General features: G+C 55.7%; 199 protein-coding genes, 9 tRNA genes, 6 rRNA genes and 1 riboswitch (2 of these 215 cut by a window edge). Of the genes, 128 read left to right on the top strand and 86 right to left on the bottom strand.

Annotated features, from left to right (window positions below; translation table 11 throughout):
* The 10 genes from atpA to asnC form a co-directional block, all read right to left on the bottom strand.
* Positions 1–547: the beginning of a F0F1 ATP synthase subunit alpha gene (gene atpA / locus AC4ICF_RS23295; protein WP_006808751.1), read on the bottom strand. 995 nt of this gene lie to the left of the window's left edge; only the first 547 of its 1,542 coding nucleotides appear in the window; the start codon lies at positions 545–547; its stop codon lies off the left edge, out of view.
* Between the two features lie 12 nt (positions 548–559).
* Positions 560–1,093 (bottom strand): F0F1 ATP synthase subunit delta, encoded by a 534-nt coding sequence (gene atpH, locus AC4ICF_RS23290; RefSeq protein ID WP_003862369.1) that lies wholly within the window; start codon positions 1,091–1,093, stop codon positions 560–562.
* 14 nt (positions 1,094–1,107) lie between these two features.
* Complete coding sequence (atpF, locus tag AC4ICF_RS23285) at positions 1,108–1,578, bottom strand: F0F1 ATP synthase subunit B (protein WP_003862370.1); 471 nt, start codon at positions 1,576–1,578, stop codon at positions 1,108–1,110.
* Between the two features lie 48 nt (positions 1,579–1,626).
* Positions 1,627–1,866: a F0F1 ATP synthase subunit C gene (gene atpE, locus AC4ICF_RS23280; RefSeq protein ID WP_000429386.1), complete on the bottom strand. Its 240-nt coding sequence runs from the start codon at positions 1,864–1,866 to the stop codon at positions 1,627–1,629.
* Between the two features lie 49 nt (positions 1,867–1,915).
* Positions 1,916–2,731: a F0F1 ATP synthase subunit A gene (gene atpB / locus AC4ICF_RS23275; protein WP_014881883.1), complete on the bottom strand. Its 816-nt coding sequence runs from the start codon at positions 2,729–2,731 to the stop codon at positions 1,916–1,918.
* Positions 2,732–2,739: 8 nt separating this feature from the next.
* On the bottom strand, positions 2,740–3,120 hold the full coding sequence (atpI, locus tag AC4ICF_RS23270; protein ID WP_008500194.1) for a F0F1 ATP synthase subunit I: 381 nt from the start codon (positions 3,118–3,120) through the stop codon (positions 2,740–2,742).
* Positions 3,121–3,736: 616 nt separating this feature from the next.
* Complete coding sequence (gene rsmG, locus AC4ICF_RS23265; protein WP_316380845.1) at positions 3,737–4,360, bottom strand: 16S rRNA (guanine(527)-N(7))-methyltransferase RsmG; 624 nt, start codon at positions 4,358–4,360, stop codon at positions 3,737–3,739.
* Between the two features lie 107 nt (positions 4,361–4,467).
* Complete coding sequence (gene mnmG / locus AC4ICF_RS23260; RefSeq protein ID WP_032644275.1) at positions 4,468–6,357, bottom strand: tRNA uridine-5-carboxymethylaminomethyl(34) synthesis enzyme MnmG; 1,890 nt, start codon at positions 6,355–6,357, stop codon at positions 4,468–4,470.
* A 374-nt stretch (positions 6,358–6,731) separates the two neighbouring features.
* Positions 6,732–7,181, bottom strand: a complete 450-nt coding sequence (mioC, locus tag AC4ICF_RS23255) for an FMN-binding protein MioC (protein WP_116343668.1) — start codon at positions 7,179–7,181, stop codon at positions 6,732–6,734.
* 90 nt (positions 7,182–7,271) lie between these two features.
* Complete coding sequence (gene asnC / locus AC4ICF_RS23250; protein WP_008500198.1) at positions 7,272–7,730, bottom strand: transcriptional regulator AsnC; 459 nt, start codon at positions 7,728–7,730, stop codon at positions 7,272–7,274.
* 151 nt (positions 7,731–7,881) lie between these two features.
* Here asnC and asnA point away from each other — a divergent pair, with 151 nt between their 5' ends.
* Positions 7,882–8,874 carry an aspartate--ammonia ligase gene (gene asnA / locus AC4ICF_RS23245; RefSeq protein ID WP_116343669.1) on the top strand — a complete coding sequence of 331 codons (993 nt, stop codon included), beginning with the start codon at positions 7,882–7,884 and terminating at the stop codon, positions 8,872–8,874.
* Here the strand turns inward: asnA and viaA are convergent, their stop codons facing one another.
* Together viaA and ravA are read right to left on the bottom strand one after the other, a co-directional pair.
* Positions 8,875–10,326, bottom strand: coding sequence for an ATPase RavA stimulator ViaA (gene viaA / locus AC4ICF_RS23240; protein ID WP_316380810.1), 1,452 nt, complete (start codon positions 10,324–10,326; stop codon positions 8,875–8,877).
* Positions 10,320–11,816, bottom strand: a complete 1,497-nt coding sequence (gene ravA, locus AC4ICF_RS23235) for an ATPase RavA (protein ID WP_116343671.1) — start codon at positions 11,814–11,816, stop codon at positions 10,320–10,322. Before ravA ends, viaA begins: the two co-directional genes overlap by 7 nt.
* A gap of 221 nt (positions 11,817–12,037) precedes the next feature.
* Here ravA and kup point away from each other — a divergent pair, with 221 nt between their 5' ends.
* From kup to rbsR, 7 genes are all read left to right on the top strand, one after another.
* A complete protein-coding gene (gene kup, locus AC4ICF_RS23230) occupies positions 12,038–13,906 on the top strand; it encodes a low affinity potassium transporter Kup (RefSeq protein ID WP_163329960.1) in 1,869 nt (622 codons plus the stop codon).
* Between the two features lie 281 nt (positions 13,907–14,187).
* Positions 14,188–14,607, top strand: coding sequence for a D-ribose pyranase (gene rbsD, locus AC4ICF_RS23225; protein ID WP_116343673.1), 420 nt, complete (start codon positions 14,188–14,190; stop codon positions 14,605–14,607).
* A 7-nt stretch (positions 14,608–14,614) separates the two neighbouring features.
* Positions 14,615–16,120 (top strand): ribose ABC transporter ATP-binding protein RbsA, encoded by a 1,506-nt coding sequence (gene rbsA / locus AC4ICF_RS23220; protein WP_233003484.1) that lies wholly within the window; start codon positions 14,615–14,617, stop codon positions 16,118–16,120.
* 4 nt (positions 16,121–16,124) lie between these two features.
* Positions 16,125–17,090 (top strand): ribose ABC transporter permease, encoded by a 966-nt coding sequence (gene rbsC, locus AC4ICF_RS23215; protein ID WP_047360514.1) that lies wholly within the window; start codon positions 16,125–16,127, stop codon positions 17,088–17,090.
* 27 nt (positions 17,091–17,117) lie between these two features.
* Positions 17,118–18,008: a ribose ABC transporter substrate-binding protein RbsB gene (rbsB, locus tag AC4ICF_RS23210; RefSeq protein WP_013099394.1), complete on the top strand. Its 891-nt coding sequence runs from the start codon at positions 17,118–17,120 to the stop codon at positions 18,006–18,008.
* 108 nt (positions 18,009–18,116) lie between these two features.
* Positions 18,117–19,046 carry a ribokinase gene (rbsK, locus tag AC4ICF_RS23205; RefSeq protein WP_163330066.1) on the top strand — a complete coding sequence of 310 codons (930 nt, stop codon included), beginning with the start codon at positions 18,117–18,119 and terminating at the stop codon, positions 19,044–19,046.
* 3 nt (positions 19,047–19,049) lie between these two features.
* On the top strand, positions 19,050–20,042 hold the full coding sequence (gene rbsR, locus AC4ICF_RS23200; RefSeq protein ID WP_316380807.1) for a ribose operon transcriptional repressor RbsR: 993 nt from the start codon (positions 19,050–19,052) through the stop codon (positions 20,040–20,042).
* Here the strand turns inward: rbsR and mdtD are convergent.
* A complete protein-coding gene (gene mdtD, locus AC4ICF_RS23195) occupies positions 20,008–21,441 on the bottom strand; it encodes a multidrug transporter subunit MdtD (protein WP_116343676.1) in 1,434 nt (477 codons plus the stop codon). The genes rbsR and mdtD overlap by 35 nt on opposite strands.
* Positions 21,438–22,145, bottom strand: coding sequence for a FadR/GntR family transcriptional regulator (locus AC4ICF_RS23190; RefSeq protein WP_116343677.1), 708 nt, complete (start codon positions 22,143–22,145; stop codon positions 21,438–21,440). The genes mdtD and AC4ICF_RS23190 overlap by 4 nt, the downstream gene beginning before the upstream one ends.
* Positions 22,146–22,597: 452 nt before the next feature.
* Between AC4ICF_RS23190 and AC4ICF_RS23185 the strand changes: the two genes are divergently transcribed.
* The 4 genes from AC4ICF_RS23185 (at position 22,598) to rrf (AC4ICF_RS23170) (ending at position 27,582) form a co-directional block, all read left to right on the top strand.
* Positions 22,598–24,137 (top strand): 16S ribosomal RNA (locus tag AC4ICF_RS23185).
* An 85-nt stretch (positions 24,138–24,222) separates the two neighbouring features.
* A tRNA-Glu gene (locus tag AC4ICF_RS23180) sits at positions 24,223–24,298 on the top strand.
* A gap of 192 nt (positions 24,299–24,490) precedes the next feature.
* Positions 24,491–27,395 (top strand): 23S ribosomal RNA (locus AC4ICF_RS23175).
* A gap of 71 nt (positions 27,396–27,466) precedes the next feature.
* Positions 27,467–27,582 (top strand): 5S ribosomal RNA (rrf, locus tag AC4ICF_RS23170).
* The 16S, 23S and 5S rRNA genes sit together here with 1 tRNA gene alongside, the layout of an rRNA operon.
* Positions 27,583–27,681: 99 nt before the next feature.
* Here the strand turns inward: rrf (AC4ICF_RS23170) and mobB are convergent.
* Entirely contained in the window at positions 27,682–28,185 is a 504-nt protein-coding gene (gene mobB, locus AC4ICF_RS23165; protein ID WP_116343729.1) for a molybdopterin-guanine dinucleotide biosynthesis protein MobB, read from the bottom strand.
* Positions 28,182–28,766 (bottom strand): molybdenum cofactor guanylyltransferase MobA, encoded by a 585-nt coding sequence (gene mobA / locus AC4ICF_RS23160; protein ID WP_316380682.1) that lies wholly within the window; start codon positions 28,764–28,766, stop codon positions 28,182–28,184. Before mobA ends, mobB begins: the two co-directional genes overlap by 4 nt.
* A 68-nt stretch (positions 28,767–28,834) precedes the next feature.
* On the opposite strand from mobA, the gene AC4ICF_RS23155 reads away from it, so the two are divergent.
* The 3 genes from AC4ICF_RS23155 (at position 28,835) to dsbA (ending at position 30,817) form a co-directional block, all read left to right on the top strand.
* The gene (locus tag AC4ICF_RS23155; protein WP_008501866.1) at positions 28,835–29,104 is read left to right on the top strand and encodes a YihD family protein; all 270 of its coding nucleotides are present in this window, start codon (positions 28,835–28,837) and stop codon (positions 29,102–29,104) included.
* A gap of 75 nt (positions 29,105–29,179) precedes the next feature.
* Complete coding sequence (locus AC4ICF_RS23150) at positions 29,180–30,166, top strand: serine/threonine protein kinase (protein ID WP_316380683.1); 987 nt, start codon at positions 29,180–29,182, stop codon at positions 30,164–30,166.
* A 27-nt stretch (positions 30,167–30,193) separates the two neighbouring features.
* The gene (dsbA, locus tag AC4ICF_RS23145) at positions 30,194–30,817 is read left to right on the top strand and encodes a thiol:disulfide interchange protein DsbA (RefSeq protein WP_028014899.1); all 624 of its coding nucleotides are present in this window, start codon (positions 30,194–30,196) and stop codon (positions 30,815–30,817) included.
* A gap of 23 nt (positions 30,818–30,840) precedes the next feature.
* Here the strand turns inward: dsbA and yihG are convergent, their stop codons facing one another.
* Complete coding sequence (gene yihG, locus AC4ICF_RS23140) at positions 30,841–31,749, bottom strand: 1-acylglycerol-3-phosphate O-acyltransferase, YihG family (RefSeq protein ID WP_316380684.1); 909 nt, start codon at positions 31,747–31,749, stop codon at positions 30,841–30,843.
* A 440-nt stretch (positions 31,750–32,189) separates the two neighbouring features.
* On the opposite strand from yihG, the gene polA reads away from it, so the two are divergent.
* Both polA and spfP read left to right on the top strand, forming a co-directional pair.
* A complete protein-coding gene (gene polA, locus AC4ICF_RS23135; protein WP_491466137.1) occupies positions 32,190–34,982 on the top strand; it encodes a DNA polymerase I in 2,793 nt (930 codons plus the stop codon).
* A 166-nt stretch (positions 34,983–35,148) separates the two neighbouring features.
* Positions 35,149–35,196: a small protein SpfP gene (spfP, locus tag AC4ICF_RS23130; protein WP_071892919.1), complete on the top strand. Its 48-nt coding sequence runs from the start codon at positions 35,149–35,151 to the stop codon at positions 35,194–35,196.
* 98 nt (positions 35,197–35,294) lie between these two features.
* Here spfP and yihA read toward each other — a convergent pair whose 3' ends face one another.
* Positions 35,295–35,924, bottom strand: a complete 630-nt coding sequence (gene yihA / locus AC4ICF_RS23125) for a ribosome biogenesis GTP-binding protein YihA/YsxC (RefSeq protein WP_116343734.1) — start codon at positions 35,922–35,924, stop codon at positions 35,295–35,297.
* A gap of 577 nt (positions 35,925–36,501) precedes the next feature.
* Between yihA and yihI the strand changes: the two genes are divergently transcribed.
* Both yihI and hemN read left to right on the top strand, forming a co-directional pair.
* The gene (gene yihI, locus AC4ICF_RS23120; RefSeq protein WP_116343735.1) at positions 36,502–37,017 is read left to right on the top strand and encodes a Der GTPase-activating protein YihI; all 516 of its coding nucleotides are present in this window, start codon (positions 36,502–36,504) and stop codon (positions 37,015–37,017) included.
* A 188-nt stretch (positions 37,018–37,205) separates the two neighbouring features.
* Positions 37,206–38,579, top strand: coding sequence for an oxygen-independent coproporphyrinogen III oxidase (gene hemN / locus AC4ICF_RS23115; protein ID WP_116343737.1), 1,374 nt, complete (start codon positions 37,206–37,208; stop codon positions 38,577–38,579).
* A gap of 67 nt (positions 38,580–38,646) precedes the next feature.
* On the opposite strand, the gene AC4ICF_RS23110 is transcribed toward hemN, so the two are convergent.
* The 4 genes from AC4ICF_RS23110 to glnA form a co-directional block, all read right to left on the bottom strand.
* Entirely contained in the window at positions 38,647–38,757 is a 111-nt protein-coding gene (locus AC4ICF_RS23110; protein WP_023331639.1) for a YshB family small membrane protein, read from the bottom strand.
* Between the two features lie 110 nt (positions 38,758–38,867).
* Entirely contained in the window at positions 38,868–40,280 is a 1,413-nt protein-coding gene (gene glnG, locus AC4ICF_RS23105; protein WP_028014893.1) for a nitrogen regulation protein NR(I), read from the bottom strand.
* 11 nt (positions 40,281–40,291) lie between these two features.
* The gene (gene glnL, locus AC4ICF_RS23100) at positions 40,292–41,341 is read right to left on the bottom strand and encodes a nitrogen regulation protein NR(II) (RefSeq protein ID WP_116343739.1); all 1,050 of its coding nucleotides are present in this window, start codon (positions 41,339–41,341) and stop codon (positions 40,292–40,294) included.
* A 169-nt stretch (positions 41,342–41,510) separates the two neighbouring features.
* Positions 41,511–42,920: a glutamate--ammonia ligase gene (gene glnA, locus AC4ICF_RS23095; RefSeq protein WP_008501856.1), complete on the bottom strand. Its 1,410-nt coding sequence runs from the start codon at positions 42,918–42,920 to the stop codon at positions 41,511–41,513.
* Between the two features lie 378 nt (positions 42,921–43,298).
* Here glnA and typA point away from each other — a divergent pair, with 378 nt between their 5' ends.
* Entirely contained in the window at positions 43,299–45,122 is a 1,824-nt protein-coding gene (gene typA / locus AC4ICF_RS23090; protein ID WP_028014891.1) for a ribosome-dependent GTPase TypA, read from the top strand.
* 51 nt (positions 45,123–45,173) lie between these two features.
* Here the strand turns inward: typA and ompL are convergent, their stop codons facing one another.
* From ompL to yihU, 7 genes are all read right to left on the bottom strand, one after another.
* Complete coding sequence (gene ompL / locus AC4ICF_RS23085) at positions 45,174–45,860, bottom strand: porin OmpL (protein WP_003861929.1); 687 nt, start codon at positions 45,858–45,860, stop codon at positions 45,174–45,176.
* 74 nt (positions 45,861–45,934) lie between these two features.
* Entirely contained in the window at positions 45,935–47,359 is a 1,425-nt protein-coding gene (locus AC4ICF_RS23080; protein WP_316380685.1) for an MFS transporter, read from the bottom strand.
* 43 nt (positions 47,360–47,402) lie between these two features.
* Positions 47,403–48,785, bottom strand: coding sequence for an MFS transporter (locus AC4ICF_RS23075; RefSeq protein WP_316380686.1), 1,383 nt, complete (start codon positions 48,783–48,785; stop codon positions 47,403–47,405).
* 45 nt (positions 48,786–48,830) lie between these two features.
* Positions 48,831–50,855, bottom strand: coding sequence for an alpha-glucosidase (locus tag AC4ICF_RS23070; protein WP_316380687.1), 2,025 nt, complete (start codon positions 50,853–50,855; stop codon positions 48,831–48,833).
* 16 nt (positions 50,856–50,871) lie between these two features.
* Complete coding sequence (gene yihS, locus AC4ICF_RS23065) at positions 50,872–52,113, bottom strand: sulfoquinovose isomerase (protein ID WP_316380688.1); 1,242 nt, start codon at positions 52,111–52,113, stop codon at positions 50,872–50,874.
* 14 nt (positions 52,114–52,127) lie between these two features.
* Positions 52,128–53,003 carry a sulfofructosephosphate aldolase gene (gene yihT, locus AC4ICF_RS23060; protein ID WP_316380689.1) on the bottom strand — a complete coding sequence of 292 codons (876 nt, stop codon included), beginning with the start codon at positions 53,001–53,003 and terminating at the stop codon, positions 52,128–52,130.
* A 17-nt stretch (positions 53,004–53,020) separates the two neighbouring features.
* Positions 53,021–53,911 (bottom strand): sulfolactaldehyde 3-reductase, encoded by an 891-nt coding sequence (gene yihU / locus AC4ICF_RS23055; RefSeq protein ID WP_316380690.1) that lies wholly within the window; start codon positions 53,909–53,911, stop codon positions 53,021–53,023.
* A 155-nt stretch (positions 53,912–54,066) separates the two neighbouring features.
* Here yihU and AC4ICF_RS23050 point away from each other — a divergent pair, with 155 nt between their 5' ends.
* Both AC4ICF_RS23050 and AC4ICF_RS23045 read left to right on the top strand, forming a co-directional pair.
* Positions 54,067–54,963 (top strand): sugar kinase, encoded by an 897-nt coding sequence (locus tag AC4ICF_RS23050; RefSeq protein ID WP_316380691.1) that lies wholly within the window; start codon positions 54,067–54,069, stop codon positions 54,961–54,963.
* A 34-nt stretch (positions 54,964–54,997) separates the two neighbouring features.
* Positions 54,998–55,792, top strand: a complete 795-nt coding sequence (locus tag AC4ICF_RS23045; protein ID WP_316380692.1) for a DeoR/GlpR family DNA-binding transcription regulator — start codon at positions 54,998–55,000, stop codon at positions 55,790–55,792.
* Positions 55,793–55,830: 38 nt separating this feature from the next.
* On the opposite strand, the gene AC4ICF_RS23040 is transcribed toward AC4ICF_RS23045, so the two are convergent.
* Together AC4ICF_RS23040 and AC4ICF_RS23035 are read right to left on the bottom strand one after the other, a co-directional pair.
* Positions 55,831–58,761: an autotransporter outer membrane beta-barrel domain-containing protein gene (locus AC4ICF_RS23040; RefSeq protein WP_491466136.1), complete on the bottom strand. Its 2,931-nt coding sequence runs from the start codon at positions 58,759–58,761 to the stop codon at positions 55,831–55,833.
* A gap of 71 nt (positions 58,762–58,832) precedes the next feature.
* A complete protein-coding gene (locus AC4ICF_RS23035; RefSeq protein WP_316380694.1) occupies positions 58,833–59,450 on the bottom strand; it encodes a helix-turn-helix transcriptional regulator in 618 nt (205 codons plus the stop codon).
* 547 nt (positions 59,451–59,997) lie between these two features.
* Here AC4ICF_RS23035 and AC4ICF_RS23030 point away from each other — a divergent pair.
* From AC4ICF_RS23030 to fabY, 6 genes are all read left to right on the top strand, one after another.
* The gene (locus tag AC4ICF_RS23030) at positions 59,998–60,741 is read left to right on the top strand and encodes a winged helix-turn-helix domain-containing protein (RefSeq protein ID WP_316380695.1); all 744 of its coding nucleotides are present in this window, start codon (positions 59,998–60,000) and stop codon (positions 60,739–60,741) included.
* The gene (locus AC4ICF_RS23025; RefSeq protein WP_116343743.1) at positions 60,738–61,208 is read left to right on the top strand and encodes a hypothetical protein; all 471 of its coding nucleotides are present in this window, start codon (positions 60,738–60,740) and stop codon (positions 61,206–61,208) included. Before AC4ICF_RS23030 ends, AC4ICF_RS23025 begins: the two co-directional genes overlap by 4 nt.
* 88 nt (positions 61,209–61,296) lie before the next feature.
* A complete protein-coding gene (yihX, locus tag AC4ICF_RS23020; RefSeq protein WP_116343744.1) occupies positions 61,297–61,896 on the top strand; it encodes a glucose-1-phosphatase in 600 nt (199 codons plus the stop codon).
* Entirely contained in the window at positions 61,890–62,771 is an 882-nt protein-coding gene (locus tag AC4ICF_RS23015; protein WP_045260235.1) for a virulence factor BrkB family protein, read from the top strand. The genes yihX and AC4ICF_RS23015 overlap by 7 nt, the downstream gene beginning before the upstream one ends.
* Positions 62,768–63,205 (top strand): D-aminoacyl-tRNA deacylase, encoded by a 438-nt coding sequence (gene dtd / locus AC4ICF_RS23010; RefSeq protein ID WP_008501836.1) that lies wholly within the window; start codon positions 62,768–62,770, stop codon positions 63,203–63,205. The genes AC4ICF_RS23015 and dtd overlap by 4 nt, the downstream gene beginning before the upstream one ends.
* A 44-nt stretch (positions 63,206–63,249) precedes the next feature.
* Positions 63,250–64,191: a fatty acid biosynthesis protein FabY gene (gene fabY, locus AC4ICF_RS23005; RefSeq protein WP_162875000.1), complete on the top strand. Its 942-nt coding sequence runs from the start codon at positions 63,250–63,252 to the stop codon at positions 64,189–64,191.
* 8 nt (positions 64,192–64,199) lie between these two features.
* Here the strand turns inward: fabY and AC4ICF_RS23000 are convergent, their stop codons facing one another.
* The 5 genes from AC4ICF_RS23000 to fdnG form a co-directional block, all read right to left on the bottom strand.
* Entirely contained in the window at positions 64,200–65,120 is a 921-nt protein-coding gene (locus tag AC4ICF_RS23000) for an alpha/beta hydrolase (protein ID WP_316380696.1), read from the bottom strand.
* Between the two features lie 315 nt (positions 65,121–65,435).
* The gene (fdhE, locus tag AC4ICF_RS22995) at positions 65,436–66,365 is read right to left on the bottom strand and encodes a formate dehydrogenase accessory protein FdhE (RefSeq protein WP_116343748.1); all 930 of its coding nucleotides are present in this window, start codon (positions 66,363–66,365) and stop codon (positions 65,436–65,438) included.
* The gene (gene fdoI / locus AC4ICF_RS22990; protein ID WP_008501832.1) at positions 66,362–66,997 is read right to left on the bottom strand and encodes a formate dehydrogenase cytochrome b556 subunit; all 636 of its coding nucleotides are present in this window, start codon (positions 66,995–66,997) and stop codon (positions 66,362–66,364) included. The genes fdhE and fdoI overlap by 4 nt, the downstream gene beginning before the upstream one ends.
* Positions 66,994–67,896: a formate dehydrogenase subunit beta gene (fdxH, locus tag AC4ICF_RS22985; RefSeq protein WP_003861960.1), complete on the bottom strand. Its 903-nt coding sequence runs from the start codon at positions 67,894–67,896 to the stop codon at positions 66,994–66,996. Before fdxH ends, fdoI begins: the two co-directional genes overlap by 4 nt.
* Before the next feature lie 12 nt (positions 67,897–67,908).
* A complete protein-coding gene (gene fdnG / locus AC4ICF_RS22980; RefSeq protein ID WP_316380697.1) occupies positions 67,909–70,959 on the bottom strand; it encodes a formate dehydrogenase-N subunit alpha in 3,051 nt (1,016 codons plus the stop codon).
* A 371-nt stretch (positions 70,960–71,330) separates the two neighbouring features.
* Here fdnG and fdhD point away from each other — a divergent pair, with 371 nt between their 5' ends.
* Positions 71,331–72,167: a formate dehydrogenase accessory sulfurtransferase FdhD gene (gene fdhD / locus AC4ICF_RS22975; protein ID WP_116343750.1), complete on the top strand. Its 837-nt coding sequence runs from the start codon at positions 71,331–71,333 to the stop codon at positions 72,165–72,167.
* A 114-nt stretch (positions 72,168–72,281) separates the two neighbouring features.
* The gene (locus AC4ICF_RS22970; protein ID WP_023309747.1) at positions 72,282–72,494 is read left to right on the top strand and encodes a YdgH/BhsA/McbA family protein; all 213 of its coding nucleotides are present in this window, start codon (positions 72,282–72,284) and stop codon (positions 72,492–72,494) included.
* Positions 72,495–72,533: 39 nt separating this feature from the next.
* Here AC4ICF_RS22970 and AC4ICF_RS22965 read toward each other — a convergent pair whose 3' ends face one another.
* Positions 72,534–72,857 (bottom strand): AzlD domain-containing protein, encoded by a 324-nt coding sequence (locus AC4ICF_RS22965; protein ID WP_116343751.1) that lies wholly within the window; start codon positions 72,855–72,857, stop codon positions 72,534–72,536.
* The gene (locus tag AC4ICF_RS22960) at positions 72,857–73,516 is read right to left on the bottom strand and encodes an AzlC family ABC transporter permease (RefSeq protein WP_116343752.1); all 660 of its coding nucleotides are present in this window, start codon (positions 73,514–73,516) and stop codon (positions 72,857–72,859) included. Before AC4ICF_RS22960 ends, AC4ICF_RS22965 begins: the two co-directional genes overlap by 1 nt.
* Positions 73,517–73,619: 103 nt before the next feature.
* Between AC4ICF_RS22960 and AC4ICF_RS22955 the strand changes: the two genes are divergently transcribed.
* The 9 genes from AC4ICF_RS22955 to AC4ICF_RS22915 all read left to right on the top strand — a co-directional run bounded on the left by AC4ICF_RS22955 (position 73,620) and on the right by AC4ICF_RS22915 (position 85,092).
* Positions 73,620–74,168: a helix-turn-helix domain-containing protein gene (locus AC4ICF_RS22955; RefSeq protein WP_116343753.1), complete on the top strand. Its 549-nt coding sequence runs from the start codon at positions 73,620–73,622 to the stop codon at positions 74,166–74,168.
* Positions 74,169–74,185: 17 nt separating this feature from the next.
* A complete protein-coding gene (locus AC4ICF_RS22950) occupies positions 74,186–75,181 on the top strand; it encodes a LacI family DNA-binding transcriptional regulator (RefSeq protein WP_233003664.1) in 996 nt (331 codons plus the stop codon).
* Between the two features lie 104 nt (positions 75,182–75,285).
* Positions 75,286–77,409, top strand: a complete 2,124-nt coding sequence (locus tag AC4ICF_RS22945) for an alpha-galactosidase (RefSeq protein ID WP_316380698.1) — start codon at positions 75,286–75,288, stop codon at positions 77,407–77,409.
* Between the two features lie 44 nt (positions 77,410–77,453).
* Entirely contained in the window at positions 77,454–78,719 is a 1,266-nt protein-coding gene (locus tag AC4ICF_RS22940; protein WP_316380699.1) for an MFS transporter, read from the top strand.
* A gap of 498 nt (positions 78,720–79,217) precedes the next feature.
* Entirely contained in the window at positions 79,218–79,763 is a 546-nt protein-coding gene (locus tag AC4ICF_RS22935) for a fimbrial protein (protein WP_316380700.1), read from the top strand.
* Between the two features lie 47 nt (positions 79,764–79,810).
* Positions 79,811–80,536, top strand: a complete 726-nt coding sequence (locus AC4ICF_RS22930; protein ID WP_439209988.1) for a fimbrial biogenesis chaperone — start codon at positions 79,811–79,813, stop codon at positions 80,534–80,536.
* Positions 80,537–80,566: 30 nt separating this feature from the next.
* Positions 80,567–83,071, top strand: a complete 2,505-nt coding sequence (locus AC4ICF_RS22925; protein ID WP_316380702.1) for a fimbria/pilus outer membrane usher protein — start codon at positions 80,567–80,569, stop codon at positions 83,069–83,071.
* A 15-nt stretch (positions 83,072–83,086) separates the two neighbouring features.
* On the top strand, positions 83,087–84,397 hold the full coding sequence (locus AC4ICF_RS22920; RefSeq protein WP_316380703.1) for a fimbrial protein: 1,311 nt from the start codon (positions 83,087–83,089) through the stop codon (positions 84,395–84,397).
* Positions 84,394–85,092 (top strand): fimbrial biogenesis chaperone, encoded by a 699-nt coding sequence (locus tag AC4ICF_RS22915; protein WP_316380704.1) that lies wholly within the window; start codon positions 84,394–84,396, stop codon positions 85,090–85,092. The genes AC4ICF_RS22920 and AC4ICF_RS22915 overlap by 4 nt, the downstream gene beginning before the upstream one ends.
* Before the next feature lie 15 nt (positions 85,093–85,107).
* Here the strand turns inward: AC4ICF_RS22915 and rhaM are convergent, their stop codons facing one another.
* The 5 genes from rhaM to rhaB form a co-directional block, all read right to left on the bottom strand.
* Positions 85,108–85,422 (bottom strand): L-rhamnose mutarotase, encoded by a 315-nt coding sequence (gene rhaM / locus AC4ICF_RS22910; protein ID WP_316380705.1) that lies wholly within the window; start codon positions 85,420–85,422, stop codon positions 85,108–85,110.
* Positions 85,419–86,567 carry a lactaldehyde reductase gene (gene fucO, locus AC4ICF_RS22905; protein ID WP_316380706.1) on the bottom strand — a complete coding sequence of 383 codons (1,149 nt, stop codon included), beginning with the start codon at positions 86,565–86,567 and terminating at the stop codon, positions 85,419–85,421. Before fucO ends, rhaM begins: the two co-directional genes overlap by 4 nt.
* A gap of 46 nt (positions 86,568–86,613) precedes the next feature.
* The gene (rhaD, locus tag AC4ICF_RS22900) at positions 86,614–87,444 is read right to left on the bottom strand and encodes a rhamnulose-1-phosphate aldolase (RefSeq protein ID WP_316380707.1); all 831 of its coding nucleotides are present in this window, start codon (positions 87,442–87,444) and stop codon (positions 86,614–86,616) included.
* A 121-nt stretch (positions 87,445–87,565) separates the two neighbouring features.
* On the bottom strand, positions 87,566–88,825 hold the full coding sequence (rhaA, locus tag AC4ICF_RS22895; RefSeq protein WP_316380708.1) for an L-rhamnose isomerase: 1,260 nt from the start codon (positions 88,823–88,825) through the stop codon (positions 87,566–87,568).
* Positions 88,822–90,291, bottom strand: a complete 1,470-nt coding sequence (gene rhaB, locus AC4ICF_RS22890; RefSeq protein WP_316380709.1) for a rhamnulokinase — start codon at positions 90,289–90,291, stop codon at positions 88,822–88,824. Before rhaB ends, rhaA begins: the two co-directional genes overlap by 4 nt.
* 301 nt (positions 90,292–90,592) lie before the next feature.
* Between rhaB and rhaS the strand changes: the two genes are divergently transcribed.
* Both rhaS and rhaR read left to right on the top strand, forming a co-directional pair.
* Positions 90,593–91,429, top strand: coding sequence for an HTH-type transcriptional activator RhaS (gene rhaS, locus AC4ICF_RS22885; RefSeq protein WP_316380710.1), 837 nt, complete (start codon positions 90,593–90,595; stop codon positions 91,427–91,429).
* A gap of 73 nt (positions 91,430–91,502) precedes the next feature.
* Complete coding sequence (gene rhaR / locus AC4ICF_RS22880; protein ID WP_116343763.1) at positions 91,503–92,351, top strand: HTH-type transcriptional activator RhaR; 849 nt, start codon at positions 91,503–91,505, stop codon at positions 92,349–92,351.
* Here the strand turns inward: rhaR and rhaT are convergent, their stop codons facing one another.
* On the bottom strand, positions 92,352–93,386 hold the full coding sequence (gene rhaT, locus AC4ICF_RS22875) for an L-rhamnose/proton symporter RhaT (RefSeq protein WP_023309733.1): 1,035 nt from the start codon (positions 93,384–93,386) through the stop codon (positions 92,352–92,354).
* Positions 93,387–93,673: 287 nt separating this feature from the next.
* On the opposite strand from rhaT, the gene sodA reads away from it, so the two are divergent.
* Together sodA and yiiM are read left to right on the top strand one after the other, a co-directional pair.
* Positions 93,674–94,294 carry a superoxide dismutase [Mn] gene (gene sodA / locus AC4ICF_RS22870; protein ID WP_003861999.1) on the top strand — a complete coding sequence of 207 codons (621 nt, stop codon included), beginning with the start codon at positions 93,674–93,676 and terminating at the stop codon, positions 94,292–94,294.
* A 71-nt stretch (positions 94,295–94,365) separates the two neighbouring features.
* Positions 94,366–95,040, top strand: a complete 675-nt coding sequence (gene yiiM, locus AC4ICF_RS22865; RefSeq protein ID WP_316380711.1) for a 6-hydroxyaminopurine reductase — start codon at positions 94,366–94,368, stop codon at positions 95,038–95,040.
* 36 nt (positions 95,041–95,076) lie between these two features.
* Here yiiM and cpxA read toward each other — a convergent pair whose 3' ends face one another.
* Together cpxA and cpxR are read right to left on the bottom strand one after the other, a co-directional pair.
* The gene (gene cpxA, locus AC4ICF_RS22860) at positions 95,077–96,450 is read right to left on the bottom strand and encodes an envelope stress sensor histidine kinase CpxA (RefSeq protein ID WP_015569937.1); all 1,374 of its coding nucleotides are present in this window, start codon (positions 96,448–96,450) and stop codon (positions 95,077–95,079) included.
* Positions 96,447–97,145, bottom strand: coding sequence for an envelope stress response regulator transcription factor CpxR (gene cpxR / locus AC4ICF_RS22855; RefSeq protein WP_006179159.1), 699 nt, complete (start codon positions 97,143–97,145; stop codon positions 96,447–96,449). Before cpxR ends, cpxA begins: the two co-directional genes overlap by 4 nt.
* 150 nt (positions 97,146–97,295) lie before the next feature.
* Here cpxR and cpxP point away from each other — a divergent pair, with 150 nt between their 5' ends.
* From cpxP to AC4ICF_RS22820, 7 genes are all read left to right on the top strand, one after another.
* Positions 97,296–97,799 carry a cell-envelope stress modulator CpxP gene (cpxP, locus tag AC4ICF_RS22850; RefSeq protein ID WP_061096505.1) on the top strand — a complete coding sequence of 168 codons (504 nt, stop codon included), beginning with the start codon at positions 97,296–97,298 and terminating at the stop codon, positions 97,797–97,799.
* A gap of 625 nt (positions 97,800–98,424) precedes the next feature.
* Positions 98,425–100,221 (top strand): LTA synthase family protein, encoded by a 1,797-nt coding sequence (locus tag AC4ICF_RS22845; protein ID WP_316380712.1) that lies wholly within the window; start codon positions 98,425–98,427, stop codon positions 100,219–100,221.
* A 339-nt stretch (positions 100,222–100,560) separates the two neighbouring features.
* Positions 100,561–101,454, top strand: a complete 894-nt coding sequence (gene fieF, locus AC4ICF_RS22840) for a CDF family cation-efflux transporter FieF (RefSeq protein ID WP_316380713.1) — start codon at positions 100,561–100,563, stop codon at positions 101,452–101,454.
* Positions 101,455–101,628: 174 nt separating this feature from the next.
* Positions 101,629–102,591, top strand: a complete 963-nt coding sequence (pfkA, locus tag AC4ICF_RS22835; RefSeq protein WP_028014852.1) for a 6-phosphofructokinase — start codon at positions 101,629–101,631, stop codon at positions 102,589–102,591.
* A 134-nt stretch (positions 102,592–102,725) separates the two neighbouring features.
* Positions 102,726–103,715 carry a sulfate ABC transporter substrate-binding protein gene (locus tag AC4ICF_RS22830; protein WP_116343768.1) on the top strand — a complete coding sequence of 330 codons (990 nt, stop codon included), beginning with the start codon at positions 102,726–102,728 and terminating at the stop codon, positions 103,713–103,715.
* Positions 103,716–103,822: 107 nt separating this feature from the next.
* Positions 103,823–104,566: a CDP-diacylglycerol diphosphatase gene (locus AC4ICF_RS22825; protein WP_116343769.1), complete on the top strand. Its 744-nt coding sequence runs from the start codon at positions 103,823–103,825 to the stop codon at positions 104,564–104,566.
* Between the two features lie 73 nt (positions 104,567–104,639).
* Positions 104,640–105,944 carry an SLC13 family permease gene (locus AC4ICF_RS22820; RefSeq protein ID WP_316380714.1) on the top strand — a complete coding sequence of 435 codons (1,305 nt, stop codon included), beginning with the start codon at positions 104,640–104,642 and terminating at the stop codon, positions 105,942–105,944.
* 98 nt (positions 105,945–106,042) lie between these two features.
* Here the strand turns inward: AC4ICF_RS22820 and tpiA are convergent, their stop codons facing one another.
* Both tpiA and AC4ICF_RS22810 read right to left on the bottom strand, forming a co-directional pair.
* Positions 106,043–106,810: a triose-phosphate isomerase gene (gene tpiA, locus AC4ICF_RS22815; RefSeq protein WP_006808674.1), complete on the bottom strand. Its 768-nt coding sequence runs from the start codon at positions 106,808–106,810 to the stop codon at positions 106,043–106,045.
* Between the two features lie 111 nt (positions 106,811–106,921).
* Complete coding sequence (locus AC4ICF_RS22810) at positions 106,922–107,518, bottom strand: DUF1454 family protein (RefSeq protein WP_316380715.1); 597 nt, start codon at positions 107,516–107,518, stop codon at positions 106,922–106,924.
* A 112-nt stretch (positions 107,519–107,630) separates the two neighbouring features.
* On the opposite strand from AC4ICF_RS22810, the gene AC4ICF_RS22805 reads away from it, so the two are divergent.
* Positions 107,631–108,050 carry a DUF805 domain-containing protein gene (locus AC4ICF_RS22805; protein WP_028014847.1) on the top strand — a complete coding sequence of 140 codons (420 nt, stop codon included), beginning with the start codon at positions 107,631–107,633 and terminating at the stop codon, positions 108,048–108,050.
* Here AC4ICF_RS22805 and fpr read toward each other — a convergent pair whose 3' ends face one another.
* From fpr to AC4ICF_RS22785, 4 genes are all read right to left on the bottom strand, one after another.
* Positions 108,051–108,797, bottom strand: a complete 747-nt coding sequence (gene fpr, locus AC4ICF_RS22800; RefSeq protein WP_116343773.1) for a ferredoxin--NADP(+) reductase — start codon at positions 108,795–108,797, stop codon at positions 108,051–108,053.
* 96 nt (positions 108,798–108,893) lie between these two features.
* Positions 108,894–109,904: a class II fructose-bisphosphatase gene (glpX, locus tag AC4ICF_RS22795; protein WP_163330991.1), complete on the bottom strand. Its 1,011-nt coding sequence runs from the start codon at positions 109,902–109,904 to the stop codon at positions 108,894–108,896.
* Between the two features lie 169 nt (positions 109,905–110,073).
* Positions 110,074–111,582, bottom strand: coding sequence for a glycerol kinase GlpK (gene glpK / locus AC4ICF_RS22790; RefSeq protein WP_062936027.1), 1,509 nt, complete (start codon positions 111,580–111,582; stop codon positions 110,074–110,076).
* A gap of 21 nt (positions 111,583–111,603) precedes the next feature.
* Positions 111,604–112,449, bottom strand: a complete 846-nt coding sequence (locus tag AC4ICF_RS22785) for an MIP/aquaporin family protein (RefSeq protein ID WP_013099317.1) — start codon at positions 112,447–112,449, stop codon at positions 111,604–111,606.
* A 398-nt stretch (positions 112,450–112,847) separates the two neighbouring features.
* On the opposite strand from AC4ICF_RS22785, the gene zapB reads away from it, so the two are divergent.
* Positions 112,848–113,087, top strand: a complete 240-nt coding sequence (gene zapB, locus AC4ICF_RS22780; protein ID WP_010436935.1) for a septal ring assembly protein ZapB — start codon at positions 112,848–112,850, stop codon at positions 113,085–113,087.
* 75 nt (positions 113,088–113,162) lie between these two features.
* On the opposite strand, the gene AC4ICF_RS22775 is transcribed toward zapB, so the two are convergent.
* The 8 genes from AC4ICF_RS22775 to priA all read right to left on the bottom strand — a co-directional run bounded on the left by AC4ICF_RS22775 (position 113,163) and on the right by priA (position 121,858).
* Complete coding sequence (locus AC4ICF_RS22775; protein WP_316380716.1) at positions 113,163–113,846, bottom strand: hypothetical protein; 684 nt, start codon at positions 113,844–113,846, stop codon at positions 113,163–113,165.
* A 55-nt stretch (positions 113,847–113,901) separates the two neighbouring features.
* Positions 113,902–114,387, bottom strand: a complete 486-nt coding sequence (gene rraA / locus AC4ICF_RS22770) for a ribonuclease E activity regulator RraA (protein ID WP_316380717.1) — start codon at positions 114,385–114,387, stop codon at positions 113,902–113,904.
* A gap of 92 nt (positions 114,388–114,479) precedes the next feature.
* On the bottom strand, positions 114,480–115,400 hold the full coding sequence (gene menA / locus AC4ICF_RS22765; RefSeq protein WP_316380718.1) for a 1,4-dihydroxy-2-naphthoate polyprenyltransferase: 921 nt from the start codon (positions 115,398–115,400) through the stop codon (positions 114,480–114,482).
* Between the two features lie 68 nt (positions 115,401–115,468).
* Positions 115,469–116,803, bottom strand: coding sequence for an ATP-dependent protease ATPase subunit HslU (gene hslU, locus AC4ICF_RS22760; RefSeq protein WP_116343777.1), 1,335 nt, complete (start codon positions 116,801–116,803; stop codon positions 115,469–115,471).
* Between the two features lie 9 nt (positions 116,804–116,812).
* Positions 116,813–117,343 carry an ATP-dependent protease subunit HslV gene (hslV, locus tag AC4ICF_RS22755; RefSeq protein ID WP_008501802.1) on the bottom strand — a complete coding sequence of 177 codons (531 nt, stop codon included), beginning with the start codon at positions 117,341–117,343 and terminating at the stop codon, positions 116,813–116,815.
* Between the two features lie 94 nt (positions 117,344–117,437).
* Entirely contained in the window at positions 117,438–118,424 is a 987-nt protein-coding gene (gene ftsN, locus AC4ICF_RS22750; RefSeq protein WP_316380719.1) for a cell division protein FtsN, read from the bottom strand.
* A gap of 93 nt (positions 118,425–118,517) precedes the next feature.
* Positions 118,518–119,543 carry a DNA-binding transcriptional regulator CytR gene (gene cytR, locus AC4ICF_RS22745; protein WP_080330329.1) on the bottom strand — a complete coding sequence of 342 codons (1,026 nt, stop codon included), beginning with the start codon at positions 119,541–119,543 and terminating at the stop codon, positions 118,518–118,520.
* A 119-nt stretch (positions 119,544–119,662) separates the two neighbouring features.
* Positions 119,663–121,858: a primosomal protein N' gene (gene priA / locus AC4ICF_RS22740; RefSeq protein ID WP_316380720.1), complete on the bottom strand. Its 2,196-nt coding sequence runs from the start codon at positions 121,856–121,858 to the stop codon at positions 119,663–119,665.
* A 200-nt stretch (positions 121,859–122,058) separates the two neighbouring features.
* On the opposite strand from priA, the gene rpmE reads away from it, so the two are divergent.
* The gene (gene rpmE / locus AC4ICF_RS22735) at positions 122,059–122,271 is read left to right on the top strand and encodes a 50S ribosomal protein L31 (RefSeq protein WP_003862040.1); all 213 of its coding nucleotides are present in this window, start codon (positions 122,059–122,061) and stop codon (positions 122,269–122,271) included.
* A 48-nt stretch (positions 122,272–122,319) separates the two neighbouring features.
* Here rpmE and metJ read toward each other — a convergent pair whose 3' ends face one another.
* Positions 122,320–122,637 (bottom strand): met regulon transcriptional regulator MetJ, encoded by a 318-nt coding sequence (metJ, locus tag AC4ICF_RS22730; protein ID WP_003862042.1) that lies wholly within the window; start codon positions 122,635–122,637, stop codon positions 122,320–122,322.
* A gap of 275 nt (positions 122,638–122,912) precedes the next feature.
* On the opposite strand from metJ, the gene metB reads away from it, so the two are divergent.
* The 4 genes from metB to katG all read left to right on the top strand — a co-directional run bounded on the left by metB (position 122,913) and on the right by katG (position 129,949).
* Positions 122,913–124,073 carry a cystathionine gamma-synthase gene (gene metB / locus AC4ICF_RS22725; protein ID WP_045909121.1) on the top strand — a complete coding sequence of 387 codons (1,161 nt, stop codon included), beginning with the start codon at positions 122,913–122,915 and terminating at the stop codon, positions 124,071–124,073.
* A gap of 2 nt (positions 124,074–124,075) precedes the next feature.
* Complete coding sequence (locus tag AC4ICF_RS22720; protein WP_116343780.1) at positions 124,076–126,508, top strand: bifunctional aspartate kinase/homoserine dehydrogenase II; 2,433 nt, start codon at positions 124,076–124,078, stop codon at positions 126,506–126,508.
* A gap of 225 nt (positions 126,509–126,733) precedes the next feature.
* The gene (metF, locus tag AC4ICF_RS22715; RefSeq protein WP_008501796.1) at positions 126,734–127,621 is read left to right on the top strand and encodes a methylenetetrahydrofolate reductase; all 888 of its coding nucleotides are present in this window, start codon (positions 126,734–126,736) and stop codon (positions 127,619–127,621) included.
* A 147-nt stretch (positions 127,622–127,768) separates the two neighbouring features.
* Positions 127,769–129,949, top strand: a complete 2,181-nt coding sequence (gene katG / locus AC4ICF_RS22710) for a catalase/peroxidase HPI (protein WP_116344049.1) — start codon at positions 127,769–127,771, stop codon at positions 129,947–129,949.
* Between the two features lie 79 nt (positions 129,950–130,028).
* On the opposite strand, the gene gldA is transcribed toward katG, so the two are convergent.
* The 3 genes from gldA to ptsP are packed head-to-tail and all read right to left on the bottom strand — an operon-like array spanning position 130,029 to position 134,323.
* Complete coding sequence (gldA, locus tag AC4ICF_RS22705; RefSeq protein ID WP_166712621.1) at positions 130,029–131,132, bottom strand: bifunctional L-1,2-propanediol dehydrogenase/glycerol dehydrogenase; 1,104 nt, start codon at positions 131,130–131,132, stop codon at positions 130,029–130,031.
* Between the two features lie 12 nt (positions 131,133–131,144).
* Complete coding sequence (gene fsa, locus AC4ICF_RS22700) at positions 131,145–131,807, bottom strand: fructose-6-phosphate aldolase (RefSeq protein ID WP_316380721.1); 663 nt, start codon at positions 131,805–131,807, stop codon at positions 131,145–131,147.
* Positions 131,808–131,821: 14 nt separating this feature from the next.
* Positions 131,822–134,323, bottom strand: coding sequence for a phosphoenolpyruvate--protein phosphotransferase (gene ptsP, locus AC4ICF_RS22695; protein WP_316380722.1), 2,502 nt, complete (start codon positions 134,321–134,323; stop codon positions 131,822–131,824).
* Positions 134,324–134,625: 302 nt separating this feature from the next.
* Here ptsP and AC4ICF_RS22690 point away from each other — a divergent pair, with 302 nt between their 5' ends.
* Genes AC4ICF_RS22690 through AC4ICF_RS22670 form a run of 5 tightly spaced genes read left to right on the top strand, consistent with a single transcriptional unit; the run spans position 134,626 to position 139,587 of the window.
* The gene (locus AC4ICF_RS22690; RefSeq protein ID WP_316380723.1) at positions 134,626–135,705 is read left to right on the top strand and encodes a PTS fructose transporter subunit EIIC; all 1,080 of its coding nucleotides are present in this window, start codon (positions 134,626–134,628) and stop codon (positions 135,703–135,705) included.
* A gap of 14 nt (positions 135,706–135,719) precedes the next feature.
* Positions 135,720–136,040, top strand: coding sequence for a PTS fructose-like transporter subunit IIB (locus AC4ICF_RS22685; protein ID WP_316380724.1), 321 nt, complete (start codon positions 135,720–135,722; stop codon positions 136,038–136,040).
* Between the two features lie 52 nt (positions 136,041–136,092).
* The gene (locus AC4ICF_RS22680) at positions 136,093–138,387 is read left to right on the top strand and encodes a formate C-acetyltransferase (protein ID WP_316380725.1); all 2,295 of its coding nucleotides are present in this window, start codon (positions 136,093–136,095) and stop codon (positions 138,385–138,387) included.
* Entirely contained in the window at positions 138,353–139,228 is an 876-nt protein-coding gene (locus AC4ICF_RS22675) for a [formate-C-acetyltransferase]-activating enzyme (RefSeq protein WP_316380726.1), read from the top strand. The genes AC4ICF_RS22680 and AC4ICF_RS22675 overlap by 35 nt, the downstream gene beginning before the upstream one ends.
* 2 nt (positions 139,229–139,230) lie before the next feature.
* Positions 139,231–139,587 carry a PTS fructose-like transporter subunit IIB gene (locus tag AC4ICF_RS22670; RefSeq protein WP_116344056.1) on the top strand — a complete coding sequence of 119 codons (357 nt, stop codon included), beginning with the start codon at positions 139,231–139,233 and terminating at the stop codon, positions 139,585–139,587.
* Here the strand turns inward: AC4ICF_RS22670 and AC4ICF_RS22665 are convergent.
* The 3 genes from AC4ICF_RS22665 to argE form a co-directional block, all read right to left on the bottom strand.
* A complete protein-coding gene (locus tag AC4ICF_RS22665; RefSeq protein WP_116344057.1) occupies positions 139,574–140,422 on the bottom strand; it encodes a helix-turn-helix transcriptional regulator in 849 nt (282 codons plus the stop codon). The genes AC4ICF_RS22670 and AC4ICF_RS22665 overlap by 14 nt on opposite strands.
* 92 nt (positions 140,423–140,514) lie before the next feature.
* Complete coding sequence (ppc, locus tag AC4ICF_RS22660; protein WP_116344058.1) at positions 140,515–143,166, bottom strand: phosphoenolpyruvate carboxylase; 2,652 nt, start codon at positions 143,164–143,166, stop codon at positions 140,515–140,517.
* A gap of 275 nt (positions 143,167–143,441) precedes the next feature.
* Positions 143,442–144,593 carry an acetylornithine deacetylase gene (gene argE / locus AC4ICF_RS22655; RefSeq protein WP_116344059.1) on the bottom strand — a complete coding sequence of 384 codons (1,152 nt, stop codon included), beginning with the start codon at positions 144,591–144,593 and terminating at the stop codon, positions 143,442–143,444.
* Positions 144,594–144,681: 88 nt separating this feature from the next.
* On the opposite strand from argE, the gene argC reads away from it, so the two are divergent.
* The 4 genes from argC to oxyR all read left to right on the top strand — a co-directional run bounded on the left by argC (position 144,682) and on the right by oxyR (position 149,163).
* Entirely contained in the window at positions 144,682–145,686 is a 1,005-nt protein-coding gene (gene argC, locus AC4ICF_RS22650) for an N-acetyl-gamma-glutamyl-phosphate reductase (protein WP_045355532.1), read from the top strand.
* Between the two features lie 6 nt (positions 145,687–145,692).
* Positions 145,693–146,469, top strand: coding sequence for an acetylglutamate kinase (gene argB, locus AC4ICF_RS22645; protein WP_090420882.1), 777 nt, complete (start codon positions 145,693–145,695; stop codon positions 146,467–146,469).
* 77 nt (positions 146,470–146,546) lie between these two features.
* A complete protein-coding gene (gene argH / locus AC4ICF_RS22640; RefSeq protein WP_061096479.1) occupies positions 146,547–147,920 on the top strand; it encodes an argininosuccinate lyase in 1,374 nt (457 codons plus the stop codon).
* A gap of 325 nt (positions 147,921–148,245) precedes the next feature.
* Positions 148,246–149,163, top strand: coding sequence for a DNA-binding transcriptional regulator OxyR (gene oxyR, locus AC4ICF_RS22635; RefSeq protein WP_023309664.1), 918 nt, complete (start codon positions 148,246–148,248; stop codon positions 149,161–149,163).
* On the opposite strand, the gene sthA is transcribed toward oxyR, so the two are convergent.
* Positions 149,146–150,546, bottom strand: a complete 1,401-nt coding sequence (sthA, locus tag AC4ICF_RS22630) for a Si-specific NAD(P)(+) transhydrogenase (protein WP_061096478.1) — start codon at positions 150,544–150,546, stop codon at positions 149,146–149,148. The two genes, oxyR and sthA, sit on opposite strands and share 18 nt — an antisense overlap.
* A 196-nt stretch (positions 150,547–150,742) precedes the next feature.
* Between sthA and fabR the strand changes: the two genes are divergently transcribed.
* Both fabR and AC4ICF_RS22620 read left to right on the top strand, forming a co-directional pair.
* Positions 150,743–151,381, top strand: coding sequence for an HTH-type transcriptional repressor FabR (gene fabR, locus AC4ICF_RS22625; protein ID WP_008501784.1), 639 nt, complete (start codon positions 150,743–150,745; stop codon positions 151,379–151,381).
* Positions 151,382–151,390: 9 nt separating this feature from the next.
* Complete coding sequence (locus AC4ICF_RS22620; protein WP_008501783.1) at positions 151,391–151,750, top strand: YijD family membrane protein; 360 nt, start codon at positions 151,391–151,393, stop codon at positions 151,748–151,750.
* Between the two features lie 56 nt (positions 151,751–151,806).
* Here AC4ICF_RS22620 and trmA read toward each other — a convergent pair whose 3' ends face one another.
* Positions 151,807–152,907 (bottom strand): tRNA (uridine(54)-C5)-methyltransferase TrmA, encoded by a 1,101-nt coding sequence (gene trmA, locus AC4ICF_RS22615; RefSeq protein ID WP_316380727.1) that lies wholly within the window; start codon positions 152,905–152,907, stop codon positions 151,807–151,809.
* 104 nt (positions 152,908–153,011) lie between these two features.
* Positions 153,012–153,187, top strand: a riboswitch (cobalamin riboswitch).
* Between the two features lie 66 nt (positions 153,188–153,253).
* Here trmA and btuB point away from each other — a divergent pair.
* From btuB to AC4ICF_RS22570, 9 genes are all read left to right on the top strand, one after another.
* On the top strand, positions 153,254–155,101 hold the full coding sequence (btuB, locus tag AC4ICF_RS22610) for a TonB-dependent vitamin B12 receptor BtuB (RefSeq protein WP_166712614.1): 1,848 nt from the start codon (positions 153,254–153,256) through the stop codon (positions 155,099–155,101).
* Positions 155,046–155,897 (top strand): glutamate racemase, encoded by an 852-nt coding sequence (gene murI / locus AC4ICF_RS22605; protein WP_116344063.1) that lies wholly within the window; start codon positions 155,046–155,048, stop codon positions 155,895–155,897. The genes btuB and murI overlap by 56 nt, the downstream gene beginning before the upstream one ends.
* A gap of 383 nt (positions 155,898–156,280) precedes the next feature.
* Positions 156,281–157,820: ribosomal RNA gene (locus AC4ICF_RS22600) — 16S ribosomal RNA — on the top strand.
* 69 nt (positions 157,821–157,889) lie between these two features.
* A tRNA-Ile gene (locus AC4ICF_RS22595) sits at positions 157,890–157,966 on the top strand.
* Between the two features lie 108 nt (positions 157,967–158,074).
* Positions 158,075–158,150: transfer RNA gene (locus AC4ICF_RS22590), tRNA-Ala, on the top strand.
* Between the two features lie 170 nt (positions 158,151–158,320).
* A 23S ribosomal RNA gene (locus tag AC4ICF_RS22585) occupies positions 158,321–161,224 on the top strand.
* Between the two features lie 70 nt (positions 161,225–161,294).
* Positions 161,295–161,410 (top strand): 5S ribosomal RNA (gene rrf / locus AC4ICF_RS22580).
* Positions 161,411–161,466: 56 nt separating this feature from the next.
* Positions 161,467–161,543, top strand: a tRNA-Asp gene (locus AC4ICF_RS22575).
* Positions 161,544–161,597: 54 nt separating this feature from the next.
* Positions 161,598–161,673, top strand: a tRNA-Trp gene (locus tag AC4ICF_RS22570).
* 98 nt (positions 161,674–161,771) lie between these two features.
* Here the strand turns inward: AC4ICF_RS22570 and hdfR are convergent.
* Entirely contained in the window at positions 161,772–162,593 is an 822-nt protein-coding gene (gene hdfR, locus AC4ICF_RS22565) for an HTH-type transcriptional regulator HdfR (RefSeq protein ID WP_116343682.1), read from the bottom strand.
* Positions 162,594–162,711: 118 nt separating this feature from the next.
* On the opposite strand from hdfR, the gene AC4ICF_RS22560 reads away from it, so the two are divergent.
* Positions 162,712–163,050, top strand: coding sequence for a MaoP family protein (locus AC4ICF_RS22560; RefSeq protein ID WP_008501577.1), 339 nt, complete (start codon positions 162,712–162,714; stop codon positions 163,048–163,050).
* A gap of 24 nt (positions 163,051–163,074) precedes the next feature.
* On the opposite strand, the gene AC4ICF_RS22555 is transcribed toward AC4ICF_RS22560, so the two are convergent.
* Positions 163,075–164,595: a YifB family Mg chelatase-like AAA ATPase gene (locus tag AC4ICF_RS22555; protein WP_166712613.1), complete on the bottom strand. Its 1,521-nt coding sequence runs from the start codon at positions 164,593–164,595 to the stop codon at positions 163,075–163,077.
* 341 nt (positions 164,596–164,936) lie between these two features.
* On the opposite strand from AC4ICF_RS22555, the gene ilvL reads away from it, so the two are divergent.
* The 7 genes from ilvL to ilvA all read left to right on the top strand — a co-directional run bounded on the left by ilvL (position 164,937) and on the right by ilvA (position 171,490).
* Positions 164,937–165,035, top strand: a complete 99-nt coding sequence (ilvL, locus tag AC4ICF_RS22550; RefSeq protein WP_042326053.1) for an ilv operon leader peptide — start codon at positions 164,937–164,939, stop codon at positions 165,033–165,035.
* 86 nt (positions 165,036–165,121) lie between these two features.
* The gene (gene ilvX / locus AC4ICF_RS22545) at positions 165,122–165,172 is read left to right on the top strand and encodes a peptide IlvX (protein ID WP_192985207.1); all 51 of its coding nucleotides are present in this window, start codon (positions 165,122–165,124) and stop codon (positions 165,170–165,172) included.
* A 2-nt stretch (positions 165,173–165,174) separates the two neighbouring features.
* A complete protein-coding gene (gene ilvG / locus AC4ICF_RS22540; RefSeq protein ID WP_116343684.1) occupies positions 165,175–166,821 on the top strand; it encodes an acetolactate synthase 2 catalytic subunit in 1,647 nt (548 codons plus the stop codon).
* Complete coding sequence (gene ilvM / locus AC4ICF_RS22535; protein WP_003860184.1) at positions 166,818–167,081, top strand: acetolactate synthase 2 small subunit; 264 nt, start codon at positions 166,818–166,820, stop codon at positions 167,079–167,081. Before ilvG ends, ilvM begins: the two co-directional genes overlap by 4 nt.
* Before the next feature lie 18 nt (positions 167,082–167,099).
* Positions 167,100–168,029: a branched-chain-amino-acid transaminase gene (gene ilvE / locus AC4ICF_RS22530; protein WP_003860182.1), complete on the top strand. Its 930-nt coding sequence runs from the start codon at positions 167,100–167,102 to the stop codon at positions 168,027–168,029.
* A 63-nt stretch (positions 168,030–168,092) separates the two neighbouring features.
* Positions 168,093–169,943: a dihydroxy-acid dehydratase gene (gene ilvD / locus AC4ICF_RS22525; protein WP_163330950.1), complete on the top strand. Its 1,851-nt coding sequence runs from the start codon at positions 168,093–168,095 to the stop codon at positions 169,941–169,943.
* Between the two features lie 2 nt (positions 169,944–169,945).
* Positions 169,946–171,490, top strand: a complete 1,545-nt coding sequence (gene ilvA, locus AC4ICF_RS22520; protein ID WP_116343727.1) for a threonine ammonia-lyase, biosynthetic — start codon at positions 169,946–169,948, stop codon at positions 171,488–171,490.
* Here the strand turns inward: ilvA and ilvY are convergent.
* Positions 171,487–172,377, bottom strand: coding sequence for an HTH-type transcriptional activator IlvY (gene ilvY, locus AC4ICF_RS22515; RefSeq protein WP_223561850.1), 891 nt, complete (start codon positions 172,375–172,377; stop codon positions 171,487–171,489). The two genes, ilvA and ilvY, sit on opposite strands and share 4 nt — an antisense overlap.
* Positions 172,378–172,529: 152 nt before the next feature.
* On the opposite strand from ilvY, the gene ilvC reads away from it, so the two are divergent.
* A complete protein-coding gene (gene ilvC, locus AC4ICF_RS22510) occupies positions 172,530–174,005 on the top strand; it encodes a ketol-acid reductoisomerase (RefSeq protein ID WP_045261004.1) in 1,476 nt (491 codons plus the stop codon).
* Between the two features lie 93 nt (positions 174,006–174,098).
* Here the strand turns inward: ilvC and ppiC are convergent, their stop codons facing one another.
* Positions 174,099–174,380 (bottom strand): peptidylprolyl isomerase PpiC, encoded by a 282-nt coding sequence (gene ppiC, locus AC4ICF_RS22505; protein ID WP_004886861.1) that lies wholly within the window; start codon positions 174,378–174,380, stop codon positions 174,099–174,101.
* 85 nt (positions 174,381–174,465) lie between these two features.
* Here ppiC and rep point away from each other — a divergent pair, with 85 nt between their 5' ends.
* Entirely contained in the window at positions 174,466–176,490 is a 2,025-nt protein-coding gene (gene rep / locus AC4ICF_RS22500) for a DNA helicase Rep (RefSeq protein WP_116343687.1), read from the top strand.
* 47 nt (positions 176,491–176,537) lie between these two features.
* Here rep and gppA read toward each other — a convergent pair whose 3' ends face one another.
* Both gppA and rhlB read right to left on the bottom strand, forming a co-directional pair.
* Positions 176,538–178,022 carry a guanosine-5'-triphosphate,3'-diphosphate diphosphatase gene (gene gppA / locus AC4ICF_RS22495; protein ID WP_491466135.1) on the bottom strand — a complete coding sequence of 495 codons (1,485 nt, stop codon included), beginning with the start codon at positions 178,020–178,022 and terminating at the stop codon, positions 176,538–176,540.
* A gap of 6 nt (positions 178,023–178,028) precedes the next feature.
* Positions 178,029–179,297: an ATP-dependent RNA helicase RhlB gene (gene rhlB / locus AC4ICF_RS22490; RefSeq protein ID WP_021242834.1), complete on the bottom strand. Its 1,269-nt coding sequence runs from the start codon at positions 179,295–179,297 to the stop codon at positions 178,029–178,031.
* Between the two features lie 144 nt (positions 179,298–179,441).
* On the opposite strand from rhlB, the gene trxA reads away from it, so the two are divergent.
* From trxA to AC4ICF_RS22405, 17 genes are all read left to right on the top strand, one after another.
* Positions 179,442–179,771 carry a thioredoxin TrxA gene (trxA, locus tag AC4ICF_RS22485; RefSeq protein ID WP_006179218.1) on the top strand — a complete coding sequence of 110 codons (330 nt, stop codon included), beginning with the start codon at positions 179,442–179,444 and terminating at the stop codon, positions 179,769–179,771.
* Positions 179,772–180,115: 344 nt separating this feature from the next.
* Complete coding sequence (rho, locus tag AC4ICF_RS22480; RefSeq protein WP_008501566.1) at positions 180,116–181,375, top strand: transcription termination factor Rho; 1,260 nt, start codon at positions 180,116–180,118, stop codon at positions 181,373–181,375.
* 241 nt (positions 181,376–181,616) lie between these two features.
* Positions 181,617–182,720, top strand: coding sequence for a UDP-N-acetylglucosamine--undecaprenyl-phosphate N-acetylglucosaminephosphotransferase (wecA, locus tag AC4ICF_RS22475; protein WP_080330358.1), 1,104 nt, complete (start codon positions 181,617–181,619; stop codon positions 182,718–182,720).
* A 13-nt stretch (positions 182,721–182,733) separates the two neighbouring features.
* Positions 182,734–183,780, top strand: a complete 1,047-nt coding sequence (wzzE, locus tag AC4ICF_RS22470) for an ECA polysaccharide chain length modulation protein (RefSeq protein ID WP_316380853.1) — start codon at positions 182,734–182,736, stop codon at positions 183,778–183,780.
* Between the two features lie 56 nt (positions 183,781–183,836).
* The gene (gene wecB, locus AC4ICF_RS22465) at positions 183,837–184,967 is read left to right on the top strand and encodes a non-hydrolyzing UDP-N-acetylglucosamine 2-epimerase (RefSeq protein WP_316380855.1); all 1,131 of its coding nucleotides are present in this window, start codon (positions 183,837–183,839) and stop codon (positions 184,965–184,967) included.
* The gene (gene wecC, locus AC4ICF_RS22460; protein ID WP_316380856.1) at positions 184,964–186,226 is read left to right on the top strand and encodes a UDP-N-acetyl-D-mannosamine dehydrogenase; all 1,263 of its coding nucleotides are present in this window, start codon (positions 184,964–184,966) and stop codon (positions 186,224–186,226) included. The genes wecB and wecC overlap by 4 nt, the downstream gene beginning before the upstream one ends.
* A complete protein-coding gene (rffC, locus tag AC4ICF_RS22455; protein WP_316380857.1) occupies positions 186,223–186,900 on the top strand; it encodes a dTDP-4-amino-4,6-dideoxy-D-galactose acyltransferase in 678 nt (225 codons plus the stop codon). Before wecC ends, rffC begins: the two co-directional genes overlap by 4 nt.
* A gap of 4 nt (positions 186,901–186,904) precedes the next feature.
* Complete coding sequence (gene rffA / locus AC4ICF_RS22450) at positions 186,905–188,035, top strand: dTDP-4-amino-4,6-dideoxygalactose transaminase (protein ID WP_316380858.1); 1,131 nt, start codon at positions 186,905–186,907, stop codon at positions 188,033–188,035.
* A 1-nt stretch (position 188,036) separates the two neighbouring features.
* Entirely contained in the window at positions 188,037–189,287 is a 1,251-nt protein-coding gene (gene wzxE, locus AC4ICF_RS22445) for a lipid III flippase WzxE (protein ID WP_316380859.1), read from the top strand.
* The gene (locus AC4ICF_RS22440; RefSeq protein ID WP_316380861.1) at positions 189,284–190,363 is read left to right on the top strand and encodes a TDP-N-acetylfucosamine:lipid II N-acetylfucosaminyltransferase; all 1,080 of its coding nucleotides are present in this window, start codon (positions 189,284–189,286) and stop codon (positions 190,361–190,363) included. The genes wzxE and AC4ICF_RS22440 overlap by 4 nt, the downstream gene beginning before the upstream one ends.
* Positions 190,360–191,712, top strand: coding sequence for an ECA oligosaccharide polymerase (gene wzyE, locus AC4ICF_RS22435; RefSeq protein WP_316380862.1), 1,353 nt, complete (start codon positions 190,360–190,362; stop codon positions 191,710–191,712). The genes AC4ICF_RS22440 and wzyE overlap by 4 nt, the downstream gene beginning before the upstream one ends.
* A gap of 12 nt (positions 191,713–191,724) precedes the next feature.
* The gene (wecG, locus tag AC4ICF_RS22430) at positions 191,725–192,465 is read left to right on the top strand and encodes a lipopolysaccharide N-acetylmannosaminouronosyltransferase (RefSeq protein ID WP_316380863.1); all 741 of its coding nucleotides are present in this window, start codon (positions 191,725–191,727) and stop codon (positions 192,463–192,465) included.
* 197 nt (positions 192,466–192,662) lie between these two features.
* The gene (thrP, locus tag AC4ICF_RS22425) at positions 192,663–194,048 is read left to right on the top strand and encodes a bifunctional threonine/serine APC transporter ThrP (RefSeq protein ID WP_163330942.1); all 1,386 of its coding nucleotides are present in this window, start codon (positions 192,663–192,665) and stop codon (positions 194,046–194,048) included.
* 102 nt (positions 194,049–194,150) lie between these two features.
* Positions 194,151–194,227: transfer RNA gene (locus AC4ICF_RS22420), tRNA-Arg, on the top strand.
* 68 nt (positions 194,228–194,295) lie between these two features.
* Positions 194,296–194,371 (top strand) — tRNA-His (locus AC4ICF_RS22415).
* Between the two features lie 21 nt (positions 194,372–194,392).
* A tRNA-Leu gene (locus AC4ICF_RS22410) sits at positions 194,393–194,478 on the top strand.
* A 45-nt stretch (positions 194,479–194,523) separates the two neighbouring features.
* Positions 194,524–194,600 (top strand) — tRNA-Pro (locus tag AC4ICF_RS22405).
* A 506-nt stretch (positions 194,601–195,106) separates the two neighbouring features.
* Here the strand turns inward: AC4ICF_RS22405 and AC4ICF_RS22400 are convergent.
* The 5 genes from AC4ICF_RS22400 to hemC form a co-directional block, all read right to left on the bottom strand.
* On the bottom strand, positions 195,107–196,318 hold the full coding sequence (locus tag AC4ICF_RS22400; RefSeq protein ID WP_316380865.1) for an MFS transporter: 1,212 nt from the start codon (positions 196,316–196,318) through the stop codon (positions 195,107–195,109).
* 169 nt (positions 196,319–196,487) lie between these two features.
* Positions 196,488–197,687 carry a protoheme IX biogenesis protein HemY gene (gene hemY, locus AC4ICF_RS22395; protein WP_116343728.1) on the bottom strand — a complete coding sequence of 400 codons (1,200 nt, stop codon included), beginning with the start codon at positions 197,685–197,687 and terminating at the stop codon, positions 196,488–196,490.
* 2 nt (positions 197,688–197,689) lie between these two features.
* Positions 197,690–198,871 carry a uroporphyrinogen-III C-methyltransferase gene (hemX, locus tag AC4ICF_RS22390; RefSeq protein ID WP_316380867.1) on the bottom strand — a complete coding sequence of 394 codons (1,182 nt, stop codon included), beginning with the start codon at positions 198,869–198,871 and terminating at the stop codon, positions 197,690–197,692.
* Between the two features lie 20 nt (positions 198,872–198,891).
* Positions 198,892–199,632 carry a uroporphyrinogen-III synthase gene (hemD, locus tag AC4ICF_RS22385; RefSeq protein ID WP_163330939.1) on the bottom strand — a complete coding sequence of 247 codons (741 nt, stop codon included), beginning with the start codon at positions 199,630–199,632 and terminating at the stop codon, positions 198,892–198,894.
* Positions 199,629–200,570: a hydroxymethylbilane synthase gene (gene hemC / locus AC4ICF_RS22380; protein ID WP_162874998.1), complete on the bottom strand. Its 942-nt coding sequence runs from the start codon at positions 200,568–200,570 to the stop codon at positions 199,629–199,631. Before hemC ends, hemD begins: the two co-directional genes overlap by 4 nt.
* A 350-nt stretch (positions 200,571–200,920) precedes the next feature.
* Between hemC and cyaA the strand changes: the two genes are divergently transcribed.
* Positions 200,921–203,464, top strand: a complete 2,544-nt coding sequence (gene cyaA / locus AC4ICF_RS22375) for a class I adenylate cyclase (RefSeq protein WP_116343703.1) — start codon at positions 200,921–200,923, stop codon at positions 203,462–203,464.
* Positions 203,465–203,507: 43 nt separating this feature from the next.
* On the opposite strand, the gene cyaY is transcribed toward cyaA, so the two are convergent.
* Positions 203,508–203,828 (bottom strand): iron donor protein CyaY, encoded by a 321-nt coding sequence (gene cyaY, locus AC4ICF_RS22370; RefSeq protein ID WP_003860816.1) that lies wholly within the window; start codon positions 203,826–203,828, stop codon positions 203,508–203,510.
* A gap of 135 nt (positions 203,829–203,963) precedes the next feature.
* Here cyaY and lptM point away from each other — a divergent pair, with 135 nt between their 5' ends.
* The 8 genes from lptM (at position 203,964) to corA (ending at position 210,895) form a co-directional block, all read left to right on the top strand.
* Positions 203,964–204,167 (top strand): LPS translocon maturation chaperone LptM, encoded by a 204-nt coding sequence (gene lptM / locus AC4ICF_RS22365; RefSeq protein ID WP_041911830.1) that lies wholly within the window; start codon positions 203,964–203,966, stop codon positions 204,165–204,167.
* Between the two features lie 35 nt (positions 204,168–204,202).
* A complete protein-coding gene (dapF, locus tag AC4ICF_RS22360) occupies positions 204,203–205,027 on the top strand; it encodes a diaminopimelate epimerase (protein ID WP_061096761.1) in 825 nt (274 codons plus the stop codon).
* Positions 205,024–205,731, top strand: a complete 708-nt coding sequence (locus AC4ICF_RS22355; protein WP_316380869.1) for a DUF484 domain-containing protein — start codon at positions 205,024–205,026, stop codon at positions 205,729–205,731. The genes dapF and AC4ICF_RS22355 overlap by 4 nt, the downstream gene beginning before the upstream one ends.
* Complete coding sequence (gene xerC / locus AC4ICF_RS22350) at positions 205,728–206,630, top strand: tyrosine recombinase XerC (RefSeq protein WP_316380871.1); 903 nt, start codon at positions 205,728–205,730, stop codon at positions 206,628–206,630. The genes AC4ICF_RS22355 and xerC overlap by 4 nt, the downstream gene beginning before the upstream one ends.
* On the top strand, positions 206,630–207,346 hold the full coding sequence (gene yigB / locus AC4ICF_RS22345; protein ID WP_116343706.1) for a 5-amino-6-(5-phospho-D-ribitylamino)uracil phosphatase YigB: 717 nt from the start codon (positions 206,630–206,632) through the stop codon (positions 207,344–207,346). Before xerC ends, yigB begins: the two co-directional genes overlap by 1 nt.
* Before the next feature lie 79 nt (positions 207,347–207,425).
* Positions 207,426–209,588 (top strand): DNA helicase II, encoded by a 2,163-nt coding sequence (gene uvrD, locus AC4ICF_RS22340; RefSeq protein ID WP_316380885.1) that lies wholly within the window; start codon positions 207,426–207,428, stop codon positions 209,586–209,588.
* 149 nt (positions 209,589–209,737) lie between these two features.
* Positions 209,738–209,794: a YsgD/CorL family protein gene (ysgD, locus tag AC4ICF_RS22335; protein WP_212743980.1), complete on the top strand. Its 57-nt coding sequence runs from the start codon at positions 209,738–209,740 to the stop codon at positions 209,792–209,794.
* Between the two features lie 150 nt (positions 209,795–209,944).
* Entirely contained in the window at positions 209,945–210,895 is a 951-nt protein-coding gene (gene corA / locus AC4ICF_RS22330; RefSeq protein ID WP_008501540.1) for a magnesium/cobalt transporter CorA, read from the top strand.
* Between the two features lie 76 nt (positions 210,896–210,971).
* Here the strand turns inward: corA and rarD are convergent, their stop codons facing one another.
* Together rarD and yigI are read right to left on the bottom strand one after the other, a co-directional pair.
* Positions 210,972–211,868, bottom strand: coding sequence for an EamA family transporter RarD (gene rarD / locus AC4ICF_RS22325; protein ID WP_116343708.1), 897 nt, complete (start codon positions 211,866–211,868; stop codon positions 210,972–210,974).
* Positions 211,869–211,919: 51 nt separating this feature from the next.
* The gene (yigI, locus tag AC4ICF_RS22320; protein ID WP_028014789.1) at positions 211,920–212,387 is read right to left on the bottom strand and encodes an acyl-CoA thioesterase YigI; all 468 of its coding nucleotides are present in this window, start codon (positions 212,385–212,387) and stop codon (positions 211,920–211,922) included.
* A 162-nt stretch (positions 212,388–212,549) separates the two neighbouring features.
* On the opposite strand from yigI, the gene pldA reads away from it, so the two are divergent.
* The 3 genes from pldA to rhtC all read left to right on the top strand — a co-directional run bounded on the left by pldA (position 212,550) and on the right by rhtC (position 216,021).
* Complete coding sequence (gene pldA / locus AC4ICF_RS22315) at positions 212,550–213,419, top strand: phospholipase A (protein WP_151413035.1); 870 nt, start codon at positions 212,550–212,552, stop codon at positions 213,417–213,419.
* Positions 213,420–213,509: 90 nt separating this feature from the next.
* Entirely contained in the window at positions 213,510–215,339 is a 1,830-nt protein-coding gene (gene recQ, locus AC4ICF_RS22310) for an ATP-dependent DNA helicase RecQ (protein ID WP_316380873.1), read from the top strand.
* Between the two features lie 61 nt (positions 215,340–215,400).
* The gene (rhtC, locus tag AC4ICF_RS22305) at positions 215,401–216,021 is read left to right on the top strand and encodes a threonine export protein RhtC (RefSeq protein WP_116343709.1); all 621 of its coding nucleotides are present in this window, start codon (positions 215,401–215,403) and stop codon (positions 216,019–216,021) included.
* Here rhtC and rhtB read toward each other — a convergent pair.
* Complete coding sequence (gene rhtB / locus AC4ICF_RS22300; protein WP_316380874.1) at positions 216,018–216,638, bottom strand: homoserine/homoserine lactone efflux protein; 621 nt, start codon at positions 216,636–216,638, stop codon at positions 216,018–216,020. The genes rhtC and rhtB overlap by 4 nt on opposite strands.
* Positions 216,639–216,749: 111 nt before the next feature.
* On the opposite strand from rhtB, the gene pldB reads away from it, so the two are divergent.
* The 3 genes from pldB (at position 216,750) to AC4ICF_RS22285 (ending at position 219,556) form a co-directional block, all read left to right on the top strand.
* Complete coding sequence (pldB, locus tag AC4ICF_RS22295; RefSeq protein WP_316380875.1) at positions 216,750–217,742, top strand: lysophospholipase L2; 993 nt, start codon at positions 216,750–216,752, stop codon at positions 217,740–217,742.
* A 31-nt stretch (positions 217,743–217,773) separates the two neighbouring features.
* The gene (gene yigL / locus AC4ICF_RS22290; RefSeq protein ID WP_045336944.1) at positions 217,774–218,574 is read left to right on the top strand and encodes a sugar/pyridoxal phosphate phosphatase YigL; all 801 of its coding nucleotides are present in this window, start codon (positions 217,774–217,776) and stop codon (positions 218,572–218,574) included.
* A gap of 82 nt (positions 218,575–218,656) precedes the next feature.
* A complete protein-coding gene (locus AC4ICF_RS22285) occupies positions 218,657–219,556 on the top strand; it encodes a carboxylate/amino acid/amine transporter (RefSeq protein ID WP_316380878.1) in 900 nt (299 codons plus the stop codon).
* Here the strand turns inward: AC4ICF_RS22285 and metR are convergent.
* A complete protein-coding gene (metR, locus tag AC4ICF_RS22280) occupies positions 219,444–220,397 on the bottom strand; it encodes an HTH-type transcriptional regulator MetR (RefSeq protein WP_116343712.1) in 954 nt (317 codons plus the stop codon). The two genes, AC4ICF_RS22285 and metR, sit on opposite strands and share 113 nt — an antisense overlap.
* Before the next feature lie 115 nt (positions 220,398–220,512).
* Here metR and metE point away from each other — a divergent pair, with 115 nt between their 5' ends.
* Positions 220,513–222,774 (top strand): 5-methyltetrahydropteroyltriglutamate--homocysteine S-methyltransferase, encoded by a 2,262-nt coding sequence (gene metE / locus AC4ICF_RS22275; RefSeq protein WP_316380880.1) that lies wholly within the window; start codon positions 220,513–220,515, stop codon positions 222,772–222,774.
* A 48-nt stretch (positions 222,775–222,822) separates the two neighbouring features.
* On the opposite strand, the gene AC4ICF_RS22270 is transcribed toward metE, so the two are convergent.
* Positions 222,823–223,629, bottom strand: a complete 807-nt coding sequence (locus AC4ICF_RS22270) for a dienelactone hydrolase family protein (protein WP_048976905.1) — start codon at positions 223,627–223,629, stop codon at positions 222,823–222,825.
* Positions 223,630–223,884: 255 nt separating this feature from the next.
* Here AC4ICF_RS22270 and udp point away from each other — a divergent pair, with 255 nt between their 5' ends.
* From udp to tatC, 8 genes are all read left to right on the top strand, one after another.
* Positions 223,885–224,646 (top strand): uridine phosphorylase, encoded by a 762-nt coding sequence (udp, locus tag AC4ICF_RS22265; protein ID WP_003860792.1) that lies wholly within the window; start codon positions 223,885–223,887, stop codon positions 224,644–224,646.
* Positions 224,647–224,785: 139 nt separating this feature from the next.
* The gene (rmuC, locus tag AC4ICF_RS22260) at positions 224,786–226,243 is read left to right on the top strand and encodes a DNA recombination protein RmuC (RefSeq protein ID WP_316380881.1); all 1,458 of its coding nucleotides are present in this window, start codon (positions 224,786–224,788) and stop codon (positions 226,241–226,243) included.
* A gap of 66 nt (positions 226,244–226,309) precedes the next feature.
* Positions 226,310–227,065, top strand: coding sequence for a bifunctional demethylmenaquinone methyltransferase/2-methoxy-6-polyprenyl-1,4-benzoquinol methylase UbiE (gene ubiE, locus AC4ICF_RS22255; RefSeq protein WP_028014779.1), 756 nt, complete (start codon positions 226,310–226,312; stop codon positions 227,063–227,065).
* A 13-nt stretch (positions 227,066–227,078) separates the two neighbouring features.
* On the top strand, positions 227,079–227,684 hold the full coding sequence (gene ubiJ / locus AC4ICF_RS22250; protein ID WP_192984995.1) for a ubiquinone biosynthesis protein UbiJ: 606 nt from the start codon (positions 227,079–227,081) through the stop codon (positions 227,682–227,684).
* Entirely contained in the window at positions 227,681–229,321 is a 1,641-nt protein-coding gene (ubiB, locus tag AC4ICF_RS22245) for a ubiquinone biosynthesis regulatory protein kinase UbiB (RefSeq protein ID WP_080330389.1), read from the top strand. The genes ubiJ and ubiB overlap by 4 nt, the downstream gene beginning before the upstream one ends.
* A 76-nt stretch (positions 229,322–229,397) precedes the next feature.
* Positions 229,398–229,652 (top strand): Sec-independent protein translocase subunit TatA, encoded by a 255-nt coding sequence (gene tatA, locus AC4ICF_RS22240; protein ID WP_013099238.1) that lies wholly within the window; start codon positions 229,398–229,400, stop codon positions 229,650–229,652.
* Between the two features lie 3 nt (positions 229,653–229,655).
* The gene (gene tatB / locus AC4ICF_RS22235) at positions 229,656–230,198 is read left to right on the top strand and encodes a Sec-independent protein translocase protein TatB (RefSeq protein WP_116343716.1); all 543 of its coding nucleotides are present in this window, start codon (positions 229,656–229,658) and stop codon (positions 230,196–230,198) included.
* A 2-nt stretch (positions 230,199–230,200) separates the two neighbouring features.
* On the top strand, positions 230,201–230,686 hold the 5' portion of the coding sequence (tatC, locus tag AC4ICF_RS22230) for a Sec-independent protein translocase subunit TatC (protein WP_116343717.1). 285 nt of this gene lie beyond the right edge of the window; 486 of the gene's 771 nt are visible here — the first part of the coding sequence; the start codon lies at positions 230,201–230,203; its stop codon lies beyond the right edge, outside the window.

Raw genomic sequence — 230,686 nt, 5'->3', positions numbered from 1 at the left:
TGGCGTCGATTGCCATCGCGGTTTTACCGGTCTGACGGTCACCGATGATCAGTTCACGCTGACCACGACCGATTGGGATCATGGCGTCAACGGACTTATAACCAGTCTGCACTGGCTGATCAACGGACTGACGGTCGATAACGCCCGGTGCGATAACTTCGATTGGGGAGAAGCCATCGTGCTCAACCGGACCTTTACCGTCGATTGGCGCACCCAGGGTGTTAACAACGCGACCCAGCAGGCCACGGCCAACCGGCACTTCCAGAATACGGCCAGTACACTTAACCTTCATGCCTTCGGCGAGGTCAGCGTATGGACCCATCACAACTGCACCTACGGAGTCGCGCTCCAGGTTCAGTGCGATAGCGTAACGGTTACCCGGCAGGGAAATCATCTCACCCTGCATACAATCGGCCAGGCCGTGGATGCGGATAACACCGTCACTTACAGAAACAATAGTACCTTCGTTGTGAGCTTCACTCACAACACTGAACTGAGCAATGCGCTGCTTGATCAGTTCGCTGATTTCGGTGGAATTCAGTTGCATGCTCCAGTCCCCTTAAGACTGCAAGACGTCTGCAAGGCGCTCAAGACGGCCGCGTACGCTGCCATCAATGACCATATCACCCGAGCGGATGATTACGCCTGCCATTACAGACTTATCGATTTTGCAATTCAGCTTAACTTTGCGTGACAGACGTTTTTCCATCGCGGCGGTAATTTTCGCAAGCTGTTCGTCACTCAGTTCAGTCGCGGAAGTCACTTCGACTTCTGCAGTAGCTTCACTAAGGGCACGTAAGTGCTCAAACTGCTCGAGAACATCCGGGAGCACACGGAGACGACCATTTTCTGCCATCACCTTAATCAGGTTCTGGCCGTTGGCATCCAGTTGCTCTCCGCACACGGCGATAAACGACGCGGCGAGGGTTTCAGGTGCTAACGCACCGGAAAGCAACTCGGCCATTTGTTCGTTTTTCGTCACCTCAGCGGCAAACGCCAGCATATTCTGCCAGCGATCGACATTTTGGTGTTCGACAGCAAAGTCAAAAGCTGCTTTGGCGTAGGGGCGAGCTACCGTAACAAATTCAGACATCAGCCCCTCCCTCCTTACAGTTCAGCGACAAGTTTGTCCACGATGTCGCTGTTAGCAGCTTCATCCACGGAACGTTCGATGATCTTCTCGGCGCCAGCAACAGCCAGAATCGCAACCTGCTTACGCAGTTCTTCACGAGCACGTTTACGCTCAGCTTCAATTTCAGCCTGAGCCTGTGTCACGATCTTAGTACGTTCCTGTTCTGCTTCAGCTTTGGCTTCGTCCAGGATCTGAGAACGGCGTTTGTTAGCCTGTTCAATGATTACCTGAGCTTCAGCTTTCGCTTTTTTCAGCTGGTCTGTCGCGTTGGCCTGTGCAAGGTCCAAATCTTTCTTAGCGCGTTCTGCGGAAGCCAGACCGTCAGCAATTTCTTTCTGACGTTTTTCGATGGCAGCCATTAAAGGCGGCCATACATACTTCATGCAGAACCAGACAAAGAGAATAAACGCGATGGCCTGGCCGAGGATTGTTGCGTTCATGTTCACAGCACAATACCTCTTAAATTTCTGTGGCTTGGGGTTTTAAAACAACTACTACGCGACAGCAAACATCACGTACAGACCCAGACCTACAGCGATCATTGGGATTGCATCCACCAGACCCATAACGATAAAGAACTGAGTACGCAGCAGAGGAATCAGATCAGGTTGACGCGCTGCGCCTTCCAGGAATTTACCTCCGAGGATGCCGATACCGATCGCAGCACCGATAGCCGCCAGACCCATCATCACAGCGGCAGCCATGTACAGCAGATCCATATTCAGGTTTTCCATGACAGTCTCCAGTTTGTTTCAATTAAAACGTAGTAGTGTTGGTAAAAAATCAGTGCTCTTCAGACGCCATCGACAGATAGACGATCGTCAGAACCATGAAGATAAAGGCTTGCAGCGTAATGATCAGGATGTGGAAAATGGCCCACGGCACATTAAGAATCCACTGTGACCACCACGGCAGAAGACCCGCGATCAGAATGAAAATCAGCTCACCCGCATACATGTTGCCGAACAGTCGCAGACCCAGTGAAACAGGTTTGGACAGCAGGCTAACGCCTTCCAGGATCAGGTTGACCGGAATAAACGCCCAGTGGTTGAACGGCTGCAAGGTAAGCTCTTTCACAAAGCCGCTTACGCCTTTCATTTTGATGCTGTAGAAAAGAATCAGGATAAACACGCCCAGCGCCATCGACAGGGTGATGTTCACGTCCGCGGACGGTACCACACGCAGCGCAGGCAGGCCGAAGATGTGCTCGCCGATGAACGGCAGCAGGTCAATTGGCAGCAGGTCCATCAGGTTCATCAGGAAGACCCAAACGAACACGGTCAGGGCCAGCGGAGCAATCAGCTTGCTCTTACCATGGTACATATCTTTCACGCTGCCATGGACGAAGCCGATGATCATCTCAACGAACGTCTGGAATTTCCCTGGAACACCGCTGGTCGCTTTTTTAGCAACGCTGCGGAACATGGCCAGGAACAGAAGACCCAAAACCACCGAGAAGAACATGGAGTCGATGTTGATCGTCCAGAAGGTGGCCGGGGGGTTATGTGGATCCACCAGCGAGAATGTACGCAGGTCCAGCTGAAGGTTATTCAGATGGTGACCTATGTAATCCTGCGGCGTCATATTTTCTGAAGCCATGATGCCTTTTACCCTTTGTTATTGATTACAGCTGGAGCCAGAACTTGTACCACCAGCACCAAAACCCACGTTGCTATCAGCGGCATGAATACCACTTTCAAAACCGCCAGCGCCATCACCAGTAGAGCAAAGGTCAGCAACACCTTACACACTTCGCCGAGGGCGAAGGACCAGGCCACGCGGCCTTTGGCGGGTGTATGCGCCTGATGACGCCAGGCAAAAATCATAAACAACACGTTTGGCAGCACGACCGCCAAACCCCCGCACACGGCGGAGATGCCCCAGAAGGGGTCTTTGAGGCTAAACAGCAGTCCACTTGCTATCACAGCCAGAAACTGAATGAACAGAAGCTTACGAGCAACGTTTCTACTCAAGAGCGACACAGACATCACGTTTTTACTCCTGCTCCCTTCGAGGTATGCCGCGTGTCGTATAAAACGTCCTTTAAGGCTCAGAGTCAAGCATCAAAAAGCGGACAAATTATACGGTGCGTACCCGTGATTTCAAACATTAAGTAGCGAAAAGGTGAATAAATGTTTAAATATTTTTCCCCACCGCTATTTTTTAACTTTCGTAGAAAGCATCGACCTTCGAGCAAAACTGCAAACAGCGCGAAAACGTTGACTACAAAGCGTGCACGAGATCACAAAACACACATTTGCGATAAGGTTGTATTTATCAAAGCCGTAATTCGCCCAGAATTATCTTTCTGAAATTAAAGATAAAATATCGCAACTATTTTCAAAACAGCCCCGTACACAATAAAAACCTTTTATTGACATTCTTAATAAATATTTAACATTGTGTTCTGGTTACAGTCTTCCACTTTTAGCAGGCTGATATTTTCATAGTTGACTATCTTCACGATGAATAATCAGCGCGAGGTTAACTGCAAGAAAACCCATAGTAAAAAAGTGGTTAAACGCTCTCTGATAAATCCCGGGTAGTTGTGCTGTTTTTTAACATGCTCAGAACAGCACAAATTCCACATTTTTTATTAATTTTTTAAAAATTGTTTGGCTTAATTATCACCAGATGACGTTCACCATCGAGCTGAGGAACGTTTAATTTCTCGATGGTTTCAACGCTAAAACCGTCCGGAAGCTGTTCAATTTCATCACCGGGCAGCTGTCCTTTAAGCGCATAAAAACGGCCATCGACTGCCGGCAGATGCTTACACCAGCTCACCATGTCATTGAGCGAAGCAAACGCGCGGCTGATAACACCGTCAAACGGCGGCTCCGCCGGGAACTCCTCTACCCTGCTCTGTACGGGCGTGATGTTATCCAGCTTAAGTTCATGCTGGACCTGACGTAAAAAGCGCACGCGCTTGCCCAGGCTGTCCAGCAGCGTGAAATGGCTCTCAGGTCGGACAATCGACAGCGGAACGCCCGGTAAACCAGGCCCCGTCCCCACGTCGATAAAACGCTCACCTTTCAGATACGGCGCGACCACGATGCTGTCGAGAATATGGCGTACCAGCATCTCGTTGGGGTCGCGAACAGACGTCAGGTTGTACGCTTTATTCCATTTGTTCAGCGTATCGACATACGCCACCAGCTGGTTTTTCTGGTGATCGGTGAGCGAAATACCTGCCTGATCCAGCAGACGAGAGAGTTTATTGAGCACGGTGAATACCTGTTTAGAAACAATTTGCCCGGTGGCGCTAACGCTTACCGGGCCTACGAACGATGTTGGGCGGGTAAGCAAAGCGCCACCCGCCAAAACGACTGCAATTACGCGCTGCGGCGCAACATACCCTGCTTTTTCAGCCACACCAGCAGAATCGAAATCGCGGCAGGCGTGACGCCGGAGATCCGTGAAGCCTGGCCAATCGATACCGGTTTGTGATCGTTCAGCTTAGCGATCACTTCGTTGGACAGGCCCGTCACCTGACGGTAGTCCAGCATTTCCGGAAGCAGCGTGTTTTCGTTGCGCTGCTGTTTTTCGATCTCATCCTGCTGACGCGCGATGTAACCTTCGTACTTCACCTGTATTTCGACCTGTTCAGCGGCTTCCGCGTCTTCAAGACCCGGGGCGAACGCGGTGAGTTTCACCAGATTCTCATAGGTCACTTCCGGACGACGCAGCAGATCTTCGCCGCTGGCTTCCCGCGAGAGTGGCGCAGTTAAGTGAGCGTTCACTTCGGCAGCAGTTTCCGCCTGCGGATTTACCCACGTGGTTTTCAGGCGCTGGCGTTCCTGTTCAATGCGCTCCAGCTTCTCGTTGAAGCGCGCCCAGCGTTCGTCATCCACCAGACCCAGCTCGCGGCCCATCTCGGTCAGACGCAGGTCGGCGTTGTCCTCGCGCAGCATCAGACGATATTCCGCGCGAGAGGTAAACATACGGTACGGTTCTTTGGTGCCCAGGGTGCAGAGATCGTCAACCAGCACGCCCAGATAGGCCTGAGAACGCGCCGGCGCCCATCCCTCTTTCTCGGCAGAGAAGCGAGCGGCATTCAGACCGGCCAGCAAACCCTGCGCTGCGGCTTCTTCGTAGCCGGTGGTGCCGTTAATCTGGCCCGCGAAGAACAGACCGTGGATGAATTTGCTCTCCAGCGTCGGCTTCAGGTCACGCGGGTCGAAGAAATCGTACTCAATAGCGTAGCCAGGGCGAACGATTTTCGCATTCTCCATCCCCTGCATTGAGCGAACAATCTGCATCTGCACGTCGAACGGCAGGCTGGTGGAGATGCCGTTCGGGTAAATTTCGTTTGAGGTCAGCCCTTCCGGCTCCAGGAAGATCTGGTGCTGGTTACGATCGGCAAAGCGCATCACTTTGTCTTCGATCGACGGGCAGTAGCGTGGGCCTATCCCTTCGATCACGCCAGCGTACATGGGGCTGCGATCGAGGTTATTGCGGATCACGTCGTGGGTTTTCTCGTTGGTATGCGTGATGTAGCACGGTACCTGCTGCGGATGCTGCGCCGCGTTGCCCATGAACGAGAAGACCGGCATCGGGTTATCACCGTGCTGTTGCGCCAGCACGCTGAAATCAATGGTCCGCGCATCAATACGCGGCGGCGTACCGGTTTTCAGGCGGCTAACGCGCAGCGGCAGCTCACGCAGACGACGAGACAGTGGAATAGACGGCGGATCGCCGGCACGGCCACCGCTGTAGTTATCCAGACCGATATGAATTTTGCCGTCCAGGAATGTCCCGACTGTCAGCACTACGGCTTTAGCACGGAACTTGAGGCCCATCTGGGTCACGGCGCCCACAACGCGATCGTTTTCAACGATAAGATCTTCTACCGCCTGCTGGAAGATCATCAGGTTCGGCTGGTTCTCCAGTGCGGTGCGTACGGCCTGACGGTAAAGCACGCGGTCTGCCTGTGCACGGGTGGCACGAACAGCGGGGCCTTTACTTGCGTTTAGTATCCTAAACTGGATGCCAGCCCGATCGATCGCTTTCGCCATCAGGCCGCCAAGTGCATCCACTTCTTTTACCAGGTGTCCTTTCCCAATGCCGCCAATCGCCGGATTACAGGACATCTGTCCCAGCGTGTCGATATTGTGTGTCAAAAGCAGGGTCTGCTGACCCATACGCGCTGCGGCCATTGCGGCCTCAGTGCCTGCGTGACCCCCGCCAATGATGATGACGTCAAAAGGATCCTGATAAAACATGGTGGTCTGCCTCGCGTAAAGCGGTATGAAAATGGATTGAAGCCCGGGCCGTGGATTCTACTCAACTTTAGTCTTTCGAGAAAGCATTGGGATCCTGGGCTATTAAAAAGAAGATCTTTTTATTTAGAGATCTGTTCTATTGTGATCTCTTATTAGGATCGCGGACCCATGTGGATAAGTCCGATCCCGCAAATAAGATCATGCAGTTAGGAAGGATCGTTTGCTGTGAATGATCGGTGATCCTGGACCGTATAAGCTGGGATCAGATCGCGAGTTTATACACAGGCTAAAAACTAAGCCACGGTTGTTATTTGGATAACTACGGGTTAATACGAGCTTTTAACCAGAGTTATCCACATCTGTTCGCGCGATCTTTAATCGTTTTTGAGTAAATTTTTCCATTCCGCGAGCCAGATCTCGGCCGGATCCTCCGGAATGTCATGATCGAGGATGTTGATCTTGAGCGTTTCACCCAGCTGTTTTGCCCCACAAGAGGTAACAGCGGCTTCGACTTTCTCTATTGCCCCGCAGAAGGTGTCATATTCACGACTGCCGATCCCCACCGCGCCAAAACGGACGTTTGACAGGTCGGGCTGCTGTTCAAGCAGTTCGTCATATAAAGGTTGCAGGTTATCCGGCAGATCGCCCGCGCCGTGCGTGGAGGTGATCAGCAGCCAGACCCCGTCATTCGGGAGATCTTCAAGCAGCGGCCCATGCAGGGTTTCCGTGGAAAAGCCCGCATCTTCCAGCTTCTCAGCCAGGTGTTCCGCTACATATTCCGCACCGCCAAGGGTGCTGCCGCTGATAAGGGTAATGTCCGCCATTGATCGCTCGCTCAGATAAAGAGGGGATCATTGTACGCTGTGAACGAGCTGGGATCTACCTGTGGAAAATGTGGGAATGAATTTGCCCGATCACGGGCGGATGGTACGCATGATCGGGTTTTGCAGGGAGATCAGTGTCTCGGTGGACTGAATTTCATCGATTGTTTGGATCTTGTTGATAAGTACCTGCTGGAGAGCATCGATGGATCGGCACATCACCTTTATAAAGATGCTGTAGTGCCCGGTGGTGTAGTACGCCTCGGTGACTTCATCGAGCGCGTTAAGCTTCGCCAGCGCGGAGGGGTAGTCTTTTGCGCTTTTAAGAATAATGCCGATGAAGCAGCAGACGTCGTAACCCAGCTGCTTCGGGCTGACGTCAATGCGCGCGCCGGTAATGATCCCTGCCTGCTTCATTTTCTCTACGCGAACGTGAATGGTTCCCGGGCTGACGCCAAACTGTTTTGCCAGTTCGGCGTAGGCTGTACGGGCATTGGCCATTAAGGCCTCCAGAATGCCGCGGTCCAGATTGTCGATCTGATAATTTTCCATAGCTTTTTCTTATGAAGATTAATGAATACCTCTATTCTAGCGTCATATTTTAACGAATCAAAAGTGAAGGCGGCTTTTTGTTGATGAGTTATTGAATTAAGTACCGGTTCTGTTGCTTAATCATTACCAACAGGACGCAGGAGTATAAATAATGAAAACCGCTTACATCGCAAAACAACGCCAGATCAGTTTCGTAAAATCCCATTTTTCCCGCCAGCTGGAAGAGAAGCTTGGTCTTATTGAAGTTCAGGCGCCAATTCTGAGCCGCGTGGGTGACGGGACGCAGGATAACCTGTCTGGATGCGAAAAAGCGGTACAGGTGAAAGTGAAAACATTGCCTGACGCACAGTTCGAAGTGGTTCATTCACTGGCGAAGTGGAAGCGTCAAACCCTGGGACAACACGACTTCAGCGCGGGCGAAGGGCTTTACACGCACATGAAAGCTCTTCGCCCCGATGAAGACCGTCTCTCCCCGATTCACTCTGTCTACGTTGACCAGTGGGACTGGGAGCGCGTAATGGGAGATGGTGAACGCCACGTCGGCACGCTGAAATCGACCGTTGAGGCGATCTACGCCGGGATCAAAGCGACCGAAGCGGCCGTGAGCAAAGAGTTTGGTCTGGCACCGTTCCTGCCGGAAACGATCCACTTTGTCCACAGCCAGGAACTGCTGAGCCGTTTTCCGGATCTGGATGCCAAAGGCCGCGAGCGGGCGATCGCCAAAGAGCTGGGCGCGGTATTTCTGATTGGCATCGGCGGTAAACTGTCTGATGGCAAGCGTCACGACGTTCGTGCGCCGGATTATGATGACTGGAGCACCGTGGCCGAAAGCGAATATGCCGGTCTGAACGGCGATATTCTGGTCTGGAACCCGGTTCTGGAAGATGCGTTTGAGCTCTCTTCTATGGGGATCCGCGTGGATGCTGACGCGCTGAAGCGCCAGCTGGCGGTGACCGGTGATGAAGATCGTCTCAAACTCGAGTGGCACCAGGCGCTGCTGCGCGGCGAAATGCCTCAGACGATTGGCGGCGGTATCGGCCAGTCCCGTCTGACCATGCTGCTGCTGCAGCTGTCCCATATCGGTCAGGTGCAGTGTGGAGTCTGGCCGCAGCAGGTTCGTGAAAGCGTCGGTTCTCTTCTTTAATTAACGTCGCCAGCGTCTGAGCAGGCGGCTCCGCAACCCGGTATCAAAGCGCCAGATATGATCGAAGATGCGCATGATGCCGGGCTTTCCATGGGCGGACATCGCCACCGCATGAAAACGGTGCTGATGCACCCGCTGCAGCTCCTTCACTTTATTTACCACATCATCCGGCAGCCGCTGGGCAATAAAATCTGAAATCACTACTGCGTCAGCGTCGTACCAGTCGCCGCCCTGCATACGCTCCACAATGCTTCGAAAACAGCTGGCCAGATCGGTGCCGCCGCGAAAACGCTGGCTTAAAAAGCGGATGGCCTGCTCGATGCCCTGCTGGTTCGTCAGCTCATAGCCCACGACTTCGCTGGAGAAGAGCATGATAAAGCAGCGACGGCGATCGGCGAGCGCCACGCGCATCAGCGCCAGACAGAACGCCTTCGCACACTGCTCGTTAAAACCGCCCATTGAGCCGGACGTATCCACGCAAACAATAAACGGCCCGCGCGGCTGTTCATCAAAATCCTGATGAACGACAGGGCGCTGGCTTAGCTTCTCGCGCCAGGCTTCGCCGTGCAGTCGATAGGTGAGAAGCTGTTTTTCCACCAGCCGACGGTAAAACTCATACTCCAGTTCGGTCATTCCCAGCGTGCTTAGCTCCGTGGGCAGCAGGCGCAGGATGTCGTCGCTTTGCTGAAGTCCGTCGACCTGTTCCGGCACGGTGGCCGGTTCGCGTACCAGGGTGCGGAAGGTTTCCATCGGGGCATCCTTCTTTGGGACAGACTTTGCCTCCCTGGACCGACCCAGCTGTTCCGCGAGTTTCATCAGCTCCGGCTGCTGGGTTAAAAAGTCGCCGTACTTCACGATCTGCTGATAATCCCCGCGCCGCAGCTGCCCAGCGCTCATGTCCCAGAGGCGACCGGCGGCGTTTTCATTTTCTACCAGCACCTCTTCGAGCTGACCGCTCAGGGTCATACGTTCCTGGACTTCACTGAGCAGCTGCTCGCGCTCTTCATCCAGCAGCTGTTGGTTCAGCGAGGTGGCCTGGACGACCAGGCTCAGGCGCCAGCGCTGTAAAAATAGCGTGTGCAGCGCCGGGGTAATGGTGGCGTTTTCCGTGACCAGCGTTCTGGCCTGGCTGGCAAACGGAGAATGGACTTTATCGAGCAGCGCCAGGGTTTGCGGGATCTGGACGATAAACTGCGGCGTCGATAGCCGCTGGCACTGCTGATAGGCTGCGACTTCCTCCGTCAGTTCTGGCGGGACTTCCGTCTCCTTAAACCGCTGACGCAGGTTATCGCGCCAGCGCGGGAGATCGTCCGTCATTGCTTTTTTGAGCTTCGGGAATTTTTCAAAAAACGCCGCCAGCTGTGGGGACGCCAGAAGTGTTATCACCACCTCCTCAATTAACCCTTCCTCGCTGACCGCCAGCATGACGTTGAGCGTGTCCAGCGTTAGCATTGCCGTGCCTGTTTGATCTGCGCGCTGACGTCCTGCAGGCTGGCTTCAATGCGGCCTAACCAGTCGCTATGAATAAAGAGGCATTTTTGCTGCTCGCTGAAGCGGGTGTGCTGCTGGTGCCATTCGGTATCCAGCGCTTCCAGCTGCTGTTTGATCTCTTCCGGCACGCTGTCAGAGGCGGTGCCGGGAAGCGCAAGACGCGATCCCTGAAGGCTCACGTCGCGGATCACCAGGTGCTGACTGCTGTCCACTTCCATATTCAGCGGCTGCGCGAAACCGATGCCGTTGAGCTTACCGCGGATCTCTCCGCCCTTATCCAGCCACTGCGCCAGCGGCTCGCGCTCAATCGTAATGTGCACTACCTGCATATCATGCAGCTTGAGCGGCTGCTGGAGCAGCAATGTCAGCGTCGTGCCGGTCAGATCGGCGGGTAGCTCGTAATGCGGTTTGCGGGCGAACATGCCCCCCAGGCGATTCACTTTAAGCGCGGTTTTATCGCTTTGCTGCTGCTGGAGCTGTAAGCGCCGTTGGGCAATCGCCCCCAGTTGGTTGAGCATCGCCTGCTGCCCCCAGGCGTGTCCGGTCATCAAAACGTCCAGCTGCTGCTGCATCAGGTTCATGCCTTCTGCGTCGTGCCAGAGGCAGTCTTTTAGCAGGATCAGATCGATAGGGGCGACCGCGTCGCGACCACTGAACAGCGCGCTGGCCTGGAGGAGACGGATCGCTTTTTTCCAGCGACGGTCAGAGACATACGGGGCGGAAGGCAGTAAATCAAGCTGCTGGCGCAGCATGAAGATCAGCTCAAAAACGGCATCGGGCAGTTTTATTTTGCCGATCTCTTCCTGCCACTGATGGTACTCCTCGTCCGTCACCTGCAGTGACGCAGCCACCGGGTTTTCGTTCTCATCCTGCTGGCTCACCAGCATGGAGCGGAAGTTTGATTTATCCTGTACTTTATCCAGCCACAGGCGGATCAGCATACGGTCATACAGCGCTTCCAGGCTGCTGTCTGCTTCGGGAAGTTCGTTTGACGCGGCCACCAGCAGGCGCATGGGGATTTTCTCTTCACTGGCCCCGTTGCGGAAACGACGTTCGTTAATTGCCGTCAGCAGGGTGTTCAGAATGGCCGGGCCGGCTTTCCAGATCTCATCGAGAAAGACGATTTCCGCTTCCGGAAGATAGCCCGCCGTCAGACGCTCATAGCGCCCCTCGTCCTTCAGTGCCTGAATAGAAAGCGGGCCGAAAACTTCTTCGGGGGTGGAGAAGCGCGTCATCAAATATTCAAATGCACGGGCGTTCTGAAAAGCGAACTTCAGGCGGCGTGCAATCAAACTTTTAGCAATGCCCGGCGGACCCAGCAGAAACACGCTTTCACCGCTCAGCGCCGCCAGCAGGCAAAGGCGAATGGCGTGGCTACGCTCGTAAAGGCCTTTCTCCAGCGCGCTGCTGAGGCGGGAAATTCTTTCTGCTAATAAATGTGAGTGAGCCATAATAGTTTTGCATCCTTTCGCCGTTGTGGCGGCCAATTGAAGCGAGTATAGACGTTTCAGTCAGGGCTGGTAATAGGCTGAAGTGCGGCGCAATTTTCTTTGCGCTACATTAATGCGGTTGCATTTAGGGGTACGATTTTGCAATGAATCGTGCATACTGTGCGCTTTTTGTGGACCAAGGGACAGGAACACATTTGTTATTTAAACGAAAAGACTAGTCTATGAGCACTGATAATAAGCAATCATTACCCGCAATTACGCTTGCGGCGATCGGGGTTGTCTACGGTGATATTGGCACCAGCCCGCTTTATACGCTTCGTGAATGTTTGTCCGGCCAGTTTGGCTTTGGTGTTGAGCGCGATGCCGTGTTTGGCTTCCTGTCCCTCATCTTCTGGCTGCTGATCCTGGTCGTTTCCGTTAAATATCTCTCCTTCGTTATGCGTGCAGATAACGCGGGCGAAGGCGGGATCCTGACCCTGATGTCTCTTGCTGGTCGCAATACCTCGGCCAGAATGACGTCCGTGCTGGTGATTATCGGCCTGATTGGCGGTAGCTTCTTCTATGGGGAAGTGGTGATAACACCGGCTATCTCAGTGCTCTCGGCGATAGAGGGGCTGGAAATTATCGCGCCACAGCTCGATTCATGGGTGGTTCCGCTGGCCATTATTGTCCTGACGCTGCTGTTCATGATCCAGAAACACGGTACCGGGCTGGTGGGCAAACTGTTTGCGCCGATTATGCTGGCCTGGTTCCTGATTCTGGCGGCGCTCGGCTTACGCAGCATTATCGCGAATCCGGACGTGCTGCATGCGCTAAACCCTTACTGGGCGGTGCATTTCTTCCTGGAATACAAAGTGGTTTCCTTCGTGGCGCTGGGGGCGGTCGTGCTCTCCATCACCGGTGTGGAAGCGCTGTATGCTGACATGGGGCACTTCGGAAAACTGCCGATCCGCGTGGCATGGTTTATTGTGGTGCTCCCTTCGCTGGTGCTGAACTACTTCGGTCAGGGCGCGCTGCTGCTTAAGAACCCGGAAGCGATTAAGAACCCGTTCTTCCTGCTGGCGCCTGACTGGGCGCTGGTGCCGATGCTCATTCTGGCCACGCTGGCGACCGTTATTGCCTCTCAGGCGGTGATTTCCGGGGTGTTCTCTTTGACCCGTCAGGCCGTTCGTCTGGGCTATCTCTCGCCAATGCGCATCATCCATACTTCAGAAATGGAGTCGGGCCAGATCTACATCCCGTTCGTTAACTGGCTGCTCTATTTTGCTGTTGTGATTGTGATTGTCAGCTTCGAGCACTCCAGTAACCTGGCCGCGGCCTACGGTATTGCGGTCACAGGTACTATGGTGCTGACGTCGCTTCTCTCCACCACGGTGGCGTACCGAAACTGGCACTGGAATAAATTCCTTGTAGCAATGATTCTGGTGGGCTTCCTGTGTATCGACGTGCCGCTGTTCTCTGCCAACCTCGACAAGATTGTTTCCGGCGGCTGGCTGCCGCTGACGCTGGGCCTGGTGATGTTCATTGTCATGACCACGTGGAAGAGCGAGCGCTTCCGTCTGCTGCGTCGCATGCACGAGCACGGCAATTCTCTTGAGGCGATGATCGCATCGCTGGAGAAATCACCGCCGGTTCGCGTGCCGGGCACCGCGGTTTATATGTCTCGTGCCCTGAATGTAATCCCGTTCGCGCTAATGCATAACCTCAAGCACAACAAGGTTCTGCACGAGCGCGTGATCCTGCTGACGCTACGTACAGAAGATGCGCCGTACGTTCACAACGTGCGTCGCGTTCAGATTGAGCAGCTGTCCCCGACCTTCTGGCGCGTGGTGGCAAGCTACGGCTGGCGCGAAACGCCTAACGTGGAAGAGGTGTTCCACCGCTGCGGTCTGGAAGGGTTGAGCTGTCGGATGATGGAAACGTCGTTCTTTATGTCGCACGAGTCGCTGATCATCGGCAAGCGCCCGTGGTATCTGCGCCTGCGCGGCAAGCTGTACCTGATCCTGCAGCGTAACGCCCTGCGCGCGCCTGACCAGTTTGAGATCCCGCCTAACCGCGTGATTGAGCTGGGAACGCAGGTCGAGATTTAAGTCTTTGTGCGGCCTGATGCCCTCAGCCCGACCTTCTCCCACAGGGCTGAGGGATCCCCACAAAATAATGTTTGCATGGACGACCCCCTCTCCTTTGAGGAAGAGGGCGCAAACATAAAAAACGGTAACCCTGGGGTTACCGTTTTGCATTTACCTCCACTACATTTCACTTAGCGAAACGTTTCGACGTTGATCACAATTCCGTTACGTCATGGTGGTTTTCTGAACACTCTTGCGTCTACACTCTTTTTAGCGAAACGTTTCGCTAGTGGAGCAAGAAAATGAAGAAAGGCACGGTTCTCAACTCAGAAATCTCATCGGTTATTTCCCGTCTTGGGCATACCGATACGCTGGTGGTTTGCGACGCAGGCTTACCGGTTCCGCGCAGCACAACCCGTATTGATATGGCGTTAACGCAGGGTGTTCCCTCGTTTATGCAGGTACTGGAAGTCGTGACGACGGAGATGCAGGTTGAGGCGGTCATTCTCGCGGCGGAAATCAAACAACATAATCCGCAACTCCACGAAACGTTGCTCAGCCACATTGAGCAACTGCAACAACACCAGGGAAACACCATAGAAATTCGTTACACAACGCACGAGCAGTTCAAACAACAAACCGCAGACAGTCAGGCGGTGATTCGCAGCGGGGAGTGTTCCCCGTATGCGAATATTATTCTCTGTGCTGGCGTTACCTTCTGAGGCCATCATGGAAGCATTACTGCAACTTAAAGGGATCGATAAGTCGTTCCCGGGCGTAAAAGCCCTCTCCGGCGCGGCGCTGAACGTCTACCCCGGGCGCGTGATGGCGCTGGTGGGGGAAAACGGCGCCGGCAAATCCACCATGATGAAAGTGCTGACCGGGATCTACCAGCGCGATGCCGGTTCGTTGCTATGGCTGGGCAAAGAGACCACCTTTAACGGCCCGAAATCTTCACAGGAAGCGGGCATCGGCATTATTCACCAGGAGCTGAACCTTATCCCGCAGCTCACTATTGCAGAGAATATCTTCCTCGGCCGCGAGTTTGTGAACAGGTTCGGCAAAATCGACTGGAAAACCATGTACGCCGAAGCGGATAAACTCCTGGCGAAGCTGAACCTGCGCTTTAAAAGCGACCGCCTGGTGGGCGATCTCTCCATCGGCGATCAGCAGATGGTGGAAATCGCGAAGGTGCTGAGCTTTGAGTCGAAGGTCATCATTATGGATGAACCGACCGACGCCCTGACCGATACCGAAACCGAATCCCTGTTCCGCGTTATCCGCGAGCTGAAGTCGCAGGGACGTGGGATTGTCTATATTTCTCACCGCATGAAAGAGATCTTCGAAATCTGCGACGACGTCACCGTCTTCCGCGACGGGCAGTTTATTGCCGAGCGCGAAGTGGCGACGCTGACCGAAGATACGCTCATCGAAATGATGGTGGGACGCAAGCTTGAAGATCAGTATCCGCGTCTGGACAAAGCGCCAGGTGAGATCCGCCTGAAGGTGGACAACCTCTGCGGTCCGGGTGTGAACGACGTGACCTTTACCCTGCGTCAGGGGGAGATCCTGGGCGTGGCGGGCCTGATGGGCGCAGGCCGTACCGAGCTGATGAAAGTGCTCTACGGCGCACTGCCGCGCACCAGCGGTTATGTCACCCTCGACGGTCATGAAGTGGTGACCCGCTCGCCGCAGGACGGCCTGGCGAACGGCATCGTCTATATATCCGAAGACCGTAAGCGCGACGGCTTAGTGCTGGGTATGTCGGTAAAAGAGAACATGTCGCTTACCGCACTGCGCTATTTCAGCCATAGCGGTGGGAGCCTGAAGCATAAAGACGAGCAGCAGGCGGTCAGCGATTTTATCCGTCTCTTCAACGTCAAAACTCCGTCAATGGAGCAGGCGATTGGCCTGTTGTCCGGCGGGAATCAGCAGAAAGTGGCTATTGCCCGCGGGCTGATGACGCGCCCGAAAGTATTGATCCTCGACGAGCCAACCCGCGGCGTGGACGTGGGCGCGAAGAAAGAGATCTATCAGCTGATTAACCAGTTTAAGGCCGACGGTCTGAGCATCATTCTGGTCTCTTCCGAGATGCCAGAGGTATTAGGCATGAGCGATCGCATTATCGTCATGCATGAAGGGCATCTCGGCGGTGAATTCACTCGCGAGCAGGCCACCCAGGAAGTTCTGATGGCTGCCGCTGTGGGCAAGCTTAATCGCGTGAATCAGGAGTAAGAAGATGACTACCCAGGCTGTTTCTGGTCGCCGCTATTTCACAAAGGCATGGCTGATGGAACAAAAATCGCTGATTGCCCTGCTGGTGCTGATCGCGATTGTGTCGACCATGAGCCCGAATTTCTTCACCGTGAATAACCTGTTCAACATTCTGCAGCAGACGTCGGTGAACGCTATTATGGCGGTCGGCATGACGCTGGTGATTTTGACCTCGGGTATCGATCTGTCCGTCGGTTCCCTGCTGGCGCTCACCGGTGCGATCGCCGCTTCGATTGTTGGTATTGAAGTTAACGCGCTGGTGGCTGTTGCTGCGGCCCTGGCAGCTGGCGCGGCGATAGGCGCTGTAACCGGCGTGATTGTGGCAAAGGGCCGCGTTCAGGCGTTTATCGCTACGCTGGTAATGATGCTGCTGCTGCGCGGTGTAACCATGGTTTACACCAACGGTAGCCCGGTCAATACCGGCTTTACCGATAACGCGGATCTGTTTGGCTGGTTCGGTATTGGCCGCCCGCTGGGCATTCCAACGCCGGTCTGGATCATGGCTATCGTCTTCCTGGCGGCGTGGTACATGCTGCATCACACCCGTCTGGGCCGTTATATCTATGCGCTGGGTGGTAACGAAGCGGCAACGCGCCTGTCCGGTATCAGCGTTAATAAAGTCAAAATTATCGTTTACTCCCTGTGTGGCCTGCTGGCCTCCCTGGCGGGCATCATCGAAGTGGCGCGCCTCTCCTCCGCGCAGCCGACGGCGGGTACGGGTTATGAGCTGGACGCCATTGCAGCAGTGGTTTTGGGCGGTACGAGTCTTGCGGGCGGTAAAGGTCGCATTGTTGGGACATTGATCGGCGCACTGATTCTTGGTTTCCTGAATAATGGTTTGAATTTGTTAGGTGTTTCCTCCTATTACCAGATGATCGTTAAGGCAGTGGTGATTTTGCTGGCGGTACTGGTAGACAACAAAAAACAGTAACTGACGACACTACAGGACATCTTAGATATGAACATGAAAAAACTGGCTACCCTGGTTTCCGCTGTCGCGCTGAGCGCAACCGTAAGTGCTAACGCCATGGCTAAAGACACCATCGCGCTGGTTATCTCCACGCTGAACAACCCGTTCTTCGTCTCCCTGAAGGACGGCGCGCAGAAAGAAGCGGACAAGCTGGGCTACAACCTGGTGGTGCTGGATTCTCAGAACAACCCGGCGAAAGAGCTGGCTAACGTTCAGGACTTAACCGTTCGTGGTACTAAAATTCTGCTGATCAACCCAACCGATTCTGACGCTGTAGGTAACGCCGTGAAGATGGCAAACCAGGCAAAAATCCCGGTCATTACCCTGGACCGTCAGGCGACGAAAGGCGACGTGGTCAGCCACATTGCTTCTGATAACGTGCTGGGCGGTAAAATCGCCGGTGACTACATTGCGAAGAAAGCCGGTGAAGGCGCGAAAGTTATCGAACTGCAGGGCATTGCCGGTACGTCCGCTGCCCGCGAGCGTGGTGAAGGCTTCCAGCAGGCTGTAGCAGCACATAAATTCAACGTGCTGGCGAGCCAGCCAGCAGACTTCGACCGTACTAAAGGTCTGAACGTCATGCAGAACCTGCTGACCGCGCATCCTGATGTGCAGGCAGTGTTCGCCCAGAACGACGAAATGGCGCTGGGCGCGCTGCGTGCCCTGCAGACTGCAGGTAAATCTGATGTGATGGTTGTCGGATTTGACGGCACGCCGGATGGTGAAAAAGCAGTAAATGATGGCAAACTGGCTGCGACCATCGCTCAGCTGCCTGAGCAGATTGGCGCCACTGGCGTGCAAACTGCCGATAAAGTGCTGAAGGGCGAAAAAGTTCAGGCCAAATATCCGGTTGACCTGAAGCTGGTCATTAAGCAGTAAAAGGCGATTCAGGCAGTCGCTGGCTGCCTGAGGGACACCAAATAAAAGAAAAGTGTGGCATACGCCACCGGGTAACACCGGTGGCGCTCTCAGATGGACAGCTCAACCATGAAAACCGCAGGCAACCTCGTCGTCCTTGGCAGTATCAATGCCGATCACATTCTTAACCTTGAAACCTTCCCCACGCCGGGCGAAACCGTCACGGGTAACCAGTACCAGGTGGCCTTTGGTGGTAAAGGCGCAAACCAGGCCGTCGCCGCCGGACGCAGTGGGGCGAATATCGCATTTATCGCCTGTACGGGGGATGACGACACCGGTGAGCGCGTACGCAAACAGCTGGCGAGCGACAACATTGATGTTGCGCCAGTGAGCGTAGTCGAAGGGGAATCTACCGGCGTGGCGCTGATTTTCGTCAATGCGGAAGGTGAGAATGTCATCGGTATTCATGCGGGGGCTAATGCTGCGTTAACGACAGAACGCGTTGAAGCGCAACGCGGAATCATCGCTGGAGCGGAAGCCCTGCTGATGCAGCTGGAATCACCGGTTGAAAGCGTGTTGGCTGCGGCGAAAATTGCGCATGAAAATCATACCACTGTCGTACTTAACCCGGCCCCAGCCCGTGTATTATCAGACGAGCTGCTGGCGCTGGTGGACATCATTACGCCGAACGAAACCGAAGCCGAAAAGCTGACGGGCATTCGCGTTGAAAATGACGACGATGCCGCGCGTGCGGCGAAAGTGCTGCATGCAAAAGGCATCGGGACCGTTATCATTACTCTTGGCAGCCGTGGGGTGTGGGCAAGCGTAAACGGCGAAGGGCGTCGCGTGCCGGGCTTTAAGGTCAAAGCCATTGATACTATCGCCGCAGGAGACACCTTTAACGGTGCGCTGGTGACGGCGCTGCTGGAAGGAAACGTAATGGATGATGCCATCCGCTTTGCGCATGCCGCCGCCGCGATTGCGGTGACGCGCAAAGGCGCACAGCCTTCCGTTCCGTGGCGCAAAGAGATCGATGAATTCTTAAGTCAGCAGGGGTAACGTTTGGCTACGATGAAAGATGTCGCCCGCATGGCGGGCGTTTCTACTTCGACTGTCTCTCACGTTATTAATAACGACCGCTTCGTCAGCGAGGCGATTCGTGAGAAAGTCGAAGCCGCAGTAAAAGATCTCAACTATGCGCCGTCGGCGCTGGCGCGCAGTCTGAAGCTTAACCAGACGCGCACCATCGGTATGCTGATCACCGCCAGTACCAACCCTTTTTATTCTGAACTTGTTCGTGGCGTAGAACGCAGCTGCTTTGAGCGTGGCTACAGCCTGGTGCTGTGCAATACCGAAGGCGACGAGCAGCGCATGAACCGCAACCTGGAAACGCTGATGCAAAAACGCGTCGACGGGCTGCTGCTGCTCTGTACCGAAACGCATCAACCCTCGAAAGAGATCATCCAGCGCTACCCCTCTATTCCCACGGTGATGATGGACTGGGCACCCTTCGACGGTACCAGCGATTTGATTCAGGATAACTCCCTGCTGGGCGGCGATATGGCGACTCAGCATCTGATCGATAAAGGTCATACTCGCATTGCCTGTATTACCGGCCCGCTGGATAAAACCCCGGCGCGCCTGCGTCTGGAAGGGTATCTCTCTGCAATGGAGAGAGCTGAGCTTGCCATTCCTGATGGCTACCGAATCACCGGTGATTTTGAATTTAATGGCGGTTTCGAGGCTATGCAGAAGCTGCTGGCGCAGGATCCTCGCCCGCAGGCGGTGTTTATCGGTAACGATGCAATGGCGTTTGGTGCCTATCAGGCGCTGTATCAGGCGGGACTTCGCGTGCCGGACGATATGGCGATAGTGGGCTACGATGATATCGAACTGGCGCGCTACATGACGCCGCCGCTGACCACCATTCATCAGCCTAAAGATGAACTGGGTGAGCTGGCCATTGATGTGTTGATTCACCGAATGGCGCAGCCCACGCTGCAGCAGCAACGTCTGCAGCTTACTCCTGTTCTGATGGAACGGGGTTCGGTTTAGCCTTTGCTTTGTGTCGCTCTTTGATCAGGTTGCGGCCGTCTTTCGGTTTTAACAGCATAAAGACCAGCGCCGACACCACCGTCAGCACGCCCATGGTGATAAAGGTATAGTGGAACTGCTCAACGGTATTGGTACCGTCAAACCCTTCGTAGAACCGCAGTACCGCCGCACTCACGGCTACCCCGAGGCTGATCGACAGCTGTTGAGTCACCGCCAGCACGCTGTTGCCGCTGCTGGCGTTCTCGTCGGTCAGGTCCGCAAGGGTAATGGTATTCATCGATGTGAACTGCGTTGACATCGCCATCCCCAGCACAAACAGCGGCAGGATCAGCATCCAGACCGGTAACGCGGCGGATTGTAGCGAGAATTGCGCAATCATCAGACCGATAAAGACCGTCACGCCAACCAGCGTCTTACGATAGCCAAACCAGCGCAGTACCTGAGTGACCGTTGATTTCGCCAGAATGGAACCCATTGCCGTGGGCGCCATCATGCAGCCGGCAATCAGCGCCGGATAGCCGAAACCCACCTGCAGCATCAATGGCATCAGGAACGGTACGCAGCCCGTGCCCAGACGTGAGGCAATATTGCCCGCGATCCCGACGGAAAAGGTTCGGGTGTTAAAGAGAGATAAAGAGATAAGCGGTGTCGGATGACGACGCGCATGACGTATATAAAGAAGGAACAGCAGAATACCGCTGAGGATGACGGCGAGTGCCAGCCACGTTTCAACGATCTTCTCGCCAATGAGCTCCATCCCACTGGAGAACAGCACCAGGCTCAGGCCAAACAGGAAAAAGCCGCCCATATCGAAGCTGCGCCTTGGCGTGGTGAAGTTCGGCATATATTTGCGGGCATAGATCAGCCCTGCCACGCCAATCGGAATATTAATCAGGAAAATCCAGTGCCAGCTTGCCCAGGTAACCAGTACCCCGCCGAGAACCGGGCCTAGTATTGGGCCGACCAGCCCCGGCATGGTGACGAAGTTGAGTACGGGAAGCAGTTCGCTGCGTGGATAGGCACGCAGCAAGGCAAGGCGCGCCACCGGCATCATCATCGCGCCGCCAATTCCCTGCAGCACGCGGAAGATAACCAGCTCCGTTAAGGATGTTGAAAGCGCGCAGGCCAGCGAACCGAGCGTAAATAGCGTTACGGCCAGCATGAAAACTCTGCGGGTGCCGAAGCGATCGGCCAGCCAGCCGCTAACCGGGATCAACATCGCAACCGTCAGGGTATAGCTGATGATGGCGGACTGCATTGCCAGTGGGGAGCGGTTAAGGCTTTGCGCGATAGCGGGAAGCGCCGTATTGAGGATGGTTGCATCCAGTGCCTGCATAAAGAACGCCATGGCTGCAATCCACGGCAATCCGGCCATGCTGCGTGCTTTTTTCTCTGTCATTTATTTACCTGCTGGTGGGTTGGCGCGGTCAGCAATGCCTGGCATGCAGTCAGGGCTCGCTGCCCGTCGCTCTCCTGAATGGCATCCACTATCGCCTGATGCAAATCCAGCTTTACCACTTCGTCTTGTGTAATAGAGGTAAAGTAGGTGTGGTACACCGAATGGAATAACGAGGCAAAGGAGGTCAGGAACGGATTGGCGCTCATCATATAGATGTGTTCATGCCAGGCCATATCGACCTCAACCCAGCGTTCCCGGTTGAAGTGTTTTTTCAGGAACACCATCTCTTCCATCAGTGCGTTAAGCTGCGCTTTCTGCTCTGCCGTTCCGAGCGAGGCGGCAAGCAGACATGCCTGGGGTTCCAGACTGCTGCGCATCACCAGAAAGTGATCGACAACCTGATTAAAGTTATCTTCAGTCATCCACCAGGAGAGCAGCTCCTGATCGAGAAAATTCCAGTTACTCTGTGGCATCACGCGCGTGCCAATACGAGGGCGTGGAAGCACCATGCCTTTTGCCGTCAGCGTTTTCACCGCTTCGCGAACGGCAGTACGGCTCACCCCGAACTGCTCACCCAGCTCCATTTCACCCGGCAAGATGCTGCCCGGGGCATATTTACCCGCTAAAATCCGCTGCGCCAGCTTTTCTGCCAGCACATAGGACAGATTTTTTTGGGCGGCTAGCTGTTGTGCGCTTAATGGCATCGCTTTTATTCCTTAATGTTTCATGCTGATAATTATGCCACCTCGAATGTGATTGTGGTTGCAGATACATCAAATAGAACAATTTGTAGCTTGATTTCACCGCTGTTGGTGAAAAAAAACGCGGACAGAAACTTTTTTTAAGTTTCCTCTTGTCACTTAAGAATAACTCCCTATAATGCGCCTCCACTGACACGGAACAACGGCACACACGCCGCCGGGTCAGCAGAGAAAGGCAAAATAAACGCTTGACTCTGAAGCGGGAAAGCGTAATATGCACACCCCGCGCCGCAGCGAAAACGAAGCGGCACTGCTCTTTAACAATTTATCAGACAATCTGTGTGGGCACTCAAAGTGACATGGATTCTTAACGTCGCAAGACGAAAAATGAATACCAAGTCTCTGAGTGAACATGCGTAATTCATTACGAAGTTTAATTCACGAGCATCAAACTTAAATTGAAGAGTTTGATCATGGCTCAGATTGAACGCTGGCGGCAGGCCTAACACATGCAAGTCGAACGGTAGCACAGAGAGCTTGCTCTCGGGTGACGAGTGGCGGACGGGTGAGTAATGTCTGGGAAACTGCCTGATGGAGGGGGATAACTACTGGAAACGGTAGCTAATACCGCATAACGTCGCAAGACCAAAGAGGGGGACCTTCGGGCCTCTTGCCATCAGATGTGCCCAGATGGGATTAGCTAGTAGGTGGGGTAACGGCTCACCTAGGCGACGATCCCTAGCTGGTCTGAGAGGATGACCAGCCACACTGGAACTGAGACACGGTCCAGACTCCTACGGGAGGCAGCAGTGGGGAATATTGCACAATGGGCGCAAGCCTGATGCAGCCATGCCGCGTGTATGAAGAAGGCCTTCGGGTTGTAAAGTACTTTCAGCGGGGAGGAAGGCGATAAGGTTAATAACCTTGTCGATTGACGTTACCCGCAGAAGAAGCACCGGCTAACTCCGTGCCAGCAGCCGCGGTAATACGGAGGGTGCAAGCGTTAATCGGAATTACTGGGCGTAAAGCGCACGCAGGCGGTCTGTCAAGTCGGATGTGAAATCCCCGGGCTCAACCTGGGAACTGCATTCGAAACTGGCAGGCTAGAGTCTTGTAGAGGGGGGTAGAATTCCAGGTGTAGCGGTGAAATGCGTAGAGATCTGGAGGAATACCGGTGGCGAAGGCGGCCCCCTGGACAAAGACTGACGCTCAGGTGCGAAAGCGTGGGGAGCAAACAGGATTAGATACCCTGGTAGTCCACGCCGTAAACGATGTCGACTTGGAGGTTGTGCCCTTGAGGCGTGGCTTCCGGAGCTAACGCGTTAAGTCGACCGCCTGGGGAGTACGGCCGCAAGGTTAAAACTCAAATGAATTGACGGGGGCCCGCACAAGCGGTGGAGCATGTGGTTTAATTCGATGCAACGCGAAGAACCTTACCTACTCTTGACATCCAGAGAACTTAGCAGAGATGCTTTGGTGCCTTCGGGAACTCTGAGACAGGTGCTGCATGGCTGTCGTCAGCTCGTGTTGTGAAATGTTGGGTTAAGTCCCGCAACGAGCGCAACCCTTATCCTTTGTTGCCAGCGGTTAGGCCGGGAACTCAAAGGAGACTGCCAGTGATAAACTGGAGGAAGGTGGGGATGACGTCAAGTCATCATGGCCCTTACGAGTAGGGCTACACACGTGCTACAATGGCGCATACAAAGAGAAGCGACCTCGCGAGAGCAAGCGGACCTCATAAAGTGCGTCGTAGTCCGGATTGGAGTCTGCAACTCGACTCCATGAAGTCGGAATCGCTAGTAATCGTGGATCAGAATGCCACGGTGAATACGTTCCCGGGCCTTGTACACACCGCCCGTCACACCATGGGAGTGGGTTGCAAAAGAAGTAGGTAGCTTAACCTTCGGGAGGGCGCTTACCACTTTGTGATTCATGACTGGGGTGAAGTCGTAACAAGGTAACCGTAGGGGAACCTGCGGTTGGATCACCTCCTTACCTTAAAGAACCTGCCTTTGTAGTGCTCACACAGATTGTCTGATGAAAAGTAAGCAGCAAGGCGTCTTGCGATTGAGACTTCAGTGTCCCCTTCGTCTAGAGGCCCAGGACACCGCCCTTTCACGGCGGTAACAGGGGTTCGAATCCCCTAGGGGACGCCACTTGCTGGTTCGTGAGTGAAAGTCACCTGCCGTCATATCTCAAAACTGACTTACGAGTCATGTTTGAGATATTTGCTCTTTAAAAATCTGGATCAAGCTGAAAATTGAAACGACACACATGTTATGTGTGTTCGAGTCTCTCAAATTTTCGCAATTTGATGATGAATCGAAAGAAACATCTTCGGGTTGTGAGGTTAAGCGACTAAGCGTACACGGTGGATGCCCTGGCAGTCAGAGGCGATGAAGGACGTGCTAATCTGCGAAAAGCGCCGGCGAGGTGATATGAACCTTTGACCCGGCGATGTCCGAATGGGGAAACCCAGTGCAATTCGTTGCACTATCGTTAACTGAATACATAGGTTAACGAGGCGAACCGGGGGAACTGAAACATCTAAGTACCCCGAGGAAAAGAAATCAACCGAGATTCCCCCAGTAGCGGCGAGCGAACGGGGAGCAGCCCGGAGTCTGAATCAGCTTGTGTGTTAGTGGAAGCGTCTGGAAAGTCGCACGGTACAGGGTGACAGTCCCGTACACGAAAATGCACAGGTTGTGAACTCGAAGAGTAGGGCGGGACACGTGGTATCCTGTCTGAATATGGGGGGACCATCCTCCAAGGCTAAATACTCCTGACTGACCGATAGTGAACCAGTACCGTGAGGGAAAGGCGAAAAGAACCCCGGCGAGGGGAGTGAAAAAGAACCTGAAACCGTGTACGTACAAGCAGTGGGAGCACCTTCGTGGTGTGACTGCGTACCTTTTGTATAATGGGTCAGCGACTTATATTCTGTAGCAAGGTTAACCGTATAGGGGAGCCGAAGGGAAACCGAGTCTTAACTGGGCGTTAAGTTGCAGGGTATAGACCCGAAACCCGGTGATCTAGCCATGGGCAGGTTGAAGGTTGGGTAACACTAACTGGAGGACCGAACCGACTAATGTTGAAAAATTAGCGGATGACCTGTGGCTGGGGGTGAAAGGCCAATCAAACCGGGAGATAGCTGGTTCTCCCCGAAAGCTATTTAGGTAGCGCCTCGTGAACTCATCTTCGGGGGTAGAGCACTGTTTCGGCTAGGGGGCCATCCCGGCTTACCAACCCGATGCAAACTACGAATACCGAAGAATGTTATCACGGGAGACACACGGCGGGTGCTAACGTCCGTCGTGAAGAGGGAAACAACCCAGACCGCCAGCTAAGGTCCCAAAGTCATGGTTAAGTGGGAAACGATGTGGGAAGGCACAGACAGCCAGGATGTTGGCTTAGAAGCAGCCATCATTTAAAGAAAGCGTAATAGCTCACTGGTCGAGTCGGCCTGCGCGGAAGATGTAACGGGGCTAAACCATGCACCGAAGCTGCGGCAGCGACGCTTATGCGTTGTTGGGTAGGGGAGCGTTCTGTAAGCCGTTGAAGGTGGCCTGTGAGGGCTGCTGGAGGTATCAGAAGTGCGAATGCTGACATAAGTAACGATAAAGCGGGTGAAAAGCCCGCTCGCCGGAAGACCAAGGGTTCCTGTCCAACGTTAATCGGGGCAGGGTGAGTCGACCCCTAAGGCGAGGCCGAAAGGCGTAGTCGATGGGAAACAGGTTAATATTCCTGTACTTGGTGTTACTGCGAAGGGGGGACGGAGAAGGCTATGTCAGCCGGGCGACGGTTGTCCCGGTTTAAGCGTGTAGGTGTGTGTTCCAGGCAAATCCGGTTCACTTTAACACTGAGGCGTGATGACGAGGCACTACGGTGCTGAAGTGATAAATGCCCTGCTTCCAGGAAAAGCCTCTAAGCATCAGGTAACACGAAATCGTACCCCAAACCGACACAGGTGGTCAGGTAGAGAATACCAAGGCGCTTGAGAGAACTCGGGTGAAGGAACTAGGCAAAATGGTGCCGTAACTTCGGGAGAAGGCACGCTGATATGTAGGTGAAGCCCCTGCGGGCGGAGCTGAAATCAGTCGAAGATACCAGCTGGCTGCAACTGTTTATTAAAAACACAGCACTGTGCAAACACGAAAGTGGACGTATACGGTGTGACGCCTGCCCGGTGCCGGAAGGTTAATTGATGGGGTTAGCGGCAACGCGAAGCTCTTGATCGAAGCCCCGGTAAACGGCGGCCGTAACTATAACGGTCCTAAGGTAGCGAAATTCCTTGTCGGGTAAGTTCCGACCTGCACGAATGGCGTAATGATGGCCAGGCTGTCTCCACCCGAGACTCAGTGAAATTGAACTCGCTGTGAAGATGCAGTGTACCCGCGGCAAGACGGAAAGACCCCGTGAACCTTTACTATAGCTTGACACTGAACACTGGTCCTTGATGTGTAGGATAGGTGGGAGGCTTTGAAGCGTGGACGCCAGTCTGCGTGGAGCCGTCCTTGAAATACCACCCTTTAATGGCTGGTGTTCTAACGTGGACCCGTAATCCGGGTTGCGGACAGTGTCTGGTGGGTAGTTTGACTGGGGCGGTCTCCTCCCAAAGAGTAACGGAGGAGCACGAAGGTTAGCTAATCCTGGTCGGACATCAGGAGGTTAGTGCAATGGCATAAGCTAGCTTGACTGCGAGAGTGACGGCTCGAGCAGGTGCGAAAGCAGGTCATAGTGATCCGGTGGTTCTGAATGGAAGGGCCATCGCTCAACGGATAAAAGGTACTCCGGGGATAACAGGCTGATACCGCCCAAGAGTTCATATCGACGGCGGTGTTTGGCACCTCGATGTCGGCTCATCACATCCTGGGGCTGAAGTAGGTCCCAAGGGTATGGCTGTTCGCCATTTAAAGTGGTACGCGAGCTGGGTTTAGAACGTCGTGAGACAGTTCGGTCCCTATCTGCCGTGGGCGCTGGAGAATTGAGGGGGGCTGCTCCTAGTACGAGAGGACCGGAGTGGACGCATCACTGGTGTTCGGGTTGTCATGCCAATGGCACTGCCCGGTAGCTAAATGCGGAAGAGATAAGTGCTGAAAGCATCTAAGCACGAAACTTGCCCCGAGATGAGTTCTCCCTGAGACTTTAAGTCTCCTGAAGGAACGTTGAAGACGACGACGTTGATAGGTCGGATGTGTAAGCGCAGCGATGCGTTGAGCTAACCGATACTAATGAACCGTGAGGCTTAACCTTACAACGCCGAAGGTGTTTTGGCGGTGAGAGACACAAACAATATTCAGCCTGATACAGATTAACAGAATTTGCCTGGCGGCTTTAGCGCGGTGGTCCCACCTGACCCCATGCCGAACTCAGAAGTGAAACGCCGTAGCGCCGATGGTAGTGTGGGGTCTCCCCATGTGAGAGTAGGGAACTGCCAGGCATCAATTAAGTAAAGAGGCCATCCGCAAGGATGGCCTTTTTGCGTTTATAGACTAAAAAACGGTAGGCGCCGGGTAAGGCAAAGCTGCCACCCGGCAAGTCAGACCGCACTCCACTTCACAACAAACTCTGCAATCCCATCCACATCATTCAAATTCAGTAACGGAACTTCAAGCGGCAATACAACATCACTGGCCACCGCAATCACATGCTCATCCAGCGTTAACTCGCTGAAATCATGCCCGGCATCGCTTCTGAACAGCAGGATCTTAGGTACGGCCTCATGCTTAAATCCCTCAACCAGCACCAGATCCAGCGTGGAATGATCCATCCGGCTGACCAGATACGCAAGATCCAGCGGTGCCTCATCCGGCGTTTCTGTCATCAACGCCCAGCGCTGGTTGCTTGCCACCATCGTTTGCGCCGCACCCGCTTTACGCAGTTCATAGCTATCTTTGCCCGGCTTATCGACATCCATATTATGGTGCGTGTGTTTAATCAAGCCTGGACGGATGCCGCGGGCGCACAGCGCGGGTATCAGTTTTTTCAGCAGCGTAGTTTTTCCCGTACCGCTCCAGGCGGAGATTGCTAAAACAGGTGTCATCTCTTCTCCTGCATGGCCTGTAAATCTTCTGTCGTGTTCACATTCACGAAGGATGTTTTCATGTCGCTAAAATCAACAGCATGTCCGCCAACCTTGCGCATAAACACCATAACTCTTCGTTCACCGGCAGCCAGATAGTCGCTCATGTCCGGAATCAACGATTTGTTAACGAGCGCGATAGTTGGATGGTCGCGCTCGCCGTCATGCACCCAGACCACGGGCGATTCACCTCGCTGTTGCACCATTCGCTCTACCAGGCAAGTGGGTATAAATGGCGTATCACACGAACAAAAGAGAAACCACTCGCCCTGCGACTGCTGCATCACCGAAAGCATGCCAGCCAGCGGTCCCGGATAATCTGCAAGATTATCCTGATAAACGGGAAACCCGCTGCGTTGGTAAATATCAATATGGCGATTAGCGCTGAGCGCCATGGCCGAAACCTGATTGACAAGCGTATCAGCGACGTGCTGCCATAAGGGCTTGCCATTCAGGCGCTGTAACCCCTTATCTTCTCCGCCCATTCGCGTCGCTCTGCCACCGGCCAGAACGACACCGATGATTTTCTGGCTCTCATTCACTAATATCGCCTCTTTTATTGTGGGATTGACCCTGCTAACGTGTCACTCTAAATGAAAGGAGCACCACCATGAAATGTAAACGTCTGAATGAAGTCATTGAACTCCTCCAGCCAGCCTGGCAAAAAGAGCCAGAGCTGAATCTGATGCAATTCTTACAAAAACTGGCGAAAGAGTCAGGTTTTGACGGCGATCTGGCAGACCTTTCTGACGACATCCTGATCTACCACCTCAAAATGCGCGACTCGGCCAAAGATGCTGTTATTCCTGGTATTCAGAAGGATTATGAGGAAGATTTTAAAACTGCGCTGCTGCGCGCCCGAGGCGTAATTAAAGAGTAAAAGCTTGTAAGCGGAGCCACCGAAATCGCCACAAGATGATATCCTGAATCATTCGTATAATTTCCGGATGATCGGATGAACGACCAGGCTTTTACTTTCCAGACACTACACCCGGATACCATTATGGATGCCCTGTTTGAACAGGGTATTCGTGTGGATTCAGGGCTAACCCCGTTAAATAGCTACGAAAACCGCGTCTATCAATTTCAGGACGAGGATCGTCAGCGCTTCGTCGTAAAGTTCTATCGCCCTGAACGTTGGTCTGCACAGCAAATTCAGGAAGAGCACCAGTTTGCTCACGATCTGCTGGGTGATGACGTCCCTGTTGCCGCGCCGATAAAGTTCAATAACCAAACGCTGCACACGCATGAAGGGTTTTACTACGCCGTATTCCCCAGTCTGGGTGGCCGCCAGTTTGAAGCGGATAGTATCGATCAGATGGAGTGGGTTGCTCGCTATCTGGGACGCATTCATCAGACGGGACGTAAAACAGCGTTCACTGCCCGACCAACGCTCGGGATTCAGGAATATCTCACCGAACCACGTCAGGTATTTGAAACGTCTGCGCTGATCCCCACTGCGCTAAAGGATAATTTCCTCAACGCCACCGATAAGCTTATTGCTGTGGTGAAAGCCTGCTGGCGTGATGATATTTCCGTTCTGCGCCTGCATGGCGATTGTCACGCCGGAAATATCCTCTGGCGCGATGGCCCGCTGTTTGTCGATCTCGACGATGCGCGCATGGGACCAGCGGTTCAGGATCTGTGGATGCTGCTCAATGGCGACAAAGCCGAGCAGCGCATGCAGCTTGAAACGATTATTGAAGCCTATGAAGAATTTAGCCCGTTTAATTCAGACGAAATTGCCCTGATTGAGCCTTTACGTTCTATGCGTTTTGTTTATTATCTCGCATGGTTAATCAGGCGTTGGGACGATCCCGCATTTCCCCGTAATTTCCCGTGGCTTACCGGAGAAGATTACTGGCGTAGCCAGATATCTACATTCACTCAGCAGGTTAAGGTTCTTCAGGAACCCCCTCTGCAATTAACGCCGATGTATTAATTGGACACACCCAGGAGAGAGTTAATCATGAAAAAAATTTGGCTGGCGCTGGCAGGTATGATTCTGGCATTTAGCGCTTCTGCTGCGCAGTTTACCGACGGTAAACAGTTCATCACGCTGGAAAAGCCGGTTGCTGGCGAGCCACAGGTTCTGGAATTCTTCTCGTTCTACTGCCCGCACTGCTATCAATTCGAAGAGGTGCTGCATGTTTCTGACAACGTGAAGAAAAAGCTGCCGGAAGGCACCAAAATGACCAAGTACCACGTTGAGTTCCTGGGCCCGTTGGGTAAAGACCTGACTCAGGCGTGGGCGGTTGCGATGGCGCTGGGTGTGGAAGATAAAATCACTGCTCCAATGTTCGAAGCCGTACAGAAAACTCAGACCGTTCAGACCACTGCGGATATCCGTAAAGTGTTCGTTGATGCCGGCGTGAAAGGTGAAGAGTACGACGCCGCGTGGAACAGCTTTGTGGTGAAATCTCTGGTGGCTCAGCAGGAAAAAGCGGCCGCGGACCTGCAGCTTCAGGGCGTTCCGGCGATGTTTGTTAACGGCAAATATCAGCTGAACATGCAGGGCATGGACACCAGCAGCATGGATATCTTTGTACAGCAGTATGCCGATACCGTGAAATATTTGGTTGAGAAGAAGTAATTTCGTTGATATGAAAACGCCGGTCACTGACCGGCGTTTTTGTATGAGGATTTAATGCTGTCTATCTGTTGGTCTTTCTCTTTCCAGAGCGTATTAAGCCACTGCTGGAAACCACGTTTGAAATTCTTATCGTTAACGTAGTCACCGTGCAGCTCGACATCGATCGGCACTAAATTCACCCGAACAACAATGCGCGTCAGCTTGCCGCTGAGCATATCGAAGAACGGCGTCCTGTCATTTTCCGGATAGCAGAGCGTAACGTTCAGAAGTTTATCGAACTGTGCACCCAGCACGTTAAGCGCCATCGCAATACCCGCCGCCTTTGGCGGGAGCAAATGCCGATAAGGAGAGCGAGTTTGTTGACGCTTCTCTTCCGTAAACCGGGAGCCTTCAACAAAGTTCACGATGGTTGTTGGATGCGCGCGAAACTTTTCACAGGAACGGCGCGTGGTCTCCACATCCTTACCGCGACGCTCCGGATGACGAATCAAATAGCTGCGCGAATAGCGTTTCATAAACGGCATATCGAGGGCCCAGCAGGCCAGCCCGATAAAAGGCACCCAGGCGAGCTGCTGCTTCAGGAAGTATTTGTTCATCGGGATATGTTTGCGGAAAAGCACGCATAACACCACGATGTCTGCCCAGCTGTGGTGATTGCAAATCAGCAGGTACCAGTTCTTTTTGTTCAGGCTCTCCAGCCCTTCGACATCCCACTTCAGATGCGGGTTCAGGCACAGCAGGATCGCCAGTCCTTCACACCAGCAATACATCATGAAATTACAAAACGCAGAGACGGATCGCCACACCGCAGGCACAGGCAGCAGCAGTTTAACGATCCCGGCGATAATGATCGGCACAGAACAGGCAATCGTCACCAGAATAGTTAAAATGATGCTTAGCGGTAATGTTATTGCAGCGAGCAATTTCGACATGATGAGCTTTTTCAGGTGGTTAGCTTTAATGAAGCGGCCGATAATTCGGCGCTGGGCGCTGATTTTATCAGAAAAATGACAAAATAATGGCGCTTTCATGTCTTCAATTGACGGCTTTTCCCCTGACGCAGAAGATTTCTCTAATACTGTGCGCTATTCAGGACTTATATCCACATAGACTAAATTGTCACCATCAGGCTATTATCATACAGTGTTAGTGTTTAACAAGCTGATATGTAATGATTTATTCTCAACGCATAGCTGTATTTAGCATCTGTTTTTCATTTGAAGTGAAAATATTCACAAACTTATCCACAGTTTGAGTTTTGCGAGCGATCCTCACGATCGCAAAATCTTTTCCTGTATCGAACCTGAATAACTGATGTTTTCATCCTTCTGTGGCATCCTTTACGCATAAATTGATTAAAGGCACGGACATTATGGTTCAGATCCCAGAAAACCCACTTATTCTCGTCGACGGCTCTTCTTACCTGTATCGGGCGTACCATGCGTTTCCTCCTCTGACCAATAGCGCAGGGGAACCTACCGGCGCAATGTACGGCGTGCTGAACATGCTGCGCAGCCTGATCCTTCAGTACCAGCCCACCCATGCGGCTGTCGTTTTTGATGCGAAAGGCAAAACCTTCCGCGATGAGCTGTTTGAGCATTACAAATCCCATCGTCCGCCAATGCCTGACGATCTGCGTGCGCAGATTGAACCGCTGCACGCCATGGTGAAAGCAATGGGCCTGCCGCTGCTGGCCGTCTCTGGCGTGGAAGCCGACGACGTCATCGGTACGCTGGCGCGTGAAGCGGAAAAAATGGGCCGTCCGGTACTGATCAGCACCGGCGATAAAGATATGGCCCAGCTGGTGACGCCAGGTATCACCCTGATAAACACCATGACCAACACCATTCTGGGGCCGGAAGAAGTGGTCACTAAGTATGGCGTGCCGCCAGAGCTCATTATCGACTTCCTCGCGTTGATGGGTGACTCCTCGGATAACATCCCTGGCGTCCCCGGCGTTGGTGAAAAAACCGCGCAGGCGCTGCTCCAGGGGCTGGGTGGTCTGGACACGCTCTACGCGGAATCAGACAAAATCGCCAGCCTTTCCTTCCGTGGCGCAAAAACCATGGCCGGGAAGCTGGAAGAGAACAAAGAGGTGGCTTATCTCTCCTATAAGCTGGCAACGATTAAAACCGATGTGGAACTGGAGCTGGGCTGTGAGCAGCTGGAAGTGCAACAGCCTTCCGCTGACGACCTGCTGAGCCTGTTTAAGAAATACGAATTCAAGCGCTGGACCACTGACGTGGAAGCCGGTAAATGGCTGCAGGCAAAAGGGGCCAAACCAGCTGCGAAGCCGAAGGAGACGATTGTCGTTGATGCCGAAGAGCAGGCGGAAGAAGAAGCCGCTGCGCTCTCCTTCGACAACTACGAAACCGTTCTGGAAGAGCCACAGCTGATCGCCTGGATCGAGAAACTGAAAAAAGCGCCGGTCTTTGCCTTTGACACCGAAACTGACAGCCTCGACAACATCTCAGCCAATATGGTGGGATTGTCCTTCGCGACAGAGCCGGGTATTGCCGCCTACGTTCCTGTGGCGCACGACTACCTGGATGCGCCGGAGCAGATCTCCCGCGAGCGCGTGCTTGAGCTGCTGAAGCCGATTCTGGAAGATGAAAAGGCGCTCAAGGTCGGGCAAAACCTCAAGTACGACCGCGGTATTCTGCAGAACTATGGCATTGAACTGCGCGGGATTGCCTTCGACACTATGCTCGAATCTTACATTCTGGACAGCGTCGCGGGTCGTCATGATATGGATTCCTTATCTGACCGCTGGCTCAAGCACAAAACCATCACCTTTGAAGAGATTGCCGGTAAAGGGAAAAATCAGCTCACATTTAACCAGATCGCTCTTGAAGAAGCAGGGCGCTACGCGGCGGAAGACGCCGACGTCACGCTGCAGCTGCACCTGAAGATGTGGCCAAAACTGCAGAAGCACGAAGGTCCGCTGAACGTGTTCCAGCATATCGAGATGCCGCTGGTGCCCGTGCTGTCACGGATTGAACGTAACGGCGTGAAAATCGACCCAACGGTGCTGCATAACCACTCCGGGGAGCTGGCGCAGCGTCTGACCGAGCTTGAGCAGAAAGCGCACGATCTTGCAGGCGAGCCGTTTAACCTTTCTTCACCGAAGCAGCTGCAAACCATCCTGTTTGAAAAGCAAGGTATCAAGCCGCTGAAGAAAACCCCTGGCGGCGCACCGTCAACCTCAGAAGAGGTGCTGGAAGAGCTGGCGCTGGACTACCCGCTGCCAAAAGTGATTCTGGAGTACCGCGGTCTCGCGAAGCTTAAGTCTACCTACACGGACAAACTTCCGCTGATGATCAACCCGAAAACGGGTCGCGTGCACACGTCGTATCATCAGGCTGTCGCGGCCACGGGACGCCTCTCGTCAACCGATCCTAACCTGCAGAACATCCCGGTGCGTAATGAAGAAGGGCGCCGCATTCGTCAGGCTTTCATCGCCCCGGAGGATTACCTGATTGTCTCGGCTGACTACTCGCAAATCGAACTGCGCATTATGGCGCATCTGTCCCGTGACAAAGGTCTGCTGACGGCATTTGCGGAAGGGAAAGACATCCACCGTGCGACCGCGGCGGAGGTCTTTGGTTTGCCGCTGGAGAGCGTGACCAACGAACAGCGCCGCAGTGCAAAAGCGATCAACTTCGGTCTGATCTACGGCATGAGCGCGTTTGGTCTTTCTCGCCAGCTCAACATTCCGCGTAAAGAGTCGCAGAAGTATATGGATCTCTACTTCGAACGCTACCCGGGCGTGCTGGAATATATGGAACGTACCCGCGCGCAGGCGAAAGAGAAAGGCTACGTTGAAACCCTGGATGGCCGTCGTCTCTATCTCCCGGACATCAAATCCAGCAACGCGGCCCGCCGCGCTGGCGCAGAACGTGCGGCGATCAACGCCCCGATGCAGGGAACCGCGGCGGACATCATCAAGCGCGCCATGATTGCCGTTGATGCCTGGCTGGAGAAAGAGAAGCCGTGCGTGAAAATGATCATGCAGGTACACGATGAACTGGTGTTTGAAGTGCACAAAGACGATCTCAATACTGTGTCGAAAAAGATCCACGAACTCATGGAAAGCAGCATGACGCTAGACGTGCCGTTGCTGGTGGAAGTGGGAAGTGGTGAAAACTGGGATCAGGCTCACTAAAGGTTCAATGAATAACGCGCTTTTTATGTAAGTTAGCAACATAACAAAGCGCGTTTTGTGACGATCATTAGAATTCCCTATGTAAAGAATGAAAAAAAACTACAAAAAGTGCTTTTTCTACAGCAAAAAAAGGGGTAGAGTTATCGACGTAGGGTACAGAGGTAAGATGTTCTATCTTTCAGACCTTTTACTTCACGTAATCGGATTTGGCTGAATATTTTAGCCGCCCCAGTCAGTAATGACTGGGGCGTTTTTTATTGCGGCAAAGAAAAGTTCCGTCAAAAAAAAGCGCGGACATTGCCGCGCTCGGTTTTACTCTGCTTCCGCTTCTGTTGCGGGTTCCAGCTCGTTAAACCAGCTATCGAGCTTCTGACGCAGTTTGTCAACGCCCTGTTTTTTCAGCGAAGAGAAGGGCTCTACCTGTACATCGCCATTAAAGGCCAGTACCGCTTCGCGAACCATATTCACTTGCGCTTTACGCGCGCCGCTTGCCAGCTTATCGGCTTTCGTCAGCAGCACCAGCACGGCAATATCGCTTGCTACGGCCCAGTCGATCATCTGCTGATCGAGATCTTTTAGCGGGTGACGAATGTCCATCAACACCACCAGACCTTTCAGGCACATGCGTTTTTCCAGGTATTCGCCCAGCGCACGCTGCCATTTGATCTTCATCTCTTCTGGCACCTGCGCATAACCGTATCCCGGCAAGTCGACCAGGCGTTTGCCTTCAGCGACTTCAAAAAGGTTAATCAGCTGGGTACGGCCAGGTGTTTTTGAGGTACGCGCCAGGTTCTTCTGATTGGTCAGCGTATTCAGGGCGCTGGACTTCCCCGCATTTGAGCGGCCAGCAAATGCCACTTCAATACCGGTATCAGAAGGCAGGTGGCGAATATCGGGCGCACTGGTGACAAAATGCGTCTGTTGGTAATTCCAGGTAGTCACGTGGTCGTCTCCAAAAATCGTAATCTGGGGGGATTATACCCGAATGCGGGCAAAAGGCTTTTCTCATTGCACGGCGCCTGCAGGCGAAAGCCCGAAGCGTTGTGAGAGATCGGCTAATGTTGCTATGGGAGATTTCAGAGAATTCGCAGGTGCCAAAAAAGTCAAACTGTTTTAAATCATAAGCTTATTTCCGGGTAATTGTCTGAAAATCTCTTTTTGTACCGTTTCGTTGCTTGTCAGTTTAAGCGAACAAGGTAAAGTATGCGTCAGGGCGAGGAAGCCAACAGGAATTCGACTTAAGGATTAGGGTCAGGAGCGCCAGGAGGCGAAGACGCAGGACAGTCAGGACGACCAGCGCCTGGAGGCGTTTTAACAGGAAATGGAACCATACACGGACGGTATCAGCCAAAGGATAAACAGGGTGTGTTGTTGGTAAACATGGAATGTCTGACCCGCTAAGGGTTGTGAGTCAGGAAAAAAGGCGACAGATTGCTCTGTCGCCTTTTTTCTTTGCTTGCTTTCTGCTAGATTTCGCCGCAATTCTATACTGAAGAAAACGACTTAAAGATAAAACATCATGAAAAAACCAACCTCCGCTGCGGGTGCTAAACGCCCTGCAAAAGCACGCCGCAAAACGCGCGAAGAACTGAACCAGGAAGCGCGCGATCGCAAACGCGATAAGAAACATCGTGGCCATGCTGCGGGTAGCCGTGCAAACGGCGGTGGTGCAGCGGGCGCTTCTGCAAAAAGCAAGCAGCAGAAAGATCCTCGTATCGGCAGTAAAACTCCCATTCCGCTGGGCGTGACAGACACCCCGGTCACTAAGCAGCACAAACCAAAGAGCGAGAAACCTATGCTTTCACCGCAGGCTGAGCTGGATATGCTGGAGAACGATGAGCGCCTGGACGCGCTGCTGGAACGTCTTGAAGAGGGTGAAACCCTGACCGCAGAAGAGCAGTCATGGGTGGATGCTAAACTGGACCGCATTGATGAGCTGATGCAGAAACTCGGTCTGTCTTACGATGACGAAGACGACGAAGAAGAAGACGAAAAGCAGGAAGATATGATGCGTCTTCTGAAAGGTGGAAACTAACATTTGCACCCGGCAGGCACGATAGTCCTGCTTATAACCCTTCCGGTTATATGTTATCTGGTGTGGTTATTCGTTAAACTACGGCGGTTGTCGCGGCGACAGAAGTGGCTGCGCACCCGAATGATGGCCCGCGATGGGGCCAGAACGGGCCGCCGTATACGAACGCGACACCAACGGAAGGAGTGAGCATGTCAGCACCAACTATCGACTGGGATTTGGCCCTAATCCAGAAGTATAACTATTCCGGGCCGCGTTACACGTCATACCCCACCGCGCTGGAGTTCTCCGATGCCTTCGGCGAGGCGGATTTTCAGCAGGCCGTCGCGCGCTATCCTGAGCGCCCGCTGTCGCTCTACGTCCATATTCCGTTCTGCCATAAGCTCTGCTACTTCTGCGGCTGCAATAAAATCGTGACCCGTCAGCAGCATAAGGCCGACCAATACCTGGATGCGCTCGAACAGGAAATTGTGCACCGCGCGCCGCTTTTTGCTGGCCGTCACGTCAGCCAGCTTCACTGGGGCGGCGGCACGCCAACCTATCTGAATAAGGCGCAAATAAGCCGTCTGATGACGCTGCTGCGCGGAAATTTCAATTTTAACGACGACGCCGAAATCTCGATCGAAGTCGATCCGCGTGAAATTGAGCTGAATGTCCTGGATCATTTACGCGCGGAAGGCTTCAACCGGCTGAGCATGGGCGTGCAGGATTTCAATAAAGAGGTCCAGCGTCTGGTGAACCGCGAGCAGGACGAAGAGTTTATCTTCGCCTTACTCAACCACGCACGTGACATCGGCTTTACCTCGACCAACATCGACCTCATTTACGGCCTGCCAAAGCAGACGCCGGAGAGCTTCGCCTTTACGCTGAAGCGCGTGGCTGAACTCAGCCCGGACCGCCTCAGCGTCTTTAACTACGCGCACCTGCCGACGCTATTCGCCGCTCAGCGCAAAATCAAAGATGCGGATCTGCCTTCTGCCCAGCAGAAGCTGGATATCCTGCAGGAAACCATCACCTCGCTGACCGAGAGCGGCTATCAGTTTATCGGCATGGATCACTTTGCCCGTCCGGACGACGAGCTGGCCATTGCCCAGCGCGAAGGGGTACTGCACCGCAACTTCCAGGGTTACACCACTCAGGGCGATACCGATCTGCTTGGCATGGGCGTCTCTGCCATCAGCATGATTGGTGACTGCTACGCGCAGAACCAGAAAGAGCTGAAGCTCTACTACCAGCAGGTAGATGAAACCGGCAACGCGCTGTGGCGCGGCATCGCGCTGACCCGTGACGACTGCATTCGTCGTGATGTGATTAAAGCGCTTATCTGCAACTTCCGTCTCGACTTTAGCGACGTGGAGGCACAGTGGGATCTGAAATTCAGCGATTATTTTGCACAAGACCTGGAGCTTCTGGCGCCGCTGGCGAAAGACGGGCTGGTGGATGTGTCGGAGAGTTCAATTGAGGTCACGCCGAAAGGGCGTCTGTTGATCCGTAACATCTGTATGTGCTTTGACGCGTATCTGCGCCAGAAAGCGCGACTGCAGCAGTTCTCGCGGGTGATTTAAATCGCAAAAGCACGAAACGTAGGCCGGGTAAGGCGAAGCCGCCACCCGGCTTTTACGTTCAACCCCGCTAGCTAAACAGCCCAACCAGCGCCGCACACAGCACCGCCGCAACGGCGGTTTGTGGCGTGTGGCTTTCAACTGCTCCGCTAGAGAGCATATTGACTAATGTTTCCAGCATGATCTCCACCCTCGATTTCCGGGCACGATCATACAAAACTCATCGGAACAGTAAAGCGCAAAATAACGGCAATTTGCGCTCAATTAATAACCTTTACACTTCGGGGAATCTTACTCCATTCCCAGCTCTTTAAGCTTGCGCGTCAGGGTATTACGTCCCCATCCCAGCAGGCGAGCGGCTTCCTGCTTATGGCCCTGCGTATGACGAAGCGCGGTGGTCAACAGCGTACGCTCCATCTCGGGCTGAGCCTCAGACAGCAGGTTTTGATGACCGGAACGCAGCGCGCGGTCGGCCCACTGCGCCAGCAGCGTCGCCCAGCTGTCCGGCAGCGCGTGTCCGGTACTGCTTTCTGGCGCGGTGGCTTCAAACAGCTCGGCCGGTAAATCCTGAATCAGCACTTCCTGTCCGGCGGCCATCACGGTTAACCAGCGGCAGGTGTTTTCCAGCTGACGGACGTTGCCCGGCCACGCCAGGCGGGTGAGGGCGGCATCGGTTTCCGGGTGCAGCTGCTTGGCTTCCACGCCCAGCTCGCGGGCGGCAACCTGCAGGAAATGACGCGCCAGGCGGGGAATATCTTCCCGACGCTCGCGCAGCGGCGGCAGATGAACGCGAATGACGTTCAGACGGTGGAATAAATCCTCACGGAATTTCCCCTCCTGCACGCGCAGCTCCAGGTTCTGGTGCGTCGCGGCGATAATGCGCACGTCCACCTTCACCGGCGCATAGCCGCCCACGCGATAAAACTGCCCGTCGGCCAGCACGCGCAGCAGGCGGGTCTGAACGTCCAGCGGCATATCGCCGATCTCGTCCAGGAACAGCGTGCCGCCGTCAGCCTGCTCAAAGCGCCCCTGGCGAATGGTATTCGCGCCGGTAAACGCACCTTTTTCATGGCCGAACAGCTCGGACTCAATCAAATCCTTCGGGATCGCCGCCATATTCAGGGCGATGAACGGCGCTTTTGCCCGTGGGCTATGGCGATGTAACGCATGCGCCACCAGCTCTTTACCGGTTCCCGATTCACCGTTAATCAATACGCTGATGGACGAGCGGGACAGACGGCCAATAATGCGAAATACATCCTGCATCGCCGGCGCTTCGCCGATGATGTCCGTCGTTGGCCCAAAATCGGGCGCGTGGCGGGGCTGTTGCTGCTCCTGGTAGTGGCTAATCGCGCGCTCAACTAGCGCCACCGCTTCGTCGATATCAAACGGTTTGGGCAGGTAATCAAACGCCCCTTGCTGATAGGCGCTCACCGCGGCATCCAGATCGGAGTGCGCGGTCATTATGATGACCGGAAGCATCGGGTGGCGTTGTTTGATCTGCTTTAACAGTGCCAGCCCGTCCATGCCCGGCATACGGATATCCGAAAGCAGAACATCTGGCGTTTTGGTGGTGAGTGCGTCGAGCACTTCGCTGCCGCTTTCAAACGTCGTGCAGCTTAATCCTGCCCCTGTGAGCGCGCGTTCAAGCACCCAACGGATGGAGCTATCGTCATCGACTACCCAGACTATCCCTCGTTGCATAAACGTCACCTTTATTTTTTAATCGGCAGGAAAACCGAAAACTCGGTATGTCCCGGCCAACTGGTAAATTCAATTTTTCCGGAGTGCTGATCGATCAAGCTGCGGGCGATAGATAAGCCCAGACCCGTACCGCCTTCGCGCCCGCTTACCATCGGGTAGAACAGGGTGTCCTGCAGATGCGCAGGAATACCGGGACCGTTATCCTCAACGTCGATACGGGCCGCCAGACGATAGCGCACGCCGTGCAGCGTGAGCTGGAAGGCGGTGCGGGTGCGTAAAATAATCTCGCCGCCTTCCGGCCCCAGCGCCTGCAGGGCATTGCGCACAATATTCAGCAGTACCTGCTCAATCTGATCGGGGTCATGCGCCAGTTCCGGCAGGCTGGGGTCGTAATCACGCACCAGCGTGACGTTCTCCGGCAGTTCCATGGAGACAAGCTTCACCACCCGTTCAGCCACTTTATGGATGCTTTCTGAAACGTGCATGCCGGGCTGCTGCGGCCCAAGAAGGCGATCAACCAGGTTACGCAGGCGGTCCGCCTGCTCAATGATGACGTTGGTGTACTCCGCCAGCGCAGGGTCGGGCAGCGCTTTGGTCAGAAGCTGTGCCGCGCCGCGTAACCCACCCAGCGGGTTTTTGATTTCATGCGCCAGACCACGCACCAGGTCACGGGCGGCAATTTGCTGCGCATGCTGCAGCTGTTCCTGGCTCAGGCGACGCTGGTTATCCATCGGCGCCATTTCGAGCAGGATCATTCCCTCGGGAAGTCGTTGCGCGGTAAGCGACAGAATGTGCGAGCGCCCGTCGATCACCAGCGTCACTTCGTTATCGGTAAACCCCTGGCCGGCCTGCAAGCTTTCCTGCATCAGGCCAATATTCAGCGAAAAATAGCTCAACAACTCAGGAAGCGGGGTGCCAAACAGTTTGCGTGAACTCTGGGCGAGCAGCTGTTGCGCCGCCGGGTTGGCGTAATGGACGGCCAGCTCGTCGTCGACCAGCAAAATACTGTTAATTAAAGAATTGAGGATCTGCCCAGCATCGGGCAGCGTGCCAGTTGCCATTCAGCAGTCTCCTGGAGTAGTTGCACTATTTTAGTGCAGTATAGCGGTTTCGGCGTAAAAAGCGCGTGAGATCAGGTTGTTGGTGGAGAAAAAAGCCCATCCGGAGATGGGCTAAAAGTTTCCACGGCAACTACCCCCGGCGCTTTTCACGCCGGGTAAAACAACTAAATTAAACGCTGTAGTACAGTTCGAACTCAACCGGATGCGGAGTCATACGCACGCGATCGTTCTCTTCAGTACGCAGAGCGATGTAGGCATCGATAGCGTCGTCAGTGAATACGCCACCTGCGGTCAGGAACTCGCGGTCTGCGTCCAGCGCCTGCAGGGCTTCTTCCAGAGAACCCGCAACCTGTGGGATCTCTTTCGCTTCTTCTGGCGGCAGGTCGTACAGGTTTTTGTCCATCGCTTCGCCCGGGTGGATCTTGTTCTTGATACCGTCCAGACCGGCCATCAGCAGTGCTGCGAAGCACAGGTATGGGTTAGCCGCTGGGTCCGGGAAGCGCACTTCGATACGACGCGCTTTCGGAGAAGCTACCACCGGGATACGGATAGAAGCAGAACGGTTACGCGCAGAGTAGGCCAGCATTACTGGTGCTTCGTAGCCCGGGACCAGACGCTTGTAGGAGTTGGTGGTTGGGTTCGCCAGGGCGTTGATCGCTTTAGCGTGTTTGATAACACCACCGATGTAATACAGCGCCTGCTCGGACAGACCAGCGTATTTGTCGCCAGAGAACAGGTTGGTACCGTTCTTGGACAGAGACATGTGGCAGTGCATACCGGAACCGTTATCGCCAAACATTGGTTTTGGCATGAAGGTCGCGGTTTTACCGAAACGGTGCGCAACGTTGTGCACAACGTATTTGTAGATCTGAATTTCGTCCGCTTTTTTGGTCATGGTGTTGAAGCGGGTTGCCACTTCGTTCTGACCAGCAGTCGCCACTTCGTGGTGGTGCGCTTCAACAACCAGGCCCATCTCTTCCATCACCAGACACATGGTGGAACGGATGTCCTGTGCAGAGTCGACCGGAGGAACAGGGAAGTAACCGCCTTTCACACCAGGACGGTGACCTTTGTTACCACCTTCGTATTTGGTGGAAGAGTTCCATGCACCTTCGATGTCGTCGATAGCCACGTGGGAACCGGAAATAGAGGCACCGAAGCGGATGTCGTCGAACAGGAAGAACTCTGGCTCTGGCCCGAACAGAACGGTGTCCGCGATGCCGGTAGAACGCAGGTACTCTTCAGCGCGTTTAGCGATAGAACGTGGGTCGCGGTCGTAGCCCTGCAGCGTGCCTGGCTCGAGGATGTCGCAGCGGATGATCAGGGTTGGTTCTTCGAAGAACGGATCAATGACCGCAGTGGTTGCGTCTGGCATCAGAACCATGTCGGATTCGTTAATGCCTTTCCAGCCACCAATGGAGGAGCCGTCAAACATTTTGCCTTCTTCAAAGAATTCGGCGTTCACCTGATGAGCAGGGATTGTGACGTGCTGTTCTTTACCTTTGGTATCGGTGAAGCGCAGATCAACAAACTTCACTTCATGTTCGTTCAGCATCGTCAAAACGTGTTCAGCGGACATACTTAACTCTCCAGATTGGTCATTGTCGTCGTGGTAACGAGGTCTTCAATTTCTGTTTGTACTGGCTGTTGCCATGTATTTTTTATAAAGCGAAATCTGTGCCAACTTTTAAAACACCCCAAAAAGGCGTTATCATGCGCACCATAGTGCAAAAGGGCTGCACCATGATGGATTTGTTGCACCAGTATAGTGCTTCATTGTGAACGTTGAGCACCATATTGGTGCAATTTACGTTAAAGTGCCCTTTTACCGCTCCGTGAAAGCGATCACAAAGCATCTCTGCAATACTTGTTTGCGGGGGATGTTTGTGATCCTGTTTTGTAGTGCGATTAATCCGTGTACAATAACGCGCTATTTCTAAATGCCTGAGGCAAAGTTGTGATCGAAAATTTGCGTAACATCGCCATCATCGCGCACGTTGACCATGGTAAAACTACCCTGGTTGATAAGCTGCTGCAGCAATCCGGTACGTTTGATGCACGTGCCGAAACCCAAGAACGCGTGATGGACTCCAACGATTTGGAGAAAGAGCGTGGGATTACTATCCTCGCGAAAAACACCGCGATTAAATGGAATGACTACCGTATCAACATCGTTGATACCCCAGGGCACGCCGACTTCGGTGGTGAAGTTGAACGTGTAATGTCCATGGTAGACTCCGTTCTGCTGGTCGTTGACGCAATGGATGGCCCAATGCCACAGACGCGCTTCGTGACCAAAAAAGCTTTTGCCCATGGTCTGAAGCCAATCGTTGTTATCAACAAAGTTGACCGCCCTGGCGCGCGTCCTGACTGGGTTGTTGACCAGGTATTCGACCTGTTCGTTAACCTCGATGCGACCGACGAGCAGCTGGACTTCCCTATCGTTTACGCTTCTGCACTGAACGGTATCGCAGGTCTGGACCACGAAGACATGGCTGAAGACATGACCCCGCTGTATCAGGCGATTGTTGACCGTGTCCCTGCGCCGAACGTTGACCTGGAAGGCACCCTGCAGATGCAGATCTCCCAGCTCGACTACAACAACTACGTTGGCGTTATCGGCATTGGCCGTATCAAGCGCGGTAAAGTGAAGCCTAACCAGCAGGTCACTATCATCGATAGCGAAGGCAAAACCCGTAACGGTAAAGTCGGTAAAGTACTGACTCACCTGGGTCTTGAGCGTATCGAGAGCGACATCGCTGAAGCGGGCGACATCATCGCGATCACCGGTCTGGGTGAACTGAACATCTCCGACACCATCTGCGATCCGCAGAACGTCGAAGCGCTGCCAGCCCTGTCCGTTGATGAACCAACCGTTTCTATGTTCTTCAACGTCAACACCTCTCCGTTCTGTGGCAAAGAAGGTAAGTTCGTTACCTCTCGTCAGATCCTTGACCGCCTGAACAAAGAGCTGGTGCACAACGTTGCGCTGCGCGTTGAAGAAACCGAAGACGCTGATGCGTTCCGCGTTTCCGGTCGTGGTGAGCTGCACCTGTCTGTTCTGATCGAAAACATGCGTCGTGAAGGTTTCGAGATGGCGGTTTCCCGTCCGAAAGTTATCTTCCGCGAAATCGACGGCCGTAAACAAGAGCCGTTCGAAAACGTCACGCTGGACGTTGAAGAGCAGCACCAGGGTTCTGTGATGCAGGCGCTGGGCGAGCGTAAAGGCGACCTGAAAAACATGAATCCAGATGGCAAAGGCCGCGTACGTCTCGACTACGTGATCCCAAGCCGTGGCCTGATCGGCTTCCGTTCTGAGTTCATGACCATGACCTCCGGTACCGGCCTGCTGTACTCCACCTTCAGCCACTACGACGACGTTCGTCCGGGCGAAGTGGGCCAGCGTAACAACGGCGTACTGATCTCCAACGGTCAGGGTAAAGCGGTTGCGTTTGCGCTGTTCGGCCTGCAGGATCGCGGTAAGCTGTTCCTGGGTCACGGTGCTGAAGTTTACGAAGGCCAGATCATCGGTATTCACAGTCGTTCTAACGACCTGACCGTAAACTGCCTGACCGGTAAGAAACTGACCAACATGCGTGCGTCCGGTACTGACGAAGCAACGGTTCTGGTTCCGCCGATCAAGATGACGCTGGAGCAGGCTCTGGAGTTCATCGATGATGACGAACTGGTAGAAGTGACGCCACAGTCAATTCGTATCCGTAAGCGTCACCTGACCGAGAACGATCGTAAACGTGCTATGCGCGGTGCGAAAGAAGACTAATACGGTCAATCCGTAGTAAAAAAAGCCGCTGATCCCTCAGCGGCTTTTTTATTAGAACGAATACCGTAACCCCAGACGGATCCGGTACTGCTCCCGGTTGTAGTCATTCCATCTATCCAGCCACTGTAATTCGAGGTACGGCAGCCAATTTCTGTCGATCTTATAGCTGAATTTATTGGTAATTTCCCAGTGATGATCTTTGCCATTTTTGCTGTGGTAATCATTCACCCGCTGGAAAAAGTGCGGTTCAAAGGTGTAGAAAAACGCATCCGTCACTTTGAAATTCCAGTAGTTGGCAAATTCGTGCGTGTCGTTTTTATCCATCTGCCCGTTATAGTCCGGCGTATCGTAATTGTTATGGTTATAGCGATAGCGGAACGTCAGATTAAACCAGTCCGTAAATTTGTAGTTGGTATCTAAATAAACTGCGCCACCGGACCCCGCGCTGCTGTCGTTAATCAACCCGCCGGGCTGGAAGGTGAGTTTGTCGGTCGGTTTAAAGAGCGGATACCACCCCTCTATTTCGTTATAGCTGTGCTTAAGCTCATCCCATTTGCCCACGTTATAGGCGTTGGTAAACATCAGCCCCGCGCCCATATCGAAGTTATAGCCCGCACGCAGGATCACCTCGTGCAGCTCAGAAGCCGTATTGTAGGCTTCGCGGGTTTCGACATAGGCCCCGGCAAATACCGGGCAGGACACAGACGACACGATCAGTACAGTGATGATTCTTTTCATAATTTGTCCATGTATCAGGTACAGAAAGGCCTCCCTCCTGATAAACAGGAAGGACATAATGGCCGGATTTATAGTTATAAAGTGACTGCTGACGCTTTATTGTTGGTGGTTATCTCAGGGGTATTCGCGGTTTGTTTTTTCCGTTTTCCAATCTCCTCGATAATAAAGGCGAAGCGCGCTTCGTTGAGTTTATAAAACAGCCCCATGGTCACGGCGGCGACAATCGCCAGACTGCACGGCCAGAGGAAAATCAGCTGACGCAAACCCAGCAGCGTGCCCGCGCTCTGTACCGCATGGGGAACGTAGCCAATCTGGGTCAGCATGATGCCGGGCAGGAAACCTGCGAGCGCGGCGGAGATTTTGCGCGAGAAGGTATAGCCGGTGTAAACCGACCCTTCGGCGCGAATGCCGGTTTTCCACTCGCCGTAATCGACGGTATCCGGCACCAGCGCCCAGTTCAGGCTGTTCACAAATGCCGTGCCGAAGAAGGCCATGCAGGAAAACAGCACGAACAGCAGGGAGCTGGTCCCCCAGAAGAAGTTCAGCACGTCGCCCACTGCCCACAGCGTCAGCCCGCCCAGATAGACCGGCTTCTTGCCAAAGCGCTTCACCGCGCCGGGGACCAGAAACACGCCAATCAGAATGCACCCCATGCTGAAAAAGCCCATCCACGACAGCAGATGCAGATCGTTCAGCACGTACTGGGTGTAATAAACCTGGATCGCCAGCTTGATGTTGAAGGCGGCGAGGGTACACAGATTGGCGATGCACAGCACCAGCAGCGGTGGATTGCGGAAAATCGCGCAGAACGATTTCAGAATGCCGGGCTTATGGTGATCGGGCGTAAGCTCCACGTAGCGTTCTTTCACGCCGCTGTAGCACCACCACATGCAGAACAGGCCGCCGGTAACGAACACCAGCGCGGCCACCAGATAACCGAGGGAGGGCTGGCTGACGAACAGCGCCTGGATGGGCATAAAGCCGACGGTGCAGAGCAACAGCCCCACCGTAGCGCCGCCCTGACGCCATGCCGCAAGCTGCGCGCGCTCGTTCGGGTTTTTGGTGATGGCCGGGACCATCGCTCCGTAGGCGCAGTTCATCAGGCTATAGCAGAGACCAAACATCATGAAGAGCACGGTGGCGAGGGCCGTTTTCACCGTCAGGCTAAAGTCGTTGGCCATAAACTGCGCCGTCGCCACCAGCGCCACCGGAACGGAGGCGTAAAGAATGAACGGCCTGAATTTTCCCCGCGCGCCGATGTTACGTCGGGAGTCCAGCAGCACGCCGGTCAGCATGTCGGTGAACGCGGTAAAAAACTTTGCCACCAGGAAAATAATGCCGCCATAGAACGCAGGCATGCCCAGTTCGTCCGTGTAAAACTTCAGCAAATACAGCGTGCCAATACACAGCATCAGGTTCGAGCCAAAATCGCCCATCCCGTAGGCGCACTTCTCTCGCAGGCTCAATTTCAGGGTTAACGGATCACTGTTATGTGTCATGGTCGATCCTCAGAGCGCCCAGCCGGGCGCTCTATCTCGTCATTTAGGCCGTACGTTTGCGCAGTTCGATCTCTTCAACAATGCGCACATACATCTTCTCGTTGAGGTTATAGAAGCAGCCCATCGCCACGATGGTGATGATCGCCAGCAGGCTCGGGTAGATAAATATCAGCTGCCGCAGCCCTTCAACCGTTCCGGCGGATTGCACCACGTTGGGCACATAGCCGATCTGGGTGAGCATGATCCCCGGGAAAAAGCCCGCCAGCGCCTGGGATACCTTCCGGAAGAAGGTAAAGCCGGTATAGACCGTCCCCTCTGAGCGCACGCCGGTGCGCCACTCGCCGTATTCCACGGTATCGGATACCAGCGCCCAGTTCAGGCTGTTCACAAACGCGGAGCCAAAGAACGCCAGGCAGGAGAACGCCACAAAGCTCACCGAGCCGCCGCCGAAGAAGTAGTTGAGCAGATCGCCCGCCACCCAGATCATCAGCCCGCTGATGTAGACCTTTTTCTTGCCGAAGCGCCGCACCGCGCCGGGCATCATAAAGACGCCGATAAAAATACAGCCCATGCTGAAGAAGCCCATGTACGACAGCAGGATCGGGTCGTTCAGCACGTACTGCGTGTAGTAGACCTGGATGGCGAGTTTGACGTTAAAGGCGCCCAGCGTGCACAGGTTGGCGATGCACAGGATAAACAGCGGACGGTTCCCGGCGATGGCGCGAAACGACTGCAGCAGCCCCGGCTTTTGCGTCGGATTTGCAGGCTGCGTCTCGACGTAACGCTCGGTCACGCCCTTATAGCACCACCACATAAAGAACAGGCCGAACAGCGAGAAGAGGGTCGCGGCAAAGATATAGCCAAGCTGGTCGTTGCCCTCGATCAGGTTCATCACCGGCACAAAGCCCACGGTACAGAGCAGCAGGCCCAGCGTGGCGCCACCCTGACGCCAGGCGGCCAGCGAGGCGCGCTCGTCCGGGTTTTTGGTAATGGCCGGCACCATCGCGCCGTAGGAGCAGTTCATCATGCTGAAGAACAGGCCGTACAGCATAAACAGCACCGTCGCCATCACCGTTTTACCGGTGATTTCAAACGGCGTGCCGACGAAGTTGGCAATCGCCAGCAGGGTCACCGGGAACGCCGCGTAGAGCACGAACGGGCGGAATTTCCCTTTCGGGCCAATCTTGCGCCGGGAGTCGAGCATGATCCCGGTCCCCATGTCGGTGAAGGCGGTAAAGAACTTCGCAATCAGGAAGATGATCCCGCCGTAGGTGCCCGGCAGGCCCAGCACGTCGGTGTAAAACTTCAGCAGATACAGCGTGCCGATATCCAGCAGGATGTTAGATCCGAGGTCGCCCATCCCGTAGGCGAGTTTTTCTTTAAACGGCAGGCGTAGGGTTGCCGGATCGGAAGTATGTTGACTCATTATTATTCTCCGTCTGCCCGCAGGTTTCCCTGCGGGCGAGCCTTATCAGATATGACGTAAGGTGCTAAACAGATCTGCCCAGTCGCTGTGCTGGCGGTAGAACACCGGCGGCTTGCCGAGCGGGGCATCAACGGTCACGTCACCGCCATCGCAGGTTTCCCCGGTCCACGCGTTGACCCAGCTGTCCTGCGGCAGATAGAGCGTCCAGTCGTGGCGACCCTCTTCATGAACCGGCGCCACCAGCAGATCGCGGCCAAACAGATACTGATATTTCAGCGTGTAGGCACGCGCGTCGTCTTCGTAGTGCAGGAAGAGTGGGCGCATTACCGGCAGGCCGCTTTTCGCATTCTGCGTGACGGCGGCTTTGATGTACGGCTTCAGGGTGGTGAAGACGGTGGTCATGCGCGCGAAGTGCGCGATGGTTTCCGCGTCGCCGTCGAACTGCCAGTTATCGCCAGGGCGGTTGCCCTCGTGGGTGCGCATCATTGGCGTAAAGGCGCTGAAGTCGCACCAGCGCAGGAGCAGCTCTTTGCTGCGCTTCATCTCGAAAAGCGTCGTATAGCCGCCGATGTCGCTGTGGTGCAGGCCGTGCCCGGTCATCGCCAGCGAAAGGGCCGCAGGTACGACGGACGCCAGACCGTCGTCCAGGCTCCAGTCGACGTTCTGATCCCCCGCCCACATCATCACCGAGTGCTTCTGGCTACCGGTGTAGCCCGCACGCATAAAGAACAGTATCTCGCCGAGCTTGCCGGTCTCCTGGAGCGCCTCGTAGTTACATTTTGCCCACAGGGCAGGCCAGGCGTTATGCATGATCTCCGCGCTAACGCCGTTGTGCAGGAAGGTATCAGTCGGCAGATACTCACCGAAATCGGCCATCCAGCCGCCACAGCCCAGCGCGATCAGGTTGTTTTTAATGACCTCTTTGTACCAGCCGTAGGCTTCCGGGTTGGTCAGGTCGATAACGCCCGCGTAGAACTCGCCGAACTCGACGTGGTAGTCCTTACCGTCGGCGTTTTTGGTCAGATAGCCGCGCGTTGCCGCTTTTTCGCAGAGATCTTTATCGCTGGCGACGTATGGGTTGATATAGGAGAGGAACTGCACGCCTTCCTGTTTCCACTGCGCAATACGCTCGTCAAGCTGCGGATAAAGTTCGCTGTTCCACTTCCAGTTCCACATCACGCGTTTGCCGAAGGAGGTCATGCGAATGCCGGACCAGTCCTGCGCCCAGATGCCGTTTACCTTCACACCGCCCTGGCGCATAGCGTCGAGCTTTTGCTGGCACACCTCGGTGCCGCCCTGAATACCCAGCGTCACGCCGTCGTAAACCCAGTCCGGTAGTTCAGGCTGACGCCCCAGCAGGCTGGTGAGTTTTTCCAGTAGATCGACGTAAGTTTGCGCACATTCGAAGCGCAGCGTGGCGTTATCTTCCCAGAACGCCAGCTCGTGGAACTCCGGCGCGCTGAAGTCGAAGTTCATGTAGCAGCTGTTGTCCACGTGGCAATAGTACTTCTGGGTGCTCACGAAGGTGGGCTGCGGGAAGAAGGTCCAGTAGTAGTCGCCGCCCGCGTTCTCTTTGCAGTCGGCCTGCCAGGTGACGTAGGTCTGCTTATTGCGGCCAACGCCCTGCTCGCTGGTCCACAGCGGGAATGGCTTGCCGCGCAGATCGAAGTACGAGAACTGCTCGCCGCAGCCGTAGATATGATCTTCCGGCTGCGCCGCCAGCCGCAGCCAGATGCGGTTATGGCGGGTGGCGTCATTTTTAAGCTTCAGCTCGAGACGGCCTTGCGCATCGACGCCCACCAGCAGCGTCGCGCTCACCGCGTCGCCGCGGGTAAAGCGGATCGCCCAGCCTGCGCTTTGCTGCGTGACGGTCGCGTCCGTCAGGGCAATCTTTTCGTTGAGCTTGTCCTTGATGCTGAAGTTGCCGCGAAACATCTCGATATCGGCCTCGCCTGCGCCAATCCACAGGCAAGGGGCATCCCCGGTGTGGGATAAAATCAGACGGTCCTGCCAGCGCAGGGTGAAGCCACTTTCGTTATTTTTCAGGTCAATATTGTGTAGGGTACGCATAAACACTCCGTCTTTATTATTTAGCCAGGCTATCCAGTAAACCAGCGGCTACGGCAGGGGCTAAGCCCGGTGCCAGCGGCAGGCGGGGGATTACCAGGCAGTGCAGCAGGTGGTAAATATCCTGCTTGCCGTCCCAGACTTTGGTGGTCACTTCGTTATTGGTGTCCAGCTCCTGCCACCAGGAACCGTTTTCGTAGTCCATCAGGTACTTGATGCAGTAATCCCACCATTTCTGATACCAGGCTTCGTACTGCGCCTCGCCGGTCACGGTGTAAAGTGCATAAGCCGTGCCCATCGCCTCGACGATTGGCCAGCGCACGCGTTCACGCACGATTGGCTTACCGTCCCAGCCCACGGAGTAGACAAACCCATCGGCCCCGTCGGGTGCCCAGGCGTCGCGGATGGTGGCGTGGAACAGCCCTTTCGCATCTTCCAGCAGCCACTCCGGTGGGGTTTCAAAGCAAGCCTCCAGCGCGGCGCGCAGGTGCAGCATCAGACGGCCCCACTCGATCCAGTGCCCCGGCGTGCCGCCGTAGGCGCGGAAGCGGTGAGCAGGGTTATCGATGTTGTAGTCGCGGATTGGGTTCCAGTTCGCGTCGAAATGCTCGTTAACGCGGTACTCCCCTTTGCGCGCCACGTCGTGAATAATCACCGAGGCGATGCGCAGGGCGCGATCGAGCCATTTCCGGTCGTGGGTCACGTCATAGACGATGAGGAAAGCTTCCACGGCGTGCATGTTGGCGTTCCCGCCGCGGTAATCTTCCGTTTTGCTGAAGGCCTCATCCCAGGACTCCAGGCACATCTGCTCATGCTCGCTCCAGAAGTAGCGCTCAATCACCTCGATGGCATCGTCCAGCAGCCTGCGCGCCTGCGGGTGGCCGGTGGTGACGGCGCTCGCCGCGCCCAGCAGAACGAAGAAGTGCTGATAGCCCTGCTTGGAGGCATCCATCACGCCCTCATCGTTAACGCAGGCGTACCAGCCGCCGTGCCGTTTGTCGCGCAGCGGGCCGTTAAGGGCATTGATGCCGTGCTCGACCAGGGCATACGCGCCGGGGCGGCCCATGTTTGCCGCCACCGCGTATACGTGCAGCATGCGGGTGGTGATCCACAGATGGGTGCCCATATCGCTGCGCACCTGCCCGTTATTGCCCAGCCAGCCAAAGCCGGTCGGTACGGCGGCGTTTTTACCGAAATCAAAGATGCGGTCGGTCTCTTGTTCGAGCCAGCGGTTATGGCTCAGGGTGTTAAACCATTTCATGTTCGGGTCCTTTCTCAGCGGCGAGCCATCATTTCGTCGACGATCTCACCCAGACGCTGCAGTTTGGGTACAGAAATATCGCGGAGCATCAGCCCGGTGTCCGGCAGGCCAATCACCGATGACCAGACGGCGCGACCGGCTAAAAAGCCAGATGCCCCTGCCTGCATCGCTACGCTCACGGCGCGCGGGAATAATTTTTCGTCCACGCCGGAGGAGAGGATCACCCACGGCATAGCGATGTTCTCGTTTAGCCTTTGCGAGGCGGCCAGCAGTTCCGGCTGCGTGCCTTTGCCAAACAGCGGCATCTCCACTTTGTAGAGGTCTGCGCCGCTGTCGCCCAGCTCTTTGGCCGCGTCGATAATCGCCTGCTCGCGGTCAAATGCGGCACCGCGACGCGGCGGACGTACAACCGGCTCGATAATGCTCAGCAGACCGTTATCGTGGCACAGCGTATTGAACGCCTTCACCATCTCCAGACGCTGCTGCGGATCTTCATCGCTACGCCACAGCACCAGCAGCTTCAGCGCCTTGCCGCCATCGCGTTTGACCGCCTGCGCGTCGACGTTCTTGTCGATCACCACGCTGTCGACCGGTATACCGTTCCCCGGAATAAACTCGTCGGCCGCCACAATCATCGCGCAGCTTTTGGCAACGGCCTGCTGCTCCACAATCTGGCGATAGCAGAACTGCTGGTCGACGAGAATGGCAGAGGCGTACGGCGACAGAATCTTCGCCGCGTTGACCTTAAAATCCGTCAGGTGCTGGTCGGTTACCGGCACCGGCGCGCCTGCGGCGGCAAACATCAGGCGCATCGCTTCGCGCTGATCCACAGCCAGCATCGCAAAACCGCCGGAAGGTCGGGTGATATCTTTCAGGGTGTACATCGTCATTCCTCAGTCCTTTCGTATCAGTGTGTTTTTTTCAGCCCGGCAGATGCGCGAACCTGTTCAAGAATGGCTGTCCAGTCTTCGCGCCCGCGCCCGGCGGCGCGTGCCTGGTTGTAAACTTCGCGGGAAGCCGCGCCCAGCGGCATCGGAACGTGGAGCTGGTTGGCCACGTCCAGGGCGATCCCCAGATCTTTATGCGCAAGGTCGATCATGAAGGCGGGAGAAAGATCCCCTTTCAGCACCTTGTTCGGCCATGAGGTGGTGAAGTGGCCTTTACCTGCAGGCGTACCGCTCATCACCTTAAGTGCCACATCGAAGGAGAGGCCAAGCGCTTCGCACAGCACGGCGGCCTCGGCGGAAAGGGCGTTCAGGGCGATGCTCATATAGTTATTGATAAGCTTCACGCGAATGCCCATGCCCGGCCCGCCGGCGTTAATCAGCTCATTGCCCATTGCCATCAATACGGGAGTAGCGCGCTCAACCTGCTGCGCCGTGCCGCCAGCCAGAAGGAGCAACGTACCGGCGACGGCGTGGTCAGACGTGCGTCCGACGGGCGCGTCCATCAGGCTGAAGCCGCGTCCAGCCATGTCGCGGATCAGCGCGTCGGTTTGTAGCGGGTGAATGGTGGACATATCTATCACCAGCGCGTCGGGGGATAGCCCCTCGCACACGCCGTACTCATCGAACAGCACGCTGCGCACCAGGTCGCCATTTGGCAGCATGGTGATGACGAATTCGGCGTCCGTGGCGGCCTGCGCGGGCGTTGCCGCCGCCTGTGCGCCGCTCTCCACCAGCGCCTGCACCGCCTGCGGGTTCACATCAAAAACGTTAAGCTGGTGGCCCTGTTTCAACAGATTCTTCGCCATTGGCGCGCCCATCTGCCCTAAACCGATAAATGCGATTGCTGACATGCCTCTCTCCTGTCACATCGTGTCAATTTTTGCGCGTTTGTGTTGTCTGTTTTTGATCGTATTTGTAATTTATAGTCAAAAAATTGACACGGGTCACTTTTTAAACATTTGATGAAATTAAAATGAAAGCATCAGAAATCGCAGAAGGAATTACCATGACTCGCATCGTTTGTGTCGGCATTACCGTGCTGGATCGCATCTGGTATCTCGATGATTTACCTAAGGAAGGTGGGAAATATGTCGCAAAAGACTATACGGAAGTGGGCGGCGGTCCGGCGGCCACTGCGGCGGTGGCGGCGGCGAAACTGGGCGCGGAAGTGGATTTTATTGGCCGGGTGGGGGACGACGACACCGGTAAACGGCTGCTGGCGGAGCTGGAATCCCTGGGGGTGAATACCCGCTACACGCGCGTCTTTAAAGGTGCCCGATCGTCACAGTCGGCGGTGTTGGTGGACGGCAGCGGAGAGCGCGTCATTGCGAACTACCCCAGCCCCGATCTCCCTGCCGCGGCAGACTGGCTACGTGAAATCGACTTCTCGCAATGGGATATCGTTTTAGCAGATGTGCGCTGGCATGACGGGGCAAAACAGGCGTTTACTTTGGCCCGGCAGCAGGGCGTTCCTACTTTGCTTGATGCCGACGTCACCCCGCAGGAGATCGCGGAGCTGATTGCCTTAAGCGACCATGCGGCTTTCTCCGCGCCGGGCCTGCGGCGCTTAACGCAGCTGGATGAAACCGAAGACGCGCTGAAAAAAGCACAAATGCTCACAAATGGACATGTGTACGTCACGCAGGGGCGAGACGGCTGCTTTTGGCTGGAAAATGACACGCTGTGCCATCAGCCCGGCTTTGAGGTGGACGTGGTAGATACTACCGGGGCGGGTGACGTTTTCCACGGCGCGCTGGCGGTCAGTCTGGGACAACAAACGTCTTCAGCCGACGCTGTGCGTTTTGCCAGCGCCGTCGCAGCCCTGAAATGCACCAGGCCCGGCGGGCGCGCGGGTATACCCGACTGTGATCAAACCCGCTCTTTTTTGTCACTTTTTGTATAAAATGCGGGGCGTGATGGTTTTCAGAGGACAGCCCATGAGCCTTACCGAACTGACCGGCAACCCGCGTCACGATCAGCTGCTGACGCTGATTGCCGACCGCGGCTATATGAACATTGATGAACTGGCGCAGCTGCTGGATGTCTCCACGCAAACGGTGCGCCGGGATATCCGCAAGCTCAGCGAGCAGGGGCTGATCACGCGTCATCATGGCGGCGCGGGCAGGGCATCCAGCGTGGTGAACACGGCGTTCGAACAGCGCGAAGTGTCGCTTACCGAAGAGAAGCGGGCGATTGCCGAGGCGATTGCGGACTATATTCCCGACGGCTCAACTATTTTCATCACGATCGGCACGACCGTGGAGCATGTTGCCCGGGCGCTGCTCAACCATAATCATCTGCGCATTATTACCAACAGCCTTCGGGTGGCGCATATTTTGTATAAGAACCCGCGCTTTGAAGTGATGGTGCCGGGTGGCACGCTGCGCCCGCACAATGGCGGCATCATCGGGCCTGCTGCAACCGCCTTTGTGTCTGGCTTCCGTGCAGATTATCTGGTGACCAGCATCGGGGCGATTGAGCACGACGGCGCGATGATGGAGTTTGACGTTAACGAAGCCAGCGTGGTGAAAACCATGATGGCGCACTCCCGCCATATTCTGTTAGCGGCCGATCATACGAAATATACCGCTTCTGCGGCCGTTGAGGTTGGTAACGTGTCGCAGACTACTGCGCTCTTCACCGATGAGATGCCTGGCTCGGCGCTGCAAAATCATCTGAAATCCAGTAAGGTTGAAACGGTGCTGGCCTGTACCAGCGATGATATTGCCTGAAGCAAAAAGCCGCTGATCCCTCAGCGGCTTTTTTGTTGTTACTTGAAGCTGTATTTCACCCCAAGCATCCCCTGCGTATCGCTGTAGCCTTTGTCGCCAATCTGCTGAGCCACATTGCCCCAGACGCTAAGCTGCGGCGTAATCTGCCCCTCTACGCCTGTCTTTAACTCACCAATATTGCGTGCACCACGCATCTCATTGCTGACGTCATACATGCGAATGCGCGTGGTCTGGGTATTGTGGATCCAGTTCGCCTCGATAAACGGCTGGAAGGTGCGTGATTTACCGTCAACCATCGCGTTATGTCCGCTGATGTAGGCCTTCACGCCGAGACGTGTCATCAGGTTCCCCTGAGTTTCGTCTTTCACCCGCGTACCGTTACGTTCGCGATGGTCGTCAGCCTGCACGTCCATCCAAACGGCCTGCGCCTTCGGCTGGATCCAGTAGCTGTTACGGCCGCTTTCACCCACCTTAACGCTGTAGCCTGCTTCGACAGAGGCGGTCACACCGCTGGAGCGATAATTCTCAGTGGCCTGATCCTGTCCCATGACCTTATTGTCAAACCAGTTATACAGCACCCAGCTGTCAACGTAGGTGCCGCTTTTATCGGCTTCGTTTGCGTACCAGGTACCGTACAAACCTACGCTATAGCCATTTACTTCGCCGCGTGAGTGGTATCCGGTCAGGCTGGAAGCGCTCCGGCTCTGGCTGTTGCCGTAGCCCGCCATCAGGCCAAGATGCCACCGATCCAGGCCGTCGCTGCTCCACTGAGCGATATCACCACCCAGCTGCAACACATAGCGGTTGGCCGTTGTTTTTAGCTGGCCGCTGCCGTCTTTGAAGCGCGTATGTCCGCCGACGTTACGCATCCACAGGCTCGTCACTTTTTGCTCGCCGGTGAGCATGTCGGTGTACTGCGTTTCACCCAGACGGTCGTGCAGGCGGGTCATAAACAGCGTATTTGCCGCATAGCTGTTCGCCTGATAGCTACCAAATTCCGGGCGATACTGATGCTCGCTTTTCGGCGGCGCGGCAGGTGGCACCGGTTCTTGCGGCGGAATCACCGGGTCGACGGGCGGATCGACAGGGTCGACTGGTGGGTCTACGGGGTCGACAGGTGGATCCACCGGGTCAACAGGCGGGTCGACGGGGTCTACCGGTGGGTCTACCGGGTCAACAGGGGGATCTACCGGGTCGACCGGTGGGTCAACGGGTTCAACCAGGCTGGTCAGAAACCAGTTCTTACCTTTCTGCACAACGTTATAGTCATAACCCCCCGCTACGATACGGCTGGCCTTCTCAAACGTCCCCGCTGAGTTGCCGCCAACGCTGACAATTTCAATCCCTTCAACGGTTTGTGCGCCAGCACCGCCAATGTTGTTCACGTCAACCGCGGTATGACCGGACGTATTTCCTTCAACAATCAGCTTGTCGGTTTCAGAGGTATCATCAGACAGCACGGTATTGAAAACCAGCTTGCCGCCGTTGCCGATGTAATCCTCATTGATGGTCAGGGTTTGCCAGGCCGTGTCTTCATCGTGCTGGAAATTTATCGTGCCGCCCGCATTCAGCGTCAGGCTGGTCACCGTGGAGCTGTCGCGCATATTCCACACGGCGTCATTCATCGTAAGCGCGATAGTCCCGGTGCCGGCGGCGTTGCTCTCTATATAAGACGCTCCGTTCCACAGCGAGCTGTTCTCCATTGTCAGCGTAATGGTACTGTTTTGTGCCGGAAGGGTGCTGTTGGCCGCCACGCCACCTGCGGCAAGAATATCGCCGTTAAGGATGAATTTTCCGCCTGCGGAGGCATCAATAATTCCGCCATTGCTGGCGTTCAGGGCATAGCTACCGTTGTCGCGCTGGCCTGCGGTGGTAATGGTTGCCCCGCCGTCGAGCGTTATCACGCCGCGTGACCAGGCATACATCCCGTGCGGCGCCTGGGCGGAGCTGCTGGTTTTCTCGCTGCTATTTACCGCAACAGTGACGTTATCTCCCACATTCACCGCTGCTGTGTAAGCGTAGATGCCATGCGCGCTGGCACCGTTGGTGGTGATGGTTGCGCCTTCATCAAGGGTGATGGTTGACGAACCGGTAGAGTACACGCCGGAGGCACTGGCCGCGTCGGTGGTAATGTTCGCACTTTTTCCGAGCTCAATTTTTGACGCCGAGCCCGCATACAGGCCGTAGGCCGATGCGCCGTACGTTTCGAGAATGGCTTCATTGCCCAGACGGACGTACGATCCGCTCTGGTTAGTACGAATCCCCTCGGCATAGGTACCCCGCGTCACAATATGTGCACGATCGCCGACGATAACGTTATTTTTTGCCTTAGAAGCGTCATTCAAGGCATAGGCGCTAATGCCGCGACCGGTACTGCCGGTGGTTTCGATATAAAGATCGTCACCCACATAAATATTGGCGGAGCCGAGAGAGCCCTGACTGAAGGAACTGTACCCTGCATTAATGCCATCGCCGCTTTGGCCATTCACGTAAATGTGGGTGCGGTCGCCGGTAATGATAAACACCGGGTTATTCGGCGTGTTCATACCATGAGTACGAATACCGTCGACATCTTTACCGTTATTGGCGGCCACTTTTGACTGGGTACGAATAGTCAGGTCGTCACCAAATATCACCCCCGGGCTGCCGGACGTGGAGTTCTGAATAACGGTCACGGAGTGCTCGAAGGCTTCCGCTCCCGGCCCGTCAAGGGTGATCCCATCTCCGTAGATGGGAATATTGCCTGGGCTGTACTGGTAGACATAGTTAGGATCGTTGGTATTTTTGCTAAAATTTGCGTTTGCCGTTGCAGGAATCAGCGCCTGTATTTCTGCAGGCAAATCCGTTACCGCTCCGGAGGCAGGTAAATTAGCAAAATCAATAACTGCTGCATTTGCGGTAAATAGCGCTGACGATAGCGCCAGCGAAATCGCAACGGCGACAGGTGAATGTTTCATTATATATGGCATAACTGCCCCCTTTCTTTCAGGCGTAGAACATTCTCCACACCATTAAATGTGGGTATGTTAAGAAGATGAAATTACAAAACAGAAACGAGTATTTTATGAATGCTGGTTCCTAACTTCCTCTCTAATCGTATTTTATGAACATAAATTTTTTTCACATCAATGCTGTCTTTTTTTATTATCTCCTGGAGGCATACTCCTGACATAAATCTGTTAAGCAAAGTGAATTCAACAGTATTCAGGGTGTTTCCTCGTCTACTGTTCACACGTCTGCCGGAAAATAGGTGGTTAATTTTTTCCTGTAATACAGCGTCATTGTCATCTGCATAAATAATTCCCTTTATTTCATCATGATGAGCGAATAAGTAATTAGCCAATGCCTCCAGCTTGCGGTCCGAGATAAGAATGATGTGCATGTTAGTTATCGCCAGATGCTCAATCCATTGCGGATCGGCAAGTACGCGCAGGTTGTACATCGAAAAATCTACAAAAATAAACCCACGTAATAAGTGATTCTTGTTTCCCCGCAATATTTTATTTGCTACTGCAAGCTGCAGGAAATGATTACCAATCGGCCAAACTGCAAACGAAGCGTTACCACAGTATTGTGAGCGCACTGCGTTATCCGGGAATAACTGACAGGACAGTTCACAGCTTATGCAGCGGACAACCTTTTGCGACGACGTTATCATCCAGCCCACTCCTGTCTTATTTTCATTGTCAATATTTCACTGCCTTTCAAATGTGTCAATCTTGAAACATATCCAGGGATCCTGACGTGTTTATAAAAAATAGCGACAGTTAAAATAAATTCCTGGCGGTATCTATTTTGTCAGGCTGTAGCCATAACGGCATAACATCAGTAGCCAGACATAATCCAGGAATATTCATCAATCCTTTAAGATTATTCGGCAAAAAAAAGCCTGGAAGAAGATTCAGGGAATAGCACTAATAGCTAAAGATTCTTCTCCTCGATCTGTCTGAACGTCAGTCTCTTCTCAATGTGGAACTCAATATAATTATTCGGCCTGGCGAAGTGTAATGAAATCTCATTATGTGGGTTTAGCTGAGACTCACCTAAGAAAACATCAATGTAACTGTTTGAAAAATAATAGTTTGATTTTAATCTTAGGTATGGTGTTCTCGCACCCTAATCATCGTGACCTATACTGTTGTTAAATATTCGTAAGTGTTTTAGGTGTTTAGGGTTAAATATTGTTATTGCTGAGGAAAGTAAAATTGTATCTCATTAACAAACTGGTCGAGTATGATCCGGAAAACAAAACCCTGGCGAATCCCATATCCGGGCGCACGATACAATTGCAGCTTCCTGCTAATCTCTGTTTTCTTTATCTCGTTACCCACCCCGGAGAAATTATTTCGCAAAATCAGTTAATGGTGGTGGGATGGGGGGAGCGTAATGACGTTACAACCCCAAATACCTTTTATCAGGCCATTTTGACTTTGCGCAATGCGCTGGCTGATGTGGGGTTACCGCGTGATACCGTTAAAACGATTTCGCGTCGTGGGCTGATGCTTTCCAAAACAACCCACGTTGAGGTATTTACCCCAACCACTGAGGCGGTGATAGTCAATAAAGACGAGGAAACAGTCGCTGACACCGTGATACAGAGACCGGTCTGGTTGATCATTAGCACCACTGTGCTTTTACTGATCGTACTTATCAACGGAGTAGTGTTATATAAACACCGCCTGACGATGCCGTTCAGTAATTATATTCCGCTCTCAAAGGGCAGCAAGGTCGGCCCCTGCCAGCCCTTTTATGCACCTAATGAACCTATGCAGGACCATTACCTGCGCTTGTTAAAGAATTATCCTGCCCTGTGTGCCGAGAACCGGTACGTTTTTCTCATCGGCTATAGTAAAACGGAGCGAATCGCGGCATTTGTCTGTAATAACGATGCGCGACATGACGCGACGGCGTTATGTACCACGCATTATTTTTGGGCGCATGAGCAATGAAGATACTCGGGAACCGTATTATTTTGCTGGGGGCGTTTCTGGGGGCTGCTATTACCAGCGGCTGGTTAGCGTATTCGCATTTTTCAAGTAAGCCGATACGCTGTACAGGTGATGTGGAGTGGACGATCGGTAAAAATCGGTTTGTAGGTACCGTTTCCTGGCGAATGCAGCATAGGGAAGGGACTGCTGTCATTAACGGTAAATTGTTTGGTCACGCGGTTTCTGAAGTTAACCGTACCATCTATTTCCACTACAGCTATCATCAGAATGCGCGTGTATTAAATAACGATCGTATTGTTAAAACCTTTGCTGATAGGGCGGATGAGACCGATATCAATGCAACCCTGCCGGGCTTTTATCGCACGCCGGGAAGAGATCTGAGCCTGATGATTGATGAGTATCGCGGAGCCTGGCTTTTTGCCGCGTCAAACGTCCCTTCGCTGTACTGTCGTAAAAACGCGCCGTAAAAATCGATCGCACACCTTAGACGGCACGCATAGTCAAATCTCGTGATTCCCGCTACAGTTACTTCTCCACGGCGAGCAGGAGATAAACATGCTTTATATCTTTGACTTAGGAAACGTAATCGTCGATATCGATTTTAACCGGGTGCTGGGTGCCTGGAGCGACTTTAGCCGTGTTCCGCTGGCGACGTTAAAGCAGAATTTTGCGATGGGTGAGACCTTCCATCAGCATGAGCGCGGCGAGATCGGCGATGAAGCGTTTGCTGAACGCTTCTGCCAGGAGATGGGGCTTTCGTTAAGCTATGAACAGTTTTCCCATGGCTGGCAGGCGGTATTTGTCGCCATCCGGCCTGAGGTGATCGACATTATGCACAAACTGCGCGAGCAGGGGCATCGGGTGGTGGTGTTGTCGAACACCAACCGCCTGCACACCACCTTCTGGCCGGAGGAATACCCCGAGGTTAAGGCGGCGGCAGATAAAATCTATCTTTCGCAAGAGATGGGTATGCGTAAGCCTGAAGCGCGAATTTATCAGGCTGTTCTGCAGGCAGAAGGATTCACCGCGGCCGATGCGGTCTTTTTCGACGACAACGCCGATAATATAGAGGGAGCTAACCAGTTGGGTATCACGTCAATTCTGGTGACCGGAAAAGAGACGATACCGAACTACTTTGCGAAGCAGTTATGCTAAAAACCGTTCATCAAAAAGCCACGCATCATACTCGCCCACTGAGGGCCTGGCTGAAGCTGCTCTGGCACCGTATTGATGAGGACAACATGACCACGCTGGCGGGTAACCTCGCCTACGTGTCGTTGCTCTCGTTAGTGCCGCTGGTGGCGGTTATCTTTGCGCTCTTTTCCGCCTTCCCGATGTTTGCGGACGTCAGCCTGCAGCTTCGCCATTTCGTCTTCGCGAACTTCATCCCGGCCACCGGGGATGTTATCCAGAACTACATCGAGCAGTTTGTTGCCAACTCCAGCAAGATGACGGCGGTGGGGGCGTGCGGCCTTATCGTTACCGCGCTGCTGCTGATGTACTCCATCGACAGCGCGCTTAACACCATCTGGCGAAGCAAAAAAATCCGTCCTAAGGTCTATTCCTTTGCCGTTTACTGGATGATCTTAACGCTGGGGCCATTGCTGGCCGGGGCGAGTCTGGCAATCAGCTCATATCTTCTCTCCTTGCGCTGGGCGAGTGATTTAAACAGCGTAATTGATAATGTGCTGCGTATTTTTCCGCTGATCCTGTCATGGCTCTCGTTCTGGCTGCTCTATAGCGTTGTACCGACCACGCGCGTGCCTAACCGAGATGCGGTAGTTGGGGCGCTGGTGGCGGCAGTGCTTTTTGAACTGGGTAAAAAAGGGTTTGCCCTTTACATCACCATGTTCCCCTCTTATCAGCTGATTTACGGCGTGCTGGCGGTGATCCCCATTTTATTTGTCTGGGTTTACTGGACCTGGTGTATCGTCTTGCTTGGCGCCGAAATAACTGTCACTCTCGGCGTATACCGCGAACTTAAAAAAGCAGCAGAAGCTGAAAAACAATTAGAAGCAGACCAACCATGATTGCATTGATACAGCGCGTAACCCGTGCCAGCGTCACCGTGGAGGGAGAGGTGACGGGTGAAATTGGCCCAGGACTTTTGGTGTTGTTAGGTGTCGAAAAGGATGATGACGAACAAAAAGCTAACCGCTTATGCGAGCGCGTGCTGGGCTACCGCATATTCAGCGATGCGGAAGGCAAGATGAACCTGAACGTCCAGCAGGCGGGCGGGAGCGTGCTGGTGGTTTCCCAGTTTACGCTGGCAGCGGATACCGAGCGCGGCATGCGCCCGAGTTTCTCTAAAGGCGCCGCGCCGGATCGTGCAGAAGCACTTTACGAGTACTTTGTTGAGCGTTGTCGCCAACAGGAAATGAATACGCAAACCGGACGATTCGCTGCAGATATGCAGGTCTCGCTGGTGAACGATGGCCCCGTCACATTCTGGCTCCAGGTATGAGCCAACTGGCGGCGTGGCCGCGGGTAACAAGAGAGAGTACAGCTATGTATCACCTTCGAGTACCGCAAACGGAAGAAGAGTTAGACGCTTATTACCAGTTCCGCTGGGAAATGCTGCGCAAGCCACTGCATCAGCCAAAAGGCTCTGAACGCGATGCCTGGGACGCGATGGCCCACCATCAGATGGTGATGGACGAAGAGGGCAACCTTGTTGCCGTCGGGCGTTTGTATATCAACGCCGATAACGAAGCGTCTATTCGCTTTATGGCGGTTCATCCCTCCGTACAGGACAAAGGTCTGGGGACGTTAATGGCGATGACCCTTGAGTCCGTCGCCCGTCAGGAAGGCGTTAAGCGCGTCACCTGTAGCGCCCGCGAAGATGCTGTAGAGTTCTTTGCCAAACTTGGTTTTGTTAACCAGGGTGAAATTACCGCTCCGCAAACCACGCCGATTCGTCACTTTTTGATGATCAAACCCATCGCCACGCTGGACGACATTCTCCATCGCGCGGACTGGTGCGGGCAGCTGCAGCAGGCCTGGTATGAACACATCCCTCTGAGTGAAAAAATGGGCGTGCGCATCCAGCAGTACACCGGGCAAAAATTCATTACCACCATGCCGGAAACCGGCAATCAGAACCCTCACCACACCCTGTTTGCTGGCAGTCTGTTTTCCCTGGCGACGCTCACCGGTTGGGGGCTGATCTGGCTAATGCTGCGCGAGCGGCATCTCGGCGGCACCATTATTCTGGCCGATGCCCACATTCGCTATAGCGCACCGATAAGCGGCAAGCCGAGCGCGGTGGCGGACCTTGGCGCGCTGGGTGGTGATCTTGACCGTCTGGCGCGTGGCCGAAAAGCACGCGTGCAGATGCAGGTTGAGCTGTTCGGCGATGAAACGCCGGGCGCGGTGTTTGAAGGCACCTATATCGTTCTCCCTGCGAAGCCGTACGGTGCGTATGAAGAGGGTGGGAACGAGGAGGAGTGATCTCCTGTTCACGCTCCCCGGGCATGCTGAATCCGCCCGGCGATATCCCGCACAACGTCTCGCGCAGACTGGCTAATGCCGCCAAGCTGAAAGAAGCCATGGACGACCCCCAGCCATCGCTGAGCGGTACACGCCACCCCTTGCTCCGTGAGGCGTTGAAACAACGCCTCCCCCTCATCGCATAACGGATCGTACTCAGCGGTAACGATATGGACAGCTGGCAGGCCGCTGAAGTCTTCCCGCCACAGCGGGCTAACCTCAGGATGCTTACGGTCGGCTCCAGCCAGATATATTTCATAGCCGCTCAGCAGGGTATCGCGAGTGATCACGTAATCCATGCCGTTGAGGGTATAGCTTTCAAAACTGGCCGTGGCGTCGAGCATGGGGTAGATAAGAATAAGCTGTACAGGCTGCCACAGCCCTTTAGCCTTAAGCCGCAGCGCCGTTACCAGCGCCAGATGTCCTCCTGCGCTGTCTCCACAGAGGGTCAGCCGGTTCTTATCTACGCCTAATTCGTCTGCATACTGCCAGACCAGATCCGCACCTCTTTCCGCATCGTCATGTGCGGCGGGGAAGGTATGCTCCGGCGCCAGCCTGTACTGAATTGCAATTACCCGACAATTGCCGTAGCAGGCTAACTGGCGGAGCTGGTTATCATGGGTATCAAAGCCGCCACTGATAAAGCATCCACCGTGATAGTAGATGGCAGCAGGCAATATTTCAGGCGCATTAAGAGGTGAAAATACCCGAATGGTAAGACCTTCAAGAACAAGCGTTTCAACCTGAACGCGCGTTTCGGTCTCCCCGGCAAGCCCCGTACTGGCAATATAGCCTGCTCGTCGCACCTCAATGCTCTGGCGACGCGACGAGGGCCGACCTGCAGCGATAAATCCCTGAACCAGCTGTGCAATACCCTGTTCCAGTGCCATGAGAATTCCCTTTAACTGTATGGATATACAGTTTTATAACCTGGTTTGATTCAAAAGAAAATAAGAAAATTGTCGAGGATAAAAATCTGGAAAGAGGCTCGCAAAGGCGAGAGCTTTTTTATTATCTGCCTTCGTCACAGACATAAAGTGCGGATGTTGCCTGAGATTTGTCGTGGAAGCGATGCTAAAGCGATAACGCGTCTTTAGACGGATCCAGGACTACGGGCTGAAGAACATCTGGCATATAAGATGGCTGGTATTGCTGTCGAGTTGTAGGCCGGGCAAGCGCGCGCCGCCCGGCACTGTCACAGGAGATTACTCCCCTTCACCCGGGAACAGGAACGGGTTAATCGAGCTGCGGGCAAAGCCCTCCTGCTCCATTTTCGCGTCCAGAATCAGCGAGGCGAGATCGTCGGCCACCGCTTCGACTTTCGGGTCTTTTTCCTGATACAGAATCTTCAGGTAGGTCCCGCAGTCGCCGCAGCTTTCCGCTTTCACTGCCGCTTCTTCATTTTCCAGCGACCAGTAGTTCAGATCGCGGGTCTGCTCGCAGTTGCTGCACTTGATGCGCACCACGTGCCACTCGGTTTCACACAGGTTGCAGTGCAGGTAGCGCAGCCCCTGAGTGGTGCCGATTTGCACCATGCTTGATACCGGCATGGAGCCGCAGACCGGGCAGAACTGGCGTGCCTCGCCGTATTCGGCGCGAGCTTTGCCCGGGATCAGGCTCGCCATTTGCGCCCAGTAGAGCGACAGCGCAGCCCAGATAAACGGTGCTTTATCGCTGCTGACCAGCGAGAAGTCGGAGGCAAACAGCGCGCTCGCCATCTCTTCCAGTTCCAGGTCAGAGGCTTTTTCCAGATTCTCAATGACCGCCAGCGCCGTGCCGCTCATCTCCGGCTTCAGCTCGGCAATCAGCGAATGCAGCAGTTTATGCCAGTGCTTGTCGCGCGGCAGGACGTGAATGTCCAGCGGCGGCTTGCCCTGCGCGTTGGCTTCTTTGATGCGCGCGGTCAGATCCATTTGCAGCGGGTGGTCGTATAGCACCACTTCCTGCGCGTGGGCGACCAGCGCGGCAAAACGCAGAAAATCGCCCAGCGGGTTGTTCTCTGCCAGCTCGCGCAGACGCTCTGCGCGGCGGTTGTAGAGGTTCTTGAGTCTGGGGAATAACAACGGCGGAATATACTCCGCCGTGCGTTTCTCGCTCGACCCCAGCTCATCTTGCGGGATTATGCGAATACTCATTCAGATGACTTTTCCTGTTTCTGGCGGACCTCTCGGTACCAGCGCGGGTGATGTTTCTTCGCCCACGTGCTGGTTACCCATCCTTCCACCATCGCGGTAATGGTGCCTTTCACCCAGAGGGCGGCGTAAATATGCACCATGATAACCACAATTAACGCCACTGCGGCAAATGAATGCAGCATCAGCGCGAATCGGATCACCGGGATTGAGAAAGCAGGCGCAAAGTACGGACGCCAGATGATCACGCCGCTCACCAGCAACAGGACCAGGAAGATAATCGCCGCCCAGAATACGCATTTCTGGCCGAAGTTATAACGCCCGGTATCACCTACTTCCTCGTTGACGACGATCTTACGAATATTCTTCGCCCAAAAGATATCATCCCGATTGATTAGGTTATGGTGCCAGTAGCGGAAAAACATGATGATAAACGACGCGAACATGATGACGCCCACAAACGGGTGCAGAATACGCGCCAGCTGTGGTGTCCCCATGATCTGCATCAGCCAGTTGAAGGACGGGAAGAAGAACCCCAGCCCGCTTATCGCCGCCAGCATGAAGCAGAAGGCGGTGACCCAGTGGTTGATGCGTTCTGGTGCGGTGTAGCGCACGATGGTGTCACGTTTTCTCATTTGCGCACCTCGTCTTTCTCTTCATGCAGGTTGTCGTCTTCCTCTTCCGCGCGGTTCGGACCAACGCCGACGTAGTGGAAGATGCTCGCTGCGAAGGTGGCAGCAAAACCGACCGCTGCCAGCGGTTTCCAGATGCCTTTCCAGAACTTCACGGTGGCGCTGATTTCCGGGTTCTCCGGCAGGCCGTGATACAGGTTCGGCTTGTCGGCGTGGTGCAGTACGTACATGACGTGCGTACCGCCAACCCCGGCCGGATCGTACAGGCCCGCGTTATCGTAACCACGTGTTTTCAGCTCGCCCACGCGCTCTGCCGCCAGCGTTTTCATATCCTCTTTGGAGCCAAAGTGGATAGCGCCGGTTGGGCAGGTCTTCACGCATGCAGGCTCCTGGCCCACGTTAACGCGATCAACGCACAGCGTACATTTGTAGACGCGGTTGTCTTCCGGGTTCATGCGCGGCACGTCGAACGGACAGCCGGCGATGCAGTAGCCGCAGCCTATGCACTGTTCGGACTGGAAGTCGACGATGCCGTTGGCATACTGAATGATAGCTCCTTCTGACGGACATGCCTTCAGGCAGCCCGGATCCGCACAGTGCATACAGCCGTCTTTGCGGATAAGCCATTCCAGCTTGTCGTTCTGCTCCACTTCAGAGAAACGCATCACCGTCCAGGACTTGGCGGTCAGGTCTGCCGGGTTGTCGTACACCCCGACGTTGTGACCCACTTCGTCACGGATGTCGTTCCACTCTGAACAGGCCACCTGACAGGCTTTACAGCCGATACAGGTGGTCACGTCGATAAGCTTCGCCACTTCCTGCTGGTGGTCCCGCGCCTGAGGCGCGGGCGTGAAACCGTTAGTCGCGGAACGACGGATAATGTCTTGAGATTGATAAGCCATAAGTCGTCTCCGTTACACCTTTTCCACGTTCACGAGGAAGGCCTTAAACTCCGGCGTCTGCGTGTTCGCATCGCCGACAAACGGCGTCAGGGTGTTCGCAATGAACCCTTTCTTCGCCACGCCCTCATAGCCCCAGTGAATTGGGATGCCGATGGTATCCACCTGCTGACCGTGAACGTTCAGCGTGCGAATACGCTTGGTCACCACCGCCTTGGCTTTGATATATCCACGGTTAGAGGAGACCTTAACGGTATCGCCATGGGCGATGCCGAGCTTGTTCGCCAGCTTCTCGCCGATCTCCACAAACTGTTCCGGCTGTGCGATGGCGTTGAGCAGCGCGTGCTTGGTCCAGTAGTGGAAGTGCTCGGTCAGACGGTAGGTAGTGCCCACGTACGGGAACTTGTCCTTTTTACCCAGCGCTTCAAAATCGCTCTTGAAGATACGGGCTGCCGGGTTAGAGACCACGTTCGGGTGCAGCGGGTTGGTACCCAGCGGCGTCTCAAACGGCTCGTAGTGTTCCGGGAACGGACCTTCCGCCATCTTATCGATAGCAAACAGGCGTCCCATCCCTTCAGGCTGCATGATAAACGGCCCAACGTCACTGCCCGGTGCGGCAGTGCTGTAGTCCGGAATATCCACGCCGCCCCATTTCGCGCCGTCCCACTTCAGAAGCTGACGCTTCGGATCCCACGGGTTGCCCTGCGGGTCAGCGGATGCGCGGTTATAGAGGATACGGCGGTTGAGCGGCCACGCCCATGCCCAGCCTAGCGTATTGCCGAGGCCCGACGGGTCGGCGTTATCGCGGTTGGCCATCTGGTTGCCCTTCGGCGTCCAGCTACCGGCGAAGATCCAGCAGCCGCTTGACGTGGTGCCGTCATCGCGCAGGTGCGCGAAGGTGCTGAGCTGATCGCCTTTCTTCGCCAGCACGGTACCGGTGGCCGGGTCGATAACGTCCGCCAGCGCCTTACCGTTGCTTTCCATCGCCACTTCTTCCGGCGCAGGGTTTTCCGGCGTCGAGTAGTTCCAGGTCATGTTGAGCACTGGTTCCGGGTTCGCGCCGCCTTCTTCCGCATACATCTTACGCAGGCGTAAGAAAATACCGGCCAGGATCTCGCCGTCGTTCATGGCGATGCCCGGGGCGTCCGCGCCTTTCCAGTGCCACTGCAGCCAGCGTCCGGAGTTGACGATAGAACCGTTCTCTTCCGCGAAGCAGGTAGACGGCAGACGGAACACTTCGGTCTGAATCTTCGACGGATCGACGTCGTTCGATTCACCGTGGTTCTGCCAGAAGGTTGAGGTCTCGGTATTGAGCGGGTCAATCGTCACCAGGAACTTCAGCTTCGACAGAGACTCAACAACCTTGTTCTTGTTCGGGAACGAGGCAACCGGGTTAAAGCCCTGGCACAGATAACCGTTCACTTTGCCCTGGTGCATCATCTCGAAATACTGCAGAACGTCGTAGCCTTTGTCCCACTTCGGCAGCCAGTCAAAGCCCCAGCTGTTTTCCGCCGTCGCTTTGTCGCCGAAGAAGGCTTTCATCATCGAGACGAAGAACTTCGGATAGTTGCCCCAGTAGTTCACCTGGCCTTCGAGCAGCGGTTTTGGCGTGCAGGCCGTCAGGTAGGTCTGCAGGTCGGTCTGTTTCTCGCTTGGCAGGTTCATGTAACCCGGCAGGCTTTGAGACAGCAGGCCGAGGTCGGTCAGACCCTGAATGTTGGAGTGGCCGCGCAGGGCGTTCACGCCGCCGCCTGCCATCCCCATGTTGCCGAGCAGCAGCTGCACCATCGCCATGGTACGGATGTTCTGCGCGCCGATGGAGTGCTGCGTCCAGCCGAGTGCATACAGGAACGACGCGGTTTTGTCCTTCGCGCTGGTTTCGGCGATCAGTTCACACACCTTCAGGAAGTCCGCCTTCGGCGTACCGCAGATGTTTTCAACAACTTCCGGCGTATAGCGGGAAACGTGCTCTTTCAGCAGGTTCCACACGCAGCGCGGGTGTTGCAGGGTGGTGTCGCGCTTCGCAAAGCCTTTCTCATCCAGCTCGTAGTTCCAGCTGGTTTTGTCGTATTTGCGTTTTTCGGCGTCGTAACCGCTGAACAGGCCATCTTCGAAGTGGTAATCCTCACGTACGATCAGGCTGGCGTTGGTATAGGCTTCGGTGTATTCGCGGTTATATTTTTCGTTGGTCATCAGGTACAGCAATACGCCTGACAGGAAAGTGATGTCAGTACCTGAACGAATAGGGGTGTAGAAATCCGCCACTGACGCAGTACGCGTAAAGCGGGGATCGATCACAATCAGTTTCGCACCGTTGTGGATTTTGGCTTCCATCGCCCAGCGGAACCCAACAGGGTGCGCTTCAGCGGCGTTACCGCCCATCACCACAATGAGGTTGGCGTTCTTGATGTCGACCCAGTGGTTGGTCATCGCACCGCGACCAAATGTTGGAGCAAGACTTGCTACCGTTGGTCCGTGTCAGACACGCGCCTGGTTGTCGACCGCGAGCATACCGAGTGCGCGCGTAAATTTCTGGGTTAAATAACCGGTTTCGTTACTGGAGGCAGAAGCACACAGCATCCCGGTGGAGAGCCAGCGGTTAACCGTGACGCCGTCGGCGTTCTTCTCAATAAAGTTGGCATCGCGGTCTTCTTTGATATGTTTTGCGATGCGGTCGAACGCCTCTTCCCAGCTGATTTGCTGCCATTTGTCGGAACCAGGCGCGCGGTATTCCGGGAATTTCAGGCGGCTTTCGGAGTGGATAAAGTCCACCAGACCGGCCCCTTTCGGGCACAATGCGCCGCGGTTGACCGGATGATCCGGGTCGCCTTCGATATGGAAAATAGACGCTTTGGCGTTTTTAGCACCGTCGCCGAGGCTATACATCAACAGCCCACAGCCGACGGAGCAGTACGTACAGGTGTTACGGGTTTCGCGGGTGCGCAGCAGTTTGTACTGCCGCGTTTCCGCCAGCGCTACGCCAGGCGCAAAGCCCAGTGCCGCTGCCGTGGTGCCTGCCATACCGCCAGCGCAGATCTTAAAGAACTGCCTTCTGCTGACCTGCATGGGTCACTCCTTGTTCGACATTGCTTATATATGTAGTTTTAACTTCGCGGTTGAGAATTGACCGCAAAGGAGAAAAATTTGCGTTAATCCCTCATTTCTCCGAGGGATATCATCAGAATACCACAATGTCGGTATACCTGTTCTAACGGCGTTAATACAAAGTGAACGTATTATCACTGTGTTGATTATAAAGTGTGATACTGATCACACTACAAGCTCTGCATGTTAAAGGGGTGTAGCAGGGGCCGGGTTGCACCCCTTCTTAATGAGTAGGAGAATGAGTGTTGAAAAGTTGATCCATACTATGCGTAAGGCCTGTGGTTTATGCTGCAATAGCAGGCTTACTTCCGTGGTTGTTCAGGAATACCGCTGTGTCTAAACAAAACCGTGCTACCCGTTCATCGCCATTGCCTGCGGGCATTGTGGAACTGTCGGTACGCAGACCGCCCCACATTACCCATGCCACGCCGGATTTTCTGGCAGAAGAAGTGCCCGTTGCCCTCGTTTACAACGGTATTTCGCATGTGGTGATGATGGCTTCACCGAAAGATCTCGAACTGTTCGCCATCGGTTTTTCCCTCTCGGAAGGCATCATTGCGCACCCGCAGGAGATCTACGGCATGGACGTGGTGCAGGCCTGCAACGGTCTTGAAGTGCAAATCGAACTTTCCAGCCGCCGCTTTATGGGGCTGAAAGAGCGCCGCCGCGCGCTGGCCGGGCGTACCGGCTGCGGCGTGTGTGGCGTTGAGCAGCTCAATGATATTGGCAAGCCCGTTGTGCCACTGCCGTTTACCCAGACCTTTAATCTGGCGCATCTCGACCGTGCGCTTGAGCACCTCAACGATGTACAGCCCATCGGCCAGCTGAGCGGCTGTACGCACGCGGCGGCGTGGGTGCTGCCGTCGGGGGATATTGCCGGAGGGCATGAAGACGTGGGTCGACACGTCGCGCTGGACAAACTATTAGGCCGTCGTGCGCGGGAAAGCGATGTCTGGCAGCAGGGGGCCGCGCTAGTATCCAGCCGCGCCAGCTATGAGATGGTGCAGAAGTCCGCCATGTGCGGCGTGGAGATCCTGTTTGCGGTGTCGGCGGCAACCACGCTGGCGGTGGACGTCGCGGAGCGCTGCAACCTGACGCTGGTGGGCTTCTGCAAGCCGGGAAGGGCGACGATTTATACCCATCCGCAGCGGTTAATAGTTAATCAGTAATTTTGAATGATAATAGCAAATCCTTCCGCTTTTAGTTGTTCGTGATGAGGTCTAGTATTTATCTCATCAAGGCACGGTGCCTTACCTAAACAACTTAATGAAAGGGTTTATATTATGAAAAGCATCAAAACTTTTGTCGCTGTAATCGCTCTGGCTACTTCTTTCGGTTCTTTCGCTGCACAGACCGTGACCGCAACCGCGTCAACCATTGACGGCGCAGAAGCGAAAATCGCGGCTCAGGCTCAGGAAGCCGGCGCGTCATCCTACAAAATTACCCAGGCGTTCTCAGGTAACCGCGTGCATATGACCGCTGAACTGACTAAATAAGCTGTCACACCGTCGAAAGAGCGCCCCCGGGGCGCTTTTTTAGTTTATGCCCGCCACGCGCAACAGCGCCGTCACCACTGCCGCCGCTACGATCACCACAATTAACGGCATTTTGCGCCAGGCGAGAAACACCGCAAACGCCACGCCCAGCACGCGCGCCATCCCGGCGAAATGTTCTCCTTCGTAAAACGTGGTCGCCAGCGCGACGGAAAACAGCAATACCGTTGCCGCGTCCGAAAGCAGCGCCTGAGACCGTTCAGAGAGCGCCAGCCGGTTGCCCAGCTTTGCCCCGCCAAGCCGCATTAAATACGTGCCCGCAGACAAAATGGCGATGCCAAGAATAAAAAACGTCATGTTTCCCATTATTTTTTCCTCGCAGCGAGACCGAGTAACGAGAGCAGAACCGGTAAGCCCACCGGGGCAAACGGCACGGCAGCCAGTGATAATGCGGCACCGCTGCAGGCGCGGATCAGCGTGGTACGGTTTTTAAACGCAGGTACCACTAACGCCAGTAAAATCGCCGGAAATACTGCATCCAGCCCGATGGTTTCCGGGGCCGGCAGCAGTTTGCCGACCATGGCACCCAGCAGGGCGCCCACCGGCCAGATAATCGCCACGCCTAAGCCGCATAGCCAGTAAGCTGCCTTACGCTGCTCGGGCGTTTTTTGCGACAGGCCAAACACCACGCTTTCATCGTTCATGATGTGACAGCCGAGATAACTCAAACCCCGTTTACCCACCAGTTCACGCACCGTCACGCCAAACGGCACGTGGCGCGCGTTAACCAGCAAACCGGCGGCCGCTGCCGCCAGCGGATTGCCGCCGCTTGCCACAATGCCGATAAACATAAACTCCGATGCGCCCGCCAGCACGGTGAGGGAGAGGACAAACGGCACCCAGAGTGGGAAACCGTAGGCCATCGCCAGCGAGCCGTAGGACATCCCAACGACCCCAACCGCGAGGCAAACCAGGATGATTGCTTTTATCGTGTCGCCTTTCAGGCAAGAGAGAGGATTCTTCATACCATTTTAGCCATATCGAACGTATTTCCATTATAATGAACGCATCAAAACCGTTTTACAAGACGAACGATTCGTTCGTTATAGATAAGCAGAGGCCGTTTTTATGACGCAGCCAATCAGCGTGATCGCCAAAAGCCTGGTGCGAGAACGCCTGCGAACCGGGCTTTCGCTGGCGGAAATTGCCCGCCGTGCCGGGATCGCTAAATCCACGCTTTCCCAGCTGGAATCCGGCAACGGTAACCCGAGCCTGGAAACGCTGTGGTCACTGTGCGTGGCGCTGGATATTCCTTTTGCCCGCTTGCTGGAGCCGCAGCAGCCGACCACGCAGGTGATCCGCCGTGGTGAAGGCACGAAAGTGGTGGCCGGGCAGGCAAATTATGAAGCCATTTTGCTCGCCGCATGTCCACCTGGCGCGCGTCGGGATGTCTATCTTCTGATGACCCAGCCGGGTGCCGATCGTATTTCTCAGCCGCATCCTCCTGGCTCAGTAGAGCATATTATTGTGATGCAGGGGCGGGCCCTGGTCGGCCTGATCGACGCGGCGGAAGAACTCGCCGCCGGGGATTACATTTGTTACCCCGCTGACCAGCCGCATATCTTTAAGGCGCTGGAGCCGGATACGCACGCGCTGCTGGTGGCGGAACAGAACTAACAGAGATACGGAAACTCATGTCGCTTAAAGCCATTGCCAAAGAACTGGGGCTGTCTGTCACCACCGTCAGCCGCGCCCTCAACGGATATGACGACGTCTCCGCCGAGACGCGCGCCCGCGTGGAAGCGGAGGCCCAGCGCCGTGGCTACCGGCCCAATACCTTCGCCCGCCGCCTGAAGATGGGCAAAATTGACGCCGTCGGGCTGGTGTTTCCGGTTCATCCCGTTCCGCTCAATAACAGCGTATTTATGGACATGGTCGGCGAAATTAGCCACGAACTGGCGCGACATGAGATCGACTTACTGCTCATCGCCGATGACGATCTGGCGGATAAGCACAGCTACATGCGCATGGTACAAAGCCGGCGCGTCGACGCGCTGATCGTGGCGCATACGCTGGATCACGATCCGCGTCTTGAGCAGCTGCAGGCCGCCGGTTTTCCTTTCCTGGCGCTTGGGCGCAGCCACCTCCCGCAGCCGTACGCGTGGTTTGATTTTGACAATCACGCCGGTACGTACAGGGCCACCCGCTGGCTGATCGAAAAAGGACATCAGCGTATTGCCTTGCTGGGGGAGAGTAATAATCAGGCGTTCATTACCCAACGCCGTCAGGGCTATCTGGATGCACTGCGTGAGGCCGGGCTTTCCAGCGAGTGGCTGCGCGCCATGCCGCCTTCGCGCCGCGTCGGGTATGCCACCACAAAAGAGCTTCTCGCCCTGCCGCAGCCGCCCACGGCCATCATTACCGACTGCAACACCCACGGCGACGGCGCAGCAATGGCGCTGGCGCAGCTGGGGCGCTTATCTGGCGACAACGCCGTCTCGCTGGTGGTCTATGACGGCCTGCCGCAGGATAGCATCGTCGATATCGACGTGGCGGCGGTGATCCAGTCCACCCGCCAGGGCGTCGGCAAACAGATAGCCGATATGGTGCGTCAGCTGATTAACGGCGGCGATATCGAGCAGCTTCAGGTGCTCTGGCAGCCGGAATTCTCCCAGGGCCAGACGGCCTAAACCGCGCGAAATTCCAAACCCGATCACAGATCCGAAACGTTTTGGTTTGTATCCGAAACGTTTCGGATCAACACTCAAGACATCCCGATGACAGGAGATGTCTTATGCAAGATGCCATATTTCGACTTGAAAGCAGCACGGTAGACGTGGTGATAAAAACGCGCCCGTTTGCCGAAATTCTTTACTGGGGGCCACACCTTCACCACTTTTCACCGCAGGATGCTGCGACGCTCGTACGCCCCGTTGCCAACGGCAGGCTGGACGTGGACTCCCCGGTTACGCTGATGGCTGAGCTGGGGCACGGTCTGTTTGGCTCACCCGGCATTGAGGGGCACCGGCAGGGGCTGGACGGTTCCCCGGTATTCAGCACCACCGACGTACAGCAGCAGGCGCAAACCCTGACGGTAACGGCGGAAGATGAACATGCGGGCCTGCGCCTGACCAGCGAACTGGCGCTGGATGCCTGCGGCGTGCTGGTAGTGCGCCACGGCTTAACCAACCTGAAATCGCAGGCGTGGCAGGTGGACCGTTTCGCCGTCACGCTGCCGGTGGCCGAGCGCGCCCGGGAGGTGATGGCCTTCCACGGACGCTGGATCAGAGAATTTCAGCCGCACCGCGTAAAGCTCGATCACGACAGCTTTGTGATTGAAAACCGCCGGGGTAAAACCTCCCACGAACACTTCCCGGCGCTGATTGCCGGTACGCCGTCGTTCAGCGAAATGCAGGGTGACGTCTGGGGCGTGCATCTGGGCTGGAGCGGCAACCACCGCCTGCGCGCGGAAGCGAAAACCGACGGTCGCCGCTATCTGCAGGCCGAAGCGCTCTACCTGCCGGGTGAAATGACGATTGATGAAGGCGAAACGCTCTGGACGCCGCGCCTGTATGCCAGCTACTCCCCGCGTGGCCTGAACGGCATGAGCCAGCAGTTCCACCGCTACCTGCGTGACAACATTATCCGCTTCCCGGAAAACAAACCGCGCCCGGTGCACCTCAATACCTGGGAGGGGATCTACTTCAACCACGACCCGGACTACATCATGCGCATGGCGGACGAGGCCGCTGCGCTGGGCGTGGAGCGCTTTATCATCGACGACGGCTGGTTCAAGGGCCGCAACGACGACCACGCGGCGCTGGGCGACTGGTATCTGGACGATAAAAAATACCCGAACGGCCTGACGCCGGTAATCAACCACGTCAAACGGCTCGGCATGGAGTTTGGCATCTGGGTTGAGCCGGAGATGATCAACCCGGATTCCGATCTGTACCGCGCGCACCCTGACTGGGTACTGGCGCTGCCGGGCTATCCCCAGGTGACCGGACGACACCAGCTGGTGCTCAATCTCAACATCCCGGAGGCCTTTGATTACCTGGTGGAACGCATGAGCTGGCTGCTGGGCGAACATGCGGTCGACTACGTTAAGTGGGACATGAACCGCGAGCTGGTGCAGCCGGGCCACAGTGGCAAAGCTGCCGCCGATGCCCAGACCCGCCAGTTTTACCGCCTGCTGGACGTGCTGGGCGAGCGCTTCCCGCACATCGAGTTTGAATCCTGCTCCTCCGGCGGCGGGCGTATTGATTACGAGGTACTGACCCGCTGCCACCGTTTCTGGGCGTCTGATAACAACGACGCGCTGGAGCGTAACACCATCCAGCGCGGCATGAGCTACTTCTTTCCGCCGGAAGTGATGGGCGCGCATATCGGTCATCATAAATGCCACGCCACCTTTCGCCAGCACAGCATCGCTTTCCGCGGGCTGACGGCGCTGTTTGGCCATATGGGACTGGAGCTGGATCCGCTCACCGTGGACGCGCAGGAGCGCGAAGGCTATCGCCGTTACGCCGCACTACACAAGCAGTGGCGAGCGGTTATCCACACCGGTACGCAGTGGCGCATCGATATGCCGGACGCCACCACGCTGGCGCAGGGTATAGTGAGCGAAGACAAGACCCAAGGGCTGTTTATGGTCAGCCAGCTGGCGATGCCGGATTACACCCTGATGATGCCGCTGCGCATGCCGGGGCTGGACGCCCGAGCGCGGTACCGCATCACGCTGCTCGATCACCCGAATATTCAGATTACGGGTAAGGGTGGGCACACCATGCGCAGGCTGCCGGCGTGGATGGCCGCACCGCAAACGGTGAGCGGTGAATGGCTGATGCAGGCGGGCATTGCGCTGCCGATTCTGGATCCGGAAACCGCCATTCTGATTGGCGTGGAACGCGTGTAAGGGTGACGGGCCGGGCAACCGGCCCTCCGTTGAGGATAAAAATAATGAACGCAACAACCTGTACCCACAAAGACAACCCTAACTTCTGGATCTTCGGGCTGTTCTTCTTTCTCTACTTCTTCATCATGGCCACCTGCTTTCCGTTCCTGCCGATTTGGCTGTCGGACATCATCGGCCTGAACAAAACCCATACCGGGATTGTTTTCTCCTGTATCTCGCTGTCCGCCATCGCGTTCCAGCCAGTGCTGGGGGTGATTTCAGACAAGCTGGGGCTGAAAAAACACCTGCTGTGGATCATCTCGGTGCTGCTGTTTCTGTTCGCACCGTTCTTCCTGTACGTCTTCGCGCCGCTGCTGAAAGCCAATATCTGGCTGGGCGCGCTGAGCGGCGGGCTGTATATCGGCTTTGTTTTCTCGGCAGGATCGGGGGCGATTGAGGCCTACATCGAACGCGTGAGCCGCAACAGCTTCTTTGAATACGGCAAGGCGCGCATGTTTGGCTGTCTCGGCTGGGGGCTGTGCGCCTCAACGGGCGGCATCCTGTTCGGCATTGACCCGTCGTACGTCTTCTGGATGGGATCGGCGGCGGCGCTGCTACTGATGCTGCTGCTGGTGGTCGCGAAGCCAAAGCCCAACCAGACGGCGCAGGTAATGAATGCGCTGGGCGCCAACCAGCCGCAGATCACCGCCAGAACCGTCTTTAACCTGTTCCGCCAGCGCAGAATGTGGATGTTCATTCTGTACGTGATCGGCGTGGCCTGCGTGTATGACGTCTTCGACCAGCAGTTTGCCACCTTCTTCAAAACCTTCTTCGCCACGCCGCAGGAGGGGACCCGCGCCTTTGGTTTTGCTACCACTGCCGGAGAAATCTGTAACGCTATCATCATGTTCTGCTCGCCGTGGATCATTAACCGCATCGGCGCGAAAAATACGCTGCTGATCGCCGGGGTGATTATGGCGACGCGCATTATCGGCTCGTCGTTCGCCACCACCGCCGTGGAGGTGATTGCCCTGAAGATGCTGCACGCGCTGGAGGTGCCGTTCCTGCTGGTGGGCGCGTTCAAGTACATCACCGGGGTGTTTGATACTCGCCTGTCGGCCACTATCTACCTGATTGGCTTCCAGTTTGCCAAACAGTCGGCGGCAATTTTCCTCTCCGCCTTTGCCGGGAATATGTATGACCGGATCGGCTTCCAGGAGACGTATCTGATGCTGGGCTGCTTCGTGCTGGCGATTACGGTGGTGTCGGCGTTTACGCTGAGCAGCAAACGGGAGATTGCGGCGCGTAGCCATACGATTGAAGCTAGCTAGGTAAAGCGCTGCCGCTGACGCGGCAGCGAGTCTGCATTGTCAGGACGGTGTGATTATTTAATAACCGTTATTTCAGGCACAATTCCTAAAGTGTATTATGCTTGATTATATATTTTTTCTATTGATTTAAAGTAATACAATCTCAGTATTTATCATAAGTCTTTATTTTAATAAAAATTAAAATACATTTAAGGAAACCTAATCATTTAGATAATGTTTCGCTATTTTTATCATGCTTTTCCCATTTGCTTGATTTTAAAATTATAATCCTCTCCAGTTTGCTGAAGATGTATAAAAACCAATCAATTCATTTGCTAAATTCATTCGTTATGTGAATGTGTATTTTGATTTTTTTAAACCCCGCTAGACACGCATGTCATCTGTTGTATTTTGTAATAACTTTACATCTTATTTTACAGGATGTATTTTTGCCTTAGCTCATCAATTAAAAAAACATATCCCTTATATTTCTGTAAGCGGGTATCTCATGGAGAAACAATGATGAAAACTAAATTAATTGCGGCTTTTATTTTAACCGTCGGTATGAGTGGCGTTGCGTCTGCTGATAATACCGTTCGTTTTATTGGTGAAGTGAGCGATCAGACGTGTACGATCAAAATTAATGGCGCAGATTCCTATCCTGTGGTGCTGTTGCCAACCGTCAATAAAGGTTCGCTGTCCGCCGCTGGCTCCAGCGCCGGAGATACACCCTTTACTGTGACCCTCAGCGGTTGTGATGTCAGCGCAACGTCAGTGCAGAAAGACGCGGCGGCTCGCTTCGTCAGTGGCAATATTGACGGGACTAACCTGTCGAATATCGCGGCCTCCAGTCCGGCGACGAATGTTGCGATTCAGCTTCTGGAAGGCACCACCGCGCTGGACTTCACCAGCGGCGAAGCGAAAACCTCGAAGCAGTCTGTCGGGGGAGATGCGGGTTCGGATACGGTCACTTTCGATATGATTGCGCGTTATTATTCCGCAGCCGGTAATGCGACATCAGGGGCAGTAGAATCCAGCGCACAGTTTGCGGTGACCTATTTGTAAATAGCATTAAAGCGCCGTCCCGTGCGGCGCTTATTTTCATTTAATTCATGGTTAATAATATGACGTACATCAGCAGGACGCTTGTGTGGGTTGTCATTTACTTATTTTTCGCGGTTACTCCTTCAACAGCCAGTGTCATATTAAAGGGAAACAGAATTATTTATTCCGCTGCTGCGAAAGAAAAGGTTGTGGAATTTATGAATAATGGCGATACGCCCATGCTGGTCCAGGTCTGGATGGATACTAATAATCCCCAATCAACGCCAGAGACCGCCGATGCGCCGTTTATTGCCACGCCGCAAATTTTCCGCATGAATACCAATGCGGGACAGGCGCTGCGCCTTAAGTATACAGGCCAGCCGCTTCCTGACGATCGCGAGTCTCTGTTCTGGTTTAACTACCTGCAATTTCCCGCCGTCAAAGCGGTGGATACAGAACGTAACCGCCTGTCGCTGGTGGTGAAAAGCCGACTGAAAATTTTTTATCGCCCGGCAGGATTGAAAGGGGAGGCCAACCAGGCGCCTTCAGCGTTAAAGCTGATCCGACAAGGCCGTTCCCTGAGCCTGACAAACCCGACGCCCTGGCACATTAACGTACGTAACGCTGTGCTGAAGCAGGGAGAAAAAACGATCGGCATCGGGAAGCCGGTCACGCTTCCGCCCTTTGGTTCGACCCAATGGCCGCTGCCTGAGACGCAGGCGACATCCATGACGCTTTATGCCATTAACGACTACGGTACGGCCGTGGGTCATACCTTTACGCTGCCCCGTTGACGTGATGAGGTTTCTAACCGGGAGAGTGTTATGTTTCGATGTTCCCACCTCGCACCGTTGGTGGCGGTGGCGTTTCTCCGCACTGCCGACGCCTTCGCCAGTGAGGATTACTATTTTGACGCTGCGCTACTGCGCGATACTGGATTAAGTAATAGCGACATACGTCAGCTTAATCAGGACACGCTGGTTAAACCCGGCGCTTATTTGCTGGATCTCTATGTTAACGGTGTGGCTGTTGCGCGGGATGAAATCCTCTTTAGTGACGACGGGAACCGCGTCTCGCCCTGTTTTACCTGGCAGACGCTGAAGAAAACGGGGCTAAAAGCGCTGCCAAAAACAGCGGGAGCATCGTCTTGCTATCGCCCGGACGACGCTGTATTTGATGGGGTAGCGGTGAACCTCGCGATGCCGCAAATGCGCATTGATTTATCTGTGCCGCGGGCGTTGTTGAATATGCCTCCGCGCGGTAGCGTACCGGAGGAGAGTCTGGAGGCAGGTGAATCCATGCTGTTTCTGAACTATATGGCTAACCAATACCATGTAAGTCAGAAGCAGGCGGGCAACGGCGACTCGGACTCCTCTTTTCTTAACCTTAACGGCGGCATTAACCTTGGGCTGTGGCGCTACCGCGAACAGTCCTCCCTGAACTATGACACCGATGCAGGCAGCCGCTGGACAACCTCCCGTCGTTATCTTCAGCGTGCGCTTCTCCCTTTGAAGAGCGAAATCATGCTGGGTGAAGGTTATACCGATGGCCGCTTTTTCTCAGGCATGGGCTTCAGCGGCGTCCAGCTCACCTCTGATAACCGCATGCGCCCTGACTCGCAGCGCGGCTATGCGCCGGTGGTGCGCGGTATTGCCCGCACTAACGCTAAGGTAACCATCCAGCAGGGCAATACCACGCTTTATGAAACGACCGTTGCGCCAGGGGCGTTTGTTATTGATGACCTTTATCCAACCCACTATGCAGGCGATCTCAACGTTACCGTGCGCGAAGCGGACGGCAGCGAGAGTACATTTACGGTTCCGTTCTCGGCGCTGGCAGAATCATTGCGCGCCGGGCTTTTTGACTATGCCGCCACGGTGGGCCGTGCGCGGGATGTGGGAGATGATGATCTGTTCAGCGAGCTGGTCTGGCGGCAAGGCATCAGCAATGCGCTGACCTTAAACCTGGGCAATCAGCTGGCGGACGGGTATCAATCATTTATGCTGGGTGGCGTCTACAGTTCGTCGCTGGGTGCCTGGGGTATGGACGGAACGTTCTCCCGCGCTCGCCTGCTTGACGACGATTACCAGACCGGATGGATGTTCCGCCTGAACTACAGCAAATATTTCTCGCAGACTTCCACGTCGGTTGCGCTGGCGGGCTACCGCTACTCCACCCGCGGATTTGCCGAGATGTACGATGTGTTCGGTGCACGGGCGGCACGCCAGAGCAGCGAGGAGTGGCAGTCGTCCACATATCAGCAGCGTACGCGGCTGGAATTGTCGGCTAACCAATCCCTCAACGCGCTGGGGAATCTGGCCATATCGCTTTCGTCACAGGATTATCGTGATGGCAAAAGCCGCGACAAGCAGATGCAGGCGAGCTGGAACAAGACCTTCGACGGGGGAATTTCGGTGAACTTTACCGCCGCCCGCACGCGACGTGTCTCTCCTGCCAGCGGCAGCCTTTTTGCCGACACCAGCTGGCAGGCTGACACTCAAACCCTCTGGTCACTCTCCTTTTCCATACCTCTGGGCCATAACCGCTATTCTCCAACGCTGTCGCTGAGCGCCAACCGCGCTGATGATGAAAGCGGCGGTTACCAGTCGACCCTGAGTGGAATGTACGGTGAGCGTGATCCGCTGAGCTACAGCCTGAACTATGCCGCTGATGAGCACGGCGATCGCGCCGTCTGGGGGGCAAACGTACGCAAAAACTTCCCGTGGGCCAACGGCGGTGCCTCGTGGTCAACCTCCAGCACGTACTGGCAGGCATCGGCCTCAGTTCAGGGGGCGCTGGTGGCGCACCGCGGCGGTATCACGCCCGGTCCTTACCTCGGGGATACGTTTGCGTTGGTTGAGGCGCCAGGTGCCACGGGTGCACAGGTTATGGGCGGTCAGGGAGCAAGGGTGAATGCGTTTGGCTATGCGCTGGCACCGGCGCTGGTACCTTACCAGTTCAATACGGTTGGGTTAGACCCCCAGGAGATGAGTGACGATGCTGAACTGCAAACGTCCACGCAGCGTGTTGCGCCCTATGCCGGGGCGATGGTACGGCTACGCTTCGCGACGTTGCAGGGGCAGGCGATGCTGATTGCCGCTCAACGTCCGAACGGTAGCGCAATTCCAATGGGCGCGGCGGTATATGACGAATATGACAACAGCGTGGGGATGGTCGGACAGGCTAACCAAATCTATTTTCGTGCGGCCGATGAAAAAGGGCGACTGCAGGTCAGATGGGGCGACAGCGTACAGGATCGCTGTCAGATCCAGTGGCAACGTCCCACCAATTCGGAGCCGTTATCTGTCTTAAGTCTGCCCTGCCGTTAACGTCTGGAGGAATTGATGGAAAAGATTCGTATTTTACTGGCCGCGGGGTTGTGTTTGCTGAGCGCCGGGGCCAGTGCGGTCTGTCAAAAAGGCCCCGACTTCGTGAAAACAACAAACGACTCCCTGGGCGTTGGGATTGGTCTTGGCAATATCAACCTCACGTCTGTTGATATTCAGCCGGTGGGCACGGTGCTGGCGAGCACGGTGTTTAATTTCTCAGATAACGCGCTCTATAAAGGCCCCGACAGCGTCTTGTATGTGTGTGATATCTCCGATGCAAACAACATCTATGAAGTTATCGCAACCAATGGTGACGATCGCAGCGGGGGATACTGGGATATGGGCATGGCTGACGGTAATCCCAATGTGTACGGCACATGGTTTAACTACGTTGGCCTGCGTTTAACTCACGTCAATTCCGGGACGGTGTTTACCCGCAACTATCAGCGGATCCCAATGACCCGTTATGCCGTATCGGCAGACGGTAAAAAGATAAATATTCGGGTTAAAGATTTTAGCCCGATCCGTGCTGATGCCATTCGCGTCAGCGCCATTACCCCTGCTTCAGGCGCACCGAGCAGCTACTGCGGGACGCCGAAAAGCAGCGGCAGCTATTCCGCCTGTAATCAGCCCAATGGTTATGTCGCATTTTGTTCGCCTGGCAGTGGGAACATTGCTTATTGCGATACCGGCGACTCGGCGTTTATCTATACCGGCTGGTGGTACGATAACTGGATGGCGATGAACATGGGCACGGCGCCTGCTTCCACGCTTACCACCACTGCGACCTGCGTGGCGAAAAACGTTACGCCGGTGGTGGTTTTCCCGACGATCTCACGGGCGGAACTGGAAAACGGTCAGCAGGCCCGCTCGCCGTTTACCGTGAGCGTGCGGTGTGAAAACACGGCGGTGAGCGGTGTCGCCACCTCGCAAACGGCGCTTGGGCTACAAGTTTCTTATGCCAGCTATCAGGCCGCGCAAACGCTCGGGCTGGTGAACAGCAGCGGCGGAGTGAGCCATCTGCTGTCCGAGAATTACGGGCAGAGCGATATCGCCAGCGGGGTCGGCATTCAGATTGCCAATGCAAGCGACGGCGTACTCCGCCAGTTTCTCGGCTGGGATCGCTGTTCAACGGCCGGCGGATGCGCCACGGGTAACAGCGGCGGCTGGTATCCGGTACGCGCCGGCGCCACTCTGGTATCGAACCGTAATGGCGTGAGTGAATATCTGATTAACTTCAATGCTTTTCTGACGCGCTTACCGGGAAGGCAGGTTACACCTGGCCGGGTGGATGCGCGTGCCTACGTCTGGGTAAAAGTGCAATGATGCGGATTCTCCTCCTGATGTTTTGCCTTTGCCTGTCCGCCTCTTCTTCTGCGGGGCTGGTAGCCGCTGCTACGCGGGTCATTTTCCATGAAGGGGAAACGCAAAAGAGCCTGATGCTGGTGAACGCCAATGCCTGGCCTGTGGTGGTGCAAAGCTGGGTAGATCACGGCGATGTAAACGCCGCGCCGGGCAGCGTAAAAACCCCCTTTGTTGCTATTCCGGCGGTATTTCGCCTGTCTCCACAAGGTGGGCAGGGGCTGCGGCTGGTCTACAATAACATGCCGTTACCTGCTGACAGGGAGTCCGTCTTTTGGCTCAATCTGTATGAAATCCCTCCGGTTACGCAGCAGGAGCAAAGCATGGTGCTAACCATGAACACACAAATGAAAATTTTCTGGCGCCCGCGCGGGTTAGGGAAGCCGGACACGGCGCTAAAACAGCTAACGTTTCGTCTGGAGGGTGGCGTTCTTCTCTGTCATAACGCCTCGCCCTATTTTGTCTCGTTTGCTGAACTCGCGCTGGAATCATCAGGCTCGCTGCTTCGCGCGCGGCAACAGCCCGATATGATGGTTGCCCCGTTTAGCGAGAAACGTTATCCGCTGGAGCCGGGGGCGCACCATCGGGTTGAAACGGTGCAGGCGGACATCATCGACGACAGCGGGAATCGCGAAATACATCGCTATCCCGTGCAGTAAACATTGGTGAAACTATCACGCCAGATAAAACACCTCTTCCAGACTGGCACTCACCGGGCTGTTGTCCGGGTTCGACGGCATTACATCATGCATGTGTTTCCACCAGCGCTGGCAGACGTCGGTATTCGCGACCGCGTTCCAGCGCTCCTCTGATTCAATCTCTACGGTGGCAAACAGCAGGCTACGTTCTCTGTCGAGATAAATGGCATAGTGGTGCGCGCCGTGGTCCTTCAGTGCCGCTTCCAGCTCGGGCCAGATGGGGTTGTGGCGACGCGCGTACTCCTCGTGCGCGTCCGGGTTTACCTGCATGACAAAGGCTTTACGGATCATAATGCCTCCAGATATAGCTCGCGAACCTCGTCGCGGCTGGCTGTGCGCGGGTTGCATGGCGCGCACGGGTCGGCGAGGGCTTTATCCAGCCAGCCTTCGATATCGGCTTCTGTGACGCCAAGCTGGCTGAAGCCGGACGGAATACCGACGCGGGCGCTCAGGTCGCGAATCGCCTGAATCGCTGACAGGCTGGCCGCTTCGTCGCTCATGCCGCGCGTGTCGACGCCCATCGCCTGCGCCACGCGAGCAAACCGTGCCACGGCGTTCGGGCGATTAAAGCTTTCGACGATCGGCAGCAGGATGGCGTTGCACACGCCGTGCGGCAGATTGTGCGTCGCGCCCGGCTGATGCGCCAGGGCATGCACGAGGCCGAGACCAGCGCTGTTAAACGCCATGCCCGCCAGATACTGACCAAATGCCATCTGCTCGCGCGCGTCCAGGTTATGACCGTCGTCGACCGCTTTGGGCAGCCAGAGGCTTATCAGGCGAATCGCTTCCAGCGCGTTGGCATCGGTTAGCGGGTGCGCGCCAACGGACACATAGGCTTCAATGGCGTGCGTTAACGCATCCATCCCCGTTGCGGCGGTGACAGATGCAGGAATATCCAGCATGACGCTGGCATCATTCACGGCGATATCCGGGATGATGTTCGGGTCGATGATCACTTCTTTCACCTGACGTGCGGAGTCAATAATCACCGCGTTGCTGGTCATCTCCGCCGCCGTGCCTGCGGTGGTGTTGATCGCCACCAGCGGCACGCCCGGGTTTTTCACCTTGCCGACGCCGGAATAATCGGTGGACGGACCCGGATTGGCGGTGAGGATTTTAATGGCCTTGGCGGTATCAATTGGGCTGCCGCCGCCGAAGGCGATGAGATAATCACACGCGGCTTCCCGGTAGGCCGCGAATCCCTTCTGTACCAGCGCTTCCGTTGGGTTGGGGAAGACCGCGTCAAACAGCTGATATGACATCTGGTGCGCATCCAGCGCGGTAAACAGACTGTCCAGCAGACCCAGCTTCACCAGCTGGCCATCGGTGACAATCAGCGCTTTGCCCCACTCTTTGCTCGCCATCAGCTTGACCATGTCGCCAATAGCGCCCGCGCCGTGCAGGCTGATTTTTGGAAGTGCCAACATAAAGCTCATGATAATTCTCCTTAACTATCGCCCGTACCGTCCGGCCAGCGAGGGTTTATGCGTATATTTCCAGCGCTGACCGTAGCGGGGTCACGCCGAAGCGCTTGCCTAGCGCAATAAGCTCTTCGCGGGTAATGGTTTGCTTCATACCGCCCATGGAATAAACCTTCACCAGCACTTCCGCTGATTTCTCGGCGGTGTCGATCAGACCGAAGGTTTCATCCAGCGTTGGACCGCTGCCGAAGACACCGTGGAACGGCCACAGCACCAGCGAATGTTTTTGCATATCTCTGGCGGTCGCCTGGCCGATCTCGTCGGTACCCGGCACCATCCACGGCAGAATGCCCACGCCGTCCGGGAAGACCACCAGACACTCGGTGCTGCCTTCCCACAGCTTGCGGGTGATGAAGTCAGAGCTGTTTTCCAGCACGTAGGTCAGGGCAATCAGGTTGGTGGCGTGGCAGTGCATGATCACGCGGTCTTTGCCGTTAGTCGCCTTGATGCGCTCGCAGTGGGAGAGGAAGTGCGCTGGCAGTTCGGAGGTGGGCACCGCCTCGTCGGTCAGGCCCCACAGAATGTGGTAGCCCGCGCCGTCGCTGTCCACTTTCACCACGCCGAGGTTGGCCTGCGGGTCGAGCTGAACGTTGCGGAAGAACTTGCCGGAGCCGGTGACGATAAACGGCGTGTTGGCGAGCAGCGGCATCGGCTGACTCAGCGCAATATAGCGCGGCTTCTGGTGGAAATCGGCCGCGAACGGTTCGATATCCGCGTCGTCCAGGCGCAGCGTCAGGTTGCCACCGTTGCGCTCGTCCCAGCCCTTCAGCCAGGCGTCGGAGGTGGCTTTGATCATGCCCTGGACGAACCAGGAGTGGGTGATAGTCTGCATAGTCTTTATTTTCCAGTTATCGCGGTGAGAGTTTCCCCTCACCCTAACCCTCTCCCCAAAGGGGCGAGGGGATGGTTTGCTCCCTCTCCCCTTTGGGGAGAGGGCAGGGGTGAGGGGCCAGCTACCCGCGCTGACTCAACACGTCTTTCTCATACGCCCGCACGTTTTCCAGCCACTGGCTGCCTGCCGGCACGTCGTTACGCTGGCAGTACATCTCCCAAACGGCCTGCCACGGCAGGGATTTTTGCTCTTCCAGCAGCGCCAGGCGCGCGGTGTAGTCGCCGTTTGCTTCCAGCTGTTTCAGCGCCGCGGTTGGCTCCAGCAGCGCGCGCAGCAGGGCTTTTTTCATATTCCGGGTGCCGATCACCCATGCCGCGATGCGGTTGATGGAGGCATCAAAGAAGTCGAGGCCAATGTGCACGCGGTCGAAGAGGTCATGACGGATGATTTCGCTGGCAATCGCCTGGGTTTCGTCATCCAGCAGCACCACGTGGTCGCTGTCCCAGCGCACCGGACGGCTGACGTGCAGCAGCAGGCGCGGCACGAAGAGCATGGCGGCGGAGATTTTGTCGGAGATCACCTCGGTCGGGTGGAAGTGACCGGCATCCAGACACAGCGCGGTCTGGCGGCTGGTGGCGTAACCCATGTAGAACTCATTCGAGCCGACGGTATAGCTCTCCGCGCCAATGCCGAACAGCTTGCTCTCCACCGCATCGATGTGGTGTGCCGGATCCAGTTTTTCGCTGATGGCCTCATCCAGCGCGGCCAGCAGACGCTGACGCGGGGCCAGGCGGTCGACGGTGATGTCTTTCATGCCGTCCGGGATCCAGATGTTCATCACTGACGGCGTGCCAAGCTGTTCACCAAAATAAGCCGAGACGCGGCGGCTGGCCTTCACGTGGTCGATCCAGAACTGACGGATTTCATCGTTGGCATGGGAGAGGGTAAAGCCGTCCGCGCTGAGCGGGTGCGAGAAGCAGGAGGGGTTGAAGTCCAGGCCCAGCCGGTTGGCTTTTGCCCATTCCACCCAGTTTTTAAAGTGTTCCGGTTTAATCGCGTTACGCGCCACTGGCGCGTCGGACTCCAGATAGATCGCGTGCAGGTTCAGGCGTTTTGGCCCCGGGATCAGGCTCAGTGCCAGCTCCAGGTCTGCACGCAGTTCGGTGGCGTTGCGCGCTTTACCCGGGTAGTTACCCGTCGCCTGGATGCCACCCGTCAGGGAACCGACCGGGTTCTCGAAGCCAGCGACGTCATCGCCCTGCCAGCAGTGCATGGAGACAGGCAGACGGTCGAGCTGGTGCAGCGCTGCTTCGACATCCACGCCAACGGCGGCGAAACGCTGTTTAGCCAGATCCCAGGCTTGTTCAAGTTGAGTGGTCATGCGCAAAGCTCCTTAGTCAGTCGTTTTTGCTGAAACTGCGCCCGGTAGCGGGCAATTTCATGGCAGGGGTTAGGGATGAAAGTAGTCAGGCGGGTATTCGCGGTGACCACCGAACGGAATTCATCGACGTCTGAAAGTTCGTCCAGGGCCATCAGCTGAATACCGATGTTGCCGAGCGTCGAGGCCTCCACCGGACCCGCCACCACGGTGATGCCGCAGGCATCGGCGCAGAGCTGGTTCAGCAACTGGTTCTGGCTGCCGCCGCCCACGATATGCAACTGGCTGAACGGTTTGCCGCGCAGGCTTGCCAGCTCGTTCAGAACATCCGCGTAGAGCAGGGCGAGGCTGTCAAAAATACAGCGCGCCAGCTCGGCAGGACGGGACGGGACCGGCTGTCCGGTCTCGAAACAGGCGGCCTGGATTTCGGCGCTCATATGCACCGGGTTAATAAAGCGGTCGTCATTCGGGTTGATCAGGAACGTACATGCCTGCAGCTTTTCGGTTTCGGCGATAAGCGCCGGCAGGTCGGAAATATGCTGTTCTTTCAGCATTCGCTGGAGCAGCCAGAGTCCCATGATGTTCTTCAGCACGCGGTAGCGCCCTTCGGCACCGCCTTCATTAGTGATGTTCGCCGTCATTGCGGCGTCGCTGGTGTATGGCGTTTTGCTCTCAAAGCCCATCAGCGACCAGGTGCCGGAAGAGAGGTAGGCCGCGTCTTTGCTGGCCAACGGGGATGCAATCACCGCGCTGGCGGTATCGTGACTGGCGACGGCGACAACAGGGATGGCGTTCCCCTGCGGGCAGAGCCACTGCCCGATCGCATTACCCGGATGGGTCGGCGTGCCGAACCAGGAAGGTGAGGCACCCGTCCAGGCCAGCAGGTGTTCATCCCAGCTATCGGTGTTGATGTTGACCAGCTGCGTGGTGGTGGCGTTGGTGTATTCCCAGTTCATGTTGCCGGTCAGCCGGTAGCTTAAGTAGTCCGGGACGAGCAGTGCATGCGCCACCTTTTTGACCAGCTCCGGCTGCTGCTCAACCAGCGCGCGCAGCTGATACAGCGTGTTAAACGGCAGAAACTGAATGCCGCTGCGGCCATAGATGTTGTGTTTGCCAAGCTGGGCTATGGCCTGTGCCATCAGCCCGTCGGTGCGGCTGTCTCGATACGAGACGGGCAGGCCGATGCGTTCGCCGTGGCTGTCGAGCAGAACGTAGTCCACGCCCCAGGTATCAATGCCGATGCTGTCGATGCGTATGCCGTCATTGCAGACGTTGTTCAGCCCGGTGCGGATCCCCGCTTCCAGGGCATCAATATCCCAGGTATCAAAACCGTCCTGTTTTTGCAGGCAGTTGGCGAAACGGTGCATTTCGCGAAGCGTGAGTGTGCGCTTGCCGCAGTCCCAGGTGGCGAGCATTACGCGGCCGCTGGATGCGCCTAAATCGACAGCTACACAATGGCGAAAAGTCATGATCAGGTCCCTTCTTAAGTCATTGGTGCTGAGTGTAAAAAAGGGAAGAAAAGGCCACCTTCTCGTCACTGACAGCACGAATCTCGCGCTGGCAAGGAAGCAAAGATGAACGTGAGGGAGTTCACAATTTCCAGGGAGGGCGGGGTTTTAGGGCAATGTGACGCTGACCGCATTTCCCGATTTTTCCGTCTGTTTCTTGAAAAACGGACAGTCTTTGCGACGTTTGCTGTCAAAAATTTAAGGTGAGTGTGGAAGGCCTTAATTACTATTTTGAGAACTTTTCTCATTGGTGGGGGCCGCTATGACCGTACTGCACAGCGTCGATTTTTTCCCGTCGGGAACATCTCCGATCGCGATTGAGCCACGGCTCCCGCAGGCCGCGTTTCCTGAACATCATCATGATTTTCATGAAATTGTGATTGTCGAGCATGGGACAGGCATTCATGTCTTCAACGGCCAGCCATACACCATCAGCGGCGGTATGGTGTGCTTCGTGCGCGATCGCGACAGGCATTTGTATGAACATACCGACAACCTGTGTCTGACCAACGTGCTCTATCGTTCGCCGGACGCGTTCCAGTTTCTGTCGGGATTGAACAAGCTACTGCCCCAGGAGCAGGATGGACACTACCCGTCTCACTGGCGAGTGAATCAGTCCACGTTGCAGCAGGTGCGCCAGCTGGTGAATCAAATGGAGCAGAGCGAGGACGGGCAGGAGACCCATGCCATTGCCACCCGCGAGCTGCTGTTTATGCAGCTGCTGGTGCTGTTGCGTCGCAGCAGCCTGGTGGAAGGGCTGGCAAATAACGACGCGCGGCTGAACCAACTGATGGCCTGGCTGGAGGACCATTTCGCCGAGGACGTGTGCTGGGAAACGCTGGCGGATAATTTTTCGCTGTCGTTGCGTACGCTCCATCGTCAGCTCAAGCAGCACACCGGGCTCACGCCGCAGCGCTACCTCAACCGCCTGCGCCTGATTAAAGCGCGTCACCTTTTACGTCACACCGACGAAAGCGTCACGGATATCGCGTATCGCTGCGGTTTCGGCGACAGTAATCACTTTTCGACCCTTTTTCGTCGCGAGTTTAGCTGGTCGCCGCGCGATATCCGTCAGGGGAAGGATGCTTCAATCCAGTAACGCGAAGGCAATCACCGTTTTATTGCCGCAAAATGGCTAATAATGTCCGGTTATTCACCGTAGAGGTTGTGGTGTGGCCGCTCAGTTAATTCTTCGCAAAGATGATTTTTTTGCCTCCGCGAGTCAGGCCGTCGCGGTGGCCGACCGCTACCCGCAAAATGTCTTTGCCGAGCATACCCACGAGTTTTGCGAACTGGTGCTCGTTTGGCGCGGCAACGGCTTACACATCCTCAACGACCGGCCCTACCGCATCACGCGTGGCGATCTGTTTTACATCCGCGGCGAAGACAAACACGCTTACGCCTCGGTTAACGATCTGGTTTTGCAGAACGTTATCTACTGCCCGGACAGGCTCAAACTGAATGTTGACTGGGCGGCTCATATCCCCGGTTTTCTCAATGCCAGAGGCGAACCCCACTGGCGCTTAAGCAGCAACGGCATGGCTCAGGTGCGCCAGACGATCTCCCAGCTGGAGCAGGAGAGCCAAAAGCACGATTCTGTGGCAAACCCGATGGCGGAGCTGCTTTTCGCCCAGTTGGTCATGACCCTTAAACGCCATCGTTATGCCACCGACAACCCCTCCGCGACCGCCCAGGAAGCGCTGCTGGACAAGCTGATCGCCCGGCTTGCGGGTAGCCTGAACAAAAGTTTCATGCTGGAAAAGTTCTGCGAGCAGGAGCAGTGCAGCGAGCGCGCACTGCGCCAGCAGTTCCGCACCCAGACGGGGATGACGGTGAACCACTACCTGCGCCAGCTGCGCATCTGCCACGCCCAGTATTTGTTGCAGCATACGGAGCTGATGGTCAGTGAAGTGGCGATGCGCTGCGGATTTGAGGACAGTAATTACTTTTCGGTGGTGTTTAATCGCGAGGTGGGGATGACGCCGGTTCAGTGGCGTCATCGCAGTCGAAAGGCAGCGTAATCAGTTCGCCATGCCGAGGCCGACAATGTTAGCGGCGATGATGATCACCACGCAGCCCAGGCTCAGAACGCCCACCGGACGACGCCCGGCGTTATTCCACTCTTTCAGCACCAGCCCAACCAGCCCGCCGCACAGCACGTAGAAGCTCATGTGCAGCATCCAGCTTATGTAGTCGTACTGTGGCGGAATGCTGGCGTGACCCCAGGCGTAGAAAAAGAACTGCAGATACCACATGAGGCCGCCCAGCATCGAAAGCAGCACGTTGGTGATAATTAAGGATTTTGCCAGCGAGAAATCCGCTTTTACTGACAGATCCTTCACTTTTGCCAGACGAATGAAGCAGAAGCCAAGGTTTACCAACGCGCCGCCGCCCATGATGACCACGTAGCTTGGCAGCGCCACGTACAGCGGGTCGACGCCCAGCGCGGCGGCCGCTTCGTGCATGGGTTTTGCGGCGTTCATGGCGAACGACATGCCCGCCGAGAAGATGCCGCACATCACTGCCAGCAGCAGCCCTTTCTTCAGGTTAAAGTCTTCGGCTTTGATGCCCATCTTGCGCTCTTTCAGCTGACCCGCTCGGGTGACGATACCCACGCCGATTACCGCGACAAGCACGCCCAGCAACGTCATCTGCCCACCTTTGGTGTTGATCAACACGTCGACATTACCGTTAAGAATGGGCGTCATCAGCGTGCCGACGATCAGCGTAATGCCAATCGCGATGCCGATACCCATCGACATTCCGAGGTAGCGCATGGTCAGGCCGTAGTTAATGTTGCCGATGCCCCACATCGCGCCGAACAGAAACACCGGCAGCAGGGTGGAAGCACTGAAGGAGGTGAAGTAGCCCCAGAAATCCGGGAGCAGCATGGCGCTAATGGTCCATGGCAAAATCAGCCAGGACACGGTACCGCCAACCGACCACATGGTTTCCCACGACCACCCTTTCACCTTTTTGAACGGGGCATAGAAACAGGCTGCACTGGCTGCGCCTATCAAATGCCAGAAGATACCCATCGTTATCGCATGATTCATTTTACGTCCTCATCGTTTTTATAGCCGGTGGCCTCCCCCCGACTTGATGAGTGTAAAAATTAGGCGGTTCAGGAACCTTCAGAAGGTTGCCGCACTTTGGTTTTGGATGGCAATCAGCGCGTTAACCTGGTGAGCAGACTCACAATTTTGCGTTTAGGCAAAACCTAAATAACCTTATAAAAACTACGGCATTGATAATCATTTTCAATATCATTTAATTAACTATAATGAACCAACTGCTTACGCGGCATTAACAGCTGTGCCGCCCGACAATAATGGAGAGGATTATGAGTTATACACTGCCATCCCTGCCGTATGCCTACGACGCACTGGAACCGCATTTCGACAAGCAGACGATGGAAATCCATCACACTAAACACCACCAGACCTATGTGAACAACGCGAACGCCGCGCTGGAAAGCCTGCCAGAGTTCGCTAACCTGCCTGTTGAAGAGCTGATTACCAAACTGGACCAGCTGCCAGCAGACAAGAAAACCGTGCTGCGTAACAACGCTGGCGGTCACGCTAACCACAGCCTGTTCTGGAAAGGCCTGAAAACCGGCACCACCCTGCAGGGCGACCTGAAAGCGGCTATCGAGCGCGACTTCGGTTCCGTTGACAACTTCAAAGCGGAATTCGAAAAAGCCGCTGCGACCCGTTTCGGCTCTGGCTGGGCGTGGCTGGTTCTGAAAGGCGACAAGCTGGCGGTAGTGTCTACTGCTAACCAGGACTCCCCGCTGATGGGTGAAGCGATCTCTGGCGCATCCGGCTTCCCAATCCTGGGTCTGGACGTATGGGAACACGCTTACTACCTGAAGTTCCAGAACCGTCGCCCTGACTACATCAAAGCGTTCTGGGATGTGGTGAACTGGGACGAAGCAGCAGCGCGTTTCGCCGCTAAAAAATAAGGTTGCATTGACGCCTGTGAGAAGCGAGTCTTATGACTCGCTTTTTTTGTATCTGCGTAATGGAGGCAGCAATGCATTACCCGGTGAACGTGTTTACAGGCAAGGTCAGGGAGTACGACGGCAGCCGCCCGAGCGCCATCGCCAAAGTGCAGGTCGACGGTGAACTGACGTTAACCGATCTCGGTCTGGCGGGTGACGAACAGGCCGAAAAGAAAATCCATGGCGGGCCCGAGCGCGCGCTGTGCCACTATCCGCGCGAGCACTATCAGCACTGGAAAACCGAGTTCCCCGAGCAGGCGGACCTCTTCGTTGCGCCCGCGTTTGGCGAAAATCTCTCGACCGAAGGGCTGACGGAGAAGAACGTCTTTATCGGCGATATCTACCGCTGGGGCGATGCCTTGATTCAGGTGACGCAGCCACGCTCGCCGTGCTTCAAGCTCAACTACCATTTCAGGATTCAGGATATGTCGGCCCAGCTGCAAAACGCGGGTAAAACCGGCTGGCTGTACCGCGTGGTGCTGGCTGGGCAGGTTTCTGCGGACGCGCCGCTTGAGCTGGCGTCGCGCCTGAGCGATGTGTCTGTTTATGACGCCTGCGCTATTGCCTGGCATATGCCGTTTGACGACGAGCAGTATCACCGCCTGCTGTCGGCTGCGGGGTTATCAACCAGCTGGACCAGAACGATGCAGAAGCGGCGCTTAAGCGGCAAGATCGAGGATAATTCGCGGAGATTGTGGGGAAAGTAGGCCGGGTAAGGCGAAGCCGCCACCCGGCACTAACAGCTACGAACGCTTATACAATGGTAGCCACAGCGTTAACCGTAGCCCACCCAGGGGGCTGTCGTCGGCTTTCACCCAGCCACGGTGCTGCTGCATGGCGGTTTCAACAATCGCCAGACCCAGCCCCGTGCCGCCAGACTCGCGGTCACGCGCTTCGTCGGTGCGGTAGAATGGACGGAAAATCTGCTCGCGATCTTCCGGGCTGACGCCAGGGCCGTCGTCATCGACAATGACGGTAATCCCGTCTTTATCCACCGAAAACGCCACTTCAATCTTCGTATGCGAGTAGCGCAGGGCGTTACGCACGATATTCTCCAGCGCGCTTTCCAGCGTGTTGGGGTTACCGTACAGCGGCCACGGGCCCGGCGGGAAGTTGACGGTGAACGATTTACCCATCTGTTCAGCTTCGAACGCCGCGTTGTCCAGCACCTCATGCCACAGGTGATTGGCTTTCACCGTTTCGCTCACCAGTGCGTTTTTCTGCTGGTTGCGCGACATCACTAGCAGATCGTTGATCATGCTGTCCAGACGATGGGCTTCCGTCTCAATACGCTCCAGCTCTTTGCTTTCCCCGCTGCGGCGGCGCAGCAGCGCGGTGCCCAGCTGCAAGCGCGTAAGCGGGGTGCGCAGCTCGTGCGAGATATCCGACAGCAGCCGCTGCTGGGCGGTCATCATGCGATCCAGCGCGCTCACCATCTGGTTGAAACTGGTTCCTGCGGCCAGGAACTCCTGCGGCCCGGATTCCAGCTCAGGATGCTGCCGCAGGTTACCCTGCGCCACTTCATCGGCGGCGTTTTTCAGCTTACGCGCCGGTTTTGCCAGGCTCCACGCCAGCCATAGCAGCAGCGGGGAACTGACCAGCATCGTGACAATCAGCAGCAGAAGCGGACGGTCAAACAGCAGGTTGATGAAGTCGGACTGGGAACTGCTCGCGGGGCGAATCAGATAGAGCTGGTAGTTGTCTTCCCCATCCCGTACCGAGAAAGGACCGACCATCTCTACCCGACCATATTTCTTCTTCTGTGGGTGATCGGCGTTATCCGCCTGGCCAATAAAGTTGCGGATGATCTGCATTTCATTGCGATCGGCTCCAATCACGCGGCCTTCGCTGGTGACCAGCAAAAGACGTTGTCCGGGAGGCGCCCACTTATCGATAGCGCGAAAAAGCCTGCGCCACCACATCAAATCGTTCGGCGGATCGTTTGCCAGCTCCGCTTCCACGTGCTGTTCGATCATCACGCCCTGACGTTGCTCGCTGTCGAGAAGCTCCGTCATCTGGCGTGAGTCGAGTTTTGGCAACATCAAAACGAGCATTAAAACCAGTGCCAGCGTCAGCCAGAAGATGGCGAAGATGCGGGCGGTTAAGCTGCCTATCATGAAGCGGAAACCATCAGATAACCGCGACCACGCAGGGTTTTAAACCATGGGTGACCGTCTTTACGCTCCGGCAGCTTGCGGCGCAGGTTAGAGATGTGCATGTCGATGGCGCGGTCAAACGGGGTAAGGCGTTTGCCCAGCACTTCCTGACTTAAATGTTCACGCGATACCACCTGGCCGAGATGCTGTGCCAGCAGATACAGCAGGGTGAACTCGGTGCCGGTCAGCTCCAGCGTCTGGCCGTCGAAGCTCGCTTCCTGGCGGCCCGGGTTCAGGCTCAGGGAGTCCACTTCCAGCGTTGGCGAGCTGTTGTCGGTATTTTGCTGCTGCTCGCTCCAGTGGGAACGGCGCAGGATAGCGCGAATACGGGCCACCAGTTCACGGTCGTTGAACGGCTTCGGTAAATAGTCATCCGCACCCAGCTCAAGGCCGAGAACGCGGTCAAGTTCGCTGCCGCGCGCGGTCAGCATGATTACAGGCGTCTGGTGTGTCTGGCGAAGCTCTTTCAGCGTATCAATACCGTTTTTCTTCGGCATCATTACGTCGAGCAAAAGTAGATCGATGCTGTCGTCAAGGAGACTCAGCGCCTGCTCGCCATCATGGGCAACCAGGACGTTGAAACCTTCCATGTCGAGCAACTCCTTTAAAAGGGATGTGAGCTCTCGGTCATCATCAACTAACAGGATTTTATTCATTGTTTAAATACCTCCGAGGCAGAAATTACGACATCAAGGCTATCTAATCCATGACTTTACGTTGTTTTACACCCCCTGACGCATGTTTGCAGCCTGAATCGTAGACTGTCTCTCGTTGAATCGCGACACGAAAGATTTTGGGAGCAAGTGATGCGCAAAGTTACCGCTGCCGTCATGGCCTCAACGCTGGCGTTCAGTGCGTTTAGCCAGGCTGCTGTAGCTATCATCGGCGATAACGGTTCCTCGCAAGAGGGCGCAACGCACAGCAGCCAAAGCCATATGTTTGACGGCATAAGTTTAACCGAACATCAGCGTCAACAGATGCGAGATCTGATGCAGAGGGCACGACACGATCAGCCCCCTGTTAATGTTAGCGAAATGGAGACAATGCATCGCCTTGTCACCGCAGAAAATTTTGACGAAAGCGCTGTCCGTGCTCAGGCCGAAAAAATGGCACAGGAACAGGTTGCCCGCCAGGTAGAGATGGCGAAGGTCCGCAACCAGATGTTCCACCTGCTAACGCCCGAGCAGCAAGCGGTTTTGAATACCAAACATCAGCAGCGAATGGACCAGCTGCGTGAGGTTGCACGGATGCAGCGAAGCTCAGAAACAACGTTTTTCAGTAGCAATAGCAGTACCCGTAGTAACCAGTAAACCCTGTTTTCCTTGCCATAGACACCATCCCTGTCTTCCCCCACATGATGTGGGGGTTTTTTTTGTCATTATTTTATACTTTATATAATAATAACAATAAGCTATGGTGCTTACTTACGTTGCGGGATTTTTGGGATTTTAGTGAGAAAAGATAGAATTGCCTGATTAGATGCAATGTATGGTTTCATATTAACTGTAAGATCCCGCGAATTTCCTCAACATAACGCCTGCGTTCGGCACGCTAAAAAATCTACCCCTATCATCAATCATAATGTTTTCACGTTGTGCTTAATTTTCGAGGTAAGACGCCTAAGCGTAGGGTTTCAAACTGCTAAGATTTTTTGTCCTTTTATGCCACGATACTCAACGTGCTTGTACCCGGTATGACATGACAGCATATCTCAAGGCACGTTATCATTAATGCCAGAATCTAAACCGTATCGAGACTTCTGTGATTCTGGAGCTCGTACAGGGCATATCAATAAGCCAGGAGAACTTAAACTACTCCAATTACATTCTGGGTTGCAAGAACAGCATATTTTGTGGAATAAAAACGCAATTTTGAAGATTGTTTATGTTACGAGACGCATTTTTGTATAAAAATTAATTAAAGGGGTTGGCAGGAATGAGGTTTAAGTTTAAATGTTTTTATGCGGGAAAAATAAATATTAATATGTTGCGGAATGTGTTTATTGAATTATTGTGTGTTTTAATTATTGTTGTTTTTTTGAAAGTAAGTTTGGGTATTATTGGTGATACTCCTGACTATATTAATGTTCATGAATTCATTAGAATTTACTGGAAGTCAGCGCCAGTTATTCTTTTGTATCTGATTTTGCGCCTTTTTAATGTAAGAGTTCTTTTTTCATTGTATCTCGTTATATTGATTGCTACGGTCCTTACATTTATAAATTCAACAAAGTTGTCGCTAACTGGCCAGCCACTATCCTACAATGATATTGTTGCTGGTTCAAATATCTCCTTGGCTTCTAAATATCTTTCTTATAATAATTTTTTTCTTTTTTTAGGGGTTGTTTTTATTGGAGGGTTAGTATTAATTTTAGATAATAAGTTGAAAATTCATAAGACAAGTAAGTCCGTCTTGGTGGTATTTTTGATACCTACAATGTTTATGGCATTTTCATCTTATTCTAATACCATTCGAGTGTTACCTGGTTGGATTGTTGAAAGAGTCAATCTTCTAAATAACAAATACGATGTTAATTATTTTTCATGGGATTGGCCGGGCAATGTAAGTCAACACGGTTTGCCTCTTCATCTGATTCAGACTAGTATTCGTACCTCAATACCTGAGTTAGCTAAAAACGATGTGGGTAAGTATGTTGCGTTGCGTGCTCAATATATTTCTAGTGAGCCTAAAAATAAGACGGTAATATTTATTTTATGTGAGTCGTGTTGGTATGATAATAACAACTTTAAAGATCTATACCAACCATTAATGGATACTGGTTTTGTTGCTTTAAGGGCTACATCTCCACATTATGGGGCTGGTACAGCTAACATAGAGTTTGAAATGTTGACCGGCTTACCAAGTACGAGTAAGTACCTTTCAGGTATCATCTATCAGGAATATGTTGATGCATTTAAGGTTAATGCTGAATCTTTTCCTCAAGCTTTAAAAAATAAAGGATACGCTACATTTGCTGCTCATAACAATAATAGAACATTTTGGCGCAGAGGTGATGTTTACCGTAAGTTTGGTTTTGATCAGTTTGTCGATATAACCCAAATGGGGGATGTGCCAGTTGATATATTAAAAAATAAGAAGCCTTGGCAGTGGCAAACAGATGATATCGTTCTTTATCGCTCAGCATTAAAGGAGCTACGTGAGAAAAAGGGACAGCCAATTTTTATGAACCTTATAACCATGGGTACTCACGGGCCTTACCCACATCTGAATGATTCTGGCGAAACAGCCTATAAATATGAAGTTGCGGAGTCAATTTCTCGTTTAGTGAGTTTTGCTCAAGAGGTTCAAAAGCTCGACAAAGATGCGGTTATTATTGTATATGGTGATCATAAGCCTGCACTAAATAAATATTTTTATGAAAACAATGTTATCTCGCGAAATTTGTTCTCAACTGTTGGTGATAAAGATGAGGATTTTAACTTTAAAGTTATTGCTACGCCTTTAGATTTGGGGGATGTCCCTGTTTTTATAAAGTCTAACGATATGGCTGCTGTTACGGGTTTTGTAAAAGATGCGAACAAGAAACCCTATTTTTGTTTAGCTTCGTTTGCGGATAAATATTTTATAAATTCTGATGTCTTTGCTGTAAAATACACTCAGAATAACGGTTGTCAAAACCCAATGTATACTGATTATGACGGTTACAAATCTTTAATAAACAGTATTCCATCATGGGTTTACGCAATATCATTGTTCGAAAATATACCGTAATAAATTTAGGGGGATATGATACGTTTGGCCATCACCATTTCCCCAAATTTATGCTGCTTTCGCCTTAACTTGTCAACATCATCACTTCGTTACGATGATGAGAAGGAGCTTCACAATTGGAGGTCATGTTAAAGACCGATGTGGTACAAAATGTGAACATTACAAGAAATTAAAACTTTGGTTTCAAAGACATAAATTAATAGTAAGACACCATCCCTGTCTTCCCCCACATGATGTGGGGGTTTTTTTTGCCCCGCATTCTGATTTGTTAACCGTTTATTCATCCTTTGCCTCCCCATGCTTCCGTTATACTAGCGGCATGACATGACAGGAGCGTTTATGAATCAATCCTATGGAAGGCTGGTAAGCCGGGCCGCCATTGCGGCCACCGTCATGGCCTCTGGCCTGCTGCTGATTAAAATCTTTGCCTGGTGGTACACCGGCTCGGTCAGTATTCTTGCGGCGCTGGTGGATTCACTGGTGGATATTGCTGCCTCGCTGACCAACCTGCTGGTGGTGCGATACTCGCTGCAGCCGGCGGATGAAGAGCACACGTTTGGACACGGCAAAGCGGAGTCGCTGGCCGCGCTGGCGCAAAGTATGTTCATTTCTGGCTCGGCACTGTTCCTGTTTTTGACCGGTATTCAACATCTGGTTTCGCCTTCACCGATGAATAATCCCGGTGTCGGCGTGGTCGTCACGGTAATTGCACTTATAAGCACACTTGTTCTGGTAACGTTCCAGCGCTGGGTCGTTCGCAAAACGCAAAGTCAGGCTGTACGGGCGGATATGCTTCATTATCAATCTGATGTTATGATGAATGGGGCTATTCTTATTGCGCTCGGTCTGGCCTGGTATGGCTGGCATCGGGCCGATGCGTTGTTTGCGTTAGGGATTGGTATCTATATTTTATATAGCGCCCTGCGGATGGGGTATGACGCGGTGCAATCACTGCTCGATCGCGCTCTTCCGGACTCGGAACGTAATGAAATTTTTTCCATCGTGACCTCCTGGCCCGGCGTCAGCGGTGCACACGATCTTCGAACGCGGCAGTCAGGGCCGACCCGCTTTATTCAGATTCATATTGAAATGGAAGACAACCTGCCGCTGGTTCAGGCTCACATGATTGCTGAACAGGTCGAGCAGGCGATTTTGCAGCGTTTTCCTGGTTCAGACGTCATCATTCACCAGGATCCCTGCTCGGTTGTACCCGGACATGTTGGGCTTTCGTAATTCGTTGTAAAAAAGTGAGCCAGGCCAGCATTTTGTGTATAAATTACCGCCATTTGGTCTGACCTGAATCAATTCAGCCAGAAGGGATTGATATACTATTTGCAGTATTCGTTGGTCGATAAGTTTCTTCCGGCAACAGATTTCAATTTTGCATTCCTAAGTTCAGAGGTAGTCATGATTAAGAAAATCGGTGTGTTGACAAGCGGCGGTGATGCGCCGGGCATGAACGCGGCAATTCGTGGGGTTGTCCGTGCAGCGCTGACGGAAGGTCTGGAAGTTTTTGGTATCTATGATGGTTACCTGGGTCTGTATGAAGACCGTATGGTTCAGCTCGACCGCTACAGCGTGTCTGACATGATCAACCGTGGCGGTACCTTCCTTGGGTCTGCGCGCTTCCCGGAATTCCGTGACGAACACATCCGTGAAGTGGCTATAGAGAACATGAAAAAGCGTGGCCTGGACGCGCTGGTGGTCATCGGCGGTGACGGCTCGTACATGGGTGCAAAACGTCTGACCGAAATGGGCTTCCCGTGCATCGGCCTGCCGGGCACCATCGACAACGACATCAAAGGCACTGACTACACCATCGGTTACTTCACCGCGCTGGGCACCGTTGTGGAAGCCATTGACCGTCTGCGTGACACCTCCTCTTCTCACCAGCGTATCTCTATCGTTGAAGTGATGGGCCGTTACTGCGGCGACCTGACCCTGGCGGCGGCTATCGCCGGTGGCTGTGAGTTCGTCGTGGTTCCTGAAGTGGAGTTCAGCCGCGAAGATCTGGTCGCTGAAATCAAAGCGGGCATCGCGAAGGGTAAGAAACACGCGATTGTGGCTATCACCGAGCACATCTGTGACGTTGACGAGCTGGCGAAGTACATCGAAACCGAAACCAAACGCGAAACCCGCGCAACCGTTCTGGGTCACATCCAGCGCGGCGGTTCCCCGGGCCCGTACGACCGTATCCTGGCATCCCGTATGGGTGCGTACGCTATCGAGCTGCTGCTGCAAGGCCACGGCGGCCGCTGCGTCGGTATTCAGAACGAACAGCTGGTTCACCATGACATCATCGACGCGATTGAAAACATGAAGCGTCCGTTCAAAGGTGACTGGCTGGACTGCGCCAAAAAACTGTACTGATCCTTCAAGCCCTCTTCTTTCAGAAGAGGGCTTTTATTCCTCTTCGTTATAGCCAATCTTTTTTTATTCTTTAATCCTCGATTCGCTTTCTGGCACGCTGCATTCATCAAAACACTACACAAGAGAGCTGGGCGATGAATAAATGGGGCGTGGGTTTAACGTTATTGCTGGCATCGACCAGCGTTCTGGCAAAGGACATCCAGTTACTGAATGTGTCGTATGACCCGACGCGTGAGCTGTACGATCAATACAACAAAGCCTTTGCGGCGCACTACAAACAGGAAACCGGCGATAACGTGGTAATTCGTCAGTCTCACGGTGGCTCCGGTAAGCAGGCGACGTCTGTGATTAACGGTATTGAAGCCGACGTGGTGACCCTGGCGCTGGCCTATGATGTCGACGCCATCGCCGAGCGTGGTCGTATCGACAAAAACTGGATCAAACGTTTGCCGGATAACTCCGCGCCATACACCTCGACCATCGTCTTCCTGGTGCGTAAAGGAAACCCGAAACAGATTAAGGACTGGAACGACCTGATCAAACCGGGCGTTTCTGTGATTACCCCGAACCCGAAAAGCTCCGGCGGTGCACGCTGGAACTACCTCGCGGCCTGGGGCTACGCGCTGCACCACAACAACGGTGACCAGGCTAAAGCGCAGGAATTCGTCAAATCCCTGTACAAAAACGTCGAAGTGCTGGACTCCGGCGCACGCGGTGCCACTAACACCTTCGTCGAACGCGGCATTGGCGACGTGCTGATTGCGTGGGAAAACGAAGCCCTGCTGGCGACCCACGAGCTGGGTAAAGACAAGTTTGAGATCGTGACCCCGAGCGAATCCATCCTCGCTGAGCCGACCGTTTCCGTGGTCGATAAGGTCGTTGATAAGAAAGGCACCAAAGCGGTGGCGGAAGCCTACCTGAAGTATCTTTACTCGCCGGAAGGCCAGGAAATCGCGGCGAAGAACTTCTATCGTCCACGCGATGCGGCTGTCGCGAAGAAATACGATAGCGAATTCCCGAAACTGAAGCTCTTCACCATTGATGATGTGTTCGGCGGCTGGACGAAAGCGCAGAAAGAGCATTTCTCTAATGGCGGCACCTTCGACCAGATTAGCCAGCGCTAAACCACAACAAACGACACGGCGACCCGGTGTGAGAAATCCACCGGGTTTTTTATTTGGTCATCATTTTGCGTTACTCTTTTGCCTCTATTGAAAACAGGGAACGCGTTGTGAAAAAAATTATCTTACTGATCCTGATTGTCATCGCTCTTGCCGCAGGCGGCGTGTACTGGATAAAAGCGGGTAATCCGAATGCGTTGCGCCATATCGTTCTCGACCAGTGCCTGCCTAATCAACTGCAACACCGTAACCCGGCGCCCTGCGCGCAGGTGAAGCCTGACGCGGGCTATGTGGTATTTAAAGACCGCAACGGGCCGCTGCAGTATCTGCTGATGCCAACGTACCGCATCAATGGCACCGAAAGCCCGCTCCTGACCGAGCCTCACACGCCGAACTTCTTCTGGCTGGCGTGGCAGTCGCGCAGCTTTATGACCATGAAGCGTGGCTCCGAGGTGCCGGACAGCGCCATTTCGCTGACGATTAACTCTCCGACAGGCCGTACGCAGAACCATTTCCATATCCATATCTCCTGCCTGCGCCCGGACGTGCGCGAGAAGCTTAACGCGGCGCAGGGAGAAATCAGCACCCAGTGGCTACCATTCCCGGGCGGGCTGGAAGGGCATGAGTATCTTGCTCGCCGGGTGACGGAGAATGAACTGGTCCAGCGCAGCCCGTTTATGATGCTGGCGGAAGAGCTGCCGGAAGCGCGCGACCATATGGGGCGTTTCGCGCTGGCAATGGCGCAGCAGTCGGATGGATCTTTTATTCTGCTGGCTACGGAGCGTAACCTGCTCACGCTCAACCGCGCCTCGGCAGAGGAATTGCAGGATCATCAATGCGCTATCCTGAAGTAACCCCACCATAAATCGCGTTTACTCGGGCTGCCTGTCACCGTAGACTTGCTGAAAAAATCTACAGGAGACAGGTATGTCGCTCTGGTTAACGCATCCTCTGCTGCTGCCCTCGCTGATCGTCGGCGTCACCATCGTGCTGTGGGCGACGTCGCTATTGCCAGAATTTATCACCGCGCTGCTGTTCTTTACGGCGGCGATGGCCGCCAGAATCGCCCCGCCGGAAGCGATCTTCGGCGGTTTTGCCTCGTCGGCTTTTTGGCTGGTATTCAGCGGGTTTGTACTGGGCGTGGCGATCCGTAAAACCGGGCTGGCGGACAGGGCCGCCCGGGCGCTGTCGGCAAAGCTCACTGACTCCTGGGTGCTGATGGTGGCGAGCGTGGTATTGCTCAGCTACGCGCTGGCGTTTGTGATGCCGTCAAACATGGGGCGTATTGCGCTGCTGATGCCCATTGTCGCGGCGATGGCGAAACGCGCCGGTATCGCCGACGGCTCCCGCGCCTGGTTTGGTCTGGCGCTGGCCGTCGGGTTCGGCACCTTCCAGCTTTCGGCAACTATCCTGCCTGCAAACGTCCCTAACCTGGTGATGAGCGGTGCCGCGGAAGGCTCGTACGGCATTCACCTGAACTATGTTCCGTATCTGCTGCTGCATACGCCGGTGCTGGGTATTCTCAAAGGCCTGATTCTGATTGGCCTCATCTGCTGGCTGTTCCCCGGCAGCCCAAAACCCCCGAAGGATCTGGCGCTGTCTGAACCCATGGGGCGGGACGAAAAGCGTCTCGCCTGGCTGCTGGCGCTGGTGCTGGGAATGTGGGTCACGGAGAGCTGGCACGGCGTAGGGCCCGCGTGGACGGGGCTGGCGGCGTCGATCATCGTCATGCTGCCGCGCGTTGGCTTTATCACCGGGGAGGAGTTTTCTGCGGGCGTGAACATGCGTACCTGCATTTACGTCGCGGGTATTCTTGGGCTGGCGATCGTCGTGACGCAAACCGGTATCGGAACGGCCGTGGGCGAAGCGCTGCTGCGCATTATGCCGCTGGATGCGGACAAACCGTTCACCAGCTTTCTGGCGCTGACCGGTATTACCACAGCGCTCAACTTCATTATGACTGCTAACGGCGTTCCGGCGTTGTACACTACCCTGGCTCAGAGCTTCTCGGACGCGACCGGTTTCCCGCTGCTGTCGGTGATCATGATTCAGGTGCTGGGCTATTCCACGCCGCTGCTGCCGTATCAGGCGTCGCCGATTGTGGTGGCAATGGGGCTCGGGAAGGTGCCTGCAAGGGCGGGGATGGTGCTTTGTCTGGCGCTGGCTATCGCAACGTATCTGGTGCTGCTGCCGCTGGATTATTTGTGGTTTAGCGTATTAGATAAAGTGTAGTTCGGTGCGAGGGGTTTCCCCTCACCCCAACCCTCTCCCAAAGGAGAGGGAGGAGAAGAGCGGTGGGTAAGCGCAAGCGCCACCCGCCACAAAGGCCATTACGCCTGTTTAGCCGCTTCTGCCGCTTTAACGATCACCGCGAAAGCGTCAGCTTTCAGGGATGCACCGCCAACCAGCGCGCCATCGATGTCTGGCTGGGTGAACAGCTCAGCAGCGTTGGAGGCGTTTACGGAGCCGCCGTACTGGATGATCACTTGCTCAGCGACTTTCGCGTCGGCTTTAGCAATGTGGTCACGAATGAATTTGTGCACTGCCTGAGCCTGCGCAGGGGTTGCAGATTTGCCGGTACCGATCGCCCAGACTGGCTCGTAAGCGATAACCGCGCCTTCGAACGCTGCCGCGCCCTGAGTTTTCAGCACGGCGTCGATCTGACGCGCGCACACTTCTTCGGTTTTGCCCGCTTCGTTTTCCGCTTCGGTTTCACCGATGCACAGAACTGGGATCAGACCCTGCTCTTTCAGCACGGCGAATTTCTTCGCGATGAACTCGTCAGATTCTTTGTGGTAAGTGCGACGCTCGGAGTGGCCGATGATGATGTATTTCGCGCCGATATCTTTCAGCATTTCAGCGGAAGTTTCACCGGTGAACGCGCCAGACAGGTTAACGTCAACGTTCTGCGCGCCCAGCACGATGTGGCTGCCGTCAGCGGCACGTTTAGCCAGATCCAGGTACATATCCGGCGGAGCGATAGCAACCGCGCAGCCGGTCACGCCAGCCAGCTCTTTACGCAGGTTCGCAACCAGTTCGTTTACCATGTGGCGGCTGCCGTTCAGTTTCCAGTTACCCATCACTAAAGGATGTCGCATTTCAATTCTCCACGCTAAATAAGCGAATTAAGGAATATGGCCGCCCTCTCGGGCAGCATGGTCTGTGAATCAGTATAGAGATTTTCCCTCGAAAGGCTTTGCTTTTTGTCATTAATTCGCCCCGCCAAGGGTGTCAGATAGCGCCAGCTTAATCGGTTCAACGGCGAAGGTCAGTCCTTTTTCGCCGTTATCTGCCACCACATAGCGGATCGCGCCTTCGGTTGTGGCGTAGTACCGCTTGTTTTTACCGGCGGCCAGCAGTTTTTGCAGCTTTTGCTGGCTTTGCTTTTTCGTCAGCGCAGGCGTAAACGCCTGCAGCACCGCGCTCATGTAATCAAGCGCCTTCGATTTAGCGGCTTTCTGCTCTGGCCCCTGAATCGGCAGCCAGGTGATTTGCATGCTTTTGATTTTTAACGTACCGCGCTCCAGCGCCGTGGAAGCATACAAATTCTCGTTAATCTTGCTCGCTGCACGGGTCAGGGTTGGGGTATCGCGGGAGCTATCAATGGCGCGAAATTCATCCAGCGGCAGCGCTGGGTTGGCCTGATTGAAGGCTTCGCGAAACTGGCTGATGGATTGATCGAAAGACGGCGCGCCTGCCAGCAAATACGGCGCAGTGGTGGGGGCCGCGGTGTCGGCGGCGTGCAGCGGAAAACCCGCGCTGAGCATCGCGAAACACAGGAAAAGAGAATGTGCCGAATTTTTCATCAACATTGCACCTGGCCGTAAGTGCTCATGATTAAAACGATATCTGGTCGGCTTGTCAAAAGGTCACAACTCCAGGGTAAAATGCGGGCTAAACGATAATAAGGAACCTTACATGACCATACAGCAGTGGCTGTTTTCATTCAAAGGGCGTATTGGACGCCGTGATTTCTGGGTCTGGATGGTGACGTGGGTTGTCGCCATGCTGCTTCTGTTTTTCGTCGCTTACAACGCCTGGCTGAGCACGCAAACGGCGGCATTTGCGCTGGTCTGCCTGCTATGGCCAACGGCGGCCGTCGTGGTGAAACGCCTGCACGATCGCGGCCGCTCCGGCGCATGGGCGTTTCTGATTATTCTGGCGTGGATGCTGGTGGCAGGAAACTGGGCGATGCTCCCATCCATCCTTCCGTGGGTCGTGGGCAGGCTGCTGCCGTCGGTCATCTTCGTGATGATGATTGTCGATCTGGGCGCGTTTATCGGCACCCAGAGCGAAAACAAATACGGTAAAGACACCGTCGAGGTGAAATACCGCTGATCACCAGTAGTGTTCAGCGGTCATATGGCCCGGTCGGCGGCGAAGATGTTTCGTCATCTGCCGGGTATCCTTCAGAAGCTGCTGCGTGTCCCGCACCATCTGCGGGTTACCGCACAGCATGACGTGGCTGGTTTCGGCCGTCATTGGTAAACCCACTGCGTCTTCCAGGGCTCCACTCTCAATTAGGGCCGGCACGCGACCGGTAAGCGTTCCTGCTACGGTTTCACGGCTGACCACGGTCTGAATCTTTAACTTCCCACCGTACTGCTGTTCCAGCGCCTGCATTTGCGGCAGATAGCTCAGGTCTGCAGCGTAGCGCGCAGCGTGCACCAGCACGATGTTTTTGAAGCGCTCCAGATCTTTGCCGTATTGCAGAATGGAAAGATAGGGACCGATAGCCGTGCCGGTTGCCAGCATCCAGAGCGTGTCACAGTCAGGGATCTCTTCGAGCACAAAGAAGCCCGCCGCTTCGCTCACGATTTGCACATCGTCGCCGGGCTTAAGGGCGGCGAGGCGGGGGCTGAGCTTGCCGTCCGGAACGGTGACCAGATAGAACTCGAGATCCGGGTTATCCGGCGCGTTAACGTAAGAGTAGGCGCGCTGCACGCGCTCGCCGTCGACATCCAGCCCCAGCTTCGCAAATTGCCCGGCCTTAAACGGGTGAACGGGAGCATGCAGGGTGAGACTAAATAGCGCATCGGTCCAGAATTCTATCTTTGTGACTTTACCTGTTACCCAGTCCGCCATGATCTTCTCCTGTGCTGTTTCTCTGTTCCATCTTCCGTACTTGTGGGAAACATTTCCAGCCCCTTCGGGCCGGAAAGCTCTATCGATCAAACGGTTTCACAGAATGTGCGTCTGCACGTCCGGGTCTTTGCGGTCGAGATAGTGAATTGACTGAATGCGTCGGATGGTGCGTGATTTACCGCGGATCAGCAGCGTTTCAGTGGTCGCCATGTTGCCCTTGCGGGTAATGCCATCCAGCAGGTCGCCTTTGGTGATGCCGGTTGCTGAGAAGACCACGTTATCGCTGCGGGCCATGTCGTTCAGCGCCAGCACTTTATTGGCTTCGATACCCATCGCTGCGCAGCGCGCAAGCTCGTTCTCACCGATACGACGGTTCTCGTCGCTGTCGCCTTTCACCTCATGACGCGGCAGCAGGCGTGCCTGCATATCGCCGTCCAGCGCACGGATCACCGCTGCAGAGACCACGCCTTCCGGCGCGCCGCCGATGCCATAAAGCACGTCGACTTCGCTGTCCGGCATGCAGGTCAGGATCGAGGCGGCAACGTCACCGTCAGGAATGGCAAACACGCGCACGCCGAGCTTTTGCATCTGTGCGATGGTGGCATCGTGGCGCGGTTTTGCCAGAATAGTCACGGTGAGTTCGCTAAGAGGTTTACCCAGGGCTTTGGCGATGTTGTGCAGGTTCTCTTCCAGCGGCAGGCTAAGGTCGATTGCGCCTTTCGCGCCAGGGCCGACAATCAACTTTTCCATGTACATATCCGGCGCGTTGAGGAAGCAGCCTTTATCGCCCACGGCGAGCACAGCGAGCGCATTGGCCTGACCCATCGCCGTCATGCGGGTGCCTTCGATTGGGTCAACCGCGATATCCACCGCATCGCCTTTGCCGGTACCGACTTTTTCACCGATGTAGAGCATTGGCGCTTCGTCGATCTCGCCTTCACCAATCACGATGGTGCCGTCGATGTTGACCTGGTTAAGCACAATGCGCATGGCGTGGACGGCTGCGCCGTCTGCGGTATTTTTATCGCCACGGCCAAGCCATTTATAGCCTGCAAGGGCGGCCGCTTCGGTGACGCGGGAAAACTCGATAGCAAGTTCACGTTTCATTAGGGACTCGTACAATCAAAAGGAATTGCACGAAGTTTATCACAGAGTGAGGAGGGGGGAGGGACCGGTGCGGTTGGAACCCCCCTCACCCTAACCCTCTCCCCAAAGGGGCGAGGGGACTTAATCCCCTTTGGGGAGAGGGTTAGGGGTGAGGGGGGATAAGTTGGTCTTACTCTTCGTGCTCTTCCCACGCCAGGGCGCGTTTCACCGCTTTCTTCCAGCCGCTGTAGCGGAAGTTACGCTCGGTGGTTTCGATGCCAGGGCGGAATTCGCGTTCGATGACCGCTTTCTCCTGCAGCTCGTCCAGGTTCTGCCAGAAGCCTACCGCCAGACCGGCAAGGTACGCCGCACCCAGCGCCGTCACCTCACGCACTTCAGGGCGCTCAACGCGGGTGCCCAGAATGTCGGACTGGAACTGCATCAGGAAGTTATTCGCGACCGCACCACCGTCCACGCGCAGGGCGTGCAGACGAATGCCGGAGTCTGCCTGCATCGCTTCCAGCACGTCGCGCGTCTGGTAGGCGATGGATTCCAGGGTGGCACGGATGATGTGGTTAGAGTTCACACCGCGCGTCAGGCCGAAAATTGCGCCGCGGGCATACGGGTCCCAGTACGGTGCGCCCAGACCGGTGAACGCTGGTACCACGTACACGCCGTTGGTGTCTTTCACTTTGGTCGCGAAGTACTCGGAGTCAAACGCGTCGCTGATCAGCTTCATCTCGTCGCGCAGCCACTGAATGGATGCGCCCGCCATAAACACCGCACCTTCCAGCGCATAGTTCACTTCGCCGCGCGGGCCGCAGGCAATGGTGGTCAGCAGACCGTTTTCTGATTTCACCGCTTTTTCGCCGGTGTTCATCAGCATAAAGCAGCCGGTGCCGTAGGTGTTCTTCGCCATCCCTTCCTTGACGCACAGCTGGCCGAACAGCGCCGCCTGCTGGTCACCGGCGATCCCGGCGATAGGAATACGGGTGCCGCCTTTACCGCCGATATTGGTCTGGCCGTACACTTCAGACGACTTACGCACTTCAGGCAGCATCGCGCGCGGGATGTCCAGCGCGTCCAGCATCTTGTCATCCCACTCCAGGGTGTTGATGTTGAACAGCATGGTACGCGAGGCGTTGGTGTAGTCGGTGACGTGGACGCGTCCCTGGGTCATCTTCCAGATAAGCCAGGTATCGACGGTCCCGAACAGCAGCTCGCCGCGTTTTGCACGCTCGCGTGAACCTTCCACGTGATCGAGGATCCACTTCACTTTGGTACCGGAGAAATACGGGTCAACCACCAGACCGGTGGCGCTGCGCACGTACTCTTCCATCCCGTCGCGCTTCAGCTGTTCGCAGATCTCTGACGTACGGCGGCACTGCCAGACGATGGCGTTGTAAATAGGCTTACCGGTTTCACGTTCCCAGACCACGGTGGTTTCACGCTGGTTGGTAATGCCGATAGCGGCAATCTCGTCGGAACTGATATCGGCTTTCGCCAGCACTTCCACCAGCGTGGAGCTTTGTGATGCCCAGATCTCCATCGGGTCGTGCTCTACCCAGCCTGGACGAGGATAAATTTGCTCAAATTCACGTTGAGACACGCTGACAATGTTCGCGTCATGATCCATTACGACAGCGCGGGAGCTGGTAGTGCCCTGGTCGAGCGCAACGATATATTTTTTTTCGGTCATGGTATGTGTCCCGTAGTCAGATTACAGCGAAGCTTTTTGTTGTGCGGTAGAAGTCGTTTCCTTCTCCTCGTCCACACAGGTGTCGCACGGTAAATGGCGACCAATTAATTTGCGGTAGCTAAATGCGCCCAGCGCAGCCCCAACAACCGGCGCAAACAGCGGCACCAGGAAGTAAGGGATATCTTTACCACCCGTGAATGCCACGTCACCCCAGCCTGCGATAAAGGCGAACGCTTTTGGTCCGATATCACGCGCCGGATTCATCGCGAAGCCGGTCAGCGGGCCCATGGATGCGCCAATCACCGCAATCAGAAGACCAATCAGCAGGGGGGCCAGCGGGCCGCGCGGAATGCCGTTTCCATCGTCGGTCAGCGCCAGGATAACGCCCATCAGAATAGCGGTAATCACCATTTCTACTGCGAACGCCTGCACAAAATTGATGTGCGGGTTAGGGTAGGTTGAGAAGATGCCTGCCAGATCCAGACTTTCGACGCTGCCGCGTACCATATGATGCGTCTGTTCGAAGTCGATGAAAAGATTGTAATAAAGCCCGTAAACTAACGCCGCTGCGCAAAACGCGCCGGCAAATTGAGAAATAATGAAAGGAACAACTTTGCGTCCGTCGAAGCACGCGAAAAGCCACAGTGCGATAGTCACCGCCGGGTTAAGATGTGCACCAGAAACCCCTGCAGTCAGGTAGATGGCCATCGCCACGCCCAGACCCCAGATGATACTGATTTCCCACTGACCAAAACTGGCACCCGCCACTTTCAGTGCAGCGACACAGCCCACTCCGAAGAATATCAACAACCCGGTACCAAGGAACTCGGCAATGCACTGGCCTTTTAAGGTTGATGTCTGACTCATAATCGGAATCCTGAAGAAATTGATGTTTATTGTTAGCGTGGCCGCCCGTGACAGCCACGATGCCCTGTAGACATAGTGTTAATTTATCGTTAACGAGCAAAAACGAGAAATATCGAAATTAAAATGTGTGGTCTGCGTCAATAAAATGAGCGTTTTCGCGCCATAAAGCGCGTTTTTGCATCAGTCGCGCACGGTGGGCTGAATCATTTCTTTAACGAATGGGTTAACAACTTAGAGGTATATGCCGCGAACGCACCAGGACGAGGCCGAAAAGTGTTGCAAACCGCGATCTGCGTGGTATGCCGCTGGACAGGGGCGACTGCGCTCCATACAATCGGAACATATGTTGTGCGCGTTTACGTTAAAGCGTCGCCTTGCAATTCAGGAGAGGTAGGATCATGTCTTTAGAAGTGTTTGAGAAACTGGAATCGAAAGTACAGCAGGCGATTGACACCATCACGCTGCTGCAGATGGAAATTGAAGAGCTGAAAGAGAAGAACAACAGCCTGGCGCAGGAAGTTCAGAACGCTCAGCACGGCCGCGAAGAACTGGAGCGCGAAAACAACCAGCTGCGCGAACAGCAGAACGGCTGGCAGGATCGCCTGCAGGCGCTGCTGGGACGTATGGAAGAGGTTTAATACTCGTTTCTTCATGAGTTCAAGTTAACAAGCCATCATGCTCTATGATGGCTTTTTTTTGTTAAGCGTCAGGGATTATTCCTTTTTTAGAGACGCGATCATATTGGATGCTGCATCAGGGTATAATTTTAGATATTGTGGCGTCATTCTTAATTGTAATAAATAGGTTTTCTCTTTGTCTTTCAGAAAGACAAAATAAATCTTGTCTGGACTGTCTTTGATCCGGTTTGAAATGTAGTAGATACACTCCAGATGTTCAATATAGCAGCCTTGACTTTCATGATGAGGAATATCTTCTTCCGTCGTCGTGAGGCCCAATGCAAGCGAAATAAATTCTTCATGGGAAAAGTTATCAAGAATATCGACAGGCAGTGTCATCATTTTGCTCAAGGCTAACGCATCACCATTTCTTGAAATAAGCATTTTATCCTCGACCTTCCACGTTTTGTCCGGCAAGTTTATAGAAACGTGTTGCTCGGGAAAGACGTAGGTCCACGGGGTCGCTATTTTATAAACGCCACGAATAGTAGAAAGGATTAAAAAGGCGACTACGCCGCAGATAAGATAACGCAACCTGATGCTGGTTGTATTATGGGCGAAGTAAATAATCCCTGCGATAATTATCAGAAAAACAAATAAAATAATGCTGGCTAATATAATTGCATAAGTCGAGAGGGATATAAACCACAATCCGACACCGAGGAAAGCGAACAGCAGTGTGGTCCCATAAATAATGAGGGTTGCCGATGAGTCACGCATAAACATCCTTGTTGAAATAAAGGGGAAAATCCCCCCTTTATCTTACAGGGATTATTTATTCGATATCCAGTGCATCTTCGGAAAGAATAATCCCGGTGTTATCGGCATAAAGATGGTCCCCGGAGAAGAAGGTCACGCCGCCAAAGTTAACGCGCACGTCGCTTTCGCCGATGCCGTCACCCGCAGCGCCTACCGGAATGGCCGCGATGGCCTGAACTCCAATATCCAGGTCTTCGAGATCGTCCACCTGACGCACGGAGCCGTACACCACAATGCCTTCCCACTCGTTCTGGACGGCAATTCCGGCCAGTTCGGCATCAATCAGTGCGCGACGCACGGATCCGCCGCCGTCGACCACCAGAACGCGACCACGGCCGTTCTGTTCGAGCAGATCGTACAGCAACCCGTTGTCCTCGAAACATTTCACCGTGACGATTTGACCGCCAAACGACGACCGCCCACCAAAGTTGGAGAACAGCGGTTCAACGACGTTGACATCTTCCTGGTAGATGTCACAAAGCTCGGAGGTATCGTATTTCATAGGTTTAACGCTCAGTTGCTGCGAATGTGTTCAGTATATCGTGCGAAATGCGTTGTTGGCAAAATCATCAATTGTTAATTGATATTTGTCAGCTAACTGAGCGTCTGGCTTAACACAATCCCAATGACGAACAACAGGTTAGTCAGCAGCGCGCCTTTTACCGTACGTTCCAGCATCGGCGGCATAGCGGACGGGCTGAGTTCACGCATCACAAAGCGGGCCTGCTTAACCAGCAGCGGCGCGGCAAGCACAAACAGCCAGCCCCACAGACTGTGCAGGGAAATCAGGTTAAACAGCGCCAGGCAAACCAAAGCGCCGATGAGCAGGCAGGCATGATAGCGGCGCGCATTCATCGGCCCCAGACGCACCGCCAGCGTGTTCTTGCCGTTCTCACGGTCGCTGTCGATATCGCGCAGGTTATTGATGTTCAGCACCGCCGTCGCCAGCAGGCCGCAGGCGGTCGCGGGAAGGAACAGGGCAGGGATCACCGTATGCGCCTGTAAGTACCAGCTCCCCATCACGCTCAGCCAGCCGAAGAACACCAGCACGGAGATATCCCCGAGGCCAATATAGCCGTAAGGGCGCGTGCCGACGGTGTAGGTGATGGCCGCGATAATGGCGAGCAGACCCAGCACCAGGAAGCCAATGAAATCGCTGGTGGTTTTCGAGGCGACCGTCACCAGCGCCAGGCCGGATAGGCAAATCAGTACCACGGTGATAATCAGCGCGCGCTTCATCTGTGCCTGGGTAATGACCCCTTTCTGCATCCCGCGCAGCGGCCCGATACGGTCCGGCTTATCGCTGCCCTTCACCGCATCACCATAGTCGTTAGCGAGGTTGGAGAGGATTTGCAGCAGGCCGGCGGTAATCAATGCCAGCGCGGCGACCAGCGGATCAAAATAACCTTGCCACCAGGCAAGCGCCGTACCGACGATAATCGCGGCAAAGGCCAGAGGAAGCGTTTTAGGGCGCAGGCTTTCGAGCCACGCCTGAGTACGGCTGATATCAGTCATAGTAATTTAGCCAATAAAAATGGGGGCCTTAGCCCCCATTAACAGTGATGAGAATGCAGTAACCGCGATTATAGGATAAAACGGCTCAGATCTTCATCTGCCACTAACGCATCCAGATGTTTGCTCACATATTCTGCGTCAATGGTAATGGTTTGACCGTTGAGGTCGCTCGCATCATACGAGATATCTTCCACCAGGCGTTCCAGCACGGTGTGCAGACGACGCGCACCGATGTTCTCGGTGGTTTCGTTGACCTGCCATGCGGCCTGGGCGATACGCTTGATACCGTCCTCGGTGAACTCAAGGTTCACGCCTTCCGTCGCCATCAGCGCTTTGTACTGTACGGTAGCAGAGGCGTTTGGCTCGGTCAGGATGCGCTCGAAATCTTCAGTGGTCAGCGCCTGCAGCTCAACGCGGATAGGCAGACGACCCTGCAGTTCCGGGATCAGATCCGACGGGCTGGCCACCTGGAACGCACCGGAAGCGATAAACAGGATGTGGTCCGTTTTCACCATGCCGTGCTTGGTGGAGACGGTGCAGCCTTCAACCAGCGGCAGCAGGTCGCGCTGTACGCCTTCGCGGGACACGTCCGGGCCGGAACTGTTGCCGCCGCGCTTACAAATTTTGTCGATTTCGTCGATGAACACGATGCCGTGCTGCTCAACCGCGTCGATAGCGTCCTGCTTCAGCTCTTCCGGGTTCACCAGCTTCGCCGCTTCTTCTTCAATCAGCAGCTTCATCGCATCTTTGATTTTCAGCTTACGCGCTTTCTGCTTCTGGCCGCCCAGGTTCTGGAACATGGACTGCAGCTGGCTGGTCATCTCTTCCATGCCCGGAGGCGCCATGATTTCCACGCCCATCGGCGCGGCCGCGAGGTCGATCTCAATCTCTTTGTCGTCCAGCTGGCCTTCACGCAGTTTTTTGCGGAACGCCTGACGCGCGGCTGAAGGCTCAGACTGCTGTTCAGCCTGGCCCCAGTTGTTTTTCGCCGGTGGGATCAGCACGTCGAGAATGCGCTCTTCGGCCATCTCTTCCGCGCGGTAGCGGTTTTTCTCGATCGCCTGGACGCGCACCATTTTGATCGCCGAGTCGGTCAGATCGCGGATGATGGAGTCCACTTCTTTACCCACATAGCCCACTTCGGTGAACTTGGTGGCTTCAACTTTGATGAACGGCGCGTTCGCCAGCTTCGCCAGACGACGGGCGATTTCTGTTTTCCCGACGCCGGTCGGGCCGATCATCAGAATGTTTTTCGGCGTGACTTCGTGACGCAGCTCTTCATCAAGCTGCATACGACGCCAGCGGTTACGCAGCGCGATGGCCACTGAGCGCTTGGCGTTATCCTGGCCGATAATGTGTTTGTTCAGTTCGCTGACAATTTCGCGTGGGGTCATTTCAGACATGGGAGATCCTTACGCTTTGGAGGTCAATTCTTCGATGGTGTGGTTGTGGTTGGTATAGATGCAGATATCACCTGCAATATCCAACGCCTTCACCGCGATATCACGCGCGTTCATGTCGGTATTTTCCAACAGCGCGCGGGCTGCAGCCTGGGCATAAGGGCCGCCAGAGCCGATGGCAATCAGGTCGTTTTCCGGCTGAATCACGTCACCGTTACCGGTGATGATAAGCGAAGCGGTTTCATCCGCGACCGCCAGCAGCGCTTCGAGCTTGCGCAGCATACGGTCGGTACGCCAGTCTTTCGCCAGCTCAACGGCGGCTTTCACCAGATGACCCTGGTGCATTTCCAGTTTGCGTTCAAACAGTTCAAACAGCGTGAAGGCATCCGCCGTGCCGCCTGCAAAACCGGCGATCACTTTGTCGTTGTAGAGACGACGCACTTTCTTCACGTTGCCTTTCATGACGGTATTACCCAGCGTGGCCTGGCCATCACCGGCGATTACCACATGGCCGTTACGGCGTACACTTACTATTGTTGTCACGAGCAGACCCCCTGGTTACAAATTCGGGAAACAGAAGCCCTGAGCCTGTGCTCAGGGCTGAATTAAATGATAGATGGGGGAGATTTTGGGGGTTTCAACCCCCGGAGGCGAGTCGAATGCAGTTTGTATGACCGGCCACTTTCAGGCGCGAAATGGTGCCATCGGCATTTTCTTTGCCTTTGACCGGGCCAATCACCACGCGATTCCAGCCGTTGTTGGTGGTAATGCGTGAATCAAATCCTTCAAACGCCAACTGAGCACGCACCGTTTCCGCCTGCTCGGCGCCTTTAAACGAACCGCACTGCACCATCCAGCGGCGCTCGTCTTTTTTCTCTGCCGTCTGCTTCGGCGCTTCGGTCTCTTTGGTCACCGGCGCGGCCTGCTGCGTTTTCGGCTGCTGCGCGGTGGTATGCGCTGGCGTCTGGAGCAGATCCTGATACGGCTGAGCCGCTTGTTTTTGTGGCTGCGCTTTTGGCTGTTGAACAGGCTGTGATTGCACCGTACGCGTCTGCTGCTGCGGTTGCTGGTAAGGCTGCGCTTTCGGCTGCTGCACCGGCTGGGTTTGCGTCCACTGCTGCTGTTGCTGCTGCTGAATTTGTGCCTGGCGCTGACGCTGCAGCTGCAGCGTTTGCTGACGCTGTGCTGGCGTCTGTTCATTCCACGGCACTTCGTTCAGCTGCGTTGGCTGCTGACGCATATCGGCCTGCATTTGTGCCAGCAGCTGGCGCTGCTCGTCCGTCAGCTGGTCGGCATTTTTCACTTCGCCACCGGCTGAAGGCTCGGTTGGCGCACGCACGCCAGGTTGACGGCTTTCCAGCTCTTTAATATAGCGCCAGCGCTCTTCAGGTTTCGGCGGCAGACCATTTCCCGCCACTTTGTTGCCCTGAAGCGCCTCGGACTCTTCTTTTTTATGGTGCGTGATGAAGTACAGGCCGCCAATAAAAGCCACCAGTACCGCCGCAGCAATAGCGACCATTGCTGGCGAGACCGCAGGCAGATTACGCTGCTTGCTTTTTGAACTACTCTTTTTGCGTCGCGAAGGTGCCGGCTGGCCGCGACGTACATAATCTCGTTGTGCCACTATCGTTTCGCTGTATTTATTCGTTCGTCAGCCCGCCATGTTACTTAAGCGGCGGGGCTTTGACCAGATAAGGGTGTCCGAAAGGCGTTTACTTTAAGTCAATGCCTGGGTAGAGCCGCGAACAATCAGCTCGCAGTCCAGTAACCGTGAGCCGCTGCTAACTGTTTGACCCTGCAGCTGATCCAGCAGAAGCAGCATCGCTTCACGGCCAATCTGATAGCGCGGTTGTGACACGGTGGAGAGCGGCGGATCGCAAAACTCTGAAAGCGAAATGTTATCGAAACCGATAATCGACAGATCTTTCGGCACGCGTAAGCCACGGCGTTTGGCGTGGGACAGCGCCCCCAGCGCCATCACGTCGCTGTGGCAGAACACCGCTGTTGGCGGTTCCGGCAGCGCCAGCAGTTTCTCCAGCGCTTGTCCGCCCGCTTCGAAAGTAAAATCACCGCGCGCAATGTAGTGCGGATCGACAATCGCACCGGTACGGCGCAGCGCCTGAACATAGCCCTGCAGGCGATAGTGGCAGAGCGGCATCTCTTCCGGCCCGGCAATGCAGCCAATCCGCTTATGCCCTAGCTCCTGAAGATAGTTCACCGCGTTGAACGCGGCCGTCAGGTTATCGATATGAACCGTCGGCAGCTCCAGCTCGGGGGCAAACTCGTTGGCCATCACCATCGGTGGTAAATTGCGCTGTTCTTCGATGCTGGCATCAAACGGCAGGCGTGAGCCAAGCAGCAGCATGCCGTCAATCTGCTTGGTAATAATGAGGTCGATAAAGGTTTTTTCCTGCTGGTTCTGATGGGCGCAGTCGCCAATCAGCACCAGATAGCCCTGCTCCGCAGCCGTCACTTCGATGCCGCGAATGATCTCGCTAAAGAAGGGATCGCAGATGTCCGGCACTATCACCAGGATGGTCCGCGATTCATTGCGCTTGACGTTCCGCCCCATGGCCTGAGGGAAGTAACCCACTTCCAGCGCCGCCTGTTCAACCTTGTTACGGGTCGCCTGGGAGACTTTATCCGGGTTCATTAATGCGCGGGACACGGTTGCTGTTGAGACTTGTGCTTTCTCGGCAACGTCTTTCATGGTCGCCGTGGCAACCTCTTTCCTGGACTTCAACGTCTTCTCCTCGCCTGAACACCGAACTGCGGACACCACCATTTTTACAGATAGTTAATGGAATCGGTTACAGAATTTTCATAAAAAGTGTGAGGCGCGTTAAATTTTTCGATCCGTCTTCAGCCTTCGATGGGATCGACGTCCAGTACCCACTTCACTTTTCGCGCTTCCGGCAGGGTGTTGATGAGCGCCAGCGTGCCGCTGACGATGTGCTGCAGGCGAATACGCGAGGGGTGCTGGAGTAAAATTTGCCAGCGAAAACGTCCGCCGCGCTTCGGCGCCAGCGCCGGCACCGGGCCCAGGATCCACAGCTGGTTATCCACCAGCGGGCTGGCCTGCAGGAGATTCCTCAGCTGTTGCAGGAAAAGCGGGGCCTGCTGGTTGTTATGATCTTCCGCGCGGATGATGACGTGGCTGGTCCACGGCGGCAGCTGCATGGTCTGGCGCTCGGCCAACGCCTGCTCGGCGAAGGCGTCATAGCCTTTATGCAGCAGGGTTTGCAGCAGCGGGTGCTCAGGGTGGTGCGTTTGCAGTACCACCTCGCCCTGCTTGCCAGCACGTCCCGCACGCCCTGCCACCTGGGTATAAAGCTGGGCGAAGCGCTCGGCGGAGCGGAAATCGGCCGAGAACAGCGCGCCGTCCACGTCCAGCAGGGCGACCAGCGTCACGTCCGGGAAGTGGTGCCCTTTGGCCAGCATCTGAGTACCAATCAGGATGCGCGCGCCGCCGCGATGCACTTCTGCCAGCTGCTGTTCCAGCGCGCCTTTGCGGCTGGTGGTGTCCCGGTCGATTCGGGAAATAGGCACGTCCGGGAAGAAGGGGCCAAGCGCCTGTTCAAGTTGTTCCGTGCCCAGACCGACCGGCACGATATGCGTTGATCCGCACGACGGGCACTGGCGCGGCACCGGGCGCTGGCTGTCGCAGTGGTGGCAGCGCAGGTGACGCTGGGCCTGATGGAAGGTGTAGTAGTGGTCACAGCGCGGGCATTCTGCAATCCAGCCGCAGTCGTGGCACAGCAGGGCGGGGGCGAATCCGCGACGGTTCAGGAACAGGATCACCTGGTTCCCCGCCTGCAAATGCTGGCGCATGCGGGAAATCAATGCGGGCGCTAACCCTGCCTGCACCTGCTGGCCTTTGAGATCCAGCACGTGCTGAATGGCCGGACGGGCGTTCCCCGCGCGACGCGTCAGGCGCAGCATGTGATATTTACGCTGGCGCACGTTGTGCAGCGTTTCGAGCGCCGGCGTGGCGGAGCCGAGAATAATGGGAATTTGCTCGCTGTGCGCGCGGTAGACCGCCAGATCGCGGGCATGGTAGCGCCAGCCTTCCTGCTGTTTATAGGAGCTGTCGTGCTCTTCATCGATCACGATAACGCCAAGGTTTTTAAACGGCGTAAACAGCGACGAGCGGGTGCCGATCACTATCGCCGCTTCGCCGTTTTTCGCTTTCAGCCAGGCGCTAAGGCGCTCGCTATCGTTAAGCCCCGAGTGCAGCACCTCAACCGGCGCGTTAAAGCGCTCGCGGAATCGGGCGATTGTCTGCGGCGTCAGGCCGATTTCCGGCACCATCACCAGCGCCTGTTTACCCTGCGCGAGCACGTTTTCCAGTACGCTCAGGTAGACTTCCGTTTTGCCGGAGCCCGTCACGCCCGCCAGCAGCCAGGCGGAAAAATGGTCCGAGGCGCTGTGAATGGCGCCTACCGCGGTGGCCTGCTCGGTATTCAGACGCAGGCGATCGCCTGAGACGGAGAAGCCGTCGCGCCAGTCGCGAAGGGCAGGCGCTTCGCTGGCCAGCTCGCTCAGCCCTTTCTTTCTTAATGCCTGTAGCGCGGTTTCGCTGACCTCAAGCTCGTTAACCTGATGCCGCCAGATTTTCCCCTGACGCAGCGCCGCTAGCGCCTGCTGCTGTTTCTGCGAGCGCTTGAGGCTGTTAATGTCCACGGCCTGCCCCTGTTCGGTGGCAAACCAGTACCACATCGGGGCGTGGCTGGCACTCTTGCCCTGGCGCAGCAGAATAGGCAGGGCGTGGAAGAGGACGTCGCCAATCGGATGGTGATAATAATCCGCCGCCCACAGCAGCAGTCGCCAGGTGCTGGTGGAGAAAACCGGCTCGAGGTCCAGCACCTCAACGACCGACTTCAGTTCATTGAGGGGCAATTCGCTTTTATCGCTGACGGAGACGACGATCCCCACGCGCTGCTGTTTGCCAAACGGCACGGTCACGCGACAGCCCGCTTTGGCACTCATGCTGTCGGGCAGCAGGTAGTCAAAGGTGCGGGGAAGCGGAACGGGCAGGGCAACGTGAGCGACGGGCATCGAATCTTCCTGACTTGAAAAGTGGCGCGTTAGTATACACATTAGTAAAAGCGGCGTGCGGATCAGTTTGCATACGTTGGTTAAATTCTGTATGATTCGCCGCCTTTGGTGTACTTTACGCCAAAGAACTTACATTCAACATCGCGTGGTGTCTGGCGTTAGGGCTGGAAGAGCGACGCGGCCTTAACTGAGGTTCTCCCATGAAAAAAGATATTCACCCGAAATACGAAATGATTACTGCAAACTGCTCTTGCGGTAACTCTATCCAGATCCGCTCTACCGTGGGTCACGATCTGAACCTGGACGTGTGCGGCAAATGCCACCCGTTCTACACTGGTAAGCAGCGTGATGTTGCAACCGGTGGCCGTGTTGACCGCTTCAACAAGCGTTTCAGCATCCCGGGCGCTAAATAAGTTTCCCGAAAAAAAGGCACCGCAAGGTGCCTTTTTTGTATCCGCTTCTCAGTATTCCCACGTCTCCGGGTCAATACCCAGTTCACGCATGATCACCTTCGCCTCTTCCGGGATTTCGTCGCTACGCTCTTTGCGCAGATCGTCATCGTTCGGCAACGGTTGGCCGGTAAACGCATGCAGGAACGCTTCGCACAGCAGTTCGCTGTTAGTCGCGTGGCGCAGGTTATTCACCTGACGACGCGTACGTTCATCGGTGAGGATCTTCAACACCTTCAGAGGAATGGAAACCGTAATTTTCTTTACTTGCTCACTCTTCTTACCGTGCTCAGCGTATGGGCTGATATATTCGCCGCTCCATTCAGCCATGAGATACCTTTAATCCTCTCAGTCATTAATCTAAAGGTGCAAACCGGTCACTGCCCGTTTTGAACCGTAATCTTGCGTAGTTTACCGTAGAGACGATACCGTGGCACGGATATTGCCGCTGCAGCGTGCACTAAAGCATATAATTTTAACGGCTATTTGCGCATTGCTCAATCTATACGCAAAGAAGTTTAGATGTCCAGATGTATTGACGTCCATACTTTCAATGTTTACTCTGGTGCCTGACTTTTCACCTCATTCGCCAGGAAGCCCTCACCATGACGCGTAAACAGGCCACTATCGCAGTGCGTAGCGGATTAAATGATGACGAGCAGTACGGCTGCGTTGTCCCGCCCATTCATCTTTCCAGTACCTACAATTTCACCGGATTTAATGAACCCCGCGCGCATGACTATTCGCGTCGTGGCAATCCTACGCGTGATGTGACCCAGCGTGCGCTGGCCGAGCTGGAAGGGGGCGCAGGGGCAGTATTAACCAATACCGGGATGTCCGCCATTCACCTGGTGACGACAGTTTTCCTGAAACCGGGCGATCTGCTGGTTGCGCCGCACGACTGCTACGGCGGGAGCTATCGCCTGTTTGATAGCCTGGCAAAGCGCGGCTGCTACCGCGTGCTGTTTGTCGATCAAAACGACGAACAGGCGCTGAAACAGGCGCTGGCAGAGAAACCAAAGCTGGTTCTGGTGGAAAGTCCAAGCAACCCATTGTTGCGCGTTGTCGACATTGCGAAAATTTGTCAGCTCGCAAGGGATGCGGGAGCGATAAGTGTAGTGGATAATACCTTCCTCAGTCCGGCGCTTCAGAACCCGTTAGCACTGGGTGCGGATCTGGTATTGCATTCATGTACTAAATATCTGAACGGCCATTCTGACGTGGTGGCGGGCGTGGTGATTGCCAAAGATCCCGACGTTGTCACGGAACTGGCATGGTGGGCCAATAACATTGGCGTCACCGCGGGCGCGTTCGACAGCTACCTGCTGTTGCGCGGCATCCGCACGCTGTCGCCGCGCATGGACGTGGCGCAGCGTAATGCCCAGGCGATTGTCGATTTCCTGAAAACCCAGCCGCTGGTGAAGAAGCTTTATCACCCGTCGCTGCCGGAAAACCAGGGGCACGAGATTGCCGCGCGCCAGCAAAAGGGATTTGGCGCGATGTTAAGTTTTGAACTGGACGGTGACGAGCAAACGCTGCGTCGCTTCCTGAGCGGGCTGTCATTGTTTACGCTGGCGGAATCCTTAGGTGGGGTTGAAAGCTTGATCTCCCACGCCGCGACCATGACGCACGCAGGTATGGCACCCGAAGCACGTGCCGCCGCCGGGATTTCCGAGACGCTGCTGCGTATCTCAACCGGCATTGAAGATTCTGAAGATTTAATTGCCGATCTGGAAAATGGCTTCCGGATCGCAGCCAAGGGGTAATCATGAGTGTGATAGCGCAGGCAGGGGCGAAGGGTCGTCAGCTGCACAAGTTTGGTGGTAGTAGTCTTGCTGATGTGAAATGTTACCTGCGCGTCGCAGGGATCATGACCGAATATTCACAGCCGGGTGACATGATGGTTGTCTCAGCGGCGGGCAGCACCACCAACCAGTTGATTAGCTGGCTGAAACTGAGCCAGACCGATCGCCTTTCTGCGCATCAGGTGCAACAGTCCTTACGTCGTTACCAGAGCGAGCTGATTGCCGGCCTGCTGCCTGCGGACGTGGCGGACGGGCTGATCAGCGCTTTCACGCACGATCTTGAGCGTCTTGCTGCCCTGCTGGACAGCGGGATTACCGACGCGGTGTATGCCGAAGTGGTGGGCCACGGTGAAGTGTGGTCCGCGCGTCTGATGGCCGCCGTGCTGCAACATCTGGGCGTGGAAGCGGCCTGGCTCGACGCGCGCGATTTCCTGCGCGCGGAACGCGCCGCGCAGCCGCAGGTGGATGAAGGGTTGTCCTACCCGTTGCTACAGCAGCTGCTGGTGCAGCATCCGGGCAAACGTATTGTCGTCACCGGCTTTATCAGCCGCAGCAACGCGGGCGAAACCGTGCTGCTGGGCCGTAACGGCTCGGACTACTCGGCAACGCAGATTGGTGCCCTGGCGGGCGTGTCCCGCGTCACCATCTGGAGCGACGTGGCCGGTGTTTACAGCGCGGACCCGCGTAAGGTGAAAGATGCCTGTCTGCTGCCGCTGCTGCGTCTCGACGAAGCCAGCGAGCTGGCACGGCTGGCTGCGCCGGTACTGCACGCGCGCACGCTGCAGCCGGTTTCCGGCAGCGATATCGACCTGCAGCTGCGCTGTAGCTATACGCCGGACCAGGGTTCCACGCGCATTGAGCGCGTGCTGGCGTCCGGCACGGGCGCGCGTATTGTCACCAGCCACGACGACATCTGCCTGATTGAGTTCCAGGTCCCTGCCGGTCAGGATTTCAAACTGGCACATAAAGATATCGACACGATCCTGAAACGCGCCCAGGTGCGTCCGCTGGCCGTTGGCGTTCACAATGACCGTCAGCTGCTGCAGTTCTGCTATACCGCCGAAGTGGCGGACAGCGCGCTGAAAATTCTGGATGAAGCGGGCCTGCCGGGCGAGCTTCGCCTGCGTCAGGGGTTGGCGCTGGTGGCGATGGTGGGCGCGGGCGTCACCCGTAACCCGCTGCACTGCCACCGCTTCTGGCAGCAGCTGAAAGGCCAGCCGGTGGAGTTCACCTGGCAGTCGGAAGAGGGCATCAGCCTGGTCGCGGTCCTGCGGAAAGGGCCAACCGAGAGCCTGATTCAGGGCCTGCACACCTCCCTGTTCCGCGCGGAAAAACGCATTGGGCTGGTACTGTTTGGGAAAGGCAACATCGGCTCCCGCTGGCTGGAGCTGTTTGCCCGCGAGCAGGTCACGCTCTCGGCGCGTACCGGATTTGAATTTATTCTTGCGGGCGTGGTGGACAGCCGCCGCAGCCTGCTGAACTACGAAGGGCTGGACGCAAGCCGCGCGCTTGCCTTCTTTAACGATGAAGCCGTAGAGCAGGATGAAGAAGCGCTGTTCCTGTGGATGCGCGCGCACCCGTATGACGATCTGGTGGTGCTGGACGTTACCGCCAGCGAACAGCTTGCCGATCAGTATCTGGATTTCGCCAGCCACGGTTTCCACGTCATCAGCGCCAATAAGCTGGCGGGGGCAAGCAGCACCGATAAATACCGCCAGATCCACGACGCGTTCGAAAAAACGGGCCGCCACTGGCTCTATAACGCCACCGTTGGCGCGGGCCTGCCGGTTAACCACACCGTGCGCGACCTGATTGAAAGCGGCGACAGCATTCTGGCGCTGAGCGGGATCTTCTCCGGCACGCTCTCCTGGCTATTCCTGCAGTTTGACGGCACCGTACCATTCACCGACCTGGTGGATCAGGCGTGGCAGCAGGGCTTAACCGAGCCCGATCCGCGCGTTGATCTCTCCGGTAAAGACGTGATGCGCAAGCTGGTGATCCTGGCGCGCGAAGCCGGTTATGACATCGAGCCGGATTCTGTACGCGTCGAGTCGCTGGTCCCTGCGGGCTGCGAGGAAGGGTCCGTTGACCATTTCTTCGAGAACGGTGACGAGCTGAATGACCAGATGGTGCAGCGTCTGGAAGCGGCAAATGAGATGGGGCTGGTGTTGCGCTACGTGGCGCGTTTCGAGGCGAACGGTAAGGCGCGCGTGGGTGTCGAAGCGGTGCGTCCTGACCATCCGCTGGCGGCGCTGCTGCCGTGCGATAACGTCTTCGCCATTGAAAGCCGCTGGTACCGCGATAACCCGCTGGTGATCCGCGGTCCGGGCGCGGGGCGCGACGTCACCGCCGGGGCGATCCAGTCCGACATCAACCGTCTGGCTAAGCTGCTGTAACCCCTCACCCTAACCCTCTCCCCAAAGGGGAGAGGGGACTGCTCGGTGCGGTCTTTTCCCCCTCATCATGAATTTCTCTCATCTTCCCTGAGCAAACCTCACCGTTATTGTTGATTATTTATGTTGACGTCCCTTCGCTTTTCCGTCATTTTTACATCTGGACGTCTAAACGTATAGAAGTTCACAACACAACAGACAACGACACGCGAAAGATAGAGGTAAGGTATGAGCTTTTTTCACGCCAACCAGCGGGAAGCACTGAATCAGAGCCTGGCCGAAGTAAACGGCCAGATTAACGTCTCTTTTGAATTTTTCCCGCCGCGCACCAGTGAAATGGAGCAAACCCTGTGGAGCTCTATCGATCGCCTGAGCAGCCTGAAGCCAAAGTTTGTCTCCGTGACATACGGTGCGAACTCCGGCGAGCGTGACCGTACGCACAGCATCATTAAAGGCATTAAGGACAGAACCGGTCTGGAAGCGGCACCGCACCTGACCTGTATCGACGCCACTCGCGATGAACTGCGCGCCATTGCCCAGGACTACTGGAACAACGGTATTCGCCATATCGTTGCCCTGCGCGGCGATCTCCCTCCCGGCAGCGGCAAGCCAGAGATGTATGCGGCCGACCTGGTCGGGCTGCTGAAAGAGGTGGCCGACTTCGATATCTCCGTAGCCGCCTACCCTGAAGTTCATCCGGAAGCGAAAAGCGCCCAGGCGGATCTGCTTAACCTGAAGCGTAAGGTGGAGGCTGGTGCCAACCGCGCCATCACCCAGTTCTTCTTTGACGTGGAAAGCTATCTGCGCTTCCGCGACCGCTGCGTCTCGGCTGGTATCGACGTCGAAATCATCCCTGGCATTTTGCCTGTCTCGAACTTCAAACAGGCGAAGAAATTCGCCGATATGACCAACGTGCGCATTCCGCTGTGGATGTCCAAAATGTACGAAGGGCTGGACGATGACCCGGAAACCCGCAAGCTGGTGGGGGCCAACATCGCGATGGACATGGTGAAGATTTTAAGCCGCGAAGGGGTGAAAGATTTCCACTTCTACACGCTGAACCGTGCGGAGATGAGCTACGCCATTTGTCACACGCTCGGCGTTCGCCCGGCGTAATCAGCAAAAAGCCCTCATAAAATTGAGGGCTTTTTAGTCAGGTAGAAAGTTAAAAGGTATTAACTATCGAATCTGTGGATTAATTCAACTATATCTTATTGCTAGTGGTGTATATCGTAACGGTAACACTGTAAAGGGAGCATAGCGATGAGCACGTCAGACGAGACCAATAACGCGGCATCCGCCGGCAAATGTCCGTTCCATCAGGGCGGCGTCGATCACAGCGCGGGCGCAGGTACCGGCAGTAAAGAGTGGTGGCCTAAACAACTCCGCATCGATCTTCTAAATCAACATTCCAACCGTTCTAACCCTCTGGGTGAAGACTTTGACTACCGCAAAGAATTCAGCAAGCTCGACTATTCCGCCCTCAAGGGCGATCTCAAAGCCCTGTTAACCGACTCTCAACCCTGGTGGCCTGCCGACTGGGGCAGCTATGCTGGCCTGTTTATTCGCATGGCCTGGCACGGTGCCGGTACCTATCGCTCCGTTGACGGACGCGGCGGTGCCGGACGCGGTCAGCAGCGCTTTGCGCCACTGAACTCCTGGCCTGATAACGTCAGCCTGGATAAAGCGCGCCGCCTGCTGTGGCCAATCAAGCAAAAATACGGACAAAAAATCTCCTGGGCCGACCTGTTTATCCTCGCGGGTAACGTGGCGCTGGAGAACTCCGGCTTCCGCACCTTTGGTTTTGGCGCCGGTCGTGAAGACGTCTGGGAACCGGATCTGGACGTGAACTGGGGCGATGAAAAAGCCTGGCTGACCCACCGTGACCCGGAAGCGCTGGCGAAGCGTCCTCTGGGTGCCACTGAAATGGGCCTGATTTACGTGAACCCGGAAGGGCCAAACGCCAGCGGTGAACCGCTGTCGGCGGCTGCGGCAATTCGCGCAACCTTCGGCAACATGGGGATGAACGACGAAGAGACCGTCGCGCTGATTGCAGGCGGCCATACGCTCGGTAAAACCCACGGCGCGGGTGAAGCCACGCACGTTGGTACCGACCCGGAAGCCTCGCCGATTGAAGCGCAGGGCTTAGGCTGGGCAAGCACGCACGGCACCGGTATTGGCGCTGATGCTATCACCTCCGGGCTGGAAGTCATCTGGTCACAAACTCCGACCCAGTGGAGCAACTACTTCTTCGAGAACCTGTTCAAATACGAATGGGTGCAGACCCGTAGCCCGGCAGGCGCGATTCAGTTTGAAGCCGTGGATGCGCCGGAAATCATGCCCGATCCGTTCGACCCGTCGAAGAAACGCAAACCTACCATGCTGGTCACCGACCTGACGCTGCGTTTTGACCCGGAATTCGAGAAAATTTCCCGTCGCTTCCTGAACGATCCGCAGGCCTTTAACGAAGCCTTCGCGCGTGCGTGGTTCAAACTGACCCACCGCGATATGGGGCCAAAAGCACGGTACATCGGTCCGGAAGTGCCGAAAGAAGATCTGATTTGGCAGGATCCGCTGCCGCAGGCGGTGTTCAATCCGTCGAAAGAGGACATTGAAAGCCTGAAGGCGGAAATTGCGGCCTCCGGCCTCTCCGTGAGCGAACTGGTTTCCGTTGCCTGGGCGTCTGCATCGACCTTCCGCGGCGGCGACAAGCGCGGCGGTGCCAACGGCGCGCGTCTGGCGCTGGCTCCTCAGCGCGACTGGGATGTGAACGCCGCGGCGGTTCGCGCGTTGCCGGCTCTGGAAGCTATCCAGCGCACCACCAATAAAGCCTCGCTGGCCGATATTATCGTGCTGGCGGGCGTCGTGGGCGTTGAGCAGGCGGCGAAAGCGGCGGGCGTTTATGTCAACGTACCGTTCACCCCGGGCCGCGTGGATGCGCGTCAGGACCAGACGGATATCGAGATGTTCAACCTGCTCGAGCCGGTTGCCGACGGTTTCCGCAACTACCGTGCGCAGGTGGATGTGTCCACGACGGAGTCACTGCTAATTGATAAGGCCCAGCAGCTGACCCTGACCGCGCCTGAACTGACGGTGCTGATCGGCGGCCTGCGCGTGCTGGGTACAAACTTCGATGGCAGCAAGAATGGCGTATTCACCAACCGCGAAGGCGTGCTGAGCAACGATTTCTTCGTGAACCTGCTGGACATGAACACTCAGTGGAAGGCGACCGACGAATCTAATGAACTGTTTGCCGGAAGCGATCGCGCCAGCGGTGAAGTGAAATATACCGCGACCCGCGCCGACCTGGTCTTTGGCTCGAACGCTGTCCTGCGCGCGCTGGCAGAGGTTTACGCCAGCAGCGATGCGCACGAGAAGTTCGTCCGTGACTTCGTTGCCGCTTGGGCGAAGGTAATGGATTTGGATCGCTTTGATCTGCGATAAATAAATATCCCCGCCACGGCGGGGATATTTTTGCCAATAATACAGGCCGGGTAAGGCGCAGCCGCCGCCCGGCTTTTTATTACTCCCACTCCCGCAGGAACCGCTGTCCATACTGGTCAGCCACCAGCAGCGCCGCGTAAACCTGATCCGGCGTCACGCCGCCCGGCATGTTGTGAATGGTCTCCCCTTCGGCACAGGACGCTTCCGCGATCAGACGCATTTTGGCCGGAATATCCTCTTTGATATTCAGCTGTGCCAGCGTGATCGGCAACCCCACGCTGTGGCAAAGCGCGGCGACGGTCTCTATTTCTTCAACCGGGGCGTTCTCCAGCACCAACTGCGTCAGCGTGCCAAACGCCACTTTTTCACCGTGATAGAAGTGATGCGCATCCGGCACTGCCGTCATGCCGTTGTGAATGGCGTGTGCTGCCGCCAGCCCGCCGCTTTCAAAGCCCACGCCGCTGAGATAGGTGTTGGCTTCGATAATGCGTTCCAGCGCTGGCGTTACCACGTGCTGTTCCGCAGCCAGCATTGCTTTCTCACCCTCTTCAACCAGCGTGTTGTAGCACAGCTCAGCCAGCGCTAACGCCGCCTGGGTGCACTTGCCGCCCGCCATGGTGGTTGCGCCGCTGCGCGAGCAGGCGCGCGCTTCAAACCAGGTCGCAAGCGCATCGCCTATCCCGGCGGCCAGCAGGCGCGCAGGCGCACCCGCCACCACTTTGGTGTCGACAATGACCATATTCGGGTTGTGCGGCAGCATCAGGTAGCGATCGAACTCGCCGCTGTCGGTGTAAATGACGGAAAGGGCGCTGCACGGCGCATCGGTAGAGGCAATGGTCGGCGCAATGGCCACCGGCACGTCCATGAAATGCGCCAGCGCTTTGGCGGTATCCAGCGTTTTACCGCCGCCGATGCCCAGCACCGCGAGACAGTCGGCGCTGTCTGCCAGCTTTTTCAGGCGATCGATTTCATTTTGCGAACATTCGCCGCCAAACGGCGCGATTTCAGCGTGCAGTTCGGCTTTTTTGAAACTCTGACGCAGGGTCTCTTCAGCAAAACCCAGCACAAATTTATCGCCGACCACCAGCCAGCGATTGGCCAGGGGTTTCAGATAGTCACCGAGGCGAGTAAGCACGTCAGCGCCCTGAATATATTTCCCCGGCGATTGAATAATACGGTCCATAACGTTTCTCCCTTAGAGGTTGAGGTTATCAAACGCGTTTTTCCAGTCCTGCTCGAACTTCTCTATGGCTGACTCTACCGCCGGGGTGCCGAGCATTTGTTGCGCTACATCTAAGGGAAGCGTGATTGCCTCGCACCCGGCAAGCAGGCAGTCCAGCGCCTGACGCGGCGTTTTAAAGCTGGCAGCCAGCACCCTGCTTTCCGGCGCGTGCATTTCCATCAGGGATTGCAGCTCCTGGACCATGCGAATACCGTCGCCGCCCTGTGCGTCGACGCGGTTTACATAGGGGGCCACATATTTCGCCCCAGCCAGCGCAGCGAGCAAACCCTGTGCGGCGCTATAAACGGCAGTGCCCAGCGTGGTAATACCCTCTTTTTGCAGCGCCTTAATCGCGGTAAGGCCCTCAGCCGTGACAGGGATTTTCACCACGATGTCCGGGATGGCGTTACTCAGGCGTTTGGCCTCCGCCACCATGCCTTCGGCGTCGCGGCTCATGGTTTGAGCAAACAGCGTGCCTTCCGGTCCAATGGCTTTTTGCAGACGCGGCAGCACGTCCCAGATGGATTCGCAGCTGGCGGCAATGATGCTCGGATTTGTGGTGACGCCCGCTATGGGAAAAATGCGCGCCAGGCGTTCTACTTCCGCCACGTTGGCGGTATCCAGGTACAGTTCCATTACTCTTCCTCGTTTCAGAGTTCTAATTCGTGTTGCAGCAGGGAGGCGATAGCCTCTTCTGAGCTGGCGTTGACCAGCGCGCTGCGGAAATCGTCATGCATGATGCGGCGGGCCAGGCGGGAGAAAATACGCATATGCTGATCGCCCGCGGCGTGCTTGTTCAGCGTCAGCATGATGATGAATTGTGCTTCTTCATCTCCCCACATGACGGGGGATTTCAGGCGCGCAACGCTGATGGTGGATTGCTCAATGTGCTCCGATTTGCTGTGTGGAATGGCGAAACCAAAACCCAGCCCGGTGGAGAAGACCGCCTCGCGTGCCCACAGATCGGCTTCCAACTTGCGCGGATAGCGGCAACGCCCGGCGAGCAGCAAGTTATCGGTCATCCCTTTCATGACCTCTTCTTTGCTATTCCAGTCGTTATCCAGAGAGATGCAGCGTGGCGTCACCAGCGGCGTATCCTGCTGATTCATGCGGAACTGGGCGAGCAGATGCTCCACTTCGAGCGATGTGCGACACGCCATTGCCTGGTTCAGTAGCTGGCGACAGGCGCGGCTATCAAGCTGAGCCAGGCGTGCTTTGGTAGCGAGAATAGCAGGTGAGCCCATGCTGAGCTCGTCCAGACCAAGACCTACCAGTAGCGGCAGCACTGACCCTTTCGCACCCAGTTCACCGCAGAGGCCAATCCATTTCCCCTGGCGATGCACTGCCTGCACCGCGTAATCCAGCGCGCGCAGGAAGGCCGGATTCAGGCTGTTGTAGTGGCGCGTGACTTTGGCGTTGTCGCGGTCGACGGCCAGCAGATACTGCGTCAGGTCATTGCTGCCAATGCTAAAGAAATCAATCTCTTCGCAGCACTGATCGATGATGAACATCACCGAAGGCACTTCCAGCATAATGCCGAACGGGATTTTCTCATCAAACGGAATATGTTCATTGCGAAGCTGTTGTTTCGCTTCGGCAAGTTTCTCTTTGACCCACAGGATCTCTTCCATCGAGGAGATCATCGGGATCATGATCTTCAGATTGCCGTGAGCAGAGGCGCGCAGGATCGCTCGAAGCTGGGTGGTGAAAAGGGTTGCATACTCTTCATATATGCGCACGGCGCGGTAACCGAGGAACGGATTGTTCTCTGCCGGAATATTCAGATACTCCACCGGCTTATCACCGCCAATATCCATGGTACGTACAATAATGCTCCGCCCGTTTGCGCTCTCCAGCGCCTGACAGAAGATGTTGTATAGCTCGTTTTCGCCGGGCGCGCTGGTGCGATCCATATAAAGCATTTCAGTGCGGAACAGGCCCACGCCCTCGGCGCCGTTGCCAAATGCCCCCTGGGCTTCCACCGCGTGGGCGATGTTCGCGGCAATCTCTATGCGCAGACCGTCGGCCGTTCTGGCTTCACGATCGAGCCAGATGCGCTGCTGCTCGCGTATCGCCTGTTGTACCCGCGCTTCTTGTTGGTAGTAGCGCGCTACCGCATCGCTGGCATTGACTACGACCGCACCGGCATTGCCATCCACAAAGACAGACTGATTGCGCCAGTGCAGCAGGCTTTCACCGTCGACGCCCACCAGCGTCGGGATATTAAAGGAGCGCGCGAGGATCACGGTGTGCGAGGTGGTTCCGCCGCTTTTTAACAGCAACCCTTTGAGCATGGTTTTATCCAGTTCCAGGAACTGGCCGGGAGTGAGGTCGTCAGCAAGGCAGACGGTCGGTTGCGTCAGCTGCCCCGGAGACGGGAAACAAGCTTCACCGTAGATATGCTGTAAAAGCTGATAGCAGACGTCGCGCACGTCCAGTACGCGTTCCTGCAGATAGCTGCTGCTGGAACGAGAGAACGTCTCGCAGAAATGGTTGGCCGTGGCGATGATGGCCTGAGCGCAGCTTAAGCCCCGGTTGACCCCTGACAGGAGATGCTGGCGCAGCGAGGTATCCGTAGCCAGCGAGCGGTGGGCTTCAAGAATGGCGCTGGCGGTGCTGTCGCCTTCCAGCGCGTGCAGCTCAATGTGTTTGACCAGCAGCGTCAGACCGGTATCCAGCGCCGCTTGCTCAGCTTCCACGTTTTGTGCTTCGGGTAAATCGGTCAGGGCGTTGAGATCCAGCGAGGTCAGTACCGTCAGGATGCCCTGCCCACTGCCGCTGCATACCGGAGTGGCGCGAAAAAGCGTCGGGTTCAGGCGTGTCAGTGATTCTGGTAAGGGCTCCAGTTCCGTGCTGATAACTCCTTCAAGCGGTGCGTCACAGTGCGGAAACTCCTCTCTCAGCCACTGCTCCAGCCGCTGATGGGCATGTTGCTCATCTTCACCGCAGATTGCCAGACGGCAGGGATCGCCTGCCAGCGTATCGGTACCAATCAATGCCAGCGCGCTTTTGGCATCGCCTTTACGGTCCGTACGCAGGTTATGCCACTCGATTTGCGAGACAAACGTATTGCACAGCGTTTCCACATGACTTGCCGGACGCGCGTGAACACCGTTGGGCAATTCACAGGTAAATTCCACTACCAGAGCCATACACACTCCTGAAACCAATCATCAATGATGCGAAAGAGCATACGAGCGTGAGGATGAGGCACGCCATGTGACAAAACTGCCAAAAGCTGGACAAATGTAATGTGACGCTAAAAATGAGATTTCACTCACAGGTTCTGACGTTTTGCGTAATGCATCGCCGGTGTGAAATGTCGAGGCGGATCGCATTTTTATTTCGATATTACAAAAATCCAGTAAATGGCCTTTTTGTCTACTGTCCGCCGTCTTTCTGATTGCCTATTGTTTGCCACAACATCTTTATGGTTTTAGGCCTGGAGCGACATATGAAAGCGTTGGTGCACATTCTCAAGAACACGCGGCAGCATCTGATGACCGGGGTGTCGCATATGATCCCGTTCGTGGTCTCGGGCGGCATTCTGCTGGCGGTTTCAGTAATGCTATACGGCAAGGGCGCGGTACCGGATGCCGCAACCGATCCCAATCTGAAAAAGCTCTTTGATATTGGTGTGGCGGGTTTAACGCTGATGGTGCCTTTCCTGGCCGCTTACATTGGCTACTCGATTGCAGAACGCGCCGCGCTGGCTCCCTGTGCCATTGCCGCCTGGGTGGGCAACAGCTTTGGCGCGGGGTTCTTCGGCGCGATTATCGCTGGGATTTTCGGTGGAATTATCGTCTGGTACCTGAAAAAACTGCCGGTCCCGAAAGTGCTGCGTTCCGTCATGCCCATCTTCATCATCCCGATTATCGGCACCTTTATTACCGCGGGCATCATGATGTGGGGTCTTGGCGAGCCTGTAGGCGCGCTGACCACCAGCCTCACTCAGTGGCTGCAAGGCATGCAGCAGGGCAGCATCGTGGTACTTGCCATCATTCTCGGCCTTATGCTGGCGTTCGATATGGGCGGCCCGGTTAACAAAGTGGCGTATGCCTTCATGCTGATTTGCGTTGCGCAGGGCATCTATACCGTCGTTGCGATTGCCGCCGTGGCTATTTGCATACCGCCGCTGGGGTTAGGCCTGGCAACGTTAGTCGGCCGCAAGAATTTTTCCGATGAAGAACGTGAAGCGGGGAAAGCGGCGCTGGTGATGGGCTGTGTTGGCGTCACCGAAGGGGCAATTCCGTTTGCCGCTGCTGACCCTCTGCGCGTGATTCCTTCCATCATGCTGGGTTCCGCGTGTGGTGCGGTCACGGCTGCCGTGATGGGCGCGCAATGCTATGCCGGTTGGGGTGGGTTGATTGTGCTTCCCGTGGTGGACGGCAAGCTCGGCTATATCGCGGCAGTTGCTGTGGGTGCAGTGGTAACGGCAATCAGCGTCAACGTGCTGAAGCGTATTGCCCGTAAGAATACAAAACAGGTCGAGGAAAAAGAGGATGACCTGGATCTGGATTTCGAAATTAACTGAGTGAGGAAGAGAACATGGCCCGAATTATCGCAGTAACAGCATGTCCGTCTGGCGTTGCCCATACCTATATGGCTGCTGAAGCGCTGGAAAGCGCCGCAAAAGCGAAAGGCTGGGAAGTGAAAGTAGAAACACAGGGATCGATCGGTCTTGAGAATGAGCTGACGGCAGAAGACGTTGCCGCCGCGGATGTGGTGATCCTGACCAAGGATATTGGCATTAAATTCGAAGAGCGTTTTGCCGGAAAAACCACCGTACGCGTCAATATCGGCGATGCGGTAAAACGTGCCGACGCCATCATGAACAAAATTGATGCCCACCTGGCACAAACCGCCTGATGCTCTCCCGCCCTTCGGGGCGGGCTCGTTTTACCGTTACAGGAGTTCCCTCATGACGAATCGTACCCAGCGTTTGAAAGACGCTCTTTTTGCCAGCCCGCGTGAAATCTCGCTTGAGCGTGCTTTGCTCTATACCGCCAGCCACCAGCAGACGGAAGGTGAGCCGGTGATTATCCGGCGCGCGAAAGCGACGGCGTACATACTCGACCATGTAAAAATCGCGATTCGTGATGAGGAGCTGATTGCCGGGAACCGCACCGTTAAACCGCGTGCAGGCATTATGTCTCCGGAGATGGATCCGTACTGGCTGCTTAAGGAGCTGGATCAGTTTGCCACACGTCCGCAGGACCGCTTTGAAATCAGCGATGAGGATAAGCAGACCTACCGTGACGTGCTGTACCCCTACTGGGAAAACCGGTCAATGAAGGATTTCATCAACAGCCAGATGACAGATGAGGTGAAAACCGCGGTAGGGACGCAGATTTTCAGCATCAACCAGACGGATAAAGGGCAGGGGCATATCATAATTGATTATCCACGCCTGCTTAATAACGGCCTGGGTGTGCTGGTGGCGGAACTGCGTGAACACTGCGCCCGCGACCCCCATAATACCTTCTATGCAGCGGCGCTGATCCTGCTTGAGGCTTCCCAGCGTCATATTTTGCGCTACGCGGCGCTGGCTGAAGAACTGGCCCGGGTCAGCGATGTGCCGCGCCGAGAGGAACTGCTGACAATTGCCGACATCTCGCGGCACAACGCACAGCAGAAGCCACAGACGTTCTGGCAGGCGTGTCAGCTTTTCTGGTACATGAACATCATTTTGCAGTACGAATCCAACGCCAGTTCGCTCTCTATCGGGCGCTTTGACCAGTATATGCTACCGTTTTATCAGGCCTCGCTCTCACAAGGCGATGAGCCCGCGTTCCTGAAAGAGATTCTTGAGTCGCTGTGGGTGAAGTGCAATGACGTCGTGCTTTTACGCTCGACCAGCAGCGCCCGCTATTTCGCCGGGTTCCCGACCGGGTATACCGCACTGTTAGGCGGCCTGACGGAAAGCGGCCGTAGTGCGGTAAACGTGCTCTCCTTCCTGTGCCTGGATGCCTACCAAAGCGTTCAGCTTCCTCAGCCGAACCTGGGCGTGCGGGTGAATGAACTTATCGACCGGCCTTTCCTGCTTAAAACCGCAGAGACCATTCGCCTGGGCACCGGCATTCCGCAGATCTTTAACGATGAAGTGGTGGTGCCTGCCTTCCTCAATCGCGGTGTGTCGCTGGAGGACGCGCGCGACTACGCTGTCGTCGGCTGTGTTGAGCTGTCGATTCCGGGTAAAACCTACGGTCTGCACGATATTGCGATGTTTAACCTGCTGAAGGTGATGGAAATCGCGATGCAGGAGAACGAAGGCAACGCAGGGCTAAGTTATGAAGGCTTGCTGGAGAATATTCGCGCCAAAATTAATCACTACATTGCGCTGATGGTTGAGGGGAGCAATATCTGCGATATCGGCCATCGTGATTGGGCTCCGGTGCCCTTGCTCTCTTCTTTTATCAGCGATTGCCTGGCATCTGGGAAAGACATTACCGACGGCGGGGCGCGCTATAACTTCTCTGGTGTACAGGGGATCGGAATAGCCAACCTGAGCGATTCGCTGCACGCCCTGAAAGGGCTGGTCTTTGAACAGCAACGCTTAAGTTTTGATGAGCTCTTAGCCGTGTTAAAAGCGAACTTTGCCACCCCGGAGGGCGAAAAAGTGCGAGCAAGGCTGATCAATCGCTTCGAAAAATACGGCAATGATATCGATGATGTCGACAACATCAGCGCTGAACTGCTGCGCCACTACTGCAAAGAGGTCGAAAAATACCGTAACCCGCGCGGCGGGCAATTTACGCCGGGGTCTTATACCGTATCGGCACACGTGCCGTTGGGGGCGGTTGTGGGGGCAACGCCAGATGGACGCTTTGCCGGTGAGCAACTGGCGGATGGAGGGCTCTCTCCGATGCTCGGGCAGGATATGCAGGGGCCGACGGCCGTGCTGAAATCGGTGAGCAAGCTGGATAACTACCTGTTATCTAACGGTACGCTGCTAAACGTTAAGTTCACCCCCGCCACGCTGGAAGGCGATGCCGGGCTGCAAAAGCTGGCAGATTTCCTGCGTGCGTTCACGCAGCTTAAGTTGCAACACATCCAGTTCAACGTGGTAAACGCGGAAACCCTGCGTGAAGCGCAGCGGCGTCCACAGGATTTTGCTGGGCTGGTGGTGCGCGTTGCCGGATACAGCGCCTTCTTTGTTGAGCTGTCGAAGGAGATCCAGGATGACATTATCCGCCGCACCGCGCATCAGCTGTGACGTCGTTGAAACGCGCGCCGACGTGGCGCGTATTTTCAATATTCAGCGCTATTCGTTAAACGACGGGGCGGGTATTCGCACGGTGGTCTTTTTTAAAGGCTGCCCTCACCGCTGCCCGTGGTGTGCCAACCCGGAGTCGATCTCCCCAAAAATTGAGACGGTTCGCCGGGAGAGTAAATGTTTGCGCTGCACACCCTGCCTGCGTGATGTGGACGAATGTCCGTCCGGTGCGTTTGAGCGCATCGGACGCGACGTGACGTTGGACGAGCTTGAACGCGAGGTGATGAAAGACGATGTTTTCTTCCGCTCTTCGGGTGGCGGAGTGACGCTGTCGGGCGGGGAAGTATTGATGCAGGCACCTTTTGCGACGCAGCTACTTGCGCGTTTGCGCCGTTACGGTATACGCACCGCCATTGAGACGGCGGGAGATGCGCCCCTGTCACGATTGCTACCGCTGACACGACAATGCGATGAAGTACTGTTTGACCTGAAGATTATGGATCCAGAGCAGGCGCGTTCGGTGACGGCGGTGAATCTGCCAAGAGTGCTGGATAACATTAAGCAACTGGTGGCGGAAGGCATAAACGTCATCCCCCGCGTACCGCTTATTCCTGGCTATACGCTGACGGAAACCAACATGGCGCGCGTGCTGGCATTTTTGCTGCCTACAGGGATACGTCAGCTGCATTTATTACCGTTTCACGCGTATGGCGAACCAAAATACCGCCTGCTTGGGCAACAATGGGTGATGCGGGAGGTGATACCTCCGACAACTGACGAAGTTGCAGTCTTTCGCCGTATGGCGGAACGTAAAGGGTTTCATGTCACCGTGGGAGGTTGAAAATGACAGTAACGGCAGTGCGTCATCTGGTGGCGGTAACCGCATGCGTGAGCGGCGTGGCGCATACTTACATGGCCGCAGAACGGCTGGAGCGGATTTGCCAGCAGGAGAAATGGTCAGCCCGCATTGAGACTCAGGGGGCGTTAGGCATTGAAAGTGAATTGACGGAGGACGATATCCGGCGCGCTGATGTCGTATTGCTTATTACGGATATTGAGCTGGCGGGCAGCGAGCGATTTGAATCCTGCCGCTATGTGAAGTGCGGGATTAATGCTTTCCTGCGCGATCCGCACAAGGTCATGGCTGCAGTACGTAAAATGGTATCCGCGCCGCAGCATACTCAGGTCATTCTGGACTGACCGCTTTCCCTGTCAGCTGGCTGTGATACTGGCGACGGTACTCTGACGGCGAACGTTCCGTATTTTTACGGAATAAGCGGCAGAAGTAATTACTGTCGACAAACCCGCAGGCATGCGCCACCTCCTTCACCTTTAAATCATACCCTTTCAGCAACTGACGCGCGTGCTCCAGCCGGGTGTGAGTCAGGTATTCATTAAAACCTACCGCGCCTGTTTTCTGGAAAAGATGCGATAAATAGTTCGGGGAGATATAAAACGCCTGGGCGACGGATTCCCGGGTTAGCGGGGTCGCATAATGTTCATCAATATAAACGCGAATGGCTTCAAACAGAGCCTGGCTACGTGAGGCGGTCTGGATCTGACTACCCAGCAAATCGACGCAATGGCTAAGTAGGCTGGCGATGATCAGGCGTGCGGTTTGCTGCTCGTGCGGCTGCATCTGCATTTCATGAAGCGTCTGTAGCAGGAAGGAGCCAATGCGGGGGCCACGGCGAGCAACGTGCTGCTTTGCCAGGTTACGCACTTCAACACCATCCCAGTGCAAAAGGCTAAACCCAAGCTGCTGTTTGCCAAACAGGATGCTCAACGTCGTCGCGGGTGTTTGCCATTGTGGATCGTTCCAGCCGCCAGCCGGGACGTATAAAACATCACCCTGCTGTAAAACGGAAGCTGCCTGGTCTTTCACCGAACCGTCGAGCACGATTTCCAGACGTGGGAAATCAACTTTTAAGGCAAGGTCGGGTGCGGAGATGGCTGGGTTTGCAAAATGCACCTGACGCAGCGTCGTTGTGCCGTTGATCAGGTCAGTCAGGATGTGGGTAATGTCGTGGTGCATGGTGGATACCAGGGTATTGCCGGGTGGCGCTAACGCTTACCCGGCCTACTTAACGTAGGCCCGTGCAAGCGCAGCGCCGCCGGGCATAAGCATTAGCCGGTGTTACGCATACCTGCCGCAACGCCTGCAATCGTCACCATCAACGCCTGTTCGACGCGCGGATCCGGCTCTTTACCTTCTTCTTCCGCCAGACGCGAACGGTGCAGCAGCTCTGCCTGCAGAACGTTCAGCGGGTCGGTGTAGATGTTACGCAGCTGAATAGACTCGGCAATCCACGGCAGGTCCGCCATCAGATGCGAGTCGTTGGCGATATCCAGCACCACTTTGATGTCGCCTTCCAGCAGCTCGCGCAGCTCTTTACCCAGCGCCCACAGTTCCGGTTTCACCAGACGCTGGTCGTAGTATTCCGCCAGCCAAAGGTCCGCTTTCGAGAAGACCATCTCCAGCATGCCCAGACGGGTAGAGAAGAACGGCCAGTCGCGGCACATGGTTTCCAGTTCGTTCTGTTTGCCGTCTTCCACCACTTTTTGCAGCGCGGCACCAGCACCCAGCCAGGCGGGCAGCATCAGGCGGTTCTGCGTCCAGGCGAAGATCCATGGAATGGCGCGCAGAGATTCGACGCCGCCGGTCGGGCGACGCTTCGCAGGACGCGAGCCCAGCGGCAGTTTACCCAGCTCCTGCTCAGGCGTGGCCGAGCGGAAGTAAGGGACGAAATCTTTGTTTTCACGCACGTAGCCGCGGTACAGATCGCAGGAGATGTCAGACAGCTCGTCCATGATATGGCACCAGGACGCTTTTGGCTCTGGCGGCGGCAGCAGGTTGGCTTCCAGGATCGCGCTGGTGTAGAGCGACAGGCTGCTGATGGTCACTTCCGGCAAGCCGTACTTGAAGCGGATCATCTCGCCCTGCTCGGTGACGCGCAGGCCGCCTTTCAGGCTTCCCGGCGGCTGTGACAGCAGCGCCGCGTGAGCAGGCGCGCCGCCGCGGCCAATGGAGCCGCCGCGTCCGTGGAACAAGGTCAGCTCAATACCGGCTTTCTCGCAGGTTTTGATCAGCGCGTCCTGCGCCTGATATTGCGCCCAGGATGCCGCCATCACGCCCGCATCTTTTGCGGAGTCGGAATAGCCAATCATCACCATCTGTTTGCCCTGAATAAAGCCGCGGTACCAGTCGATATTCAGCAACTGAGTCATGACGTCGTTGGCGTTATTCAGGTCGTCGAGGGTCTCAAACAGTGGGGCGACCGGCAGGGCGTAGTCGATACCCGCTTCTTTCAGCAGAAGGTGTACGCCCAGCACGTCGGACGGGGTCTTCGCCATGGAGATCACGTAGGCGGCCACCGATCCTTTCGGTGCATCAACGATCGCTTTGCAGGTGTTGAGCACTTCGCGGGTTTCGTTGCTTGGCTCCCAGCTGCGCGGCAGCAGGGGGCGCTTGGAGTTCAGCTCGCGGATCAGGAAGGCCTGTTTGTCGGCTTCGGACCAGCTTTCATAGTCGCCGATGCCGAGATAGCGGGTCAGCTCGCCCAGGGCTTCGGTATGGCGGGTACTTTCCTGACGCACGTCGATACGCACCAGCGGCACGCCGAAACACTTCACGCGGCGCAGGGTGTCGAGCAGTTCGCCGTTGGCGATGATGCCCATCCCGCAGGCCTGCAGCGATTTATAACAGGCGTAGAGCGGCTCCCAGAGCTGCTCGTTCTGGCTCAGCAGGCCTTCCGGCTTCGGCAGGCGCTGGCCTTTAAGGCGCGCTTCCAGCCAGGCTTGGGTGGCCATCAGCTGCCCACGCAGTTTTTTCATCAGGAAACGGTACGGCTCGCTGGCACCCTCTTCCCCGGCCAGCGCGCGCAGTTCCGGCGTTGCTTCCACCATCGACAGCTCGGAGATCAGCACCTGAATGTCTTTCAGGAACAGGTCGGTCGCTTTCCAGCGGCTCAGCAGCAGGACGTGACGGGTGATTTCCGCGGTCACGTTCGGGTTACCGTCGCGGTCGCCGCCCATCCAGGAGGTGAAGCGCACCGGAACAAAGTCGACCGGCAGGCGGTAGCCAAGGTTTGCTTCCAGCTGTTCGTTCAGCTCGCGCAGGTAGTTAGGCACCCCTTCCCACAGACTGTTCTCTACCACCGCAAAGCCCCATTTGGCTTCGTCGACCGGGCTTGGGCGATGCTTACGAATTTCATCGGTGTGCCAGGACTGAGCAATCAGCTGGCGCAGACGGCGCATCAGCTGGTTGCGTTCGTAGTCGGCAATGTCTTTGTTATCCAACTGCTTGAGGCAGTTGTTCACCTCCACCATCTTGTGGATCAGTGTACGACGGGTAATTTCGGTTGGGTGTGCGGTCAGGACCAGCTCCAGCGAAAGGGACTCCACCGCTTTTTTGATGGTGGCTTCGTTGAGGTCTGGCTGGTCTTTCAGTTTACGAAGGGTGCGGGCAATGACTTCCGGGTTGCTGGCCGCTTCGCCATTTGGCGAAATGCTGTGGTATTGCTCAGCGGTGTTGGCCAGGTTCAGGAACTGGCTGAATGCGCGTGCAACGGGCAGCAGCTCATCGTTAGAGAGGTTCTGCAAGGTGGTGAGCAGCTCCTGACGACTGGCCTCGTTACCGGCACGGGAAGATTTAGATAGCTTGCGGATGGTTTCAACGCGGTCGAGGATGTTCTCCCCCAACGCATCTTTGATGGTATCTCCAAGCACTTTGCCGAGCATACTGACATTACTACGCAACGCGGAATATTGTTCGTTCATAAAAACCCAGTCACCCCATCATTTTTGTTTATGCCCAGGCGAAAATCTTCTGGACATTATTTTGTCATCTCCCTTTATAAAGCCACGTAAAACCCCCGTCGTCAATTGCTGCGAAAACGGTTCAGCAAACGAATAAATGCGGGCAATTTACGAAATTTAATTCGCATTGCGTCAGATAAGAGATGCTTATGGAAATGTGACAGAGATCGCGGGATTTACACCCCCTCACCCTAACCCTCTCCCCTTTGGGGAGAGGGCTGGGTGAGGAGCAGTTTTTAATGCCAGCAGAAGTGATGCACAACCTGGGTAATCAGTTCGCGGGTCGGCTTGATGAAGCGAGTTTCCAGATATTCATCCGGCTGGTGGGCCTGGTTAATGGAGCCAGGGCCAAGGACCAGCGTCGGACACAGCGTCTGAATAAACGGCGCTTCGGTGCAGTAGTTCACCACGTCGGTTTTCTCACCGAGCAGCTTTTCCACGACTTCAACCAGCTGATGGTCCGGCGGGCATTCGTAACCCGGGATCGGCGGATGCAATTCGGAGACCGTCAGACGGCCAGGCCAGCGCTCGCTTACCGGAGCCAGCGCTTCGTTCAGCAGGCCGTCGAGATCGCTCAAGGTCATGCCCGGCAGCGGGCGGATGTCCATATGCAGTTCGCAGCAGGCGCAGATACGGTTCGAGGCATCGCCGCCGTGCAGGCTGCCCAGGTTCAGGGTCGGGTACGGCACGGTGAACGCCTCGTAGTGATAACGTTCTTTCAGATCGTCGCGCAGGGTCATGATGCGGCCGATGGCATCATGCATCAGTTCAATGGCGTTCACGCCGCGCGCCGGATCGCTGGAGTGGCCGGACTGGCCCAGCACGCGCACGGCGGTAGAAATATGACCTTTGTGCGCGCGGATAGGCTGCAGAGAGGTTGGCTCGCCGATGATCGCGCAATCCGGGCGAATCGACGTGTTTTCAGAGAAGTAGCGCGCGCCCGCCATGCTGGTTTCTTCATCGGCGGTCGCCAGAATGTAGAGCGGTTTTTTCAGCTTCGTCACGTCTACGTCACGCAGCGCGTCGAGGATAAAGGCGAAGAAGCCTTTCATGTCGGCGGTGCCCAGACCGTAGAGCTTGTTGTCGTGCTCGGTCAGGGTAAACGGGTCGCGCGTCCAGCGGCCATCGTCAAACGGTACGGTGTCGGTATGACCGGCCAGCAGCAGGCCGCCCGCACCGTTTCCGGTGCTGGCGAGCAGGTTAAATTTATGGCGTGTTCCGGGGACGGGCTGAACCTCAACGTTAAACCCAAGATCGCTAAACCAACCCGCCAGCAGATTGATTAAAGACTCATTGCTCTGATCCAGCGCTTCTTCCGTTGCGCTGATGGACGGAGTGGCAATCAGGGCGCGGTAGATCTCGATAAATGGCGGTAAGTTCATTTTCATTGTTGACACACCTTAGGTCGTGATAGTATCAATATTCATGCAATAAATGTGAATAAAAATACATTAACGTTGAGCATAAAGGAACCCGATGTTGAATACGCTGATTGTAGGCGCTAGCGGTTATGCGGGCGCAGAGCTTGTAAGCTACGTGAATCGCCATCCACATATGACCATAACCGCTTTGACCGTGTCAGCGCAAAGCAATGATGCAGGAAAGTTAATTTCCGATTTGCATCCGCAGCTTAAGGGCATTGTCGATCTGCCTTTGCAGCCCATGTCTGACATCAGCGAGTTTACCGACGGCGTTGACGTGGTGTTTTTAGCCACAGCACACGAGGTCAGTCACGACCTGGCACCGCAGTTTCTGGCTGCCGGCTGCGTGGTGTTCGACCTCTCCGGCGCGTTCCGCGTTAACGACGGCGCGTTCTATGAAAAATATTACGGTTTCACCCACCAGCATCCGGATCTGCTTGAAAAAGCGGTGTACGGCCTGGCGGAGTGGAGCGCAGACAAGCTAAAGGAAGCGGACCTGATTGCCGTGCCGGGCTGCTACCCGACGGCGGCGCAGCTTTCCCTGAAGCCGCTGATCGACGCGGGTCTGCTGGATCTGAGCCAGTGGCCGGTGATCAACGCCACCAGCGGCGTGAGCGGAGCAGGTCGCAAGGCCGCTATCTCAAACAGCTTCTGCGAAGTGAGCCTTCAGCCGTATGGCGTGTTTAATCACCGTCATCACCCTGAAATCACGACGCATCTGGGCGCCGAGGTGATTTTCACCCCGCACCTGGGCAGCTTCCCGCGTGGGATCCTCGAAACTATCACCTGCCGCCTGAAGCCTGGCGTGACCAAAGAGCAGGTGAACGAGGCCTTCACCCAGGCGTATGCGGATAAACCGCTGGTGCGACTTTACGACAAAGGCGTTCCGGCGCTGAAAAACGTGGTTGGTCTGCCGTTCTGCGACATCGGCTTTGCCGTGCAGGGCGAGCATCTCATCGTTGTCGCCGCAGAAGATAACTTACTCAAAGGCGCTGCCGCACAGGCAATGCAGTGTGCAAATATTCGTTTCGGCTTCCCTGAAACGCAGGCTCTTATTTAAGGTGTGATGATGAACCCATTAATTATCAAACTCGGTGGTGTACTGCTGGACAGCGAAGAAGCGCTGGAGCGTCTGTTTACCGCACTGGTGAACTATCGCGAATCCCACCAGCGTCCGCTGGTGATCGTGCACGGCGGCGGCTGCGTGGTGGATGAGCTGATGAAAGGTCTCAACCTGCCGGTGAAAAAGAAGAACGGCCTGCGCGTGACGCCTGCTGACCAGATCGACATCATTACCGGCGCGCTGGCGGGTACGGCGAACAAAACGCTGCTGGCGTGGGCGAAGAAACACCACATCGCGTCCGTGGGCCTCTATCTGGGCGATGGCGACAGCGTAAAAGTGACCCAGCTCGACGAAGAGCTCGGCCACGTTGGACTGGCGCAGCCAGGTTCGCCTAAGCTGATTAACACGCTGCTGGAAGGGGGGTTCCTGCCGGTGGTGAGCTCTATCGGCGTGACCGAAGAGGGCGAGCTGATGAACGTTAACGCGGACCAGGCGGCAACCGCGCTGGCGGCAACGCTGGGCGCGGACCTGATCCTGCTCTCCGACGTGAGCGGCATTCTGGACGGTAAAGGCCAGCGCATTGCGGAAATGACGGCTGAGAAAGCCGAGCAGCTGATTGCTCAGGGCATTATTACCGACGGCATGATCGTCAAAGTGAACGCCGCGCTGGATGCCGCACGCACGCTGGGCCGCCCGGTGGATATCGCCTCCTGGCGTCACGCGGAGCAGCTCCCGGCACTGTTTAACGGCACGCCGATTGGCACGCGTATTTTAGCGTAATCGATTTAATGTTTTGTAGGCCCGGTAAGCGTAGCGCCACCGGGCAATGAAATTCAAAGATATTAAGGAAGCATGTTATGGCACTTTGGGGTGGGCGTTTTACACAGGCAGCGGATCAGCGATTCAAACAGTTCAACGACTCTTTGCGCTTCGACTACCGCCTGGCCGAACAGGATATCGTCGGCTCTGTGGCCTGGTCCAAAGCGCTGGTGACCGTTGGCGTGCTGACCGCAGACGAGCAGCAGCAGCTGGAAGAGGCGCTGAACAACCTGCTGGAAGAGGTGCGTCTGGATCCGCAGCAAATCCTGCAGAGCGATGCCGAAGATATTCACAGCTGGGTGGAAGGCAAGCTGATCGACAAAGTTGGCCAGTTGGGTAAAAAGCTGCACACCGGCCGCAGCCGTAACGACCAGGTCGCGACCGATCTGAAGCTGTGGTGTAAAGAGACCGTTGGCGAACTGCTGGCGGCCAACCGTCAGCTGCAGAGCGCGCTGGTGGAGACCGCGCAGAACAACCAGGACGCGGTGATGCCGGGTTATACCCACCTGCAGCGCGCGCAGCCGGTGACTTTTGCGCACTGGTGTCTGGCCTACGTTGAGATGCTGGCGCGTGACGAAAGCCGTCTGCAGGACACCCTTAAGCGTCTGGACGTCAGCCCGCTGGGCAGCGGCGCGCTGGCCGGTACGGCGTATGAAATCGACCGTGAGCAGCTGGCAGGCTGGCTGGGCTTTGCCTCCGCCACCCGTAACAGCCTGGATAGCGTCTCCGACCGCGACCACGTGCTGGAACTGCTCTCCAATGCGTCTATCGGAATGGTGCACCTGTCGCGCTTTGCCGAGGATCTGATCTTCTTTAACTCTGGCGAAGCGGGTTTCGTTGAACTGTCCGACCGCGTGACCTCAGGCTCATCCCTGATGCCGCAGAAGAAAAACCCGGACGCGCTGGAGCTGATCCGCGGCAAGTGTGGCCGCGTGCAGGGTGCGCTGACCGGCATGATGATGACCCTGAAAGGGCTGCCGCTGGCGTACAACAAAGATATGCAGGAAGACAAGGAAGGGCTGTTCGACGCGCTCGACACCTGGCTGGACTGTCTGCATATGGGCGCGCTGGTGTTGGACGGCATTCAGGTGAAACGTCCGCGCTGCCAGGAAGCGGCGCAGCAGGGCTATGCGAACTCTACCGAGCTGGCGGACTACCTTGTTGCGAAAGGCGTACCGTTCCGTGAAGCGCACCATATTGTGGGTGAAGCGGTAGTGGAAGCCATTCGTCAGGGTAAACCGCTGGAAGATCTGGCGCTGGCCGATCTGCAGAAGTTCAGCGCGGTTATCGGGGATGATGTGTATCCGATTCTGGCGCTGCAGTCTTGCCTGGATAAGCGTGCAGCAAAAGGCGGCGTGTCGCCGAAGCAAGTAGCGCAGGCGATAGCGGATGCGAAAAACCGGTTGGTTTGATTTGTGCGGGCTGGTGCCCTCACCCCGGCCCTCTCCCACAGGGAGAGGGAGCAAACACTAAAAATGGCAACTTCGGTTGCCATTTTGCTTTTACCTCGGGCTTTTTTACGCAAAAAAAAGCGGACCACGGGGTCCGCAAAAGTTCACGTTGGCTTTAGTTGTTCGAGTTTTGAGAGAAACTCGATGACGGTGCGGGGACGTCAAGGGTCAAACACGGGCCGCCTCGTCTATGTGGTGTATTATTCAACAGAAAGCTTGATAGGGATAATCGTTCGTTGCTATGCTATCTATCGCCATGAACTATCGTGGCGACGGAGGATGAATAATGAATATTCGTGATCTTGAATACCTGGTAGCGTTAGCCGAGCATCGTCACTTTCGCCGCGCGGCAGATTCCTGCCACGTCAGCCAGCCGACGCTGAGCGGCCAGATCCGCAAGCTGGAAGACGAGCTGGGCGTGATGCTGCTGGAGCGCACCAGCCGTAAGGTGCTGTTCACCCAGGCCGGTCTGCTGCTGGTGGATCAGGCGCGCACCGTGCTGCGCGAGGTCAAAGTGCTCAAGGAAATGGCAAGCCAGCAGGGGGAGGCGATGTCAGGCCCGCTGCATATTGGCCTGATCCCAACCGTTGGCCCGTACCTGTTGCCGCACATCATTCCGATGCTGCACCAGACGTTCCCGAAACTCGAAATGTACCTGCATGAAGCGCAAACCCATCAGCTGCTGGCGCAGCTGGACAGCGGCAAGCTCGACTGTGCCATTCTGGCGCTGGTAAAAGAGAGTGAAGCCTTTATCGAAGTGCCGCTGTTCGATGAGCCGATGATGCTGGCGATCTATGAAGATCACCCGTGGGCGAACCGCGATCGCGTTCCGATGGCCGATCTGGCCGGGGAAAAGCTGCTGATGCTGGAAGACGGCCACTGCCTGCGCGATCAGGCGATGGGCTTCTGCTTCGAAGCGGGTGCCGATGAAGATACCCATTTCCGCGCAACCAGCCTGGAAACGCTGCGTAATATGGTCGCGGCGGGAAGCGGTATTACGCTGCTGCCTGCGCTGGCCGTGCCGCGCGAGCGTAAGCGTGATGGTGTGGTGTACCTGCCGTGCATTAAGCCGGAACCGCGTCGCACTATTGGTCTGGTGTATCGTCCGGGTTCACCGCTGCGCAGCCGCTATGAGCAGCTGGCAGAGGCCATCCGTGGTTCGATGGATGGCCATTTCGACAGCGCGTTAAAACAGGCGGTTTAAGCCGTTCAGCGCGGCTACCCGATAGGCTTCCGCCATGGTCGGGTAGTTAAAGGTGGTGTTAACGAAGTATTCGATGGTGTTACCACCGCCTTTCTGCTCCATTATCGCCTGGCCGATATGAATGATTTCCGCCGCGCGTTCACCAAAGCAGTGAATCCCGAGGATCTCTTTCGTCTCGCGGTGGAACAGGATCTTCAGTGTCCCCACGCTCATCCCCACGATTTGCGCCCGCGCCAGATGTTTAAACTGCGCACGACCCACCTCGTAAGGCACCTTCATTGACGTCAGCTGCTGCTCGGTTTTCCCCACGGAACTGATTTCCGGGATGGTGTAGATACCCGTCGGGATATCTTCAATCAGGTGCGCCGTTGCTTCACCCTTCACCAGCGCCTGAGCGGCAATGCGGCCCTGATCGTAAGCGGCGGATGCCAGGCTCGGGTAGCCGATCACGTCGCCGACCGCGTAAACGTGCGGCAACGCGGTCTGGTACATGCTGTTGACCTTGAGCTGGCCGCGGCTGTCGGTCTCAAGCCCGATATTTTCCAGCCGCAATGAATCGGTATTGCCGGTACGGCCGTTGGCGTACAGCAGGCAGTCTGCCTTCAGCTTTTTACCAGACTTCAGGTGCATGATCACGCCGTCATCGCAGCCTTCGATCTTCTCGTACTCTTCGTTGTGGCGAATCACCACGCCGCTGTTCCAGAAGTGGTAGGAGAGGGAGTCTGACATCTCCTGATCGAGGAACGCCAGCAGGCGATCCCGGGTGTTGATCAGGTCTACTTTGACATCCATTCCGCGGAAGATCGACGCATATTCGCAGCCGATGACCCCCGCGCCATAGATAATGACGTGGCGGGGTTCATGGTGCAGGCTCAGAATCGAGTCGCTGTCGTAGACGCGCGGGTGCGAGAAGTCGACGTCGGCCGGATGGTAAGGGCGTGAACCACAGGCGATAACAAATTTTTCAGCGGTGATTGTCTCAACCGATCCGTCGTGGCATTCGAGTGCCAGGGTATGTTCATCCACAAAATGCGCGTTGCCCTGCAAAATCTCACAGTGGTTACGCTCATAAAAGCCCTGACGCATGCGCGTCTGCTGGTTAATGACGGTATCCGCGTGATTCAGGATGTCGGCAAAGGAGGAACGAAGAAGTCTGGAGTGGTCGCTGTAAAGAGGGTTCTGGTTAAATTCGATGATGCGGCTAACGGCGTGGCGGAGGGCTTTCGAAGGGATGGTGCCCCAGTGGGTGCAACCGCCGCCGACATTATGGTAGCGCTCAATGACCGCTACTCTGGCTCCCTGTTTCACCAGACCCATAGCAGCACCTTCGCCGCCGGGGCCGGAACCAATAACTATTGCGTCGTAATCGTAGGAATGTGGCATGGTAAGGCTTACCTGTTCTTATACATAAAAGCAACAGAATCATAACATCATTACCAGGGTAACCCAATTATCGTTGTGCTTTTTTCCGGCAGTGGAGCACAAACCGCACGTAAACAATCATTCACAAAGCTGGGCAAACAGATTAATTTTATTCTCTGGTATAGTGCCATCAGGCCTTTGGAAGGATTCAACTATTGTGATGGGCGTAAGAGCACAACAAAAAGAGAAAACCCGGCGTTCGCTGGTGGAAGCCGCATTCAGTCAACTGAGTGCTGAGCGGAGTTTTGCCAGTTTGAGCCTGCGCGAAGTCGCTCGCGAGGCCGGGATTGCGCCAACGTCCTTCTATCGTCACTTTCGTGACGTGGATGAACTGGGCCTGACCATGGTCGATGAGAGCGGACTCATGCTGCGCCAGCTGATGCGCCAGGCGCGTCAGCGTATCGCCAAAGGAGGCAGCGTGATCCGCACCTCCGTGTCGACCTTTATGGAATTTATCGGCAATAACCCCAACGCGTTTCGTCTGCTTCTGCGCGAACGTTCGGGCACATCGGCTGCGTTTCGTGCCGCCGTAGCGCGGGAAATTCAGCACTTCATCGCGGAACTTGCCGATTATCTTGAACTCGAAAACCATATGCCGCGTGCGTTTACCGAAGCACAGGCCGAAGCGATGGTGACGATTGTATTCAGCGCGGGTGCCGAAGCGCTGGATGTCAGCATTGAACAACGCAAGCAGCTCGAAGAGCGACTGGTACTGCAGCTCAGGATGATCTCCAAAGGCGCGTATTACTGGTATCGCCGTGAACAAGAGAAACTGGCACATCAAACCGAAGAGTGAAGGTGAGTAATGAAACAGTCAGGTCAGGATAAAGGGACGCTGTTGCTGGCATTGATCGCTGGCTTATCCATTAATGGCACGTTTGCCGCTATTTTTAGCTCAATCGTTCCATTTTCGATTTTCCCGCTTATTGCGCTGGTGCTGACGGTTTACTGCCTGCATCAACGTTACCTGAACCGCACCATGCCGGTGGGGTTACCGGGTCTGGCCGCCGCCTGCTTTATTCTGGGCGTATTGCTGTATAGCACCGTGGTTCGCGCGGAGTATCCGGATATCGGCTCTAACTTCTTCCCTGCGGTACTGTCTGTGGCGCTGGTGTTCTGGATTGGCTCTCGCATGCGTAGCCGCAAGAGCCAACTGCCAGAGTAATGAGGCTTGAGTAGGGCAGGTAAGCGAAGCGCCGCCAGCCAAAAACGCCGGCTGAATTACTTCGCCGTGAGCAGTACACCGCACTCCATGTGGTGCGTGTACGGGAACTGATCGAACAGCGCCAGACGTTCAACCTTGTGCGTCTGGCTTAATGTTTCCAGGTTTTTGCACAGCGTCTCCGGGTTGCAGGAGATGTACAGAATGCGCGGGTACGCCTGCACCATCTTCTCTGTTTCGCTGTCCAGGCCGCTGCGTGGAGGGTCGACAAAAATCGTCTCACACTGGTAGCTCTTGAGATCGATCCCTTCCAGGCGGTTAAACGCCCGCACGTCATTCATGGCCTGCGTGAACTCTTCTGCGGCCATACGAATGATTTGCACGTTGTCGATATGGTTGGCGGCAATGTTGTACTGCGCGGCGGCCACTGACGGCTTGGCGATTTCGGTTGCCAGGACGCGATCGAAGTTACGCGCCAGCGCCAGCGAGAAGTTGCCGTTACCGCAGTACAGCTCAAGCAGGTCGCCCTTAGACCCTTCCGTCGCCTTCAGCGCCCACTCCAGCATTTGCACGTTCATCGCCGCGTTCGGCTGGGTGAAGCTGTTCTCCACCTGACGGTAAATCATCTCTTTACCCGCCACCGGCAGACGTTCGTCGACGTAATCCTGATCCAGCATGATTTTGGTTTTGGTCGCGCGGCCAATCAGGTGCACGTTGATGTTCTGCGCGCGCAGCGCATCGCGCAGGGCTTCTGCCTGCTCGCGCCACTCGTCGGTCAATGCTTTGTGGTACAGCAGAGAGACAATCGCCTGATTGCTTTGCGTGGTCAGATAGTCAATCTGGAACAGCTTGTGGCGCAGCACCGGATTGTTGCGCACGCCTTCAATTATCAGCGTCATCAACTGGTTGATGAGCTCGCTCGCTGCCGGGAAGCTGTCCACGCGAATGCGGGATTTGGTCTGCTGATCGAAAATGATGTGATACAGGTCGTCGCCGTCGTGCCAGATGCGGAACTCGGCGCGCATGCGGTAGTGGCTGACAGGGGAGCGGAACACCTCGGGAACGGGCGCGTTGAAAGGCGTCATCATACTTTGCAGGCGGACAACTTTCTCTGCCAGCTGCGCGTCGTACTGTTCTGTCGGGAGGTGTTCGGGGGTCATGATGCGTCCTGAATGATAAAGAATTACGCGGGGATTGTAGGGATTGTGCAGTGGATGTCCAGATTTAATGGCCAATAGCTGTCTGGACATCTATACGTGTCTAATTGTAGCATTCTGTTTCCGGTCTCCTGAGAGTGAAAAGGGAATCCAGTGAAAATCTGGAGCTGACGCGCAGCGGTAAAGACTGGCGGGATGAGAGCTGTAGACACTGTGAAAATGGGAAGTCTTCATCCGTATAACGCCACCCAGCCCGAAGACCTGCCGGGATCACGTCGCATTTGGTTTCATCATCGCGTGCTATAGATGAGGCCTGCGGCATCCTTCTTATATTGTGGATGCTTTAACAATGATTAAAAAAGTATCGCTGTTGACGGCGCTGTCCGTCACGGCATTTTCGGGCTGGGCGCAGGATAGCGCTGACTCGTTGGTGGTGACGGCAAATCGTTTTGAACAACCTGAAAAAACTATTCTGGCAGCAACCTCGGTGGTGACGCGTGCCGATATTGACCGCTGGCAGTCAACCTCGGTGCTGGACGTTATGCGTCGCCTGCCTGGCGTGGATACGGCGCAAAATGGCGGGATGGGGCAACTCTCTTCTCTCTTTATTCGTGGCACAAATTCCAGCCACGTGCTGATTCTCGTTGACGGGGTCCGCCTTAACCAGGCGGGCGTCACGGGGTCGTCCGATCTCAGCCAGTTCCCAATCTCCCTGGTGCAGCGTATCGAATATGTTCGTGGACCGCGTTCGGCGGTGTACGGTTCTGACGCAATTGGCGGTGTAGTCAACATTATTACCACCCGCGCGAAGGATGGTACGACGCTGAATGCCGGCGTAGGCTCGCACGGCTATCAGAATTATGGCGGCAGTACCCAGCAAACGCTGGGCGACAGCACGCGCGTCACGCTTGCGGGTGATTACACTTATACCAAAGGTTTTGATGTGGTTGCGGACGGCAACAATGGCGGCCTTGCCCAGACCGATCGCGACGGCTTTATGAATAAAACGCTCTACGGCGCACTGGATCACGCATTCTCAGACCAGTGGAGCGGATTTGTTCGCGGCTTTGGCTACAGCAACCGTACGGCCTACGACGGTTACTACAGTTCATTTACCCCTGACGTACTGGTCGATACCCGCCAGCTCTATAGCCAGACCTGGGACGCAGGATTACGCTTCAACGGTGACATCTTCCATTCACAGCTGCTCACCAGCTATAGCCATAGCAAGGACTATAACTACGATCCAAATTTGGGCCGTTACGATTCAACGGCCACACTGGATGAAATCAAACAGTACAACGTTCAGTGGCTCAACTCTGTTGATGTGGGTCACGGGAACATTGGCGCGGGCGTTGACTGGCAGAAGCAGAGCACCGAGCCGGGTACAAACTACGTTACCAACGGCTACGACCTGCGTAATACCGGCGTCTACCTGACCGGACTGCAGCAACTGGGTGATTTCACCCTGGAAGGGGCGGTTCGCAGCGATGACAACTCGCAGTTTGGTCGCCACGGCACCTGGCAAAGCAGTGCAGCGTGGGAGTTCGTGGACGGTTACCGCTTCATTGCTTCTTATGGCACGGCCTATAAAGCACCGAATCTGGGGCAACTCTATGGCTTCTATGGCAATGACCATCTTGATCCAGAAGAGAGCAAGCAGTGGGAAGGGGCGTTTGAAGGCCTGACGGCAGGCGTGAGCTGGCGCGTGTCCGGCTATCGTAATGACGTTGAAAATCTCATCGACTTCAATAATAACCTTCAGCAATATTACAACGTCGGCAAAGCACGCATTAAGGGTGTGGAGGCGACAGCTTCATTTGATACGGGTCCGTTGACGCATACCGTTGGCTACGACTATGTGGATGCCCGCAACGCAGCGACCAACGAACTTCTGGACCGTCGTGCTAAGCAGCAGGTGAAATATCAGCTCGATACGCAGATCTATGATTTCGACTGGAGCCTGACGTATCACTATCTCGGCACGCGTTACGACACTGATTTTGGTTCTTATCCGTCAGAGAAAGTGAAAATGGGCGGTGTGAGCCTTTGGGATGTCGCAGTTTCATATCCTGTCACCTCACATCTCACAGTTCGTGGTAAAATAGCCAACCTGTTCGATAAAGATTACGAGACAGTTTATGGCTACCAAACTGCAGGACGGGAATACACCTTGTCTGGCAGCTACACCTTCTAATCCGCGTCCCACCGTGCTGGTGTTTGATTCCGGCGTCGGTGGGCTTTCGGTCTATGATGAGATTCGGCATCTCCTGCCGGATCTCCATTACATCTACGCCTTCGATAACGTCGCTTTCCCGTATGGGGAAAAGAGTGAAGACTTTATCGTTGAGCGTGTGGTTGAAATCGTCACCGCGGTACAAAAGCGCTATCCCCTTTCGCTGGCGGTCATTGCCTGTAATACGGCGAGCACCGTTTCCCTTCCTGCCCTGCGTGAAAAATTCCAGTTCCCGGTTGTGGGCGTTGTTCCTGCCATAAAGCCTGCCGCGCGCCTCACGGCTAACGGCATCGTAGGGTTACTGGCCACGCGTGGCACGGTGAAGCGTCCTTATACCCGCGAGCTGATCGACCGTTTTGCTAACGAATGCCAGATTGCAATGCTTGGCTCCGCAGAGCTGGTGGAGATGGCGGAAGCGAAACTGCACGGCGAGACGGTATCGCTTGAAGAGCTGCGTCGTATTCTTCGTCCGTGGCTGCGTATGCCCGAACCACCGGATACGGTTGTGCTGGGCTGCACCCACTTTCCGCTATTGCAGGAAGAGCTATTAGAAGTGCTTCCGGAGGGGACGCGCCTGGTGGATTCCGGTGCGGCAATCGCCCGTCGTACGGCCTGGCTGCTGGAGCATGAAGCGCCGGATGCGAAATCTACCGATGCGAATATCGCGTTTTGCATGGCCATTACGAAAGAGACTGAGCAACTTTTACCCGTTTTACGCCGTTATGGCTTTGAAACGCTCGAAAAACTGGCGCTGTAGCACGGTTTTGAGCAAAAAAGAGACGGTTGAAAGTTTTTTTTAAAAGAGGGGTTGTCAACGTCTGAGAACTCCCTATAATGCGCCTCCACTGACACGGAACAACGGCTTGCAAGCCGCCGGGTTAGCGGAGTTCAGAGATGAATGCCAACAGAGAAAAGTGAAAATAATCGCTTGACTCTGAATGAGGAAAACGTAATATACGGGACCTCGCAACGGTGAGCTGAAAGCCGCGTTGCAACTGCTCTTTAACAATTTATCAGACAATCTGTGTGGGCACTCAAAGTGACATGGATTCTTAACGTCGCAAGACGAAAAATGAATACCAAGTCTCTGAGTGAACATGCGTAATTCATTACGAAGTTTAATTCACGAGCATCAAACTTAAATTGAAGAGTTTGATCATGGCTCAGATTGAACGCTGGCGGCAGGCCTAACACATGCAAGTCGAACGGTAGCACAGAGAGCTTGCTCTCGGGTGACGAGTGGCGGACGGGTGAGTAATGTCTGGGAAACTGCCTGATGGAGGGGGATAACTACTGGAAACGGTAGCTAATACCGCATAACGTCGCAAGACCAAAGAGGGGGACCTTCGGGCCTCTTGCCATCAGATGTGCCCAGATGGGATTAGCTAGTAGGTGGGGTAACGGCTCACCTAGGCGACGATCCCTAGCTGGTCTGAGAGGATGACCAGCCACACTGGAACTGAGACACGGTCCAGACTCCTACGGGAGGCAGCAGTGGGGAATATTGCACAATGGGCGCAAGCCTGATGCAGCCATGCCGCGTGTATGAAGAAGGCCTTCGGGTTGTAAAGTACTTTCAGCGGGGAGGAAGGCGATAAGGTTAATAACCTTGTCGATTGACGTTACCCGCAGAAGAAGCACCGGCTAACTCCGTGCCAGCAGCCGCGGTAATACGGAGGGTGCAAGCGTTAATCGGAATTACTGGGCGTAAAGCGCACGCAGGCGGTCTGTCAAGTCGGATGTGAAATCCCCGGGCTCAACCTGGGAACTGCATTCGAAACTGGCAGGCTAGAGTCTTGTAGAGGGGGGTAGAATTCCAGGTGTAGCGGTGAAATGCGTAGAGATCTGGAGGAATACCGGTGGCGAAGGCGGCCCCCTGGACAAAGACTGACGCTCAGGTGCGAAAGCGTGGGGAGCAAACAGGATTAGATACCCTGGTAGTCCACGCCGTAAACGATGTCGACTTGGAGGTTGTGCCCTTGAGGCGTGGCTTCCGGAGCTAACGCGTTAAGTCGACCGCCTGGGGAGTACGGCCGCAAGGTTAAAACTCAAATGAATTGACGGGGGCCCGCACAAGCGGTGGAGCATGTGGTTTAATTCGATGCAACGCGAAGAACCTTACCTACTCTTGACATCCAGAGAACTTTCCAGAGATGGATTGGTGCCTTCGGGAACTCTGAGACAGGTGCTGCATGGCTGTCGTCAGCTCGTGTTGTGAAATGTTGGGTTAAGTCCCGCAACGAGCGCAACCCTTATCCTTTGTTGCCAGCGGTTAGGCCGGGAACTCAAAGGAGACTGCCAGTGATAAACTGGAGGAAGGTGGGGATGACGTCAAGTCATCATGGCCCTTACGAGTAGGGCTACACACGTGCTACAATGGCGCATACAAAGAGAAGCGACCTCGCGAGAGCAAGCGGACCTCATAAAGTGCGTCGTAGTCCGGATTGGAGTCTGCAACTCGACTCCATGAAGTCGGAATCGCTAGTAATCGTGGATCAGAATGCCACGGTGAATACGTTCCCGGGCCTTGTACACACCGCCCGTCACACCATGGGAGTGGGTTGCAAAAGAAGTAGGTAGCTTAACCTTCGGGAGGGCGCTTACCACTTTGTGATTCATGACTGGGGTGAAGTCGTAACAAGGTAACCGTAGGGGAACCTGCGGTTGGATCACCTCCTTACCTTAAAGAACCTGCCTTTGCAGTGCTCACACAGATTGTCTGATGAAAAACAGCAGTAAAAATCTCTGCAGGCTTGTAGCTCAGGTGGTTAGAGCGCACCCCTGATAAGGGTGAGGTCGGTGGTTCAAGTCCACTCAGGCCTACCAAATTTTCCCTGATACTGCGTTGCGGCAACGCTCACATACTGATGTATGCTTCGCGTTTCCACGCCTTGTCTCAGGAAAAATTACCGGTACAGAGATTTGTAATACGATGGGGCTATAGCTCAGCTGGGAGAGCGCCTGCTTTGCACGCAGGAGGTCTGCGGTTCGATCCCGCATAGCTCCACCATCTTTTACTGCGAACACAAGAAAACTTCAGAGTGAACCTGAAAAGGTGCACTGCGAAGTTTTGCTCTTTAAAAATCTGGATCAAGCTGAAAATTGAAACGACACACAGTTAATGTGTGTTCGAGTCTCTCAAATTTTCGCAATCAGAAGTGAAACATCTTCGGGTTGTGAGGTTAAGCGACTAAGCGTACACGGTGGATGCCCTGGCAGTCAGAGGCGATGAAGGACGTGCTAATCTGCGAAAAGCGCCGGCGAGGTGATATGAACCTTTGACCCGGCGATGTCCGAATGGGGAAACCCAGTGTGTTCCGACACACTATCGTTAACTGAATACATAGGTTAACGAGGCGAACCGGGGGAACTGAAACATCTAAGTACCCCGAGGAAAAGAAATCAACCGAGATTCCCCCAGTAGCGGCGAGCGAACGGGGAGCAGCCCGGAGTCTGAATCAGCTTGTGTGTTAGTGGAAGCGTCTGGAAAGTCGCAGGGTACAGGGTGATACTCCCGTACACGAAAGCACACAGGCTGTGAACTCGAAGAGTAGGGCGGGACACGTGGTATCCTGTCTGAATATGGGGGGACCATCCTCCAAGGCTAAATACTCCTGACTGACCGATAGTGAACCAGTACCGTGAGGGAAAGGCGAAAAGAACCCCGGCGAGGGGAGTGAAAAAGAACCTGAAACCGTGTACGTACAAGCAGTGGGAGCACCTTCGTGGTGTGACTGCGTACCTTTTGTATAATGGGTCAGCGACTTATATTCTGTAGCAAGGTTAACCGTATAGGGGAGCCGAAGGGAAACCGAGTCTTAACTGGGCGTTAAGTTGCAGGGTATAGACCCGAAACCCGGTGATCTAGCCATGGGCAGGTTGAAGGTTGGGTAACACTAACTGGAGGACCGAACCGACTAATGTTGAAAAATTAGCGGATGACCTGTGGCTGGGGGTGAAAGGCCAATCAAACCGGGAGATAGCTGGTTCTCCCCGAAAGCTATTTAGGTAGCGCCTCGTGAATTCATCTTCGGGGGTAGAGCACTGTTTCGGCTAGGGGGCCATCCCGGCTTACCAACCCGATGCAAACTACGAATACCGAAGAATGTTATCACGGGAGACACACGGCGGGTGCTAACGTCCGTCGTGAAGAGGGAAACAACCCAGACCGCCAGCTAAGGTCCCAAAGTCATGGTTAAGTGGGAAACGATGTGGGAAGGCACAGACAGCCAGGATGTTGGCTTAGAAGCAGCCATCATTTAAAGAAAGCGTAATAGCTCACTGGTCGAGTCGGCCTGCGCGGAAGATGTAACGGGGCTAAACCATGCACCGAAGCTGCGGCAGCGACACTATGTGTTGTTGGGTAGGGGAGCGTTCTGTAAGCCGTCGAAGGTGGCCTGTGAGGGCTGCTGGAGGTATCAGAAGTGCGAATGCTGACATAAGTAACGATAAAGCGGGTGAAAAGCCCGCTCGCCGGAAGACCAAGGGTTCCTGTCCAACGTTAATCGGGGCAGGGTGAGTCGACCCCTAAGGCGAGGCCGAAAGGCGTAGTCGATGGGAAACAGGTTAATATTCCTGTACTTGGTGTTACTGCGAAGGGGGGACGGAGAAGGCTATGTCAGCCGGGCGACGGTTGTCCCGGTTTAAGCGTGTAGGTGTGTGTTCCAGGCAAATCCGGTTCACTTTAACACTGAGGCGTGATGACGAGGCACTACGGTGCTGAAGTGATAAATGCCCTGCTTCCAGGAAAAGCCTCTAAGCATCAGGTAACACGAAATCGTACCCCAAACCGACACAGGTGGTCAGGTAGAGAATACCAAGGCGCTTGAGAGAACTCGGGTGAAGGAACTAGGCAAAATGGTGCCGTAACTTCGGGAGAAGGCACGCTGATATGTAGGTGAAGCCCCTGCGGGCGGAGCTGAAATCAGTCGAAGATACCAGCTGGCTGCAACTGTTTATTAAAAACACAGCACTGTGCAAACACGAAAGTGGACGTATACGGTGTGACGCCTGCCCGGTGCCGGAAGGTTAATTGATGGGGTTAGCGGCAACGCGAAGCTCTTGATCGAAGCCCCGGTAAACGGCGGCCGTAACTATAACGGTCCTAAGGTAGCGAAATTCCTTGTCGGGTAAGTTCCGACCTGCACGAATGGCGTAATGATGGCCAGGCTGTCTCCACCCGAGACTCAGTGAAATTGAACTCGCTGTGAAGATGCAGTGTACCCGCGGCAAGACGGAAAGACCCCGTGAACCTTTACTATAGCTTGACACTGAACACTGGTCCTTGATGTGTAGGATAGGTGGGAGGCTTTGAAGCGTGGACGCCAGTCTGCGTGGAGCCGTCCTTGAAATACCACCCTTTAATGGCTGGTGTTCTAACGTGGACCCGTAATCCGGGTTGCGGACAGTGTCTGGTGGGTAGTTTGACTGGGGCGGTCTCCTCCCAAAGAGTAACGGAGGAGCACGAAGGTTAGCTAATCCTGGTCGGACATCAGGAGGTTAGTGCAATGGCATAAGCTAGCTTGACTGCGAGAGTGACGGCTCGAGCAGGTGCGAAAGCAGGTCATAGTGATCCGGTGGTTCTGAATGGAAGGGCCATCGCTCAACGGATAAAAGGTACTCCGGGGATAACAGGCTGATACCGCCCAAGAGTTCATATCGACGGCGGTGTTTGGCACCTCGATGTCGGCTCATCACATCCTGGGGCTGAAGTAGGTCCCAAGGGTATGGCTGTTCGCCATTTAAAGTGGTACGCGAGCTGGGTTTAGAACGTCGTGAGACAGTTCGGTCCCTATCTGCCGTGGGCGCTGGAGAATTGAGGGGGGCTGCTCCTAGTACGAGAGGACCGGAGTGGACGCATCACTGGTGTTCGGGTTGTCATGCCAATGGCACTGCCCGGTAGCTAAATGCGGAAGAGATAAGTGCTGAAAGCATCTAAGCACGAAACTTGCCCCGAGATGAGTTCTCCCTGAGACTTTAAGTCTCCTGAAGGAACGTTGAAGACGACGACGTTGATAGGTCGGGTGTGTAAGCGCAGCGATGCGTTGAGCTAACCGATACTAATGAACCGTGAGGCTTAACCTTACAACGCCGAAGATGTTTTGGCGGAAGAGACGCAAACAATATTCAGCCTGATACAGATTAACAGAATTTGCCTGGCGGCTTTAGCGCGGTGGTCCCACCTGACCCCATGCCGAACTCAGAAGTGAAACGCCGTAGCGCCGATGGTAGTGTGGGGTCTCCCCATGTGAGAGTAGGGAACTGCCAGGCATCAAATTTAGTAGTAAGCCGGTGCATTAATCCGGTGGTTACAAGCAGTCTTCGGTGGAGCGGTAGTTCAGTCGGTTAGAATACCTGCCTGTCACGCAGGGGGTCGCGGGTTCGAGTCCCGTCCGTTCCGCCACTTATTAAGACATTAAGCCTGCCAGTGATGGCAGGCTTAATGGCAAAAAACTTTAGGGGCGTAGCTCAGTTGGTAGAGCACCGGTCTCCAAAACCGGGTGTCGCGAGTTCGAGTCTCTCCGCCCCTGCCATATAGAATCCTTTGCTTCGGCAAAGGATTTTTTTTGCCTGAAATTCGGGAAAATTTCCGCATTCTAAAATGCAGCCAGCATCTCTGCTGGCCTCATCATTAATCCATTACATTGATTTTTAATAGATCTTTTATCTGCGATTGCTTATCACTGTTTTGCAGCCAAATTGCATATAGTGGTCGCGAAAGGGTGGTGGAATCCACCACGGTATGCAATCCAGGCCTGGTGTCTGCCCAACGAACGGGTAACCAGGTGCAACCCTTCAACAGGGGAAGTTGCTGACAGGCAATCTCGGCAGAACTGGTTGTTAGCTGTGGAACATCATCAGGAGCAATCAATCCCGTCTCATGCTGTTGAAAATCTGGCCCCCATTCCAGGCGTAAATATGTCAGGTCTGCTTTCATCATCGAAGGCTCAGAGGCATAAAGCGCCAGACCAAACTGCCCCACAATCTGGCTGCTAAATTCGTCCATCTTGGGGGCTTCAGTTGTGATCAGAAGATCAAGCTGGCGCTCATGAAGTTGCTTAACCAGCGACTGACGTTGCGCAATTCGGGCTTCAAATTGCAAATGGCCATGGGAGTGATATAGCCGGGTAAGCCACTGACTGAGCATACATTCCCACAGAGACGCGCTGGCCCCTATTGAGAATTCATTGTGCCTCGACGTATGGGCAACCTCTTTGCGTGCTGCCTGCCATGTGTTCATCAGCGTTTCGGCATACGGGAGCAGTTTCTCACCGGCGGGCGTTAAACGGATGTTGTTGCGGTGACGGGTAAAAAGATTCACACCCAGTTGATTTTCCAGCTGTCGAATACGAAAACTGACTGCTGACTGCGTCAGGTAAAGGGCTTCAGCTGCTCGCCCGAAGTGGCGCGTTCTGCTCACTTCAAGGAAAGTTTTTAGCAATTCCGTATCCACATCTTTCTCCGCAAAATAATTTGTCGTTATGATTTAAATGTTTTGTTTTACACTCTGTCAAGCGTAACTAATACTCCGCGCCATAAATAGCTCGGCCAAAGAATTAGGAGCGTGTAGGATGGCGGAAAGCTTTACGACGACTAATCGTTTTTTCGACAATAAACATTATCCGCGCGGGTTCTCTCGTCACGGCGATTTCACCATCAAAGAGGCGCAGCTGCTTGAGCGTCATGGTTATGCCTTTAACGAGCTGGATCTGGGTAAACGTGAGCCTGCAACCGAAGATGAAAAGCAGTTTGTCTCGGTGTGCCGTGGTGAGCGTGAGCCGCAGTCTGAAGCAGAACGTGTATGGATCAAGTACATGGCTCGCATTAAGCGTCCAAAACGTTTCCATACGCTGTCTGGCGGTAAACCGCAGATGGAAGGTGCAGAAGACTACACCGAGTCTGACGATTAAGAAAAAGGGGCTACGGCCCCTTTTTTATGCCAGTAACTTTTGTAGATGCAAAAGCAAACGATCGATCGCCCGATAGCTCAACGCTTCCTGCAAATGTTTCCTCTCAATGCCAGTACAGCCCTCCACGTCAGCAATGGTTCTGGCTACTTTTAACAAGCGCTGCCACGCACGTATGGAAAGCCCAAAGCGCGTCAGCGTCTCTTCCAGCCATCCCGCATCTTCAGCGTTAAGAGAACAAAACTGTCGGATCCCGGCATTATCCAGCCGTGCATTCAGTCTGTTTTGTCGAGCGTACTGCCGTGCCTGCGCCGCGATAACCCGCTCGCGTACAGTCGCTGAGCTTTCACCCTGTGTACGCGTCTGCCTTAGCAGGCCCGGCGGCGGAAGGGGGATTTCCAGTGATAAATCGAAACGATCGAGGAACGGGCCGGAAAGCTTTCCCAGATAGCGCAGCGTTTGCTCTGGCGTACAGCGGTTATGGTTGCCCTGGTAGTGGCCCGTCGGGCTGGGATTCATCGCTGCGACAAGCTGAAACTGGGCGGGATAGCTTATTTTGGCTCGCGTGCGTGAGATATGTATCTCACCGGATTCAATGGGCTCCCTCAGTGCATCCAGCACGCGCCGCTCAAATTCAGGCAGCTCATCGAGGAACAGAATGCCATTGTGTGCCAGTGAGATCTCACCCGGCCCCGGAATAGACCCACCGCCGACCATTGCCGTCAGCGAAGCGCTATGATGCGGGGAACGAAAAGGACGGCGGCGCCACTGTTTATGCAACGATGTTGAACTGATAAGGCTATAGATGGCAGCGCTTTCCAGCGCTTCATGGTTATTAAGCGGCGGGAGCAACCCGCTCAGCCTGCTTGCCAGCATGGTTTTGCCCGTACCCGGCGGGCCAATCAGCAGAAGATTGTGACCACCCGCTGCCGTAATCTCCAGCGCCCGTTTCCCTTGCTCTTGTCCCATGATCTCGCTGAGGTCTTCTGGCGCATCCGCTATAGCCTCGTCACACTCTTCCGGCTCGGACAGTTCGTGCCGGCCCTCCAGCCAGGCGCACACTTCCTGGAGATGCCCTGCGATGAGGCATCCCTTTTCTGCAATAAGACTCACTTCTGATGCGTTTTCATTGGCCACAACGATTTGCCGCCCTGCACGTATTGCTTCCAGCGCTCCCGATATCGCACCGGGAACGCCTCTCAATGCGCCTGTGAGCGCGAGTTCACCCACGAACTCGTACGAGCCTAGCCTGGTCGTATTAAGTTGCTCAGAAGCCGCGAGAAGCGCAATTGCGATAGGTAAATCATATCGCCCACCCTCTTTAGGCAGGTCAGCGGGGGCAAGGTTGATGGTGATCTTCTTTGCGGGGAAGGTATAACCGCTGTTTATTATTGCACTACGAACGCGGTCCCTGGCCTCTTTGACCGTGGTTTCAGGTAACCCAACAAGCGTGAGTCCGGGGAGGCCATTACTCAAATGAACCTCTACGGAAATAAGCGGAGCCTTCACCCCGAGAGCCGCTCGCGTATAAACAACTGACAGTGACATTTGTACTACCTCCTGGTGTGACTGTGCCATTGCCCGTTTTCTCTGTTTAGCGTCTTTTGGCGTATTTACGCTGCCTGTTCAGAGATTTTGGTAGCACAGTGAAACCATTGCATAACTGTGGAAGCACTCTCGCAGAGTATAAAAAGCCCCGTTTTGACGTTAAGAACGGCAGGAAAAAAATGAAAAATATTCATCCCCAAATTTCCTTATATAAAACAATGGCTTCATGGGAAATGATTCGCTGGCTAACCAAGTCCGTCATAAATAAATCTTGTGTTTAATTTAAAAACTGTGATAACTCTTTAGGTATTCCTTCGAACAAGATGCAAAAAGAACTGAAAATGACAGCCCTTCTACGAGTGATTAGCCTGGTCGTGATTAGCGTGGTGGTGATTATTATCCCATCGTGCGGGGCTGCACTTGGACGAGGAAAGGCTTAGAAATCAAGCCTTAACGAACTAAGACCCCCGCACCGAAAGGTCCGGGGGTTTTTTTATGACTAAAAAACTTAAACGAGGAGCAGAGAATGAACACTAGCATAAAATTCTGTTTCTCCAGATTTATGACGGGGAACTAACTATGAATGGGGCACAATGGGTAGTACATGCGTTGCGCGCGCAGGGAGTCGAGACAGTATTCGGTTATCCGGGTGGCGCAATTATGCCGATTTACGATGCACTGTATGACGGCGGCGTGGAACACCTCTTGTGCCGACACGAGCAGGGCGCAGCGATGGCAGCCATTGGCTATGCCCGTGCGACAGGTAAAACAGGCGTGTGCATGGCGACCTCAGGTCCGGGTGCAACGAACCTGATCACCGGCCTGGCTGACGCGCTGCTCGATTCCGTCCCCGTCGTGGCAATTACCGGTCAGGTAGCCTCTCCGTTCATTGGTACCGATGCCTTTCAGGAAGTGGACGTCCTCGGCTTATCGCTGGCCTGCACCAAGCACAGCTTCCTCGTTCAATCTCTCGAAGAGCTGCCTCGCGTGATGGCCGAAGCGTTCGAGGTTGCCAGTTCTGGCCGTCCTGGCCCGGTTCTGGTGGATATCCCGAAAGATATTCAGGTTGCACTCGGCGATCTGGAGCCGCACTTCTCTACCGTTGAAAGCAACGAAGCATTCCCGCATGCAGACGTTGAAGAGGCGCGTCAGATGATGGCGCAGGCGAAACAGCCGATGCTCTATGTCGGCGGTGGTGTAGGCATGGCGCAGGCCGTTCCTGCCCTGCGCGAATTTATCGCGGTGACGCAGATGCCCGCTACCTGCACGCTGAAAGGTCTGGGCGCAGTCGACGCGGACTACCCGTACTACCTCGGCATGCTGGGAATGCATGGCACCAAGGCGGCAAACCTGGCGGTGCAGGAGTGCGATCTGCTCATTGCCGTGGGGGCTCGTTTCGACGACCGCGTCACCGGCAAGCTCAATACCTTCGCACCGAATGCCAAAGTTATTCATATGGATATCGACCCGGCGGAGATGAACAAGCTGCGTCAGGCGCATATCGCGCTGCAGGGCGATCTCAACGCGCTGTTACCGGCACTGCAGCAGCCGCTGGATATCAATGCATGGCGTCAGCACACCGCAGACATGCGCGCCGAGCACGCCTGGCGTTACGACCATCCCGGCGAGGCCATCTACGCGCCGCTGCTGTTGAAGCAACTCTCCGACCGTAAGCCGGCAGACAGCGTGGTGACAACGGATGTGGGACAGCATCAGATGTGGTCCGCACAGCACATGACCTACACCCGCCCGGAAAACTTCATCACCTCCAGCGGCTTAGGCACCATGGGGTTTGGCCTGCCGGCAGCCGTAGGCGCACAGGTAGCCCGCCCGAACGATACCGTTATCTGTATCTCCGGTGACGGCTCCTTCATGATGAACGTTCAGGAGTTGGGCACCGTGAAGCGCAAGCAGTTACCGCTGAAGATCGTCTTGCTCGATAACCAGCGTTTAGGGATGGTTCGCCAGTGGCAACAGCTGTTTTTCCAGGAGCGTTACAGCGAAACAACCCTGACCGATAACCCCGATTTCCTCACTCTGGCCAGCGCCTTCGGCATTCCTGGCCAGCACATCACCCGTAAAGACCAGGTTGAAGCGGCACTCGACACCATGCTTTCAAGCGAAGGGCCATACCTGCTTCATGTCTCAATCGACGAGCTTGAGAACGTCTGGCCGTTGGTACCGCCCGGTGCCAGTAACTCACAAATGCTGGAGAAATTATCATGATGCAACATCAGGTCGCCGTGCAGGCTCGCTTCAACCCGGAAACTTTAGAACGCGTTTTGCGCGTGGTCCGTCACCGTGGTTTTCAGATTTGCTCTATGAATATGGAAACCGCCACCGACGCGCAAAACATCAGTATCGAATTAACCGTTGCCAGCCCGCGGCCGGTCGACTTACTGTTTAGTCAGTTATCAAAGCTGGTAGACGTTGCCCATGTTGCCATCTGCCAGAGCACAACCACATCACAACAAATCCGCGCTTGAGCGTGACAGGACGAAAAAATGACGACAAAAAAAGCTGATTACATTTGGTTCAACGGTGAGATGGTTCGCTGGGAGGACGCGAAGGTCCACGTGATGTCCCACGCGCTGCACTACGGTACCTCCGTGTTTGAAGGCATCCGCTGCTACGATTCTCACAAAGGGCCAGTGGTGTTCCGCCATCGCGAACACATGCAGCGTCTGCATGACTCAGCCAAAATTTATCGTTTCCCGGTCTCTCAAAGCGTTGATGAGCTGATGGAAGCCTGCCGCGAAGTGATTCGCCAGAACAAACTGACCAGCGCCTATATTCGTCCGCTGGTCTTCGTGGGTGACGTCGGCATGGGCGTGAACCCGCCGGCCGGTTACAACACCGATGTGATCATTGCCGCGTTCCCGTGGGGCGCCTACTTGGGCGCAGAAGCACTGGATCAGGGGATCGACGCAATGGTTTCTTCCTGGAACCGCGTGGCGCCAAACACCATCCCGACCGCCGCGAAAGCGGGCGGTAACTACCTCTCCTCACTGCTGGTCGGCAGCGAAGCGCGCCGCCACGGCTATCAGGAAGGCATCGCCCTCGACGTGAACGGCTACATCTCTGAAGGTGCGGGCGAAAACCTGTTTGAAGTGAAAGACGGCATCCTCTTCACGCCGCCGTTCACCTCATCCGCGCTGCCGGGCATCACCCGTGACGCCATCATCAAGCTGGCGAAAGATCTGGGTATCGAAGTGCGCGAGCAGGTGCTGTCCCGCGAATCCCTGTATCTGGCCGATGAAGTGTTCATGTCCGGTACGGCAGCTGAAATCACGCCGGTGCGCAGTGTAGACGGTATCCAGGTGGGCGAAGGCCGCTGTGGCCCGGTCACCAAGCGCATTCAGCAAGCGTTCTTTGGCCTCTTCACCGGCGAAACAGAAGATAAATACGGCTGGTTAGATCAGGTTAATCACTAAGCATAAATTTGGGACGGCACGCACCACCGTCCCATTAAATAGTCAGACGGGAGTCAATAAAGCATGCCTAAGTATCGTTCAGCCACCACCACCCACGGCCGTAATATGGCGGGAGCCCGCGCGCTGTGGCGCGCCACCGGAATGACCGACGCCGATTTCGGCAAGCCGATTATCGCCGTGGTGAACTCCTTCACCCAGTTCGTACCGGGCCACGTGCACCTGCGCGATCTCGGCAAACTGGTTGCCGAGCAAATCGAAGCCTCAGGCGGCGTGGCGAAAGAGTTCAACACCATTGCGGTGGATGACGGTATTGCGATGGGGCACGGTGGCATGCTCTATTCACTGCCGTCGCGCGAGCTGATCGCCGACTCGGTTGAGTACATGGTTAACGCCCACTGCGCCGATGCGATGGTCTGCATCTCCAACTGCGACAAAATCACCCCGGGGATGCTGATGGCCTCCCTGCGCCTGAATATTCCGGTGATCTTCGTCTCCGGCGGCCCGATGGAAGCGGGGAAAACCAAGCTCTCCGACAAAATCATCAAGCTCGACCTGGTCGATGCGATGATCCAGGGCGCGGACCCGAAAGTCTCAGACGAGCAGAGTGACCAGGTAGAGCGCTCCGCGTGTCCGACCTGCGGCTCCTGTTCCGGGATGTTCACCGCTAACTCCATGAACTGCCTGACCGAAGCGCTGGGCCTCTCTCAGCCGGGCAACGGCTCGCTGCTGGCGACCCACGCCGACCGTAAGCAGCTGTTCCTTAATGCCGGTAAGCGCATCGTTGAGCTGACCAAACGCTACTACGAGCAGGACGACGCCAGCGCGCTGCCGCGCAGCATCGCCAGCAAAGCCGCATTCGAGAACGCCATGACGCTGGATATCGCGATGGGTGGCTCTACCAACACCGTTCTGCACCTGCTGGCCGCCGCGCAGGAAGCCGAAATCGACTTCACCATGAGCGACATCGACAAGCTGTCCCGTAAAGTGCCGCAGCTGTGTAAGGTCGCGCCGAGTACCCAGAAGTACCACATGGAAGACGTGCACCGTGCCGGTGGCGTCATCGGTATCCTCGGCGAGCTGGATCGCGCCGGGCTGCTGAACCGTGAAGTGAAAAACGTGCTCGGCCTGACGCTGCCGGAGTCGCTGGACCAGTACGACGTGATGCTGACCAAAGACGACGCGGTGAAAAAAATGTTCCGCGCCGGCCCTGCCGGTATTCGCACCACGCAGGCGTTCTCGCAGGATTGCCGTTGGGATACCCTGGACGATGACCGTGCCGAAGGCTGCATCCGCTCGCTGGAGCATGCCTACAGCAAAGACGGCGGTCTGGCCGTGCTGTACGGTAACTTTGCGGAAAACGGCTGCATCGTGAAAACCGCGGGCGTGGACGACAGCATCCTGAAATTCACCGGTCCGGCGAAAGTGTACGAAAGCCAGGATGAAGCGGTAGACGCCATCCTCGGCGGCAAAGTGGTGGAAGGCGACGTGGTTGTCATTCGTTACGAAGGGCCGAAAGGCGGTCCGGGCATGCAGGAGATGCTCTACCCAACCACCTTCCTGAAATCCATGGGACTCGGTAAGGCGTGTGCGCTGATCACCGACGGGCGTTTCTCCGGCGGCACCTCCGGCCTCTCTATCGGCCACGTTTCCCCGGAAGCGGCAAGCGGCGGCAACATCGCCATCATCGAAGACGGTGACCTGATCGAAATCGACATCCCGAATCGTGGTATTCAGCTGAAGCTGAGCGACCAGGAGATTGCGGCCCGTCGTGAAGCGCAGGAAGCGCGCGGCGACAAAGCCTGGACGCCAAAAGATCGCCAGCGTGAAGTCTCCTTCGCCCTGCGCGCTTACGCGAGCCTTGCCACCAGTGCAGATAAAGGCGCGGTGCGCGATAAATCTAAACTTGGGGGCTAATGATGGCCGAGTCTCAACCCTTATCCGCCGCCCCCGAGGGGGCGGAATACCTGAGAGCGGTGCTACGCGCGCCGGTCTATGAAGCCGTGCAGGTCACGCCCCTGCAGAAAATGGAAAAACTCTCTTCGCGCCTCGACAACGTTATCCTGGTCAAGCGCGAAGACCGCCAGCCGGTGCACAGCTTCAAGCTGCGCGGCGCCTACGCGATGATGGCCGGGCTGACCGACGAGCAGAAAGCGCGCGGCGTGATTACCGCGTCGGCGGGCAACCACGCCCAGGGCGTTGCCTTCTCCTCGGCCCGTCTGGGGCTGAAGGCGCTGATCGTGATGCCGGTCGCTACCGCAGACATCAAAGTCGACGCGGTCCGCGGTTTCGGCGGCGAAGTACTGCTCCACGGTGCCAATTTTGACGAAGCGAAAGCCAAAGCGATCGAGCTGGCGCAGCAGCAGGGTTTTACCTGGGTGCCGCCATTCGACCACCCGATGGTGATTGCCGGGCAGGGCACGCTGGCGCTTGAACTGCTGCAGCAGGATGCCCATCTCGACCGCGTCTTCGTCCCGGTGGGCGGCGGCGGGCTGGCGGCGGGCGTGGCGGTGCTGATCAAACAGCTGATGCCGCAGATCAAAGTCATCGCCGTTGAAGCGGAAGACTCTGCCTGCCTGAAGGCGGCGCTGGATGCCGGCCATCCGGTCGACCTGCCGCGCGTCGGGCTGTTTGCCGAGGGCGTGGCGGTGAAGCGCATTGGCGACGAAACCTTCCGCCTGTGCCAGGAATATCTCGATGATATCGTCACGGTAGACAGCGACGCGATCTGCGCGGCGATGAAGGATCTGTTCGAGGACGTGCGTGCGGTGGCGGAACCGTCCGGCGCGCTGGCGCTGGCGGGGATGAAAAAATACATCGCGCAGCACAACATTCGCGGCGAGCGGCTGGCGCACGTGCTGTCTGGTGCGAACGTGAACTTCCACGGCCTGCGCTACGTTTCCGAGCGCTGCGAGCTGGGGGAACAGCGGGAAGCGCTGCTGGCGGTGACGATTCCGGAAGAGAAGGGCAGCTTCCTCAAGTTCTGCCAGTTGCTGGGCGGTCGTTCGGTGACGGAGTTCAACTACCGCTTTGCCGATGCCAAAGATGCCTGCATTTTTGTCGGCGTGCGTCTGAGCCGTGGCGTGGAGGAGCGCAAAGAGATCCTTAGCCTGCTGCATAACGGCGGCTACAGCGTGGTCGATCTTTCTGACGACGAGATGGCGAAGCTGCACGTGCGCTACATGGTCGGCGGGCGTCCATCGAAGCCACTCCAGGAACGCCTGTTCAGCTTCGAATTCCCGGAATCGCCGGGCGCGCTGCTCAAGTTCCTGCACACGCTGGGCACGCACTGGAACATCTCTCTGTTCCACTACCGCAGCCACGGCACCGACTACGGCCGCGTGCTGGCGGCGTTCGAACTGGGCGAGCACGAGCCGGATTTCGAAACGCGCCTGAACGAGCTGGGTTATGAGTGCCACGACGAAACCCATAACCCGGCGTTCAGGTTCTTTCTGGCGGGCTAGTGGTTCGGCAATATCTTCCAGAACGCATCAATAAGCGGCTCATGCAGCCGCTTTTTTTGTGCGCACACGCCAAGCTCGAACGGTGTTTTCTCATCGCTGCGTTCCAGAATCATCACGCGATTGCGCACCGGTTCCGGGCTGTTTTCCAGCACCACTTCCGGCAGCAGCGCCACGCCACAGCCGAGCGCCACCATTGACACCATCGCCTCATGACCGCTGACGGTAGCGTATATCGACGGATTGCTGATTTTCTGACGGCGGAACCACAGCTCGATGCGGCGACGCACCGGCCCTTGATCGGCCATGATAAACGGCACCGTGGACCAGTCCGGTTTTTCCACTGAGACCTGGTTACGTACCGGGCAGGGCAGCGCCGGGGCAATCAGTACCACCGCCAGGTTCTCCAGCATCGAGAACGCCACCGCTCCCGGCAGGGTTTCGGGTTTCCCGGCGATAGCGAGATCCGCTTCGCCCGTCACCACTTTTTCCATTGCGTCGGCGGCGTCGCCGGTGGTGAGCTTAATCTCAACCGACGGATGCGCTGCGCGGAAGCGGTCGAGAATGGGTGGCAGATGGCTATAGGCGGCGGTCACGGAGCAGAAAATATGCAGTTCGCCGGAGAGCGATGGCCCCTGCTGATCGATGGAGTGCCGCAGCTGCTGGTACTGCAACAGCGTCTGCTGGGCAAAAATGCGCAGCTCTTCTCCCGCTTCCGTGAGGGTGACGGTACGGTTATCGCGTACGAACAGCGGCTGGCCGAGGTCTTCCTCAAGGCGTTGGATCTGGCGCGAAAGCGTGGAGGGGCTGACGTGCATCGCCCGGGCGCTGCGGCCAAAATGGCGGCTTTCCGCCAGGTGCAGGAACATTTTTAGATCGCGTAAATCCACCGATTCCACTCCCTCTTATTACATTGCAAAAATTGCAATATGACGTTGTGAATATATCAATTTCCGCAATAAATTTCCTGTTGTAATGTGGGTACATTCTCGCTGAAACGCGAACCGAACAATAAGACACACAACATCACGAGGTATCACCCATGGCTAACTACTTTAATACACTGAACTTGCGCCAGCAGCTGGCGCAGCTGGGCAAATGCCGCTTCATGGCGCGTGACGAATTTGCCGATGGCGCGAGCTACCTTCAGGGTAAAAAAGTGGTCATCGTCGGCTGTGGCGCACAGGGCCTGAACCAGGGCCTGAATATGCGTGACTCCGGTCTGGATATCTCCTACGCCCTGCGTAAAGAAGCGATTGCCGAGAAGCGCGCTTCATGGCGTAAAGCGACCGAAAACGGCTTCAAAGTGGGTACCTACGAAGAGCTGATCCCGCAGGCGGATCTGGTTGTTAACCTGACGCCAGACAAGCAGCACTCAGACGTAGTGCGCTCCGTACAGCCGCTGATGAAAGACGGCGCCGCGCTGGGCTACTCCCACGGCTTCAACATCGTTGAAGTGGGCGAGCAGATCCGTAAAGACATCACCGTAGTGATGGTGGCGCCGAAGTGCCCGGGTACGGAAGTACGCGAAGAGTACAAGCGTGGCTTCGGCGTACCGACGCTTATCGCGGTTCACCCTGAAAACGATCCGAAAGGCGAAGGTATGGCGATTGCCAAAGCGTGGGCTGCGGCGACCGGCGGCCACCGTGCGGGCGTTCTGGAATCCTCCTTCGTTGCCGAAGTGAAATCTGACCTGATGGGCGAGCAGACCATTCTGTGCGGCATGCTGCAGGCCGGTTCTCTGCTCTGCTTCGACAAGCTGGTGGAAGAAGGTACCGACCCGGCCTATGCGGAAAAACTGATTCAGTTCGGCTGGGAAACCATCACCGAAGCGCTGAAGCAAGGCGGGATTACGCTGATGATGGACCGCCTGTCCAACCCGGCCAAACTGCGCGCGTTTGCACTCTCTGAGCAGCTGAAAACCATCATGGCGCCGCTGTTCCAGAAACACATGGATGACATCATCTCCGGCGAGTTCTCTTCCGGCATGATGGCGGACTGGGCGAACGACGACAAGAAACTGCTGACCTGGCGTGAAGAGACCGGTAAAACCGCGTTCGAAACCGCGCCGCAGTATGAAGGTAAAATCGGCGAGCAGGAGTACTTCGATAAAGGCGTACTGATGATCGCGATGGTGAAAGCAGGCGTTGAGCTGGCGTTCGAAACCATGGTGGATTCTGGCATCATCGAAGAGTCTGCGTACTATGAATCTCTGCACGAGCTGCCGCTGATTGCGAACACCATCGCCCGTAAGCGTCTGTACGAAATGAACGTGGTTATCTCTGATACCGCAGAATACGGTAACTACCTGTTCTCTTACGCTTGCGTACCGCTGCTGAAAGAGTTCATGACCACCCTGCAGACGGGCGATCTGGGCAAAGCGATTGCGGAAGGTGCGGTAGACAACGCGCAGCTGCGTGACGTAAACGAAGCCATTCGCAGCCACCAGATCGAGAAAGTGGGCCACAAACTGCGTGGCTACATGACCGATATGAAACGTATCGCGGTAGCAGGTTAACACCAGGTGCGGGCTGATGCCCTCACCCCGACCCTCTCCCACGGGGAGAGGGTGCAAACATTAAAGGCCTTCTCTAAGAGAAGGCCTTGCTGTTTATTTCCGATACAGCACTTTAATGATGTGATAACCGAACTGGGTATGCAGCGGACCGGTTGGCTCCAGCACCGGGCAGGAGAAAACCACTTTATCGAACGCCGGAACCATCTGACCCTGACGGAATTCACCTAAATCGCCGCCACGCTTGCCTGACGGACAAATAGAGTGCTTCTTCGCCAGCTTGCCGAAGTCGGCACCGTTTTTAATCTGCTCCAGAAGATCCAGAGCCAGTTTCTCTTCTTTAACAAGGATATGCAGTGCTGCTGCTGTTTTTGCCATGATCGTGCCTTGAGTGGTATGGATTAGGCTCGCTATACTACCACGCTGTTATTCTCCCCTCCTGACTTTCATTGAGCGATCATTTATGCGTTTAAACCCCGGACAACAACAAGCCGTCGAATTTGTCACCGGACCGTGTCTGGTACTGGCGGGCGCAGGATCCGGTAAAACGCGCGTCATCACCAACAAGATTGCGCACCTGATCCGCGGCTGCGGCTACCAGGCGCGCCACATTGCGGCGGTCACCTTTACCAATAAAGCGGCGCGCGAGATGAAAGAGCGCGTCGGCCAGACACTGGGGCGCAAAGAGGCGCGCGGGCTAATGATCTCAACCTTCCACACGCTGGGGCTGGATATCATCAAACGCGAGTATGCGGCGCTGGGAATGAAGTCTAATTTCTCGCTTTTTGACGATACCGACCAGGTGGCGTTGCTTAAAGAGCTTACTGAGGGGCTGATCGAAGATGATAAGGTGCTGTTGCAGCAGCTGATCTCGACGATCTCGAACTGGAAAAACGATCTGATGACCCCGGCCCAGGCCGCGGCGATCGCTAAAGGCGAACGGGATCGGATCTTCGCCCACTGCTACGGTCTGTACGATGCACATATGAAAGCGTGCAACGTGCTGGACTTTGATGACCTTATCCTGCTGCCCACGCTGCTGCTGCAGCGCAATGAAGAAGTGCGCGAGCGCTGGCAGAATAAAATCCGCTATCTGCTGGTGGATGAATATCAGGACACCAACACCAGCCAGTACGAGCTGGTGAAGCTGCTGGTGGGGCAGCGCGCGCGTTTCACCGTGGTAGGCGATGATGACCAGTCAATTTACTCCTGGCGCGGCGCGCGCCCACAAAACCTGGTGCTGCTGAGCAAAGATTTCCCCGCCCTGCAGGTGATTAAGCTGGAGCAGAACTACCGCTCCTCCGGGCGTATCCTGAAGGCAGCAAACATCCTGATTGCCAATAACCCGCACGTTTTTGAGAAGCGTCTCTTCTCCGAACTGGGCTACGGCACGGAGCTGAAAGTGCTCAGCGCCAACAATGAGGATCATGAAGCGGAGCGCGTGACGGGCGAACTCATCGCTCACCACTTCGTCAATAAAACCGAATATAAAGATTACGCAATCCTTTATCGCGGCAATCACCAGTCGCGCGTCTTTGAAAAGATGCTGATGCAGAACCGCATTCCGTACAAGATCTCGGGCGGCACCTCGTTCTTCTCGCGTCCAGAGATCAAAGATCTGCTGGCCTATCTGCGCGTGCTCACTAATCCGGATGATGACAGCGCGTTTCTGCGCATCGTGAATACACCAAAGCGAGAGATTGGACCGGCAACGCTGCAAAAGCTCGGCGAGTGGGCGATGACCCGCAATAAAAGCCTGTTTACCGCCAGCTTTGATATGGGCCTGAGCCAGACGCTGACGGGGCGCGGGTATGATAATTTAACCCGCTTCACTCACTGGCTTGGCGAAGTACAGCGGCTGGCAGAGCGCGAGCCTGTGGCAGCCGTACGCGATCTGATCCACGGCATCGACTATGAATCCTGGCTGTACGAAACCTCCGCCAGCCCGAAAGCCGCTGAGATGCGGATGAAAAACGTTAACCAGCTTTTCAGCTGGATGACCGAAATGCTGGAGGGCTCTGAAATCGACGAGCCGATGACACTGACGCAAGTGGTCACTCGCTTTACCCTGCGCGATATGATGGAGCGCGGCGAGAGCGAAGAAGAGGCCGATCAGGTTCAGCTTATGACGCTACATGCGTCAAAAGGGCTTGAGTTCCCGTATGTGTATCTGGTCGGCATGGAAGAGGGACTGTTGCCGCACCAGAGCAGCATTGATGAAGATAACGTCGACGAGGAGCGCCGCCTGGCCTACGTGGGGATCACCCGTGCGCAGAAGGAGCTGACGTTCACGCTGTGTAAAGAGCGCCGCCAGTACGGTGAACTCGTCCGCCCGGAACCGAGCCGTTTCCTGCTGGAATTGCCGCAAGATGACCTGATCTGGGAACAGGAGCGCAAGGTGATTACCGCAGAAGAGCGGATGCACAAGGGGCAGGCTAACGTGGCAAACATCCGCGCCATGCTGGCAAAAGCCAAAGAGAAAGGATAATACAAGGCCGGGTAAGGCGAAGCCACCACCCGGCAATGTTCAGCGTATTACTTCACCTCGAGTACCCAGTGCACATAGCTCTGCCACTGGCACTCCTGCTCGATCATCTCTGCCCCAAGCGGGTGATTATCAATCCAGTTTTCTGGCAGCGTCAGCGTCAGCTTTTCATCATCGGCTAGCAGATTAATGGCAGGCAGCAAATCATCGCGGCGGCGGCTGGCAAACAGGATCGCCAGACGCAGCAGGCGGCACAGATGCTCGGCCACGCGCGGCGGTACGGCGTTTTGCTGATGCAAAGAGGAGAGGTCTACGGCATTGGTTTGGTTTAGCTGCAGCGTTGCCAGCAGCTTTTTCTGTGCAGGCGTGTAGCCAGGCAAATCCAGGTTGCGCACCAGATACGCTGCGTGAGCAGGTGCCTGCTTAAAATCAATGCTTAGCCCTACCTCGTGCAGCGCACAGGCGCTCAGCAATAAATCGCGGCTCAGATGATCAAGATCCCAGGCGTTAGCGACCTGGTCGGCAAAGCGTGATGCCAGTTGCGATACGCGGCCAGCCTGATCGATATCAACCAGAAAACGGCGCTGCACGTTGCGCAGAGTACGGTTGCGGATGTCCTGATCCACCGACAGATGCAGCATCCCATAGACCAGACCTTCGCGCAGCGCGCCGCCGGCCAGGGTCATACACTGGATATTCAGTTCGGTGAATATGGCAATCAGAATGGCCAGCCCGCTCGGGAAAACCAGGGCACGTTCCAGCGTCAGGCCTTCAATTTCCAGCTCTTCCAGGCGTCCGCACTGAATGGCACGCTGTTTAAGCTGCTGAAGTTTGGCAAGCGTAATTCGCTCGTCCATTCCCTGCGCCATCATGATTTCCTGCAGGGCCTGCACGGTACCTGAGGCACCCACGCAGACTTTCCAGCCGTGATAGCGCAGTTCGTCCATCACCGGGCGTAACACTTCGCGCGCGGCGTTTTCTGCCTCGTCGAAATTCTCTTTCCCCAGGTTCCGATCGGTAAAGTAGCGCTCAAGCCAGGTCACGCAGCCCATCGACAGGCTGAACAGTGACGTGGCCTGCGCGCCGGTGCCGGTGACCAGCTCGGTACTGGCACCGCCGATATCCACCACCAGGCGGCGATCGTCACCCCCGGTGGTGTGGGCAACGCCCTGGTAGATCAGGCGTGCTTCTTCTTCGCCGCTGATAACCTGAACCGGACACCCCAGAATTTCCTGCGCTTTGGCAATAAAATCTACGGCGTTAACCGCCAGTCGGAGCGTCGCTGTGGCGACGACGGTGATTTGGGCATGCGGGATATCCTGCAGACGCTCAGCAAAGAGCCGCAGACACTGCCAGCCACGTTCCATGGCTTCAGGGGAGAGGTGATTATCGCTGCTCAGGCCCGCCGCGAGGCGGACCTTGCGCTTAATGCGCGTCAGCGTTTGTATGCTTCCCGCCACCTCACGCACAACCAGCATATGAAAACTATTCGAACCGAGATCAATTGCCGCATAGAGCGAGGTGGAGCTGAGCATATTTTCTTAACCTGAACGACGACGATTACGCGGTGCGCCGCCTGAACGACGCGGACCATTGCCGGAGCGCGGGCGGGTAAGACGCTTAGGCGGCGGCAGTTCGCTTAACAGCGCTTCCGGATTGTATTTGCTCTGCGGGATAGAGTGACCGATGTAGGTCTCAATGGCTGGAAGATTCAGCGCATACTCTTCACACGCAAGGCTAATCGAGTGACCGCTTGCGCCCGCACGACCGGTACGACCGATACGGTGTACGTAGTCTTCGCAGTCGTCTGGCAGATCGTAGTTAAAGACGTGCGTCACGGCCGGAATGTGTAAACCACGTGCCGCCACGTCGGTTGCGACCAGAATATCGAGATCGCCACGGGTGAACTCTTCCAGAATACGCAGGCGTTTTTTCTGCGCCACGTCGCCGGTCAACAGGCCAACACGATGACCATCGGCAGCCAGATGGCCCCAGATGTCTTCACAGCGGTGTTTAGTGTTCGCGAAGATAATGGCGCGATCGGGCCACTCTTCTTCAATCAGCGTTTGCAGCAGACGCATTTTCTCTTCATTGGAAGGATAGAAGAGCTCTTCTTTAATGCGGTGACCCGTTTTCTGCTCAGGTTCCACTTCCACATATTCCGCATTGTTCATCTGCTCGAACGCCAGCTCGCGAACGCGGTAGGAGAGGGTTGCAGAGAACAGCATGTTCAGGCGCTGGTTGGCCGGCGGCATACGGCGGAACAGCCAGCGGATGTCTTTAATGAAGCCCAGATCGTACATACGGTCAGCTTCATCGAGCACCACAACCTGGATTGCGCCGAGGTTAATGTGATTCTGTTTGGCGTAGTCGATAAGACGGCCGGTGGTACCGATCAGGATATCCACGCCGCTTTCCAGCACTTTCAGCTGCTTATCGTAGCCGTCGCCGCCATAGGCCAGGCCAAGCTTCAGGCCGGTGGCCTGCGCCAGAGGCTCAGCGTCTGCATGGATCTGTACCGCCAGTTCTCGCGTCGGGGCCATAATTAGCGCGCGCGGCTGGTTAACTTTGCGGTCTGCAATCGCTGGGTGAGAAAGTAAATAATGGAACGTTGACGTTAAGAACGCCATCGTTTTGCCGGTACCGGTTTGCGCCTGCCCTGCAACATCGCGACCGGCCAGCGTCAGCGGCAGGGCGAGAGCCTGAATGGGCGTGCAGTTATGAAACCCTTTATTTTCAAGGGCTTCAATCACCTTCGGGTGCAGGGCGAAGTCGGAAAACTTCTGTTCTGTTAAATGTGTTTTGCTCATAGTGTGGTAGAATATCAGCTTACTATTGCTTTACGAAAGCGTATCCGGTGAAATAAAGTCAACCTTTAGTTGGTTAATGCGACATCAACACGTCGTTGGTGGAGACAAAACCAACGTACCAGGCTTATTCCTGTGGAGTTATATATGAGCGATAAAATTATTCACCTGACTGACGACAGTTTTGACACGGACGTACTTAAGGCTGACGGGCTGATCCTCGTCGATTTCTGGGCTGAATGGTGTGGTCCTTGCAAAATGATCGCCCCGATTCTGGATGAGATCGCTGACGAATATCAGGGCAAACTGACGGTTGCCAAGCTGAACATCGACCAGAACCCGGGTACCGCACCAAAATATGGTATCCGTGGCATCCCGACCCTTCTGCTGTTCAAAAACGGCGAAGTGGCGGCGACCAAAGTGGGCGCGCTGTCCAAAGGTCAGCTGAAAGAGTTCCTGGACGCTAACCTGGCGTAAGGTTTCTCCGCTGTGCGTCCAGAGCCCCCGGCTAAATGATGTGGAACTCTGGACGCCCGGCTGAAGTCGTGCTAAGTTAGCTATGACTTCGTTTTAAACATATCTGTTGTTTGAATCTTGTTTTACCCGATACTTCCCGTTGTTGACATGAACAATGCGTGAAGTGGCTAAATTCCGGGCTTGTCACTCAATCCGTCTTGTCGTTTCAGTTCTGCGTTCTTTCCCTGTGACCAGACAGCGAACAGACATGAGGTGATGGCCGCTAAACAGGCATGGATGACCCTGCCATACCATTCACAACATTAAGTTCGAGAATCACCCCGAGTTTAAGAACCCACACCATTATGAATCTTACCGAATTAAAGAATACGCCGGTTTCTGAGCTGATCACTCTCGGCGAAAATATGGGGCTGGAAAACCAGGCTCGTATGCGCAAGCAGGACATCATTTTCGCCATCCTGAAGCAGCACGCTAAGAGTGGCGAAGATATCTTTGGCGACGGTGTGCTGGAGATATTGCAAGACGGATTTGGTTTCCTCCGCTCTGCAGACAGCTCCTACCTCGCCGGCCCTGACGACATCTACGTATCCCCCAGCCAAATCCGCCGTTTCAACCTCCGCACTGGTGACACCATTTCAGGTAAGATTCGTCCTCCTAAAGAGGGTGAACGCTACTTTGCGCTGTTGAAAGTCAATGAAGTTAACTTCGATAAGCCGGAAAACTCGCGTAATAAGATCCTCTTTGAGAACTTAACGCCGCTGCACGCGAACTCTCGCCTGCGCATGGAGCGTGGTAACGGTTCTACCGAAGACTTAACCGCGCGTGTTCTGGATTTGGCATCGCCAATCGGTCGTGGCCAGCGTGGTCTGATTGTGGCGCCGCCGAAAGCGGGTAAAACCATGCTGCTGCAGAACATCGCGCAGAGCATCGCCTATAACCACCCAGACTGCGTGCTGATGGTGCTGCTGATTGACGAACGTCCGGAAGAAGTAACCGAGATGCAGCGTCTGGTTAAAGGTGAAGTGGTTGCTTCTACCTTCGACGAGCCAGCATCTCGCCACGTTCAGGTTGCGGAAATGGTTATCGAGAAGGCTAAACGCCTGGTTGAGCACAAGAAAGACGTGATCATCCTGCTCGACTCTATCACCCGTCTGGCGCGCGCTTACAACACCGTGGTGCCAGCTTCCGGTAAAGTGCTGACCGGTGGTGTGGATGCTAACGCCCTGCATCGTCCGAAGCGCTTCTTCGGTGCCGCACGTAACGTGGAAGAGGGCGGCAGCCTGACCATCATCGCAACGGCGCTGATCGATACCGGTTCTAAAATGGACGAAGTGATTTACGAAGAATTTAAAGGTACAGGTAACATGGAACTGCACCTTTCTCGTAAGATCGCTGAAAAACGCGTCTTCCCGGCTATCGACTACAACCGTTCCGGTACCCGTAAAGAAGAGCTGCTCACCACGCAGGAAGAGCTGCAGAAAATGTGGATCCTGCGCAAAATCATCCATCCAATGGGTGAAATTGACGCGATGGAGTTCCTCATTAACAAACTGGCGATGACCAAAACCAACGACGACTTCTTCGACATGATGAAGCGCTCGTAACGCAAATAAAGCCAGCGAACGCCACGTTTTTACGTGGCGTTTTTCTTTTATGGACTATACGCTAGTACCACCTACTCCCAATTTTGACCGGTCAGTGCGACAATAAGATAATTCGCACAGTAAAAACATTAATAGCTTGAATAATAAACAAATGGAATTGTAAGAGGTTTGCTTTATAACTTCAGGCTCGGCGCCTTGATGGTTATACTTCCTTGACTAACATTTGTTGAGAACACCCATTGTGAACCTACTTGATACGTTTACTGAACTAACCAGTATTTTCTTATTTACCACCTGCTTTTTGTTTCTGGCACGTAAGGTGGCGAAATATCTGGGCTTAGTGGATAAACCCAACTTCCGTAAACGTCATCAAGGCATGATCCCTCTGGTCGGTGGTATCTCTGTTTTTGCAGGGATCTGCTTCACTTTTGCTATTGCAGATTACTATATTCCGCATGCCAGGTTGTATCTCTCTTGCGCAGCAGTTCTTGTCGTGATCGGTGCTCTTGACGATAGATACGACATTAGCGTCAAAATACGCGCTTTCGTTCAGGCAGCTGTCGCTATTGCAATGATGGTATTCGCTAAGTTGCACTTGAGTAGCCTGGGCTATATTTTTGGCTCCTGGGAGATGGAACTCGGCCCGTTCGGCTATTTCCTGACACTTTTTGCCGTGTGGGTGGCGATTAACGCGTTCAACATGGTTGACGGTATTGATGGTTTGCTTGGAGGCCTCTCCTGCGTCTCATTTGCCGCAATTGGTTTCATTTTATGGTTCGATGGGCAATATAGCCTTGCTATGTGGTGTTTCGCCATGATTGCAGCAATCCTGCCATATATCCTGTTAAATCTCGGCGCATTGGGCCGACGCTATAAAGTCTTCATGGGGGATGCGGGTAGCACGCTTATCGGCTTTACTATCATTTGGATTTTGCTGGAAACTACTCAGGGCGATGTACATCCCATCAGTCCGGTAACAGCCTTATGGATTATCGCCATCCCGTTAATGGATATGGTTGCGATTATGTATCGCCGACTGCGTAAAGGGATGAGCCCGTTCTCTGCTGACCGTCAGCACATTCATCATCTGATCATGCGAGCCGGATTCACTTCCCGGCAGGCATTTGTGCTTATTACGCTGGCGGCTGCTATTCTAGCGGGGATTGGCGTGACGGCGGAATATACGCATTTTGTACCTGAGTGGGCCATGTTGGTATTGTTCTTGCTAGCATTTTCTCTCTACGGCTACTGCATTAAGCGCGCATGGAAGGTGGCGCGTTTCATTAAACGTATTAAGCGCAGGATGCGTCGTAACAGTGGCAAAAACACAACATTAACTAAGTAGAACCGGGACTATGATGACTCAACCGTTGGCGGGAGCGAAATCAGTGGTAACTGAGAATGAACTGGATATTCGGGGTTTGTTTCGCGTGTTATGGGCAGGCAAACTTTGGATTGCGGGAATCGCGCTGGGGTTCGCACTGTTGGCGCTGGCCTACACGTTCTTTGCGAAACAGGAGTGGAGCGCCACGGCAATCACGGACAGACCAACGGTTAACATGCTCGGGGGGTACTATTCCCAGCAGCAATTCCTGCGAAACCTGGATATTAAAGCCAGCCTTGCCACGCCAGACCAGGCCTCCGTTATGGATGAGGCCTACAAAGAGTTTGTGATGCAACTGGCGTCATGGGATACGCGCCGCGATTTCTGGTCCCAGACGGATTACTACAAGCAGCGTCGGGTTGATAACACTAAAGCCGATGCAGCGCTGCTGGACGATCTGATTAATAATATTCAGTATATGCCCGGCGACGCGCTGCGTAACGTCAACGACAGCGTCAAGCTGATTGCGGAAACCGCGCCGGACGCCAATAACCTGTTGCGCCAGTACGTTGCGTTTGCCAGCCAGCGTGCCGCAAGCCATCTCAATGAAGAGCTCAAAGGTGCCTGGGCAGCCCGCACTATCCAGATGAAGGCGCAGGTCAAACGTCAGGAAGAGGTGGCAAACACTATTTTTGCGCGCCGCGTCCATAACATTCAGCAGGCGCTGAAAATTGCGGAACAGCACAACATTTCCCGCACTGAGACGGATGTTCCGGCTGATGAATTACCTGATTCTGAAATGTTCCTTCTTGGTCGCCCAATGCTGCAGGCGCGTCTGGAAAATCTGCAGGCCGTTGGGCCTGATTTTGACCTCGACTACGATCAAAATCGCGCGATGCTTAATACGCTTAATGTCGGCCCCTCCCTGGATCCGCGTTTTCAGACCTATCGTTATTTGAGAACGCCTGAAGAACCTGTAAAACGCGACAGTCCGCGTCGTGCATTCCTGATGATCATGTGGGGGATTGTGGGCGCACTCGTTGGGGCTGGCGTGGCGTTAACGCGTCGTCGTACAAACTAAGAACGCCGTTTACGATGAAGGCTATGGCCTTCATCGTCTAATCGAAGAGAATCGATGTGAAAGTACTTACTGTATTTGGCACCAGGCCGGAGGCCATTAAGATGGCGCCTCTGGTTCATGCGCTGGCCAGCGATCCTGATATTGAAGCGAAGGTCTGTGTCACGGCCCAGCACCGTGAGATGCTCGATCAGGTCCTAACCCTCTTTTCCATCGCCCCGGATTACGACCTCAATATTATGAAGCCGGGACAGGGATTGACGGAAATAACCTGTCGCATACTGCAGGATCTCAAGCCTATCCTGGAGTCGTTCAAGCCTGACGTCGTGCTGGTGCACGGCGATACCACGACGACGATGGCAACAAGCCTGGCCGCGTTTTACCAGCGTATTCCCGTCGGTCATGTTGAAGCGGGCCTGCGCACCGGTAATCTTTATTCTCCGTGGCCGGAAGAGGCCAACCGTACGCTTACCGGGCATCTGGCGATGTACCACTTTGCGCCAACCGAGAACTCTCGCCAGAACCTGCTGCGTGAAAATGTCGCCGATAACAACATTTTTGTGACCGGCAATACGGTCATTGATGCGTTGATTTGGGTACGCGATCGCGTACTGGCAAACGGCGAGCTGCAGAAAGAGCTCGCTGCCCGCTATCCGTTCCTGAATAACGGCAAAAAAACCATTCTGGTCACTGGCCACCGTCGCGAAAGCTTTGGACGGGGTTTTGAGCAAATCTGTCACGCGCTGGCTGAAATCGCCGCGCAGAACGACGATGTGCAAATTGTCTATCCGGTACACCTTAATCCTAACGTCAGCGAGCCGGTCAACCGCATCCTGGGCCACGTCGAAAACGTCCTGCTGATTGAACCGCAGGACTACATGCCGTTTGTCTGGCTGATGAACCACGCCTGGCTGATCCTCACCGATTCGGGTGGGATTCAGGAAGAAGCCCCCTCTCTTGGCAAGCCGGTGCTGGTGATGCGTGAAACCACTGAACGTCCGGAAGCGGTTAAAGCCGGGACGGTGCGTCTGGTCGGCACCAACGCACAGCTCATCGTCGAAGAGGTCACTCGCCTTCTGCACGACGATGAAGCGTATCAGGCGATGAGCCGGGCCCACAATCCGTATGGAGACGGGCAGGCTTGTGGCCGTATTTTGCATGCACTTAAACACAATCGGGTATCGCTATGAGTTTTACTACCATCTCTGTCATTGGCCTTGGCTATATTGGCCTGCCCACGGCGGCGGCATTCGCCTCCCGTCAAAAACAGGTTGTCGGCGTGGATATCAACGCACGGGCGGTAGAAACCATTAATCGTGGCGAAATTCATATTGTAGAGCCCGATCTTGACCGAGTCGTGAAAGAGGCGGTTGATGGCGGCTTCCTGCGCGCCAGCACGACGCCAGTGGAAGCGGATGCCTACCTGATTGCCGTTCCAACGCCCTTTAAAGGCGACCACCAGCCCGATATGGTCTATGTCGAGGCGGCGGCAAAATCCATTGCCCCCGTGCTGAAGAAAGGCGCGCTGGTGATCCTGGAGTCAACCTCTCCGGTGGGGGCCACCGAGCAGATGGCGCAGTGGCTTGCAGAAGCGCGTCCTGATTTACGCTTCCCGCAACAGGCTGGCGAGCAGGCGGATATCAACATCGCCTACTGCCCGGAGCGCGTGTTGCCGGGGCAGGTGATGGTCGAACTGATTAAAAACGACCGCGTCATTGGCGGCATGACGCCGGTCTGTTCCGAACGCGCCAGCGCGCTGTACAAGATTTTCCTGGAAGGCGAATGCGTAGTGACCAACTCCCGCACCGCAGAGATGTGCAAGCTGACTGAAAACAGCTTCCGTGACGTTAACATCGCCTTTGCTAACGAACTGTCGCTTATTTGCGCCGATCAGGGGATTAACGTTTGGGAGTTAATCCGCCTGGCGAATCGCCATCCGCGCGTCAACATTCTCCAGCCTGGCCCGGGGGTGGGCGGCCACTGTATCGCCGTCGACCCGTGGTTTATTGTGGCGCAGAACCCGGCGCAGGCGCGTCTGATTCGCACCGCGCGAGAAGTGAACGACAGCAAACCTCACTGGGTGCTCAACCAGGTTAAAGCGACGGTTGCGGACTGTCTGGCAGAGAGCGGCAAGCGCGCCAGCGAGCTGAAAATTGCCTGCTTTGGTCTGGCATTTAAACCCAACATTGACGATCTGCGCGAAAGCCCGGCGATGGAAATTGCCGAGATGATTGCCGAATGGCATAAGGGCGAAACGCTGGTGGTCGAGCCAAATATTCATGAACTGCCGGCAAAACTGGCGGGGCACTGCACGCTGACGGCGCTCGATGACGCGCTGGCGACGGCGGACGTGCTGGTGCTGCTGGTGGATCATAAAGCGTTTAAAGCGACGTCCGGTGATGCCGTACGTCAGCAGTATGTGGTTGATACGAAAGGTGTCTGGCGTTGAGTGAACTTCACGGCGTGCTTGAATCCCTTGAGTGGGAAAGCACATTTTTTGCCCGCCCCTCGGCGATAGTCCGCTGGCGCGAGAATGCGCCCGCCCTGCAGGAAGCGGACCTCAGCGTCTGGCAGCGCGTGCAGGCTAAAATCCCGGCGGACCGTGCCGATCTGCTTGATGCGCTCCAGCAGCGTGGTTTTCAGCTGGTTGAAGGTGAGGTAGACCTTTCCATTGCCCTTACCCGGCACGATGCGTCCGGCGCGGAAATTGCAACGGAACTGGACATTCCTGTGCTGCGCCAGATGGCGGCCCGGGCGTTTGCGCAGAGCCGCTTTCGCGCGCCCTGGTATGCCCCTGACGATAGCGGACGCTTCTATGCCCAGTGGATAGAGAATGCGGTCAAAGGCACCTTTGACCACGTCTGCCTGGTTTTCCGTACAGCGGACGGTCAGATTCAGGGATTTGTCTCGCTGCGCAAGCTCAACGCGCGCGAGGCGCGTATTGGCTTATTAGCCGGGCGCGGCATGGGTGAGAAACTCATGCAGGCGGCGCTGCACTGGGCGCAGCAGCAGCAGGTTGAGACGCTGCGGGTGGCGACCCAGGTGGGCAACACCGCCGCGCTTAAACGTTATATTGCGAGTGGTGCCAACATCGACGCCACCGCCTACTGGTTATACAGGTGACAAGATGATTCCATTTAACGCACCACCCGTCGTGGGAACCGAACTCGACTATATGCAGTTTGCCATGGGCAGCGGCAAACTCTGCGGTGACGGCGGTTTTACCCGTCGCTGTCAGCAGTGGATGGAGCAGCGTTTTCGCAGCGCTAAGGTGCTGCTGACCCCGTCCTGCACGGCATCGCTGGAAATGGCGGCCCTGTTGCTGGATATCCAGCCCGGTGATGAAGTGATCATGCCGAGCTATACCTTCGTCTCCACGGCAAACGCCTTTGTCCTGCGCGGGGCGAAAATCGTCTTTGTGGATATCCGCCCGGACACCATGAACATTGATGAGACGCTGATTGAAGCTGCGATCACCGATAAAACGCGCGCGATTGTGCCGGTTCACTACGCGGGCGTGGCCTGTGAAATGGACACCATCATGGCGATCGCCAAAAAGCACAACCTGTTTGTGGTTGAAGATGCCGCGCAGGGCGTGATGTCCACCTACAAGGGGCGCGCGCTGGGCACGATCGGCCACATTGGCTGCTTCAGCTTCCACGAAACGAAAAACTACACCGCTGGCGGTGAGGGCGGTGCGACGCTGATTAACGATCGTGCCCTGGTTGAGCGTGCGGAAGTGATCCGCGAAAAAGGCACCAACCGCAGTCAGTTCTTCCGCGGTCAGGTTGATAAGTACACCTGGCGCGATATCGGCTCCAGCTATCTGATGGCGGATCTGCAGGCGGCATACCTGTGGGCGCAGCTGGAAGCGGCAGAGCGGATTAATCTCCAGCGCCTGTCCCTCTGGCAAACCTATTACGACGCGCTGGAGCCTCTGGCCAAAGCCGGGCGTATTGAGTTGCCAACCATTCCGGCCGATTGCATCCATAATGCCCATATGTTCTACATCAAGCTGCGCGATAACGACGATCGCAGCCAGCTCATCGCCTGGCTGAAAGAGGCCGAAATTATGGCGGTGTTCCACTATATCCCGCTGCACTCCAGCCCGGCCGGAGAAGCATTTGGCACGTTCGCGGGTGAAGATCGTTACACTACGAAAGAAAGTGAGCGTTTGCTTCGCTTGCCGCTGTTCTACAACCTCGCACCAGTTAACCAGCGTACGGTGATCACTACCCTTCTGAGCTATTTCAGCTGATATGTCTCTGGCAAAAGCATCGGTGTGGACCGCCGCGTCCACGCTTGTAAAAATTGGTGCCGGACTGCTGGTCGTCAAGCTGCTCGCCGTCTCATTTGGGCCCTCTGGTGTGGGGCTGGCGGGCAACTTCCGCCAGCTTGTCACCGTCCTTGGTGTGCTGGCCGGTGCCGGAATCTTCAACGGCGTGACCAAATACGTTGCTCAATATCATGATGATGCGGCCCAGCTTCGCAGGGTAGTGGGCACCGCGTCGGCGATGGTGACAGGCTTTTCGACCCTGCTGGCGATTGTGTTTCTGCTGGCGGCGGCGCCCATCAGCCAGGGATTGTTCGGGCACACCCATTACCAGGGGCTGGTCCGTCTGGTTGCGCTGGTCCAGATGGGCATTGCCTGGGCTAACCTGCTGCTGGCGCTGATGAAAGGTTTTCGCGATGCTGCCGGGAACGCGCTTGCCTTAATCCTGGGCAGCGTCATCGGCGTGATTGCCTATTACTTCTGCTATCGCCTGGGCGGCTATGAAGGCGCACTGCTGGGGCTTGCGCTGGTCCCGGCGCTGGTTGTTGTGCCTGCGGCATTTATGCTGATGCGTCGGGGTGTTATCCCTCTGAGCTACCTGAAACCACAATGGGACAAGGTGCTTGTCAGCCAGCTGGGTAAGTTTACCCTGATGGCGCTCATTACTTCCGTCACGCTGCCAGTGGCATACGTGATGATGCGAAACCTGCTGGCGGCGCATTACAGCTGGGATGAGGTGGGGATCTGGCAAGGGGTAAGCAGTATTTCCGACGCTTACCTCCAGTTTATAACGGCTTCCTTTAGCGTTTATTTGCTGCCAACCTTATCGCGCCTGACGTCCAGGCAGGATATTACCCGAGAAATTTCCCGCTCCTTGCGTTTCGTATTACCCGCTGTGGCGGCGGCCAGTTTGACCGTCTGGCTATTGCGCGATGTTGCCATCTGGCTGCTTTTCTCCGCAAAGTTTACCGCCATGCGCGATCTCTTTGCCTGGCAACTGGTGGGCGATGTGCTGAAAGTGGGGGCTTACGTTTTCGGCTATCTGGTGATTGCGAAAGCTTCGCTGCGGCTGTATATCCTGGCGGAGATTAGCCAGTTTGCGCTACTGACAGCATTTTCACACTGGCTGATACCCGCGCACGGTGCGCTGGGGGCGGCTCAGGCCTATATGGCAACCTATATCGTTTATTTCGCTGCCTGCTGCGGCGTATTTTTATTGTGGCGTAAACGCGCATGACTGCACTGATTCATATCCTGGGATCGGATATCCCACACCATAACCAGACCGTTTTGCGGTTCTTTAACGACGAGCTGGCATCAGGAAATCCTGATGCGCGCGAGTTTATGGTTGCAGGTCAGGATAATGGCCTGAGCGCGGCGTTTCCGGCGCTGACTATCGCCTTCTGGCCGGATAAAGCTTCCCTGGCGAAGGCGGTTATTGCCAAAGCCAAAGCGGATCGTGAGCAACGTTTCTTTTTCCACGGGCAGTTCAATACCGGCCTGTGGCTGGCTCTGCTCAGCGGGGGAATTAAACCCTCCCAGTGCAGCTGGCATATCTGGGGAGCCGATCTCTACGAAGTTTCCCGCGGCTGGAAGTTCCGTCTTTTCTATCCCCTGCGTCGCATGGCGCAGGGAAGGGTGGGCCGCGTTTTTGCCACCCGCGGCGATCTGAATTATTTTGCGAAGCAGCACCCGAACGTGCGCGGCGAGCTACTCTATTTCCCAACCCGTATGGACCCGGCGCTGAACACCATGGCGAATGACGCGGTTCGCGAAGGCAAGCTGACGATCCTGGTGGGGAATTCCGGCGACCGCAGTAACGAGCATGTGGCCGCGCTACGGGCGGTATACCAGCAGTTTGGCGACACGGTGAACGTGGTGGTGCCGATGGGTTATCCGGCCAACAACGACGCCTACATTGATGAGGTTCGCCAGCAGGGGCTTGCGTTATTCAGCGAAGGAAATCTGCACATTCTCAGCGAAAAGCTGGAGTTTGATGACTATCTTGCGCTGCTGCGAAAATGCGATCTGGGCTATTTCATCTTTGCCCGCCAGCAGGGTATTGGTACGCTGTGCCTGCTGATTCAGGCGGGTGTACCGTGCGTGCTCAACCGCGACAACCCGTTCTGGCAGGACATGGCCGAGCAGCATATTCCGGTGCTGTTCACCTCAGACACGCTGAATGTCGAAGTGGTGCGTGAAGCACAGCGCCAGCTCACGCTGGTGGATAAAAATAGCATCGACTTTTTCAGCCCGAATTACCTCACGCCGTGGCACCGCGCGCTGCGTATCGCTTCAGGAGACAACGCATGAGTCAGTTGCAATTCAGCGGCTTACTGGTTGTCTGGCTTCTGAGCTCCCTGTTTATCGCCACGCTCACCTGGTTTGAGTTCCGCCGCGTGCGCTTCAACTTTAACGTGTTCTTCTCGTTGCTGTTTCTGCTGACCTTCTTTTTCGGCTTCCCGCTGACCAGCATTCTGGTCTTCCGTTTTGACGTGAGCGTCGCGCCGCCGGAGATTCTCCTCCAGGCCCTGCTGGCGGCGACCTGCTTCTATGCGGTTTACTACGTCACCTATAAAACGCGTCTGCGGCCAGCGCAGGCCGCCGCCCCGCGTCGGGAGCTCTTTACCATGAACCGGGTGGAGACCCATCTGACGTGGGTGATGCTCATGACCATCGCCCTGGTCAGCGTTGGCATCTTCTTCATGCATAACGGCTTCCTGCTGTTTAAGCTCCACTCCTACAGCCAGATTTTTTCGGCCGAAGTCTCAGGCGTGGCGCTTAAGCGATTCTTCTATTTCTTCATCCCGGCGATGCTGGTGATCTTCTTCCTGCGCCAGGACAGCAAAGCGTGGCTGTTCTTCCTGGTCAGTACCGTTGCATTCGGTATCCTGACCTACATGATTGTGGGCGGTACGCGCGCCAACATTATCATCGCTTTCGCTATCTTCCTGTTTATCGGCATTATCCGCGGCTGGATCTCGCTGTGGATGCTGGTTGCGGCAGGCGTGTTTGGCATTGTGGGGATGTTCTGGCTGGCGCTGAAGCGCTACGGGATGAACGTGGCGGGCGATGAGGCGTTTTACACGTTCCTCTACCTGACGCGCGACACCTTCTCGCCGTGGGAAAATCTGGCATTGCTGCTGCAAAACTACGACAAGATTGATTTCCAGGGGCTGGCGCCGATTGTTCGCGACTTCTACGTCTTTATCCCGAGCTGGCTGTGGCCGGACCGCCCTGGTGTGGTGCTCAATACCGCGAACTATTTTACCTGGGAAGTGCTCAACAACCATTCGGGCCTGGCGATCTCGCCAACGTTGATTGGTTCCCTGGTGGTGATGGGAGGAGGCTGGTTTATCCTGCCGGGCGCGTTTGTCGTAGGGCTGATTATCAAGTGGTTCGACTGGCTCTACGTGCGTGGTAACGAAGAGACCAACCGCTACAAGGCGGCTATTTTGCACAGTTTTTGCTTTGGTGCCATTTTCAATATGATCGTTCTGGCGCGTGAGGGTCTGGACTCGTTCGTTTCACGCGTGGTTTTCTTCATGGTTGTTTTTGGCATCTGCCTGTTACTGGCCAAACTGTTGTACTGGCTGTTCGACAGCGCAGGGCTTGTGCACAAGCGCGAGCAACAGGGCAACACAACGCTGTCGCAAGTCTGAGTAGGGAAAGTAATGACTGATAAAATTTCTGCACCGCGCTATGCGCTTCGTGGCCTGCAGCTTATTGGCTGGCGCGACATGCAGCACGCGCTGGACTTTCTGTTCGCCGACGGGCAGATGAAATCCGGTACGCTGGTTGCTATCAACGCGGAAAAGATGCTGGCGGTGGAAGATAACGCCGAGGTGAAAAGCCTGATTGAAGCGGCTGAATTTAAATACGCGGACGGTATCAGCGTGGTCCGCTCTATCCGTAAAAAGTATCCTGACGCTAATGTTTCCCGCGTGGCGGGTGCCGACCTCTGGGAGCAGCTTATGGCCCGCGCAGGCGCGGAAGGTACGCCAGTCTTCCTGATTGGCGGTAAGCCTGAAGTGCTGGCCGAGACCGAAGAGAAACTGCGTCGTCAATGGAATGTGAATATCGTCGGCAGCCAGAATGGTTACTTCAAGCCTGAAGACCAGCAGGCTTTGTTTGCTCGCGTGCGCAACAGCGGGGCAAAAATCGTCACCGTGGCGATGGGATCCCCGCGCCAGGAGATCCTGATGCGCGACTGCCGTCTGGTCTGTCCGGATGCCCTCTACATGGGCGTCGGCGGCACCTACGACGTCTTTACCGGCCATGTTAAGCGTGCGCCAAAGGTCTGGCAAAATCTGGGGCTGGAGTGGCTTTACCGCCTGCTATCGCAACCGACGCGCATTAAACGACAGATTCGTCTGCTTCGCTACCTCGCCTGGCACTATACCGGGAAAATGTAATCAGAATGCAGCGCGATATGCTATTCGCGCTGCAACTCGCCTGCAAAACTGCTGATAATCTGTGCAATGCATTCATTTTTTTAATGCATCGTTTGCCATTTGGCCGATTTTAAGAAACCATTCGCACCGTATTTTAGTACCCCTAAAAAACAACAACCGGTATTAAGCCGGGAAACAGCAAACACAATCGAGGATCTATGGCAGAGAAACAACCGGAGCTACAGCGTGGGCTGGAAGCTCGTCACATCGAACTGATAGCGCTGGGCGGCACTATCGGCGTTGGCCTGTTTATGGGCTCCGCAAGCACCCTAAAATGGGCAGGCCCTTCCGTATTACTGGCGTATATCATCGCCGGGCTGTTTGTTTTCTTCATCATGCGCTCAATGGGTGAAATGCTCTTTCTGGAGCCGGTGACCGGTTCCTTCGCCGTTTACGCACACCGGTATATGAGCCCGTTCTTTGGTTACCTGACGGCCTGGTCATACTGGTTTATGTGGATGGCGGTGGGCATCTCCGAAATCACCGCGATAGGGGTTTACGTCCAGTTCTGGTTCCCGGACATGGCCCAGTGGATACCGGCTCTCATTGCCGTGGGGCTGGTGGCCCTAGCAAACCTTGCAGCCGTGCGCCTTTACGGTGAAATCGAGTTCTGGTTTGCGATGATCAAAGTGACCACCATCATCGTGATGATTGTGATTGGTTTGGGCGTGATTTTTTATGGCTTTGGCAACGGCGGACACGCCATCGGCTTTGGCAACCTGACTGAACACGGCGGCTTCTTCGCCGGCGGCTGGAAGGGCTTCCTGACGGCGCTGTGTATCGTTGTGGCCTCGTACCAGGGCGTGGAGCTGATCGGGATTACCGCCGGTGAAGCGAAAAACCCGCAGGTCACGCTGCGTAGCGCGGTGGGCAAAGTGCTGTGGCGTATCCTGATTTTCTACGTGGGTGCGATCTTCGTCATCGTCACCATCTTCCCGTGGAACGAAATTGGGACGACGGGGAGTCCGTTCGTATTAACCTTTGCGAAGATCGGAATTACAGCAGCAGCGGGTATCATCAACTTTGTGGTTCTGACGGCAGCGCTGTCAGGCTGTAACAGCGGGATGTACAGCTGTGGCCGTATGCTCTACGCGCTCTCGAAAAATAACCAGCTGCCTGCGACAATGAGTAAAGTCTCACGTGCTGGCGTGCCGGTAGCGGGCGTAGCGGTCTCCATTGTCATCCTGCTGATTGGTTCCTGCCTGAATTACATCATTCCTAATCCACAGCGCGTGTTTGTTTACGTCTACAGCGCCAGCGTGTTGCCGGGCATGGTGCCGTGGTTTGTTATCCTAATCAGCCAACTGCGTTTCCGCCATGCGCATAAAAAAGCGATCGCCAGCCATCCGTTCCGCTCGATTCTGTTCCCGTATGCGAACTATTTGACGATGGCGTTCCTGATTTGCGTATTAATTGGAATGTACTTTAATGAAGATACCCGCATGTCGCTGTTTGTCGGGCTGATCTTCCTGGCGGCAGTGACGGCCGCGTATAAGCTTTTTGGCCTGGGTCGCCGTGCCACCACGCAGAAAGTGGAGGAATAAGCGGCAAAATGTGCAAACCATAACCAAACGCGCATTTTTTTCAAAAAAGCACTAGACAGCGGGGGCGGAGGTACGTAATATCCAGCCCCGCAACGGCGCTAAGCGCCCGTAGCTCAGCTGGATAGAGCGCTGCCCTCCGGAGGCAGAGGTCTCAGGTTCGAATCCTGTCGGGCGCGCCATTTTAGTTCCCGGCGCTAGAGCTGCGGTGGTCTGAGAAGTAGTCAGTACCGCGTGAAAGAATACAGTGGTGGCTATAGCTCAGTTGGTAGAGCCCTGGATTGTGATTCCAGTTGTCGTGGGTTCGAATCCCATTAGCCACCCCATTATTGAAAGAGTTGTGAATTGCGAAGGTGGCGGAATTGGTAGACGCGCTAGCTTCAGGTGTTAGTGTCCTTAGGATGTGGGGGTTCGAGTCCCCCCCCTCGCACCACGACTTTTTAATAAATTGAACTAAAAATTCAAAAAAGCAGTACATCGGCGAGTAGCGCAGCTTGGTAGCGCAACTGGTTTGGGACCAGTGGGTCGGAGGTTCGAATCCTCTCTCGCCGACCAATTTTGAACCCCGCTTCGGCGGGGTTTTTTGTTTTCTGCAACTTTTCTCCCCTGTAGTTATCCCCCGACAGCGGCCTGTATCACTGTCGCGATTCAGCGACATACAACAAATTGAAATTACAGGAAATAATTATTTATGGAATTTGCTGTCTCTTCCTGGCGACATATTTATGCTTTTACCGATACGTTGTGAAGCGTCAGATGCCGCTGAACAGCATAATTTCCTTTTATCTTAAAATGTTGCGCCATGTAAAACTTCTGCGTGTAAATCTGGCACGTTACGTGCAATAATATACGCGTAGATGCTCATTCCATCTCTTATGTTCGCCTTAGTGCCTCATAAACTCAGGAATGACGCAGAGCCATTTACGGTGCTTATCGTCCACTGACAGATGTCGCTTCGGCCTCATCAGACACCATGGACATAACGTTGAGTGAAGCACCAAATATGTTGTCTTACAGACCTGTTTTAACGCCTGCTTTTATAGCAGGCGTTTTTTTATGTCTTATTCCCGATAAAAGCGCATGATGAGGGCAACCATCAGCAGAGCCGCTGACGAAACTATATAAAGCGCCTGTACTGAGCCAAACCCTGATGCCACTATCGCTGCTACTCCGGTAAAAAGAGAGGCACTGAGCGTTTGCCAGCGCCAGGCTTTACCGCTGGCTATAGCGGTTTGCGCGGCCTGAAAATTACTGAGTACGCCAAACGTACCCGCCGCAAAAAGCACGTTTGAGGCCAGATGCGCGACAAAGATCATCCCCAGCGCATACCCTATCCAGCCGGCCATAAACGGCAGCATTCCATAAGCGGCCAGAAAGATGCCGAGGCAAAGCAACAGTCGCGGCGTATGAGCCGCAAAACGCGCCAGGCTGTCTCTTTGCAGCAGCAGAGGGCCGCAAAGCTGCCCCATACTCCTCGCGAAAAGCAAAGGCAGAGCAAGGCCCGCCGCGTCCTGAGGACGGAGCTGCTGGGCCAGCGCCGGAAGAAGCGCCATCGCAGGTGACCCGACGGCGGCCAGCGCCGGCAAAATGAGCAAGCTGCGTTTCTGCCGAACGGTCAATGTCTGCCAGCGCAATGTCGCTGAAGCCCCCTTTTCCACATGGCCGGTGCGTGACGCCGAAGTAAACAGGCCTCCCGCCAGCCATAGCATGACCAACGACCCGAGAAAGCTGATGGCATCAATGGCCAGCAAGGCGAGCACGGGTATCTTCTGAAAAAGCACCACGCCCAGCCCGGTACCTAATAACACCTGAGACGCAAAAATCACATTTTCCAGGCAGGTGGCGGCAGGCAGTTCCGTTTCGCTGAGTCCGCGCTTAAAGAGTAAGGTCAGGGCGGGCCAGCTCATCCCGCTGAGCAGCGCTTCGGTGGATTGCACGGCGAGTAACGCGGCAACGCTATGATAACCCACGCCAAGCAGGGGAAAGAGCAGGGCAAGTAAGCCCAGTCCTTCGGTCAATATCAGCAGGGATATCGGAGAAAAGCGTGAGCACAGCCTTTCGCCGAGCATGCTGCCGATAAACCCCGGCACCGTGGCGAACAGAAAAGCGAGGGTCAGCAGCGCTGGCGGGGCCGACCACGCTAACAGCAGACCGAAGACGACGACCTGGGTTAACCCATTTCCCAGAGAAGAGAAGATAAAAGCACAAGCAAGCAGGCGCAGCCAGCGATGGCAGCGCAGCGCTTCAATAAGCGCGTATAAAAGCGAGTTCATGGCGCTTTCCTTTCAGAAACGATTTAGTCCATGCGCAGATCGCGCATGTGCGAAAAAAAGTTAATGAAAAGATATCGTTACATTGGCGGGTTCGTTTGCGGCTGTCGGTGTAAAGAATGTAGCAGGAGAACAGTGATAAAAAAAGGAGGCCGTCTGGCCTCCTGATGAATTACTGCTGCGTTCCGTTATTTTGCAGCGTCAATAACAGCCCATCACGCCGCATGGCGGCCGCCTCTTCTGGCTTATGCTGTTTGTCGAGCGTATCGGCAAGCCACGCGTAGTCAAATGCGTCCGGACGCTGTTTCAGCGCCGCACGGAAGGCCAGGCTCGCCTCCTGCCATTCCCCGTGCTTCATCAGCGACTGGCCCAGCGTACTCCACAGCAGCGGACGGTCACCGACGGTTTTGATCTGCTGGCGCAGCACTTTCTCGACCTGCTCAGGGTTATTGGTTTTCAGGCGCGGGATCACCATGACCAGACGATCGTCGTACTGGCGCTTCAGGCCGTCGAGGAGGATCTCCTGCGCGGTGTCATGATCGTCACACTCAATAAGATGTTCCGCCATGGCCACCTGCAGAGGAACCTGCTGGCGCGTTTTCCGGCTCTGATTTTTCCACCAGGTTTTCAGACCATCGCTGCCCAGGTCGGCGCGCGCCTGATCCATCAGGCCAATCCATGCGAGACGCTGAAGCTCATCACGATGCTCATCATCACCCACCTCGGCCTTCGCCATCGACGGAATGATGTCCAGCAGCGAGCCCCACGCGCCGGTACGAATATAGGCCTGCTCCGCAAGGCGCAGGACTTCCGGATGACGTGGTGCGATTTCCAGCAGACGGTCAATGCCGTGGCGCGCCGCGTGGTTCTCATTGCGCGCGAGCTGCAGGCGGACGCGGGTAATTTCCACTGGGATCGGGTCGCCAGACGCCAGTTCAGACGCGCGTTCCAGATGCTGGTTAGCGCGGGCTTCATCACCGCGCTGCTGGGCCGCTTCGGCTGCCAGAAGATAGTTCACCACTGGCTGTTCTGCGTGATCGGCGTTTTTCGACATCAGCTTTTCAACCTGCTGATAATCGCCTTCGGCCAGCTTCAGCAGCGCCTGTTCCGTTTGCTTACGGGCGCGGCGGCGCTTACGGCCTACGAACCAGCCGCGGGTATGGGCACCGGTGCGGAAAATACGGCGCAGGATCCATTCAACGGCAAGCAGTACCACGACGCCGAGGATCAGAACGATCGCCAGACCCGTTACGCTGGTTTCAATGTTGTAGTTATCGGTCTGGATCAGGACGTATCCCTGATGACCCGCAAGCATCGGCCCCAGGACGATCCCGGCGATCAGCAGGATGAAGAGTAAAAGGACTTTTAGCATCATTACTCTCCCTGTGGCGCGCTTTCAGGCGCTGGCGCTGTGCCGGTCTGCTCGGCCGGAACGCCCGGCTGCGCCAGCAGGTTACGCACGCGCGTCTGCATCAGCTTCTCCAGAATCGGCTGGCTGGCCAGCTTATCCGGTACGTTCATGGTGATGTTCTGCTGGCTCAGCTTGTCGATATCTTCGAGGAAGGCGGTGGTCGTCGCATCATCGGTGTTGTAGTAGGCGCGCACCCACGTTGAGACGTTATCCAGCGCCTGTTTGTAGGTCTCTTCCTGATGGCGCGGCACGGCCTGCGCCGCGACCAGCAGGCGGGAACGGATATTTTCGCGCAGATAGATATCCTGATTCGGCGCCAGGAGCGGTACGGCGGTTTCGTCGCGGCGACGGATGGTAATGAAGCTGTCCATAAAGTTCTGCCAGCTTTTCTGCAGGTTTATGCGCCATTCGCTCAGGGAGCTGGAAAGTTCGGTACCGTCGGAATCCATCGGGGAGTCGTCGTCGTTATTATCCGCCAGCTGCAGGTTATCAATTTGATTCGAAAGCTGGTTCACCTTGAGGATAATGCCGTCGTAATCCACCTGCGAAACGGCGGAGAGGCTGGCAATATCTTCGGTAATCGCGCGACGTGCGGTAATGAGGCTTGGATCGTTCATGTCTGCCAGGCTCGCATCGGCGCTTTTCAGCAGCGCGGCGGCGGTGGTCACGTCCTGATCGCTCCACAGCTTACGCCCGGCGAGTTTTACGAGGAAATCGGCCTGCGAGAGCAGCCAGGTTTTGGCATCGGTGCCGGAAATCGTGGCGACTTTCTGCTGTACTTCACCCAGCTGTTTGGTCAGCTCTTCCTGTTTACTGTTTGCCTCGGCTAGCGCGGCGGCCTGCTGCTTAATCACCGCTTCCAGCTCGGTTTTCTGCGTTTCCTGCGCTTTTTGCAGGGAGGTAAGCTGATTCACCAGCGTATCGCTGGTGGCCGTCTGGTTAGCACTCTGTTGCTTCACCAGACCATACAGGCCAACGCCGGCTGCCAGCGCAATGGCGATGGCAATCGCGCTCAAAGCGAGGCTGGTTTTATTGCTGCCGTTTTTCTTCTCAGCGGTTTTCTCAGTCGTCTCTGGCTGTGGCATTATGTCCACAGTCTCCCTGGTCTCTTCAACCACGGCGGAGGATTTTTCGTGTTCCGTCATTATGGCTTCCCATTTGAGAGTTATTGTAATGCGCGCAGCAGCGCATCGTTGTCGGCGTTATCAGCGATCCGAATATCCTGCCAGCCCAGTTCCCGGGCGAGGTTCGCCAGACGCTCACTGACGACCAGAAGCCGACAGCGGAGTAACCAGTTTTCGCGATACCAAAGCGGTATCAGCGACCAAAGCTGTTGTAACATTTCACCGCTGGTGACCACCAGCGTATTAATTCCGCGCGCGTGCCAGCGCATGGCCTCTTCCGCGCCGTCGTAGTGTTTCCCACAGCGCTGGTAGCACTCAACAAACGTGACGTCAGCCCCGCGTTCACGCAGCGTTTCGCCCAGCAGTTCGCGGCCTCCGTTGCCGCGCAAAATAAGCGCGCGCTTTCCGGCAATAGTTTGTAATTCAGGTAATTGTAGCAAGACTTCGCTGATTTCCCGATCTAACGGATAACGAACATCCGCGCCGCTTACGGTATGAAGCGCCAGTGCCGTTGTGCGGCCAATCGCGAAATAGCGCGGAGCGACAGGCCAGGCCAGGCCCTGCTGTTGCAGCTGCGCGTGGGCAAATTCCACGGCATGCTGCGATAGCGCAAACAGCAGGTCGCCTTCCTGCAGGGTATTCATCTGGTCGGCGAGCGCAGAGAGCTCCCGACCGGGGGAGAATTCAATCAGCGGAAAACTCCAGGCCACCTGCCCCAGTGCGCGCAGACGGCTCACTAACTGCTCTCCTGCGGGAGAAGGGCGGGTGACAAGAATACTCATGCAGGGGGTTCTCCGTTATAGACCTCGGCCAGAATTTCACGCGCGCCGTTATTCAGCAGCTCTTCCGCCAGCGACACGCCAAGCTGCTCGGCATCCTGCGGCTTGCCGCGACGTTCGCCGCGCACCATCTGTGAACCATCCGGGGCGCCGACCAGCGCACGCAGCCACAGTTCACCATCGGTTAATTCAGCATAGCTGCCAATCGGCACCTGACACCCTCCTTCGAGGCGGGTATTCATCGCCCGCTCGGCTTTTACGCGGGTAGCGGTTTCGTCATGGTTCAGCGGGGCGAGCAGCTCGCGGGTGCGCGCATCGTCCAGACGGCACTCGATGCCGACGGCACCCTGACCCACGGCCGGCAGCGACAGCTCTGGCGGCAACGCCACGCGAATGCGTGACTCCAGCCCCAGACGCTTCAGGCCGGCAACGGCGAGAATAATGGCATCGTAATCGCCGTTATCCAGCTTGCCCAGACGCGTGCCAACGTTGCCGCGCAGCGAGCGGATGATAAGGTCAGGACGACGCTCCGCCAGCTGACACTGACGGCGTAAACTGGACGTGCCAACCACGCTACCTGCAGGCAGCGCGTCGAGCGAGTCATAGTGGTTAGAGACAAACGCATCGCGCGGATCTTCGCGCTCGCAGATGGTCACCAGCCCCAGCCCTTCCGGGAACTCGACGGGCACGTCCTTCATCGAATGTACGGCGATATCGGCGCGGTTCTCAAGCAATGCCAGTTCCAGCTCTTTGACAAACAGGCCCTTGCCGCCCACTTTCGCCAGTGGCGTATCAAGGATCACGTCACCGCGCGTGACCATCGGCACCAGCTCGACGCGCAATCCACTGTGGCAGGCTTCAAGGCGCTGCTTAACATAATGTGCCTGCCAGAGCGCGAGAGGGCTTTGGCGTGTGGCAATTCTCAAAACATTGTCTAACATGCTTGTTACCGTCATTATCAATCGCTAACCATCCTAACATTGTTGACTCTGGGATGGCAGTTTTACGGTTGATGAAGCGCGAGAGGGACAAGGCGGCGTATTCGTCAGCCATAGCCGTATTCAGGAATTTACACGTACAGAACGGTGCTACACTTGTATGTAGCGCATCTTTCTTTACGGTCAACCGGCAAGGTGTTAAATTGATCACGTTTTAGACCATTTTTTCGTCGGTACCACCATAATCACAAGGGCGAAAAAAGGGTAACGGTTATCTTTTTGAAATACTGCGGGCTCGCTGTTGTTCGTGTTTTGAATAGCTTACGACACCCGGAAACATCAGGCGATACGTCTTGTACCTCTATATTGAGACTCTGAAACAGAGACTGGATGCCATAAATCAACTGCGTGTGGATCGCGCGCTTGCTGCCATGGGCCCTGCTTTCCAGCAGGTATACAGTCTGCTGCCGACATTATTGCACTATCACCATCCGCTGATGCCTGGCTACCTTGATGGTAACGTTCCCCAGGGCATTTGCCTCTTCACGCCTGATGAAACCCAACAGCATTATCTGAACGAGCTGGAACTCTACCGCGGCATGCCGCCTCAGGTTTCTCCGAAAGGTGAACTGCCTATCACCGGCGTTTACTCAATGGGGAGTACCTCATCGGTAGGGCAGAGCTGTTCTTCGGACCTGGATATCTGGGTCTGCCATCAATCCTGGCTCGATAACGAAGAGCGCCAACTGCTGCAGCGTAAATGCAGCCTGCTGGAGAGCTGGGCGGCCTCGCTCGGCGTGGAAGTGAGCTTCTTCCTGATTGATGAAAACCGTTTCCGCCATAACGAAAGCGGCAGCCTGGGTGGTGAAGACTGCGGCTCGACTCAGCACATCCTGCTGCTGGATGAATTTTACCGTACTGCCGTTCGCCTCGCCGGGAAGCGTATTCTGTGGAATATGGTCCCGTGCGAAGAAGAAGAGCATTACGACGACTACGTCATGTCGCTTTACGCGCAGGGCGTACTGACGCCAAACGAATGGCTGGACCTGGGCGGCCTCAGCTCTCTGTCCGCCGAAGAGTACTTTGGCGCAAGCCTCTGGCAGCTCTACAAAAGTATCGATTCACCGTATAAAGCGGTGCTGAAAACGCTGCTGCTCGAAGCCTACTCGTGGGAATACCCTACGCCGCGCCTGCTGGCGAAAGATATCAAGCAGCGCCTGCACGACGGGGAGATTGTCTCCTACGGGCTCGATGCCTACTGCATGATGCTGGAGCGCGTTACCGAATACCTGAAAGCCATTGATGATTCCACGCGTCTTGACCTGGTGCGTCGATGTTTCTATCTCAAAGTCTGTGAAAAGCTGAGCCGCGAGCGCGCCTGCGTGGGCTGGCGTCGTGAAGTGGTCAGTCAGCTAGTGAAAGAGTGGGGATGGGACGAAGCGCGTCTGTCCATGCTCGATAACCGCGCCAACTGGAAGATCGATCAGGTGCGTGAAGCGCACAATGAACTGCTCGACGCAATGATGCAGAGCTACCGTAACCTGATTCGCTTTGCGCGCCGCAACAACCTCAGCGTGTCCGCCAGCCCGCAGGATATCGGGGTGTTAACCCGTAAGCTGTACGCCGCGTTTGAAGCGCTCCCGGGCAAAGTGACCCTGGTTAACCCGCAGATTTCGCCTGACCTGTCTGAACCAAACCTGACCTTTATTTACGTGCCGCCGGGTCGCGCAAACCGCACCGGGTGGTATCTGTACAACCGTGCGCCAAGCATGGATTCGATCATCAGCCATCAGCCGCTGGAGTATAACCGCTACCTGAACAAGCTGGTGGCGTGGGCCTGGTTTAACGGCCTGCTGACCTCGCGCACGCGCCTGTTTATCAAGGGCAACGAGGTGGTCGATTTAGCCAAGCTGCAGGAGATGGTGGCGGATGTCTCGCACCACTTCCCGCTGCGTCTGCCTGCGCCAACGCCAAAAGCGCTCTACAGCCCGTGCGAGATCCGCCATCTGGCGATCATCGTCAACCTGGAATACGACCCGACGGCGGCCTTCCGCAATCAGGTGGTTCATTTTGACTTCCGCAAGCTGGACGTGTTCAGCTTTGGTGAGCAGCAAAACTGCCTGGTGGGCAGCGTAGACCTGCTGTACCGCAACTCGTGGAACGAAGTGCGTACCCTGCACTTTAACGGCGAGCAGGCGATGATCGAAGCGCTGAAAACCATTCTCGGCAAGATGCACCAGGACGCCGCGCCGCCGGACAGCGTCGAAGTGTTCTGCTACAGCCAGCACCTGCGTGGTTTAATTCGTACCCGCGTGCAGCAGCTGGTTTCTGAATGTATCGAGCTACGTCTCTCCAGCACCCGTCAGGAAACCGGGCGCTTTAAAGCGCTGCGCGTCTCCGGGCAGACCTGGGGCCTGTTCTTCGAGCGTCTGAACGTGTCGGTACAGAAGCTGGAAAACGCCATTGAGTTCTACGGCGCGATTTCACACAACAAGCTGCATGGCCTCTCAGTTCAGGTGGAAACCAACCACGTCAAGCTGCCGCAGGTGGTGGACGGCTTTGCCAGTGAAGGGATTATTCAGTTCTTCTTTGAAGAGTCTGGCGACGATGCCGGGTTCAACATCTACATTCTGGATGAGACCAACCGCGCCGAGGTGTATCACCACTGTGAAGGCAGCAAAGAGGAGCTGGTGCGCGACGTCAGCCGCTTCTACTCTTCCTCGCATGACCGCTTTACCTACGGTTCCAGCTTTATCAACTTCAACCTGCCGCAGTTCTACCAGATTGTGAACGTGGATGGGCGAGCGCAGGTGATCCCGTTCCGTACGCAGGCGATTACCCCAGCAGTACCCGCTAATCAGGATACCGCACCGCTGTTGCAGCAATATTTCTCCTGAGGCTTTTCGCCCGGTGGCGGCTACGCCTTACCGGGCAACAAAACTACCTGAAACTTACATCCTCACCCGCCTGCGCGGTCGCCGCCTGTTCAAGAAGATCCCAGAACGTTTCGCCGCTGCGGTCGCAAACCCACTCGTCACCCTTCAGATCAAAGTGATAGCCGCCCTGTTTGGCCGCCAGCCACACCTGGTGAAGCGGCTCCTGGCGGTTAATAATAATTTTGCTGCCGTTTTCGAAGCTCAGGGTCAGAATGCCGCCGTTGATTTCACAATCGATATCGCTGTCGCCGTCCCAGTCGTCGATACGTTCTTCGATGGTCATCCACAGGGTGTCGGCAAGGCGATGGAATTCACTGTCGTTCATGGTTTTGTTCCTGTTTTTCGTGATGGCGGCAGTATAACGCTAAATAATTCCCGTTGCAGGAAAGCGGCAAACTCTTGCTTTTGTGTCTTCTCCTGCGATGATAGAAACAGATTTGAACTTACGGGCAACTTTATAATGAAAAACGCTTTCCGAACGCTTGCCGTTCTCATCACGCTGTTTAGCCTGACCGGCTGCGGACTGAAGGGACCACTCTACTTTCCACCTGCGGATAAAACCGCGCCGCCGCCGACAAAACCTGTTAACAGCGGCATCGAGTCTTCCACGCCAAAGACTAACGATCGTGGCGACAACGGTGGCCCAACTCAGGTTAACCTCTGACGACAACGTTCTGTACCCGCGCAATGGAGCAAATGATGCAGTTCTCTAAAATGCATGGCCTTGGCAACGATTTTATGGTCGTCGACGCGGTAACGCAGAATGTGTTTTTCTCCCCGGAGCTGATCCGTCGACTGGCGGATCGGCACGTGGGCGTGGGGTTCGATCAGCTGCTGGTGGTTGAGCCGCCCTACGATCCCGACCTCGATTTCCACTACCGTATTTTTAACGCGGACGGTAGCGAGGTTAACCAGTGCGGCAACGGCGCGCGCTGTTTTGCCCGCTTTGTCCGCCTGAAAGGGCTGACCAACAAGCGCGATATTCGGGTCAGCACCGCTAACGGCCGCATGGTGCTCAGCGTCACTGACGACGAGCTGGTGCGCGTGAATATGGGCGAGCCTAATTTCGAGCCTTCCGCCGTGCCGTTTCGCGCAAACAAAGCGGAAAAGACCTATATTATGCGTGCGGCCGAGCAGACAGTATTGTGCGGCGTCGTTTCGATGGGTAACCCGCACTGCGTGATTCAGGTGGATGACGTGGAAACTGCGGCGGTCGAAACGCTCGGTCCGGTGCTGGAAAGCCACGAGCGGTTCCCGGAGCGCGCGAACATCGGCTTTATGCAGGTGGTGAAGCGTGAGCACATCCGCCTGCGGGTGTACGAGCGCGGCGCGGGCGAGACTCAGGCCTGCGGAAGCGGTGCCTGTGCGGCCGTCGCCGTCGGGATCTCTCAGGGGTTACTGGCAGAAGAGGTTCGCGTGGAATTACCGGGCGGTCGGCTTGATATCGCCTGGAAAGGACCGGGTCATCCACTGTATATGACGGGCCCGGCGACACATGTTTATGACGGGTTTATCCATCTATGAAACAACCAGGGGAAGAACTGCAGGAAACAGTGACGGAACTGGACGACAGCGCTGTTGTTGATTATCTGCTGAACAATCCTGAGTTTTTTATTCGCAATGCGCGCGTCGTTGAACAGATGCGCGTGCCGCATCCGGTTCGCGGGACCGTGTCGCTGGTCGAATGGCACATGGCGCGCTCGCGCAACCACATCAATCAGCTTGAAGAGAACATGACGCTGCTGATGGAGCAGGCCAGCACCAACGAAAGCCTGTTCTATCGTCTGCTGCATCTTCAGGCGCGTCTGGCGTCGGCGCACAGCCTTGACGAGTTCCTCAGCCGCTTCCACCGCTGGGCCCGGGAGTTGGGGTTGGCAGGCGCAACGATTCGTCTGTTCCCTGACTGCTGGCGCATTGGCGCACCGTCGGGGTTCACCCATCTGGCTCTGAGCCGTCAGGCGTTTGAGCCGCTGCGCATTCAGCGCCTAGGCCATGCGCACCACTATCTGGGGCCGCTTAACGGGCCAGAGCTGTTGGTGGTGTTACCGGAAGCCAAAGCGATTGGCTCGGTGGCAATGTCGCTGATGGGGCGCGATGGTGACCTGGGGGTAATATTATTTACCAGCCGCGACGCGCACCACTACGAGCAGGGGCAAGCCACGCACCTGCTGCAGGAGATCGCCCTGATGCTGCCCGAGCTGCTGGAGCGCTGGATTGAACGCGTATGACGGACGGACTGCTCGCCACTGACGTCTCGCGCTTTCTGCGCTATCTGGGCGTTGAGCGTCAGCTCAGCCCTGTCACGCTGCTCAACTATCAGCGTCAGCTTGATGCCATCATGCAGATTGCCGACGAAATCGGCCTGAAAAGCTGGCAACAATGTGATGCTGCCACGGTCCGCGGGTTCGTCGTGCGTAGCCGAAAAAAAAATCTCAGTCCGGCAAGCCTGGCGCTCCGGCTCTCCGCGCTGCGCAGTTTCTTCGACTGGCTGGTCAGCCAGGGCGGCCTGAAAGCCAACCCGGCGAAAGGGATCGCCACGCCGAAAGCTCCGCGCCATCTGCCGAAAAATATCGACGTCGACGACGTAAACCGCCTGCTGGATATCGATCTTAACGATCCGCTCGCCGTGCGCGACCGCGCGATGCTGGAGGTGATGTACGGCGCAGGCCTGCGTCTGTCTGAACTGGTGAACCTCGACTTAAATCATCTCGATCTCGACACCGGCGAAGTGTGGGTGATGGGCAAGGGCAGCAAAGAGCGTCGCCTGCCGATTGGCCGCAATGCGGTCTCCTGGATTGAGCACTGGCTGGATCTGCGCGGGCTGTTTGGCGCGGAAGAAGATGCGCTGTTTTTATCGAAGCTCGGCAAGCGGATCTCGGCGCGTAACGTGCAGAAGCGCTTTGCGGAGTGGGGCATTAAGCAGGGGCTGAACAGCCACGTTCACCCGCACAAGCTGCGCCACTCCTTTGCGACACACATGCTGGAATCGAGCGGCGATCTGCGCGGCGTGCAGGAACTGCTTGGCCACGCGAATCTGTCGACCACTCAAATCTACACCCACTTAGACTTCCAACACCTTGCCTCGGTGTATGACGCGGCGCATCCACGCGCCAAACGGGGGAAATAATGCGTTTTTACCGCCCACTAGGTCAGATCTCAGCCCTGACGTTTGACCTTGATGACACCCTTTATGACAACCGCGAGGTGATCCTGCGTACCGAGCAGGAGTCGCTGGCGTTTGTACAGAACTACCACCCCGCGCTGAAAGCGATGCAAAACAAGGATTTCCAGAAGCTGCGCCAGTCCCTGCGGGAGACCGAACCGGACATTTACCATGATGTGACCGAATGGCGTCGCCGTGCGGTTGAGCAGGCGATGCTCAACGCTGGCCTGAGCGCGCAGGATGCGGCCATCGGTGCTGAAGCGGCAATGGAAAACTTCGCCAAATGGCGCAGCCGTATCGACGTGCCGCAGGAGACCCACGACACGCTGGCGACGCTTGCCGAAAAGTGGCCGCTGGTGGCCATTACCAACGGTAATGCCCAGCCGGAGCTGTTTGGTCTCAGCGATTACTTTGAGTTCGTGCTGCGCGCGGGTCCGCACGGGCGCGCGAAGCCGTTCAGTGACATGTACCATCTGGCGGCAGATAAACTTAACCTGCCGCTGGGTGAGATCCTGCACGTGGGGGATGACCTGACCACGGACGTGGCCGGCGCCATCCGCTGCGGGATGCAGGCCTGCTGGATCAGGCCAGAAAATGCGGAGCTGATGACCGCAACCGACAGCCGTCTTCTGCCGCACGTGGAAATTTCGCGGTTGGCATCCCTCACGACGCTGATATAATCATCAATTGTTCTGTATAAATTAACAGGGTTTTGGCGAATGGAAACAGTTGCCTGCCCGACATGACGTGACGGTGCCAATGGACGTTTCTTACCTGCTCGACAGCCTTAATGACAAACAGCGTGACGCGGTTGCCGCCTCGCGCACCAACCTGCTGGTTCTGGCTGGGGCGGGCAGTGGTAAGACGCGCGTGCTGGTTCACCGCATCGCCTGGCTGCAGAGCGTGGAGAACTGCTCGCCGTACTCCATCATGGCGGTCACGTTTACCAACAAGGCGGCGGCGGAGATGCGCCACCGCATCGCCCAACTGATGGGCACCAGCCAGGGCGGCATGTGGGTTGGTACCTTCCACGGCCTGGCGCACCGCCTGCTGCGCGCGCACCATATGGACGCCAATCTACCGCAGGATTTCCAGATCCTCGACAGCGAAGATCAGCTCCGTCTGCTGAAGCGCCTGATCAAGGCGATGAATCTCGACGAGAAGCAGTGGCCGCCGCGTCAGGCGATGTGGTACATCAACGGCCAGAAGGACGAGGGGCTGCGCCCGCACCACATTCAGAGCTTCGGCAACCCGGTCGAGCAGACCTGGCAGAACGTCTACAAGGCCTACCAGGAAGCGTGCGATCGCGCCGGCCTGGTGGATTTCGCCGAGCTGCTGCTGCGCGCCCACGAGCTGTGGCTCAACAAGCCGCACATCCTGCAGCACTACCGCGAACGCTTCACCAATATCCTGGTGGACGAATTCCAGGATACCAACAACATCCAGTACGCGTGGATCCGCCTGCTGGCGGGGGATACCGGCAAGGTGATGATCGTGGGCGATGACGACCAGTCGATCTACGGCTGGCGCGGGGCGCAGGTGGAGAACATCCAGCGCTTCCTCAACGATTTCCCCGGCGCGGAAACCATTCGTCTGGAGCAGAACTACCGCTCAACCAGCAACATCCTGAGCGCGGCCAACGCCCTGATTGAGAATAATAACGGGCGTCTGGGGAAAAAGCTGTGGACCGACGGCGTCGACGGCGAACCGATTTCGATTTACTGCGCCTTCAACGAGCTCGACGAAGCCCGGTTCGTGGTGAACCGCATCAAAACCTGGCAGGACAACGGCGGCGCGCTGGAGCAGTGCGCTATTCTCTACCGCAGCAACGCCCAGTCGCGCGTGCTGGAAGAGGCGCTGCTGCAGGTGAGCATGCCTTACCGCATTTACGGCGGCATGCGCTTCTTCGAGCGTCAGGAAATCAAAGATGCGCTCTCATACCTGCGCCTGATCGCTAACCGCAACGACGACGCGGCGTTTGAGCGCGTCGTCAATACGCCGACGCGCGGCATTGGCGACCGTACGCTGGACGTAGTGCGTCAGGCCTCGCGCGATCGCCAGCTGACGCTGTGGCAGGCGTGCCGCGAGCTGCTCCAGGAAAAAGCCCTCGCTGGACGTGCCGCCAGCGCATTGCAGCGCTTCCTGGAATTAATTGATGCCCTGGCGCAGGAAACCGCCGACATGCCGCTGCACGTGCAGACCGACCGGGTGATTAAAGACTCCGGCCTGCGCACCATGTACGAGCAGGAAAAAGGCGAGAAGGGCCAGACCCGTATTGAGAACTTAGAGGAACTGGTCACGGCAACGCGCCAGTTCAGCTATAACGAAGAAGACGAAGATCTGATGCCGCTGCAGGCGTTCCTCTCCCACGCTGCGCTGGAGGCGGGCGAAGGGCAGGCTGACACCTGGCAGGATGCGGTTCAGCTGATGACCCTGCACTCCGCCAAAGGTCTGGAGTTCCCGCAGGTGTTCATCGTCGGGATGGAAGAAGGAATGTTCCCGAGCCAGATGTCGCTGGATGAAGGCGGGCGTCTGGAAGAGGAACGTCGACTGGCCTACGTGGGCGTGACGCGTGCGATGCAAAAGCTAACGCTAACCTACGCGGAAACCCGCCGCCTGTACGGTAAAGAGGTCTATCACCGTCCGTCGCGCTTTATCGGCGAACTGCCGGAGGAGTGCGTGGAGGAGGTGCGTCTGCGCGCCAGCATCAGCCGCCCGATTAGCCATCCGCGCATGGGGTCGCCGATCTCTGAAACCGACACCGGTTATAAGCTTGGCCAGCGCGTGCGCCATTCGAAGTTTGGCGAAGGCACCATTGTGAATCTGGAAGGCAGCGGCGAGCACAGCCGCCTGCAGGTCGCGTTCCAGGGGCAGGGGATTAAATGGCTGGTGGCGGCCTATGCGAAGCTGGAAACAGTCTAACATTCAGAAATATATCATTATTTTGTAATAATCTGCTAGCCTTATACGTTGAAGGTCAATTAATGCCCTTCAGCGTTCCGTTGCGTGTTGACGCCACAGTTATAGCTGGCGTAACATGCGCGCACGATTACGCTAAGAGGACATTCGCCTTGGACACACCCAGTAGATACTGGCTCAATTCCCTGTCATCCAGGAACAACTCCTAAGGCTATCTCCTCTTGCTGATGGCCTTAGTGGTTGTCAGCGACTGCATTATTCCCGTCGCGCTGAGTCAGGCTGTTTAATGGTCTGAAACCCAATTTGTTTCTGTGTGCCCACCGAACTGTCCGATATTTTTTGCATTGGGAGTCCCGGTCATGTTGAGCGCATTTCAACTCGAAAATAACCGACTGACTCGGCTTGAAGCCGAAGAGTCACAGCCCCTCATTGATGCCGTATGGGTGGATCTGGTCGAGCCGGACGACGATGAGCGCCTTCGCGTACAATCTGAGCTGGGGCAAAGCCTGGCAACCCGCCCGGAACTGGAAGACATCGAAGCCTCCGCGCGTTTCTTTGAAGATGAAGACGGCCTGCACATTCACTCCTTCTTCTTCTTTGAAGATGCAGAAGACCACGCGGGTAACTCCACCGTGGCGTTTACCATTCGCGACGGTCGTCTGTTCACTCTACGCGAGCGTGAGCTGCCGGCATTTCGTCTCTACCGCATGCGCGCCCGCAGCCAGGCGATGGTGGACGGTAACGCTTACGAGCTGCTGCTCGATCTGTTCGAGACCAAAATTGAACAGCTGGCGGACGAAATTGAAAACATCTACAGCGATCTGGAAAAGCTGAGCCGCGTGATCATGGAAGGCCATCAGGGCGATGAGTACGATGAAGCGTTGTCAACGCTGGCAGAGCTGGAGGATATCGGCTGGAAGGTGCGTTTGTGTCTGATGGATACCCAGCGCGCGCTGAACTTCCTGGTGCGCAAGGCGCGTCTGCCGGGCGGTCAGCTGGAGCAGGCGCGTGAGATCCTGCGCGATATCGAATCCCTGCTGCCGCACAACGAATCCCTGTTCCAGAAGGTGAACTTCCTGATGCAGGCGGCGATGGGCTTTATCAACATCGAGCAGAACCGCATCATTAAGATCTTCTCGGTGGTGTCCGTGGTGTTCCTGCCGCCGACGCTGGTGGCGTCCAGCTATGGGATGAACTTTGAGTTTATGCCTGAGCTGAAGTGGAGCTTTGGCTACCCGGGGGCGATTATCTTCATGATCCTCGCCGGGCTGGCGCCGTATCTCTACTTTAAGCGTCGTAACTGGCTGTAAAATCTGGCGGGTGGCGCTGCGCTTACCCGCCCTACGATCGAATTCCCTCTCCCTGTGGGAGAGGGTGAGGGCAACATCACAGCCCTTTGCGCGCCCTGCGCTGGGTATAAATCGCATCCGCGACAAAAATCGCCAGTGCCACCCAGATAAAGGCGAACGTCACCATCTTATCCGCACCCGGCACTTCGCCGTAAAACACCACCGCCAGCAGGAACATCAGCGTCGGGCCAATGTACTGGAAGAAGCCCAGCGTGGAGAGACGCAGGCGCGTCGCCGCACCGGTAAAGCACAGCAGCGGAATGGTGGTCACCACACCCGCCGCCATCAGCATCAGGTTCAGCGACCACGTGTTGCTGCCCATATGGCTGGTGGGGCTGTCGGCGATACCGAAGAGATAAATCGCCGCCACCGGCAGTAGCCACAGGGTTTCAAACAGCATCCCGGTTTGGGCTTCCACCGCAATCTTCTTACGTACCAGGCCGTAGAAGGCAAAGCTGAACGCCAGACCGAGGGCGATAACTGGCAGCGAGCCAAACGTCCAGAGCTGCACCAGCACGCCGCAGAAGGCCAGAATCACCGCCACCCACTGCATCCGGCGGAAGCGCTCACCGAGGAAAATCATCCCCAGCACGATGTTCACCAGCGGGTTAATAAAATAACCGAGGCTTGCTTCAAGCATGTGGTGGTTATTCACCGCCCAGATAAACAGCAGCCAGTTTCCGCCAATCAGCACCGCAGAGAGCGCCAGCAGGAGGACCTTTTTCGGGGTTTTGAGCAGCGTTTTAACACCGGACCACTGACGGCTGATGCTCATCAGCGCGATCATAAAGAAGAACGACCAGATGACGCGATGAGTGAGGATCTCATCGGCCGGTACATAGGCGATAAATTTGAAGTACGCCGGGGCGATACCCCAAATAAAATAAGCGGCAAGGGCGAGTAAAACGCCCTGCCGCGTCTGTTTAGCATCCATCGGGAAAATCCGTTACAAAAAAGTGAAGCAATTTTACCCGATTTTGCCGCCTCAACCCACCATATAAGTAGCGGTTGCGCTGGCGATATACACCTGTTCTTCGTTGTGTAATTCAACACGCGCCACGGCAACTTTATTCCCCGCGCGCAGCAGGCTGCTGGTGCAGGTGAAGCGATTTCCGCGGCCCGGGCGAAGATAGTCGACGCGCAGATCGATAGTGCCCATGCGCGCCAGACGCTGGCGGAGTTCGTCTTCATTGATGGTGTCATGACGGGTCAGCGTACTGCCCACGCAGACCAGGCCTGCCGCCACATCCAGCGCGGAGGCAATCACCCCGCCGTGCAAAATACTTTGCGCCCAGTTACCCACCATCATCGGCTGGTTGTTGAAGCTTAACTGGGCAAACTCTTTCTCGTAACGCTCCAGCTCCAGTCCCAGCGCACGGTTAAACGGCATATGGTAAACAAAAATCTCGCCCACGAGTTTTAACACTTCTTCGGCGGTAAGCATGGCTGACATGAGGCATCACATCCTTATTGTTAATGAAATGTTGATTTTATGCCTCAGCAATAAGGAATTCCACTTTCAGAAACGAGGATGCAGCAGTTATCGCAGAAGTCTGTAGAATGTTCGCCTCATAACTATTCAGGTAATTTTACTCTTTGCAGGAGAACACCACCGATGCGGACGTATCTGGCCTGGTTACTGGCGGCGGTTGCGCTGCCCCTCACAGCATATGCGCAGGAAGCGACGATCAAAGAAGTCCATGATAAGCCTGCCGTTAAGGGCAGCATTATCGCCAATATGCTTCAGGAGCATGACAACCCGTTCACGCTCTACCCGTATGACACGAACTACGTGATTTATACCCAGACCAGCGATCTCAACAAAGAGGCGATAAGCTCTTATAACTGGTCTGATAATGCGCGTAAAGATGAGGTGAAGTTCCAGCTCAGCCTCGCGTTCCCGTTCTGGCGCGGTATTCTGGGGCCGAACTCGGTGCTCGGTGCCTCTTACACGCAGAAATCCTGGTGGCAGCTCTCTAACAGCGGCGAATCTTCACCGTTCCGTGAAACCAACTATGAGCCGCAGCTCTTCCTCGGCTTCGCAACGGATTATGAATTCGCTGGCTGGACGCTGCGTGACGTTGAGGTCGGTTTTAATCACGACTCTAACGGCCGGTCTGACCCTACTTCACGCAGCTGGAACCGTGCCTATACGCGCCTGATGGCGCAGAACGGCAACTGGATGGTGGAAGTGAAGCCGTGGTACGTGGTCGGTAGCACGGATGATAACCCGGACATTACCAAATATATGGGCTACTACCAGCTCAAAGTCGGCTACCAGCTAGGCGAAGCCGTGCTGAGCGCGAAAGGCCAGTACAACTGGAACACCGGCTACGGCGGTGCTGAAGTGGGCTTAAGCTATCCGGTGACGAAGCACGTGCGTCTCTATACCCAAGTGTATAGCGGCTATGGCGAGTCGCTGATCGACTACAACTTTAACCAGACTCGCGTTGGCGTAGGCGTAATGCTGAACGATATTCTCTAGGCTGCTCGAATGTTTTTGCGTTAAACGTTGAAGTTTCTCTCTCAGGCGCTGAAAATAGCGCCTGTTTTATTTTTCGCAAATGGGGTTAACGTGGCGCAGGCGGAAGTATTGAATCAGGAGTCGCTGGCTAAACAGGTTTTGCATGAAACCTTTGGCTACCAGCAGTTCCGCCCCGGCCAGGAAACCATCATTGAAACCGTGCTGGAAGGCCGGGACTGTCTGGTAGTAATGCCGACTGGCGGCGGTAAATCTCTCTGCTATCAGGTGCCCGCGCTGGTGCTGAACGGCCTGACGGTCGTGGTATCGCCTCTCATTTCCCTGATGAAAGACCAGGTGGACCAGCTGCTCGCCAACGGCGTGGCGGCGGCCTGTCTGAACTCGACGCAAACCCGCGAGCAGCAGCAAGAGGTCATGGCCGGGTGCCGCACCGGGCAGATTCGCCTGCTGTATATCGCGCCAGAGCGCCTGATGCTGGATAACTTCCTCGATCACCTGGCGCACTGGAACCCGGTCCTGCTGGCGGTCGATGAAGCGCACTGTATCTCCCAGTGGGGACACGATTTCCGCCCGGAATACGCCGCTCTCGGCCAGTTGCGTAAGCGCTTCCCCGAGCTGCCGTTTATGGCGCTTACCGCCACGGCAGATGACACCACGCGTCTGGATATCGTTCGCCTGCTGGGGCTGAACGACCCGTATATTCAGGTCAGCAGCTTCGACCGCCCTAACATCCGCTATATGCTGATGGAAAAGTTCAAGCCGCTGGATCAGCTCCTGCGCTACGTGCAGGAGCAGCGCGGCAAGTCCGGCATCATCTACTGCAACAGCCGTGCTAAGGTGGAAGACACCGCCGCGCGTCTGCAAAACCGCGGCTTTAGCGCCGCTGCTTACCATGCCGGGTTAGAGAACCACATCCGCGCCGACGTGCAGGAGAAATTCCAGCGCGATGACCTGCAAATCGTCGTCGCGACGGTGGCGTTCGGGATGGGCATCAACAAGCCGAACGTGCGCTTTGTGGTGCACTTCGACATCCCCCGCAATATCGAATCCTACTATCAGGAAACCGGCCGCGCCGGGCGTGACGGTCTGCCGGCGGAAGCGATGCTGTTTTACGATCCGGCCGATATGGCGTGGCTGCGCCGCTGTCTGGAAGAGAAGCCACAGGGCCAGCTCCAGGACATCGAGCGCCACAAGCTCAACGCGATGGGCGCCTTCGCTGAAGCGCAAACCTGCCGCCGTCTGGTGCTGCTCAACTACTTTGGTGAAGGGCGACAGGAGCCGTGCGGCAACTGCGATATCTGTCTCGATCCGCCGAAGCAGTACGATGGCCTGATGGACGCGCGCAAAGCGCTCTCTACCATTTACCGCGTGAATCAACGCTTCGGGATGGGCTACGTGGTAGAAGTGCTGCGCGGTGCCAATAACCAGCGTATCCGCGACATGGGCCACGACAAGCTGCCGGTTTACGGCATCGGTAAAGACCAGAGCCACGAGCACTGGGTCAGCATTATTCGTCAGCTGATCCACCTCGGCTTTGCCACGCAGAACATTGCCCAGCACTCCGCCCTGCAGCTGACCGAAGCGGCGCGTCCGGTACTGCGCGGTGATGTTGAACTCAAGCTCGCCGTGCCGCGCGTGGTCGCCCTCAAGCCGCGGGTGATGCAAAAATCGTACGGCGGCAATTACGACCGCAAGCTGTTCGCCAAACTGCGCAAGCTGCGTAAAGCCATCGCCGATGAAGAGAATATCCCGCCTTACGTGGTGTTCAACGACGCGACGCTGATCGAGATGGCCGAGCAGATGCCGCTTAGCGCCAGCGAAATGCTCAGCGTCAACGGCGTCGGCACGCGCAAGCTGGAGCGCTTTGGTAAAGAGTTTATGGCGCTCATCCGTTCCCACGTTGATGGTGATGATGAGGAGTAGTCAGCCGGGCGAAAAAGTGCCAGGATGATGACTCACTAAATTATTTCCCCGCGAGCTAATTATGTTAATGCTATTTCTCACCGTGGCGTTAGTGCACATCGTTGCGCTGATGAGCCCCGGCCCTGACTTTTTCTTCGTGTCGCAAACGGCCGTCAGCCGCTCCCGCAAAGAAGCGATGATGGGCGTGCTCGGTATCACCATGGGCGTTATGGTCTGGGCGGCGGTCGCGCTGCTCGGTCTGAACCTGATCCTGGCGAAGATGGCCTGGCTGCATAACATCATTATGGTTGGCGGCGGGCTGTACCTGTGCTGGATGGGCTACCAGATGCTGCGCGGGGCGCTGAAGAAAGAAGAGCAAAAACCGCAAGAACCAAAAGTAGAGCTGGCAACGGGCGGACGCAGCTTTGTAAAAGGGCTGCTGACCAACCTGGCGAACCCGAAAGCGATTATCTATTTCGGCTCCGTGTTCTCGTTGTTTGTCGGCGACAGCGTCGGCGCGGGCGCACGCTGGGGCATCTTCCTGCTGATCGTCGTTGAAACCTTTGCCTGGTTTACCATTGTGGCCAGCCTGTTCGCCTTACCGGCGATGCGCCGCGGCTACCAGCGTATCGCGAAGTGGATCGACGGCTTCGCCGGCGCGCTGTTCGCCGGCTTCGGCATTCATCTCATCATTTCTCGCTAAGCATGACGCGCTGACGCGAGCAGCGCGCCAACCAGCATAAACAGCGAGCCAAAAACTTTATTCAGGGCCTTCATCTGCTTAGGCCCTTTAATCCACGCCGCAATTCGCTGCGCCAGCGTCGCGTAACCAATCATCACGATAATATCGACAATAATCGTGGTCGCACCCAGCACCACGTACTGCATCACCTGGGGCTGATGCGGCACGATAAACTGCGGAAACAGGGCGGCGAGGAAAACGATGCTCTTCGGGTTGGTCAGGTTAACGAACACCGCGCGCTTAAACAGATGGCCGCGGTTTTGCGTCTGAGCGAGCGTATTCAGGTTGATGGAGCCTGCCGCGCGCCACTGTTGGATACCGAGCCAAATCAGATACGCCGCCCCGGCCCATTTCAGCACTTCAAAGGCCAGCACGGAGCGGGAGAACAGGGTCCCCAGACCAATCCCGACCAGCACAATATGAATGCCCAGCCCGGTCTGCAAACCGGCAATCGACGCCGCCGCACCGCGATAGCCGTGGTTGATGGAGGTGGTCATGGTGTTAATGGCGCCAGAGCCGGGTGAAAGGCTGAGGATTACGGATGTCAGCAGATAGGCGAACCACCACTCGAAGGTCATTTGAAACTCCCGAACCGTCTATTTTTATGCCACAATACGCTATTGTTGAGTCATTTTGTGACCAGTGACGAAAAAAAACGATATTCCCTGGATTACGTGAGTGGAAACCCAATGTTTCAGCAGAAAAAGGACTGGGAAACACGAGAAAACGGATTTGCTGCTTTCTCAATGGGGCCGCTGACCGATTTCTGGCGGCAGCGCGAGGAAGACGAGTTTACCGGCGTCGGGGGCATCCCGGTGCGCTTCGTTCGTTTCCGCAATGAAAAAAATGACCGGGTGATCGTGGTCTGCCCTGGGCGTATCGAAAGCTACGTTAAATATGCCGAACTGGCCTACGATCTGGTCCATATGGGTTTTGATGTGCTGATCATCGACCACCGTGGGCAGGGGCTGTCCGGGCGTATGCTGCCCGACACGCACCGTGGGCACGTGGATCGCTTCAGCGATTACGTCGACGATTTTGCCGCATTCTGGCAGCAGGAATTGCAGCCCGGCCCCTGGCGCAAGCGGTATATCCTTGCGCACTCCATGGGCGGTGCCATTTCGACGCTGTTTTTGCAGCGGTATGAGCACCAGTGCGACGCCATTGCGCTTACCGCGCCGATGTACGGTATCGTTATTCGCTTCCCCGACTGGATGGTGCGCCATCTACTCGACTGGGCTGAGGGCCATCAGCGCATTCGTGAAGGCTATGCCATCGGAACCGGACGCTGGCGCGCATTGCCGTTCGCCATCAACGTCTTGACCCACAGTCGGCAGCGCTATCGCCGCAACCTGCGCTTTTATGCCGATGAACCGCGCTTGCGCGTCGGCGGCCCGACCTGGCACTGGGTGCGGGAGGGTATTCTGGCTGGTGAGCAGGTGCTGGCGGGCGTAGGCGATGATGACACGCCGACGCTTCTGATTCAGGCGGAAGAAGAGCGTGTGGTGGATAACCGCATGCATGACCGCTATTGTGAACTGCGCGCTGCGGCGGGGCACCCCTGCGAAGGGGGTAAACCGCTGGTCATCAACGGCGCGTTCCATGAGATCCTTTTTGAAAAGGACGCTATGCGCTCAGTCGCGCTTAACGCCATTGTTGAATTTTTCAACAGGCATAATTGATTATTGTTTTCCACCAGAGGTTGAAATCCCTATGTACCAGGTTGTTGCATCTGATTTAGATGGCACACTGCTTTCCCCCGACCACACCCTGTCGCCTTACGCGAAAGAGACCTTAAAGCTTCTGACCGCCCGTGGTGTGAACTTTGTGTTTGCCACCGGCCGCCACCACGTGGACGTGGGGCAGATCCGCGATAACCTTGAGATCAAGTCGTACATGATCACCTCCAACGGTGCGCGCGTGCATGATACCGACGGCAACCTGATCTTTACGCACAACCTGGATCGCGATATTGCCGCCGATCTGTTCGGCGTGGTGCATAACAACCCGGCTATCGTCACTAACGTTTACCGCGACGACGAATGGTTCATGAATCGCCACCGCCCGGATGAAATGCGTTTCTTCAGGGAAGCGGTATTCAACTACTCCCTTTATGAGCCGGGTTTGCTGGATCCAGAGGGGATCAGCAAGGTGTTCTTCACCTGCGACAGCCACGAAGAGCTGCTGCCGCTGGAACAGGCGATCAACGCCCGATGGGGCGATCGCGTCAACGTGAGCTTCTCCACCGTGACCTGTCTGGAAGTAATGGCCGGGGGCGTCTCAAAAGGCCACGCGCTCGAAGCCGTCGCGAAACGACTGGGCTTTGAGCTGAAGGACTGTATCGCCTTCGGCGACGGCATGAACGACGCCGAGATGCTTTCGATGGCAGGCAAGGGCTGCATTATGGAAAACGCACACCAGCGTCTGAAAGATTTGCACCCGGAGCTGGAAGTGATCGGCACCAACGCAGACAACGCGGTACCGAAGTATCTGCGCAAGCTTTTCCTTGAATAATCTTCATTTGGTTGTTTATTGCTCAGTTGTCAACTAAAGAGTTCGCTACAATGCCTCTCCTTCTTTCTGAGAGACAAGCATTGTGGCGCTACTCATTATCACCACTATCCTGTGGGCCTTCTCCTTTAGCCTGATTGGCGAATACCTTGCCGGTTCGGTCGACAGCTACTTCTCGGTGCTGATGCGCGTGGGGCTGGCGGCGCTGGTATTCCTGCCGTTCCTGCGCACGCGCGGGCAATCGCTGAAAACCATTTTGCTCTACATGCTGGTGGGCGCGATGCAGCTCGGCATCATGTATCTGTTTAGCTTCCGGGCTTACGTCTACTTGTCCGTCTCTGAATTCTTGCTCTTTACCGTGCTGACGCCGCTCTATATCACGCTGATTTACGACCTGCTCAGCAGACGCCGTCTGCGCTGGGGATACCTGCTGAGCGCCGCGCTGGCGGTGGTCGGTGCGGCGATAATTCGCTATGACAAAGTAAGCGATCACTTCTGGACCGGGCTGATGTTCGTCCAGCTCGCCAATATCAGCTTTGCTATCGGCATGGTAGGCTACAAACGCCTGATGGAAACCCGCCCTATGCCGCAGCACAACGCGTTTGCGTGGTTCTATATGGGTGCGGCGATTGTCGCGGTGGCGGCGTGGTTTCTGCTCGGCAACCCGCAAAAGCTGCCGACCACCAACGTGCAGTGGAGCGTTCTGGTCTGGCTGGGCGTGGTGGCGTCAGGGTTGGGGTACTTCATGTGGAACTACGGCGCTACGCAGGTCGACGCCGGGACGCTGGGGATCATGAACAACGTGCATGTGCCAGCGGGGCTGCTGGTGAACCTCGCCATCTGGCAGGAACAGCCGCACTGGCCGAGCTTCCTTATTGGGGGAGCGGTGATCCTGGCTTCGCTGTGGGTCCATCGCCGCTGGGTCGCTCCGCGCTCCGCACAAACGGAAGGTGGTCGCACGCGTGGTTCCGCGCTGAGCGAATAAACGCTTCCGTAACGGGCTGACGCTGCTCTCCGTCGCGCACGGCGGCGTACAGCCGGCTCCACAGTCCTTCTCCCAGGGTTTTGGTGACCACCAGACCCTGGCGTTCAAAACTCTCCACCACCCAGTGCGGCAGCGCCGCAATCCCCATGCTGGCCGCCACCATCTGAATCAACAGCAGGGTGTTATCCACGCTTTTCAGCTGCGGGCTAATGCCTGCTGGCTGCAGGAAGTGGCGCCAGATATCCAGACGACTGCGCTGGACCGGATAAATTAGCAGCGTTTCCGTCGCCAGGTCTTCCGGCGTGATGCGCGTTTTGGCCGCCAGCGGATGGTCCGGCGCCAGCACCAGGCGCACTTCATAATCGAACATCGGTGAATAATGCAGGCCGCTGCGCGGCAGGATGTCGGACGTCATCACCAGATCCAGTTCGCCCTGCTGGAGCGAAGGCTGCGGGTCGAACGTCACGCCGGATTTAAAGTCCATCTCCACCTGCGGCCACTTCTGGCGAAAGTTTTCAAGCGCGGGGGTCAGCCACTGAATACAGCTGTGGCACTCAATGGCGATGCGCAGTTTGGTCTGCTGCGGCTCGTTACACGCCTGCAGCGCGCTGGCGATCTGCGGCAGCACCTGATTCGCCAGCTGAAGAAGAATTTCACCCTGCGGCGTAAAGCGCAGGGGCTGGCTCTTACGCACAAAAAGACGAAATCCGAGGCGTTGTTCCAGATCGCTGAACTGGTGAGAAAGGGCGGACTGGGTCTGGTGCAGCGTGGCCGCAGCCGCCGCGAGCGAACCGCAGTTCCGCAACGCTTGTAGCGTTTTCAGGTGTTTAATCTCGATCATGAAAGTCCTTCACTCCGCCATGAACATTTTGCGCTTGAGGAATATACAGTACCTGCCAATTATAGAAGTGTAAACATCTGGACGTCTAAATAACGAATTTCACAAGGGGCACACCATGACAATCCGCAATCACACTCTCGGTTTCCCTCGCGTTGGCCTGCGTCGCGAGCTGAAAAAAGCGCAAGAAAGCTACTGGGCGGGCAACGCCTCCCGTGAAGAACTACTGGCGGTGGGGCGGGAGCTGCGCGCCCGCCACTGGGATCAGCAAAAACAGGCGGGCATTGACCTGCTGCCGGTGGGCGACTTCGCCTGGTACGACCATGTTCTGACGACCAGCCTGCTGCTTGGCAACGTACCGGCTCGTCATCAGAACAAAGATGGATCGGTGGATATTGATACCCTGTTTCGCATCGGCCGTGGCCGCGCACCAACGGGTGAGCCAGCGGCAGCGGCGGAAATGACCAAGTGGTTTAATACCAACTATCACTATATGGTGCCGGAGTTCGTCAAAGGCCAGCAGTTTAAGCTGACCTGGACGCAGCTTCTGGAGGAGGTGGATGAAGCGCTGGCGCTGGGACACCAGGTGAAGCCCGTTTTGCTGGGGCCGGTAACCTACCTGTGGCTGGGTAAAGTGAAGGGCGAGCAGTTTGACCGCCTCAGCCTGCTGAACGATATTCTTCCGGTCTATAAGCAGGTGCTGATTGAGCTGGGCAAGCGCGGTATCCAGTGGGTGCAAATCGACGAGCCTGCGCTGGTGCTGGAGCTTCCCCAGGTTTGGCTCGATGCCTTCAAACCGGCGTATGACGCGCTCGCCGGACAGGTAAAACTCCTGCTCACCACCTATTTCGAAGGCGTGACGCCGAACCTGAAGACCATTACCGCGCTGCCGGTTCAGGGCCTTCACGTTGACCTGGTTCACGGTAAGGACGATGTGGTGGAACTGCACAAGCGCCTGCCCGCAGACTGGCTGCTCTCCGCCGGTCTGGTCAACGGCCGTAACGTCTGGCGCGCCGATCTGACCGAGAAATACGCACAAATTAAAGACATCGTCGGTAAACGTGAACTGTGGGTGGCATCATCCTGTTCGCTGCTGCACAGTCCGATCGATCTGAGTGTGGAAACCCGCCTCGACCCTGAAGTGAAAAGCTGGTTTGCCTTCGCCCTGCAAAAATGCGAAGAGCTAACGCTGCTGTGCGACGCGCTGAACAGCGGCGACACGGCGGCGATTACCGACTGGAGCGCACCGATCCAGGCGCGTCGTCACTCGTCCCGCGTGCACAACCCGGCGGTGGCAAAACGTCTGGCGGCCATCACCGCCCAGGATAGCCAGCGCCAGAGCCCGTATGAGGTACGTGCCGAAGCCCAGCGCGCCCGCTTCAACCTTCCTGCGTGGCCGACCACGACGATCGGCTCCTTCCCACAGACTACGGAGATCCGCGGCCTGCGTCTGGACTTCAAAAAGGGCAATCTGGATGCGAACCACTACCGCACCGGCATCGCGGAACACATCAAGCAGGCGATTATCGAGCAGGAGCGCCTGGGGCTTGATGTGCTGGTGCACGGCGAAGCCGAGCGTAACGATATGGTGGAATACTTCGGTGAACACCTGGACGGCTTCGTCTTTACCCAAAACGGCTGGGTGCAGAGCTACGGCTCCCGCTGCGTGAAGCCGCCGGTGGTCATCGGTGACGTCAGCCGTCCGGAACCGATCACGGTTGAGTGGGCGAAGTACGCGCAGTCCCTGACCGACAAGCCGGTGAAAGGCATGCTCACCGGCCCGGTTACCATTCTCTGCTGGTCGTTCCCGCGTGAAGACGTGACCCGCGAGACCATTGCCAAACAGATTGCGCTGGCGCTGCGTGATGAAGTGGCGGATCTGGAAGCTGCGGGGATTGGCATCATCCAGATTGACGAACCGGCGCTGCGCGAGGGTTTACCGCTGCGCCGCAGCGACTGGGATGCTTACCTGCAGTGGGGCGTGGAAGCGTTCCGCATCAACGCTGCGGTGGCTAAGGACGATACCCAGATCCACACCCACATGTGTTACTGCGAATTTAACGACATCATGGATTCGATTGCCGCGCTGGACGCTGACGTAATCACCATCGAGACCTCGCGTTCAGACATGGAGCTGCTGGAGTCGTTTGAAGAGTTCGACTATCCGAATGAAATCGGGCCGGGCGTGTACGACATTCACTCCCCGAACGTGCCGAGCGTGGAGTGGATTGAAGCCCTGCTGAAAAAAGCGGCCCAGCGCATCCCTGCAGAGCGCCTGTGGGTGAACCCGGACTGCGGACTGAAAACTCGCGGCTGGCCAGAGACGCGCGCGGCGCTCGCCAACATGGTGAAGGCGGCACAGAATTTGCGTCAGGCGTAGGTGCTGGATTGCCCGGTAAGGCGTAGCCGCCACCGGGCTTTTTTGTTATTACGCCTTCTTACCGCCGTACTGGCTAAACCACGCCAGCATCCGCTGCCAGCCATCTTTAGCCGATTCAGCGTGATAGCTCGGACGATAATCCGCGTTAAACGCATGCCCGGCATCCGGATACACCACGATCTCCGCCTTCGCATTGGCCGCACGGAGCGCATGGCGCATGGTCTCTACCGAATCCAGCGAAATACCGGTGTCCTGTCCACCGTAAAGCCCTAACACGGGGGCATTTAACTCGGTGGCGATATCCACGGGATGTTTCGGTGAATTCAGCGTTTTTTCACCCACCAGTTTGCCGTACCAGGCGACAGCGGCTTTGAGCTGCGGGTTATGCGCGGCATACAGCCAGCTAATGCGTCCGCCCCAGCAGAAACCGGTGACCAGCAGACGATGCGGATCGCCGCCGTTGCGCGCCGCCCAGCTGGCGACGTGATCGAGATCGGCCAGCACCTGCGCGTCCGGGACTTTGCTGACCAGGTTGCTGAGCAATGTTGGAATATCGCTGTAGTCGTTCGGATCGCCCTGACGGAAGTAGAGCTCTGGCGCAACGGCCAGATACCCTTCCAGCGCCAGCCGGCGGCAGAGGTCGCGAATGTGTTCGTGAACACCAAATATCTCCTGAATCACAATCACGATGGGCAGCGGGCCGTCTGCCGATTTTGGCCGTGCGTGATAAGCAGGCATATTCTCCCCCTGCGAGGGAATGGAGGTCTCACCCGCGGTAATTGCCGCTTCTGGCGTCGACACGATGGTTGAAGCATGTGGGGCCGCAGCAGGTGCAAAACCGATTTTTTCAGTCATGGCATTCTCCGTACCAATGAGTTAGCGCAAAGGTAAATATAGACACCAGGTTAACAACTCACAGTGCCTTAAACGGTCTATCTTTTGTGCAGCACCTGGCGATATAACTTGTTAATGTGATGTAAATCACTTTTTTATGGAAATTCAATGTAATCATTTTCATTCATGGTGAGGTTCGTCACGAAAATATGCTTACTGCTTCTGTAAAGTACCGTTTTACTTCTTCTGACTAACCGACCCACAGAGGAGTCACCTATGTCTAAGTCTGATGTTTTTCATCTCGGCCTCACTAAAAACGATTTACAAGGGGCTACGCTCGCTATCGTCCCTGGCGATCCGGAGCGTGTGGAAAAGATCGCCGCGCTGATGGATAAGCCGGTCAAGCTGGCTGCCCATCGTGAATTCACCACCTGGCGCGCAGAGCTGGATGGCAAAGCGGTGATTGTGTGCTCTACCGGTATCGGTGGCCCGTCTACCTCGATTGCGGTTGAAGAGCTGGCGCAACTGGGCATTCGTACTTTCCTGCGTATCGGTACCACCGGCGCTATTCAGCCGCACATCAACGTCGGCGACGTGCTGGTGACGACCGCGTCCGTGCGTCTGGACGGCGCGAGCCTGCACTTTGCGCCGATGGAATTCCCGGCAGTGGCTGATTTCGAGTGCACCACCGCGCTGGTTGAAGCGGCGAAATCCGTGGGCGCAACCACTCACGTGGGCGTAACCGCCTCTTCCGATACCTTCTACCCGGGCCAGGAGCGTTACGACACCTTCTCTGGCCGCGTTGTAAGCCGCTTCAAAGGCTCAATGGAAGAGTGGCAGTCTATGGGCGTGATGAACTACGAAATGGAATCCGCAACGCTGCTGACCATGTGCGCAAGCCAGGGTCTGCGTGCCGGTATGGTGGCGGGCGTTATCGTCAACCGTACCCAGCAGGAGATCCCGAACGCCGAAACCATGAAGCAGACCGAAAGTCATGCGGTGAAAATCGTGGTTGAAGCGGCTCGCCGCCTGATCTAGTTCTCCTCTCTGAGATAAAAGGCCGACGCGTTCGGCCTTTATTTTTTGCGTAGCGCCTCGCAGGAAAACCCTTTCAAACTGGACGTTTATACAGCACAATCTTATTTTGTGCGGGTAATACGTTGATGCAGGGGGCATTGTGGATATCTCAATCCTGATTTATGCGGTGATTGCGCTGGCGGGCGTAGGGATAGGCTGGCTGATTTCCAGTTACCAGCACGCGCAGCAGAAAGCCGAGCAGCTGGCTGAGCGGGAAGAGATCGTCGCCGAGCTTAGCGCGGCAAAACAACAGGTTGCGCTGAGCGACCACTGGCGCGACGAGTGCGAGCTGCTCAATAACGAACTGCGTAACCTGCGTGATATCAACACCTCGCTGGAGGCCGATCTCCGCGAAGTGACTACCCGCCTTGAGTCCACTCAGTTGCACGCCGAAGACAAAATCCGCCAGATGATTAACAGCGAGCAGCGCCTCAGCGAGCAGTTTGAGAACCTCGCTAACCGCATTTTCGAGCACAGCAACCGCCGCGTTGACGAACAGAATCGCCAGAGCCTGAACAGCCTCCTGACGCCGCTGCGCGAACAGCTGGACGGCTTTCGCCGTCAGGTGCAGGACAGCTTTGGTCAGGAAGCCCGCGAGCGCCACACGCTGGCCCATGAGATTCGCAATCTTCAGCAGCTGAATGCGCAGATGGCACAGGAGGCGGTCAACCTGACGCGGGCGCTGAAAGGCGATAACAAAACTCAGGGTAACTGGGGGGAAGTGGTACTTACCCGCGTGCTGGAAGCCTCCGGCCTGCGGGAAGGATATGAATACGAAACGCAGGTAAGTATCGAAAACGACGCCCACTCGCGCATGCAGCCGGATGTGATTGTGCGGCTGCCACAGGGCAAAGATGTGGTCATTGACGCCAAAATGACGCTGGTGGCTTATGAGCGTTACTTCAATGCCGAAGATGACTACACGCGCGAATCGGCGCTGCAGGAGCACATTGCTTCCGTGCGTAACCATATTCGCCTGCTGGGCAGAAAGGATTATCAGCAGCTGCCGGGGCTGCGCTCGCTGGACTACGTGCTGATGTTTATCCCGGTCGAACCCGCGTTTTTGCTGGCGCTCGACAGACAGCCTGAGCTTATCACTGAAGCGCTGAAAAATAACATTATGCTGGTCAGCCCCACCACGCTGTTAGTGGCCTTGCGGACCATTGCCAACCTGTGGCGCTATGAGCACCAGAGCCGCAATGCCCAGCAGATTGCCGATCGCGCCAGCAAGCTGTACGACAAAATGCGTCTGTTCGTGGACGATATGTCTTCCGTCGGGCAAAGCCTGGACCGTGCGCAGGATAACTACCGCCAGGCAATGAAAAAGCTCTCCTCGGGGCGTGGCAACCTGCTTGCGCAGGCTGAAGCATTCCGCAGCCTGGGGGTGGAGGTTAAACGCGAGATTAATCCGGAATTGGTCGAACAGGCGACAGCGCAGGACGAAGAGTTCCGTCTGCGTGAGGGCAGGGATGAACAAAATACCCTCAGCCAGGACAACGATTTAGCGGCGGGTTTATCGCCAGATGAACAGCCGGCGCGTTTCTTTCGCGGTGGTTGAATCGTAGGGCAATTGCGCCCAATCTGTTACACTTCACGAACATTTGACTGATTAGCAGGCTCTGAGATGGTTGACGATTCACAAGACACGACGCACTTTGGCTTTCAGACAGTAGCCAAAGCGCAGAAAGCTGACATGGTGGCCCACGTATTTCATTCCGTGGCGGCGAAGTACGATGTGATGAATGACTTGATGTCGTTCGGCATTCATCGCTTGTGGAAGCGCTTCACCATTGACTGCAGCGGTGTGCGTCGTGGACAAACGGTTCTCGATCTGGCTGGCGGTACGGGCGATCTGACGGCGAAATTCTCCCGTCTGGTGGGTGAAACCGGTCGCGTTGTACTGGCTGATATTAATGACTCCATGCTTAAAATGGGACGCGAAAAGCTGCGTAACATCGGCGTGGTGGGTAACGTGGAATACGTGCAGGCCAACGCCGAAGCGCTGCCGTTCCCGGACAATACCTTTGACTGCATCACTATTTCCTTCGGTCTGCGTAACGTCACCGATAAAGAAAAAGCGCTGCGCTCCATGTACCGTGTGCTGAAGCCGGGTGGACGCCTGCTGGTGCTCGAGTTCTCTAAACCGATTATCGACCCGCTGAGCAAAGCTTACGACGCCTATTCCTTCCACGTGCTGCCGCGTATTGGCGAGCTGGTGGCAAACGACGCGGAAAGCTATCGCTATCTGGCGGAATCAATTCGCATGCACCCGGATCAGGACACCTTAAAAGCCATGATGCAGGATGCAGAATTTGAGAACGTTGAATACTTCAACATGACGGCGGGTGTCGTCGCGCTGCATCGCGGTTACAAATTCTGAGTGGAGGTGTCCCGTGCCCTTTAAACCCTTAGTCACCGCAGGCATCGAGAATGTGCTGAATGCCTTCCTGTATCGCGCTCCGGCGCTGAAAGCCGCACGTCAGCGGCTAAACGGGAAGGTACTGCGCATTGTATTAAAAGAGTTCTCGACGCCGCTCGTGCTGGTCTTCAGCGAACGCCAGCTTGACGTTCTGGGTGAGTGGGAAGGCGAGGCTGATTGCTCGGTCATTACCCATATGAGCGTGCTGCCAAAATTGCGCGATCGCCAGCAATTAACGGCGCTTATCCGCAGCGGTGAGCTGGAAGTAGAAGGTGACATCCAGGTCGTGCAGAACTTTGTTGCGCTCAGCGATCTGGCTGAATTCGATCCGGCAGAGCTGCTGGCGCCTTTTATTGGTGACATCGCCGCTGAAGGGATCGGGAAAGTTATTCATGGCGGCACGGCGTTCCTGCGCAAAAATCTGCAACGTCAACAGCGCTATGCCGCGGAAGTACTGACGGAAGAGTGGCGCATGGCCCCCGGACCGCTGGAAGTGGCGTGGTTTGCGGAAGAGACTGCTGCTGTTGAACGCGCGGTTGATGCGTTAACCAAACGGCTGGAAAAACTGGAGGGCAAATGACGCCTGGTGAAATTCGGCGCCTCTATTTTATCATCCACACCTTTTTGAGTTACGGGCTCGACGAGCTTATCCCCAAAATGCGTATCACGCTGCCGCTCAGAATCTGGCGGCGGACGCTGTTCTGGATGCCAAATCGCCATAAAGGTCAGCCGCTGGGTGAACGCCTGCGTCTGGCGCTGCAGGAGCTCGGCCCGGTATGGATTAAGTTCGGGCAGATGCTCTCAACCCGCCGCGATCTCTTCCCGCCGCACATTGCCGATGAACTGGCGATGCTTCAGGACCGTGTCGCCCCGTTTGATGGGGTGAGAGCGAAGAAACAGATCGAAGAGGCGATGGGAAATCTTCCCGTTGAAGCCTGGTTTGACGATTTCGAAATAGAACCGCTGGCGTCGGCTTCTATCGCTCAGGTGCACACTGCGCGTCTGAAAGAGAACGGTAAAGAGGTGGTGATCAAGGTGATCCGCCCGGATATCCTGCCGATCATCAAAGCCGACATGAAGCTGATTTATCGTCTGGCGCGTTGGGTACCGCGTTTGTTACCTGATGGTCGCCGACTGCGCCCGATGGAAGTGGTGCGGGAGTATGAAAAAACGCTGATTGATGAGCTTAATCTGCTGCGCGAATCGGCAAACGCTATTCAGCTGCGTCGGAACTTTGAAAACAGCCCGATGCTCTATGTGCCTGAAGTCTATTCTGACTACTGCAGCCAAAACATGATGGTCATGGAGCGCATCTACGGTATTCCGGTTTCGGACGTGGTGGCCCTGGAGAAGCAGGGAACGAACATGAAGCTGCTGGCCGAACGTGGCGTTCAGGTCTTCTTTACCCAGGTCTTCCGCGACAGCTTTTTCCACGCGGACATGCACCCGGGTAATATCTTCGTGAGCTACGAGCATCCTGAGGATCCGAAGTACATCGGTATCGACTGTGGGATTGTGGGCTCGCTGAACAAAGAAGATAAACGTTATCTGGCTGAAAACTTCATCGCGTTCTTCAACCGCGACTACCGAAAAGTGGCTGAGCTGCACGTTGATTCCGGCTGGGTTCCGCCGGACACCAACGTCGAAGAGTTCGAGTTTGCGATCCGGACCGTTTGCGAACCAATTTTTGAAAAACCGCTGGCAGAAATCTCCTTTGGCCACGTATTGTTAAACCTGTTCAATACGGCTCGCCGCTTTAATATGGAAGTTCAGCCGCAGTTAGTTTTACTTCAGAAAACATTACTTTACGTTGAAGGTGTAGGTCGACAACTCTATCCTCAGTTAGACTTGTGGAAGACGGCTAAACCTTTCCTGGAATCCTGGATTAAGGATCAGGTTGGCCTTCCGGCGCTGGTTCGGTCTCTTAAAGAGAAAGGCCCGTTCTGGATAGAAAAAATGCCTGAAATTCCTGAGCTGGTTTACGACAGTTTGCGTCAGAGCAAGAATCTTCAGCACAGCATGGATAAAATCGCCCGCGAGCTTCAGTCCAGCCGTGTGCGCCAGGGACAGTCACGCTATCTTTTTGGGATTGGCGCAACGCTGCTGCTGAGCGGTACGCTGCTGCTGATCAACCGTCCTGACTGGCAGATGATGCCCGCCTGGTTGATGGCTGGCGGGGTTGTTGTCTGGCTTGCAGGATGGAGAAAAACGCGCTGAGTTTGCGTCGCCATCGACGGGTCGCATACGTATAATGCGATCTGATCAATTAATCATCTATCCCTGAGGAATATGTATGGGTGGTATCAGTATCTGGCAATTAGTCATTATTGCCGTCATCGTCGTGCTGCTGTTTGGCACCAAAAAGCTCGGTTCTATTGGTTCCGATCTGGGCGCGTCTATCAAAGGCTTCAAGAAAGCGATGAGCGATGATGAGAGCAAGCAGGATAAAACCAGCCAGGACGCTGACTTTACTGCTAAATCCATCTCCGACAAGCAAGAAGATGCCAAAAAGGAAGACGCTAAACGCCACGATAAAGAGCAGGTGTAAGTCGTGTTCGACATTGGTTTTAGTGAGCTGCTGCTGGTCTTTGTGATTGGTCTGATCGTGCTGGGACCGCAGCGTCTGCCGGTTGCGGTAAAAACCGTCGTGGGCTGGGTTCGTGCGCTAAGATCGCTGGCCTCGACCGTTCAGAATGAGCTGGCGCAGGAACTTAAGCTGCAGGAGTTTCAGGAAAGCCTGAAAAAGGTCGAGAAGGCGAGCATGGATAACCTGACGCCGGAACTGAAAGCCTCAATGGATGAACTGCGCGAAGCGGCGGAATCCATGAAGCGCTCTTACAGCGTTAACGATCCTGAAAAAGCGAGCGATGAAGCGAACACTATTCATAACCCGGTGGTGAAGGACAGCGAAGCGCAGCGTGAGGGCGTGACGCCAGCGAGTGCGGAGCACCAGGCCGCAGCGCCTGAGCAAACGCCGCAGGAAACTGAACTGAAAAAACAGGCACAGCCGGAAGAGCCGATGGTAAAAACGGCTGAAGCTAAACCCGCCGCGCCCGTTTCCGAATCATCCCCCTCGTCGAGTGATAAAGCGTAACCATGGCAGTAGATGATACTCAACCGCTTATTACGCACCTTATTGAGCTGCGTAAGCGCCTGTTAAACTGCATTATTGCGGTATTCCTCATATTCCTTTGCCTGGTCTATTTCGCCAACGATATCTATCAGGTGGTCTCTGCGCCGCTGATCAAGCAGATGCCGCTGGGCGCAACGATGATTGCAACAGACGTTGCTTCTCCGTTCTTTACGCCGATTAAGCTGACCTTCTGGGTTTCATTGATTGCCTCTGCTCCGGTCATCCTTTATCAGGTATGGGCGTTTGTTGCGCCGGCACTGTATAAGCACGAACGCAAGCTGGTCATCCCGCTACTGGTATCCAGTTCGCTGCTGTTCTATATCGGCATGGCGTTTGCCTACTTCGTTGTCTTCCCGCTGGCCTTCGGCTTCCTGACGCACACCGCGCCGGAAGGTGTCCAGGTGTCGACGGATATCGCCAGCTACCTCAGCTTTGTGATGGCGCTGTTT

The sequence above is a fragment of the Enterobacter sp. ECC_219_Taxon_10 genome (genome assembly GCF_058354905.1).
Note: the sequence above shows the minus strand (reverse complement) of the source record. Positions and strands in the feature narration are given on the sequence as shown.

Bases quoted from the DNA above. Each gene is read 5' to 3' on its own strand.
- wecG (WP_316380863.1), top strand. From the start codon at position 191,725: ATGACTGATAAAATTTCTGCACCGCGCTATGCGCTTCGTGGCCTGCAG.
- AC4ICF_RS22670 (WP_116344056.1), top strand. From the start codon at position 139,231: ATGACAGTAACGGCAGTGCGTCATCTGGTGGCGGTAACCGCATGCGTG.
- atpI (WP_008500194.1), bottom strand. From the start codon at position 3,120: ATGTCTGTGTCGCTCTTGAGTAGAAACGTTGCTCGTAAGCTTCTGTTC.
- btuB (WP_166712614.1), top strand. From the start codon at position 153,254: ATGATTAAAAAAGTATCGCTGTTGACGGCGCTGTCCGTCACGGCATTT.
- ptsP (WP_316380722.1), bottom strand. From the start codon at position 134,323: ATGGCTCTGGTAGTGGAATTTACCTGTGAATTGCCCAACGGTGTTCAC.
- hemC (WP_162874998.1), bottom strand. From the start codon at position 200,570: ATGTTAGACAATGTTTTGAGAATTGCCACACGCCAAAGCCCTCTCGCG.
- mdtD (WP_116343676.1), bottom strand. From the start codon at position 21,441: ATGACAGAGAAAAAAGCACGCAGCATGGCCGGATTGCCGTGGATTGCA.
- pldA (WP_151413035.1), top strand. From the start codon at position 212,550: ATGCGGACGTATCTGGCCTGGTTACTGGCGGCGGTTGCGCTGCCCCTC.
- yigL (WP_045336944.1), top strand. From the start codon at position 217,774: ATGTACCAGGTTGTTGCATCTGATTTAGATGGCACACTGCTTTCCCCC.
- yihI (WP_116343735.1), top strand. From the start codon at position 36,502: ATGAAAAAACCAACCTCCGCTGCGGGTGCTAAACGCCCTGCAAAAGCA.
- glnA (WP_008501856.1), bottom strand. From the start codon at position 42,920: ATGTCCGCTGAACACGTTTTGACGATGCTGAACGAACATGAAGTGAAG.
- AC4ICF_RS22665 (WP_116344057.1), bottom strand. From the start codon at position 140,422: ATGCACCACGACATTACCCACATCCTGACTGACCTGATCAACGGCACA.
- rffA (WP_316380858.1), top strand. From the start codon at position 186,905: ATGATTCCATTTAACGCACCACCCGTCGTGGGAACCGAACTCGACTAT.
- yihS (WP_316380688.1), bottom strand. From the start codon at position 52,113: ATGAAATGGTTTAACACCCTGAGCCATAACCGCTGGCTCGAACAAGAG.
- AC4ICF_RS22935 (WP_316380700.1), top strand. From the start codon at position 79,218: ATGATGAAAACTAAATTAATTGCGGCTTTTATTTTAACCGTCGGTATG.
- AC4ICF_RS22965 (WP_116343751.1), bottom strand. From the start codon at position 72,857: ATGGGAAACATGACGTTTTTTATTCTTGGCATCGCCATTTTGTCTGCG.
- cpxR (WP_006179159.1), bottom strand. From the start codon at position 97,145: ATGAATAAAATCCTGTTAGTTGATGATGACCGAGAGCTCACATCCCTT.
- ppiC (WP_004886861.1), bottom strand. From the start codon at position 174,380: ATGGCAAAAACAGCAGCAGCACTGCATATCCTTGTTAAAGAAGAGAAA.
- hslU (WP_116343777.1), bottom strand. From the start codon at position 116,803: ATGTCTGAAATGACCCCACGCGAAATTGTCAGCGAACTGAACAAACAC.
- AC4ICF_RS22950 (WP_233003664.1), top strand. From the start codon at position 74,186: ATGTCGCTTAAAGCCATTGCCAAAGAACTGGGGCTGTCTGTCACCACC.
- wzyE (WP_316380862.1), top strand. From the start codon at position 190,360: ATGAGTCAGTTGCAATTCAGCGGCTTACTGGTTGTCTGGCTTCTGAGC.
- AC4ICF_RS22810 (WP_316380715.1), bottom strand. From the start codon at position 107,518: ATGAAAAATTCGGCACATTCTCTTTTCCTGTGTTTCGCGATGCTCAGC.
- ilvM (WP_003860184.1), top strand. From the start codon at position 166,818: ATGATGCAACATCAGGTCGCCGTGCAGGCTCGCTTCAACCCGGAAACT.
- rarD (WP_116343708.1), bottom strand. From the start codon at position 211,868: ATGGATGCTAAACAGACGCGGCAGGGCGTTTTACTCGCCCTTGCCGCT.
- cpxA (WP_015569937.1), bottom strand. From the start codon at position 96,450: ATGATAGGCAGCTTAACCGCCCGCATCTTCGCCATCTTCTGGCTGACG.
- glpX (WP_163330991.1), bottom strand. From the start codon at position 109,904: ATGAAACGTGAACTTGCTATCGAGTTTTCCCGCGTCACCGAAGCGGCC.
- fdxH (WP_003861960.1), bottom strand. From the start codon at position 67,896: ATGGCTTATCAATCTCAAGACATTATCCGTCGTTCCGCGACTAACGGT.
- zapB (WP_010436935.1), top strand. From the start codon at position 112,848: ATGTCTTTAGAAGTGTTTGAGAAACTGGAATCGAAAGTACAGCAGGCG.
- rbsC (WP_047360514.1), top strand. From the start codon at position 16,125: ATGACTACCCAGGCTGTTTCTGGTCGCCGCTATTTCACAAAGGCATGG.
- wzxE (WP_316380859.1), top strand. From the start codon at position 188,037: ATGTCTCTGGCAAAAGCATCGGTGTGGACCGCCGCGTCCACGCTTGTA.
- hemY (WP_116343728.1), bottom strand. From the start codon at position 197,687: ATGCTAAAAGTCCTTTTACTCTTCATCCTGCTGATCGCCGGGATCGTC.
- glnG (WP_028014893.1), bottom strand. From the start codon at position 40,280: ATGCAACGAGGGATAGTCTGGGTAGTCGATGACGATAGCTCCATCCGT.
- rpmE (WP_003862040.1), top strand. From the start codon at position 122,059: ATGAAAAAAGATATTCACCCGAAATACGAAATGATTACTGCAAACTGC.
- tatA (WP_013099238.1), top strand. From the start codon at position 229,398: ATGGGTGGTATCAGTATCTGGCAATTAGTCATTATTGCCGTCATCGTC.
- polA (WP_491466137.1), top strand. From the start codon at position 32,190: ATGGTTCAGATCCCAGAAAACCCACTTATTCTCGTCGACGGCTCTTCT.
- thrP (WP_163330942.1), top strand. From the start codon at position 192,663: ATGGCAGAGAAACAACCGGAGCTACAGCGTGGGCTGGAAGCTCGTCAC.
- wecC (WP_316380856.1), top strand. From the start codon at position 184,964: ATGAGTTTTACTACCATCTCTGTCATTGGCCTTGGCTATATTGGCCTG.
- rhaB (WP_316380709.1), bottom strand. From the start codon at position 90,291: ATGACTTTTCGCCATTGTGTAGCTGTCGATTTAGGCGCATCCAGCGGC.
- AC4ICF_RS23045 (WP_316380692.1), top strand. From the start codon at position 54,998: ATGAGCCTTACCGAACTGACCGGCAACCCGCGTCACGATCAGCTGCTG.
- AC4ICF_RS22960 (WP_116343752.1), bottom strand. From the start codon at position 73,516: ATGAAGAATCCTCTCTCTTGCCTGAAAGGCGACACGATAAAAGCAATC.
- hemN (WP_116343737.1), top strand. From the start codon at position 37,206: ATGTCAGCACCAACTATCGACTGGGATTTGGCCCTAATCCAGAAGTAT.
- trxA (WP_006179218.1), top strand. From the start codon at position 179,442: ATGAGCGATAAAATTATTCACCTGACTGACGACAGTTTTGACACGGAC.
- metB (WP_045909121.1), top strand. From the start codon at position 122,913: ATGACGCGTAAACAGGCCACTATCGCAGTGCGTAGCGGATTAAATGAT.
- AC4ICF_RS22440 (WP_316380861.1), top strand. From the start codon at position 189,284: ATGACTGCACTGATTCATATCCTGGGATCGGATATCCCACACCATAAC.
- ravA (WP_116343671.1), bottom strand. From the start codon at position 11,816: ATGGCTCACTCACATTTATTAGCAGAAAGAATTTCCCGCCTCAGCAGC.
- AC4ICF_RS23155 (WP_008501866.1), top strand. From the start codon at position 28,835: ATGAAATGTAAACGTCTGAATGAAGTCATTGAACTCCTCCAGCCAGCC.
- metJ (WP_003862042.1), bottom strand. From the start codon at position 122,637: ATGGCTGAATGGAGCGGCGAATATATCAGCCCATACGCTGAGCACGGT.
- rhtC (WP_116343709.1), top strand. From the start codon at position 215,401: ATGTTAATGCTATTTCTCACCGTGGCGTTAGTGCACATCGTTGCGCTG.
- corA (WP_008501540.1), top strand. From the start codon at position 209,945: ATGTTGAGCGCATTTCAACTCGAAAATAACCGACTGACTCGGCTTGAA.
- fsa (WP_316380721.1), bottom strand. From the start codon at position 131,807: ATGGAACTGTACCTGGATACCGCCAACGTGGCGGAAGTAGAACGCCTG.
- lptM (WP_041911830.1), top strand. From the start codon at position 203,964: ATGAAAAACGCTTTCCGAACGCTTGCCGTTCTCATCACGCTGTTTAGC.
- murI (WP_116344063.1), top strand. From the start codon at position 155,046: ATGGCTACCAAACTGCAGGACGGGAATACACCTTGTCTGGCAGCTACA.
- dapF (WP_061096761.1), top strand. From the start codon at position 204,203: ATGCAGTTCTCTAAAATGCATGGCCTTGGCAACGATTTTATGGTCGTC.
- cpxP (WP_061096505.1), top strand. From the start codon at position 97,296: ATGCGCAAAGTTACCGCTGCCGTCATGGCCTCAACGCTGGCGTTCAGT.
- argE (WP_116344059.1), bottom strand. From the start codon at position 144,593: ATGAAAATGAACTTACCGCCATTTATCGAGATCTACCGCGCCCTGATT.
- atpB (WP_014881883.1), bottom strand. From the start codon at position 2,731: ATGGCTTCAGAAAATATGACGCCGCAGGATTACATAGGTCACCATCTG.
- AC4ICF_RS22775 (WP_316380716.1), bottom strand. From the start codon at position 113,846: ATGCGTGACTCATCGGCAACCCTCATTATTTATGGGACCACACTGCTG.
- AC4ICF_RS22955 (WP_116343753.1), top strand. From the start codon at position 73,620: ATGACGCAGCCAATCAGCGTGATCGCCAAAAGCCTGGTGCGAGAACGC.
- kup (WP_163329960.1), top strand. From the start codon at position 12,038: ATGAGCACTGATAATAAGCAATCATTACCCGCAATTACGCTTGCGGCG.
- metR (WP_116343712.1), bottom strand. From the start codon at position 220,397: ATGATCGAGATTAAACACCTGAAAACGCTACAAGCGTTGCGGAACTGC.
- AC4ICF_RS22915 (WP_316380704.1), top strand. From the start codon at position 84,394: ATGATGCGGATTCTCCTCCTGATGTTTTGCCTTTGCCTGTCCGCCTCT.
- ilvA (WP_116343727.1), top strand. From the start codon at position 169,946: ATGGCCGAGTCTCAACCCTTATCCGCCGCCCCCGAGGGGGCGGAATAC.
- ilvC (WP_045261004.1), top strand. From the start codon at position 172,530: ATGGCTAACTACTTTAATACACTGAACTTGCGCCAGCAGCTGGCGCAG.
- wzzE (WP_316380853.1), top strand. From the start codon at position 182,734: ATGACTCAACCGTTGGCGGGAGCGAAATCAGTGGTAACTGAGAATGAA.
- ubiE (WP_028014779.1), top strand. From the start codon at position 226,310: ATGGTTGACGATTCACAAGACACGACGCACTTTGGCTTTCAGACAGTA.
- rbsB (WP_013099394.1), top strand. From the start codon at position 17,118: ATGAACATGAAAAAACTGGCTACCCTGGTTTCCGCTGTCGCGCTGAGC.
- rhaA (WP_316380708.1), bottom strand. From the start codon at position 88,825: ATGACCACTCAACTTGAACAAGCCTGGGATCTGGCTAAACAGCGTTTC.
- argH (WP_061096479.1), top strand. From the start codon at position 146,547: ATGGCACTTTGGGGTGGGCGTTTTACACAGGCAGCGGATCAGCGATTC.
- AC4ICF_RS22620 (WP_008501783.1), top strand. From the start codon at position 151,391: ATGAAACAGTCAGGTCAGGATAAAGGGACGCTGTTGCTGGCATTGATC.
- atpH (WP_003862369.1), bottom strand. From the start codon at position 1,093: ATGTCTGAATTTGTTACGGTAGCTCGCCCCTACGCCAAAGCAGCTTTT.
- mioC (WP_116343668.1), bottom strand. From the start codon at position 7,181: ATGGCGGACATTACCCTTATCAGCGGCAGCACCCTTGGCGGTGCGGAA.
- mnmG (WP_032644275.1), bottom strand. From the start codon at position 6,357: ATGTTTTATCAGGATCCTTTTGACGTCATCATCATTGGCGGGGGTCAC.
- yihG (WP_316380684.1), bottom strand. From the start codon at position 31,749: ATGTCGAAATTGCTCGCTGCAATAACATTACCGCTAAGCATCATTTTA.
- mobB (WP_116343729.1), bottom strand. From the start codon at position 28,185: ATGACACCTGTTTTAGCAATCTCCGCCTGGAGCGGTACGGGAAAAACT.
- AC4ICF_RS23110 (WP_023331639.1), bottom strand. From the start codon at position 38,757: ATGCTGGAAACATTAGTCAATATGCTCTCTAGCGGAGCAGTTGAAAGC.
- AC4ICF_RS22920 (WP_316380703.1), top strand. From the start codon at position 83,087: ATGGAAAAGATTCGTATTTTACTGGCCGCGGGGTTGTGTTTGCTGAGC.
- gppA (WP_491466135.1), bottom strand. From the start codon at position 178,022: ATGCTCAGCTCCACCTCGCTCTATGCGGCAATTGATCTCGGTTCGAAT.
- rhlB (WP_021242834.1), bottom strand. From the start codon at position 179,297: ATGAGCAAAACACATTTAACAGAACAGAAGTTTTCCGACTTCGCCCTG.
- AC4ICF_RS23015 (WP_045260235.1), top strand. From the start codon at position 61,890: ATGCTAAAAACCGTTCATCAAAAAGCCACGCATCATACTCGCCCACTG.
- AC4ICF_RS22685 (WP_316380724.1), top strand. From the start codon at position 135,720: ATGGCCCGAATTATCGCAGTAACAGCATGTCCGTCTGGCGTTGCCCAT.
- tpiA (WP_006808674.1), bottom strand. From the start codon at position 106,810: ATGCGACATCCTTTAGTGATGGGTAACTGGAAACTGAACGGCAGCCGC.
- AC4ICF_RS22940 (WP_316380699.1), top strand. From the start codon at position 77,454: ATGAACGCAACAACCTGTACCCACAAAGACAACCCTAACTTCTGGATC.
- metF (WP_008501796.1), top strand. From the start codon at position 126,734: ATGAGCTTTTTTCACGCCAACCAGCGGGAAGCACTGAATCAGAGCCTG.
- AC4ICF_RS23035 (WP_316380694.1), bottom strand. From the start codon at position 59,450: ATGATAACGTCGTCGCAAAAGGTTGTCCGCTGCATAAGCTGTGAACTG.
- AC4ICF_RS23000 (WP_316380696.1), bottom strand. From the start codon at position 65,120: ATGGCACTGGAACAGGGTATTGCACAGCTGGTTCAGGGATTTATCGCT.
- fdhE (WP_116343748.1), bottom strand. From the start codon at position 66,365: ATGAGTATTCGCATAATCCCGCAAGATGAGCTGGGGTCGAGCGAGAAA.
- asnA (WP_116343669.1), top strand. From the start codon at position 7,882: ATGAAAACCGCTTACATCGCAAAACAACGCCAGATCAGTTTCGTAAAA.
- rho (WP_008501566.1), top strand. From the start codon at position 180,116: ATGAATCTTACCGAATTAAAGAATACGCCGGTTTCTGAGCTGATCACT.
- AC4ICF_RS22400 (WP_316380865.1), bottom strand. From the start codon at position 196,318: ATGAACTCGCTTTTATACGCGCTTATTGAAGCGCTGCGCTGCCATCGC.
- asnC (WP_008500198.1), bottom strand. From the start codon at position 7,730: ATGGAAAATTATCAGATCGACAATCTGGACCGCGGCATTCTGGAGGCC.
- trmA (WP_316380727.1), bottom strand. From the start codon at position 152,907: ATGACCCCCGAACACCTCCCGACAGAACAGTACGACGCGCAGCTGGCA.
- AC4ICF_RS23070 (WP_316380687.1), bottom strand. From the start codon at position 50,855: ATGCGTACCCTACACAATATTGACCTGAAAAATAACGAAAGTGGCTTC.
- atpE (WP_000429386.1), bottom strand. From the start codon at position 1,866: ATGGAAAACCTGAATATGGATCTGCTGTACATGGCTGCCGCTGTGATG.
- rbsA (WP_233003484.1), top strand. From the start codon at position 14,615: ATGGAAGCATTACTGCAACTTAAAGGGATCGATAAGTCGTTCCCGGGC.
- AC4ICF_RS22720 (WP_116343780.1), top strand. From the start codon at position 124,076: ATGAGTGTGATAGCGCAGGCAGGGGCGAAGGGTCGTCAGCTGCACAAG.
- sthA (WP_061096478.1), bottom strand. From the start codon at position 150,546: ATGCCACATTCCTACGATTACGACGCAATAGTTATTGGTTCCGGCCCC.
- fpr (WP_116343773.1), bottom strand. From the start codon at position 108,797: ATGGCGGACTGGGTAACAGGTAAAGTCACAAAGATAGAATTCTGGACC.
- viaA (WP_316380810.1), bottom strand. From the start codon at position 10,326: ATGCTAACGCTGGACACGCTCAACGTCATGCTGGCGGTCAGCGAGGAA.
- AC4ICF_RS22930 (WP_439209988.1), top strand. From the start codon at position 79,811: ATGGTTAATAATATGACGTACATCAGCAGGACGCTTGTGTGGGTTGTC.
- yihT (WP_316380689.1), bottom strand. From the start codon at position 53,003: ATGACGATGTACACCCTGAAAGATATCACCCGACCTTCCGGCGGTTTT.
- AC4ICF_RS22925 (WP_316380702.1), top strand. From the start codon at position 80,567: ATGTTTCGATGTTCCCACCTCGCACCGTTGGTGGCGGTGGCGTTTCTC.
- AC4ICF_RS23050 (WP_316380691.1), top strand. From the start codon at position 54,067: ATGACTCGCATCGTTTGTGTCGGCATTACCGTGCTGGATCGCATCTGG.
- AC4ICF_RS22785 (WP_013099317.1), bottom strand. From the start codon at position 112,449: ATGAGTCAGACATCAACCTTAAAAGGCCAGTGCATTGCCGAGTTCCTT.
- AC4ICF_RS22690 (WP_316380723.1), top strand. From the start codon at position 134,626: ATGAAAGCGTTGGTGCACATTCTCAAGAACACGCGGCAGCATCTGATG.
- AC4ICF_RS23150 (WP_316380683.1), top strand. From the start codon at position 29,180: ATGAACGACCAGGCTTTTACTTTCCAGACACTACACCCGGATACCATT.
- gldA (WP_166712621.1), bottom strand. From the start codon at position 131,132: ATGGACCGTATTATTCAATCGCCGGGGAAATATATTCAGGGCGCTGAC.
- AC4ICF_RS22970 (WP_023309747.1), top strand. From the start codon at position 72,282: ATGAAAAGCATCAAAACTTTTGTCGCTGTAATCGCTCTGGCTACTTCT.
- yigI (WP_028014789.1), bottom strand. From the start codon at position 212,387: ATGTCAGCCATGCTTACCGCCGAAGAAGTGTTAAAACTCGTGGGCGAG.
- glnL (WP_116343739.1), bottom strand. From the start codon at position 41,341: ATGGCAACTGGCACGCTGCCCGATGCTGGGCAGATCCTCAATTCTTTA.
- oxyR (WP_023309664.1), top strand. From the start codon at position 148,246: ATGAATATTCGTGATCTTGAATACCTGGTAGCGTTAGCCGAGCATCGT.
- AC4ICF_RS23025 (WP_116343743.1), top strand. From the start codon at position 60,738: ATGAAGATACTCGGGAACCGTATTATTTTGCTGGGGGCGTTTCTGGGG.
- AC4ICF_RS22560 (WP_008501577.1), top strand. From the start codon at position 162,712: ATGGCGGAAAGCTTTACGACGACTAATCGTTTTTTCGACAATAAACAT.
- ubiB (WP_080330389.1), top strand. From the start codon at position 227,681: ATGACGCCTGGTGAAATTCGGCGCCTCTATTTTATCATCCACACCTTT.
- cyaY (WP_003860816.1), bottom strand. From the start codon at position 203,828: ATGAACGACAGTGAATTCCATCGCCTTGCCGACACCCTGTGGATGACC.
- ilvD (WP_163330950.1), top strand. From the start codon at position 168,093: ATGCCTAAGTATCGTTCAGCCACCACCACCCACGGCCGTAATATGGCG.
- AC4ICF_RS22270 (WP_048976905.1), bottom strand. From the start codon at position 223,629: ATGACTGAAAAAATCGGTTTTGCACCTGCTGCGGCCCCACATGCTTCA.
- yigB (WP_116343706.1), top strand. From the start codon at position 206,630: ATGCGTTTTTACCGCCCACTAGGTCAGATCTCAGCCCTGACGTTTGAC.
- fieF (WP_316380713.1), top strand. From the start codon at position 100,561: ATGAATCAATCCTATGGAAGGCTGGTAAGCCGGGCCGCCATTGCGGCC.
- yihX (WP_116343744.1), top strand. From the start codon at position 61,297: ATGCTTTATATCTTTGACTTAGGAAACGTAATCGTCGATATCGATTTT.
- hemD (WP_163330939.1), bottom strand. From the start codon at position 199,632: ATGAGTATTCTTGTCACCCGCCCTTCTCCCGCAGGAGAGCAGTTAGTG.
- sodA (WP_003861999.1), top strand. From the start codon at position 93,674: ATGAGTTATACACTGCCATCCCTGCCGTATGCCTACGACGCACTGGAA.
- udp (WP_003860792.1), top strand. From the start codon at position 223,885: ATGTCTAAGTCTGATGTTTTTCATCTCGGCCTCACTAAAAACGATTTA.
- AC4ICF_RS22830 (WP_116343768.1), top strand. From the start codon at position 102,726: ATGAATAAATGGGGCGTGGGTTTAACGTTATTGCTGGCATCGACCAGC.
- ilvE (WP_003860182.1), top strand. From the start codon at position 167,100: ATGACGACAAAAAAAGCTGATTACATTTGGTTCAACGGTGAGATGGTT.
- metE (WP_316380880.1), top strand. From the start codon at position 220,513: ATGACAATCCGCAATCACACTCTCGGTTTCCCTCGCGTTGGCCTGCGT.
- katG (WP_116344049.1), top strand. From the start codon at position 127,769: ATGAGCACGTCAGACGAGACCAATAACGCGGCATCCGCCGGCAAATGT.
- rhaD (WP_316380707.1), bottom strand. From the start codon at position 87,444: ATGCAGACTATCACCCACTCCTGGTTCGTCCAGGGCATGATCAAAGCC.
- menA (WP_316380718.1), bottom strand. From the start codon at position 115,400: ATGACTGATATCAGCCGTACTCAGGCGTGGCTCGAAAGCCTGCGCCCT.
- AC4ICF_RS22680 (WP_316380725.1), top strand. From the start codon at position 136,093: ATGACGAATCGTACCCAGCGTTTGAAAGACGCTCTTTTTGCCAGCCCG.
- pldB (WP_316380875.1), top strand. From the start codon at position 216,750: ATGTTTCAGCAGAAAAAGGACTGGGAAACACGAGAAAACGGATTTGCT.
- AC4ICF_RS23190 (WP_116343677.1), bottom strand. From the start codon at position 22,145: ATGCCATTAAGCGCACAACAGCTAGCCGCCCAAAAAAATCTGTCCTAT.
- uvrD (WP_316380885.1), top strand. From the start codon at position 207,426: ATGGACGTTTCTTACCTGCTCGACAGCCTTAATGACAAACAGCGTGAC.
- AC4ICF_RS23080 (WP_316380685.1), bottom strand. From the start codon at position 47,359: ATGACACATAACAGTGATCCGTTAACCCTGAAATTGAGCCTGCGAGAG.
- ilvG (WP_116343684.1), top strand. From the start codon at position 165,175: ATGAATGGGGCACAATGGGTAGTACATGCGTTGCGCGCGCAGGGAGTC.
- AC4ICF_RS22555 (WP_166712613.1), bottom strand. From the start codon at position 164,595: ATGTCACTGTCAGTTGTTTATACGCGAGCGGCTCTCGGGGTGAAGGCT.
- dsbA (WP_028014899.1), top strand. From the start codon at position 30,194: ATGAAAAAAATTTGGCTGGCGCTGGCAGGTATGATTCTGGCATTTAGC.
- glpK (WP_062936027.1), bottom strand. From the start codon at position 111,582: ATGACCGAAAAAAAATATATCGTTGCGCTCGACCAGGGCACTACCAGC.
- argC (WP_045355532.1), top strand. From the start codon at position 144,682: ATGTTGAATACGCTGATTGTAGGCGCTAGCGGTTATGCGGGCGCAGAG.
- rep (WP_116343687.1), top strand. From the start codon at position 174,466: ATGCGTTTAAACCCCGGACAACAACAAGCCGTCGAATTTGTCACCGGA.
- rbsD (WP_116343673.1), top strand. From the start codon at position 14,188: ATGAAGAAAGGCACGGTTCTCAACTCAGAAATCTCATCGGTTATTTCC.
- rhtB (WP_316380874.1), bottom strand. From the start codon at position 216,638: ATGACCTTCGAGTGGTGGTTCGCCTATCTGCTGACATCCGTAATCCTC.
- argB (WP_090420882.1), top strand. From the start codon at position 145,693: ATGATGAACCCATTAATTATCAAACTCGGTGGTGTACTGCTGGACAGC.
- yihU (WP_316380690.1), bottom strand. From the start codon at position 53,911: ATGTCAGCAATCGCATTTATCGGTTTAGGGCAGATGGGCGCGCCAATG.
- AC4ICF_RS23075 (WP_316380686.1), bottom strand. From the start codon at position 48,785: ATGAGTCAACATACTTCCGATCCGGCAACCCTACGCCTGCCGTTTAAA.
- AC4ICF_RS22820 (WP_316380714.1), top strand. From the start codon at position 104,640: ATGTCGCTCTGGTTAACGCATCCTCTGCTGCTGCCCTCGCTGATCGTC.
- fabY (WP_162875000.1), top strand. From the start codon at position 63,250: ATGTATCACCTTCGAGTACCGCAAACGGAAGAAGAGTTAGACGCTTAT.
- xerC (WP_316380871.1), top strand. From the start codon at position 205,728: ATGACGGACGGACTGCTCGCCACTGACGTCTCGCGCTTTCTGCGCTAT.
- AC4ICF_RS22355 (WP_316380869.1), top strand. From the start codon at position 205,024: ATGAAACAACCAGGGGAAGAACTGCAGGAAACAGTGACGGAACTGGAC.
- rhaS (WP_316380710.1), top strand. From the start codon at position 90,593: ATGACCGTACTGCACAGCGTCGATTTTTTCCCGTCGGGAACATCTCCG.
- AC4ICF_RS22945 (WP_316380698.1), top strand. From the start codon at position 75,286: ATGCAAGATGCCATATTTCGACTTGAAAGCAGCACGGTAGACGTGGTG.
- pfkA (WP_028014852.1), top strand. From the start codon at position 101,629: ATGATTAAGAAAATCGGTGTGTTGACAAGCGGCGGTGATGCGCCGGGC.
- ilvL (WP_042326053.1), top strand. From the start codon at position 164,937: ATGACAGCCCTTCTACGAGTGATTAGCCTGGTCGTGATTAGCGTGGTG.
- yiiM (WP_316380711.1), top strand. From the start codon at position 94,366: ATGCATTACCCGGTGAACGTGTTTACAGGCAAGGTCAGGGAGTACGAC.
- rraA (WP_316380717.1), bottom strand. From the start codon at position 114,387: ATGAAATACGATACCTCCGAGCTTTGTGACATCTACCAGGAAGATGTC.
- AC4ICF_RS23040 (WP_491466136.1), bottom strand. From the start codon at position 58,761: ATGCCATATATAATGAAACATTCACCTGTCGCCGTTGCGATTTCGCTG.
- ppc (WP_116344058.1), bottom strand. From the start codon at position 143,166: ATGAACGAACAATATTCCGCGTTGCGTAGTAATGTCAGTATGCTCGGC.
- rbsK (WP_163330066.1), top strand. From the start codon at position 18,117: ATGAAAACCGCAGGCAACCTCGTCGTCCTTGGCAGTATCAATGCCGAT.
- fdoI (WP_008501832.1), bottom strand. From the start codon at position 66,997: ATGAGAAAACGTGACACCATCGTGCGCTACACCGCACCAGAACGCATC.
- AC4ICF_RS22845 (WP_316380712.1), top strand. From the start codon at position 98,425: ATGAGGTTTAAGTTTAAATGTTTTTATGCGGGAAAAATAAATATTAAT.
- hemX (WP_316380867.1), bottom strand. From the start codon at position 198,871: ATGACGGAACACGAAAAATCCTCCGCCGTGGTTGAAGAGACCAGGGAG.
- priA (WP_316380720.1), bottom strand. From the start codon at position 121,858: ATGCCCGTCGCTCACGTTGCCCTGCCCGTTCCGCTTCCCCGCACCTTT.
- dtd (WP_008501836.1), top strand. From the start codon at position 62,768: ATGATTGCATTGATACAGCGCGTAACCCGTGCCAGCGTCACCGTGGAG.
- ompL (WP_003861929.1), bottom strand. From the start codon at position 45,860: ATGAAAAGAATCATCACTGTACTGATCGTGTCGTCTGTGTCCTGCCCG.
- AC4ICF_RS22805 (WP_028014847.1), top strand. From the start codon at position 107,631: ATGACCATACAGCAGTGGCTGTTTTCATTCAAAGGGCGTATTGGACGC.
- AC4ICF_RS22675 (WP_316380726.1), top strand. From the start codon at position 138,353: ATGACATTATCCGCCGCACCGCGCATCAGCTGTGACGTCGTTGAAACG.
- rhaM (WP_316380705.1), bottom strand. From the start codon at position 85,422: ATGATCCGTAAAGCCTTTGTCATGCAGGTAAACCCGGACGCGCACGAG.
- rhaT (WP_023309733.1), bottom strand. From the start codon at position 93,386: ATGAATCATGCGATAACGATGGGTATCTTCTGGCATTTGATAGGCGCA.
- fucO (WP_316380706.1), bottom strand. From the start codon at position 86,567: ATGAGCTTTATGTTGGCACTTCCAAAAATCAGCCTGCACGGCGCGGGC.